Annotated in this window: 208 protein-coding genes, 4 tRNA genes, 3 rRNA genes, 5 pseudogenes and 2 riboswitches (2 of these 222 cut by a window edge); of the genes and pseudogenes, 77 read left to right on the forward strand and 143 right to left on the reverse strand. The window is 54.0% G+C overall.

The genetic code is table 11. From position 1 onward, the window contains the following. The 6 genes from IDM49_RS08935 to rsmI form a co-directional block, all read right to left on the reverse strand. Nucleotides 1–154, reverse strand: the 5' portion of a protein-coding gene (locus IDM49_RS08935) for a glycosyltransferase (RefSeq protein ID WP_190724253.1). Its footprint begins 875 nt before the window's first position; 154 of the gene's 1,029 nt are visible here — the first part of the coding sequence; the start codon lies at nucleotides 152–154; its stop codon lies off the left edge, out of view. 72 nt (nucleotides 155–226) lie between these two features. Next, complete coding sequence (locus IDM49_RS08940) at nucleotides 227–1,222, reverse strand: 4-(cytidine 5'-diphospho)-2-C-methyl-D-erythritol kinase (RefSeq protein ID WP_190724254.1); 996 nt, start codon at nucleotides 1,220–1,222, stop codon at nucleotides 227–229. Between the two features lie 15 nt (nucleotides 1,223–1,237). Then, nucleotides 1,238–2,125, reverse strand: a complete 888-nt coding sequence (rsmA, locus tag IDM49_RS08945) for a 16S rRNA (adenine(1518)-N(6)/adenine(1519)-N(6))-dimethyltransferase RsmA (RefSeq protein WP_403215284.1) — start codon at nucleotides 2,123–2,125, stop codon at nucleotides 1,238–1,240. Between the two features lie 43 nt (nucleotides 2,126–2,168). Then, a complete protein-coding gene (locus IDM49_RS08950) occupies nucleotides 2,169–2,765 on the reverse strand; it encodes an arsenate reductase/protein-tyrosine-phosphatase family protein (protein WP_190724256.1) in 597 nt (198 codons plus the stop codon). 19 nt (nucleotides 2,766–2,784) lie between these two features. Continuing rightward, nucleotides 2,785–3,858 (reverse strand): TatD family hydrolase, encoded by a 1,074-nt coding sequence (locus tag IDM49_RS08955; RefSeq protein ID WP_190724257.1) that lies wholly within the window; start codon nucleotides 3,856–3,858, stop codon nucleotides 2,785–2,787. A gap of 77 nt (nucleotides 3,859–3,935) precedes the next feature. Beyond that, complete coding sequence (gene rsmI / locus IDM49_RS08960) at nucleotides 3,936–4,835, reverse strand: 16S rRNA (cytidine(1402)-2'-O)-methyltransferase (protein ID WP_228008064.1); 900 nt, start codon at nucleotides 4,833–4,835, stop codon at nucleotides 3,936–3,938. A gap of 128 nt (nucleotides 4,836–4,963) precedes the next feature. Here rsmI and IDM49_RS08965 point away from each other — a divergent pair, with 128 nt between their 5' ends. Then, nucleotides 4,964–6,589 (forward strand): dolichyl-phosphate-mannose--protein mannosyltransferase, encoded by a 1,626-nt coding sequence (locus IDM49_RS08965; protein WP_168614714.1) that lies wholly within the window; start codon nucleotides 4,964–4,966, stop codon nucleotides 6,587–6,589. 141 nt (nucleotides 6,590–6,730) lie between these two features. Here IDM49_RS08965 and IDM49_RS08970 read toward each other — a convergent pair whose 3' ends face one another. The 4 genes from IDM49_RS08970 to IDM49_RS12475 all read right to left on the reverse strand — a co-directional run bounded on the left by IDM49_RS08970 (nucleotide 6,731) and on the right by IDM49_RS12475 (nucleotide 10,101). Then, nucleotides 6,731–7,897 (reverse strand): TIGR01906 family membrane protein, encoded by a 1,167-nt coding sequence (locus IDM49_RS08970; RefSeq protein ID WP_190724258.1) that lies wholly within the window; start codon nucleotides 7,895–7,897, stop codon nucleotides 6,731–6,733. An 88-nt stretch (nucleotides 7,898–7,985) separates the two neighbouring features. Then, nucleotides 7,986–9,221, reverse strand: a complete 1,236-nt coding sequence (locus tag IDM49_RS08975; RefSeq protein ID WP_190724259.1) for a L,D-transpeptidase — start codon at nucleotides 9,219–9,221, stop codon at nucleotides 7,986–7,988. A 120-nt stretch (nucleotides 9,222–9,341) separates the two neighbouring features. Continuing rightward, nucleotides 9,342–9,599 (reverse strand): DUF3499 family protein, encoded by a 258-nt coding sequence (locus IDM49_RS08980; RefSeq protein ID WP_190724260.1) that lies wholly within the window; start codon nucleotides 9,597–9,599, stop codon nucleotides 9,342–9,344. A 19-nt stretch (nucleotides 9,600–9,618) separates the two neighbouring features. Next, complete coding sequence (locus IDM49_RS12475) at nucleotides 9,619–10,101, reverse strand: WhiB family transcriptional regulator (protein WP_281727787.1); 483 nt, start codon at nucleotides 10,099–10,101, stop codon at nucleotides 9,619–9,621. A 346-nt stretch (nucleotides 10,102–10,447) separates the two neighbouring features. Between IDM49_RS12475 and IDM49_RS08990 the strand changes: the two genes are divergently transcribed. From IDM49_RS08990 to IDM49_RS09010, 5 genes are all read left to right on the forward strand, one after another. Beyond that, complete coding sequence (locus tag IDM49_RS08990; RefSeq protein WP_190724261.1) at nucleotides 10,448–11,185, forward strand: TIGR03089 family protein; 738 nt, start codon at nucleotides 10,448–10,450, stop codon at nucleotides 11,183–11,185. A gap of 136 nt (nucleotides 11,186–11,321) precedes the next feature. Continuing rightward, nucleotides 11,322–12,455: a 5-(carboxyamino)imidazole ribonucleotide synthase gene (locus IDM49_RS08995; RefSeq protein WP_375546077.1), complete on the forward strand. Its 1,134-nt coding sequence runs from the start codon at nucleotides 11,322–11,324 to the stop codon at nucleotides 12,453–12,455. 60 nt (nucleotides 12,456–12,515) lie between these two features. Continuing rightward, nucleotides 12,516–13,178 (forward strand): 5-(carboxyamino)imidazole ribonucleotide mutase, encoded by a 663-nt coding sequence (gene purE / locus IDM49_RS09000; protein ID WP_190724263.1) that lies wholly within the window; start codon nucleotides 12,516–12,518, stop codon nucleotides 13,176–13,178. Nucleotides 13,179–13,284: 106 nt separating this feature from the next. After that, on the forward strand, nucleotides 13,285–14,823 hold the full coding sequence (locus IDM49_RS09005) for an LCP family glycopolymer transferase (protein ID WP_190724264.1): 1,539 nt from the start codon (nucleotides 13,285–13,287) through the stop codon (nucleotides 14,821–14,823). A 64-nt stretch (nucleotides 14,824–14,887) separates the two neighbouring features. After that, nucleotides 14,888–15,916, forward strand: coding sequence for a lipid II:glycine glycyltransferase FemX (locus IDM49_RS09010; RefSeq protein WP_190724265.1), 1,029 nt, complete (start codon nucleotides 14,888–14,890; stop codon nucleotides 15,914–15,916). A 73-nt stretch (nucleotides 15,917–15,989) separates the two neighbouring features. On the opposite strand, the gene IDM49_RS09015 is transcribed toward IDM49_RS09010, so the two are convergent. Further along, the gene (locus tag IDM49_RS09015; protein WP_190724266.1) at nucleotides 15,990–17,732 is read right to left on the reverse strand and encodes a hypothetical protein; all 1,743 of its coding nucleotides are present in this window, start codon (nucleotides 17,730–17,732) and stop codon (nucleotides 15,990–15,992) included. Between the two features lie 275 nt (nucleotides 17,733–18,007). Continuing rightward, complete coding sequence (gene glpX, locus IDM49_RS09020; RefSeq protein WP_190724267.1) at nucleotides 18,008–19,012, reverse strand: class II fructose-bisphosphatase; 1,005 nt, start codon at nucleotides 19,010–19,012, stop codon at nucleotides 18,008–18,010. A gap of 245 nt (nucleotides 19,013–19,257) precedes the next feature. On the opposite strand from glpX, the gene IDM49_RS09025 reads away from it, so the two are divergent. The 4 genes from IDM49_RS09025 (at nucleotide 19,258) to IDM49_RS09040 (ending at nucleotide 24,340) form a co-directional block, all read left to right on the forward strand. Then, nucleotides 19,258–19,965: a DUF4245 family protein gene (locus IDM49_RS09025; RefSeq protein WP_168614725.1), complete on the forward strand. Its 708-nt coding sequence runs from the start codon at nucleotides 19,258–19,260 to the stop codon at nucleotides 19,963–19,965. A gap of 90 nt (nucleotides 19,966–20,055) precedes the next feature. After that, a complete protein-coding gene (locus tag IDM49_RS09030; protein WP_168614726.1) occupies nucleotides 20,056–20,685 on the forward strand; it encodes a carbonic anhydrase in 630 nt (209 codons plus the stop codon). 100 nt (nucleotides 20,686–20,785) lie between these two features. Further along, a complete protein-coding gene (locus IDM49_RS09035; RefSeq protein WP_168614727.1) occupies nucleotides 20,786–22,195 on the forward strand; it encodes a class II fumarate hydratase in 1,410 nt (469 codons plus the stop codon). Between the two features lie 390 nt (nucleotides 22,196–22,585). After that, complete coding sequence (locus IDM49_RS09040) at nucleotides 22,586–24,340, forward strand: pyruvate dehydrogenase (protein WP_190725473.1); 1,755 nt, start codon at nucleotides 22,586–22,588, stop codon at nucleotides 24,338–24,340. A 77-nt stretch (nucleotides 24,341–24,417) separates the two neighbouring features. On the opposite strand, the gene IDM49_RS09045 is transcribed toward IDM49_RS09040, so the two are convergent. The 3 genes from IDM49_RS09045 to IDM49_RS09055 all read right to left on the reverse strand — a co-directional run bounded on the left by IDM49_RS09045 (nucleotide 24,418) and on the right by IDM49_RS09055 (nucleotide 26,254). Then, nucleotides 24,418–24,903, reverse strand: coding sequence for an NUDIX hydrolase (locus tag IDM49_RS09045; RefSeq protein ID WP_190724268.1), 486 nt, complete (start codon nucleotides 24,901–24,903; stop codon nucleotides 24,418–24,420). Nucleotides 24,904–24,974: 71 nt separating this feature from the next. Further along, nucleotides 24,975–25,493 carry a prepilin peptidase gene (locus IDM49_RS09050; RefSeq protein WP_190724269.1) on the reverse strand — a complete coding sequence of 173 codons (519 nt, stop codon included), beginning with the start codon at nucleotides 25,491–25,493 and terminating at the stop codon, nucleotides 24,975–24,977. Then, nucleotides 25,493–26,254: an isoprenyl transferase gene (locus tag IDM49_RS09055; protein ID WP_190724270.1), complete on the reverse strand. Its 762-nt coding sequence runs from the start codon at nucleotides 26,252–26,254 to the stop codon at nucleotides 25,493–25,495. Before IDM49_RS09055 ends, IDM49_RS09050 begins: the two co-directional genes overlap by 1 nt. A gap of 229 nt (nucleotides 26,255–26,483) precedes the next feature. Here IDM49_RS09055 and trhA point away from each other — a divergent pair, with 229 nt between their 5' ends. Beyond that, nucleotides 26,484–27,200 (forward strand): PAQR family membrane homeostasis protein TrhA, encoded by a 717-nt coding sequence (gene trhA, locus IDM49_RS09060; RefSeq protein WP_190724271.1) that lies wholly within the window; start codon nucleotides 26,484–26,486, stop codon nucleotides 27,198–27,200. A gap of 95 nt (nucleotides 27,201–27,295) precedes the next feature. Here trhA and IDM49_RS09065 read toward each other — a convergent pair whose 3' ends face one another. Together IDM49_RS09065 and mca are read right to left on the reverse strand one after the other, a co-directional pair. Beyond that, nucleotides 27,296–27,649, reverse strand: a complete 354-nt coding sequence (locus IDM49_RS09065; RefSeq protein WP_190724272.1) for a hypothetical protein — start codon at nucleotides 27,647–27,649, stop codon at nucleotides 27,296–27,298. 12 nt (nucleotides 27,650–27,661) lie between these two features. Further along, nucleotides 27,662–28,633 carry a mycothiol conjugate amidase Mca gene (mca, locus tag IDM49_RS09070; protein ID WP_228008066.1) on the reverse strand — a complete coding sequence of 324 codons (972 nt, stop codon included), beginning with the start codon at nucleotides 28,631–28,633 and terminating at the stop codon, nucleotides 27,662–27,664. Nucleotides 28,634–28,786: 153 nt separating this feature from the next. On the opposite strand from mca, the gene IDM49_RS09075 reads away from it, so the two are divergent. Together IDM49_RS09075 and greA are read left to right on the forward strand one after the other, a co-directional pair. Beyond that, complete coding sequence (locus IDM49_RS09075; protein WP_190724274.1) at nucleotides 28,787–29,194, forward strand: DUF4307 domain-containing protein; 408 nt, start codon at nucleotides 28,787–28,789, stop codon at nucleotides 29,192–29,194. 164 nt (nucleotides 29,195–29,358) lie between these two features. Next, a complete protein-coding gene (gene greA, locus IDM49_RS09080; RefSeq protein WP_168614736.1) occupies nucleotides 29,359–29,862 on the forward strand; it encodes a transcription elongation factor GreA in 504 nt (167 codons plus the stop codon). Between the two features lie 255 nt (nucleotides 29,863–30,117). On the opposite strand, the gene ilvA is transcribed toward greA, so the two are convergent. The 25 genes from ilvA to sdhC all read right to left on the reverse strand — a co-directional run bounded on the left by ilvA (nucleotide 30,118) and on the right by sdhC (nucleotide 59,365). Next, entirely contained in the window at nucleotides 30,118–31,368 is a 1,251-nt protein-coding gene (gene ilvA / locus IDM49_RS09085) for a threonine ammonia-lyase (protein ID WP_190724275.1), read from the reverse strand. A gap of 45 nt (nucleotides 31,369–31,413) precedes the next feature. Next, nucleotides 31,414–32,595: an AI-2E family transporter gene (locus tag IDM49_RS09090; RefSeq protein WP_228008067.1), complete on the reverse strand. Its 1,182-nt coding sequence runs from the start codon at nucleotides 32,593–32,595 to the stop codon at nucleotides 31,414–31,416. 215 nt (nucleotides 32,596–32,810) lie between these two features. Then, a complete protein-coding gene (locus tag IDM49_RS09095; RefSeq protein ID WP_190724277.1) occupies nucleotides 32,811–33,722 on the reverse strand; it encodes a Bax inhibitor-1/YccA family membrane protein in 912 nt (303 codons plus the stop codon). Between the two features lie 83 nt (nucleotides 33,723–33,805). Then, a complete protein-coding gene (locus tag IDM49_RS09100) occupies nucleotides 33,806–34,690 on the reverse strand; it encodes a Cof-type HAD-IIB family hydrolase (protein WP_190724278.1) in 885 nt (294 codons plus the stop codon). 325 nt (nucleotides 34,691–35,015) lie between these two features. Next, nucleotides 35,016–35,089 (reverse strand) — tRNA-Leu (locus IDM49_RS09105). A gap of 73 nt (nucleotides 35,090–35,162) precedes the next feature. Then, nucleotides 35,163–36,548: an NAD(P)/FAD-dependent oxidoreductase gene (locus IDM49_RS09110; RefSeq protein WP_168614741.1), complete on the reverse strand. Its 1,386-nt coding sequence runs from the start codon at nucleotides 36,546–36,548 to the stop codon at nucleotides 35,163–35,165. A 260-nt stretch (nucleotides 36,549–36,808) separates the two neighbouring features. Further along, a complete protein-coding gene (locus tag IDM49_RS09115; protein ID WP_190724279.1) occupies nucleotides 36,809–38,179 on the reverse strand; it encodes a S8 family serine peptidase in 1,371 nt (456 codons plus the stop codon). A 17-nt stretch (nucleotides 38,180–38,196) separates the two neighbouring features. Then, a complete protein-coding gene (locus IDM49_RS12275; RefSeq protein WP_228008068.1) occupies nucleotides 38,197–39,132 on the reverse strand; it encodes a Ppx/GppA phosphatase family protein in 936 nt (311 codons plus the stop codon). Nucleotides 39,133–39,162: 30 nt separating this feature from the next. Continuing rightward, nucleotides 39,163–39,741: a DUF501 domain-containing protein gene (locus tag IDM49_RS12280; protein WP_228008069.1), complete on the reverse strand. Its 579-nt coding sequence runs from the start codon at nucleotides 39,739–39,741 to the stop codon at nucleotides 39,163–39,165. Nucleotides 39,742–39,778: 37 nt separating this feature from the next. Further along, nucleotides 39,779–40,408, reverse strand: coding sequence for an FtsB family cell division protein (locus tag IDM49_RS09125; protein WP_190724280.1), 630 nt, complete (start codon nucleotides 40,406–40,408; stop codon nucleotides 39,779–39,781). A 153-nt stretch (nucleotides 40,409–40,561) separates the two neighbouring features. Beyond that, on the reverse strand, nucleotides 40,562–41,842 hold the full coding sequence (gene eno / locus IDM49_RS09130) for a phosphopyruvate hydratase (protein ID WP_168614746.1): 1,281 nt from the start codon (nucleotides 41,840–41,842) through the stop codon (nucleotides 40,562–40,564). 378 nt (nucleotides 41,843–42,220) lie between these two features. Next, nucleotides 42,221–42,913: a MazG family protein gene (locus tag IDM49_RS09135; RefSeq protein ID WP_228008070.1), complete on the reverse strand. Its 693-nt coding sequence runs from the start codon at nucleotides 42,911–42,913 to the stop codon at nucleotides 42,221–42,223. 2 nt (nucleotides 42,914–42,915) lie between these two features. Beyond that, a complete protein-coding gene (locus IDM49_RS09140) occupies nucleotides 42,916–44,142 on the reverse strand; it encodes an adenosine deaminase (protein WP_190725475.1) in 1,227 nt (408 codons plus the stop codon). 94 nt (nucleotides 44,143–44,236) lie between these two features. Next, nucleotides 44,237–46,534 carry a midas domain-containing protein gene (locus IDM49_RS09145; protein WP_190724281.1) on the reverse strand — a complete coding sequence of 766 codons (2,298 nt, stop codon included), beginning with the start codon at nucleotides 46,532–46,534 and terminating at the stop codon, nucleotides 44,237–44,239. Nucleotides 46,535–46,623: 89 nt separating this feature from the next. Continuing rightward, on the reverse strand, nucleotides 46,624–47,928 hold the full coding sequence (locus IDM49_RS09150; RefSeq protein WP_190724282.1) for a thymidine phosphorylase: 1,305 nt from the start codon (nucleotides 47,926–47,928) through the stop codon (nucleotides 46,624–46,626). A gap of 83 nt (nucleotides 47,929–48,011) precedes the next feature. Beyond that, the gene (locus IDM49_RS09155) at nucleotides 48,012–48,422 is read right to left on the reverse strand and encodes a cytidine deaminase (protein WP_190724283.1); all 411 of its coding nucleotides are present in this window, start codon (nucleotides 48,420–48,422) and stop codon (nucleotides 48,012–48,014) included. 143 nt (nucleotides 48,423–48,565) lie between these two features. Continuing rightward, complete coding sequence (locus IDM49_RS09160) at nucleotides 48,566–49,846, reverse strand: ABC transporter permease (RefSeq protein ID WP_190724284.1); 1,281 nt, start codon at nucleotides 49,844–49,846, stop codon at nucleotides 48,566–48,568. Further along, a complete protein-coding gene (locus IDM49_RS09165; protein WP_190724285.1) occupies nucleotides 49,846–51,126 on the reverse strand; it encodes an ABC transporter permease in 1,281 nt (426 codons plus the stop codon). Before IDM49_RS09165 ends, IDM49_RS09160 begins: the two co-directional genes overlap by 1 nt. Continuing rightward, on the reverse strand, nucleotides 51,123–52,841 hold the full coding sequence (locus IDM49_RS09170) for an ABC transporter ATP-binding protein (protein WP_190724286.1): 1,719 nt from the start codon (nucleotides 52,839–52,841) through the stop codon (nucleotides 51,123–51,125). The genes IDM49_RS09165 and IDM49_RS09170 overlap by 4 nt, the downstream gene beginning before the upstream one ends. A gap of 205 nt (nucleotides 52,842–53,046) precedes the next feature. After that, complete coding sequence (locus IDM49_RS09175) at nucleotides 53,047–54,144, reverse strand: BMP family lipoprotein (RefSeq protein ID WP_168614753.1); 1,098 nt, start codon at nucleotides 54,142–54,144, stop codon at nucleotides 53,047–53,049. Nucleotides 54,145–54,426: 282 nt separating this feature from the next. After that, the gene (locus tag IDM49_RS09180; protein WP_190724287.1) at nucleotides 54,427–55,653 is read right to left on the reverse strand and encodes an amidohydrolase; all 1,227 of its coding nucleotides are present in this window, start codon (nucleotides 55,651–55,653) and stop codon (nucleotides 54,427–54,429) included. A 237-nt stretch (nucleotides 55,654–55,890) separates the two neighbouring features. Continuing rightward, entirely contained in the window at nucleotides 55,891–56,688 is a 798-nt protein-coding gene (locus IDM49_RS09185) for a succinate dehydrogenase iron-sulfur subunit (protein WP_190724288.1), read from the reverse strand. Nucleotide 56,689: 1 nt separating this feature from the next. Next, nucleotides 56,690–58,453 (reverse strand): succinate dehydrogenase flavoprotein subunit, encoded by a 1,764-nt coding sequence (gene sdhA, locus IDM49_RS09190; RefSeq protein WP_190724289.1) that lies wholly within the window; start codon nucleotides 58,451–58,453, stop codon nucleotides 56,690–56,692. A gap of 39 nt (nucleotides 58,454–58,492) precedes the next feature. After that, nucleotides 58,493–58,978 (reverse strand): succinate dehydrogenase hydrophobic membrane anchor subunit, encoded by a 486-nt coding sequence (locus IDM49_RS09195; protein WP_190724290.1) that lies wholly within the window; start codon nucleotides 58,976–58,978, stop codon nucleotides 58,493–58,495. A 3-nt stretch (nucleotides 58,979–58,981) separates the two neighbouring features. Then, nucleotides 58,982–59,365, reverse strand: a complete 384-nt coding sequence (gene sdhC, locus IDM49_RS09200) for a succinate dehydrogenase, cytochrome b556 subunit (RefSeq protein ID WP_168614758.1) — start codon at nucleotides 59,363–59,365, stop codon at nucleotides 58,982–58,984. Nucleotides 59,366–59,668: 303 nt separating this feature from the next. Between sdhC and IDM49_RS09205 the strand changes: the two genes are divergently transcribed. Continuing rightward, on the forward strand, nucleotides 59,669–60,778 hold the full coding sequence (locus tag IDM49_RS09205; protein ID WP_190724291.1) for a mannose-1-phosphate guanylyltransferase: 1,110 nt from the start codon (nucleotides 59,669–59,671) through the stop codon (nucleotides 60,776–60,778). Nucleotides 60,779–60,876: 98 nt separating this feature from the next. After that, nucleotides 60,877–62,244: a hypothetical protein gene (locus tag IDM49_RS09210; RefSeq protein ID WP_190724292.1), complete on the forward strand. Its 1,368-nt coding sequence runs from the start codon at nucleotides 60,877–60,879 to the stop codon at nucleotides 62,242–62,244. A 99-nt stretch (nucleotides 62,245–62,343) separates the two neighbouring features. Here the strand turns inward: IDM49_RS09210 and IDM49_RS09215 are convergent, their stop codons facing one another. From IDM49_RS09215 to IDM49_RS09225, 3 genes are all read right to left on the reverse strand, one after another. Next, nucleotides 62,344–62,919: a 2'-5' RNA ligase family protein gene (locus tag IDM49_RS09215; protein ID WP_190724293.1), complete on the reverse strand. Its 576-nt coding sequence runs from the start codon at nucleotides 62,917–62,919 to the stop codon at nucleotides 62,344–62,346. Between the two features lie 2 nt (nucleotides 62,920–62,921). Continuing rightward, entirely contained in the window at nucleotides 62,922–63,983 is a 1,062-nt protein-coding gene (trpS, locus tag IDM49_RS09220) for a tryptophan--tRNA ligase (RefSeq protein ID WP_190724294.1), read from the reverse strand. Nucleotides 63,984–64,044: 61 nt separating this feature from the next. Next, on the reverse strand, nucleotides 64,045–64,506 hold the full coding sequence (locus IDM49_RS09225; protein WP_190724295.1) for a hypothetical protein: 462 nt from the start codon (nucleotides 64,504–64,506) through the stop codon (nucleotides 64,045–64,047). Between IDM49_RS09225 and IDM49_RS09230 the strand changes: the two genes are divergently transcribed. Further along, nucleotides 64,505–64,654, forward strand: a complete 150-nt coding sequence (locus tag IDM49_RS09230; RefSeq protein WP_168614764.1) for a hypothetical protein — start codon at nucleotides 64,505–64,507, stop codon at nucleotides 64,652–64,654. The genes IDM49_RS09225 and IDM49_RS09230 overlap by 2 nt on opposite strands. Nucleotides 64,655–64,915: 261 nt before the next feature. On the opposite strand, the gene IDM49_RS09235 is transcribed toward IDM49_RS09230, so the two are convergent. Together IDM49_RS09235 and glyA are read right to left on the reverse strand one after the other, a co-directional pair. Beyond that, nucleotides 64,916–65,794 (reverse strand): bifunctional methylenetetrahydrofolate dehydrogenase/methenyltetrahydrofolate cyclohydrolase, encoded by an 879-nt coding sequence (locus tag IDM49_RS09235; protein WP_190724296.1) that lies wholly within the window; start codon nucleotides 65,792–65,794, stop codon nucleotides 64,916–64,918. A 3-nt stretch (nucleotides 65,795–65,797) separates the two neighbouring features. After that, nucleotides 65,798–67,075, reverse strand: coding sequence for a serine hydroxymethyltransferase (gene glyA, locus IDM49_RS09240; protein WP_168614766.1), 1,278 nt, complete (start codon nucleotides 67,073–67,075; stop codon nucleotides 65,798–65,800). A 174-nt stretch (nucleotides 67,076–67,249) separates the two neighbouring features. On the opposite strand from glyA, the pseudogene IDM49_RS09245 reads away from it, so the two are divergent. Together IDM49_RS09245 and IDM49_RS09250 are read left to right on the forward strand one after the other, a co-directional pair. Further along, a pseudogene (locus IDM49_RS09245) lies at nucleotides 67,250–67,765 on the forward strand (gamma carbonic anhydrase family protein). Between the two features lie 180 nt (nucleotides 67,766–67,945). After that, nucleotides 67,946–69,640 (forward strand): substrate-binding domain-containing protein, encoded by a 1,695-nt coding sequence (locus IDM49_RS09250; protein WP_190724297.1) that lies wholly within the window; start codon nucleotides 67,946–67,948, stop codon nucleotides 69,638–69,640. Between the two features lie 289 nt (nucleotides 69,641–69,929). On the opposite strand, the gene purH is transcribed toward IDM49_RS09250, so the two are convergent. Continuing rightward, on the reverse strand, nucleotides 69,930–71,540 hold the full coding sequence (purH, locus tag IDM49_RS09255) for a bifunctional phosphoribosylaminoimidazolecarboxamide formyltransferase/IMP cyclohydrolase (protein ID WP_190724298.1): 1,611 nt from the start codon (nucleotides 71,538–71,540) through the stop codon (nucleotides 69,930–69,932). 131 nt (nucleotides 71,541–71,671) lie between these two features. Beyond that, a complete protein-coding gene (gene purN / locus IDM49_RS09260) occupies nucleotides 71,672–72,238 on the reverse strand; it encodes a phosphoribosylglycinamide formyltransferase (protein WP_168614796.1) in 567 nt (188 codons plus the stop codon). Nucleotides 72,239–72,276: 38 nt separating this feature from the next. Between purN and IDM49_RS09265 the strand changes: the two genes are divergently transcribed. Further along, nucleotides 72,277–72,693, forward strand: a complete 417-nt coding sequence (locus IDM49_RS09265; protein ID WP_190724299.1) for a hypothetical protein — start codon at nucleotides 72,277–72,279, stop codon at nucleotides 72,691–72,693. A gap of 152 nt (nucleotides 72,694–72,845) precedes the next feature. Here IDM49_RS09265 and IDM49_RS09270 read toward each other — a convergent pair whose 3' ends face one another. Together IDM49_RS09270 and IDM49_RS09275 are read right to left on the reverse strand one after the other, a co-directional pair. Then, the gene (locus tag IDM49_RS09270) at nucleotides 72,846–73,193 is read right to left on the reverse strand and encodes a MazG-like family protein (RefSeq protein ID WP_190724300.1); all 348 of its coding nucleotides are present in this window, start codon (nucleotides 73,191–73,193) and stop codon (nucleotides 72,846–72,848) included. Continuing rightward, nucleotides 73,183–74,958, reverse strand: coding sequence for a cell division protein PerM (locus tag IDM49_RS09275; protein ID WP_190724301.1), 1,776 nt, complete (start codon nucleotides 74,956–74,958; stop codon nucleotides 73,183–73,185). Before IDM49_RS09275 ends, IDM49_RS09270 begins: the two co-directional genes overlap by 11 nt. Nucleotides 74,959–75,074: 116 nt before the next feature. Between IDM49_RS09275 and IDM49_RS09280 the strand changes: the two genes are divergently transcribed. Next, the gene (locus tag IDM49_RS09280) at nucleotides 75,075–75,848 is read left to right on the forward strand and encodes an SDR family NAD(P)-dependent oxidoreductase (RefSeq protein WP_190724302.1); all 774 of its coding nucleotides are present in this window, start codon (nucleotides 75,075–75,077) and stop codon (nucleotides 75,846–75,848) included. Here IDM49_RS09280 and IDM49_RS09285 read toward each other — a convergent pair. Next, a complete protein-coding gene (locus IDM49_RS09285) occupies nucleotides 75,845–76,279 on the reverse strand; it encodes a PIN domain-containing protein (protein WP_190724303.1) in 435 nt (144 codons plus the stop codon). The two genes, IDM49_RS09280 and IDM49_RS09285, sit on opposite strands and share 4 nt — an antisense overlap. Continuing rightward, nucleotides 76,276–76,482: a nuclease PIN gene (locus IDM49_RS09290; protein WP_190724304.1), complete on the reverse strand. Its 207-nt coding sequence runs from the start codon at nucleotides 76,480–76,482 to the stop codon at nucleotides 76,276–76,278. The genes IDM49_RS09285 and IDM49_RS09290 overlap by 4 nt, the downstream gene beginning before the upstream one ends. Nucleotides 76,483–76,518: 36 nt before the next feature. After that, a riboswitch (SAM riboswitch) is annotated at nucleotides 76,519–76,651 on the reverse strand. 376 nt (nucleotides 76,652–77,027) lie between these two features. Here IDM49_RS09290 and IDM49_RS09295 point away from each other — a divergent pair. The 3 genes from IDM49_RS09295 to IDM49_RS09305 all read left to right on the forward strand — a co-directional run bounded on the left by IDM49_RS09295 (nucleotide 77,028) and on the right by IDM49_RS09305 (nucleotide 83,209). Further along, on the forward strand, nucleotides 77,028–77,825 hold the full coding sequence (locus tag IDM49_RS09295) for a hypothetical protein (protein WP_190724305.1): 798 nt from the start codon (nucleotides 77,028–77,030) through the stop codon (nucleotides 77,823–77,825). A 94-nt stretch (nucleotides 77,826–77,919) separates the two neighbouring features. Beyond that, nucleotides 77,920–81,528: a DEAD/DEAH box helicase gene (locus IDM49_RS09300; protein WP_228008071.1), complete on the forward strand. Its 3,609-nt coding sequence runs from the start codon at nucleotides 77,920–77,922 to the stop codon at nucleotides 81,526–81,528. Nucleotides 81,529–81,988: 460 nt separating this feature from the next. After that, entirely contained in the window at nucleotides 81,989–83,209 is a 1,221-nt protein-coding gene (locus IDM49_RS09305; RefSeq protein WP_190724306.1) for an MFS transporter, read from the forward strand. Between the two features lie 233 nt (nucleotides 83,210–83,442). Here IDM49_RS09305 and rbsK read toward each other — a convergent pair whose 3' ends face one another. From rbsK to IDM49_RS09340, 8 genes and pseudogenes are all read right to left on the reverse strand, one after another. Continuing rightward, on the reverse strand, nucleotides 83,443–84,360 hold the full coding sequence (rbsK, locus tag IDM49_RS09310) for a ribokinase (protein WP_190724307.1): 918 nt from the start codon (nucleotides 84,358–84,360) through the stop codon (nucleotides 83,443–83,445). Continuing rightward, nucleotides 84,357–84,611, reverse strand: coding sequence for an aldose epimerase family protein (locus IDM49_RS12285; protein WP_228008072.1), 255 nt, complete (start codon nucleotides 84,609–84,611; stop codon nucleotides 84,357–84,359). Before IDM49_RS12285 ends, rbsK begins: the two co-directional genes overlap by 4 nt. Continuing rightward, nucleotides 84,608–85,183 carry an aldose epimerase family protein gene (locus IDM49_RS09315; RefSeq protein ID WP_228008073.1) on the reverse strand — a complete coding sequence of 192 codons (576 nt, stop codon included), beginning with the start codon at nucleotides 85,181–85,183 and terminating at the stop codon, nucleotides 84,608–84,610. The genes IDM49_RS12285 and IDM49_RS09315 overlap by 4 nt, the downstream gene beginning before the upstream one ends. After that, nucleotides 85,183–86,565, reverse strand: coding sequence for an L-fucose:H+ symporter permease (fucP, locus tag IDM49_RS09320; protein ID WP_190724308.1), 1,383 nt, complete (start codon nucleotides 86,563–86,565; stop codon nucleotides 85,183–85,185). The genes IDM49_RS09315 and fucP overlap by 1 nt, the downstream gene beginning before the upstream one ends. 254 nt (nucleotides 86,566–86,819) lie before the next feature. Then, nucleotides 86,820–87,709 (reverse strand): annotated as a pseudogene (locus IDM49_RS12565) (sugar-binding transcriptional regulator). 299 nt (nucleotides 87,710–88,008) lie between these two features. Continuing rightward, on the reverse strand, nucleotides 88,009–89,052 hold the full coding sequence (locus tag IDM49_RS09330; RefSeq protein ID WP_190724310.1) for a DUF808 domain-containing protein: 1,044 nt from the start codon (nucleotides 89,050–89,052) through the stop codon (nucleotides 88,009–88,011). A 218-nt stretch (nucleotides 89,053–89,270) separates the two neighbouring features. Continuing rightward, a complete protein-coding gene (locus IDM49_RS09335; protein ID WP_168614780.1) occupies nucleotides 89,271–90,593 on the reverse strand; it encodes an MFS transporter in 1,323 nt (440 codons plus the stop codon). A gap of 197 nt (nucleotides 90,594–90,790) precedes the next feature. Further along, nucleotides 90,791–91,096, reverse strand: coding sequence for a YiaA/YiaB family inner membrane protein (locus IDM49_RS09340; protein ID WP_190724311.1), 306 nt, complete (start codon nucleotides 91,094–91,096; stop codon nucleotides 90,791–90,793). A 196-nt stretch (nucleotides 91,097–91,292) separates the two neighbouring features. Here IDM49_RS09340 and IDM49_RS09345 point away from each other — a divergent pair, with 196 nt between their 5' ends. Continuing rightward, a complete protein-coding gene (locus IDM49_RS09345; protein WP_168614798.1) occupies nucleotides 91,293–92,141 on the forward strand; it encodes an aldo/keto reductase in 849 nt (282 codons plus the stop codon). Between the two features lie 110 nt (nucleotides 92,142–92,251). Next, nucleotides 92,252–93,085, forward strand: a complete 834-nt coding sequence (locus IDM49_RS09350; RefSeq protein ID WP_190724312.1) for an aldo/keto reductase — start codon at nucleotides 92,252–92,254, stop codon at nucleotides 93,083–93,085. Nucleotides 93,086–93,322: 237 nt separating this feature from the next. Here IDM49_RS09350 and IDM49_RS09355 read toward each other — a convergent pair whose 3' ends face one another. Beyond that, complete coding sequence (locus IDM49_RS09355) at nucleotides 93,323–94,357, reverse strand: ornithine cyclodeaminase (protein WP_168614783.1); 1,035 nt, start codon at nucleotides 94,355–94,357, stop codon at nucleotides 93,323–93,325. Between the two features lie 139 nt (nucleotides 94,358–94,496). Between IDM49_RS09355 and IDM49_RS09360 the strand changes: the two genes are divergently transcribed. Further along, complete coding sequence (locus IDM49_RS09360) at nucleotides 94,497–94,928, forward strand: Lrp/AsnC family transcriptional regulator (RefSeq protein WP_190724313.1); 432 nt, start codon at nucleotides 94,497–94,499, stop codon at nucleotides 94,926–94,928. A gap of 175 nt (nucleotides 94,929–95,103) precedes the next feature. Here IDM49_RS09360 and IDM49_RS09365 read toward each other — a convergent pair whose 3' ends face one another. Continuing rightward, a complete protein-coding gene (locus IDM49_RS09365; RefSeq protein ID WP_228008074.1) occupies nucleotides 95,104–96,663 on the reverse strand; it encodes an amino acid permease in 1,560 nt (519 codons plus the stop codon). 349 nt (nucleotides 96,664–97,012) lie between these two features. Between IDM49_RS09365 and IDM49_RS09370 the strand changes: the two genes are divergently transcribed. Continuing rightward, nucleotides 97,013–97,543 carry a GtrA family protein gene (locus IDM49_RS09370; RefSeq protein WP_190724314.1) on the forward strand — a complete coding sequence of 177 codons (531 nt, stop codon included), beginning with the start codon at nucleotides 97,013–97,015 and terminating at the stop codon, nucleotides 97,541–97,543. A gap of 106 nt (nucleotides 97,544–97,649) precedes the next feature. Here the strand turns inward: IDM49_RS09370 and IDM49_RS09375 are convergent, their stop codons facing one another. Further along, nucleotides 97,650–100,013 (reverse strand): Tex family protein, encoded by a 2,364-nt coding sequence (locus tag IDM49_RS09375; RefSeq protein WP_190724315.1) that lies wholly within the window; start codon nucleotides 100,011–100,013, stop codon nucleotides 97,650–97,652. Nucleotides 100,014–100,236: 223 nt separating this feature from the next. Here IDM49_RS09375 and IDM49_RS09380 point away from each other — a divergent pair, with 223 nt between their 5' ends. The 5 genes and pseudogenes from IDM49_RS09380 to IDM49_RS12290 all read left to right on the forward strand — a co-directional run bounded on the left by IDM49_RS09380 (nucleotide 100,237) and on the right by IDM49_RS12290 (nucleotide 103,873). After that, nucleotides 100,237–101,679, forward strand: coding sequence for a hypothetical protein (locus IDM49_RS09380; protein WP_190724316.1), 1,443 nt, complete (start codon nucleotides 100,237–100,239; stop codon nucleotides 101,677–101,679). A 71-nt stretch (nucleotides 101,680–101,750) separates the two neighbouring features. Beyond that, the gene (locus IDM49_RS09385; protein WP_190724317.1) at nucleotides 101,751–102,551 is read left to right on the forward strand and encodes an HNH endonuclease family protein; all 801 of its coding nucleotides are present in this window, start codon (nucleotides 101,751–101,753) and stop codon (nucleotides 102,549–102,551) included. 78 nt (nucleotides 102,552–102,629) lie between these two features. Beyond that, the gene (locus tag IDM49_RS09390; RefSeq protein WP_190724318.1) at nucleotides 102,630–102,932 is read left to right on the forward strand and encodes an MFS transporter; all 303 of its coding nucleotides are present in this window, start codon (nucleotides 102,630–102,632) and stop codon (nucleotides 102,930–102,932) included. 42 nt (nucleotides 102,933–102,974) lie between these two features. After that, nucleotides 102,975–103,490: pseudogene (locus tag IDM49_RS12570) on the forward strand (MFS transporter); the annotation flags it as partial. 53 nt (nucleotides 103,491–103,543) lie between these two features. Next, nucleotides 103,544–103,873 (forward strand): MFS transporter, encoded by a 330-nt coding sequence (locus IDM49_RS12290; protein ID WP_228008075.1) that lies wholly within the window; start codon nucleotides 103,544–103,546, stop codon nucleotides 103,871–103,873. Between the two features lie 69 nt (nucleotides 103,874–103,942). Here IDM49_RS12290 and IDM49_RS09400 read toward each other — a convergent pair whose 3' ends face one another. After that, nucleotides 103,943–105,382, reverse strand: a complete 1,440-nt coding sequence (locus IDM49_RS09400; protein ID WP_190724320.1) for an amino acid permease — start codon at nucleotides 105,380–105,382, stop codon at nucleotides 103,943–103,945. Nucleotides 105,383–105,665: 283 nt separating this feature from the next. Between IDM49_RS09400 and IDM49_RS09405 the strand changes: the two genes are divergently transcribed. After that, entirely contained in the window at nucleotides 105,666–106,076 is a 411-nt protein-coding gene (locus IDM49_RS09405) for a hypothetical protein (RefSeq protein WP_190724321.1), read from the forward strand. 228 nt (nucleotides 106,077–106,304) lie between these two features. Further along, entirely contained in the window at nucleotides 106,305–107,102 is a 798-nt protein-coding gene (gene trmB, locus IDM49_RS09410; RefSeq protein WP_190725478.1) for a tRNA (guanosine(46)-N7)-methyltransferase TrmB, read from the forward strand. Between the two features lie 78 nt (nucleotides 107,103–107,180). Here trmB and IDM49_RS09415 read toward each other — a convergent pair whose 3' ends face one another. The 10 genes from IDM49_RS09415 to IDM49_RS09460 all read right to left on the reverse strand — a co-directional run bounded on the left by IDM49_RS09415 (nucleotide 107,181) and on the right by IDM49_RS09460 (nucleotide 116,052). Beyond that, nucleotides 107,181–108,251 carry an LLM class flavin-dependent oxidoreductase gene (locus tag IDM49_RS09415; RefSeq protein ID WP_190724322.1) on the reverse strand — a complete coding sequence of 357 codons (1,071 nt, stop codon included), beginning with the start codon at nucleotides 108,249–108,251 and terminating at the stop codon, nucleotides 107,181–107,183. A gap of 173 nt (nucleotides 108,252–108,424) precedes the next feature. Beyond that, nucleotides 108,425–108,853 carry a heat shock protein transcriptional repressor HspR gene (locus tag IDM49_RS09420; RefSeq protein WP_190724323.1) on the reverse strand — a complete coding sequence of 143 codons (429 nt, stop codon included), beginning with the start codon at nucleotides 108,851–108,853 and terminating at the stop codon, nucleotides 108,425–108,427. 3 nt (nucleotides 108,854–108,856) lie between these two features. After that, on the reverse strand, nucleotides 108,857–109,816 hold the full coding sequence (locus IDM49_RS09425) for a DnaJ C-terminal domain-containing protein (protein WP_190724324.1): 960 nt from the start codon (nucleotides 109,814–109,816) through the stop codon (nucleotides 108,857–108,859). Between the two features lie 413 nt (nucleotides 109,817–110,229). Further along, a complete protein-coding gene (locus IDM49_RS09430) occupies nucleotides 110,230–110,835 on the reverse strand; it encodes a nucleotide exchange factor GrpE (RefSeq protein ID WP_190724325.1) in 606 nt (201 codons plus the stop codon). Between the two features lie 2 nt (nucleotides 110,836–110,837). After that, nucleotides 110,838–112,685 carry a molecular chaperone DnaK gene (gene dnaK / locus IDM49_RS09435; protein WP_168615335.1) on the reverse strand — a complete coding sequence of 616 codons (1,848 nt, stop codon included), beginning with the start codon at nucleotides 112,683–112,685 and terminating at the stop codon, nucleotides 110,838–110,840. 387 nt (nucleotides 112,686–113,072) lie between these two features. After that, nucleotides 113,073–113,864: a hypothetical protein gene (locus IDM49_RS09440; protein ID WP_190724326.1), complete on the reverse strand. Its 792-nt coding sequence runs from the start codon at nucleotides 113,862–113,864 to the stop codon at nucleotides 113,073–113,075. Nucleotides 113,865–114,300: 436 nt separating this feature from the next. After that, on the reverse strand, nucleotides 114,301–114,765 hold the full coding sequence (locus IDM49_RS09445; protein ID WP_190724327.1) for an SNF2-related protein: 465 nt from the start codon (nucleotides 114,763–114,765) through the stop codon (nucleotides 114,301–114,303). Nucleotides 114,766–114,885: 120 nt separating this feature from the next. Beyond that, nucleotides 114,886–115,476: a helix-hairpin-helix domain-containing protein gene (locus IDM49_RS09450; RefSeq protein ID WP_190724328.1), complete on the reverse strand. Its 591-nt coding sequence runs from the start codon at nucleotides 115,474–115,476 to the stop codon at nucleotides 114,886–114,888. A 21-nt stretch (nucleotides 115,477–115,497) separates the two neighbouring features. Next, nucleotides 115,498–115,800, reverse strand: coding sequence for a hypothetical protein (locus IDM49_RS09455; RefSeq protein ID WP_190724329.1), 303 nt, complete (start codon nucleotides 115,798–115,800; stop codon nucleotides 115,498–115,500). 39 nt (nucleotides 115,801–115,839) lie between these two features. After that, on the reverse strand, nucleotides 115,840–116,052 hold the full coding sequence (locus tag IDM49_RS09460) for a hypothetical protein (RefSeq protein ID WP_190724330.1): 213 nt from the start codon (nucleotides 116,050–116,052) through the stop codon (nucleotides 115,840–115,842). Nucleotides 116,053–116,146: 94 nt separating this feature from the next. Between IDM49_RS09460 and IDM49_RS09465 the strand changes: the two genes are divergently transcribed. The 6 genes from IDM49_RS09465 to IDM49_RS09490 all read left to right on the forward strand — a co-directional run bounded on the left by IDM49_RS09465 (nucleotide 116,147) and on the right by IDM49_RS09490 (nucleotide 121,131). Then, the gene (locus IDM49_RS09465; RefSeq protein ID WP_228008076.1) at nucleotides 116,147–116,632 is read left to right on the forward strand and encodes a low molecular weight protein-tyrosine-phosphatase; all 486 of its coding nucleotides are present in this window, start codon (nucleotides 116,147–116,149) and stop codon (nucleotides 116,630–116,632) included. A gap of 83 nt (nucleotides 116,633–116,715) precedes the next feature. Further along, nucleotides 116,716–117,234, forward strand: a complete 519-nt coding sequence (locus IDM49_RS09470; RefSeq protein ID WP_190724331.1) for a nucleoside/nucleotide kinase family protein — start codon at nucleotides 116,716–116,718, stop codon at nucleotides 117,232–117,234. Nucleotides 117,235–117,299: 65 nt separating this feature from the next. After that, on the forward strand, nucleotides 117,300–118,547 hold the full coding sequence (locus tag IDM49_RS09475) for a multidrug effflux MFS transporter (RefSeq protein WP_190724332.1): 1,248 nt from the start codon (nucleotides 117,300–117,302) through the stop codon (nucleotides 118,545–118,547). Nucleotides 118,548–118,678: 131 nt separating this feature from the next. Further along, nucleotides 118,679–119,560, forward strand: coding sequence for an aminodeoxychorismate lyase (locus IDM49_RS09480; RefSeq protein WP_190724333.1), 882 nt, complete (start codon nucleotides 118,679–118,681; stop codon nucleotides 119,558–119,560). 102 nt (nucleotides 119,561–119,662) lie between these two features. Beyond that, entirely contained in the window at nucleotides 119,663–120,712 is a 1,050-nt protein-coding gene (locus IDM49_RS09485; RefSeq protein WP_168615342.1) for an NAD(P)-dependent alcohol dehydrogenase, read from the forward strand. 182 nt (nucleotides 120,713–120,894) lie between these two features. Further along, nucleotides 120,895–121,131, forward strand: a complete 237-nt coding sequence (locus tag IDM49_RS09490; RefSeq protein WP_190725502.1) for a hypothetical protein — start codon at nucleotides 120,895–120,897, stop codon at nucleotides 121,129–121,131. A 12-nt stretch (nucleotides 121,132–121,143) separates the two neighbouring features. On the opposite strand, the gene IDM49_RS09495 is transcribed toward IDM49_RS09490, so the two are convergent. Genes IDM49_RS09495 through IDM49_RS09505 form a run of 3 tightly spaced genes read right to left on the reverse strand, consistent with a single transcriptional unit; the run spans nucleotide 121,144 to nucleotide 124,166 of the window. After that, nucleotides 121,144–121,950 carry an energy-coupling factor transporter transmembrane component T family protein gene (locus tag IDM49_RS09495; RefSeq protein ID WP_190724334.1) on the reverse strand — a complete coding sequence of 269 codons (807 nt, stop codon included), beginning with the start codon at nucleotides 121,948–121,950 and terminating at the stop codon, nucleotides 121,144–121,146. Further along, nucleotides 121,947–123,500: an ABC transporter ATP-binding protein gene (locus IDM49_RS09500; RefSeq protein ID WP_190724335.1), complete on the reverse strand. Its 1,554-nt coding sequence runs from the start codon at nucleotides 123,498–123,500 to the stop codon at nucleotides 121,947–121,949. Before IDM49_RS09500 ends, IDM49_RS09495 begins: the two co-directional genes overlap by 4 nt. Before the next feature lie 27 nt (nucleotides 123,501–123,527). Continuing rightward, nucleotides 123,528–124,166 carry an ECF transporter S component gene (locus tag IDM49_RS09505; protein WP_190724336.1) on the reverse strand — a complete coding sequence of 213 codons (639 nt, stop codon included), beginning with the start codon at nucleotides 124,164–124,166 and terminating at the stop codon, nucleotides 123,528–123,530. 51 nt (nucleotides 124,167–124,217) lie between these two features. Then, nucleotides 124,218–124,324, reverse strand: a riboswitch (TPP riboswitch). 177 nt (nucleotides 124,325–124,501) lie between these two features. Here IDM49_RS09505 and IDM49_RS09510 point away from each other — a divergent pair. After that, nucleotides 124,502–124,771, forward strand: a complete 270-nt coding sequence (locus IDM49_RS09510; RefSeq protein ID WP_168615347.1) for a DUF4235 domain-containing protein — start codon at nucleotides 124,502–124,504, stop codon at nucleotides 124,769–124,771. 205 nt (nucleotides 124,772–124,976) lie between these two features. Here IDM49_RS09510 and IDM49_RS09515 read toward each other — a convergent pair whose 3' ends face one another. Then, on the reverse strand, nucleotides 124,977–126,293 hold the full coding sequence (locus IDM49_RS09515) for an MFS transporter (RefSeq protein WP_190724337.1): 1,317 nt from the start codon (nucleotides 126,291–126,293) through the stop codon (nucleotides 124,977–124,979). 247 nt (nucleotides 126,294–126,540) lie between these two features. Here IDM49_RS09515 and IDM49_RS09520 point away from each other — a divergent pair, with 247 nt between their 5' ends. Further along, nucleotides 126,541–127,887 (forward strand): nucleobase:cation symporter-2 family protein, encoded by a 1,347-nt coding sequence (locus tag IDM49_RS09520; protein WP_210729680.1) that lies wholly within the window; start codon nucleotides 126,541–126,543, stop codon nucleotides 127,885–127,887. After that, nucleotides 127,874–128,458 carry a xanthine phosphoribosyltransferase gene (locus IDM49_RS09525; protein ID WP_168615349.1) on the forward strand — a complete coding sequence of 195 codons (585 nt, stop codon included), beginning with the start codon at nucleotides 127,874–127,876 and terminating at the stop codon, nucleotides 128,456–128,458. Before IDM49_RS09520 ends, IDM49_RS09525 begins: the two co-directional genes overlap by 14 nt. A gap of 59 nt (nucleotides 128,459–128,517) precedes the next feature. On the opposite strand, the gene IDM49_RS09530 is transcribed toward IDM49_RS09525, so the two are convergent. Then, the gene (locus tag IDM49_RS09530; protein WP_190724338.1) at nucleotides 128,518–129,696 is read right to left on the reverse strand and encodes a hypothetical protein; all 1,179 of its coding nucleotides are present in this window, start codon (nucleotides 129,694–129,696) and stop codon (nucleotides 128,518–128,520) included. A gap of 37 nt (nucleotides 129,697–129,733) precedes the next feature. After that, nucleotides 129,734–130,321 (reverse strand): dCTP deaminase, encoded by a 588-nt coding sequence (gene dcd, locus IDM49_RS09535; protein WP_190724339.1) that lies wholly within the window; start codon nucleotides 130,319–130,321, stop codon nucleotides 129,734–129,736. Nucleotides 130,322–130,404: 83 nt separating this feature from the next. Here dcd and IDM49_RS09540 point away from each other — a divergent pair. The 3 genes from IDM49_RS09540 (at nucleotide 130,405) to IDM49_RS09550 (ending at nucleotide 132,322) form a co-directional block, all read left to right on the forward strand. Continuing rightward, nucleotides 130,405–130,475 (forward strand) — tRNA-Gly (locus IDM49_RS09540). A 122-nt stretch (nucleotides 130,476–130,597) separates the two neighbouring features. Further along, nucleotides 130,598–131,026 carry a MarR family winged helix-turn-helix transcriptional regulator gene (locus tag IDM49_RS09545; protein WP_168615352.1) on the forward strand — a complete coding sequence of 143 codons (429 nt, stop codon included), beginning with the start codon at nucleotides 130,598–130,600 and terminating at the stop codon, nucleotides 131,024–131,026. 39 nt (nucleotides 131,027–131,065) lie between these two features. Beyond that, nucleotides 131,066–132,322 carry an MFS transporter gene (locus IDM49_RS09550; protein ID WP_190724340.1) on the forward strand — a complete coding sequence of 419 codons (1,257 nt, stop codon included), beginning with the start codon at nucleotides 131,066–131,068 and terminating at the stop codon, nucleotides 132,320–132,322. A gap of 264 nt (nucleotides 132,323–132,586) precedes the next feature. Here IDM49_RS09550 and IDM49_RS09555 read toward each other — a convergent pair whose 3' ends face one another. Beyond that, on the reverse strand, nucleotides 132,587–132,832 hold the full coding sequence (locus IDM49_RS09555) for a hypothetical protein (RefSeq protein ID WP_190724341.1): 246 nt from the start codon (nucleotides 132,830–132,832) through the stop codon (nucleotides 132,587–132,589). Nucleotides 132,833–133,003: 171 nt separating this feature from the next. Here IDM49_RS09555 and IDM49_RS12295 point away from each other — a divergent pair, with 171 nt between their 5' ends. Continuing rightward, the gene (locus IDM49_RS12295) at nucleotides 133,004–133,411 is read left to right on the forward strand and encodes a helix-turn-helix domain-containing protein (protein WP_228008077.1); all 408 of its coding nucleotides are present in this window, start codon (nucleotides 133,004–133,006) and stop codon (nucleotides 133,409–133,411) included. Beyond that, a complete protein-coding gene (locus IDM49_RS09565; RefSeq protein ID WP_228008253.1) occupies nucleotides 133,408–133,827 on the forward strand; it encodes a transposase family protein in 420 nt (139 codons plus the stop codon). Before IDM49_RS12295 ends, IDM49_RS09565 begins: the two co-directional genes overlap by 4 nt. 73 nt (nucleotides 133,828–133,900) lie before the next feature. On the opposite strand, the gene pepT is transcribed toward IDM49_RS09565, so the two are convergent. Then, nucleotides 133,901–135,181 (reverse strand): peptidase T, encoded by a 1,281-nt coding sequence (pepT, locus tag IDM49_RS09570; RefSeq protein WP_190724344.1) that lies wholly within the window; start codon nucleotides 135,179–135,181, stop codon nucleotides 133,901–133,903. 79 nt (nucleotides 135,182–135,260) lie between these two features. Between pepT and IDM49_RS09575 the strand changes: the two genes are divergently transcribed. Beyond that, on the forward strand, nucleotides 135,261–136,370 hold the full coding sequence (locus IDM49_RS09575; protein ID WP_190724345.1) for a MauE/DoxX family redox-associated membrane protein: 1,110 nt from the start codon (nucleotides 135,261–135,263) through the stop codon (nucleotides 136,368–136,370). Nucleotides 136,371–136,373: 3 nt separating this feature from the next. Then, nucleotides 136,374–136,976, forward strand: a complete 603-nt coding sequence (locus IDM49_RS09580; protein ID WP_190724346.1) for a class I SAM-dependent methyltransferase — start codon at nucleotides 136,374–136,376, stop codon at nucleotides 136,974–136,976. A gap of 69 nt (nucleotides 136,977–137,045) precedes the next feature. Here the strand turns inward: IDM49_RS09580 and IDM49_RS09585 are convergent, their stop codons facing one another. Then, nucleotides 137,046–137,741, reverse strand: a complete 696-nt coding sequence (locus IDM49_RS09585; protein WP_190724347.1) for a hypothetical protein — start codon at nucleotides 137,739–137,741, stop codon at nucleotides 137,046–137,048. A 77-nt stretch (nucleotides 137,742–137,818) separates the two neighbouring features. Between IDM49_RS09585 and IDM49_RS09590 the strand changes: the two genes are divergently transcribed. Next, nucleotides 137,819–138,805: a hypothetical protein gene (locus IDM49_RS09590; RefSeq protein ID WP_190724348.1), complete on the forward strand. Its 987-nt coding sequence runs from the start codon at nucleotides 137,819–137,821 to the stop codon at nucleotides 138,803–138,805. Between the two features lie 78 nt (nucleotides 138,806–138,883). On the opposite strand, the gene IDM49_RS09595 is transcribed toward IDM49_RS09590, so the two are convergent. Next, nucleotides 138,884–140,827 (reverse strand): NHL domain-containing thioredoxin family protein, encoded by a 1,944-nt coding sequence (locus IDM49_RS09595; RefSeq protein WP_190724349.1) that lies wholly within the window; start codon nucleotides 140,825–140,827, stop codon nucleotides 138,884–138,886. Between the two features lie 238 nt (nucleotides 140,828–141,065). On the opposite strand from IDM49_RS09595, the gene IDM49_RS09600 reads away from it, so the two are divergent. Beyond that, nucleotides 141,066–142,445: an amino acid permease gene (locus IDM49_RS09600; protein WP_228008078.1), complete on the forward strand. Its 1,380-nt coding sequence runs from the start codon at nucleotides 141,066–141,068 to the stop codon at nucleotides 142,443–142,445. A gap of 97 nt (nucleotides 142,446–142,542) precedes the next feature. Here IDM49_RS09600 and IDM49_RS09605 read toward each other — a convergent pair whose 3' ends face one another. The 28 genes from IDM49_RS09605 to cysS form a co-directional block, all read right to left on the reverse strand. Further along, a complete protein-coding gene (locus IDM49_RS09605) occupies nucleotides 142,543–144,690 on the reverse strand; it encodes a cytochrome c oxidase assembly protein (protein WP_190724351.1) in 2,148 nt (715 codons plus the stop codon). A 23-nt stretch (nucleotides 144,691–144,713) separates the two neighbouring features. Continuing rightward, complete coding sequence (locus IDM49_RS09610; RefSeq protein WP_190724352.1) at nucleotides 144,714–146,045, reverse strand: Dyp-type peroxidase; 1,332 nt, start codon at nucleotides 146,043–146,045, stop codon at nucleotides 144,714–144,716. A gap of 12 nt (nucleotides 146,046–146,057) precedes the next feature. Beyond that, the gene (locus IDM49_RS09615; RefSeq protein ID WP_168615362.1) at nucleotides 146,058–146,738 is read right to left on the reverse strand and encodes a copper chaperone PCu(A)C; all 681 of its coding nucleotides are present in this window, start codon (nucleotides 146,736–146,738) and stop codon (nucleotides 146,058–146,060) included. Nucleotides 146,739–146,769: 31 nt separating this feature from the next. Next, nucleotides 146,770–147,327, reverse strand: coding sequence for a copper resistance CopC family protein (locus IDM49_RS09620; RefSeq protein ID WP_190724353.1), 558 nt, complete (start codon nucleotides 147,325–147,327; stop codon nucleotides 146,770–146,772). 12 nt (nucleotides 147,328–147,339) lie between these two features. Further along, nucleotides 147,340–147,966, reverse strand: coding sequence for a hypothetical protein (locus IDM49_RS09625; protein WP_190724354.1), 627 nt, complete (start codon nucleotides 147,964–147,966; stop codon nucleotides 147,340–147,342). Between the two features lie 177 nt (nucleotides 147,967–148,143). Continuing rightward, on the reverse strand, nucleotides 148,144–148,428 hold the full coding sequence (locus IDM49_RS09630; RefSeq protein WP_168615365.1) for an HU family DNA-binding protein: 285 nt from the start codon (nucleotides 148,426–148,428) through the stop codon (nucleotides 148,144–148,146). A gap of 67 nt (nucleotides 148,429–148,495) precedes the next feature. Continuing rightward, on the reverse strand, nucleotides 148,496–148,801 hold the full coding sequence (gene rpsN, locus IDM49_RS09635; RefSeq protein ID WP_168615366.1) for a 30S ribosomal protein S14: 306 nt from the start codon (nucleotides 148,799–148,801) through the stop codon (nucleotides 148,496–148,498). Between the two features lie 3 nt (nucleotides 148,802–148,804). Further along, nucleotides 148,805–148,975, reverse strand: a complete 171-nt coding sequence (gene rpmG, locus IDM49_RS09640; protein WP_168615367.1) for a 50S ribosomal protein L33 — start codon at nucleotides 148,973–148,975, stop codon at nucleotides 148,805–148,807. A 2-nt stretch (nucleotides 148,976–148,977) separates the two neighbouring features. After that, on the reverse strand, nucleotides 148,978–149,214 hold the full coding sequence (gene rpmB / locus IDM49_RS09645; RefSeq protein ID WP_168615368.1) for a 50S ribosomal protein L28: 237 nt from the start codon (nucleotides 149,212–149,214) through the stop codon (nucleotides 148,978–148,980). A gap of 568 nt (nucleotides 149,215–149,782) precedes the next feature. Continuing rightward, entirely contained in the window at nucleotides 149,783–150,592 is an 810-nt protein-coding gene (locus IDM49_RS09650; RefSeq protein ID WP_228008079.1) for an SGNH/GDSL hydrolase family protein, read from the reverse strand. A gap of 95 nt (nucleotides 150,593–150,687) precedes the next feature. Further along, on the reverse strand, nucleotides 150,688–151,731 hold the full coding sequence (locus tag IDM49_RS09655) for a siderophore-interacting protein (RefSeq protein WP_190724355.1): 1,044 nt from the start codon (nucleotides 151,729–151,731) through the stop codon (nucleotides 150,688–150,690). Between the two features lie 6 nt (nucleotides 151,732–151,737). Further along, nucleotides 151,738–152,544 (reverse strand): ABC transporter ATP-binding protein, encoded by an 807-nt coding sequence (locus IDM49_RS09660; protein WP_190724356.1) that lies wholly within the window; start codon nucleotides 152,542–152,544, stop codon nucleotides 151,738–151,740. Next, entirely contained in the window at nucleotides 152,544–153,599 is a 1,056-nt protein-coding gene (locus IDM49_RS09665; RefSeq protein ID WP_190724357.1) for a FecCD family ABC transporter permease, read from the reverse strand. Before IDM49_RS09665 ends, IDM49_RS09660 begins: the two co-directional genes overlap by 1 nt. Then, entirely contained in the window at nucleotides 153,599–154,651 is a 1,053-nt protein-coding gene (locus IDM49_RS09670) for a FecCD family ABC transporter permease (RefSeq protein ID WP_210729682.1), read from the reverse strand. The genes IDM49_RS09665 and IDM49_RS09670 overlap by 1 nt, the downstream gene beginning before the upstream one ends. Nucleotides 154,652–154,726: 75 nt before the next feature. Continuing rightward, nucleotides 154,727–155,776 carry an ABC transporter substrate-binding protein gene (locus IDM49_RS09675; protein ID WP_168615372.1) on the reverse strand — a complete coding sequence of 350 codons (1,050 nt, stop codon included), beginning with the start codon at nucleotides 155,774–155,776 and terminating at the stop codon, nucleotides 154,727–154,729. A 264-nt stretch (nucleotides 155,777–156,040) separates the two neighbouring features. Next, nucleotides 156,041–158,158: an acyltransferase family protein gene (locus IDM49_RS09680; RefSeq protein WP_190724358.1), complete on the reverse strand. Its 2,118-nt coding sequence runs from the start codon at nucleotides 158,156–158,158 to the stop codon at nucleotides 156,041–156,043. A 235-nt stretch (nucleotides 158,159–158,393) separates the two neighbouring features. Further along, nucleotides 158,394–160,499 (reverse strand): acyltransferase family protein, encoded by a 2,106-nt coding sequence (locus tag IDM49_RS09685; RefSeq protein ID WP_190724359.1) that lies wholly within the window; start codon nucleotides 160,497–160,499, stop codon nucleotides 158,394–158,396. A 106-nt stretch (nucleotides 160,500–160,605) separates the two neighbouring features. Beyond that, a tRNA-Thr gene (locus tag IDM49_RS09690) sits at nucleotides 160,606–160,679 on the reverse strand. A 69-nt stretch (nucleotides 160,680–160,748) separates the two neighbouring features. Then, entirely contained in the window at nucleotides 160,749–161,906 is a 1,158-nt protein-coding gene (locus IDM49_RS09695; RefSeq protein WP_190724360.1) for an ATP-binding cassette domain-containing protein, read from the reverse strand. Further along, nucleotides 161,903–162,658 (reverse strand): energy-coupling factor transporter transmembrane component T family protein, encoded by a 756-nt coding sequence (locus IDM49_RS09700; RefSeq protein WP_190724361.1) that lies wholly within the window; start codon nucleotides 162,656–162,658, stop codon nucleotides 161,903–161,905. Before IDM49_RS09700 ends, IDM49_RS09695 begins: the two co-directional genes overlap by 4 nt. Next, complete coding sequence (locus IDM49_RS09705; protein ID WP_190724362.1) at nucleotides 162,655–163,458, reverse strand: ECF transporter S component; 804 nt, start codon at nucleotides 163,456–163,458, stop codon at nucleotides 162,655–162,657. The genes IDM49_RS09700 and IDM49_RS09705 overlap by 4 nt, the downstream gene beginning before the upstream one ends. A gap of 21 nt (nucleotides 163,459–163,479) precedes the next feature. Beyond that, nucleotides 163,480–164,481 carry a nucleoside hydrolase gene (locus IDM49_RS09710; protein ID WP_190724363.1) on the reverse strand — a complete coding sequence of 334 codons (1,002 nt, stop codon included), beginning with the start codon at nucleotides 164,479–164,481 and terminating at the stop codon, nucleotides 163,480–163,482. A 90-nt stretch (nucleotides 164,482–164,571) separates the two neighbouring features. Then, nucleotides 164,572–165,438: a DsbA family protein gene (locus IDM49_RS09715; protein ID WP_190724364.1), complete on the reverse strand. Its 867-nt coding sequence runs from the start codon at nucleotides 165,436–165,438 to the stop codon at nucleotides 164,572–164,574. A gap of 296 nt (nucleotides 165,439–165,734) precedes the next feature. Next, a 5S ribosomal RNA gene (rrf, locus tag IDM49_RS09720) occupies nucleotides 165,735–165,851 on the reverse strand. 110 nt (nucleotides 165,852–165,961) lie between these two features. Beyond that, a 23S ribosomal RNA gene (locus IDM49_RS09725) occupies nucleotides 165,962–169,058 on the reverse strand. 360 nt (nucleotides 169,059–169,418) lie between these two features. Next, nucleotides 169,419–170,948: ribosomal RNA gene (locus IDM49_RS09730) — 16S ribosomal RNA — on the reverse strand. The 16S, 23S and 5S rRNA genes sit together here, the layout of an rRNA operon. An 805-nt stretch (nucleotides 170,949–171,753) precedes the next feature. Beyond that, nucleotides 171,754–172,740: a 23S rRNA (guanosine(2251)-2'-O)-methyltransferase RlmB gene (gene rlmB / locus IDM49_RS09735; protein WP_190724365.1), complete on the reverse strand. Its 987-nt coding sequence runs from the start codon at nucleotides 172,738–172,740 to the stop codon at nucleotides 171,754–171,756. Nucleotides 172,741–172,802: 62 nt separating this feature from the next. Further along, complete coding sequence (gene cysS / locus IDM49_RS09740; RefSeq protein WP_168614223.1) at nucleotides 172,803–174,221, reverse strand: cysteine--tRNA ligase; 1,419 nt, start codon at nucleotides 174,219–174,221, stop codon at nucleotides 172,803–172,805. A 226-nt stretch (nucleotides 174,222–174,447) separates the two neighbouring features. Here cysS and IDM49_RS09745 point away from each other — a divergent pair, with 226 nt between their 5' ends. Next, the gene (locus tag IDM49_RS09745; protein ID WP_190724366.1) at nucleotides 174,448–175,188 is read left to right on the forward strand and encodes a DUF1206 domain-containing protein; all 741 of its coding nucleotides are present in this window, start codon (nucleotides 174,448–174,450) and stop codon (nucleotides 175,186–175,188) included. Between the two features lie 72 nt (nucleotides 175,189–175,260). Here IDM49_RS09745 and ispF read toward each other — a convergent pair whose 3' ends face one another. Genes ispF through IDM49_RS09760 form a run of 3 tightly spaced genes read right to left on the reverse strand, consistent with a single transcriptional unit; the run spans nucleotide 175,261 to nucleotide 177,019 of the window. Further along, complete coding sequence (gene ispF, locus IDM49_RS09750; protein WP_168614221.1) at nucleotides 175,261–175,740, reverse strand: 2-C-methyl-D-erythritol 2,4-cyclodiphosphate synthase; 480 nt, start codon at nucleotides 175,738–175,740, stop codon at nucleotides 175,261–175,263. An 8-nt stretch (nucleotides 175,741–175,748) separates the two neighbouring features. Then, nucleotides 175,749–176,513, reverse strand: coding sequence for a 2-C-methyl-D-erythritol 4-phosphate cytidylyltransferase (gene ispD, locus IDM49_RS09755; RefSeq protein ID WP_228008080.1), 765 nt, complete (start codon nucleotides 176,511–176,513; stop codon nucleotides 175,749–175,751). A 20-nt stretch (nucleotides 176,514–176,533) separates the two neighbouring features. After that, nucleotides 176,534–177,019, reverse strand: a complete 486-nt coding sequence (locus IDM49_RS09760; protein WP_168614220.1) for a CarD family transcriptional regulator — start codon at nucleotides 177,017–177,019, stop codon at nucleotides 176,534–176,536. A 319-nt stretch (nucleotides 177,020–177,338) separates the two neighbouring features. Between IDM49_RS09760 and IDM49_RS09765 the strand changes: the two genes are divergently transcribed. Beyond that, nucleotides 177,339–177,959, forward strand: a complete 621-nt coding sequence (locus IDM49_RS09765) for a hypothetical protein (protein WP_190724367.1) — start codon at nucleotides 177,339–177,341, stop codon at nucleotides 177,957–177,959. A 76-nt stretch (nucleotides 177,960–178,035) separates the two neighbouring features. Here the strand turns inward: IDM49_RS09765 and IDM49_RS09770 are convergent, their stop codons facing one another. Next, complete coding sequence (locus tag IDM49_RS09770) at nucleotides 178,036–178,719, reverse strand: response regulator transcription factor (RefSeq protein WP_168614218.1); 684 nt, start codon at nucleotides 178,717–178,719, stop codon at nucleotides 178,036–178,038. A 69-nt stretch (nucleotides 178,720–178,788) separates the two neighbouring features. Beyond that, nucleotides 178,789–179,955 carry a sensor histidine kinase gene (locus IDM49_RS09775; protein WP_168614217.1) on the reverse strand — a complete coding sequence of 389 codons (1,167 nt, stop codon included), beginning with the start codon at nucleotides 179,953–179,955 and terminating at the stop codon, nucleotides 178,789–178,791. Nucleotides 179,956–180,145: 190 nt separating this feature from the next. Here IDM49_RS09775 and phoU point away from each other — a divergent pair, with 190 nt between their 5' ends. Continuing rightward, nucleotides 180,146–180,796 (forward strand): phosphate signaling complex protein PhoU, encoded by a 651-nt coding sequence (gene phoU / locus IDM49_RS09780; RefSeq protein ID WP_168614216.1) that lies wholly within the window; start codon nucleotides 180,146–180,148, stop codon nucleotides 180,794–180,796. Nucleotides 180,797–180,935: 139 nt separating this feature from the next. On the opposite strand, the gene IDM49_RS12425 is transcribed toward phoU, so the two are convergent. The 5 genes from IDM49_RS12425 to IDM49_RS09805 form a co-directional block, all read right to left on the reverse strand. After that, nucleotides 180,936–181,070 (reverse strand): hypothetical protein, encoded by a 135-nt coding sequence (locus tag IDM49_RS12425; protein WP_343947464.1) that lies wholly within the window; start codon nucleotides 181,068–181,070, stop codon nucleotides 180,936–180,938. Then, on the reverse strand, nucleotides 181,070–181,585 hold the full coding sequence (locus tag IDM49_RS09790) for a trypsin-like serine protease (protein WP_190725482.1): 516 nt from the start codon (nucleotides 181,583–181,585) through the stop codon (nucleotides 181,070–181,072). Before IDM49_RS09790 ends, IDM49_RS12425 begins: the two co-directional genes overlap by 1 nt. A 186-nt stretch (nucleotides 181,586–181,771) precedes the next feature. Beyond that, nucleotides 181,772–182,512, reverse strand: coding sequence for a phosphoglyceromutase (locus IDM49_RS09795; protein ID WP_168614215.1), 741 nt, complete (start codon nucleotides 182,510–182,512; stop codon nucleotides 181,772–181,774). 172 nt (nucleotides 182,513–182,684) lie between these two features. Then, complete coding sequence (locus IDM49_RS09800) at nucleotides 182,685–183,002, reverse strand: DUF2516 family protein (RefSeq protein ID WP_190724368.1); 318 nt, start codon at nucleotides 183,000–183,002, stop codon at nucleotides 182,685–182,687. Nucleotides 183,003–183,018: 16 nt separating this feature from the next. Further along, nucleotides 183,019–184,218 (reverse strand): trans-sulfuration enzyme family protein, encoded by a 1,200-nt coding sequence (locus IDM49_RS09805; protein WP_190724369.1) that lies wholly within the window; start codon nucleotides 184,216–184,218, stop codon nucleotides 183,019–183,021. Nucleotides 184,219–184,243: 25 nt separating this feature from the next. Here IDM49_RS09805 and tmk point away from each other — a divergent pair, with 25 nt between their 5' ends. Genes tmk through IDM49_RS09820 form a run of 3 tightly spaced genes read left to right on the forward strand, consistent with a single transcriptional unit; the run spans nucleotide 184,244 to nucleotide 187,584 of the window. After that, on the forward strand, nucleotides 184,244–185,032 hold the full coding sequence (gene tmk / locus IDM49_RS09810) for a dTMP kinase (protein WP_228008081.1): 789 nt from the start codon (nucleotides 184,244–184,246) through the stop codon (nucleotides 185,030–185,032). Then, nucleotides 185,029–186,183, forward strand: a complete 1,155-nt coding sequence (locus IDM49_RS09815) for a DNA polymerase III subunit delta' (RefSeq protein WP_190724370.1) — start codon at nucleotides 185,029–185,031, stop codon at nucleotides 186,181–186,183. The genes tmk and IDM49_RS09815 overlap by 4 nt, the downstream gene beginning before the upstream one ends. Before the next feature lie 9 nt (nucleotides 186,184–186,192). Continuing rightward, nucleotides 186,193–187,584, forward strand: coding sequence for a S41 family peptidase (locus IDM49_RS09820; RefSeq protein WP_190724371.1), 1,392 nt, complete (start codon nucleotides 186,193–186,195; stop codon nucleotides 187,582–187,584). 14 nt (nucleotides 187,585–187,598) lie between these two features. Here IDM49_RS09820 and nrdG read toward each other — a convergent pair whose 3' ends face one another. Together nrdG and nrdD are read right to left on the reverse strand one after the other, a co-directional pair. Beyond that, a complete protein-coding gene (gene nrdG / locus IDM49_RS09825) occupies nucleotides 187,599–188,366 on the reverse strand; it encodes an anaerobic ribonucleoside-triphosphate reductase activating protein (protein ID WP_322745982.1) in 768 nt (255 codons plus the stop codon). Next, nucleotides 188,251–190,173: an anaerobic ribonucleoside-triphosphate reductase gene (gene nrdD / locus IDM49_RS09830; protein ID WP_190724373.1), complete on the reverse strand. Its 1,923-nt coding sequence runs from the start codon at nucleotides 190,171–190,173 to the stop codon at nucleotides 188,251–188,253. Before nrdD ends, nrdG begins: the two co-directional genes overlap by 116 nt. A gap of 335 nt (nucleotides 190,174–190,508) precedes the next feature. Between nrdD and IDM49_RS09835 the strand changes: the two genes are divergently transcribed. Beyond that, entirely contained in the window at nucleotides 190,509–190,946 is a 438-nt protein-coding gene (locus IDM49_RS09835) for a YczE/YyaS/YitT family protein (RefSeq protein WP_228008082.1), read from the forward strand. 218 nt (nucleotides 190,947–191,164) lie between these two features. Here IDM49_RS09835 and IDM49_RS09840 read toward each other — a convergent pair whose 3' ends face one another. Together IDM49_RS09840 and IDM49_RS09845 are read right to left on the reverse strand one after the other, a co-directional pair. Beyond that, nucleotides 191,165–192,529, reverse strand: a complete 1,365-nt coding sequence (locus IDM49_RS09840) for a PFL family protein (RefSeq protein WP_190724374.1) — start codon at nucleotides 192,527–192,529, stop codon at nucleotides 191,165–191,167. 13 nt (nucleotides 192,530–192,542) lie between these two features. After that, nucleotides 192,543–192,812, reverse strand: coding sequence for an ACT domain-containing protein (locus IDM49_RS09845; RefSeq protein ID WP_168614206.1), 270 nt, complete (start codon nucleotides 192,810–192,812; stop codon nucleotides 192,543–192,545). 185 nt (nucleotides 192,813–192,997) lie between these two features. Here IDM49_RS09845 and IDM49_RS09850 point away from each other — a divergent pair, with 185 nt between their 5' ends. Continuing rightward, nucleotides 192,998–194,044, forward strand: coding sequence for a YeeE/YedE family protein (locus IDM49_RS09850; protein ID WP_190724375.1), 1,047 nt, complete (start codon nucleotides 192,998–193,000; stop codon nucleotides 194,042–194,044). A 27-nt stretch (nucleotides 194,045–194,071) separates the two neighbouring features. Further along, nucleotides 194,072–194,299, forward strand: coding sequence for a sulfurtransferase TusA family protein (locus IDM49_RS09855; RefSeq protein WP_168614204.1), 228 nt, complete (start codon nucleotides 194,072–194,074; stop codon nucleotides 194,297–194,299). 68 nt (nucleotides 194,300–194,367) lie between these two features. Here IDM49_RS09855 and manA read toward each other — a convergent pair whose 3' ends face one another. After that, entirely contained in the window at nucleotides 194,368–195,549 is a 1,182-nt protein-coding gene (gene manA, locus IDM49_RS09860) for a mannose-6-phosphate isomerase, class I (protein ID WP_190724376.1), read from the reverse strand. 126 nt (nucleotides 195,550–195,675) lie between these two features. Between manA and IDM49_RS09865 the strand changes: the two genes are divergently transcribed. Then, nucleotides 195,676–197,079, forward strand: coding sequence for a phosphomannomutase/phosphoglucomutase (locus IDM49_RS09865; protein ID WP_168614202.1), 1,404 nt, complete (start codon nucleotides 195,676–195,678; stop codon nucleotides 197,077–197,079). 127 nt (nucleotides 197,080–197,206) lie between these two features. On the opposite strand, the gene IDM49_RS09870 is transcribed toward IDM49_RS09865, so the two are convergent. Next, complete coding sequence (locus IDM49_RS09870; RefSeq protein ID WP_190724377.1) at nucleotides 197,207–198,007, reverse strand: sulfite exporter TauE/SafE family protein; 801 nt, start codon at nucleotides 198,005–198,007, stop codon at nucleotides 197,207–197,209. A gap of 156 nt (nucleotides 198,008–198,163) precedes the next feature. Here IDM49_RS09870 and IDM49_RS09875 point away from each other — a divergent pair, with 156 nt between their 5' ends. Further along, nucleotides 198,164–198,703 carry a hypothetical protein gene (locus IDM49_RS09875; RefSeq protein WP_190724378.1) on the forward strand — a complete coding sequence of 180 codons (540 nt, stop codon included), beginning with the start codon at nucleotides 198,164–198,166 and terminating at the stop codon, nucleotides 198,701–198,703. A gap of 212 nt (nucleotides 198,704–198,915) precedes the next feature. Here IDM49_RS09875 and IDM49_RS09880 read toward each other — a convergent pair whose 3' ends face one another. Continuing rightward, nucleotides 198,916–200,103, reverse strand: coding sequence for a globin domain-containing protein (locus tag IDM49_RS09880; protein WP_168614200.1), 1,188 nt, complete (start codon nucleotides 200,101–200,103; stop codon nucleotides 198,916–198,918). Between the two features lie 113 nt (nucleotides 200,104–200,216). Continuing rightward, complete coding sequence (locus IDM49_RS09885) at nucleotides 200,217–200,693, reverse strand: RrF2 family transcriptional regulator (protein WP_168614199.1); 477 nt, start codon at nucleotides 200,691–200,693, stop codon at nucleotides 200,217–200,219. Nucleotides 200,694–200,957: 264 nt separating this feature from the next. Between IDM49_RS09885 and IDM49_RS09890 the strand changes: the two genes are divergently transcribed. Continuing rightward, nucleotides 200,958–201,326 (forward strand): hypothetical protein, encoded by a 369-nt coding sequence (locus IDM49_RS09890; protein ID WP_168614198.1) that lies wholly within the window; start codon nucleotides 200,958–200,960, stop codon nucleotides 201,324–201,326. Between the two features lie 78 nt (nucleotides 201,327–201,404). Here the strand turns inward: IDM49_RS09890 and IDM49_RS12300 are convergent. Both IDM49_RS12300 and IDM49_RS09905 read right to left on the reverse strand, forming a co-directional pair. Then, a pseudogene (locus IDM49_RS12300) lies at nucleotides 201,405–202,232 on the reverse strand (ATP-binding cassette domain-containing protein). A gap of 459 nt (nucleotides 202,233–202,691) precedes the next feature. Then, nucleotides 202,692–204,545, reverse strand: a complete 1,854-nt coding sequence (locus tag IDM49_RS09905; RefSeq protein ID WP_190724381.1) for a phosphoenolpyruvate carboxykinase (GTP) — start codon at nucleotides 204,543–204,545, stop codon at nucleotides 202,692–202,694. Nucleotides 204,546–204,976: 431 nt separating this feature from the next. Between IDM49_RS09905 and IDM49_RS09910 the strand changes: the two genes are divergently transcribed. The 3 genes from IDM49_RS09910 (at nucleotide 204,977) to IDM49_RS09920 (ending at nucleotide 206,366) form a co-directional block, all read left to right on the forward strand. Then, nucleotides 204,977–205,049: transfer RNA gene (locus IDM49_RS09910), tRNA-Arg, on the forward strand. A gap of 195 nt (nucleotides 205,050–205,244) precedes the next feature. Continuing rightward, the gene (locus tag IDM49_RS09915) at nucleotides 205,245–205,568 is read left to right on the forward strand and encodes a 2Fe-2S iron-sulfur cluster-binding protein (protein ID WP_168614194.1); all 324 of its coding nucleotides are present in this window, start codon (nucleotides 205,245–205,247) and stop codon (nucleotides 205,566–205,568) included. 3 nt (nucleotides 205,569–205,571) lie between these two features. Continuing rightward, entirely contained in the window at nucleotides 205,572–206,366 is a 795-nt protein-coding gene (locus IDM49_RS09920) for a DUF4232 domain-containing protein (RefSeq protein ID WP_190724382.1), read from the forward strand. Between the two features lie 84 nt (nucleotides 206,367–206,450). On the opposite strand, the gene IDM49_RS09925 is transcribed toward IDM49_RS09920, so the two are convergent. Then, the gene (locus tag IDM49_RS09925; RefSeq protein ID WP_190724383.1) at nucleotides 206,451–207,038 is read right to left on the reverse strand and encodes a malonic semialdehyde reductase; all 588 of its coding nucleotides are present in this window, start codon (nucleotides 207,036–207,038) and stop codon (nucleotides 206,451–206,453) included. Between the two features lie 147 nt (nucleotides 207,039–207,185). Here IDM49_RS09925 and IDM49_RS09930 point away from each other — a divergent pair, with 147 nt between their 5' ends. The 6 genes from IDM49_RS09930 (at nucleotide 207,186) to IDM49_RS09955 (ending at nucleotide 218,996) form a co-directional block, all read left to right on the forward strand. Beyond that, nucleotides 207,186–212,777, forward strand: a complete 5,592-nt coding sequence (locus IDM49_RS09930; RefSeq protein ID WP_228008083.1) for an Lhr family helicase — start codon at nucleotides 207,186–207,188, stop codon at nucleotides 212,775–212,777. A gap of 557 nt (nucleotides 212,778–213,334) precedes the next feature. Further along, entirely contained in the window at nucleotides 213,335–214,219 is an 885-nt protein-coding gene (locus IDM49_RS09935; RefSeq protein WP_190724384.1) for a DNA-formamidopyrimidine glycosylase family protein, read from the forward strand. 234 nt (nucleotides 214,220–214,453) lie between these two features. After that, nucleotides 214,454–215,524: a pseudouridine synthase gene (locus tag IDM49_RS09940; protein ID WP_190724385.1), complete on the forward strand. Its 1,071-nt coding sequence runs from the start codon at nucleotides 214,454–214,456 to the stop codon at nucleotides 215,522–215,524. A 30-nt stretch (nucleotides 215,525–215,554) separates the two neighbouring features. Beyond that, nucleotides 215,555–216,769, forward strand: coding sequence for a glycoside hydrolase family 76 protein (locus tag IDM49_RS09945; protein ID WP_190724386.1), 1,215 nt, complete (start codon nucleotides 215,555–215,557; stop codon nucleotides 216,767–216,769). A 188-nt stretch (nucleotides 216,770–216,957) separates the two neighbouring features. Then, complete coding sequence (locus IDM49_RS09950; RefSeq protein ID WP_190724387.1) at nucleotides 216,958–218,451, forward strand: SulP family inorganic anion transporter; 1,494 nt, start codon at nucleotides 216,958–216,960, stop codon at nucleotides 218,449–218,451. 65 nt (nucleotides 218,452–218,516) lie between these two features. After that, nucleotides 218,517–218,996, forward strand: a complete 480-nt coding sequence (locus IDM49_RS09955; RefSeq protein ID WP_168614187.1) for a TspO/MBR family protein — start codon at nucleotides 218,517–218,519, stop codon at nucleotides 218,994–218,996. Between the two features lie 83 nt (nucleotides 218,997–219,079). Here the strand turns inward: IDM49_RS09955 and IDM49_RS09960 are convergent, their stop codons facing one another. Beyond that, nucleotides 219,080–220,264 (reverse strand): excalibur calcium-binding domain-containing protein, encoded by a 1,185-nt coding sequence (locus IDM49_RS09960; RefSeq protein ID WP_190724388.1) that lies wholly within the window; start codon nucleotides 220,262–220,264, stop codon nucleotides 219,080–219,082. Between the two features lie 310 nt (nucleotides 220,265–220,574). Then, the gene (locus tag IDM49_RS09965) at nucleotides 220,575–221,384 is read right to left on the reverse strand and encodes a ChaB family protein (RefSeq protein WP_190724389.1); all 810 of its coding nucleotides are present in this window, start codon (nucleotides 221,382–221,384) and stop codon (nucleotides 220,575–220,577) included. Between the two features lie 131 nt (nucleotides 221,385–221,515). Between IDM49_RS09965 and IDM49_RS09970 the strand changes: the two genes are divergently transcribed. Beyond that, nucleotides 221,516–222,013 (forward strand): GNAT family N-acetyltransferase, encoded by a 498-nt coding sequence (locus IDM49_RS09970; protein WP_190724390.1) that lies wholly within the window; start codon nucleotides 221,516–221,518, stop codon nucleotides 222,011–222,013. 781 nt (nucleotides 222,014–222,794) lie between these two features. Here IDM49_RS09970 and IDM49_RS09975 read toward each other — a convergent pair. Both IDM49_RS09975 and IDM49_RS09980 read right to left on the reverse strand, forming a co-directional pair. After that, complete coding sequence (locus tag IDM49_RS09975) at nucleotides 222,795–223,784, reverse strand: NADP-dependent oxidoreductase (protein ID WP_168614183.1); 990 nt, start codon at nucleotides 223,782–223,784, stop codon at nucleotides 222,795–222,797. Between the two features lie 35 nt (nucleotides 223,785–223,819). Beyond that, a complete protein-coding gene (locus IDM49_RS09980) occupies nucleotides 223,820–224,260 on the reverse strand; it encodes a MarR family winged helix-turn-helix transcriptional regulator (RefSeq protein WP_168614182.1) in 441 nt (146 codons plus the stop codon). A gap of 107 nt (nucleotides 224,261–224,367) precedes the next feature. Here IDM49_RS09980 and IDM49_RS09985 point away from each other — a divergent pair, with 107 nt between their 5' ends. The 3 genes and pseudogenes from IDM49_RS09985 to IDM49_RS09995 all read left to right on the forward strand — a co-directional run bounded on the left by IDM49_RS09985 (nucleotide 224,368) and on the right by IDM49_RS09995 (nucleotide 226,990). Next, entirely contained in the window at nucleotides 224,368–224,787 is a 420-nt protein-coding gene (locus IDM49_RS09985) for an organic hydroperoxide resistance protein (protein WP_190724391.1), read from the forward strand. Nucleotides 224,788–224,978: 191 nt separating this feature from the next. Continuing rightward, nucleotides 224,979–226,277, forward strand: a pseudogene (tgt, locus tag IDM49_RS09990) (tRNA guanosine(34) transglycosylase Tgt); the annotation flags it as partial. Nucleotides 226,278–226,483: 206 nt separating this feature from the next. Further along, nucleotides 226,484–226,990 carry an SRPBCC family protein gene (locus IDM49_RS09995; RefSeq protein WP_190724392.1) on the forward strand — a complete coding sequence of 169 codons (507 nt, stop codon included), beginning with the start codon at nucleotides 226,484–226,486 and terminating at the stop codon, nucleotides 226,988–226,990. A 249-nt stretch (nucleotides 226,991–227,239) separates the two neighbouring features. Here IDM49_RS09995 and IDM49_RS10000 read toward each other — a convergent pair whose 3' ends face one another. The 5 genes from IDM49_RS10000 to IDM49_RS10020 form a co-directional block, all read right to left on the reverse strand. Continuing rightward, nucleotides 227,240–228,328: an FUSC family protein gene (locus tag IDM49_RS10000; protein ID WP_190724393.1), complete on the reverse strand. Its 1,089-nt coding sequence runs from the start codon at nucleotides 228,326–228,328 to the stop codon at nucleotides 227,240–227,242. A gap of 58 nt (nucleotides 228,329–228,386) precedes the next feature. Beyond that, on the reverse strand, nucleotides 228,387–228,842 hold the full coding sequence (locus IDM49_RS10005) for an acyl-CoA thioesterase (RefSeq protein WP_228008084.1): 456 nt from the start codon (nucleotides 228,840–228,842) through the stop codon (nucleotides 228,387–228,389). A 132-nt stretch (nucleotides 228,843–228,974) separates the two neighbouring features. Continuing rightward, nucleotides 228,975–229,097 (reverse strand): type B 50S ribosomal protein L36, encoded by a 123-nt coding sequence (ykgO, locus tag IDM49_RS10010; protein WP_168614177.1) that lies wholly within the window; start codon nucleotides 229,095–229,097, stop codon nucleotides 228,975–228,977. A gap of 2 nt (nucleotides 229,098–229,099) precedes the next feature. Beyond that, nucleotides 229,100–230,185: a GTP-binding protein gene (locus IDM49_RS10015; RefSeq protein WP_190724395.1), complete on the reverse strand. Its 1,086-nt coding sequence runs from the start codon at nucleotides 230,183–230,185 to the stop codon at nucleotides 229,100–229,102. A 354-nt stretch (nucleotides 230,186–230,539) separates the two neighbouring features. Next, nucleotides 230,540–230,686: the end of an amino acid permease gene (locus tag IDM49_RS10020; RefSeq protein WP_228008085.1), read on the reverse strand. It continues 1,293 nt past the right edge of the window; only the last 147 of its 1,440 coding nucleotides appear in the window; its start codon lies off the right edge, out of view; the stop codon is at nucleotides 230,540–230,542.

Here is a 230,686-nt window from a genome sequence, read left to right on the forward strand (position 1 = left end):
TAGTCTTTTTTAATGAATCTGATATATTCACCTCTATCGGGGTTGTATTCAGATATTTAGCTAATAAATCTGTCATCACGTGAATTGGCGCCCATCCCATATCGGAGGGCACAGCTAAGATAATGTCCACTGAGTTGTTCTGAGATCGGGGCATGGTTCCTCCACCGCAGGTTAGGTTTTATTCTTCGTAACAATGAATAAATTAAACCTATACTATATGATTTTGTTACTCCGCCGGCGTCTTCACCGCTACCGCGTAGCGTCCGCGTCGGCGCAGAGATTTGGCGAGCGCTTCGGCGTCCGCCTCGCTTTCCATGAGCAGGGCGATGGTTGGGCCGGAGCCTGACACGAAGGACGCCACGATTTGTGCGTCTTGAAATCCCAGCGTCTTTGCTAATTCAGGTTGCAAAGTTAATGCTGGTTGTTGCAAATCATTGCGCAAATACCGCGAAATTTCGTGCAAACGAGCAATCGGCGCACCTGTTGAGGTGAGTGCCTCCAGCAGTTCCTCAGGTACGCTCAGCTGCCCCGGCGCAGGGTAGGTGTTCTGCTCGCGTCCTGCATCAAGTTCAGCGAAAACAGCTGGGGTTGAAAGCCCGGTGGTCGATGCGACCATCACAAGATTCAAGGCGCTATCTTCGCTACCGCCAGCCTCAACATGCGTAAGTTCATCGCCCACACCCATGCCAACGGCCAGCCCGCCAGCGCATGCGAAGGGCACGTCAGCACCCAGGGTAGCCGCAATCTCAAGGATGCGAGACTCAGCCACCGGCGCGTCCACAAGCCCTGCGCGTACCAGGTACTCGTTCATTGCGCGCAAGGTAGCCGCGGCGTCCGCAGAACCCCCGCCCATGCCACCGGCAACAGGCACAGCTTTCACCAGGTGAATATCGAGGCTGACATCAAGCACCGTCAGGTTCTGCTCCAGCAAAAGAAGCTCAGCTGCCTTGTAGGCAAGATTCTTGTTATTCAATGGCACAACGGATAGGTCAAACTCGCCTGCTTGCGCCATCTGGTCCAGCAAAGAGCCCTCAACAATAGATGCCGATACAGTGATGCCGCGACGCTGTGTTGGGGTCAGCACCACCCGCTCATACATCGACACTGCAGAATACAGGCTAGCCACCGGGTGGTAACCGTCTCCTCTCACGCCACCCACCGCGAAAAATAGATTTACTTTTCCGGGGGCTAACGCCTCAACGCTGGTACTGTCAGAACTCATTTTGTCTAGCTCTCCTTAGCGAGATTCAGTCTCAGATTGCGAAGGGAAATCATGGGCGGCCTCAGCGATTTTCACAAAGTCGTGAATATCCAGCTTCTCACCGCGGAGCGTGGGGTCAATGCCCGAAGCCTCAAGGATCTCACCGGCGCGGGCAGAGCTACTCGCCCAGCCACCGAGTGCTGCGCGCAACGTCTTACGGCGCTGAGCGAACGCGGCATCAATAATGGCAAAAACATCTTCGCGCGGCACATCAGAGAGCAACTCAGGGCGACGCTTAAAGGCCACCAGCCCAGACTTAATCTTTGGCGCAGGCCAGAAAACATTGGTGCCGATAACGCCAGCCTTCGACACCTCGCAGAACCAGTTAGCTTTGACGCTGGGAACACCGTAAATCTTAGAACCGGGCTTTGCAGCAAGACGGTCGGCAACTTCATCCTGCACCATAACCAAAGCGTGGTCGATGGACGGGAACTGCCCCAGCAAGTGAATGAGCACCGGCACAGCCACGTTATAGGGCAGGTTTGCGACCAAAGCGGTGGGGGTCTTGGGTAGCTCCATCACGCGCATCGCATCGTTCAGCACCACATCAATGCGAGCCTCTGAACCTGGACGGAACTTAGCGATTGTCGCAGGCAGTTGTTGCGCCAGTGGCGGGTCAATTTCAACAGCAACCATGTCGCGGGCGGCATCCAAAATACCCAGCGTCAACGAACCCAAGCCCGGCCCAACTTCAAGCACAGTTTCGTCACTGTCGATATTAGCCGTTGCAATAATGCGACGAATCGTGTTGGGGTCGATTACGAAGTTCTGACCGAGGGTTTTGGTCGGACGTATGCCCAGTACATCCGCCAGTTCGCGGATCTCCTGTGGGCCAAGAAGTTGCTGTTCTATCACGGGCTCTATTCTAGCTAAAAGTAGGGGTTATTGAGGATGCTGTACTGGCAGCTTATGCTTGCGGCGCGTTACGTGTACCGAGCCAGGGCAACAAGATGTCTAGTCCTGCCTCGACTTCTTCCACCGCTTTCTTCGCGGCTTGCGGGCCGAGCCTGAAGGGGTCCGCGATGGAATCTTCAGGGATTTCGAGCAGGTTGAGAGTGGTGAGATAACCCAGCGCATCGTTGCCTTCACCGCCACCTGCGTACGCCCGCTGAATCTGTTTAAGCAGGACTACTTTGCGGTGAAACTGCGGGAACTCACGGATGAGCCACTGGCGATGGGTACTATCCATCGCCACAATGAGCGCCGCATTTTCTGCGAGCGCACGCGTCATCTGCTTGGCACGGTAACCGCGAATGTTGATGCCGCGGTGCACGAGTTCACGGTCAATATCGGGGGCTACGCCGGAGCCGACGACGGCGCCTACGCCTGCACTGTCGAAGCGCCAACCGTCGTTGATATCGCGGTGGCGGGCAATGAGTTCTGCTGATGCGCTGCGTGCGATATTTCCGGTGCACACGAACAAGATAGTGTTGCGGTCTTGGTCGATGACCGGGGCGGGGGCGTCCTTTCGCTTGAGTAAGGATGCAACGTTGAATTTAGACATGCTTGTTTTTCTTTTGCTTTTAGTCTGCCCAGCTGCCGTAGACGCGATGAGTGTTGTCGTAGATGGTGCGGCAGAGTTCTTGAAGGTCTTGTTCGCGGTGTTGCGCCATAAAACGCACGGTGTAGTTGACCATGTAGGACGCGTTAGGGCGGCCGCGGAAGGGATGCGGGGTCAAAAAAGGTGCGTCGGTTTCGGCGAGGACGAGCTCAGGACGCGCGATTTTCAGGGATTCTTGAATACCGTGTGAGTTTTTGAAGGTGACGGTACCTGCAAAGCTCATGTACCAGCCGTTGGTATTGCAGATTTCGGCAAGCTCGGCATCACCGGAGTAGCAGTGGAAAACTACTTTCTCTGGTGCGCCTTCTTCGTTGAGGATGCGCACAACGTCATCGTGGGCGTCACGGTCATGGATTTGTAGTGCTTTACCGTGCTTTTTGGCGATGCGGATGTGCTCGCGGAAGCTGTACTGCTGTGCGTCTTTGCCGTCTTCTCCGGTGCGGAAGTAGTCTAAGCCGGTCTCACCGATGGCACGCACGCGCTCGTGTGACGCCATTTTTTCGATGGCTGCCAATGCGCGATCGAGTTCGCCGGTTTCAGCGAGTTTCGGAGCCTCGTTGGGGTGTAGTGCAACGGCTGCTAGGACGCGTGGCTCTACGGAGGCGACCTTCACGGCATAGAGGCTTGAAGGGATATCGCATCCAACCTGCACCACTGACTCAATACCCAGTGCGGCACCGGTATCAAGCGCGTCGTGAACGGAAATCTCGACCTCGCCGTCCAGCAAGTCCATGTGGGTGTGATTATCCATGATGGGATGCGGCAGGGGAGCCGGTGCTGGTGGGAACACGAGGTTGCGTTTGCGGCCGCCGTCGCCCTCGGTTGAACGACGTCGCGTGCCTTCCCCGCTTTCTTCGCCTTCGACGCTGTAACGCTCAGCTTCATAGGCAGGCGGAGTTTCGCCCTCCTCGACAGTTGCTTTCGCGCTGAAGATGCTCGCGTCGATTTCCTGCTGTGTGGGCAGAGTAAAGCTGAACTGCTCGGCAAGTTGAGTCACATCATTCTCACTCATGCACGGGTTCTTTGAAGTGCACATATCAATCCTTCATACCGGGTCTTCGGTAGTTATCTCTAACGGCTCAGTGGCAAGTAAATACTTACCCAAGCGTCTGTCTAGTTTCGGGCCGCCAGTGTTGCTTCGTAGAGCTCGCGCTTACTCACACCTGTTTCTGCGGCAACTTGTGCAGCGGCAGCTTTGAGGCGCATACCCTCTTCGACCAGAGCGAGGACGCGGTCGGTCAAACTATCTGCCGACTGCGCTTCTGGTTCGGGCGCGCCTTCAACGACAACTGCAATCTCACCGCGAATACGCTCATTATTTTCAGCCCACTGCACCAATTCAGCCAGCGTCCCCCGAATAATTTCTTCGTGCAGTTTAGTAAGTTCACGGCAAACCACGGCACAGCGCTCCTCGCCAAAAGTCGAGGCAAAATCGCGCAAGGTTGCTTCAAGGCGATGCGGCGACTCATAGAACACCATAGTGCGTTCTTCATTCGCCAAAGACGCCAAACGTCGGGTGCGATCTGAACCCTTACGCGCTAAAAACCCCTCAAAAGTAAAGCGTCCAGTAGGTAGGCCAGACACTGCCAGGGCACTGAGCACCGCAGAAGGACCAGGGGCAACAGTTACCGGTAGATCAGCGTCCGCCACAGCCTGCGCAGCAGCATAGCCCGGATCAGAAACTGTCGGCATACCCGCATCCGACAGCAAGAGAACAGTCTTACCAGACTCAACAGCCTCCACGATCTGCGCGCTACGCTCAGATTCATTGTGGTCGTGGTTGACGATAGTACGACCGATCGTTTTGACGCCCAAACCCGAGGCAAGCGTGCGCAATTTGCGGGTGTCTTCAACAGCGATTAGGTCAGCAGTTGCCAGATAGTGTTTGAGACGATCAGTAGCATCGCCCAAATTGCCGATAGGAGTACCGCCAAGCACCAGCACCCCGCCGTCTGCGGTTTCGGTGCTGTATCCGTCATCGAGCTGGTCAAGCTCTTCGAGTGTCTCGCTCACTGTTTCGCCCCTTATCGTCTAAAACCTTGTACCCGTTCGATTCTAGTCGGTTGCCACCCCAAGAAGAAAAGACCCGCATCATGCCAGATACCGCTGAAAAATTAGGCGGCTTGATACCATAGGCGGTGATGTCTACTTCCACGCAATCCCCCAATTCTCAGGTGCCACGCGTAGTATCTGCACGCGATGCTTTCACCGAAAAAACCCTGCGAGCGCGTCTTGCAGTTGCCGATATCGCGCTACCCGCTAACGGCTGGCTGGCACCGTTCTTGGTTGTCGTACTCGCCGGCGTCATGCGCTTTTGGCATTTGGGCTACCCCAATGCTGTTGTTTTTGATGAAACCTACTACGCCAAAGACGCTTACTCGCTGTTGCACTTTGGTTACGAACGCGGGTGGAGCGAAGGCGCTAACGACAGCTTTGTGGCGGGGCACCCAACAGGGATTTTGAGCTCTGCTGAGTACGTGGTTCACCCACCGGTTGGTAAGTGGATGATTGCCTTTGGCATGATGCTTTTTGGGGATAACAACCCGGTGGGCTGGCGTTTTAGTGCCGCACTCATTGGTACGCTCTCGGTTGCCCTGGTTGCTATTGCAGCGTGGCAGCTTTTTAGGTCGGTTTCAGTAGCCACCGTAGCTGCTTTCCTCATTGCCATCGACGGGCATCACTTTGTGCAATCGCGCTTTGCTCTGCTCGATATCTTCCTCATGTTCTGGTTGCTAGCCACCTTCGTGTTACTTCTGGCTGATAGGACGCATGCGCGGCGAAAACTCGCATCCAAGATTGCGGCAAATGCCCGTGAAAACGGCGGTATTCCCGCTGACAGTTTCATGAAGTTCGGCCCTATACTTGAGTTCCGGTACTGGCGTTTTGCGGCGGGTATTACTGCCGCACTGGCAGCAGGCGTGAAGTGGAATGCGCTGTTCTTCATCGCCATCTTTGGTATTCTCACCGTTCTATGGGACATGAACGCCCGACGCATTGCGGGCGTGAAAAACTGGCTACTGGCAGGCATCGTTAAAGACGGTATTCTCGCCTTCGTGTACATGATCATCTGCGGCATTTTCTGGTACGTCCTGACGTGGAGCGGCTGGTTAGCATCTTCCACCGCCTACCACCGCAACTGGGCGCAAGAGCACCCAGGTGAGGGCGTCCAGTGGTTGCCCGCTCCCCTGCGCTCCTTATGGGAATACCATGTCAGCGCATATACCTTCCACACGGGGTTGAGTTCTGAACACACCTACATGTCGCCGGCCTGGAAGTGGCTCATTCTTGCGCGTCCCACTTCTTACTACTACGAATCCCCCAAAAACGGCATTGACGGGTGCACCGTTGATAGCTGTTCATCGGCTGTTCTCAATATCGGTAACCCGTTGATTTGGTGGTCGTTTATTATCGCGGCGGTCTTTGCTCTTGCCATCATGGTGATTCGACGCGACTGGCGTTTTACCGCGCTATGGATTGTTTTCGCGGTGGGCTATTTCCCGTGGTTCTTGTACCCGCACCGCACCATGTTCTTCTTCTACGCTCTTTCATTCGAGCCCTACATGGTGCTCATGTTGGCTGGTCTTTTGGGTCTTATTCTTGGCCGCCGTAGCGACAGCGTACGACGCCGAAAGATCGGTTTGTGGGTTGTTGGCATTTATCTGATTGTTGCCCTCCTGCTCAGTATTTTCTTCCTGCCCATTTGGACGGCTCAGGTGATTCCCTACGAGCACTGGCGCTGGCGTATGTGGTTTGACGCGTGGATTTAACCGTTGCGTTAGCTAGCCCGGTAGAAAAAGAGTGACATTATAAAAGCGTCGCGCTCTCCTTATATTCCAGGGGAGCGCGACGCTTTTGTGATGCTGAGGCAGTTATCAACCGCGTGAGCACGGTGTAGTAAGTGCTCCTGCCTAATCCTGCGAGAGCTTCTGCTTGAGCGCTAAACGATCCGCTGCATTCTTGCGGGCACGTTCACGACGGAACTTCGTGGGCCATGACAGCACCATGACCAAAATCGTGAAGAGCAGAGCCAGCGCCGCTACCGCAATACCCGCGTCCACCCAAAACTGCGGCGGGTAAAGACGAATCAGTGTATCGGATGCGCGGAACATCCAGTTGCCCTGCGGGAAGAAGAGCTCGTGAAAGCGGGTAAAGAAGCTTTCCCAGCCCAGCGCACCGAGAACACCGAGGGCAATCATGAGTACCAGGGTTATCCATGAGCCCGCGAAGATGCTCTTGCGGATAGCACCGGGGGCACGTTCTTTGAGGCTGTGTGAGCTGAAAAGAGCCAGTGCCGCCCACGCGGTTGCAAGAATCATCGCTACAATCATCACGTGCTTGACGTCTGTCATGTGCGCAACTTCTTTAGCCAAGAACCACTTGTGTCCCTGAGCGTTGGTGAGCTCAGAGAGGTAGGTACTGGGCGCAAAATTGCAAATGTACTCGAGCCCGTAAGACCCCAGACGCATCCTCTCTGCAGCGTCAAAGCCGTAAGAATCAGCGGGGAATCCCGGCCGATGGTAGGCAAGCCACAAGAAACCCGTGGTTGCAATCAGGCGCACTGACAAAGCGAGCGTCACCAGCGGCACAGCAAGTGCGATAATGATCTGTCGCAAACGCAAGAAACGCGGACGGTCGTTCACCGCAATCTCGCGAGCATTGGCACGCTCAGCGGCTTCGGTCTGCTGATCGGCGATGCGGGCAGGAGTTTTGGGAGCAGCGGTAGAAGCTACCACCGCCGCTACGTCAGATTCTTGCCCGCGATGTTGAAGGGGACCTTCTGACACCTCGTCAGCTGTAGAAGCCTCACCGGTCGCTAAGCCATCATTTTCCTCGGCTACCGGGGGCTGCTCAGCAGCAGCATCCACGTCGTGCGTCAATGCCGCCGGTCGGTCAACGGTCTTACCAGACTCCGAAACCGTCTCAGCACGACGAGCGCGCAGAAGCTTATCGGTAGTCCGCGCGCTCCCGGCTGCTTGCTCCTTATCGGCGCCAGCACCAGAGGGAGTATCGGCCTGATGATCATTAATTGCCGGTGCGAGGTTCTCCCACTCGCGTCCTTCATTGTTAGGGGCCACTGCAGTGATTCTCCTTGCTGATTACGCTGATATCTAAAAAGTCTCCCGCGCTAGTGCACGGGAGACCTACAAATGTTATGCGCTTGGTTTACCAGTCACCCTTATAGTTCTCATCCGAGTAGGACGCGAAGGGGATATTCCAGTCGCCGTAGCCGTTGTCCGGATCAGCCATAGGGTAGCCGGTGTTAACGGTTTCAACGATGTCGCCCACATCGAAGGTATCGAAGAAGTACTGGGCGTCAGCGGGCATCATACCCAAGCAACCGTGCGAAACATTGCCGACACCCACATATGCGTAAGCTGAAGGCAGAGCCTGGTGCACGAACACACCCGAATTAGTCAGACGAGAAGTGTTGTGAGCGGTAAAGGGCTCATACCAGTGAGGGTCGCCCTTCTTCAGTCCAAGCGTCGTCGGATCAAACTTGTAGGTAGCCTCTTGCTCAATCACCACGAGCTTGCCCACCACGGACGGCCAGTCTTCGTTACCCAAAGTAATAGGCACAGTGTTCACAAGCTTATCGTTGACGAACATCTGCATGGTCTTGGTGTAGTTATCAGCAAGTGCGTAACGCTTATCGCTCGTGGAGAAGTTCACCACGAGGTTAGAGTTACCAATCATGCCGTTGCCCAAGTCAACACCCAGAATATTGGCTTTAGCGGTAATGGCAGTACGCGCAGGAAGGTAGTCTTCGGTACGCCAGCGTGCAACGGTATCTGAGTACCAGCGAATCTTACCTTCGCCAACACCCTTGCCGGTGACGCTAATGAGCTTCTCAATCGCATCCTTATTGACCACAGGCTCTGAGAAGTGGAACTCAAGAATCTGGCCAACGCCATAGACGCCGCCCTCTTGAACGTTAGGAATCCACGCGTCTGCCTGGTTAGCGGCAGTTACAGTGCCAAAGGTGCTCTCGCCCTTGCCCTCAACCTTTTGGGAATCGATGGCGGTGTACGTCAGAGTGTACTGAGTATCGAATTCAAGGTCTTCGCTGGACGTCCACGTAGTTTTATCGTCGCTCAATGTGCCCTTGAGCTCGGCACCAGTAGTGTCATTCACCAGCTTTACCGATTTGAGGGTGGTTCCCTCTTCACCTGTTACAGTCGCCGGATGCGTGGGGTTATGCTCGGTTGCTTCGTTCTCAGGAACAACGCTGACCTTACCCGCGTACTTCGGTTTCTCCGACGGAGTTGCAGAGGCAGAGGATGATGCGTTGTCTGCTGACGAACCACACGCTACTAGCCCAAACGCCGAGGTTAAACCGAGCGCCGACAGACCCAATGCCTGACGGCGAGACGCCATGCTCTCTTTGGGGGAAAAAGCCACGTTGAATCCTTTACACGAATAGCTCACAGTAAAAACCGTGAGTACCTGTTCTAGGTAAATCTAAAGAAAAGCGCGCACCGCGATGCGCGCTTAGTAATCTGGGGTTACTTAATACTAGTTCTAAACGCCTCGAAGTGGCGGAAAATTATCTGATGATTCTCGTGATGAAGGCGATGCTGAAGAATCAACCCGTACTACCTGCCAGCCCTGAGGTGCAGTCAGACGGTCAGCATGAAACTCGCATAAATCATAAGCGTGAGGTTCGCGATGCACAGAAAGCGGGCCGATCACAGCAGTTGAATCTGCGTAAGCGTAGGTCAGCGTAAGCACCGCTTCACGAGTGCAGGTCTGACGGGAGCATAGACGTTGTTGTGCCATGAAACTAAAGTACGCTTTCCTAGATAGCTTGCTTACGAAGACGGCGGCGCTCGCGTTCGGAGAGTCCACCCCAAATGCCGAAACGTTCGTCGTTCTCCATTGCATATTCTAGGCACGCATCGCGCACGGGGCACTCGCTACACACGCGTTTAGCGTCTCGTGTTGAGCCACCTTTTTCAGGAAAGAATGCCTCGGGGTCAGTTTGCGCACAGAGCGCGTCGGCTTGCCAGGCAAGTTCCCCATCGTCGCCGTCGGTGCTGTACAGACCAGCTGCCGCTTCCCACAGGGAGAGAGCGTCGGGGTCATTTGAGAACAGGTCGATATTTTTTGCCTGCTGGCTATTGTGAGCCTTTTTAGCGTCCTTCGCTTTATCGCGCGCATCGGCTGCGGTCAGTAGTGAGGTTGCTTGTTGTTCTAGATACTGTGCAGATTGCATAGTGTAACGCTGGGTTGCTACGGAGAAACTTTCCGCTTCACTCCTGTACTGAGTAAACGAACCCATGTTTCGCCCCTTCGTATCCAATGACGGTGAGTAGTGTGGCTCTTATTGAACACGCACGGTGATGCACACGGTGAACGTAAAGAAGAGCTCCCAACAGCTCCTATTTACTTGTAGGCACAACTGTGTCGCGTAAAAACCCTAGAAACTAATTGAACGTGTGTTTACCCCTGTTCGTCAAGCTGGGTTCTCAAATTAACCAATTTTAGACAACGCATATTTCTAGGATTTGTTATTTTTTATGGTATAAGCTATTAGAGTTTTCACTCAGTTTAGTTAACCAAACAAGAACCACCTAGTCACCCCCTGAAACTTTTCAAAGGTAGTAGCGCGGTCGTACAGTGAGACCATGTCTTCACTATCAGTTTCACGGTTCTTAGAAACCCTCAAAAAACGTCAGTCACCTTCTCTGATTTGGTACTCTGCTCCCGGTGAGCGCGTTGAGCTCTCCGGACGCGTCTTCGACAACTGGGTTGCAAAAACAGCCAATTTTCTGGTTGAAGAACTCGATGTAGAAGTCGAAGACTCTGTGATGCTCCCGCCTCAGCTTCACTGGCGCACCCTTGCAATAGCGGTAGCCGGTTTGCAAGTGGGTGCAACTATTGTTCAGCACGCGGAGGACGCCCGTGCGGCTTTTGCTTTTTCGCCAGAAGATCTTGATGGTGCTGATGCCGAATACGCGGTACTCATTGAGCGTTCAGCTTTAGGGATGCGATACATGGGCGAGGTACCTGCATCCCTCGATGCTGTTGATTATGCCGCCGAGGTGCGCAGTTTTGCCGATGTTTATATGGGGTTCAACCATCCAGAGACAACCACACCTGCTTTTGAGTCTCTCTCGCACGCAGAGATCCTTCACGCCGCAAATAATCTCGCAGAAAAACTCCCCCAGGCTCTCCCGTCAGCGATCCAAGCCGTTGAAATATCCGGTGACCTCACGCATCCTTCAACTCTCACTCAGTTCTTCGCAGCACAAATCGCAGGCTACGCAACCGTAGTGCTAGACCCAGAAATTGACTTTGAGAGCACCGGCCGTCGAGACAAGATTTTCAGCGACGAAAAAGCCCTGCCTTACCCCTCTCTTTAAAAGTTGCATCACCTCAACCACTTTCCTGTGAGGTAGGTTTCACGAAATGCGTTATAACGGTTACCCTAGAAACGTGACTTCATATCCTGTAACCGGACCAAAAATTGGCGTTGTTGGCGGCGGGCAGCTAGCTCGCATGATGGCTCCTGCAGCCACTGAACTCGGATTTGATCTGCGCGTCCTTGCAGAATCACCCGAAGTTTCTGCTGTAGCAGCTGCAAAAGAGACACCTGTGGGTGACTACAAAGATTTAGAGGCGCTCCGCGAATTTGCACGCGATGTAGACGTACTCACCTTTGATCACGAGCATGTGCCTGGCGAGTACTTGCAGACCCTGATGAGCGAAGGCGTCAATGTACAGCCTCGCCCCGATGCCCTGCTACACGCCCAAGACAAAATCGAAATGCGTAAAGCAGTAGACCGCCTTGGTCTACCCAACCCGCGCTGGGCTGAGGTAACTACCGTTGATGAGCTGGTGGCTTTCGGCGATTCATCAGGGTGGCCTGTTGTTCTGAAAACTCCGCGCGGCGGCTACGACGGCAAGGGCGTGATGGTTCTTGATGACGCCGCAGAAGCTCGCGGTGAAAAACCTCAGCAGTGGTTTGATGGACTGGCAGAACGCACAGATTTCTCATCACTTTTGGTTGAAGAGAAGGTTGCCTTCTCACGCGAACTTTCCGCCCTGGTAGCACGACGCGACTCGGGCGAAGTACGCCCCTGGCCCGTTGCTGAATCCATTCAGGTGAACTCGGTGTGCGATGAGGTCATCGCACCGGCACCCGGCATTGACGACGCTGTTGCCCAGCGCGCGCAGGACGCCGCCGTCAAGCTCGCATCCGAACTCGGTGTTACCGGCGTTATGGCAGCGGAACTCTTTGAAGTTCCCGGCTCAGAACACGGTTTTTTGGTCAACGAACTCGCCATGCGCCCGCACAACTCAGGGCACTGGACGCAAGACGGTTCCGTCACCAGCCAGTTCGAACAGCATCTTCGCGCGGTACTCAATCTGCCCCTGGGCGATACTGCGCTCAAAGGCGAAGTAGCTCTCATGAAAAACTTCCTCGGCGGCGCCAACGAAGACCTCTTTGCAGTACTGCCCACTGTTTTAGAAACGGACGCCCGCGCCAAAGTACACCTGTACGGCAAGAGCGTGCGTCAAGGTCGCAAAATCGGCCATATCAACATGACGGGCCAGGTAGCTGAACTGGATCAGCTACGCGCATCGGCGACACAGCTAGCCTCCTACTTTACCGACGGCATCGACAACTAACACCTTTACGTTGCAACCTGCGCTACACAGCTTGTTGCACACACCCGCAAGGAGAAAACAATGGGATCACCCTATAACTCTCAGCAGCCCATCGTTGGCATCGTCATGGGATCAGACTCCGACTGGCGCGTGATGGAGGCCGCCGCCGAAGTTCTCGAAGAATTCGGCATCGCCTACGAAGCAGACGTTGTGTCCGCGCACCGCATGCCCGAAGACATGGTCGAGTACGGCCGTAAAGCGCACGAACGCGGCATCCGCGTAATCATCGCAGGTGCTGGCGGCGCCGCACACCTTCCCGGTATGCTCGCGTCCCTCACTCCCCTGCCCGTGATCGGCGTACCCGTCAAGCTCAAGAGCTTGGACGGTATGGACTCCCTACTCTCTATCGTTCAGATGCCTGCCGGCGTCCCCGTAGCAACCGTCTCTATCGACGGCGCACGCAACGCAGGCCTGCTGGCACTGCGTATGCTCGGTAGCGGCAACGACGACTTCGCAGCTCAGGTACGCGCGGATCTTCAAGAATTCGCATCCTCACTGCGTCAGACCGCAATGGACAAGGGCTCTGTTCTGCGCTCACGCGTTGAAGAACGCCGTGAAGACTACGAGAACGAGTCCTCACAGCGCACCACCATCGCATCAGCATCAGGTAAAGCAACTACCCCCAACAATGAGAATCTTCTTCCTACCGCAGATGAAGACTATGTTGGACCTTATGCTCCCTAGCATGCAGATTTAGGAAGATTCCCAGTTTTCTTCGCTACAGTGGTCAGGTAGATAAAACACCTGGCCACTGAAGCATTTAAACGCCCAGAATAAGGACGTTAGAGTTATGGACACACCCAAAAGAACAATCAGCGCAACACGCGTAAAGGGCGATAAACTCACCCAAGCGCGTTATACGGATCCCCTTCACCATCCCGAAGTTGCCTCTGATTCTATTAAGGTGCGTCGCGCCTGGGTTTTTGTGCTGCTCACCCTGTTAGTTCCCGGATCGGTTCAGCTGATCGCTGGCGATAAGAAGCTGGGGCGGCGAGCGCTCGCTGTGACTCTTATAGTGTGGGCCTGTATTGCGTTGATTATTGTTGGCAGTTTTACAGCCCGTACCGCGGTGCTTTCGCTCTTTACCAACCGATTTTTGTTGTTGGTTTTTATTGCTGTGCTTATTGCGCTGGCGGCGCTGTGGATTTTTCTATTTCTCAACACCCTCAAGATTATTCAAGTGCGGTCACTGCCGTCTCGCGCTAGGGTTCCTGTTGTTTTGGGGCTGGTGGCGCTCACCGCTATTACCGGTGGCGGGTTGGCATACACCGCCTATATCGCTTCGGTTGGACGCGGCGCGCTGGGCAAGGTCTTCGCTGGTTCGGGTACTTTGACTCAGCATGAGGGACGCTACAACATTTTGCTCATGGGTGGCGATGCGGGTGCTGACCGCGTCGGGCGACGCCCCGACTCTATGACGGTCGTGTCAATCGACGCGTCCACCGGCCAGGCGGTCACTATTTCGGTTCCGCGTAACCTGCAAAATGCCCAGTTTTCGGAAGATTCGCCGCTGTGGCAGATTTACCCTGAGGGTTATAACTGCGGTGACGAATGCATTCTTAACGCGCTCTACACCGATGTCACCGCCAACCACACTGACTTGTACCCTGATTCCAACGACCCCGGCGCTGAGGCGACCATGGACGCGGTGTCCGGCTCCATCGGTTTGCAGATCGATAACTACATGTTGATCGATATGGAGGGTTTCGCGTCCCTCATTGATGCTTTGGGCGGCATCACTATCGATGTGGGTGGACGCGTGCCGATCGGCGGCGGTACTGACCTCATCACCGGTGAGAAGAACCCGATTGATGGTTACATTGAACCGGGTGTGCAGCACCTCGATGGCTTCCATGCTCTGTGGTACGCGCGTTCCCGTGAGGGTGCATCGGACTATGACCGCGAGGCACGTCAGCGATGTGTGCAGGCAGCAATGCTCAAGCAGTTAGAGCCTGCCAACGTGCTGACCAAATTCGCTGACATTACAGCAGCTGGCGAGCAGATCGTAGAAACCAACATCCCCGAATCTGGGTTGAGTGAACTTGGTGACGTTGCTATTAAGTCGCGTCAACACGATCTGATTCAGTTCGCTATCGCTCCCCCCTATTTTGAAGATATCTTCCCTACCTACCCGGATTACGATGAGATTCACTCGCGTGTTCAGCAGGTAATTGCAGACTCTGCAGAGGGTAAGACGCCTGAGGCAACAGTGGCTATGGCACCGAAGTCTGAGGCACCTCAGCAGGTCTTCCAAAGCGTAAGCGGTGAAGTAACGACCATCGAATCAGCCGCCGAGCTGACCTCAAACGGTACCTGCTCCGTTCCCTAAAACACTAACGCCCGCCGAGTTTTATACCCGGCGGGCGTTGTTTATAACCGATAGACTAAAGCACATGAGTAATATTCTGCAGTCTTCCATTTGGGCAAAGTTTCAAGAATCAAACGGCCACAAGGTCTTCACCGGTTCAGGCACCGGCTGGAGCTACATGGCTACGTTAGAGGGCGGCAAAACCGGCCGTTACCTTTACTGCCCCTACGGCCCCGTCGCATCCTCAGCTTCTGCATTTGATGAAGCTATTGCAGAACTCACCCGCGTAGCCCGCGACAACAAGTGCCTGTTCGTGCGTATTGAACCCACTAACGATGAAATTTTTGAGGGCACTGTGCCTTCCGCTTTCTTGCGCGCACGCGGTTATAAAATTTCACCGCGCCAGGTACAGCCTTCACATACTCAAATCATTGATCTGAACCAGGATGAAGAAGCAATTCTGAAGGATATGAAGTCCACCAACCGCAACCTTCACCGCAACATCCATAAGAAGGGCGTGACCTTCGAAACCTCCCAGAACCCTGCGGATCTCGATATCCTGCTTAAGTTCTTGGACGAGACCGCAGGCCGCACCGGCTTTAACCGTCAGCGCGACGAGTACCTCAAGCAGGTGGCAAAGGTGCTCATGCCCGCCGATGCCGCTACCCTTTACCTCGCTAAGGTTGAGGATGATCCCATCGGCGCCGCTTTTGTCTACGACTCCGATGACACCCGCACCTACGCGCACGCGGCAACTTCTTTCGAGCACCGTAAGCTCTCAGCTGGCATCCCCCTGGTGACTAACCTGATTGTGGATGCGAAAGCTAAGGGACTGAAGTACGTTGACCTCTTTGGCATCGCACCGAACGATGATCCCAACCACGAGTGGGCGGGCTTCACCAAGTTCAAGAAGTCCTTCGGTGGCCAGTCCGTAGAATTCCCCGGCACTTGGGATGTGCCCGTCAACGCCACCGGTTACAAGGCGTACACCGGCGTCTACGCGGCAAAGAGCAAGGCACCGGTTGTTAAGTCCAAGCTAGTGGATGCGAAAGCTAAAGCCCTGCCGATCGCAAAGAACGCTGTAGCTAAAGTACGCGCAAAGATCGGTAAGTAAAACCGACTTCACAGCATAAGAAAAGCGTCCTCGAGGCTGATGCCGCGAGGACGCTTTTGCTATGCGTTAGGTCTTAACCGTTAACAGCAGGAAGCTGAGGGTCATTCGCAGCTAAGCGCGCCTCGCCCAAGGCGTTCAAAGTGATCTCTACCTTTGAATCATCAGATTCAATGAGCCGTGAAGCGGGTACGGCCCATTTGATACTGCCACCTTCAAAGTCCTGAAGGTAATACTTCTGTCCGTTCTCTTCTACATAGCGACCGTCAGCCAAAGGCAGACCAAGTGCTCCAGCGTTGGTAATTTCATCAGTATAGGGACTACCGTAGACCCAGGCTGAAGCGAAATTGTGGTCCCAGCGACCGTCAAAACGGGTCATCTGGAAACCTAGAACATCAGAGCGAACAGCTTTAGCACCCATCTTTGGAGTACCATCCGGGTTAGCTGCAATAATCAAGGCTGAGTCACCATCTTGAAAGTACAAGGCTTGCTGGTTACCCATCAAAGTTGCATACTTTGACCAGTCAACGGTTGCAGGATCGGTCAAAGGAGCAAGTTCAGGCTCGTTATCGATGATGTAATTGCCGTCTCTGTCAGAGGATACAGTTACAGATTTCGTCATAAAACCGGTAACTTGCGTTTCTCCGCCTTCAGGTTCATCGAAATAGGTAATCATGTAGTTGTAGATGGGGCCACCGCGACCATCGCCGATACTTCCCGAGTACTTAATAGTGCCAAATCTGTCAGGATCTTTAACAAACTCATCGAATACCCTAGGATCCATCCAACCCGCGGTATCTGCTTTGGAGTCGTAAACAAAGATGAACTCAGATGTTTTCTCAATCAGAAAACGGTCATCCAACGGAGTTAGGTTTCCGGTGTAACCTTCTGCGCGAATATCGTATCCGTGTACCTGCGCAGCAGATTCGAGCTTTACAGTACCTTCTTGGGTCAGCTCAACCGTAGGTCGCTCCGAACCTCGCGTCCATGTCACAGTGCCATGTTCAAAAGCCTGAGTTGACGTGTCGCCAGCCCAAGTAGCAGGAGCAGTTGGTTTGCCGAGAACGGGGAACATGCTGGTTCTAAAATTTTCACCAGTCCATACATTGCGAGCGTCTTCGCTGACCTTCAGCCACTCGACTTCATACACAGGAGCATTAGTCACGCGAGCGCCGTTAGCGTCAGCCGCAGTCACGTAGGCAGTGGTATCAGTAGTCAACAACAAAGCCTTCTGACCACTCACAAAGGTCGCTTTTGACCAATCTAGGTTAGCTACAGGATTCTCGGGCTGAGCAGGATCAGTCGGCTGGTCAACAACCGGAGCATTGTCAGGGAAGCACGCAAAAGACTTGGTACGGTCCTTCTTCCACTGATTGCCCTCAGAGCTATTGAGGTCAACTGATGAGGACGGCTGGGTTTTCGCATCCACCACAACCATCCAGCGGGTCTTACCGTCAAAGGTGGTCACTGACTGACCACAGAAGGTGTTGTCCCATGAGCCGCTTTCCAAAGCGCCAAACTTCTCAACACCACCGGCATTCTTGAATGCCTGAATTTCCTGGGCGTTGGTGAGAGTACGAGTACCGGTGCGCTGACTGTAGGTCACCAGACCGTGCTCAAATTCCTGGGCGGACGCGCCGTTAGCAAACTTCTGCTCATCGGTGAGCGGTTTACCGAGATCGCCCTGGTGAACTTGCGCGTACTTGCCAATTGCAGTTTGAGTGTTAAGAGTTGCAGCGTTCGCTACCCCCGGCGCAGCGCTGAGCAACATGGTTGCAGACAAGAAGGCAACGCCTAGTTTCTGGGTGGTTTTCCCCATTGTTTTCCCCTAATGATGAAAGTGTGTGAGAGCGGTTCACTTTAAGATGGTGGCTCTCAATAACTACCGACTGGTAGCTATACTGCTAGCGTATGAAAGCCAGCATAGTTTTACTGAGCGTTCAGCTTCCTTTCAGCATTTTGTCCCCATAACTGTTGGAATAAAACAGTAAATGAGGCTTCATATTACGGGGAGAACAAAAATGCTCCCGCACACAGTGCGGGAGCATTCTTATGTCGACCATAAATCTAATAAGCGCAATAAGGCTCTACAGATTAACCCTTAGGCATGTGCTTTTCGAGAATGCTTTCCCAGCGAGCCAGGTTGTGCTCAGCGTCAATGGTACGAATGGTGCCTGACTTTGAGCGCATAATCATTGACTGGGTAGTGATGGTATTGCGGCCGTAGCGCACACCGCGTAGCAGCTTACCGCCGGTGATGCCGGTTGCGGCAAAGTAGCAGTTGTCAGAAGTAACAAGCTCATCGGTGGTTAGCACCGCATCAAGATCATGTCCGGCGTCCAGTGCCTTCTGACGTTCCGCGTCATCGGTGGGAGCCAAGCGTCCCTGTATAATGCCGCCGGTTGCCTTGATAGCACACGCAGCCACAATGCCCTCAGGGGTGCCGCCGGTACCGAGCATGAGGTCGATACCTGAATTTTCACGGCAAGCAGCGATGGCGCCAGCCACGTCGCCATCAAGAATCATGCGGGTACGCGCACCGGTTGCACGGATTTCTTCAATGATTCCGTTATGGCGCGGGCGGTCGAGGATGCAGACGGTCAGCTGGTTAATCTTCTTGCCTTTAGCTTTTGCAACGAGGTGCAGGTTCTGCTTGACGGGTAGACGCAGATCAACCAAGTCAGCAGCTTCGGGGCCGGTCACCAGCTTTTCCATGTAGAAAACAGCTGAAGGGTCGAACATTGAGCCACCGTCTGCAACAGCAATAACGGAAAGAGCGTTGTCCATACCTAGAGCAGTCAGTCGGGTACCGTCAATAGGGTCAACAGCTACATCCATCTTGGGGCCGGTTCCATCACCAACAGATTCACCGTTGTAAAGCATGGGCGCTTCATCTTTTTCGCCTTCACCGATGACAACGGTGCCGTTGAAGTTCACGCTTGAGAGGCGGTAACGCATGGCATCTACTGCCGCGCCGTCTGCCTTATTTTTGTCGCCTGCACCAACCCAGGGTGCGGATGCGATAGCCGCCGCTTCCGTTGCGCGCACGAGTTCTAGCGCGAGGTTGCGACCAAAGTTTTCGTTTTTAGCTGCTGACATTATCTCCCCTTTGAGTGTTTTCAGCCCTGCGGTGTCTACCGGTCTCGCGGCGCATCGTTGCGCGCGATATTTCAACAATAACCATTTTCGGGGCTTTGGCGCAGTTTCTGCAGAGCTTTACCGGGAAGATTACCTGTGTCTTGTTTCACTTCTGCTCAATATGACGGGCCAGTACTTGCACCTTTTATCACCTTATTGCGGTTATCGCTTTGGCAACCGCACCATTTGTACGTGACAATAGGGAGGTGACTTCATCGCAGCATCAGAATTCTTCTTCAGCCGGTTCCGTGTCAGCTGCGGAGCAACAAGCTCCCGCGACCGTTGCGGACGGTGTGAAACCGCAGATTACCGCAAAGCAGGCTCAGCGCATCAACGCGCCGGTACGTAACATGATTATCTCCATGGTGGTGCTCGTTGTATGCATTGTTCCCGTTTTGTGGCTGATGCCCCAGCCCAACAAAGACCCGTACCAGGCAGAAGTTGATTTGCCAAAGGTCGCGTATGAGGCGGGTGAAGCATCTTCCTTTGCTGTTGCTGCACCGGAACTTGAGGGCTGGCACTATAACTTTGCGCGCTGGAATTCTAACCAGGCAGACAAGATTAACTACTGGGAAACCGGTCAGATTACCGGCTCAGATCACTTCATTACCCTCAAACAGGCAGATGCGTCTAAGACCAATGACAGCTGGATTGCGCAACAAACTAACAATGCAGCGCCCCAGGGCAACGAGAGCGTGAGTGGCGTAAATTGGGACGTTCGCACCGGTCAAAACGATAAAGATGAAACCGTTACCTATTACATCGGTGAGGTCTCAGGAACCACCGTCATTATGTACGGTAGCGATGTTCCTGGCACCGACTTCGCTCAGTTAGCTGACGCTGTGGTGAACTACCAAAAGCAGCCCACAGCAACAGCCTCCCCCACATCAACTTCCGACACCGGAATTCAATAAGACACAAAATCTGGCACAAGAAATACTCTTGTGCCGCTTTTGAATGCGCTTATAATGAAGCTCACTTACCTCACGTTTGAAAGGCTTTTGATGAATACCTCAATCACCACCCCCGCTGAGGCTTGGCATCGACTTGAAGAGGGCAACGCCCGTTTTGTGTCCTCTTCATCTGAGCACCCTAACCAGGACGCCCTGCACCGCGCGTCCTTGGCATCCGGTCAGGCACCGTTTGCCGCCATTTTTGGATGCGGTGACTCGCGTCTAGCCGCGGAAATCATCTTCGACCTCGGCTTGGGTGATGCCTTCGTTATTCGAACAGCGGGGCAGGTTATTGATAACTCGGTGTTGGGCTCTATCGAATACGCTATCGATGATCTGAATGTTCCCCTCGTGATGGTGCTGGGTCATGACTCCTGTGGCGCTGTTACTGCGGCAAAGACAGCGCACGATACCGGAACTATGCCTCACGGTTTTGTACGTAACCTCGTTGAACGCATCCTGCCCTCAGTCATCTCACCGGCGCTACCGGCAGAGCCAACCGTCAACGACATGGTGGTGGAGCACACCCGTCAAACAGCTGCCCGCATCGCAGAGCAGTCACACATTATTGCTCAGGCGGTCGCGGCAGAGAACACCGCCGTGATTGGCGTCTTCTATCACCTTGCAGACGGTAAAGCAGAGCTGGTGTACTCTTCATCGCCTGAAATTACTGCGTCCTAAGGTTTTATCCCCTCAAGACCGCATATCCCCATGCTGCAATAAACCTACATATTTTCAGCTCGATGAGGTTCACCTCACGTATGGGGTTTATGCTGGTTATATGGCAGAAAACACTGAATACCGTATTGAACACGACACCATGGGCGAAGTCCGCGTTCCCGCTAACGCACTCTACAGCGCGCAGACTCAGCGCGCCGTTGAGAACTTCCCCATCTCAGGTCAGACTCTAGAGCCCGCACACATTCGCGCACTCGCTCTGGTTAAGAAAGCAGCTGCTACAGCTAATGAAGAGTTGAACGTGCTCGACGCTGAGCGCGCGCAGGCTATCCGCACCGCAGCGGACGCTGTTGCGGCGGGCAAGCACAACGATGATTTCCCGATTGATGTTTTCCAGACCGGTTCGGGCACCTCATCAAATATGAACACCAACGAGGTACTGGCAACCCTGGCAAACCGTGAGCTCGAGGGCAAGGGCGTCAACGTTCACCCCAACGACCACGTCAACGCATCGCAGTCATCAAACGACGTTTTCCCGACCTCCGTTCACGTTGCAGCTACCGAGGCCCTGATTAACGACCTCAAGCCTGCGCTGGACTACCTGGCAACTTCACTGGAGAAGAAGGCTAAGGAATTCAAGGACGTCGTTAAGTCCGGCCGCACCCACCTCATGGATGCGACCCCCGTAACCTTGGGCCAGGAATTTGGGGGCTATGCAGCGCAGATTCGCTACGGTATCGAGCGTATTGATGCGTCCCTCCCCCGCGTCGCTGAGGTTCCCCTCGGTGGCACCGCAGTGGGAACCGGCATCAACACCCCCGACGGCTTCTCAGCACGAGTTATTGAACTGCTCGCCGAAGAAACCGGCCTGCCACTGACCGAAGCACGCAACCACTTCGAAGCACAGGCAAACCGTGACGGTCTGATTGAAGCATCAGGTCAGTTGCGCAACATCGCGTACTCACTGATGAAGATCAACAACGATATCCGCTGGATGGGTTCAGGCCCCAACACAGGTCTCGGCGAACTTCATATTCCTGACCTCCAGCCCGGCTCATCAATCATGCCCGGTAAGGTCAACCCCGTAATTTGTGAAGCTGTTATTCAGGTAGCTGCACAGGTTATCGGTAATGACACCACCATCGCGCTGTCCTCCACCAATGGCGCATTTGAGCTCAACGTCGGTATTCCCGTCATGGCTGCAAACCTCTTGCAGTCCATCCGCCTGCTCTCCAACGCAACCCGCGTCATGGCAGAGAAGATGATTGACGGTCTGGAAGCTAACGAAGAACGCGCACGCTTCTTGGCTGAAGCTTCACCGTCAACCGTTACCCCGATGAACAAGCTCATCGGCTATGAAGCAGCAGCGAAGATTGCTAAGTACTCAGTGGCTAACAAGACTACGGTGCGCGAGGCAGTTATTGCTCTTGGCTACGTAGAACGCGGCGAAGTCACCGAGGAACAGCTGGATTCAGCTCTCGATGTTACCAAGATGCTGGGTAACTACTCCTAAGAATCAGCGGCTAAGTTAGAGAGGAATCGAGCGCCGCCTTGTTTCTACTCAATCACTAACGATTTTTCCTCCCAGGTCTTTCGCGTGCACTTGTTGTGGGCGAAAGACCTGGGAGGGAATTTTCGTTTAAAGACTCTGCCGGATAGAGGACGACTCCCCTGTGATCCATTTCCATGCTGCTGCACGTTTACCCCCCCATTTTTCGCATCTTTGAGGGCGAGCAGAAGCACCGGAGAAAACTGGTTTCACCGCCTTTATATATCGTTGACATCACATTCAACAGATAGCAAGCTCACTGATATTTCACAGGTGATGACCTTGAAAAGCTTGGCTAACCAGACAAGAATGAAAAGGTAAGAATTACTTGAACTCAAAAGTTTGGGAGATAAAGTGAAGCTCGCAGAGCAAATTGTGAGCCAGCTAATCGAAGCTGGCGTTTCACGCATCTACGGTGTCGTAGGTGACTCATTGAACCCTATCGTTGACGCGGTACGCGCATCCGGTGGCTCGGCCAAGGGCGGCATCGACTGGATTCACGTGCGCCATGAAGAGGCAGCAGCATTTGCGGCAGCAGCTGACGCTGAGGTTACCGGTGAGCTCGCCGTCTGCGCTGGCTCATGCGGACCGGGTAACACCCACCTCATCAACGGTCTGTACGATGCTAATCGCTCGCACAACCCCGTGCTCGCTATCGCATCGCACATTCCTTCTGCTCAGATTGGCTCAGGCTACTTCCAGGAGACCCACCCCGAGCGCATCTTCGAAGACTGCTCCGTTTACAACGAGATGGCTGTAGCTCCGGCTCAGACCCTGCGCATCATCAACTCCGGTATCAAGCACGCTATCGCGCTGAATGGTGTTTCAGTGGTGACAATTCCCGGTGATATCGCGGACGCGGACGCTGTTGATCAGGTACCCGCACTTGGCGACCTGCGCCGTGGCGTCCTCACCCCCGATGCGGCAACCATCCAGGAAATCGCTGACCGCATCAACAAGGCTGAGAAGGTCGCTATCTTTGCTGGCGCCGGTGTTAAGGGAGCTCACGATGAGGTAATCGAGCTTGCGGATCTCGCAGCAGCACCCGTTGGTCACTCGTTGCGCGGTAAAGAATTCATTCAATACGACAACCCCTTCGATGTGGGTATGACCGGTCTGCTGGGTTACGGTGCTGCGGCTGAGGGGCTTAAGGATGCGGATCTCATGCTTCTGTTGGGCACTGACTTCCCTTACGACCAGTTCTTGCCCGATACCGACACCATTCAGATTGATACCGCAGCTGAGGTTATGGGACGCCGCACCAACGTTGGTCTGCAGGTTGAGGGCGATGTTCGCGCAACTATCGCAGCTGTTCTGCCGCTAATCAAGCGCAAGAAGAACCGCAAGTTCCTCAAAGGACTGTTGAAAAAGCACAACACCGTAATGTCCAAGGTTGTTGGCGCATACACCACTAAGCCCAGCAAGTTCCAGAAGATTCACCCCGAATACGCGGCCTCAATCTTGAACGATGTTGCAGCTGACGACGCAATTTTCACCGCCGATACCGGCATGTGCAACGTGTGGACCTCACGCTACATCGAGCCCAACGGCAAGCGCCGCCTGATTGGCTCATTCTTGCACGGCTCAATGGCTAACGCACTGCCGCATGCTTTGGGTGCGCAGTTCTCACAGCCTAACCGCCAGGTGATTTCTGTGTCGGGTGACGGCGGTCTGAGCATGCTGATGGGTGAGTTGCTCACCGCTAAGATGTACAACCTGCCGCTGACTGTGGTTGTTTTCAACAACTCAACTCTGGGTATGGTCAAGCTCGAACAGCTGGTTCAGGGCTTTGAGGACTACGGCGTGGATGTTCCCCTGGTCAACTACGCTGACATCGCGACCGCCGCTGGATTCCAGGCTCAGCGTGTTGAGAAGCCTAAGGATCTTGAGAAGGCTTACCGTAAGGCGCTGGCTCATAACGGCCCGTCACTGGTTGAGATCATTACTGATCCCAATGCGCTGTCCATGCCTCCCGAGGTCGAAGCTAATCAGATCGTTGGTTTTGCAACTTCTATGAGCAAGATTGCGCTCAACCGCGGTGCGGGTGAGGCTGTCGCAATGGCTAAGTCCAACCTGCGTAACGCTCGCGCATGGCGTCAGTTCTCCTAAGGATTTAGTTCTCCTCTAGAACGCGATAAAGGTGCGGCACTCCTTCGTTGGAGCGCCGCACCTTTTTGCTTTTCGTCTTATACCTGTTCGAAGCCGAAGCGAGTGTGGCCGGTATAGTTCAGCGCTGAGTCGATGCGCTCGCGCATCCTTTCGTTGACCAGGCCGTCTAGCTCATCTACCGAAACCCACTGCACCGCCGAGGATTCCTCATCGTTCACGCGAGCCTCACCGCTGACATATTTACACAAGAAAGTGTGATCTAAGAACTGGCACTGGTCGCCATTACCGAAGGTCTGCGGCGGGTCAGCCTTGAGCTGGGTGAGCGCAACAACCTCTACTTCGACGTTGGCTTCTTCTTCAGATTCACGTAGCACGGTCAGCGCCGGGTTTTCGCCGGGATCCACGATGCCGGTGATGGGCGTCCACAGACCGTTATCGCTACGGCGTACCAGCAGGATTTTCTGGTCTTCATCGCGCACGATGACCGCGGTTGCGCCCGAGAGCCACAGCATGTCGTGACCAATTTTGCTACGCAACTCGGTAATAAATTCTGGGGTAGGCATAAGGTCAGTTCCTTTCGCGGAGAATCGTTAGGGTACGGTGGCGGAGAAGAGATCAGCAGGGGAAGGCATTTTTATGCCGGAAAAACCAAAGCGACGGTAGCTCCAGCGAGCATGAAAGGCCCAAAAGGTATATGGGATTTGAGGCTGGCTTTCTTGGTCAGTACTAGATACAGGCCGTAGCAACCACCAAAGACGAAAGCGAGCGTGGTGCCCCACAGTATATTGAGCGCTGAGAAATAGCCCATCAGCATCCCGAGCACCCCGGCTAGCTTTACATCACCTAGCCCTAAAGAGCGGCGCGAAATCATCCTGAATACCCAGTAGATTCCCAAAAGCACAACGGCACTGTATGAGGTTCTTCGCAGACCTTCAGCGCCTTCCGTCAGCACGAGAACCGTAAACAGGGCAACCCCAATAACGGCGTACATGGGCAGGACGATTTTGTCGGGAAGTCGGTGGATGGCTACATCAATACGCCACAGTTTCACGGCGCAAACCGCAAAATAAACGCTGGCAAGGATCAGCAGTGCGGCGCAGATCCAGCCGGTCGCATTTCCGTACGTTGCGAACTCGTAGATACGAGCAAACATTAGGATCCAAAGCGGCGCTGACGGTTAGCGTAATCGCGTAGCGCACGCAAGAAATCAGTCCGACGGAAGTCCGGCCACAGTGCTTCGCAGAAATGAAATTCGGAGTAAGCGGACTGCCAGGTCAAAAAGCCCGAGAGACGCTGTTCGCCAGAGGTGCGAATCAAAAGGTCAGGATCAGGAAGACCGCGTGTGTAGAGATGACTTGAAATATCTGAAATCTCAAGATTTTCTGCCAGCTCGCTCATGTCTTTGCCTTCGGCCACCGCACCGAGAATGAGGTCACGTACCGCGTCCACAATCTCCTGGCGTCCGCCGTACCCTACCGCAATATTGACGTGCAGGTCGCTAATGTCCTGGCTCTTCTCTACGGCATCTTCTAAAGTGCATCGCAACGACGACGGCAGTGCTTCCAGTTTGCCAACGCCCTGTATTTTAGCGATGCGAGCGCCCGATAACTCGGTGATAAATCCTTCGATGACTTCGAGAAGGTCTTTCAGCTCTTCTTCCGAACGCTTTAGGTTCTCGGTAGAGAGCATGTACAGGGTGACCATCGGTATTTTGAGTTCGCGGCACCAGCCCAAGAACTCAATGATGCGTTCGGCTCCCGCTTGATGCCCGTGCTTAGTGGTTTCGCCAAGCTGAGCAGCCCACCGGCGGTTGCCGTCGACCAGCACACCAATATGTTGCGGAAGGCGTTGCACAGGAATCGACGAGGTCAGCGCGTGCTCGTAGACCTTGTACACCGGCTGCGGTACCTTCATCGTTCCCCTAATGTTCGATACTCAAAAAGTTCTCGTTTCATTCTATAGGTAGCCACACGCGTTTTCATGATGCGGGTACTGATCTGACTCATCGAACACTGTAGTGCGCGAGGTTTATCAAACCTAAAAGTAGCTGATGATTTATTGAACATGCTGGGCTGATTCGCTGATAAGGTTCATAATTAAAGAAGTGGAAGCAAGCTTCCTTCTTACCGATAAATGAGCTCTCATGAAAGGTACTGCCATTACAGCCTCAACGCGCGCTCGGTCGGAGGTTCATTCTTTCCTCTCCCCCGACCATCCCTATTATGAGAAGAAGCCGCTGATGCGCGGCTGGCTTCACGCCGGTTTCGCACCCATTGTTTTTATAGCGGGAATCGTGCAAATTGTTCTCGCGGGTGGTGGCTGGCTGAGTCTTGCGTGCGCAATTTTTGCGCTCACAGGCATCCTTCTCTTTGGCATCTCAGCGATTTATCATCGAGCCTACTGGTCAGAACGTCTGCGTATGCTCTTCAAGCGCCTTGATCACGCCAATATCGCACTGGTGATTGCTGGAACGTATACGCCAATCGCTCTGACCTTGTTACAGGGTAGTCAAAGAACACTGCTGCTGTGGATTATTTGGGGATGCGCGATAGGCGTGGTGCTCTTTCGCGTTTTGTGGACTGCCGCTCCTCGCTGGCTGTACACCCCGATTTACGCAATTATGGGCTTGATCGCGGTCTTTTTCTTGCCCGAATTTTGGCAGATTTCTCCGGTCGCTACTGTGCTCATTGCAACCGGTGGAGCTATCTATATCCTGGGCGCTGTCTTCTATGGCACCAAATTCCCGCAGCTTTCCCCGCGTCATTTTGGTTTTCACGAACTTTTTCATGCCTGCACCATTGTGGGATTTATCCTGCACTACATCGCCGTCATGTTCGCAATTTTTGCAGTGCGCGGCTAGCCACTGAGCGGGCTATAGGCAGAAGCCACTTAGCGCAAAGCCCGGATGCTGGTTCAACCAGCATCCGGGCTTTTACATACACAACTAATGGGGCTTTAGCGTTTCTCGGCTCTACGCGATGAACCACTAACGCCGCCTTGAACGGTGTTTCGGGCGGGCTGAGCGGTAGGCTCAACACGAGACTGAGAATCCTTACCCGCGGTTTCACCGTGAAGCTCAGCCTCACGCGCCTTGGCGTAGTCAACACGGTAGCGCAGACGACGCTGGCGGCGAGTCAAGTCCAAGCCCAGCAGGATAATAACGATACCCAGAACCATAGTCACCAAAAAGCCAGTAATGCCCGGTGAACCCAGCGGCGAGCCATCCTGGTTGTATTCCTGAATGGTACTGGTTGCCGTTGAAAGCTCAGCTGCCACAGGTACAGCCACAGTCAGAACAGATGAAAACATAGTTACAACCCTTTATTGCTGGGACGAAAAGTCGATACCGCTGGCAAAGTCATGCTCAGGCAGTGAAGTTTCTACCTTCGAATCAATCAGCACGTAATCATCGGTAGGCCATACTTCTTGTGACTGCACGGGAGTCAGCGCGAAGAACAAATCTTCTGGCCCAACCTGGGTTGCGTGCGCCAACAGCGCCTTATCACGCAACTCAAAATAGTCCTTAGACAAGATGCGCGTGGTCGTAGAGTGGCGCGATACAGGAGGCTGATGACCATCAACATCATCTTCCATACGGCGGGCAATCCACTCAGCAAACGGGCTCTCAAGACCGTTTGCCATCAAGTACTCATGCATAGCGTTCAGACGCTCAGGATTAAAAGCTCGGTCGTAGTAGAGCTTAAGCGGCTGCCAGGGTTCGCCCTCACCCACGTAAGCGTTCGCGTCACCAGCTTTTTCATAAGCTTCAACAGCTACCTTATGCGACATGATGTGGTCAGGATGCGGGTAGCCACCAATTTCGTCGTACGACAAAATAACGTGCGGCTTGAACTTACGCACTAAACGCACCAGAGGGGCACTAGCTTGTTCCAACGGCAACGACGCAAAGCAGCCAAACGGAAGCGGCGGCAACGGATCGCCTTCAGGCAAACCTGAATCCATAAAACCAATCCAGCGGTGCTCAATACCCAGAATCTCGCGAGCATTCGCCATCTCTTGACGACGCACCGACGGCAAGAAGCGGTAAGCAGCCGGGTTCTCGCGTCCTGCCTCACTCAAAATATCGCCGCGTTCACCGCCAGTCATTGAAGCAACCAGCACGCGGGCACCACGAGCAGCGTAAGCAGCCATCATCGCAGCGCCCTTTGACGACTCATCATCAGGATGCGCGTGCACCGCAAGAATACGAAAACCCGTGTAGTCTTCGTTCAACGGCTGTACATTACCTGCCGCGTCCTTGACGGTAGTGGGGGTATTCTCAGCGTCACTCACGTTTGCACTCCGCTTAAATTCGATACAGTAGATAAGTGCCCCTTTCATAGGGGCTTAGTGCCTTTAGATAAAGGCAACATATCTAGTGTAGCGAATCGTTGAGAGTGTATTTCTCAGGGCGAAATATACTACGAACAACGGTAAGGAGTGCCCATGAGCAATCAAATGATGGTTGATCGCTACGGCGAAAAGCGTGCTCGAAAGCCTACCCCTGCGCGGTTTTGGATCATCATCACTGCCGTCGTTGTTACCCTAGCGGTCGCGTGGGGTATCTGGGTTCAAACGACCCAGGACGCCTCAAACCCTGAGTTCAAAAACACAGGGTACGACCTCATGAGCTCTAACGAAGTCACGGTCTCCTTTGAAGTCGTCAAAAAACCTGACGCCACCGCAGTGTGCGCGCTCAAAGCAATGAACGCATCCGGCGCACCCGTGGGCTGGAAAGAAGTAACCATTGGCCCTCGCGACGACAATGCACCGGTCACCGCACGCACCGAGCACCTTTTCATCACTTCAGCCGCTCACACCGCAGTTGTCGACTCCTGCTGGGGCAAAAATTAACGGGCAACCTTCGTCGATAAGCCAACTTATTGCCCCGCAAAAGCCCGAATCGTTAGGATTAGGTCTCATCAGACCGTAAAATAAAACTCAGACTTTCTTCAGCAGGCACTGAGCCGCTGAAAACTGATAGAAAGGACGCCCACGCGTCTTTGAAAGGAAAACGTATGACTGAAGAACAGCACGAAGGCGCTTGGCTGACCCAAGAAGCGTACGACCGTCTCTCAGAAGAACTCGAACGCATCTCAGGCCCCTACCGCCAAGAAATCGTTGACCGCATCTCAGCAGCACGCGATGAAGGCGACCTCAAAGAGAACGGCGGCTACCACGCAGCACGCGAAGAACAGGGCAAGAACGAAGCTCGCATCGCACAGCTCAAGCACCTGCTCGAAAACGCACAGGTCGGCGAAGAGCTCAAGGACAACGGCATCGTAGAATCCGGTATGGTTGTTGACGCTGAAATCGCAGGCAAGGCAATGAAGTTCCTGTTGGGTTCACGCGAAGTTGCAGACACCCTCGTCGGCGACTCAGACCTGCAGGTCTTCTCAGAAAAGTCACCCATGGGCGCAGCAATCCACGGCCACAAGGTAGGCGACACCGTTTCTTACGAAGCTCCCAACGGTAAAGAAATCACCGTAAAGATCATCGAGGCTAAGCCTTTCCAGGGCTAATTTCTTCGAGAACTTCGCATACAAAAACCGGGTGGAACGTTTTCACGTTCCACCCGGTTTTTTATCTCTATAGGGTGCTGAAACTTACGTCTACAGCTTTGGAGTGCGGGGAGCGCCAGCTGGCATCGGGTCTGGCGTGAATCACTTCCGAGCGCCCCGCGCGAATGAAGTGAGAGGGACTGCTGGCGCTCTCCGTACTCCAGAGCTCCCCAGTACTTTCCTCAAAATAATCTCTGGAAAGCTCTGAAATAACTTTTAGTACACCACGATTGGCTGGTAGCCCGCCTCCTTGAGTGCCCCGAGTACTTCTTCACAGTGCTCGTGCCCCTTGGTTTCCATGTCGATAGTAATGAATACTTCGCCCATCGACAGGGCACCGGATGCGCCTGTGTAGTTCACGCCGGTAACGTTGGCTGAGTTAGCTGAAATGATGCTTGAGATGCTGGTGAGTTCGCCGGGGCGGTCAGTGAGCATCAGACGTACGGTCAGGTATCGTCCGGCTGCACTGAGACCTCGCTGAATGACTTTGAGCATCAGCATGGGGTCGATATTGCCGCCCGACAGCAGACAAACTGTAGTGCCCAAGTCGCCGTATTTTTCTTTGATGGCGGAGTTCATCACCGCCGCAACGGGCACAGACCCTGCGGGTTCTACCACAAACTTATTGCGTTCCATCAAGAAAATCAGAGCACGCGCAATATCGTCTTCAGAGACCGTATGAACATCGTCCACCAGCTCTTTGATGATATCGAAGGGCATTTGACCGGGACGTCCCACCGCAATGCCGTCGGCGATAGTAGTAACTTTTTTGAGCGGTACGAGCGCATCCGCTGCCAAAGAAGGCGGGTAAGCAGCAGCATGCTCTGCTTGCACACCAATGATGCGGATTTTCTTACCGAGCTGCTTCTCTTTAGCGCGGACTGCTACCGAGAGACCCGCTAACAAGCCGCCACCGCCAACACCTACAAGAATGGTGTCAACGTCAGGCACCTGCTCAAGAATTTCCAGACCGAGAGTGCCCTGGCCAGCGATAATATCGGCGTTATCGAAAGGATGCACGAAGACCGCGCCGGTCTCATCTGCGTAGCGTTTGGCTTCAGCCAGCGCCTCATCAACAGTTGATCCGTGCAGAACAACCTCAGCGCCGTGACTACGAGTAGCTGTCACCTTAGGCAGGGCAGCTCCCATCGGCATGTAGATGCGAGCATCGATGCCGAGTTTGGACGCCGCCAAGGCAACGCCCTGCGCATGGTTACCTGCTGAAGCGGCGACAACACCGCGGGCTTTCTCCTCAGCAGACAGCTTGGCCATGCGCACGTACGCGCCACGAACCTTGAAAGATCCCGAACGCTGAAGGTTTTCTGCCTTGAAGAATACCGGCGAGCCCAAAGCTGTCTCCAGCGCGCGCGAGTGCGCAACGGGCGTCCTTTCAATAACACCGTCTAAAAGCTCATGCGCTTTTTCGATGTCGTGAAGTTGAACAGGAAGTTCTTCAAGGCGTGTCAACGTAAAATCTCCTCCAAGATCTAAAAGATGTGTATCAGTTTAGAACTACTGAGCCACTTTCTCAGTGTTAGTCTCAGATTCTGATTTACGGTTACGCTTCATGTGTTCCTTCATCTTTTCGTGAATCGCCTTCTTCTTGCGGCGCTCAACTTCGTGAGGGTACAAGAATTCTTCGCTACGAATTTCATCGTCGTTCTCCCAGCCGCGTGCAGCGAGGTAACGTACCACGGTGTTCAGCATCGCCAGCAACGGTACTGAGAACAGCGCGCCGGTGATGCCGAAGAGGATGCTGCCGCTAGCAACAGCAACGATTACAGCGAGGGGGTGCAGTGAAACTGCCTTACCCATGACCAAGGGCTGCAAAATGTTTGACTCGACCTGTTGAACCAGCAGAACCATACCAAGCATAATGAGTGCGTTCACGGGACCGTTAGCAACGAGTGCCAACAGAACGGCGATTGCGCCACTGGCAAGAGCACCCACCACGGGAATGAAGGAGCTCAAGAACACGAGTACGCCCAGCGGGAAGGCCAGGGGAACGCCCAGGAAGAAGGCTGCAAGACCAATACCCACCGCGTCAATGAATGCAACGAAAACCTGAACGCGAGTGTAGCTCACCATGGATTTCCAACCGCGGCGGCCTGCACCGTTGACGGCACGACGCGCAGCACGAGGGAACATACCAACGATGAAGAGCCAGATCTTCTCGCCTTCCATCAGGAAGAAGATGAGGGTGAAGAGGCAGATTACCAGACCGGTTGCAAAGTTACTTGCGGTTGAGCCAACGTTAGCCACGCCCGTGAGCACCTTGTCAGCATTGTCTTTCAGGGTGTTCAGACCGTCGGAGAGCACCTGATCAAGCTGACCAGCACCAATATTAATCGGCAAGTCATTGAGCAACGCAATGAGCTGGCGGTAGCCTTCCATCGCCTGGTCAGAAAGCTGGCTGAAGCCAGAAATCATCTGCTGACCCACCAGCGTCAAAAGACCAATCACAATCGCAATAAAACCGATTTCGGTAATAGCGGTTGCAAGGCCGGGCCATAGACCGTACTTACGCAGTACGAATACAACGGGAGACAGCAAACCTGCCAACAGAGCCGCCACCATAATGGAAACGACAATCAGGCTGATGCTACCCAAAATCTTAGAAATACCCCAGGCTACAACCGCTGTAACAATCAGTCGCCACGACCAGGATGCCGCGATCTGAAGTGCATAAGGCACGTCACGGCTTGTTAAATTTTTGTCTCTCACCGATGAAACCACCGACTGGACTTCCATACTCTTTTCGCTCATAGGTTCAATCTTGACATACCACCAAACACACAGGGGGCTTATCGATAATTTATTTAACGGTTGTTCACCACATTTTTGTGAAAAGAGCATATAAAAACTGCCGGCTCTTACACGGGTAAGAACCGGCAGTATAAATACTTTATTTAGTTATCTGAGAGCTGGCGTACAAAGCCGAGTACACGCAGGATCTCGATGTACAGCCAGACCAGTGAGACAGTTAGGCCAAAAGCCAATCGCCATGCTTCGCGCTTGGGAGCGCCCATGCGCACAACCTCGTTGGTGTTGGTGTAGTCCATCAGCAGTGAGTAGGACGCAAGCAGAACAGCAAACAGTGAAATGATCAGACCGATACCGGGGTTAGCAGAGTACAGGCTGAAACCTGCAAAGAGGCTCAGTGCCAGATTCAGCAGCAAGAAGATACCGTATGAGATCGTCGCAATCATGAAGAAGCGAGTCAGCTTAGCGGTGGTACGAATCTTACCGTTAGAGTACAGCACCAAGATAGTGGCTGCCACAATCATGGTTGCCACCACTGCCTGAATCACGATGCCGGGGTAGCTCTGCTCGAAAAGCAAGGAAAAACCGCCCAAGAGCATACCCTCAGAAACTGCATAAGCCATCACCAAAGCCGGTGATACCTTGCGCTTGAAGGAGTTAACCAGACCAAGCACGAGAGCCGCTACGAAACCAACGAACATCAGCGGCGGGTAAATGAACCAGGTAACGAGCGCACCGAGAACTACCAGACCCAAGTTGAGCGCAGTCTTGCGCACAACGTCATCCATGGTCACGCGTCCAGCCTCAAAATTAGAAGCGGACGGCGCGTTGTACATGTTGTTCAGATCTTGAGCGTTCGGCTGCGCATAGCCGTAGGGGTTCTGCTGCTGGGCATAAGGGTTACCGTATGCCTGCTGCCCATACTGCTGAGGGGCGCCATAAGGATTACCCTGCTGACCGTACTGAGCGGTTGACGTACCGCCAGCACCGAATTGGCCAAAACGGGAATCGCCTTTTTGCTGGTTGCCCATTGAGTTGATAAGGGGGTTACCTGCCACAGGTGTCTCCTAGGTCGTGTTCTAAATGTTCTTACTACCCTATAGTAAAGTTACTAAAATTTTTAGGGGTTTAGCCCAAGGCGTTAAACACGGCCCTCGTCCACCAGTTCAAGAATCTCTTCGAGGTAGGCAAGCACTCCCCCGTCGTTGTTATGACCAATCACAACATCTGCGGTAGCTTTCAAAGCCGGAGTCGCGTTTTCCATGGCCACGCCGGTGCCCACGTAGTTCAGCATTTCAGCGTCGTTCGCGGCATCACCAAACGCCACCATTTCTTCAGGCTTAATGTTGAGCTGCTCGCCCAGCCACTTGAGCGCACTACCCTTGTTGACGCCACGTGAAATCAAGTCAATAGCGCCAAAGCCAGAGGTCACCGGTACAACGTTCGGGGGCAACTGGTCGATAAGCTGCGCCAGGATCTGTGCGGTCTCGCGGCGCTTAGTCTGCAGTGCAAACTTCACAATCGTGTCTTCACTGAGCACATCGTAGTTGTCAATGTAGACAGCGTTCGGGTACCAGGTACGAATAAAGTCCATAGCACTCACATCGCCGTTGTAGTCAGCGCCCAAAAAGTCCAGATAGTCCTTCATCAAGGATGCGATAGGCTCAGCTCGTTCGATCGGCAAGTACGCGTTCTTATGGCCGGAGAGAATAACGCCCACCTGCGGAAAGTTCGCCAGCGTAGCGATGATCTGGTTAACGGTTTTCTCAGAGAAACCCGAAATCAGAATATCTTTTTCCTGGTCAGCGATGTACGCACCGTTTTCAGCAATGTAGGTGAGAGGACGCTTGCGGTAGCTATCCAAGTAGTGATGCAGCTTGGGCAGCTGGTTACCCGAGGCAACCACAAACTGGATGCCTCGCTCGTCCATAGCATCGAGGATGCGGTTGAAACGCTCGGTGTCGAAGGTTTTGTCATCCCTCAACAGTGTTCCGTCCATGTCAGTTGCAACGAGTTTGATAGTCATCGGAAAGACCTTTCCCCTGAATAAGTTTAATCAGCTCACTTCTAAGCCTAGCCAATCAGGCGAGTGAGGTCTCTTGGAATCGAGTATGTGACGCCAAAAGTACCTTCAAACGTTGCCCGGAATTAGGGTGATAGCAAACATGTACCCTTGTAAAAAGTACTCCCTAAGTGCGTTTGTCCTGACGCTAGTGTCAGTACAAACGCACTTAGGGAGTATCTTCTGCCGAATGAGGACGCATCGCTCGGTCACGCGAGCGTGCGAGCGAACTCCCACTGCTGGCACTAAAAAACGCCGCTTCATCGAAGACGAAACGGCGTTTTGAGGGTGCCCCCAGTGGGACTCGAACCCACACTGGGCAGATTTTAAGTCTGCTGCCTCTGCCAATTGGGCTATAGGGGCTGGACGGGCTCACATATATTATGCGAGCCCGTACCTAGCTATTTATACCAGAGCTTGTCTCTAAAGTAGAAATTTAGAGCTTTGCCTTGGACTTTTCGGGTGCGGTACCGGTTGCCTGCTGGAATGCAAGACGCGGTGAGCGCTGGTGACGTACCGATGAGGTGTCACGACCGAATACCTGGTTGAGTGCCCAAGTTGCCATCACGCGTACGGTGCGTTCGGTGGTGGGGATTGCAGTACCGTGGTATGCGCGGTGCATCATCCATGCAAGGGGGCCACCAATGGTCTTGCCCTTGAAGTTTGCAACGCCCTTCCACAGACCGAGGCCTGCAACAACGCCGATGGTCTCGTGGTAGTAGTCCTTGAGCGACTCGCCGTTGCGTGATGCAAGCAGGTTGTTCGCAAGGGTTACGGCCTGGCGTGATGCGTGCTGTGCGTTAGGTACGCAGAAGCCGCCTACGCCGCCACCGGTGAGGTCGGGAACAGCTGCGTTGTCGCCTGCTGCCCATGCGCCTTCGATAACACCGTTGTCGCCGGTTACGCGGAGGTCTGCGCCTACGCGTACACGACCGCGCTCGTCGATCGGGAAGTCGGTTTCCTTGAGCATGGGTGATGCTGCAACGCCTGCGGTCCAGATAACGGTGTCGGTGTCGAGTTCACCAGCGGGTGACTTGTCGCCCATGTTGATGAGCTGCAGGTGACCGTCGGTCGCATCTGCCAGTGAGGTGTTGAGCAGTACTTCGATGCCGCGTGCGCGGAGCTCTGCAACAACCTTTTCTGCGCGGTCTGCAGGTACCTCGGGCATGATGCGGGGTGCTGCTTCAACGAGAACGAAGTGAAGGTCTGATACGCGCAGACGGTTGTTACGACGTACTGCTTCACGTGCCATGTCTTCGAGTTCTGAGATGGTTTCGATACCTGCGAAGCCACCACCGACGATAACGAAGGTCAGCGCGCGGCGACGCTCTGCCTCGTCAGCGGTGAGTGATGCGGTTTCGATGCGCTCGAGAACCCAGTTGCGCACTGAGACTGCTTCTTCAACGGTCTTCATGCCGATAGCAACGTCTGAGAGACCGGGAATCGGGAACGCGCGGGTAACAGCACCTGCACCGAGAACGATTTCGTCGTAGCTCAGTTCGAAGGTCTCACCAGCGTTGATGGGCTCAACTACAGCGGTCTTTGCTGCGTGGTTGATTGAAACGATGCGGCCACCGACGATTTCGGTGTCGCGCAGGTGCTGACGCAGCGGAACAGTTGCGTTGCGACCTTCCATTGAGCCTGCAGCTACCTCGGGCAAGAAGGGCTGGTAGGTCATGTAAGGGTTGGGATCAACGATGGTTACTACGCCGCCGGCGTCCTTGATAACCTTCTGGATCTTCTGAGCTACGGTGAAACCAACGTAGCCGCCGCCAACAATGAGGATGCGCGGGCGGTCCTGCGCCAACTTGGTGAATGCCATTAGAATTGCTTCTCCCTTTGTACTGTGCACGGCTGCGGGTGAGATATTGAAAGTATCTGCTGTAGTCGTCAGCCGTTTATGTCAAGATAACTGCGCAAAGGCAGTAAATCTTGTAGTCCTCTTACTGGGTAGTCCCTGAGCAAGTGGACAAAAAGCTTCATTCTTATTGTGCCATTGTTCTGCCTTTAAAGCTCAATAGCTACTTATTTTCGCGAATTTTTATTGATATGTCACCTATTTTGACGGCGATTTATCACTGTTTACCGCTGTTTTTCGCTATGAACGATACGGTTGAGCTTTCCGATGCTACCGGTGGTGATAATCAGCACCCATAGGGCAAACCCGCCAATAATGATGAACGGTAAGAGACCTGAGTCTTCGGGCGGATCGGTGGGAACAGGGGCTGAGGCGTCTTCGATGGTTTCTGCATCTTTGTGCACCGGCTCAGCTGAGGAGCTTTCAGGAGCCGCCGTTGACTTACGGTGAATAGAGATCCATTCCCGCACTGATCCCAGCGGATTGGTATCAGTGTCATCCGGCGTGTCAGCGGCGAGCGCTTTCTCCGGGTTGAGCACACCGTAACCGTAGAGGGCATCGCGTCCTTTTTCTCCTTCATCATCAGCCGACTCGATAATGCGCTGAATAATTTGGTTGGACGTAAGATCCGGGTATTTTTCTTTGATAAGGGCGGCAGTGCCGGTGACCAGCGGGGCGGCCGCTGAGGTACCGCTCCACACCGCGTAGCCGTCATCGGGAGTGGCTGCAATGAGTTGTTCGCTGGGTGCTGCTACCGCAATGGAAATCCCTTGAGATGAAGATGACCAGGAGTCTTTGCGGTTTTGGTCTACACCGCCCACCGTCAGGACGCCTGGAATGGTAGCTGGTGCGCCGACTTGAGTAATGCCTGAGCCGCGATTGCCAGCAGAAGCTACGATGAGCACACCTTTTTCTTCGGCGTAAGCAAAAGCATCGTCCCAGCTTTGCGGCCACTGAGTCTTTGATGAGCCCACCGAAAGATTGATGATGTCAGCATCGTGATCAACCGCGTATTTCACCGCTTCAGGCAGCTGTTCATCAACGCTTTTAGCGTTGGGGTCAACTGTTCCCAGCTCCAAAGAAATGGGGAGAATAGTTGCCTCGGGCGCAACTCCAATAATGCCGTTAGGGTTTTGTTTCGCGATGGATGCTTTCGATGAGTTGCTCCCCTGCCCGTGACCGTGCCCCACAATCAAAGATGCAACTAAAGTACCGTGTTCGGGCTCAATGCCCAGGCCTTTCCAGCCATTCGTCGAACCTGCCTCTGACGCATCGTAGCCCTTCTCTACGTTGCCGGTGAGGTCTTGATGCGTGCCGTCAACGCCGGTATCAATCACCGCGACGGTCACGCCTTTACCGGTGGCTTGCTTCCACGCATCCTCAAAACCATAGGACGTCAACCAGTACTCGCGAGCCCGGATACTATCGCCGGTCGGTGCCTGAATCGTAGGAATCGAAGGCAGGACGCCGGGGCTAGCAGGCGCAGTAGCGGCCGGTGTGGCACCGGTTGGTTGCGCATCCGCTGGCAATAACCACGGCACAGAGGCGAACGCTGCAAGAGCAAGAGTCAGAACTACGCGAGAAGTCTTCTTCATATGATGTAGGCAAGGGGTTAGCGGGTAAGGGACAAAGCTAAACCATCAAGAATATCGTGTTCACTTGCGATAACGGAAGTAATATCGTGTGAGCTTTCCGCGCGAAGGCGGTCAACGATGCGCGACCAAATCGTTGCACCGGTACCAATGACATCCACGCGTCCCTCGTGCATAAAACCTGTTGCCATGCGCTGATTGCGAGTCATGGATGCGAGTTCTTGGGCGCCCTGCATCACCTCGTCAATGGACCGTTCGCTACCGTTGATAGCATCCGAATCGTAGCTGGTGAGACCGAGGGTTTGCGCCATTACAGTGGTCACAGTGCCCGCTACCCCCACGATACGCTGAACCTCAGCAAGATTGAGGTTCTCAGCCACCTCGTCCAAAGCGGTATCAACGTCAGCAAGAATCAAACGTTCTTGCGCCTTTGTCAGCGGAGCATCCACACTGTGACGCTCGGTGAGGCGCACGCATCCAATATTCATAGAAATCGCCTGCTGAACGCCGTTATCGTTACCCATCACGAACTCGGTAGAACCACCACCCAGGTCAATAACTACGGTATTTTCCTCGGTGTTTCCCACAGAGCTCACCGCGCCTGCAAAAGACAGATTAGCCTCTTCAACACCGGTAATAACCTCCGGAGTTACACCGAGAATCTGCTGAATCCCGCTGATAAACACCTCACGGTTAGAAGCATCACGGCTCGCGCTAGTAGCCGCAAAACGCACCGCAGTCACACCGTGTTCTTCAAGAAGATGCGCGTACTCACGAGCTGCCGCAAACGTGCGATCCAGCGCCGCCTGCGAAAACTGGCCGGTAGCGTCCACGCCCTCGCCCAGACGCACCACCTTCATTTCGCGCACGACGTCCGTGAGCGTACCGTCCAACGCAACATCTGCAATGAGCAGACGAATGGAATTAGTACCGCAGTCAATTGCACCAACGCGCATCTTCTTACCTTCTAACTTTTAGACGGGTTCTTACGCTTCTTCACGCCATGCGGGGTCGCACGCGCACTGCTCAGGAGTCCACCACTGCGCAATCAGATCAAGGGTCTCATCACCCATGGGGTTGATGCCACGACCTACAGACAGGGTATGACCCAAGACAGCGTGCAGGCACTTGACGCGGGTAGGCATACCGCCTGCAGAAATACCCTCAATTTCAGGCACCTCACCGGTCTCAGTTTCAACGCGAATACGCTCGCGCTCCGCCAAGTAATTCTCATGAGCAGCCGCATACTCAGCCGCCAACTCTGAATCCTCAGCAATACGATCGGTCATACCGTACATCACGCCATCTGCCTCCAAACGAGAAGCAGCGGCAGTAATAGCAGGATGCGCTAAGTAGAAAACCGTCGGGAAAGGAGTACCGTTCGATAAGCGCGGCGCAGTTGCTGCAACCAGCGGGTTACCGCACACGCAACGCGCAGGAATCTCAGCTACGTCACGCACTTTGCGCCCCAGCTGGGCTGACAGCACACGGACGTCCTGCTCAGTAGGTTTAACGGTCTGCGCAGTGACGTTGAAACCGCCGGGAACGCGCTCAGATGAAGTCATGATGTCCTCCATTGATTGAAACGAAAAAGTATAAAAATTAGGGGGCGCCAGGTGCAGATTCAGTTGCGGATGCGCTAGCACCGGCAGTCGATCGGTCAGTGCTCTTTTGCTCTGCCCCTTGCTGATCAGTGCCCTGCTGTTGTGCGCCTACGGGATTACCGTTGACCGCCGACATCTGGAACGAATCCCACAGCTTCTTAGTCCACGAATCTTCCGGTGCGGTCATCGCATCAGCACTGGTCTCATCGGGAATACCAGAGGTGAAATCAGTACCAACCACCACATACGGGGTCTCCCCCTCATTCACGTAGAACAGGCGTCCTTTAGCTTGCTGCTTGACGTAATTATCGTCCTTCCACCACGACTGCTGCTGCTTGAGATCATTATTCTCATCCTGCAACGATGAAATGCTTTCTTGCACCGAAGCCATCTCAGCCGACTGATTGAAATACCGGCTAATAGTGCCAGAAGCCGCCAGCACGCCAATAATCAAAACCGCCAACGTCGCAAGCCACCGGGCAGAAAAGACACGAGCCGCCACAGGCGTCGGACCGGACACCGGCTGCGACTTACCCCGAGACTTTGCAGTACGCGAGCCACGAGACCCAAAAAACCCAGCAAGACGCTCACGGTTTTTAAAAGTATTCCGCTGTTTCTTCTTAGACATACTCACCCTCGCGCCTGAAAATAGATTCGCAACGAACCCCCATTGTACCGCGTCCACCCCACCAAACTAACGCACGAAAATGCCCCGCACCATATCGATGCGGGGCATTTACTGCTAGCTTCAGTCAGAAACTAATACGTTTATCGCGAAGAATTACTTCTTGAAGCGAGGGAACGCTGAAGCACCTGCGTACTGAGCCGCCTCACCGAGTTCTTCTTCGATACGCAGAAGCTGGTTGTACTTAGCAACGCGCTCTGAACGTGCGGGAGCACCGGTCTTGATCTGGCCTGCGTTGGTTGCAACTGCGAGGTCAGCAATGGTGACATCTTCGGTCTCGCCTGAACGGTGTGAAACCATGCAACGGTAATCGTTACGCTGAGCAAGCTCCATAGCATCGAAGGTCTCGGTCAAAGAACCGATCTGGTTTACCTTCACGAGCAGAGCGTTAGCTGAGTCGTTTTCGATGCCCTTAGCAAGACGCTCGGGGTTGGTAACGAAGAAGTCGTCGCCAACGATTTGAACTTTGTCACCGATCTCAGCGGTGAGCTTCTTGTAGCCGTCCCAGTCGTTCTCATCCAGGGGATCCTCGATGGAAACCAAGGGGTAGTTAGCTACGAGATCAGCGTAGTAAGCTGACATTTCTTCAGCTGACTTCTTCTGGCCCTCGAAGGTGTATGAGCCGTTTTCGAAGAATTCTGATGACGCTACGTCAAGTGCCAGTGCGATTTCTTCGCCGGGCTTGTAGCCAGCCTTCTTGATAGCTTCGATGATGAGGTCAAGCGCTGCTGCGTTTGACTCAAGGTTGGGTGCGAAACCACCCTCATCGCCAAGACCGGTTGCAAGACCACGGTCGTGCAGAACGCTCTTGAGTGCGTGGTAAACCTCAACGCCTGCCTGCAGTGCGCGTGAGTAGGTATCGAAACCGATCGGCGCAATCATGAATTCCTGAATATCAACGTTTGAGTCAGCGTGTGAGCCACCGTTGAGGATGTTCATCATGGGAACGGGAAGTACGTGAGCGTTGGGGCCACCGAGGTACTTGTACAGGGGCAGGTCAGCTGACTCAGCTGCTGCCTTAGCAACTGCCATTGAAACGCCGAGAATAGCGTTTGCGCCGAGCTTGCCCTTGTTGTCGGTGCCGTCGAGCTTGATCATTGCTGAGTCAACTGCGCGCTGGTCAGTTGCATCGATGCCGATGATTTCTTCAGCGATTTCTTCGATAACAGCGGTAACTGCGCCCTGAACGCCCTTACCCAGGTAAACCTTCTTATCGCCATCGCGACGCTCTACAGCTTCCCATTCACCGGTTGATGCACCTGAGGGAACTGCAGCGCGACCGAATGCGCCGTCTTCAAGCAGAACCTCAACCTCAACGGTCGGGTTGCCACGTGAGTCAAGAATCTGACGTGCGTGTACAGCAGTGATTACAGCCATGAAAATGCTCCTTATTGTTTGTGAAGGAATTGAAGTGGCTTCAATCATTAACCGTAGCGAGTTCGTAGTGCTACGAAAACCCTTCAACGGCTAAATCTTGATTAATATTCTACCAAAAATCCCACACAAACACAGGGGGAATGATGAGAAACTCCTGTGTTTTGGTGGGAATCTGCTGGCGATTTTCGATATTTTTCCCACGCGTCCCCACATAAGATGAAGAAGCACGAACCTTAGGAGCATCTACGACGCTTATGAGGGACGTTCCCCGCCAGCAGTCCCTCTCGCGGACTCGCGCGGGGCGCTCGCCGCGATTCATGCCAGCCCCAAGCCAGCTGACGGGGAACGTCCCTCACAAGCTTCAAGAAGGCAGCGACTTTATTCTAAGTCTCGACGATCCTCGCTGAGTCGCATCATTTCTTTGGTGTAATTGCGCAGCGCTTTCTCAGGATCAATTCCCTGAGCACGAGCCTCCTGCACGAGAGCGAAAACGGTTGCCGCCCAGACTGATTCTGTGTCAGCTTCATCTGCATCAGGCAACTGAACGGGTACGTCAGCTGCGGTCGCTTTTGAGAGTGCTTTATCGGTAAAGGCAAGTGCCGGCAGATGCGGCGGTACACCATCAAAAATCCCGGTACGCTCGGGTTTCTCGCTCTTTTTAAGCTCATCCCACGCATCATAAATCTCTTGGGCGCTGAGCTGAGATGCTGTGTCTTGGGCGCTTCCGAAAACGTGAGGGTTGCGGCGGATGAGCTTTTGCGAGAGCCCCTCCACCACATCGTTAATATCAAAGCCGCCTTGGTCGCTCGGGATTTCGGCTGCCATCCGGGCATGGAAAATCACGTTGAGCAACACATCGCCCAGCTCTTCGCGAAGCAGCGGGAGGTTAACCCCGCCCGGCGATTCCACAGCTTCAACGACCTCGTAGGTTTCCTCTACTAGGTAGTGCATGATGCTCTCGTGAGTTTGTGCTACCGTCCATGAGCATCCACCCGGTGAACGCAAAGTATTCATCAGGCGCACCAGTTCGGTAAACGAAGCTCCGGGCTGCTCATCGTGATTTTTTGACACGGCTACTCCCCTGCTTTGCTATCTTCCTGCGGGTTCTGGGCTGCTACGAACTCGTTGTAGTAGTCCTGCAAAATCTGCTTGAGCGAACGCTTTTGTTCAATCTGCATGAAGGACGCGTCGACCGCGTTCATGGTGAGCTCAAAGAATTCGGGCCAGTCGTAGCGGAAGGTTTCATGCAGTTTGATGAACTCGCTAGTGACTGACGTGTTGCTCATCAGGCGGTTGTCGGGGTTGATAGTGACCGCAAAACCGCTACGGTAGAGCAGGTCAACGGGATGCTGAGCGTAGGCGCGAGCGCGCTCCTGTTCACCACCGTTGACGCGTCCGATGCTGGTGGTGGATGCGGCGGCGTCGGTCTGCAGGTTTGAGCAGGGGCAGACTTCTAGCGGGATCTGGCGATCTTTAATCCATGCGCTCAAAAGACCGAGTTTCATGACTTCTTGGTCGGGGTCAGCACCCTGTTCAACAGCTTCGGGGCTTGCCTCGGCAATCTTGAGGATCGAAAAGTCGTCGGTAATTTGTACGCCGTGTCCCAGTCGTAGCGCGCGTCCTTCGTGGATGGCTGATGCAATGGATTCGAGGGAATCTGCTTCGCCCGCGTGCAGGGTGATGGGCATGTAATGCTTAACCGCATAATCTAGAGCTTCTTGGTGCTGGGCAGGCAAGAATCCCTTTTCGGGGCCGGCAAGGTCAAAACCTACAACGCCAAGACCGCGGTTAGCGACCGCTAGCTTAGCGATTTCAAGGGAATTGTTGTTCTGACGCATAGCGCACAGAATCTGACGTGGCATTACGGGCTTGCCCATACGGTCGCGCGCCACGGCGGCGCCCTGAGCAAAGCCCTCTGCCACAGCTTCAACAGCGTCTTGCAAAGAAAGACCAGCCTGCAGATGCTGTTCCGGTGCCCAACGAACCTCACCGTACAGTACACCGTCAAACGCCAGCTCAAGTACGTGTTCAGCTGCTACGCGTACCAAATCTTCGCGGCGTTGCATAACAGCAACAGTGTGCTCGAAAGTCTCAAGGTAACGAACCAAAGAACGAGAATCTGCCGCTTCTTCAAACCATTTTTTGAGGTCCTCTGCGTTATCTGCGGGAAGCTCATGACCAATTTCTTGTGAGATATCAATAATGGTCTGGGGCGAAACGCCGCCGTCCAAGTGGTCGTGCAAACACACCTTGGGTAGCTGTTCAATCCACTTGTACGAGGGGGTAGCTGTCTGACTCATCATGTCCTTTGCGTTGTGTTTTCTATGGCCTTTAAAAGAAAAAGAGCCGGCACTTCCCTATCGTACGGGCAGTGCCGGCTCTTTTACAGTTGGTTTACAGTGTCCAGGATGCGAGTGCCTCGTTCATGTGCGCCGGGATGTTGGCGCCGGTGCGCGGGAACATGCGCAGCTCTTCAACGTACTGCTGTGCGGGCAGGTGGTCGGTGTACTGCACGAAGGCTTCTTCGTTGGCGTAGTCGAAGGACGCTTCTACCGGCACGCCGGGGGTAAAGCGGAACATCATTGCCAGGGGTGAGCCAAAGCCTTCACGGTAGGAGTCGCTCTTGAGCTGCAGAATATCTAGGATCTCTTCAGGTACGAGCTCGAAGGTTTTCTGCTGATCCCAGAAGCCATCGCGACGCACGTGGGTAAGAGCATCGTAGTACGAGCCCAAGGAACGCACGCGAATCAGAACAGTTGAGACGTCGCGGGCGGTGCCGTTTTCACCAAACAGGGCGTCCTGCGCCTGCTTGAGTCGCTGAGCAACCTCAGCCTCGGTAAGAACCATGTTGCCGGTTGCAAGCTGAGTCTTTGACGGCATCGATACGCTGGTGTTCTGCGCGCCGCTGAAGGATGAGGAAACATCGAGGTTGGTGCCGGAAGTAGGCGCCGACTGGTCAGCCTTTTGCGTTGCCGCGTAGGTAGCACCGGCAACAGCGGTTCCTGCCGTTGCGTCACCGGTTGCAGCAAACGCGTCCTGCTCCCATTCCTGATCATCAACAAGGCTAGGAACAGCAGCTTCGCCCTGAACGTCTACGTCATCGCCGTGCGTCACATCAGCCAGCGGAATAGCTTCAGTTTCAGCGGGTGCGGATTCGGTCGCTACCTCATCAGCGGTGTCAAAGTCGGTGTTCGCAAACTCGGTGTTCTCAAACTCAGTGCTGGCAGCGGTATCTGAGAAATCGTCGGTTGCGAGTTCAGCCTCAGCAAGAGCGTCTTTTTCATCAGTCTCGGGAACAATGCCGTCAGTCTGAGCCAAGAAGTCATCATCGGTCAGCTCATCTTCGCGAGTGAACTCTTCATCGAAGGTGTCTTCTTCGTCATAGGGTTCTGCGGATTCCTGCTCGCCAGTGAGCTCAGCCAGTTCCTGATCGTCAGAGAAGTACTGAACGTGGGTTGAGTCTTCGGCATAGGGATCAACATTTGCCAGTGACTCATCGGACTCTACAACCGGTTCATCATCTGACAATGCAGTAAGGTCGCTGTCAGTGGGCTCCTGTGCCTCTAGCGCTTCGTCCTCAACATCAAATTCACGGTCGTTGAGCTCCGCATCGGTAAGAGCAGGCTCTTCATGAACGTAAGTCTCGATCTCAGCGTCGGTTGCCTCGGCATTCTCAACATCAAGTGCCTGACCGCCGGTCTGAGCGATCAACCCGGTGTCAGTTGCTGAGTAGTCGTTGTAGCTCTGCTGAGCAGCTTCTACAGCGTCCTGGTGGGTAAGTTCGTCAGCGGAGTCAGCTTCTTCAGTCGCGCCCTGGACAGTCTCCGCTGATGCATCAGAACCGAAACGAGCGAAGTCAGAAGTTGACTTGGGTTCGGGGTCATTGGCAAATGCAACCTCTTCGAAACTGGGCAGTTCCTGAGGGTTATCCTTATCTTCTTCGATGCGCTTCATGATGCGGTCAAAGCGGTTCTGGGCATCGATATCGCTTGAGTCCGAGCTGACTTCGTTCTCATCGCTCAGCAGACTACTGGCCGGTGCTACAGAATCAGCTTGCACAAAGGGATCGTAATCGTCTTCAACCGCTGAGGACTCTTCAAAACCTGCGGGGTTGGTATCTGCAACCTCAGTATCGGTCTGAACGGGAGTGTACTGTTCAGCAATGTAAGCCGACTCTGCCGATTCTGATTGTTCATCTGCCAAGTCCAGCCCGGGCTGCGCCAGTGAGCTTGAAATAGTTGAGACTTCACCCGTTGCAGCATTGGTAAAGGACGCGGTAACGGCGCCTTCTTCGCCCAGCGTTGAGCCGGTGACAATCTGAGCGCTCTTCCATGCGCCTCGCTCTGACTTTTCCTCATCGGTGTAGAGTTTGGCCACAGCGTCGAACCAGTCACCGTCGGGGGTTACTACGCCGCGTTCAAGTTCTTCGTGATGATCGCTCAGCACATAGTTCATGTCGTTGCCGTGCTGATTCAAATCAAGGGTGAGGTTGTCAGCACCGTAGCTGCGCATACGTTCGATGACCTGGTGCAGGCCACTGCCCAGTTCGATGCTGAAGGACGGCTGAACTACCTCAACACTCTCGTTGTGGTTTTCAGTTTCCTGAGCAGGTACCGACTGCTGAGTAGGCTCAGCGTGCACCGGCGTGGTCTCTTCTTTAGCACGGTTTTTAAAACGGTCTAACAAACCCATGTTTTTCACTCTTTCTTGGGGGAAGGGGCGTCATGCAACAGTATCTCTATCAACGATACGCCACACAACGCCCCACACCAGATGTTTAATTATCGTGAGGACACAATTCGGTCAATAATAAGCGGATTGTTTTTCTGCTCTCCCCCAATGGTGAAGGCTTCTTGCAGCAGTTCTTCTGCACGTTCAAAGCGTTCGGGAGTGTCAGTCGTGAGTGTCATCAGAGGTTGACCTTCTGCGACGGTATCACCGGGTTTCGCGTGTAGTTTGATACCGGCGGCGGCCTGAACCGGATCTTCCTTGCGCGCGCGTCCTGCGCCCAAACGCCAGGATGCGACGCCCACCTTGTACGCGTCCAATTCGGTAAGAACACCAGAAGACGGTGCTTTGACGGTGAGGGTTTCTTTGGGTTGCGGCAGTCGAGCATCAGGGTCACCGCCCTGATCCGCGATCATGGTGCGCCACACGTCCATCGCCCGGCCATCTTTCAGTGCTTCGGCAGGATCAACATCAACGCCCGAAGACAACAACATCTCGCGAGCCAGCGCCACAGTAAGTTCCACAACGTCAGAAGGTCCACCGCCAGCAAGTACCTCTACAGCTTCTTCAACTTCGCAAGCATTACCCACGGTCAGACCCAGTGGAGTGTTCATGTCCGTTAACAAGGCTGTAGTTTTCACACCGGCATCTCTACCCAGCTCAACCATAATCTTCGCCAACTTGCGCGCGTGGTCCTCGTCCTTCATGAAAGCGCCAGAACCGACCTTCACATCGAGCACCAGTGAACCGGTTCCCTCAGCAATTTTCTTCGACATAATCGAGGACGCAATCAGCGGAATCGCCTCAACGGTGCTGGTCACATCGCGCAGGGCATAGAGTTTCTTATCGGCGGGAGCAAGCCCGTCACCTGCTGCGCAAATCACCGCGCCGGTGGAACCAAGAATCTCCACCACACGTTCATTTGAGAGTTTAGCTTCCCAGCCAGGAATCGACTCCAGCTTATCCAAGGTACCGCCGGTGTGCCCCAACCCGCGTCCGGATAACTGCGGTACCGCAACGCCGTAGGCAGCAACCAGCGGAGCCAAAGGCAGCGTAATCTTATCGCCTACACCACCGGTAGAGTGCTTATCAGAAGTTGCAATCTTCTTGCCCTCACCCACAATTGACTCAAAGTTTAACCGCTCGCCCGAAGCAATCATTGCCTTCATCCAACGGAAAATCTCACGGTGCTCCATGCCGTTCAAAAAGATCGCCATAGCCAGCGCGCTCATTTGCTCATCAGCCACTACGCCACGGGTATAAGCATCAATCACCCAGTCAATCTGCTCATCAGTTAGCTCACCGCGATCACGCTTGGTACGGATAACATCCACCGCATCAAAAAGTTCAGCAGCCATGAGAAAGCTCCTTGGCTTCTTATTTCAGATTCTTATCTTCAGTTTAAAGGACGCGATATCTACGCTAGCGCCAGCTTGGGTAGCTACAAACGCTCCGGCCCAAAAGCATCCGGTAGCATCTGCTCAATCGTCATAATTCCGCTCACCGACTTCAACAGCATTCCCGGTGCAGCGTGTTCGTACAGGAGCTGGCGGCAGCGTCCGCACGGCATCAGTGCATTGCCTTCTTTATCAACGCAGGCAAAAGCAACTAGCTTGCCGCCACCGGTACGAAAGAGGTCAGACACCAAGGAGCACTCAGCGCACAGGGTAATGCCCAGTGATGCGTTTTCAATGTTGCAACCGCTCACAATGCGCCCATCAGAAACCAGTGCCGCAGCGCCTACCGCATAGTTAGAATACGGTGAATACGAATGCCGCATAGCTTCTGTAGCGTGGTCTGTCAGAGTCTGCCAGTCGATAGTGGCTTCTTCAGCAGAAAGCTGGTGCACCATGTGCTCTCCTTTAGTCAGTGGACTACTGAGTTTACTCTGTTCTTTAGGTTTGCGGTGCCTTCTTCAGACAATATAAAAGCTCCCCGCATCTTGCTCGGTGTTACCCGTTGATGATGCGAGGAGCGTGCAAAAGATTGCTAGGTTTACCCCTTGATGTAAGGCTTACCGGATGCGGCTGGGCCGCGTGATACGCCAACCAAACCTGCAACTGCAAAGATAGTTACCAGGTAGGGCAGCATCGCCAGCAACTCGGTGGGTACCGAAGTTCCCAGCAATGACAGTACGAAGTTGAGCTGCAGAGTAAAGCCGAACAGCAAGGACGCGAACAGCGCGCCGAATGGCTTCCAGCGTCCGAAAATCAACGCAGCAAGCGCGATGTAGCCCTGACCCGCAGTCATATTCGCGTTGAATGATGACACCGAAACGAGGGTAAAGAACGCGCCACCCATACCGGCAACGACGCCTGCGAGCAGAACGTTGGTAAAGCGCAGACGGTTGACGTTGATGCCCAGAGTGTCAGCTGCCTTAGGATGCTCGCCCACTGCTCGGGTGCGCAAGCCCCACTTAGTCTTGTTCAGCGCAAACCAAATCAGGGCCACGGTGATGTACATGATGTACACCAAAACCGACTGGTTGAATAGCACCGGGCCAATCACGGGAATCTGTGATAGAACGGGGATTTCAAAAGTCGGAAGCTTAGGCGCTGAGTTAAGGTGCGCAGGGTCTGCCTGCAGGACGCGGGAGTACAAGAAGCCGGTCAGACCTGCAACTAGTACGTTCACCACAACACCAACAATGGTCTGATCGACCAGGTACTTGATAGCGAAGACGGCAAGAATCAGAGAAACCAGAACGCCACCGATCATCGCTGCCAGAAGACCTACCCATGGGCTACCGGTCATCGACGCCGCAAGCGCTGCGGTGAATGCACCCAGCAGAAGCTGAGCCTCAATAGCGATGTTCACGATGCCGGAACGTTCGCACAAAAGGCCACCGAGCGAGCCGAATATCATCGGAATTGACAGGGTAAGTGCACCGGTCAGCAGAGTAACCAGTGAGAGCTCTGAGGAGCGTGCAGCGCCGATAACCCAGACCAGCATACCGGTGATGAAAAAGAACCAGAACAGTCCCTGAAGTCCGCGAGGGATCTCGCGTCCTTTATTCATGGTGATGAATGCGAAGGCAGCGATAGCGGCCATAGCGACAACTGATATCCAGCCGTACACACCGGCGTTGAGAGAAAGGTCAGGAATGCTGAAGTTCTTCAGCCCGTCGGATAGTCGGAAGACAACTGTCTTATCGGGTGCGTTCAGTCCGATGAGGAAGAAGGACAGAGCTGCCAGTACCGCATAGATGATGGGGTTCTTCCAGCGACGAACAACAGCGGTTTCTTCAGTTCGTGAGGTATCAAGTGCAACTGACATTACTGTGCTCCCTGAAGTGAGTTGTTCTTAGATGCCTTCTTCTTGCGCGGGTTGGCAGGATCAGGCAGACGGAAGATGGTGCGTACCAGCGGAGGAGCTGCGATGAACAGGACGATGAGTGCCTGGACAACAGCCACGATGTCGATGTTGGTACCGGTGGTAGCCTGCATCATGACGCCGCCTGCGCGGAATGCGCCGTAGAGCAAAGCCGCGAAGAAGGTACCCCAAGGCTTAGCGCGACCCAGCAGTGCAACGGTGATAGCGTCAAAGCCGAAGGACGCTGCAATACCGGTGGTCAGGGTCTTTTCGGTACCCGCTACCTGGGCAACACCAGCCAGACCGGCGAGTGCACCTGCAATTGCCATGACGATGATGTAACCGTTTGCCACGTTGATGCCTGCAGTGCGTGCCGCGTTGGGGTTAGCGCCAACAGCGCGCAGTCGGAAGCCAATGGTTGAACGTTCAATCAACCATGACGCGAAAATAACCGCGATGATAGCTAGAACAAAGCCCCAGTGCAGACGGAAGTTCAGGTCTGATCCCGGGAAAATACGAGGGAGCAAGGCGCTATCGGGCAGAATCGGCGAGATGGGGTTAGAGCTACCTTCGCGCTGAAAGGTAGGGGTCTTGAGCAGAAGCAGAATCAGATTAGCTGCAATGTAGTTGAGCATAATCGACAGAATTACTTCGTGAGCTCCGGTCTTAGCTTTGAGAAGACCGACCAAACCGCCCCAGATTGCACCACCAATGATACCGCCGATAATCACCAGCAAAAGGTGAAGGGCAAGCGGCAGGTTGTAGGCAAAGCCAACGTAACCTGATACCAGTGCACCGAGAATAATCTGTCCTTGCGCGCCGATGTTAAAGAGACCGGCACGGAAGGGAAGTGCCACAGCCAAACCAGCAAGAATCAGCGGGGTCGCAACGGTAAGAGTTTCAGTGAGCGGACGAATCTGATCTGCGAAGGTCTTACCCTTCGGGTTGAAGATTGCGCCTTCGAACATTGCCTTGTACGCGCCAGCTGCAGCTTTCCACGCGGCAGAAAGAGTATCCGTAGGACGCGCGAAGAAGTACCCTGCTGCTTTTTGGGTTGCGGGGTCGGTGGCTGCAATCAGCAGACCGCCCAAGAACAAGGCCGCAATCAATGCACCGAGTGACAGTCCAAAACCGCCACCAGCCAGTCGAGTGGCGAGCGATGGTTTAGCGTGCTCCCCCATCTGGGGGTTAGCAGGTGCTGCGGTAGCTGCGGGTTTTACCGCTTTAGGCTTCTCAGCGCTCATGCTTTCTCTCCTTTGGATGCGTCGGTGTTATCTGCCCACGGTAGGTCTTGGGCTGCCGCTACAGAACCGCGGTGTGACGTTGATGCTTGGTCTGTTGCAGTCTGAGCAGAGGAGGACTCAATGATGCTCTGAGCGTGCTGTTCAGAGACAACGCCTTCAGCAGCGTCCTGCTTAGCGAGCAGGACTTCAGGGTCCTCATGCTGGTTTGCAACTGCTTCTTCGTAGCTCGCGCCAGCCATCATCTGACCGAGCACAGAACGCGGAGTGTCCTTGGGAGCAATACCCATAAGCTCGCCGTGGAAGAACACAGCGATGCGGTCAGCCAGCGCGTAAATCTCATCAAGTTCAGTGGAAACAATGAGAACCGGAACTCCCTTATCGCGCTCAGCCACAATACGCTTGTGAATGAACTCAATAGAACCAACGTCCACGCCACGAGTGGGCTGAGATGCCACGAACAACTTGAGGTCGCGGGAAAGTTCACGCGCTACCACAATCTTCTGCTGGTTACCGCCAGAGAGAGTAGACGCCGCGTCCTCTTGAGAGCCCATGCGAATATCAAATTCACTACCGGCGCGGTCGGCATTAGCAGAAATTGCTGCGCGTTTGAGGCTACCACCTGAGGCAAAGCTCTTAGTGTCGAACAAATCAAGAATCAGGTTCTCAGCAATGGAGAATGAGCCTACCAAACCGTCTTTGCTGCGGTCTTCAGGCACAAAGCCCACCCCGCTGTGCAGAACCTGCTTGGTGCTTCTGCCCAGCAGTTCTTCACCGTTCAAACGCATAGAACCGGTCGCCTTGGGGTGCAGACCAATAATAGATTCTGCCAGCTCTGTCTGGCCGTTACCCTGCACACCCGCTACCGCTAGGATCTCGCCACCGTTGACGGTAAAGCTCACGTTTTTCAGAAGGTGCACACCGTTGGACGCCACCAAGCTCAGGTTCTCTACCTCAAAAGCATTGGAGTTCAAGCGCGGCTCGTCCTTATCGACGGTCAGCTGGACAGCCTTACCCACCATCAAGGACGCGAGCTCGTTGGTGGACGCGCTAGGATCAGCGCTACCGACCACGCGTCCGCGACGAATCACGGTGATGTCATCAGAGATCTGACGTACCTCACGCAACTTGTGCGAGATAAACAATAGCGATTTACCGTCTTTACGCAACTGATCCATGATGCCCAGTAGCTGATCGGTTTCAGCAGGAGTCAGTACCGCAGTGGGCTCATCCAAAATCAGAACCTCAGCATCGCGCACCAACGCCTTAATGATTTCAACACGCTGCTGCACGCCAACCGGCAAATCTTCAACCACGGCATCAGGGTCAACATGAAAACCGTAGCGGTCAGAAATCTCACGAATTTTCACGCGAGTCTCTTCAAGGTTTAAGACGCCACCGCTGGTTTTCTCAGAACCCAGTGCAATATTTTCAGCCACGGTAAAAACAGGAACCAGCATAAAGTGCTGATGCACCATACCAATACCTGCAGCCATAGCATCTGAAGGACCGTTGAACTTAACGGGCTGATCGTCAACGAAAATCTGACCTTCAGTCGGCTGGTAGAGACCGTAAATGACGTTCATGAGGGTTGATTTACCCGCGCCGTTCTCACCCAAAAGGCAGTGAACGGTACCGGGGCGAACCACCAGGTCAATACTGTCATTAGCGGTGAAATCACCAAAACGCTTGGTAACTTCTCGCAGTTCGAGTTTCATCGATGCGCTTTCTGTGAACGATGTTCGAGTGGGAAACTAGCCACGGTGTGTATGAGCACAGACGCGGCAAGAAGATAGATTGCCAGGACTTGCCGCCCTAAAAACTATCTCAACAAGTGTACACATCTTGTCTGTACACCTACATACGAAACAAACCCGCAACCGGTGAAAACTACCGGTTGCGGGGAGATATGTTTATCAGCTGTTATGCCTTGGGTGAGCCTTCGGTCTCAACCTTGATTTCGCCGCTGATGATCTTGGTCTTGATGTCGTCAAGAGCGGTCTTGGTTTCTTCTGAAACCTGATCGTCAAAGTTGTGGAAGGGAGCCAGGGTAACGCCACCGTTTTCGAGGGTACCGATGTAGGGCTCGTTGGTGAAGTTGCCTGCAGCGTCCTGCTTGAAGGTATCAAGCACAGCTTCCTTCATCAGCTTCTGCACTGAAGTAAGGATGATGTCCTGGTAGTCAGGGTTGGTTTCGAAACCGTCTGAGTCAACCCAAACCACTGATGCGGGCTTATCTGAATGTGAGGAGTTGTATTCCTTCACAGCTTCGAGAGTACCGCCACCCACAGGGCCAGCTACGGGCATGATGATGTCAGCCCCCTCTGAGAGGAAGTTCTGGGTGTTGGTCTTGCCCTTTGCCTGGTCTTCGAAGTCACCGGTGAAGGTACCGCTCTTTGACTTGGTGTCCCAGCCAAGAACCTTGACGTCCTTATTGTTCTGCTGGTTGTAGTACTCCACGCCCTGAGCAAAACCGTCCATGAAGATGGTAACGGTCGGGAAGTTCTGACCACCGTAGGTTGCTACCTTGCCGGTCTTGGTCTGAGCTGCGGCCAGGTAACCTGCCTGGAATGCTGCCTGAGCGGTGTCGTATACAATCGGGCGAACGTTATCTGCCTGGATGGAGTTGTCGTCAACAATTGCGAAGTGGCTATCGGGGTTAGCTGCTGCTGCTTCCTTAGTAGCATCTGCCAAACCGAAGCCAACGGTAACGGTCAGGTTGCAACCCTGCTGAACCATGGAGTTCAGGTTGGGGCCGTAATCGGTTTCTGAGGTTGATTCAGCTTCGCCAACCTGCATGCCGAGCTCTTCCTCAGCGGCCTTCAGACCATCGTGGGTGTTCTGGTTGAATGACTTATCGTCAAAGCCACCAAAGTCAGAAACCATGCAACCCTTGTAGTCGCTGTTTTCGCCGGACGAGCTTGAGTTCTCTTCAGGTGCAGCGCCGCAACCGGCGAGAAGAAGTGCTGAGATGCCGAGAACTGAGCCTGCGCTTGCCATGTGCTTGCGTGAGAATGCCATGGGGATCCCTTCAAAAGATCAGGATCTGAGGGTCAATAAGCTGTGTGTGCTTTATAAAAGGTAAGACCATCAGGATTGAGCAATACAGAACACATTCTAATAGCTTTTTCAGCACTGAGCGAAATTTTTAGAGGTTGTTCCTATCTTCGACACAAAGTTCCTCCGCGTACTTTTAAAGCGTCTAGCCACAACCCTTAAGACCGCGTTTTGTTACTTTGAAGTAATAGTAAATAGCAGACAATACGATGCGTACTCTTATGGGGCTAAGCTACCGGGCAGGTATTACTGCGCACTAGAAAGATGCCAGCGAATTACACGCAAAGCAGTAGAGGTCATCACGCGCACGCCCACACCAATAGCGTCCTCCTGAGGATTATAATCACCCTGGTGCAAATCAAAAGTCTCACCACCTGGAGCACGAGTACCCAAGCGAATCATAGTGCCGGGAACCTCTTGCAGCATCCATGAGAAGTCTTCACCGCCCATTGATTGTTCAACGAGGACCACGCAGTCCTCCCCCAGCTCAGCTCGCGCCGCATTTTCAATCAAAGCGGTTTCATCTTCGGTGTTTACCACAGGCGGCACACCGCGTTCGTGTTCCAAATCGACGGTAACTCCATAAGGAGTAGCAACTTGTTCCACTACGTCGTCAAGAATCTGTCCCGCCTTGTACCAGGCGTCGGCATCCAAACAGCGCATGGTGCCAGCCAACATACCGGTAGAAGGAATAGCGTTAGAGGCCACACCAGCCTCAATTTGCCCCCAAACCACGAGGACGCCGGAGCGAACATCAGTCAATCGAGAAAGTACTGCCGGCACGTTAATAGCAATCTGGCTCATCGCGTAAATCAAATCTTCGGTCAGGTGCGGACGCGAAGTATGACCCCCGTGACCGCTGAGATTAATGCGGACGGTGTCAGACGCCGATGTAATCGCGCCGATGCGAGTACCAATCTTGCCGACATCCACCTTGGGCTCGCAGTGCAGGGCAAAAGCACGCGGCACGTCCTTGAGCCATCCCGCTTCGATGACGCGCAGGGCACCACCTGGCTGCTGCTCTTCAGCAGGCTGGAAAATCACCCGAATAGTGCATCCCAAAGGCTTGTCATCATTAATTTTCGCAAGACCAAGCGCAACACCGAGCATGACAGTGAGGTGGATATCGTGACCGCACGCGTGCATCACATTAGCTGTTTGCGATGAGCATTCCAAACCTGTCTGCTCCTGCACAGGCAACGCATCAATATCAGCACGGAAAGCCGCTGCCACAGGACCTTCACCGATATCAACGCGCAGACCGGTCGTTCCGGGCAACGCAACAGGTTCTAGCCCGGCTTGACGCAGACGTTCCGCCAGCTTCTCGGTAGTCCGAAACTCCTGAAAAGACAGCTCAGGGTGCGCATGAACATCACGACGGAACTCAATAAGCTCCGGCAGAAACTCTTCCACCAGGTTTCCCACCGAGGGAACCTTGTCGGACAACTGTGACTCTGCGAATGATGAAACCATATTTCAAGGATAGTGCGAGTTCGCGTTAGCGTCATTTTCGTGTCTGGGAGTGACGATTCCACCGGCTTGTTACGAATTATGACGTTCATATCCCGAATGGAACACAGGTGCACTTTTAATAGCCCTGCACCTGATGTTTACTGCGGGAGCTGACAAGGATCATCCGGAACGCCGCTGAGGCGCGCAAAAGGCGGAGCCACTTCTTCAGTGACTCCGCCTTTATAGAGACTCGATTCCTTAGAGTGATCGAGCGATAATTGCCTGCTTTACCTCGGCAATAGCCTTAGTAATCTGGATGCCGCGGGGGCATGCCTCGGTGCAGTTGAAGGTGGTACGGCAACGCCACACGCCTTCTTTATCGTTGAGAATCTCAAGACGCATATCGCCAGCATCATCTCGTGAATCAAAGATAAAGCGGTGCGCGTTCACGATTGCTGCCGGACCAAAGTACTGACCGTCAGTCCAGAAAACGGGGCATGATGAGGTACACGCAGCGCACAAAATGCACTTGGTGGTGTCGTCAAAACGCTCGCGGTCTTCTACCGACTGGTAGCGCTCACGTTCAGGCTCATGTCCATCGTTCATCAAGAAGGGCATTACCTCGCGGTAAGCCTGGAAGAAGGGCTCCATGTCAACGATGAGGTCCTTCTCGCAGGGCAGACCCTTAATAGCCTCAACAGTGATCGGCTTGGTGAGATCCAAGTCTTTGAGCAAGGTCTTGCATGCCAAACGGTTGCGGCCGTTAATACGCATAGCGTCTGAACCACAAATACCGTGCGCGCATGAGCGGCGGAATGACAGCGAACCGTCAATCTCCCACTTCACCTTATGCAAGGCATCCAGCACGCGGTCAGTGCCGAACATGGTCAGCTTAAATTCATCCCAGTGAGCTTCTTCTGAAATCTCAGGGCTGTAACGACGAACCTGAAGGGTGATGTCGTAGGTAGGAATAGCGTCAGCGCCGCCTGTCTCAGACTTCAGTTCAACCTTTGATGCCGGTTCGTTGAGTTCTTCAGTAGCTTTTTGACTAGCCATTTTAGTACTTACGCTCCATCGGCTCGTAGCGGGTAAAGATAACAGGCTTGGTGTCGAAACGCAGGCCAGCGATTGATTCAGTTTCAGCCTCGGGGTCAAGGTAGACCATGGAATGCTTCATGAACTTCTCATCATCGCGGTTGGGGAAGTCCTCGCGGAAGTGACCACCGCGTGACTCCTGACGGTGCAGTGCAGCAACTGACATCACCTTTGCCAGCTCGAGTAAGAAGCCAAGCTCAACAGCCTCAAGAAGGTCAAGGTTAAAGCGCTTGCCCTTGTCCTGAACTGAGATGTTCTTGTAACGCTCTTCGAGGTTAGCAATAACATTCAGCGCGTTCTTGATGGTGTCAGCAGTACGGAACACCTGCATATCCGCATCCATGACGTCCTGCAGTTCCTTGCGAATAGCGCCGACCTTTTCGGTACCGGTGCCATCGCGAAGCATACCCAGCAACTCGAGAGTGCGGTTAGCCGCATCCTCAGGAATAGGCAAGAAATCTGCGGTCTGCGCGTACTCAGCAGCTGAAATACCTGCGCGCTTACCGAAAACGTTGATGTCAAGCAGTGAGTTGGTACCCAAACGGTTTGAGCCGTGAACAGACACACAAGCTACCTCGCCAGCTGCATACAGACCGGGGATGGTTTCTTCTGAGTTTGCGTAAACTTCAGCTTCGATGTTGGTGGGAATACCGCCCATTGCGTAGTGCGCAGTCGGGAACACCGGAACGGGCTCGGTGTAGGGCTCAACACCCAGGTAAGTACGAGCGAACTCGGTAATATCCGGAAGCTTCGCATCGATGTGAGCGGGCTCCAAGTGGGTGAGGTCAAGAAGAACGTAGTCCTTATTAGGACCGCAACCGCGTCCTTCGCGAACCTCATTAGCCATCGAACGCGCAACGATATCGCGAGGAGCCAAGTCCTTAATGGTCGGAGCGTAACGCTCCATGAAGCGCTCACCCTCTGAGTTACGCAGAATACCGCCCTCACCGCGAGCAGCCTCAGACACCAGAATGCCCAGGCCTGCAAGACCGGTCGGGTGGAACTGCACGAACTCCATGTCTTCCAAGGGAATACCGTTACGCAAAGCAATCGCCATGCCGTCACCGGTCAGAGTATGTGCGTTAGAGGTGGTCTTGAAGATCTTGCCACAGCCACCGGATGCGAAGACGATTGACTTGGCCTGGAAAACGTGAACATCGCCGGTTGCCAAATCATAGGAGACAACGCCAGCAGGACGCTTCTTGCCGTCTTCATCCTCAACCATAATCAGGTCAAGCACGTAGTACTCGTTGAAGAACTCAACGTTGTGCTTTACACAGTTCTGGTAAAGGGTCTGCAAAATCATGTGACCGGTACGGTCAGCTGCGTAGCATGCACGACGAACGGGTGCCTTACCGTGATCGCGAGTGTGACCACCAAAACGACGCTGGTCGATGCGTCCCTCGGGGGTACGGTTGAAGGGAAGACCCATCTTCTCAAGGTCGAGAACCGCGTCGATAGCTTCTTTAGCCATAACCTCAGCGGCATCCTGGTCTACCAGGTAGTCACCACCTTTAACGGTGTCAAAGGTGTGCCACTCCCAGTTATCTTCTTCAACATTCGCAAGAGCTGCACACATACCGCCCTGCGCCGCACCGGTGTGTGAACGGGTGGGGTAAAGCTTGGTAAGAACAGCAGTGCGAGCACGCTGACCTGACTCAATTGCCGCACGCATACCAGCGCCGCCTGCGCCGATAATGACAACGTCGTACTTATGTACCTGCATTGGAAAAATGCTTCTTTCTCTAAAACTTAGATGTAGCTATTACGGAGCCGGGCAGAAGGACGGCAGCAACTCAGTTGCAGCACCGGTGGGGCAAGGATCAAAGGTGAAGATAACCAACGTGCCCACGAGAATGATGAACGCAGAAGCCAAGAACAAAATGACCTTCAAGAAGGCACGAGTCTTGTCTTTCTGTGCGTAGTCATCGATGATGGTGCGAATGCCGTTGGTGCCGTGCAACATTGCAAGCCACAGCAACAGCATGTCCCAAACCTGCCAGAAGGGGTTAGCGAGCTTACCGCCCACGAAACCGAAGTCAATGCGATGCACACCCTCGCCCGTCATGAGGTTCACAAAGAGGTGACCGAAGATGAGGATAACGAGCGCAACGCCTGAAAGACGCATGAACAACCACGCAACCATCTCAAAGTTATTGCGCTTTGAGGACGAGCGGTTGTACTTAACACCCTGAACAATGTTGTCGTTGCTACGGGGAGCTGCAACTTTAGCTTTCAAGGGAGTAGCCATAGTTTAGTGACCTCCGAAAATGATAGGAAGGTGACGGAACAGGAAGCCTGCCATAGCGATTGCCCAGAGAATCAATACGCCCCACAACAGAGTCTTGTGGTTTTTGGTGCCGCCGCTCCAGAAGTCAACGAGAATAATACGAATACCGTTGAAAGCGTGGTAAACGATAGCTGCAACGAGCGCCGCTTCACCAAGACCCATGATGGGGTTCTTGTAAATGCTCATCACTGCGTTGTATGCCTCGGGAGATACGCGAACCATCGCGGTATCCAGCACGTGGACCAACAAAAAGAAGAAAATCGCAATACCAGAGATGCGATGGGCTACCCACGACCACATGCCTTCACGGCCGCGGTAGAGAGTGCCATTTTTGGGTGTATTCGGCACTGAATAACCTCCTGCGCGCTAATAACTGCGAGTGATCATCTATATATTTTTAGATTCGCACGGCGCAGTTAATCATTGAGTGTTGTTCTTCTTCACAGGTTACCAGCATCACGCGATGTTAAATGACAATATGTCAGCGCCCTAGAGCCCTGAGATTACGGCATATTTTTATTTCCTTAATGCCTTTTTGACCGCTATATAAGGGTTCTAGTCAGTTGCACCTGTAAGTAATGTGAGAAGTATCTGCGCAAAATACTTCTTTATTCATGTCATTTATGACAAACAATAGGTATTCTTTAGACGATGAAAACTCCGATTGAACGCTTTTACCCGCTCATTCCCGCTGGTGGCGTAGGCTCCCGACTCTGGCCGCTCTCACGCGCCACTGCCCCGAAGTTCCTACTCAACCTTACCGGTGGTGAAGAGTCACTCCTGCGTTCGACATACGACCGCCTCACCTCGCTGTGTAACGGTCCAGTTATGGTGGTTACCGGAGTAGCCCACGCCAACCGCGTGACGCAGCAACTGAGCGAACTACGCGCATCCGACCTTGTCCTTGAGCCTTCACCTCGCGACTCAGCGGCTGCAATTGGCCTTGCCTGCGCTATTATTTTTGAACGCGACCAGGACGCTATTATCGGCTCTTTCGCGGCTGACCATGTGATTGAACCCGTTGCAGAGTTCCACAAGGTAGTCACCGAGGCCGTCAACACTGCAGCAACCGGCAAGATTGTCACTATTGGTATCACCCCAACCGAGCCCTCCACCGCGTTTGGCTACATCAAGGCAACAGAGTCGTTGCACCTTGAGGACGCGCCTAACGCTATGTCGGTTGATGAGTTTGTAGAAAAGCCCGACGCTGTTACCGCCAGCCAGTACCTGGCTACCGGGGACTACACCTGGAACGCTGGAATGTTCGTGGCACCGGCATCCCTCATGCTGGAACACCTCAAAAATAATGAGCCGGAGCTGTACGCCGGCGTCACCGCGATTGCAAAAGCATGGGACACCCCCGAGCGTGACGAAATCATGAACAACCTGTGGGAAACTCTGCCTAAAACCGCCATTGACTATGCGGTTGCCGAACCCGCCGCAGCAGCAGGTGCGGTGGCTATGGTTCCCGGCTCATTCAGCTGGGATGATGTGGGAGACTTCGACGCGGTTGCCCGCCTCAACCTTGAAAAAACCGATGATGGCCTGTTTGTTCTCGGCGATGAGCATCAGGTACTAGATCAGAAATCCACCGGCATCGTGGTTAGCGGAACCGACCGCAAGATCGCAGTGATCGGCATGGACGATGTTGTGGTAGTTGATACTCCCGACGCTCTGCTTGTTACCACCCGAGCACAAGCTCAGAAGGTAAAAAGCACCGTTGCTGAGCTCAAAGATCAGGGACTTCAAGAACTTTTGTAGGAACGTTTTCCTCCCCAGAAAAGGCAGGGCACTCATGTTCTGCCTTTTCTTATACCTTTGGTGTGCAAATGATTCTCATTTAAGTTAGTCTGGTGTTCATGAAAAGCACACGTTCCTCCCTCCTGACAGTGACCGGCATTGCAGGCATCCTCCTACTCTCAGCCTGCGGCGGTCAAAGCTCACCAACCGCAGACGCGTCATCAACCTCAGCCAGCGCATCTGCCTCTTCACCAGCATCAGATTCATCAGAAGAAACCGAGGTCTCGACCCCGACCACTCGCGTAGCACTCAGCTATGACGGCGGCATCATGATCGTTGACGGACGCACCATGGAAATGGTCGATACCGTCGAAAAAGACGGCTTCCTTCGCCTGAGCCAGGCCGGTGACAACCGTCACTTCGCCGTCGCAAACGGCAACAGCTACAGTCTGCTCGACATGGGCCACTGGGGCCAGGCACACGGCGACCACTCACACTACTACTCAGCAAAGCCCACCCTCAGCGACTGGAGCTGGGACTCAGAGGAAACCAGCCACGTCATCTCTGACAACGGCAAGACCGCTTTCTTCTCAGACGGCTCAGGCTCCTTTGAGGTTGTAGATCCCCTGACGCTGACCGGCGATGACAAGAAAACCGCCGCTAAAGACTCCATCGAAACCAAGACCGTCACCCTTCCCGAACCTCACCACGGTTTCGCAATTCCGCTGCCTGATGATCAGTACATGGTTGCAGTGGGTAACGAAGACCAGCGCACCGGCGCCGCAATTGTTGACGAAAATGGCAAAACGGTCACCAAAAACAATCAGTGCCCCGGCGTCCACGGTGAGGCAATAGTTGCAAACAATACCTTCACCGTTGGCTGTGAAGATGGCGTACTGATCTACAAGAACGGTGAGTTTACCAAGGTTCAGGCAGAAGAGTCATACGCGCGTTTGGGTAACCAGGCTGGTTCGCAGGACTCCCCCATCGTTCTGGCTGACTACAAGACTGACAAGGGCGCTGAACTCGAACGTCCCGAGCAGTTCTCACTGGTCAACACCGAGACCGACAGCATCCAGAAAGTACAGCTGCCCGAAGGCGTCAGCTACACCTTCCGCTCCATTGCGCGCGGCCCTGAAGGCGAAGCCCTGTTGCTCACCACCGATGGCAAGCTCCGCGCTTACGACGAAGAAACCGGTGAAGAACTAGCAAGCGTTGACCTCATGGACTCGTGGACCGAGTCAGAGGTATGGCAGGAACCCCGCCCCGCAATCTGGGTACAGGATGACACAGCATACGTAACCGACCCCGCCACCAAGAAGCTCCACGCGGTATCACTTGCCAATATCGCTAACGGTTCAATGGAAGACTTCGCACAGCTCGAACTGCCCGAAACTCCCAACGAAATCAACGGCGTGAGCGCCCGCGACGGTGTAGCTCCCGAAGCTGAAGGCGATGAACACGACCACGAAGGTGACGACCACTAGGATCTAGCCACCTAGATTAGATGCACATGCAAAGGATGCGGGCGGATAGTGAAAACTATCCGCCCGCATCCTTATATCTACAGGGCAGACGCATGAGGTCTAAAGGTCGATAGAACCGATGCCCCGCCACATCTGACCATCAAATTCATAGACGCGAAGCGTATCAATCTCAAAATGTTTGAGGCGCTCAGGAATCTGCGCAAAATGCTCTAAAGACCGCAGGATAACGTTTTCAGGAACATGCTGGGCAAGGGTGATATGAGGGTGATAGTCAAAAGGAGATGCGCTAGCGCCCGCCGCGTGCTCACTGATTGCATTTAACCGAATGAGCTCGTCAGCGCCTTCATCAATCGTCAGATAGCTCACCGCGGTAATGGGCGAGAAGGACGCGGGTTCCCCTACCGTCACGGGAATGGATCCGGTGCCGCTGAGAGCGTTTCGCAGGCTTTCAAAAACATTGCCCATGTTATCGGGTTCCGGTGAGACCAGAACCGTGATGTGAACACTACCGGAATCATCGATCTCGGGCTGAGCACCGCGCCAAGCAAGCACATAGTGCGCGAGTTCGTCGGGCACTTTGGCCAGAATACTCACGTAACGTTGCTGTGCTAGCAGGGTAGGCGAAACAGGTACTGACTGTGTTTCGTCAGCATTCAGCTCCGAAGAAGACGTCATAATTACAGTTTAGCCGCCGGCAAGAAACCTACGCGTTCATACACGTTTTCTACGGTGACGCTTGCAATCTCGCGTGCCTTGGATGCGCCGATAGCTAGCAGGCGATCAAGCTCTGCAGGGTCAGCCATCAGCTCGTTGACGCGCTCACGCATCGGGCCGAAGGTCTCAGCGGCAATCTCTGCCAAATCGACCTTGAGGTGACCGTACATCTTGCCCTCGTAACGCGCCACAATCGAGTCGATGCTCTCACCGGTAATCGCCGAGTAGATACTCAGCAGGTTAGACACGCCCGCCTTATTTTCGCGGTCAAAGCTGATCTCGCTACCCGCGTCCGTCACTGCGGACTTAATTTTCTTCGCGGTCTTCTTAGGCTCATCCATCAACCAGATAATGCCCTTATCGGTCTCAGCTGACTTCGACATTTTGGACGCGGGATTCTGCAGATCGTAAATCTTAGCGGTTTCTTTCATGATGCGTCCTTCGGGCACCACAAAGGTATCGCCAAAGCGAGCGTTGAAGCGCTGCGCCAGGTTACGGGTAAGCTCAAGGTGCTGACGCTGATCTTCGCCTACAGGCACCTGGTCAGCTTGGTACAGCAAAATATCTGCCGCCATCAAAATCGGGTAGGTGAACAAGCCAACAGAGGCTGAATCTGCGCCCTGCTTAGCTGACTTGTCTTTGAACTGAGTCATGCGAGAAGCCTCACCAAAACCGGTAATGCAGTTCAGAACCCATGCCAGCTGGGCGTGCTCCGGAACATGTGACTGTGCAAAGAGCGGAGTCTTCTCGGGGTCAATGCCAGCCGCAATGTACTGTGCCGCAGTCATGCGCGTACGCTGAGTCATGATCACCGGATCCTGAGGCACGGTAATCGCGTGCATATCGGGAATGAAGAAAAGGCAATCGGTGCCCTGCTCATTCTGCATGTTCACCCAGTTGCGCACCGCACCCACATAGTTACCCAGGTGCAACGAGTCAGCTGAAGGCTGCGCACCTGAAAAGACGCGCGTAGCGCCCTGCGAGGCATTGGGGATAACTGACTTGAGGTTCTTTTCTTCACTCATGTTCTTTACTTCTTTTCACTCACGATATTTGTGTGGTTCTACCGAATGCGGCGGTACGCTTTTAGGCTTTACCGGCGGCTTCTTTGACCATGCTCATGCCGTTTTGCGCGGTCACATCAATGGTGTCAAGCGCACGAGAAATCATGGCAGGTGACTCAGAGTCGTTCTTTTCGATTTCCTCTTTAATAACTTTGGACTGAACCAGCACAATCTGGAAGCTGTGCGCAAGCTTGTCATCAAGCATCGCGTCCTCTTCTTCTAGGAACTGGCGCATGCGAGCAGCATTCTGATCCTGTTGAACGTTCAAAGAGCGCGTCACGGTCATCGCAAGGTACACAGCAACACCCAGCCAGCCAGCGATTACAGCCGTCAAAATCCAGCCAAGCACCGATGCTTCATTGGCAGAAGTAATAATCGCCCAGATGAGCAGTATGACGAGGATAGCCATACCAATGCCAGCACCAATCAGTGCTTTTTTGGTGCCGGGGCTGTTTTCGGGGGCAGTGCGCTGTGGAATAGACATGGCTTCTATTATGTCAAAGAACTATGGGACGCGCGAAGTTGTGGTTGAGGCAGTGGGCAACAAGGCACCCTTTGGGCACGTTAAGGATTCCTTGTTGCCCTCAACTTCCCTTAAACGCCAGCCCCGAGCCAGTCGAAGGCAACATTAAGCATTCTCTTTAGCAGTATTAACTTCCAGCCAACTGGTGCCAATACGGCTTCGCCCTTCGACATCAGCCCCCCAATAAACCGCGTCCTCAAACCTCGACCTAAACCGCCGAGATCCTGATTAATCAGGATCTCTGCGTAAGTAGGATACGAGTTAGATGTTGGCTCCCGCATCCATGACTAAGCAGAATTTCTCTCAGTAGAGCCGGCTCAAAAAATCCCGCACAGATTATCTGTGCGGGATTTTCTTATGACGCTAGAGACTATGCGGCGTGACGTTCAGCGGTTTCAACCACGTTGACCAGCAACATTGCGCGGGTCATCGGGCCAACGCCACCGGGGTTCGGTGAAACCCATGATGCTTTTTCAGCGGCTGCGGGGCTGATGTCGCCGGTGAGCTTCTTCTTGCCGGTTTCGGGGTCTTCAATGCGTGAGACTCCGACGTCCAGCAGAATTGCGCCGTCCTTGACCATGTCAGCTTTGACGATGTGCGGCTGACCAACAGCCGCCACGATAACGTCAGCTTCGCGGAGCGCCCCTGCAACGTCCTTGGTGCCGGTGTGCACCAGGGTGGGGGTGGCATTCACGTTCTTGCGAGTGAGCAAGAGACCCAGCGGGCGACCCACGGTGACACCGCGGCCGAACACAGCAACGGTCTTGCCGTTCAGATCTAAGCCGTGGCGTTCGATGAGTTCGATAACGCCGTTGGGAGTACACGGAAGCGGTGAATCGATTTCGCCGCCAGCGTTGAGCACCAGGCGTCCTAAGTTGGTGGGATGCAGACCGTCTGCGTCCTTGTCGGGGTCAACCAGCTCAAGGATGCGGTTGGTGTCGATGTGCTTGGGCAAAGGAAGCTGCACGATGTAGCCGGTGCATGCCGGGTCATTGTTCAGCTTCTCGATTTCTGCTTCGAGTTCCTCTTGAGTGGTGTTCTCGGGCAGATCAACGCGAATAGAGGCGATGCCTACTTCTGCGCAGTCCTTGTGCTTACCGCCCACGTAAGAATGCGACGCGGGGTCGTCACCCACGAGAACAGTGCCCAGGCCGGGAGTGATGCCCTTTGCTTTGAGTGCTTCTACACGCTCTTTCAGCTCTGCTTTGATGGCAGCTGCTGTTGCCTTACCGTCCAGAATTTCAGCCATAATTTACCACTTCTCGATTCCGTCGTAGAGGGGGAACTTTTCGCACAGTGCGGTCACGCGAGCGCGCTGCGCTTCTACGTCAACACCGGGCTTGAGGGTTTCAGCGATGATGTCTGCTACCTCTACGAATGCTGCGGCGTCGAATCCGCGGGTCGCGAGCGCGGGAGTACCGATGCGCAGACCTGAGGTGACCATGGGAGGACGCGGGTCGTTGGGGATTGCGTTGCGATTAACGGTGATACCGGCTTCGTGTAGCAAATCTTCAGCTTCGCGTCCGTTGAGTTCAGCGTTTGCCAGTGAGACGAGGACCAGGTGCACGTCGGTACCACCGGAAATCAGTTCTACGCCGGCATCCAACACGTCGGGCTGGCTGAGGCGCTCAGCGATGATCTGTGCACCTTCGAGGGTACGCTTCTGGCGGTCCTTGAATTCTTCTGAACCTGCAATCTTGAAGGCGATTGCCTTACCAGCGATAGCGTGCATGAGCGGGCCACCCTGCTGGCCGGGGAATACTGCTGAGTCAATCTTCTTCTTGAGCTCTTCGGTGCAGAGAATAAAACCTGAGCGGGGGCCGCCGATGGTCTTGTGCACGGTTGATGAAACAACGTGTGCGTGAGGAACGGGGTTGGGGTGCAGACCTGCAGCAACGAGACCTGCAAAGTGCGCCATATCAACCCAGAGGTATGCGCCAACTTCGTCTGCGACCTTACGGAATGCTGCGAAATCCAGCTGACGGGTGTACGCCGACCAGCCAGCAATGATGACCTTGGGCTTCTCAGCCAAAGCGAGCTCGCGAACCTCGTCCATGTCAACGCGTCCGGTCTTCTCGTCAACGCCGTAGGCAACAACTTCGTATAGCTTGCCTGATACGTTGAGCTTCATGCCGTGAGTCAGGTGACCGCCGTGAGCCAGTGACAGACCCATGATTTTGTCGCCGGGGGTCAGCAGTGCGTGCATCACAGCGTTGTTAGCCTGAGCGCCAGCGTGAGGCTGAACGTTGGCGTGCTCAGCACCGAACAGTGCCTTAGCGCGCTCGATTGCCAGGTTCTCAACGATATCTACGTACTCGCATCCACCGTAGTAACGACGTCCGGGGTAGCCTTCTGCGTACTTGTTCGTCAGTACTGAACCCTGAGCTTCAAGAACCGCGCGGGGCGCAAAGTTCTCTGACGCAATCATTTCAAGGGTGTTCTGCTGGCGTCCTTGCTCTAGCGCGATAGCTTCTGCTACTTCGGGATCTACTTCTGCCAAGGGAAGGTTGGTGACAGAGGAGGTGGTCATGCAACGTCCTTTTTCTTCTGTGGAGTGCGCACTCTCTAGCGGAGTGCGACGTGTTCGTTCAGACATCATCAAGTTTAGGTTAGTTACACCTGATTATGCAGGGTTTGAAAACGCGTGTGGGCTGTTTTAGAGCATTTTCTAGGGACTAAACATGGTTGGTGATACAACTTCTTTATGAGCACTCTTGAATTCGATAATTTCTCACCGGAAATCGCTGCCGATGCCTACGTGGCTGATAATGCGCGTTTGATAGGACGCGTGAAGGTCGATGAAGGCAGCTGCGTTTTCTTTGGTGCTGTTGTACGCGGCGATACGGAGCACATAACGGTGGGGCGCTCCTCGAATATCCAGGATACCGCTGTGATTCATGCTGACCCCCGGCAAGCCCGCGGTCATTGGTGATCATGTATCTGTTGGGCACGGCGCGGTAGTTCACGGGTGCACCGTTGAAGACGGCTCGCTAATCGGTATGAACGCAGCGGTTCTCAATCGCGCTGTGATTGGTGCTGGTTCTTTAGTGGCAGCTGGCGCCGTAGTGCTAGAAGGCAGCATTATCCCCCGCCGGGATCGCTGGTAGCAGGCGTCCCCGCAAAAGTGCGCAGGCCACTCACCGCTGAAGAACAGGAGGGCATCCGTCACAACGCGGAACGCTACGCCAACATCGTCCACAAATACCTGCAACTAGGCTGAGTTGCGATAAATACTTAATACAAGAACCTCAATATTCATCACACTTACCACTTGTCAGTAATCGATGCTTGATAATATTTCACACAGCAACTACTTTTAGTCAGGCTGCAGGCGTCCCCCAATCAGCGCCCCATGCATCATCTCTTGCGTGAACCGGCAAGAAGAAAGCAAAACGAACACATGACAAACACTATGTCGCGACGCGAAGCACTTGATCAGCGACGTAAAAAAGACTTTAGAAAATGGATGGCTACCGGCGGTGCTACAGCAGTATTTCTCGGCGGTGGAGTCCTAACCGTTCATTCTTTCCAGGGCGATCAAAACCCCGAATCAAAAGATGTCTCTACCGAGATTCCCGCAGAATGTTCAACCAGTCAGCACATCAATGTAGTTGCAACGGGAAAAATTGCCGACATCGTCAAAAAAATTCCTGTAAACGCTGAGGACTGTATTTCTCTCAACGTCAGTGAAAGCGCATCCGATAAAACTGCCTCTGACATTATCAGCGGAATCAACGTACCTCATATCTGGATTCCGGACTCTTCGACCAGGGCTAACCTCTACCTGGACAACAAGGCAAAAGTCACGACTGTTTCTGACTCTTTGGCCAACACGCCGGGCGTTATTGTCTCCCGCGATTCGAAAGACTTTCAAACATGGTCGGATGTGCTCAAAGACAGCGAGACCATTGGCATGAGCGACCCCAAAACTGAAAGCGCCGCGTTTTCTTCTCTCGTGTCGGTTGCCGCAGAAGTCAACGAAGATAAGGTGTCGCGCGATCAGCTCACGACCGGCTCAGCTATCCGCGCGCAAACTATCGGAGTCACCGGTCCGGTTCTATCCCCCACAGACCTTCTCGATAAGGTTGTAGACGGTGAACACGAAAGCGCTATTGTCACCGAAGCTGACTTCGTGAAATACAAAGATGAGCATCAGGATGCCTCACTGAATGTTGCTGTGCCCAACAGCGGAACCACGGAACTCGATTACCCGCTTTTAGTACCTGAAGAAAACGCATCCAACGACACCGTCTCTGTAGCGGCTCAAAAGATTTCGGATTATTTGGGCTCCGATGCGGGCCGAAGCGCGTTGGAATCTGAGGGGCTTCGCACCTCGTCAGGGGAAAAGCTCAGCGATGTCTCTCCCCTTGATCAGCCTCTGGAATTGTCGCAGGGCGATTCAAAGATGCTCTCAGATTTGTGGAAGTCGTACGTTACGCAGGCTGCTCCCCTGAATGGTCTGGTGGCCATTGATTCTTCAAGTTCGATGAGCCAACAGGTTGAGGGCACAGATCAAAGCCGTCTGCAGATTACCGCTGATGCTGCTTTGGCGGGTTCTCAGCTTTTCCCGTCGCGTGATTCTTTGGGTATTTGGGCTTTTGCGCGCGATATCGGTAAGGATGCGACCGGTCAGACCGTTGATTATAAGGAGCTTGTTCCTATTCGCGGTGTTGACGAGGATGTTGATGGTCTTTCACAGCGCGATCTTGTGCAGGAGGCTATTACCGAACTTGCGGTCTACCCGAATTCTCAGTCTGGTTTGTATGACACGATGCTTGCTGGTTTTCACACTGTGAAGCAGAATTACAAGCCCGGCGCTACGAATGTGGTCATTATTATGACTGACGGTGTGAATGATGATGAGAATTCCATCGATAAGCAGGAGCTGATTTCAACTATTCAGCAGGAGCAGGATCCTAACAATCCGGTGATGTTTTTGCTGATTGGTGTGTCTAATGATGCGGATATGAGTACTTTGCATGAGATCGCACCGCAAATTGGTGGTGAGGTGTTTGAGGCTGAAACGTCTGCTGATATTCAGCGAGTTTTCCAGGACGCTTTTGGTGAAGGACCTCATAAGCAATCGGCTCAGTAGATAGAGGGTTTTTAAGTGACACCTGCGTTTGTGCAGGACTTTAGGCCCTTATGAGTAAACCTCGTGATTAGGTTTTAGCGCAGAAAAGCGCCGAGGCCTTCCGGAGTTGTGTCCGGGGCCTCGGCACTTTTTTATGTATTCGCTACCTTGTGTGAGATGCGACTTAGTGGAAGAAGTGACGGGCTAGGCAAAGATTTCCCGAGCGCGCGAGGAACCAAGAAACCTTTGTCTAGAATCGCGCGCCAGCGCGAACGGTGGTCGCCACTTCTACCGCTTGAAGCGAAGCGAGTTAGTGGAAGAAGTGGCGAGCACCGGTCAAGTACATTGTCACTCCCGCGGCCTTTGCTGCTTCGATGACTTCTTCGTCGCGGATGGAGCCGCCAGGCTGTACGACTGCTCGTACGCCTGCGTCCAGGAGGACTTGGAGGCCGTCTGCGAAGGGGAAGAAGGCGTCGGATGCTGCTACGGAGCCGCGTGCGCGTTCGTTGCTCTCGCCGCCGAGGGTGTTGGCGCGTTCTACGGAGAGTTTGCAGGAGTCTACGCGGTTGACTTGGCCCATACCGATGCCTACTGCGGCGCCGTCTTCTGCCAGGAGGATGGCGTTGGACTTTGCTGAGCGTAGTGCACGCCATGCGAAGGAGAGGTCGGCGAGGGTTTTTTCGTCTGCGGCGTCGCCTGCTACGAGCTGCCAGTTTTCGGGGTTGTCGCCTTCTGCGTGGAGGCGGTCTGCGTCTTGGAAGAGCGCGCCGCCTGATACCTGGCGGTATTCGATGGCTTCGCGTGCGAAACCTTCGGGGAGGCGCAGGATGCGCAGGTTCTTTTTGGTCTGTAGGATTTCGAGTGCCTCGTCGGTGAAGGACGGTGCGATGATGACTTCGGTGAAGATGCCCTTGACGGTTTCAGCCATTTTTGCGGTGACTTCGCGGTTGGCTGCGATGACGCCGCCGTATGCTGAGAGAGGGTCGCAGGCGTGTGCTTTAGCGTGTGCGTCTGCGATTGCGTCGTCGGCGTCTGCTGAACCTACTGCGATACCGCAGGGGTTGTTGTGCTTGATGATGGCAACGGCGGGCTCGTCGAAGTCGTAGGCTGCGCGCAGTGCCGCGTCGCCGTCAACGTAGTTGTTGTAGCTCATTGCCTTGCCGCCGAGCAACTCTGCCTGTGCGATGCCGGGGGCAGCTGCGGGGTCGACGTAGAGCGCGCCCTGCTGGTGCGGGTTCTCGCCGTAGCGTAGTGATTCTGAACGCTCGAATGAGAGGCCTGCGAACGGGGGCCAGTAGTTAGCGTCCTCGTCCTTTTCGAACTGGGCTGCGGTCCAGGTAGCCACGGCGGTGTCGTACGCTGCGGTGTGGGCGAATGCTACAGATGCCAGACGGCGACGTTGCGCCAAGTTGAAGCCGCCAGCCTTGGCAGCGTCCACGACCTCGCCGTACTTGGCGGGGTCAACGACGATAGCTACTGCGTCGTGGTTCTTAGCCGCCGCACGAACCATGGAGGGGCCACCAATATCGATCTTTTCGATGATGGCGTCCTGGTCAGCACCGGATGCGACGGTATCGACGAAGGGGTAGAGGTTCACGATGACGAGGTCGAATGCTTCGATGTCCATCTCGCGCAGGGTATCAATGTGCTCCTGCTTGCGGCGGTCAGCCAAAATACCTGCGTGAACGCGAGGGTGAAGGGTCTTCACGCGTCCTTCAAGGCACTCGGGGAAACCGGTGATATCTGAAACTTCGGTAACGGGCACACCGGCTGATGCGATGGTCTGCGCGGTTGAACCGGTAGATACGATAGCAACGCCTGCTTCGTGCAGTCCCTGCGCCAGCTCTTCAAGGCCGGTTTTATCGTATACAGAAATCAGTGCGCGCTTGAGCGGTACGCGATCGAGCTCAATGAGACTCACTTATACTCCAATGCTTATGCCCCTCGTTTTGTTGTCTTAGATACGGGGCAGGTGGATGGGTTGTCGTGAGCCGGTTTTAGCCCCGGCCCGTGGCCGACCTGTCGGTCAAACTTATGGGGCTATTGCTGGGACTAGACGGTGGGTACGGGCAGGTTAGCGATGGTCTGCACCAGAAGCTGTCGCTCTTCTACCTTGATGCGTTCGTGCAGGGTTTCTTCGGTGTCATCGTCGAGAACGGGAACCGCTGCCTGCGCGAGAATGGGGCCGGTATCAACCCCCGAGTCAACAAAGTGAACGGTGAGGCCGGTAATTTTCACGCCGTGGGCAAGGGCGTCGCGCACACCGTGAGCTCCGGGGAACGACGGCAATAGCGCCGGATGCGTGTTGATAATGCGGTTGGCAAAACGGTCAACAAGCTGGGCATCGACAATGCGCATAAAGCCTGCAAATATAACGTAGTCAGGTGAGTAAGAGGCAATCTTTTCTTCCAAAGCGCGATTCCACTCGGGACGGCTCTCAAAATCTGCCGGGGGTACGATGAAGGTCTCGATGCCCGCTTTTTCAGCGCGCTCAATACCGGTGCAGGGCTTGTCAGCTCCCACGGCAAGAATCTCAGTGTTGAGAGTTCCTTCTGCTACCGCGTCCATAATGGACTGCAAATTAGTACCCGACCCAGAAACCATGACCACAATACGCATGAACTTAAGAATACATGAGGACGCGGTAAGGTAGGTATATGTCTTTACCACCCCCACCTCACACCCCGGCAGTGGATGCTGAAGCGCAGTCCGAGAAGGTCAAAATCTGGCGACGTGCCACATGGCTCAGTATTCTGATTGGCTTCGTCGTACTTACCAATACCACTGCCTTTGCGTGGGTGGGTTCTATCTTCTTCACGCTGGGCATTGTGTGTGCTTCCATCACCATGGCTAAAATCTCAGCTCTTAAACCGCCTGCGACGGTTTATGTGCTGTACTCCATGGTGATTGTCTTTTGTGTGATGATGCTTCTGTCATCGCTCGTGACAGCTATTTTCTCGGGTGTTAGCACCCAGTACCAGGACTGCATTGAGCAGGCAACCACGATCTCGCGTACTCAGCAGTGCAGCGGAAAAATGGAAGATAATTTGCTCAATACTCTGACAGGTAAATAATAAAAGCCGACCAATATCTGGTGGCTCAACGTGGTACTGAGCCTGCGATAGATTGTCGCCAATTCTCGTTACTATCTGCGCGCAAAATCAGCGGTGGTCTTCACATGGATTGTGAAGACCACCGCTGATTTTCTTGAGGGGCTTTTAGACCTTTATGAGGAGACCTGCAAGTCAACGCGTTCTAAGGTGGCGCGCAGTTTAGCGTCAAAAGCCTCCATGCTAGAACCGTCATTGCCGCGTAGGTGTTCCAGCGCAGCAAGCGCGGTAACAGCCACATCGATGAGTTCACCTTCCACATCGTGCATAGTGTGGGTGGTTCCCTTCCGCGGATTCTGCCCGGTAGCACCGATGTAGGCGGCTACGGTCTCCCCCGCTTCTTCGGTGATTTTGGCGATTCGTGCCCAGGTGGCTGCTTCGTTGTTTCGATCGCTGTTGGCATCGTCGATCCACGCGCTCAAAGTGGCGATGTTCTTGCCGATACGTTGCAGATCATGACTCATGCGATGACGGCTTTCTCTTGGCCTTCGGACGGCGGATAACGGCACGCTTTTTGGGTGCTTCTTCTACCGGCTCAGCGGTTTCTTCAGCCGTCTTTGAGGTACCTGACACTTGTTCTTCGGCATCGAACACAGTGTCTGCGGTTTCAGGCTTCTCATCTGTACTGGGAGACTCTGAAGTTTCTTCGCTCTCATCACGCGCTTGGACGTCACCCGCCGGGGCAACAACTGAGGACGCGGTTTCTTCAGCTTTCTGCTGGTCTTCTGCAAAAAGTCGGCGCAGGGCATCGGATGAGGCAGATACTGACCCGCCACTGACGATTTCGCCGTCAATCACCGGGCTTTCAAGAGCATTCACGTCCTTGCCAGACTTTTTCTGCTGTTCACGAAGAGCACGAGCCTTCTGACGCTCCGCTTTCTTAGCTGCCTTACGATCAGCACGAGTTTGCCCGGCAAAGCGCTCGAGTTCAGGGGAATTATCGGGCTCAATCAGGGGCGCCAACGCGCGTCCAAGAATCACGCCTACAGCCAGCAAACCTGCGGCATACAGACCAAATTCAAGAGGGTCAGGACCAATAGCGGTCAGACGTCCCAAACCCAGTGAACCACGAGAGAACTGGCCAAGAGCAACACTGATCAACCCGCCAAGAAGTCCGGTAATAAGAGCTAAGAAAAGTACAGAAATCAGCCAGGAGATAGGACGGATGCGGATTTTCAAAGAAACCCACTCGTCGAAGTGGTCTTCACCTTCTCTGAAGAACCACCAGCCAGCAACCGCACCCGCAAGAATCGGGATAATGCAAGCAATAAAGCTCCACGGCTCTACAGGGTTAGGTAGAGCGCCAAACATGGGCAATGCAGGAAGAACTCCAACATCGGTACGCGTCAAATCAACAGCGGTGCCCTCGCCCAGAGAGAACCCGGCACCGGATGACCAGGCCATAGCGTACACCAAAAGGTTAGGGACAAAACCAAACTGTAAAAGCGTCAGCGCGGTATCACCGACAGCTCCTGCGTGCAGGCTCTGATAGATGCTCACAACATCATTCCAGTTGTAGAACAGTGCGCCCGCAGCAAGGAGTGCGCCACCTGCCATGAAAGCAATAGCACCTACTCCGGCTGCTCGAACCACAGCCCACGCGTAAGAACCGGCCCACCGCGAATACTGGCTGAAACGTGAGACCACCGTTGCCGCGTTGACACCGATCATGCGCACCAGCGACCGTGACTCATAGTAGCCGCCCAAAATCGCCCCGAGCAGAGCAACACCGAAAGGCATCAGCATTGAAAACCATAAAGATGTAGCCACGCGCGAGGTATCTGATACATAGCTCACCGCGGTTGTCAGGGCAATATAAACGAGCAAACCGGCAACAATGGGCTGCCAGAACTGCCCCTCGTACGATGCTTGTGCCAAGCGTCGTCCGGCACGGAACGTGAGATAAAGAGGCAGTAGCGTCAGGCCCAAAGGAGTGAGACTGACTGTTCCTGCAATGGCGTCGAAGATTCCGTTAACCGGAATATTGAGGTTCAACGGAACACCGTGCATGAGCAGCCAGATATTACCCGAGAGCTTAGCCGCCGAGGCAACATCTTGTTCCTTGTTAAAACCATTCGTCAGCGAAATCGCGCCGATGAGCACGAACACAGCGACAAATGAAATTAACGCTGCCACTAAAAATTCAACAGCACCTTGCAACCACAAAGGCATAGGGATGCCGCGTGAGCGCGGTGCGCGTACCGGGGGTGCAGAAACAGTGGTTTTCATCGTTTCTCATCTTGTCACGAACTCGTGGACTTTGTTGACCTCTGACCTCTGTTTAGCGCGAAATAAGGTGAGATTTTGTGCAAGTTCACAAGGACGCGTGTTCTACAGTGGAGGGTATGAGTCTTTCATCTTCTTATGCGCTGATTACGGGCGCTTCATCGGGCATCGGTGCCGAGTTTGCTCGCCAGTACGCTCAGCACGGTTATTCGCTGGTCATCAGCGGCCGAAATCATGATGCCTTAGAGAATTTAGCGCAAGAGATTCGTCAGGAGCACTCCGTGGACGTTGAGATTATGAGAGCAGATTTGTTGCGGGAAGATGATGTACAGGCGCTGGTAATTCGCATCCGTAGCGCAGAACGCCCCGTGGAAATTCTTGTTAATAATGCGGGCTTTGGCTTAGGAAAAGAATTTTTGAAGGCTTCTGCTCAAGCGCACATGCAACAGGTGGATGTTCTTGCCAAGATCCCGCTCCAGTTCATGCACGCGGCTCTTGAGGTCATGGTTGAGCAGGGTCGCGGGCGCATTATTAATGTTGCGTCGGTTGCCGCGTTTATGCCGAATGGAACGTATTCGGCGGTCAAACGTTTTGTTGTGACAATGAGCGAGTCGGCTCACCTGCAGTACAGCCCCGTTGGAGTGTCGGTCACGGCCGTGTGCCCCGGTCTCACACGCAGTGGCTTTCACCGGACAATGGGAGTCGATGAGCCCCAGCTACCCGCTATTTTTTGGCTGTTGCCCAAGAAGGTAGTTGCCGATGCCATTCAGGCAAACTTTCGGAACAAGGCTTTGATCATTCCCTCAGCAACCTATAAAGCACTGGTGTTCGCTCAACGACTGATGCCGCCAGCGCTCACCACCGCTATCGTGGGACGCACCCGAAACTATTAGTCCTCAGCAAAGGGGTTCGACGCGGTGATTCCCCACTGCTTGTAGACCTCAGCTTTTGAGCTGACAATCTCAAGATCGTGGACGCTAGCCGTAGCCACCATAAGACCCTCAAGTGCGGCAGTTGGAAGCGGCGTTGCCTGCACCGAACCGACAGTGTGCAGTCGAGGTTCGGCGTGGCGTCCTGCCCATTCCAGGGCAACCGCGGCATCGACCTCAAGAACATGAGAGCCAAAACGCTCGCGTAGCTCCGCAATCCACCGCTCAGTTTCTGGGTAAGGATACAAGCCTTTAAGCTCGCCCAAGCTCAACACTGAAACGTAGAGGACGCGGTAAGAACGCCGTCTTAGAAAGGCTACAACTTGCGGGTTAGGCGCTGACTTACGGATTTCCGTAAGCACATCTGAATCAAGAAGAAGACCTGCTTGGCTCATGCTGCTTTCAGAACACCGTAGTCAGTAGCCGGTACACCGGTGGGATTAGGAGTCAGAAGAAAGTTCAAGAATTCACCGCGCGCATTTGAGATACGGGTGTAATCCTGGATGCTGATTGCGGCGTATCCCCCACGAGCAGGAACAGATGCTGCAACAAATTCGTTGGTGAAAGATTCGGTGGGGCGGGTGATGGTGTTGGACATAGCCACGCTGCGCTAAAGTAGCGCATTCCTTTCGAAATACTGCTCTTGTCTGTACCAAACTCAAATGCACAAAACGTGCGAATACAGACCGCTTCGTCATCCGAGCCACCCGTGAACATGGGGTTGGCGTTCAACTAAAGTCGGAGCTTGTCAGTTGAAACTCTTGAAGCTGGTTAAAACTATGACAAGAGAGCTAACTTTTTGCAACCCTCTTTTCTGAAAAAATTTTTTGTCTCACGTATCGGTCATTTTCGAAAAATATTTTGACCAGTCATCACCTGGGAATCAACGCTGAACCCACCGCAGCTACAGAGCCACCGTTGACATGTAGAAATGGCTTATTTTTCGCTGTGGTCATACCTTTAACGCAAAATTTTAGAACCGCAAAATATCAGCCCAAGCAGCCTTGTCGATCCCTCGAAACGAGACAGTTCTCACGCACTAAAGCAGGGTGGTGAGCCCCGGAATAGTTTTTCTTTGCGCATATTATTTTTAGACTGATAAACGAGTACACAAAGAACCACAGACGTGATGGGCACATAACTGTGAATGTAACCTGCAAATATTTGGGCGTAGCTCTGGGAATTTTCTCACTACTTGGACTTCCTGCATGTAGTGGAGGTTCGGCTACCTCCAAGTCATCAAACTCCCCCGCCATCGCACAGGCGTCCTCGGAGCAACTTGCAGATGTTTTGCCTACTCAAAAACAAATTTCAGATGCCCAAACTTTTACGTATCTGATGGTGAACCCCACCGTCACGCACTTTGACACCCGCCAGTGGCTCACCTCGGTGGAACGCACCGAATTGTGGGAAGGCGGTAGCCCTGTCGATGATCAAGAAATCGTAGACACCGTCAACGAACGGTGCACCCCCTACGAAGAGGTAACGCCCGGACTGCTTGCCACCCAAGCAACTAACTGGAGCGTCGTATCCGGTGAACGACGCAATATTTTGATTGGTCAAAATGAAGAAGACCAAATCGAGGGGTACAGCACCGTTCTTGAAACAGGCTCAGAAGCAGAAGCCACTGCTCTTTTCAACAGGTTTAAAAACCAGACCACATCCTGCACTAAGGCGCTGCAAAATCTTTACGCAGAACATTCAGATGAGTACAAGCTAGATGCTCCGCGCAACGATTTAGATACCAACACCACAACGCTCAACGGCACCTTCAGAAATCACCCGTTCAGCGTCAAAGCAACCCAACAAGACCGTTTTCTCATCGTGACATGGTTTCAAACTAAAGTCTCTCAAGATGCCGATGTCATAGACCCGGCTGCAACCGTTCACGGCATAGCGTTAGAAAACGCAGAGTCCATCAAGCCGGCGAACGCCACCTAGCTCTTCAATGTTGAGGCACAGCACAGGCGTAGCGATGCGATGTGCGGTAGCGTTAATCCGTTAGGCACCGCGCATTTTGGTGAAAGGTCAACGCTTGTCTGAAAATTCCTCAGCTTTTCCCGACATTCCCGTCACTGCACCTGAAATTCTTCGACAAGTAGGGCACGGGGCATACACGCGCGGGCAAAAGTATATGCGCGAGGCAAAAGTTGCCCGCTACAGCTACGACGAATCAACGCGCACGCTCTCAGGAACAGTTGAAGGTAGCACCGCGCGTCCTTACCAGTCTCAGGTAATATTTCCGCGCGTTAAAGCGGCAGGATCTCTCGCTTTCTCATCGAACTGTACCTGCCCGGTCGGCTACGACTGCAAGCACGCCGTCGCCCTCATGCTCACCGCCATTGACCGCTCAGCAAAAGCCAAAAAAGCACTCACTGCGTCCTCTAATACGTGGAAAAGTGCTGCCTCTACCGCGGCCTCGCTCGGATTGCAGACCGCCTCAGAACTCGGCGGGCAGGACGCTGACTCCCAGCTACCAGCGTGGCGACGCGCTCTTTCGCATACTCTGGCAGCGCGTCCAGCAAACGGTGTGAACGAATCAGCCAAAGTTCCCGGCGCACTCGAACTAAAAATCACCGTGGCATCAGCTTTTGGCGCTTCCGGTATGCGCGCGGGCAAACCGGCGCAAGTAACGCTTTCAGCCCGCCCGGTCATGAAAGGCGCACGAGGCAAATGGATTAAAGGCGGTCTGAGCTGGGAATCCTTTATGCAAAGCGGTATTCACGGTTTTGCGAAGACTGATCTCTATACCGAACATGAACAGTGGTTTACTGATTTTTATGCCATTGTGCGCCCTTCTCAGTCGTCCTACACCTCGCACCGCGACTGGGTAAACCTTAGCTACGCGGGGTCTGCGTTACTCTGGCAGATACTGGCGCGCGCCGAAGATATCGGGCTTCCTTTTGTGATGGACGGGCAAGAAATCTCGGTAGATGTGGCGTCTTCACCCGAGGTCTTGGTGCAGGCTTCCCTCACGCGAGACTCGGATGATGAGAGCACCCAGTCGCTCACGCTAAACCCCGTTCTGGTGTGGAAAGACCTTGCTCTTTCAGCGCAGAACTTCCACAAAATGGGTGAACCTCGACGCGGTTTTATCGCCCTCAATAACCACGCACAAAAAACCTATGAAACCGAAGCACAGCACGCTCAACGCGACACTATAGTGGCTAGCGCGCTTGCTGCAGCGCCGCCCAGCATTACACAGGACTCATCTCTACCCCGCTGGTACAACGCTCAGGCAGATATCATTTTTATTCCGCTGGATGCGCCGCTCAACCCGGTTACAGAATCACTTGTCAGCGCTGAGTCACTCAGCGTTCCTGCCAGCGAGCTTGAGGAGTTTTACTCCGAGTTTTACGCGCAACTCTCACGCTCAGTTGATATCACATCGGTGGATGAGCAGCTTGAGTTGCCTGCCGTCCAAAAACCTGAACTCGTGCTCTTTGTAGATTTTGATGAGGCGAACCCGCTCTCAGCTCGTACCGCCTGGAAGTGGGCTTATCCCGCGCAACCGGTGGAGGGCATCGCATCGGGCGCCGAGGGCACAGACTCCAACGAGCATATTTTCTTGCCGGCCCTCGGCTACCCCGGTGAAACACACGCCGAAATTCGCGACGCTGACTTTGAAACCCGCGTCCTGCGCGCCGTAAAAAAGGTGCGCCCCACGGTGCCTTTTACCCGTCACCGCTGGGAAAACTGGGATACGCGCGCACTCGTTGAAGACGCCCTACCGGAGCTAGCTGACATTGCCGGTGTGCACATTGAAGTCACCGGTGAAGTGCCCGAATTCAAGGAACTCACCGGAGAACCCGAAATCACCGTACGTGTGGATGAGACCCGCAAACGCGACTGGTTTGGCCTAGCTATCGCGGTGAAAGCAGAGGGCTGGTACGTAGGATTCAGCGAAATCTTCGAAGCCCTCAACCGCGGGCAAACCCACATGCTTTTAGGCAACGGCACCTACTTCTCGCTGGATCGCCCCGAGTTTTTGAAACTACAAGAACTCATCACCGAAGCGCGAACCCTCAACGAACGTGGCAAGGGTAAAGAGCTCACCATCACCCGCCATCAGGCCGGTTTGTGGGAGGAGCTAGAGGAACTCGCGTCATCTACCGAAACCGTCGCCAGCTGGGACACCCATGTGCAGGCACTGCTGGATGCGGGAACCCACAACGCCCCAGCCGTGCCGGCAGAACTGGACGCAACACTGCGCCCCTACCAGGTCGAAGGTTTCAACTGGCTCACCTTCCTCTGGCGTGCAGAACTCGGCGGCGTGCTAGCTGATGACATGGGTCTGGGTAAAACCATGCAGACCATCACCCTCATGGTGCATGCCCAGCAAGAGCACCGGAAGAACAACCCCGATGAAGACTTCGCACCGTTTTTGGTCGTTGCACCGACATCCGTCGTACCCAACTGGGTGCACGAAATTCAGAAGTTCGCGCCGTCACTGGATGTGGTGGGCATTTACGAGTCGCAAGCCAAATCCAAAACTCCGCTGCCCCACACCATTGCCGGTGCCGACGTAGTAGTCACCAGCTACGCCCTCTTCCGCATCGACGAGCAAGCCTATATAGATGCGGGCACACCTACCCCGTGGAACGGGCTGATTCTGGACGAGGCACAGTTTGTTAAAAACGCCAAAACCAAGGCGCACCGGGTGGCCCGCGAAACCCCCGCGCGCTTCAAGCTCGCCGTCACAGGCACGCCGCTCGAGAACAATCTCATGGAACTGTGGTCCATGTTCTCTATAACTGCACCCGGGCTTTTCCCCTCGGCACGCGCTTTCAAAGACTTCTATGCAACGCCCATTGAGTCCGGCGAAGAAACATCCGCCCTTGCCAAGTTGCGCGCGCGTGTGCGTCCACTCATGTTGCGTCGCACCAAAGAAGTGGTGGCAATTGACCTGCCAGAGAAAACCGACCAGCGCGTGGATGTGCCGTTGGCGCCCGCCCACCGACGCGTCTACGACACACATCTGCAGCGCGAGCGCCAGAAGATTCTGGGACTCGTTGAGGACTTCGACAAGAACCGCTTTACCATCTTCAACTCGCTCACCACCCTGCGTCGACTGGCGCTGGATGCGTCCCTGATTGACGGCAAGAAGTACGAGGGCGTGGCGTCGTCCAAGCTGGACTATCTTGAAGAGAACCTGCCCGAGGTTGTGGGCGAAGGCCACCGCGCACTGATTTTCAGTCAGTTCACCGGCTACCTGAAACTCGTTGCCGCCCGCCTGGACGAAATAGGCATCAGCTACCTGTACCTTGACGGCGCCGCCCGCGACCGCGCTGCACTGTTGGACGCGTGGGCGCGCGGGGACTCCCCCATTTTCCTGATCTCGCTCAAGGCAGGCGGCTTTGGTCTCAATCTCACGCAGGCTGACTATGTGTTCATCATGGATCCCTGGTGGAACCCTGCCGCCGAGGAGCAGGCGGTTGACCGCGTCCACCGCATTGGCCAGTCCAAGAACGTCATGGTATACCGACTGGTGTCAGCGGGCACGATTGAGGAGAAAGTCATGGAACTCAAAGAATCCAAGGCCGCACTCTTCGACGCGGTCGTGGATGACGGCGAGTTCTTCAGCTCCCAGCTGGACGCCGAGCAGGTGCGTCAGCTGCTCATGGATGAGGACAGCGAGAGCTAGAGGTCTGCGGACGTTAAGGGTGAGCCAGGCGGTTGATGCACAGTCGCCGGCGCCCCAGCGCATCAGCCCGCGTCCTTTCGCTAAATACACCAGAAACCTTCAAAACCGGGTGTAAAACTACCCTGTTTTGAAGGTTTCTGGCGTATTTACGAACGATGGTGAGGGCTAGGGTATGCAACCATATCTCTCACTCAGTGATTGTCACCACCATTTTCAACAGCTACTCTTAATGCAAGATTTTCCCTACAACACTCCAGGAGCAAACATGGATCTCATGATTGCTTTATTGGGAGTAGCAACATTGACGGCTAGTGCATATGCCTCCGCCAAATGGAGCTACTCTGATAAGGAACACACCTAAAACCTCAGAACTTATAGTTGCCGAGGACCTCCGCTACCGTTTGCGAATTCCACTTCGTCAGACGTCTTATTCCCTTTCACAAAACTTTGAGGTCCTCCCATGAAAAAACACGCCACAACATCACTGGTGTGGACAGAACGATTTTTATTGCCGCTCGCTGTTGCTACTGTTGCTACAGGCTTTTCTTTCTATGTTCCCGTCAGCGCCTTATTTCTCGCATCACGCAGCTTATCCTTACAAGATATCTTTCTTTTAGAAAGTATTTTGCTCGGTAGCATACTGGCTACTGAGATTCCCTCCGGCCTCGTATCGGACAGAGTAAATAGACGCTGGATAATCCTCACTGGTTTTATTCTCGATGCTGTCGCCGAAGTGCTCTTTGCTGTGGGGCATTCCTTTGGCATATTTGCGGCATCGTTTATGTTCAGTGGATTTGGCATTGCCATGCTTACCGGTGTGCAGGACGCATATATCTACGATTCCTTGAGAGAGCATGCTGACAAGCTCTCAGTCGGAGTATGGGGACATTTAAGCTCCTTAGAGCTAGGAGCCGGAGTCCTAGGTTCCATTTCGGGTGGCCTTCTTGCTACGCAAGACGTCTCTTATCCGGCTTTTGCAAGTGCTGGATGCGCGATCTTAGCTGCGAGTGCAGTAGCTTTTCTGCCGAATCAGCACCCACAGGGTAAGAGAAGTAAAAACTCCGAAACGACATGGTTGAGCTTCAAAAGGGCCGCCGAGTTGCTCTTTACGTCTCCGCTGCTGTTGTATACAGCGGTTGCATCGAGCGCTTCTTTCGTCATGTTTAATGCCGTTTTTACAATCAACCAGCCATTGTTCCAAGCAACCGCGGTACCAGTTGCATTCTGGGGTTTCATTGGAGCAACAGCACAGTTGCTAGCTGCTGTTTACAACCATTTTGCTGGGTCAATCGTTGATAGTTTTGGTCGGAAGACTAGTTTGCTCTTAGCCCAGGGTTACGGAATCTGTGGTTTTGTTCTGATGGCAGTCCCGCATCCTGTAGCTGTTATCGCGGGATTCATACTCACTGTGCTAGGGATGAATGCTCGAGGTCCTATTATTAGAGCGGTAGCAAACAAGGTAATACCTGTACATCGCCGAGCGACTGTTCTCAATATTGCCAGTACTGTCGGTAGTCTTGTTGGAATCGCGATGAACCCAGTTATTGGGTGGGGTGCAGAGACCAATTCACGGAACACGGTGGTCATCATAGCTGTAGTTTTGACGCTGATGGCTCTTGCATGGATACCGATTGCCAATCGATACCTCACAGAGGATAGAGCAGAACAGTGTGTGAGGTAGTTGAATCCTAAAAAGTACGCAGTCGCCAGCTGGCTTGGGGCTGGCATTAATCATGGCGAGCGCCCCGCGCAAGACCATGGGAGCGATCGCCGGCGACTGCGTGCTGGTTAGGTTTCCTCCTGCGTGCACTAAATACGCCAGAAACCTTCAAAACCGGGTGCAAAATTACCCTGTTTTGAAGGTTTCTGACGTATTTACGGTGACTAGCTCCGTCGTTAGTGCCCCACCAGGCTCTAGAGCTTGTCTGTATACTTCTCCTTGAACTCGGACGCTGTCGCGTACGAGGTTTGCGTACCGTACTTGGTCACGGAGTCACCCGCGTAGAGGTTGGCGATGCGCAAGGACTCCTCAATGTCGCCGGTTTCAGCCCAGTAGTGGCTGAAACAACCAATGAAGGCGTCGCCTGCTCCGGTGGTATCAATCGCGTCCACCTTGTTGCCTTCAATCAGTTTCTCGCCCTCGGCAGTTACCCATAGGACACCACGCACACCCAGGGTGACGATCACGTTCTTAATACCGACGTCCAACAGCACGTGAGCCGCATTTGAGATGTCCTCGATGCTCTCCACCGGCATGCCCGACAGCAGTGAAAGCTCGGTCTCGTTAGGCATAATGAACTCCACGGACTTCACACGTTCCAGCGACAACTCGGGTGCAGCAGGTGCAGGGTTGAGCAGAACGGGAATACCCAGTTCCTTGCCCAAATCAATCGCCGCGTAGACGGTCTCAAGCGAGATTTCCAACTGCAGAACAATCAGCTGGCACTGCTCAATGTCGGCACGAGCGTCCTGCAAATCCTGTGGCGAGAGCAGCGCGTTGGCGCCCTTGATAATGATGATGGAGTTGTTTGATTGCTCATCAACAAAAATTGGGGCAACTCCGCTGGAGCCCTCGGTACGCAGAATGTACTTGTCGTCGATGCCGTTTTCTTTGAAGTTGGCAATGGTGTTCTCAGCAAAGAGATCAGTGCCGACTCGAGTGACCATCAAAATCTCGGAGCCAAGACGTGACGCCGCGACGGCCTGGTTAGCGCCTTTACCGCCGCATCCGAGACGGAAATCGGGTGCCTCGATGGTCTCGCCCTGCTCGGGCATGCGGTGAATGTAGCTGATCAGATCAACGTTGTTGGAACCAATAACTGCGATTTTCATGAGTGCGTTTCTTTCAGTTCGTCGGCGTTCTTCAAACCGGTGGGGACGGTAAAGCTGCGGGTTTTGCCCGGTTCTAATTCAATCAGAGTGCCAGCTTTCTTGACTGCCAGGAATCCTTCGGGACGCGAGGTGCCGGGTAGCGCGAAGGCTGAGACTGACAGGTCGGGGTTGTGCAGAATCCAGCGGGTTGCCACGGGGGACTCGTCGGTGCTGAAGCTGGTGACGAACGCCGAGCCGTCAGGTCGCGTCAACTTGAACTCTGCGCGTTCTGCCTTGGCGGGCAGGTTATCGGCGAAGTAGACGATTTCGGGTTGGTGACCGACAGCGAAATATCAAAGACACCGGAGTCAGGGGTTACTGTCACCTCGGGAACAGCTACATAGTGATGGCCGAAACCCTGAATGTAGCGGTAGCGCGAGCGCACACCTAAGCGCCCGTCCTCGTGCAGAATAAGCTCGGCATCGTCCATGCGTGCGCAGGGGAACTCGCCATGTAGCGGGTGGATGTCCTCTGGCGCCGGGCATCCATTCGCTAGAAGACCGGAGTGGAAGGCGAAGCAACCGTAGGTGTCTTGGATGGTGCTCACTGGGTAGGGCTGCGTAAACATGTTGTCCATGCGCAGGTTGATGCCGTCTACTTCTGCATCCCAAATCATCTGGCCCAGGTAGGGCAGGATTCCCAGCGTCAAGCGGTGGTTTTTGATGGTCAAGGACTCCACGCCGGAGGGGTACTTTTCTGCAGTAACCTGCCAGTGCTGGTTAGAGAAAATATCGCGCGGGGTATCCCTAAAGGTTTCGCAGTGCAGTGCTATACGAGAAAACATTATGCCGCTACCTTGCCTTTCTGAGCCTGGCGGTGAATGTCCCAGAAGTACAGTGCCATGGTGCCAAAGCAGAGGATGTTGATGATGAAGCTGAACTGCATGGACCCGGTCAGGTCAGAAATCAGGCCCTGAATTACCGGGATCACTGCGCCACCGATAATTGCCATGACGATGATTGCGCCTGCAGTTTCGGTAAAGCGCTTATCTTCAACGGTGTCGAGAGTACGCGCGTAGATGGTCGCCCAACCGGGGCCAAGCATCGCTGATGCGAAGACTGCCGCCCATACCGCTGAGAAGTTGGGAACACTAATCACGTAAACGAGCGCAACCATGCCCAGTACCGAGTAAGCGATAAGAACCATGTCTTGGTTGAAGCGGGTCATGAGGAAGTTTGCGAGCATCTTGCCAATGAAGAAAGCAATGAACGCAAAAATCATGTAGTTGGAGGCGCTGCGCTCGTTGATGCTGGAATCCATGTGCAGTGCCAGACGGATGGTGAATGACCACAGTGCGGTCTGCACGCCAACGTACATGAACTGGTTGATGATGCCCTTGATGAACGCAGGGTTCTTGGAGAGGTAGCGCAGGGTTTCGCCGGTGGACGAGGGCTTTTCTTCGTGCGCTTTATTCAGCGGCTTGCAGTGCGGGTACTGGGTGATTGCAACCAGCAGAACGAGTACCACCAGCACCATGATAATCAGGCGGTAGGGCTCCAAGGTGCGTTGCAGTGCTTCTGCGGCCAGGGCATGACGGTCAGCTTCGTTCAGGCCTTCGAGTTGCTTGTGCAGGGCATCGCCATCCGTGAAAATCAGGTACTTGCCCAACAAAGCGCCTGACAAGAAGCCGATAGGCGTGAAGGTCTGTGAGATGTTCAGACGTAGCGTCGCGGACTCCTTGGGGCCAATCATGGACGAGTAGGTGTTCGCTGAGGTTTCCAAGAAGGAAAGGCCCACAGCAACCGAGAAAATAGCCGCCAAGAAGATGGTGTAGGTGGCTACGTGAGATGCGGGGAAGAAGAGCAGGCAACCCACAATGTAGATGCTCAAGCCAAGCAACAAACCGACTTTGTAACTGAACTTGCGGATGACGCGGGATGCCGGGATAGCAATAACGAAGTAGCCGCCGTAGAAAGCAGACTGCACGAATGCGGATGCCACATCGGAAAGCGTAAACAGTGCCTTGAACTGAGTAATCAGAATGTCATTAAGGCTCGCCGCTGCACCCCACATGGGAAAGCAGATGGAGAGCAGAATGAACTGAAAGAGCGGAATTTTGCTGAGGTATCCGTCACGTTTTTGAAGCGTGCGGTCTTTGATCAATCCCCAGCTGGTGTTGGGTACGCCTTCATCCTCGAGATGATGCGCCGTTGCATTCACACTCATAGTCTTATCCCTTTGCGGTAGCTCTGTCGTCGGTGACAGAGTGTGCGGTTATACGTTTTGAGAAGACTCATGGCTTTTCACGGGGTAGCGGTGGTTCGCGGTGAAAGACGCCCTTGTCCCTCTCTCACAACCGATATTAGGACGCGGCATGGAAGTTTCTACAGGATTTTTTGGCACATATGTTCCAAGTTGAAATGTTTTTCGAGGGATACAAGGTTCATAAGTTCTCTTATTTGCTGGCGCGCCATTCGCGTCTACCTCGCGCGTCCTCCGCCAGAAGAATCGTGCCGAGACAGCGCAAGCGCCGTTTTCGCATCCACCACCAACCGATTTGTATAGCCCCACCTCAAGGCAGCGTGTATGACCTCAATTTTCTCGTCCCCACCGGCGACCAGTATCTTTTGCTCCACCTTACACAAATCAGGCAAAGACAGTCCTGCCACCCGACTATTCGCATCCGGCAGGCAAATACGCGCGTTTGCATCAACATAGTGCGAACAGATGCCCCCACCGCGCGTTGAGCAAGCAACTCTTTTTCAACTGCGCTCAATAGCTGCGACCGGAAAAGTCTTGACGTCTGCGTGCACGTACCCGGCGAAAACACAACGACGCGGCACTCCTGCGAACGCGCCAACAACTGCGCAACAGCGCTCCTATGCTCGGGCAGGTAGCGCTCTTCAAGAGTAGAAAAGACAGCCGGCACATCCGTTATATAACATTCAGCATTCAGCGCTACAGCCAACTTCTCGTGTTCTTGCCTCATACGATGAGCATTCAAATCATCGCCAAAAGATCCCCGAAGCTGCACCACAGAAATATCCGAAAGCGATGTCTGCTCACAAGCGTCCGCCATCTCATGAACAGTTTCAGACCACACCACACCCAGGCTGTCACCAGGCGTTAAAACCTCAGCCAGCACAGCCCACGCACGCCGTCCCAACGCCCTACGCAAATCAGTGGGTCCCAGCCCGAGCGGTGACACAATATGCACACTATTTAGCCCGTATATCTCGCACAACTGCGCAGAAAGACGCTGGTCATTCTCGCGCGGATCGCGCACCTCCACATGCACAAACCCGCGGTCCTTAGCGTGGCTCAATAACTTAGAAATCGTAGGGCGCCCCACATGCAGCTTCTTCGCCACTTCTTCTTGCGAAAGACCCGACTAGTAGAGCTTGGCAGCATCCAGCGCCAGCTCATCACATCGCGTTAGACCAAACTCATTGGTCTTCATGGTGCAAGCTTACGCACACGCCGCGGGCAGATAAAAATACCCTCCCACCGCGAGAACGGTGAGAGGGTAAAGCTTCGTTAGAAACGACTACTAGCCACAAGCAGGAACGGGTGGTAGCTGCCAACTGGCTCGGGTCTGGCGTTTAGGGATGTTGGCTGATGCCACCCGTTCCCTGCCGTAATCGAACTTATGATCTTCTGTTGCGGAAACTATGCACGCACGGACGCGCCACCGGAATTACCGCGGTAGGCAGCGTCCTTCGATTCAGCTACAGTCTTTGATTCTGAGTGACCGTGAGCGTCATCATCGTGCTTCTTGCCACCGTGGCCCAGCGGGGTAAAGTGCAAAATCGCAACGATAATCGCACCAACAATCAAACCGAAGATGAGTGAGAGACCAGTATTCGTAAACCACGCCAAAACTGCGCCAATGAAACCGGGAATCGCGTGCTCAACGATGTGCTCCATATGGTGCACAAATTCGTAGAGAGGATGGAAGCCTAGCTTATTCATACCGTCCAGCAGAATATGACCGCCAACCCAGAGCATTGCCAACATACCGACAAAGGAAATAATTGACATTACGGTCGGCATAGCCTTCACAAGACCGCGCCCGAACGACTTGGTAGCGCTCCCCTTGCCCTTCTTAGCCAAGAACAGACCAAAGTCATCCATCTTGACGAGCAAGGCAACCACACCATACACACCAATAGTCAGCGCAACACCAACAACAGCAAGAATCAAGGCGCGGTTCATGAGAGTTTCAGATGCTACTTCGTTGAGTGAAATCACCATGATTTCAGAACTCAAAATGAAGTCTGTGCGCACTGCACCAGAGATAATCTTCTTCTCGTCCGCCTCATCAGGAGTGCCAAGAGGAGATTCCGCATCTTTATCCTTGGTATTAATAATTTCGATAACTTTTTCAGCACCTTCATAACACAGGAAAGCGCCACCGCACATCAAAAGCGGGGTTAGAAGCCACGGAATGAACTGGCTCAGCAAGAGCGCAAAAACAAGAATAATCGCCTTATTGCGTAGCGAACCTATCGCGATTTTCTTGATGATAGGGAACTCGCGCTTAGGCTCAATACCCTGAACGTACTGTGGGGTCACAGCGGTATCATCAACTACCACGCCTGCGGCTTTAGCGGACGCGCGTCCAGCGGCTGCCGCCACGTCGTCCATATTTGCCGCGGTGAGTTTTACGAGTGCAGCGACATCGTCCAAAAGTGCGGCCAAACCACCGGCCATGTGTATCACATCTTTCTAGGTGCGCTATACCCGCCAAGAGGTATAGAAAGTAGAGTTACTTAATTTTAGGGGACAGTTAGCTTCTTTGGGGTATCTCCCGCACGTAATGTGCGCCCCACCGCGCTAGCATCCACTACGCCCCTCACATTCCGTGGATTTGCGCTGTAATTTCCGTGTTTTTACAGCGCAAATCCACGGAAAGTGCGTGAGGGCGGGTTTTATTCCGGGTGGATTTGCGGAATCATCGCGGTATCTTCAATAGGTTTGGGCACATAGCGCCACAGAGCCGGGATTGCCACCGTAATTCCAGCGATTGCAAGGATGCAGGTGAGACCGCCCGCCATCGCCGCGACGGGCGCGCCGAGGACGTTTGCGGCACCGCCAACCAGGCCGGTGCCCAGATTAGGACCGCCCGTAACCGTGACAATAAAAAGCCCCTGCAAGCGTCCGCGCATGTTATCCGGCGAGGCAGTCTGCAAAATAGTGGATCGATAGATACCGCCGAGTGCATCGCACCAGCCGGCGAATGCCAGGGCAGCCGCACCACCTAGAATGGGCAACAGATTTTCGAGGACGCTGTCGCTGGGTTCTCTGCCGAGAAGCATGAAGGCGATGAGCCCGAAGGTAAAGAATCCTAAGCCCCAGCCCACGTAGCTGAGGGTGAGAAAGCGTCCCTGCCGTTCAATGTTTTTCAGCCAGCCCGAGAGCGATACACCTAGCAAAGCGCCAATAGCTCCCGCAGAGAGCAAAATACCTGCGCCACTATCGCCGCCGCCAAAGGAGACCACCACTAGCGCCGGAATGATAGGACGGGCTTGGGCAAAGAGCATACCGATGACATCAACGATAAATGACATTCCCACGACGGGTTGGCCTTTAACAAATCGAAGACCTTCGGCAACGGATGACAGTCCTCGTTTTTGCTCCTGCGCATGGTCGCGATGCGGAATCATGGGCGGTAGCTTATACAAGGCCCACAGTCCCACCATCATGGCGAGCACGTTGATAGAGTACGTCCAGTTGTAGCCAACGCTTGCAACGAGTGCGCCGCCGAGCATCGGGCCGACGCTCATGCCGAGGGTTCCAACCGTCATGGTAAGCGCGTTGGCGCTGGGTAGAAGCCTGCGTTTGATGAGTTTGGGAATAATGGCGCCACGCGCAGCCTGATTGATAGGTTGAAGCAGTGATTCGACGGCGATAAGTCCGTAAAGCACCCATACGTTGTGAACGCTCGCCCACGCATGAATTGCGATACACAGGGTTACTAGCCACATTCCAATGGATGCGGCCAGGGCGACTTTTCTGCGGTCGTAGGTGTCTGCGATAACTCCACCGTAAAGACCACCAATAATGAGCGGTCCCACTGCTACCAGCCCAATAGCACCGGTGGCTGCGGTTGAGCCTGTCAACGCGAAAATCTCTAACGTCATGGCGATAGAGGTGATCTGGTAGCCCATCGTTGAGAACAGCCCGCCCATCCAGATGCGACGGAACTCTGGACTAACTTTAAGCGGGGTGATATCCATCAGGAGTTTGGGCATGCTACCTATTGTCAGTCAAACGTTGGATGCGGGCAAGAGGATTTTTTCTTATTTTGGGAGCATAATTCAATAAGGAAAATTCTTGCTCTATCTCACCATTTGTTTTCTATTGAAAATTTATTTCCCATGCCATTGACTATTAAATAAAAGAATTCCGGCGCTCTTGAGAGTGCCGGAATTTTTAGTCAGTCTAAAACTTAGCGAGCTTCGTACTGACGAGCCTGCTGTGAGCGAGCATTCTGCACAGCAGCAGCGTCCTTGATAATCTGCTCGTACATTTCGTTGTCTTCCTGGCTGTCGCGAACAACCTTTGCAACGGTGAATGATGACGAAATCAGGCCCACGGAGCCCATCAGGTAGTAGCCCTTAACCATGAGCGGTTCTTTCAGGGTGTAAAGACCAACCAGCATCAAAGCGACGAAGAATCCAAAAGATACCCAAGCCAGCAAAACAAATGCTGAATTATTGCGGTAGGCCTTTTTCTTTACATTAGGCGAAGACATCAGTAATAAACCCTTTTTATAAATAACGGTGAGCATTAAAGAAATTACCACAGTCACAAAAAGAGTTAACTTTATGACGCTTATCTGCGGCGGCGGTCCATGCAACGTGAGGTCGTAGACTTAAGACTGCCCTTTGTTTTCGTAGAGGAGTTTTATCGTGCCCCACGTTTTTCCTACCCCGTCACCCACTATCACCATGAACGATGGCGAAGGCATCCCTCAGCTAGGTTTTGGTGTCTGCGCTATTTCTCAGGATGGCACTGCCCCGGCTGTAGAGGCAGCGCTAGAGGCTGGTTATCGCCATATTGACACCGCGACAATCTACAAGAATGAGCGTCAGGTCGGCGAGGCGGTGCGCGCCAGCGGTATCGCGCGTGAAGATGTTTTCGTCACCACTAAGCTGTGGAACACCGACCAAGGACGAGACTCCGCACTTGAGGCTTGCGAAAAATCCCTTGAACTTCTGGGAATGGACTACGTTGATCTCTACCTCATCCACTGGGCACAGCCAGGTCAGGCTAAGTACCGTGAATCTTGGGAATCGTTGTTGGAGCTTCGCGAGCGCGGTCTCGTCAAATCTGTAGGTGTTTCTAACTTCACCAGCTCGCAGCTTGATGAGATTATCGCCGACACTGGTGTTACGCCCGTGGTCAACCAGATTGAGACGCATCCTTTCTTTAACCAAGCACAGCAGCGTGCTGAGAACGCTGCCCGCTCTATTTTGACCGAAGCGTGGTCACCGCTGGGGCAGGGTTCGGCGTTAGAGCATCCTGATCTTGTGGCGATTGCTCAGGTTCATGATGCGACGGTGGCGCAGATTATCGTTGCATGGCATTTAGCCGCCGGTAGCGTCGTCATTCCTAAGTCGCAGACTCCGCAACGCATCGCGTCCAACCTTGATGCTCTCAAGGTCACGTTGACGGCACAGGATATCGAGCTCATCGATTCCCTCACCCGCGCTGACGGACGCTTGGGCGGCGACCCTGCGGTGGGCGACCTTGGCGCACCGTTCTACTCAGATCGCCCCGGTGTTATGCAGAAGTAAGCCGCTTCTAAGATTAACTTTCGTGGCCTGCACCGCAGGCACAATTGATTCTGCACTGTGTAGGTGATTGAGTAGAAATACATCTAACCACGATCGAAAGGATGGCTAGCATGGCACAGGCGCCACTAGTGAAGTTCAATGACGGCAATGAAATCCCTCAGCTCGGCTACGGTGTATGGCAGGTTGAAGATGAGGTTGCTGAAAAGGTTGTAGGCCTGGCACTGGACGCGGGCTTCCGCCACATCGACACCGCTAAGATTTACGGTAACGAAGAGGGCGTAGGACGCGCACTTGCGGCTTCATCAGTTGACCGCAACGATGTTTTCATCACCACCAAGGTCTGGAACGAAGACCAGGGTTACGATGAGGCACTGGCAGCTTTCGATGCATCACTCAAGCGCCTGGGTATTGAGGAACTTGATCTCTACCTGATTCACTGGGCAGCACCTCACCGCGGCAAGTACTTGGAGACCTGGAAGGCTCTGATTGAGCTGCAGAAGTCAGGTCGCGTCAAGTCCATTGGTGTTTCGAACTTCCCCGAAAAGGAACTGCGCGAAATCATCGAGGCTACCGGTGTTACCCCCGCAATCCACCAGATTGAGCTGCACCCTTACTTCAACCAGGCTGAACTGCGCAAGGTCAACGACGAGCTCGGCATTAAGACCGAGGCATGGTCACCGCTGGGCCAGGGCGGTGAAATCCTCAAAGACGAAACCGTCCTAAAGATTGCTGAAAAGCACGATGCTACCCCCGCACAGGTTGTTGTGGCATGGCATCTAGCTATCGGCAACGTCGTTATCCCCAAGTCAGTCACCCCCGATCGCATCACCGAGAACTTTGATGCACTGGGTGTTTCTTTGGATTCTGAAGACGTTGAGGCTATCAACGCACTCTCCCGCGAGGACGGACGCCTCGGCCCCGACCCCGCAGACATGGATTTCTAAGACTCAACAGTGAGTTTTAAAGCCGAATAAAAATCGGTGGTATGCAAGGTGAGCGTGCCACCGATTTTTGTATGTCATTAATTCATACGGCGATAAGCGACTTCTGGCGGTGAGTTCTCAGGTGCAGTGGTCAAGTTGCAAGAAGAGTTATTCCCGTTAAAACACTTCGCCCCGGCACACATTGCGCATGTGTGCCGGGGCGAACCGTTTACCAAGACTTATGAGCGTCCTTGGAATTTAGCCGACGGGGCTGTTGACCTTGATCAGCGAGAAGAGGTCGCGGGGATCCTCAGGCTCAGCGATGAGGTCGATGAAGGTCTGTAGCTCGCTGCCCTGGGTAGCGGCGCGTGCGTAACGCAGTGCTGAGAAGTCAGAGATTGCGAAGCCGACGGAGTCGAACAGGGTGATTTCCTGATCTGAAGTACGGCCGGGCTTGTCACCGGTCAGCACCTGCCAGAATTCGGTGACGGGGAAGTCCGGGTCCTTCTGCTGAATCTCGCCTTCAATGCGGGTCTGCGGCGGGAATTCAACGAACACCGTGGAGCGGTCAAGAATTGCGCTATCGAGCTCGGTCTTACCGGGGCAGTCGCCACCAACAGCGTTGATGTGTACGCCGTCCTTGACCTGCGCGTTGTTGAGCACATGGTTCTGTGCCTTGTCAGCGGTGCAAGTGGTGATGATGTCTGCATCAGCAACAGCCTCGTCAACGGAGCTTGCGATATGAATATCGAAGCCCAGCGGTTCGAGGTTGCGGCGGAACTTCTCGCATGCTTCGGGTTCAACGTCGAAGACTGAGAGCTTTTCAATACCGAGTGCTGCACGGAAGCCCAGTGACTGGAACTCTGACTGTGAACCGGCACCGATGAGTGCCATGTGCTTTGAGTCGGGGCGCGCCAGCTTGCGTCCTACCATTGCGGATGCGGCAGCGGTACGCAGCGCGGTCAGCAGGGTCATCTCGGCCATGAAGACGGGGTAACCGTTGTCGACATCAGCCAGCATGCCAAAAGCAGTAACGGTCTGGAAACCACGTGCGGGGTTTGACGGGTGACCGTTCACGTACTTGAAGGAGTAGGTCTCCATGTCGGAGGTGGGCATCAGTTCGATGACACCAAAGGGGGTGTGGCTAGCCACACGAGGAATCTTATCAAAACGCTCCCAGCGCTTGAAGTCTGATTCAAGGTATTCGATCATTCCGCCGATGATGTTTTCTACGCCGTCTCGCTGGATCCAGCGAGCCATGCTTGCAACATCTACGAATTCAACTTTGGTCATACGTAAGTCCTCTCTGACTTAGTGCACCGATTATCTCCTTGAACAGAATAGAGAAGAATTGTATAGACGGCTATAGGAATAATGAACGAATATTTCGCTAAATATGTACATTTTGAGCAGATAAAGTAACATTTTGCTTATGCCCCACCTCACTTCTGCTGAAAATCAGTTACTCACAGCACTTCGCAAGAACGCGCGTGCCACGGTTTCTTCGCTCGCTACTCAACTCGGCGTCACGCGAGCCACCATTACCCACATGATGTCGCGTCTAGAATCGCGCGGAATCATCCTGGGGTACACCGTGCGGGTGTCTGATGAAGAAATCAACAAGAGCATGAGGGCTGTAGCGATGCTTGAGGTGGACAATCACGCCACCCGTTACGCTGTTCAACAGTTGAGGCTGATGCCTGAGGTCGAAGAAATTCATACCACCAACGGCGTATGGGATTTAGTGGCTCATATTCGGTGCAGCTCGCTGAGTGATTTCGATGCTGTCCTACAGAAAATCGCGGCAGTCAAAGGTATCAGCAACTCGCAGACCAGCATCCTTTTGACGCAGGTGGGGCCGTAAATCACTAAAGGCTCTACGATATTTTGGCCAACCGCCGAAGTGTCAGGCATACACCAATAGTCTACTGACTATGGGGTATGCCTGCCGCTGGTATCGCACAGCAACAGAATAAAGCCGCGGGCCTCAACGATTGTGTTGAGACCCACGGCTTATAGACGCAAGAAGTTAGCGGATTCTAGCGTTCGTCGTCGAAGGTGTTTCTCACCGACCCGCGGAAGGTGCGTCCTTCACTGTGAGCGGTATCGACGCCGGGACGGTGTGCCAGAATCGGGACAGCACCGGTGTAGCCTTCACGGACAGCAGCTGCCTCGTAGACGCGCTTGCGCACAGCAAACCAGCCGCCGATAAGAATCGGAACAACCAATGCCATAGATGCCAGGGTGTAGGTACCGATCGGGTAATCCAGAGCAATGAGTACCATCACGGCGGCGAGGAATGCCATCACAGCCCAGTCGCTAAAGCGTCCGCCGGGTGCCTTGTAGCCGGGGCGGCTGTAGCGTCCTGCTTTGACTTCTTTCAAGAACTTCTGGTGTGACATGGCGATAGCTGCCCAGCTTGCCATGGTGCCGATTGCAGAAATGTTGAGCACAATTTCGAATGCTTGGGAGGGCACAATGAAGTTGAGAACAACGCCAATCAGAGCGACAACGGCGGTGAGCAGAATACCGGCAACGGGTACGCCGCCCTTTGACATCTTTGCCGCGATCTTGGGGCCTGAGCCAGCAATTGCCATGGAGTGCAGGATGCGGCCGGTGGAATACATGCCCGCGTTCATCGATGATGCCGCTGCGGTAATAACAACCAGCTGCATGATGGGCGCTGCGTAATCCACGCCGATTGACTTGAAGAAGGTAACAAAGGGTGATTCGTTAGCTGAGTAGGTGGTGTAAGGCAGCAGCATGCACAGCAGCAAAACGGTGCCAACGTAGAACACGGCAATACGGATAATCACTGTGTTGATGGCGCGGGGAATGATTTTCTCAGCGTTTTGAGTCTCACCTGCGGTGGTACCTACGAGCTCAATACCTGCGTAGGCAAAGACAACACCCTGAACCACGATCATGGCGGGCAAGAGCCCGTTGGGCAAGAAGCCACCGTTATCGGTAATGAGCGAGAAACCAGTGGGAGTTCCGCTGGGGTTTCCGAAAATCAAGAAGCCGATACCGACCAGCAAGAAGGTCACGAGCGCACCGACTTTAACCAGCGCAAACCAAAATTCAAGCTCGCCAAAGACCTTGACCGATACCAGGTTGAGCGAGACCACCAGAACCACAACGATTAGCGCGATAACGCCCTGGTTGAGCCCTGCGATGAAGTCGCTGTACTGTCCGAACCATTCAATGTAAATCGCGATAGCGGTCGCATCTGCAACCGCCGTCATTGCCCAGTTAAGCCAGTACAACCAGCCCGAAAAGTATGCGGCTTTTTCACCGTAAAACTCGCGGGTATAGGAAACGAAGGATCCCGATGATGGGCGGTGCACAATCAGCTCGCCCAGAGCACGCAGAATTAGGTAGCCAAAGAAACCACAGATAGCGTAGACGAAAGCTAGCGAAGGCCCGGCGGTTTCTAGGCGTCCGCCGGTGCCCAAAAACAGACCGGTACCGATTGCTGAACCGATTGCAATCATCTGAAGCTGACGGGCACCTAAGCCCTTGTGGAATCCCTCTTGCTCGTGGGCAAAAGGATCAGCAGCAACATCTATGTTCTGCTGAGAAGAAGTATGTTCTTGCACGATAACCTCACCTAAATTTTTATGAGGTATTTACGCACGCGCCGCGTCGTTGCGGTGAAGCGCGGGTACGTAAACACAAATGACAGAGATGCTCGGTGCAGATGAGTTCTTGCTCTATCACTAGATTTACTCAGCTATACAACCATAGAAGGTTTGGAAAGTAACTCACAACACACCTTTAAGGTAAAAACTGAAGCAAACTGTCAATTTACCTGATGTTTGGTTGACATATTTCACTCACGCCGGTTATCAGCAACTGCAAAGAGAAGGGTGATACTGTAATCAGGCATAACTTTGCTGGACGGTCTTGGGCGCAGGCGCGCAGTCAGGGGGGAAAATGAAAGAGTTCATGAAGGATCCTAAGTTTAGGTTCCTAATGGTGGGCGGTTTCTGCTTCGTTCTGACGATGGCGATTAACTACGGACTGAAGTACACGGTACTCACCGATAAGCCGACGACTGCGCTGTTGATTGCTACGGCTATCGCATCTATCGTGAGCTATTACCTATCATCGCGGTGGACGTGGGAGCACACCTCCGGCGCAGCTCGCCCCAAAGAGTTCGTTGGCTTTGTGATTGTGACGATTTTGGGCATTATCGTGAACGCTGCCCCGCAGTGGATTTCACGCTACGTGTTCCATATTGAAGAGCCGCACGTGAGCTTCTTGGTGCAGGAAATTTCTGACTTTATTGCTGGCCCCATCCTGGGTACACTGCTGGCAATGGTTTTCCGTTATTGGGCACTCGATCGCTTTGTATTCCATGGCAAAGAAGCACGCAAGAACGCGGAGCATTCCGAAACTCTACCGCCGTTCACTTCTAAGTTCCCGGTGGTTGAGCCCGCGCGTCCAGCCCCAGGCTCGGTTGACAAGATCGCTTAGATTTCTCGATAACCGCGAGAGGTTAGACGTGGCGGATGCGAGCTAACGAGCGCACAAAGAGCCACGGCTAGAAATCTCTTCCTACAATTTGCTCAAGCTGGCGCTTCTACGCCCGCTGACCGTACCTGTGCTTTTTGCCAGCAGGACGCTTGCCCGCAGGCTTTTTTGGCGCGGTTTCCTCATCCAAAAGCAGGCTCAGCGAGATGCGCTTTCGCGCCGGATTCACATCCGTCACGCGCACCGTCACTACGTCGCCTGAGCGCACAATATCGTGCGGATCATTCACAAAGTCGCGGCTCATCTCAGACACATGCACCAGGCCGTCCTGGTGCACACCAATATCAACGAAAGCGCCAAAGGCTGCCACGTTAGATACCGTACCTTCTAACTTCATACCGACCTTGACGTCCTCAATTTTTTCAATGCCCTCCGCGTACTTGGCGGTCTTGAAGGCAGGACGCGGGTCTCGCCCGGGCTGTGCAAGCTCGGCAAAGATATCGCGCACGGTGGGCAGGCCAAAGGTGTCAGTCACATAGTCTTCAGGCTCGAGCTTTAACAATGCGGCAGCCGGAACAGAAGTACCTTGCAATCCCCCGGCGTCCTTCACGATAGCCCGCGCGATGCTGTATGCCTCAGGGTGCACAGCCGAGGAGTCCAGCGGCTCATCGCCGTCGGTGATGCGAATAAATCCTGCGGCTTGCTCAAAAGCTTTAGGCCCTACGCGCGGCACATCGAGTAGTTGCTTGCGAGAGGTGAACTCGCCATGCTCATTACGGTAGGCCACAATGTTCTCGCTCATGGTGGTGCTCAGACCGGCCACGCGCGCCAGCAAAGCCGGCGAGGCAGAGTTCACCCAAACACCCACCGCGTTCACGCAGTCCTCAACCACCGCGTCCAAAGTTGAGCTCAACAGGGACTCAGAAACATCGTGCTGGTACTGCCCCACACCAATCGACTTGGGGTCAATCTTCACCAGCTCGGCCAGCGGATCTTGCAAGCGGCGCGCAATGGACACAGCACCGCGCAAAGAAACATCGAGCTGAGGCAGTTCGGCAGAGGCAAGTTCTGAGGCTGAATACACGGACGCGCCCGCCTCAGACACCACAACCTTTTGTAGCTGATGCGCGCCGATACGAGCTATAAGCTCCCCCGCCAGACGGTCTGTTTCGCGTGAGGCGGTGCCGTTGCCGATAGCAATCAAATCTACAGAGTACTCGGTGCACAAACGCTGCAGAGTATCGAGCGCAGCGTCCTTCTGATGATGCGGGGCATGCGGGTAAATAACGTCAGTCGCTAGCACTTTTCCTGTGCCGTCCACTACCGCAACTTTCACACCGGTACGCAGACCCGGGTCAAGACCCAGTACCGTGCGAGAACCCGCTGGAGCACCTAAGAGCAAATCTCGAAGGTTCGAAGCAAAGACGGCAATGGCGTCCTGCTGCGCCTTTTCAAACAGGGCATTGCGAATATCGGTCGCAAGACGCGGTAGCAGGCGCTGACGCCAGGTTTGGCGCACGGTGGTGGCAAGCCAGGACAGCACGCGGTCATCATCTTCGCTCACAGTGTTGAGAACCTGTACCGGAATGCCAAGATCGATAGCAACCTGAGACTCGTACCCGGCACGGACGTGGTCATATTCTTCGGCTTGAACCAATGCCTGAGCGCGCTCAGCGCCGCGAAGCTTAGAAACAGCCGGTGCGGGCACAGCTCCGTCGATGCTCACTTTCACCGCACCGGATTTTTCAGCGCGCAACAGTGCAAGTACGCGGTGCGAAGGGATGCGTCGAATCTGCTCGGAAAAATCGAAGTAGTCAGCAAATTTGGCGCCGGATTCCTCGCTACCTGCCACCATCTTGGAGCTAATAACGCCGGTTCGCCACATTTTATCGCGTAGTGCTTCCACCAGCTCGTGATCGTGCACCGCACGATCCATCAAAATAGCGCGGGCGCCGGCGAGCGCATCCTCGGCAGTTTCGACCGCGGTGTCGGCGGGCATGCCTTCTTCTGCCGGGTGAATGTAGGCGGATGCGATATCTCGCAGGCTCGCCAGTGGTACTTCGAGGAGGTCCTCAACGAGGTCTTCAAGCCCCGCTTCATAGGCAATTTGCGCCTTGGTACGGCGCGTCATCTTGTACGGTGCGTACAGGGTTTCTAGCGTATTTTTGTCTTCTGCGCTGAGTAGCGCGGCACGCAGAGACTCATCGGTGACGCCTTGAGCATCCAGCGCGCTGAGAATAGCTCCGCGGCGCTCTTCAAGCTCACGTAGATAGGTCAGCCGCTGTTGCACCGTGCGCAACTGGGCATCGTCCAAAGACCCCGTCTTCTCTTTGCGGTAACGCGCGATAAACGGAACGGTTGAGCCAGCGTCCATCAGCTCAACTGCAGCCTTCACCTGCCATACGTGCACGCCAAGTTCATCGGTGATCCGTTGAATGATTGCGGTATCGCGGGAGGGGCTTTGGGTAGTCATAATCTATAGTCTCTCACGATGTTGTACGCTGCAGTAATTAGGCACAGTCGCAGGTGGGATTACGAGAAGATATCCCGCGTAATGTTTGGCATCACGAGCGTTTATCTTTGGTCTTGTGCCCCTGCAGTTTTAGAGTTGGTATATCCAAAATTTAGCCACAAAAGTGCGCGCACCCACGCTTTTGTAGTTACTCCCCTACGGTGCACTTATTGAGGAGATTCTAATGCTCACCACCAGCGATTCGAGCTACGAGGACTTTTTGTCTTCTTACTCGTCGGTCATTGGTGAAATGGCAGCGATGGGTCTTGCCCCCAGCGAAGCTATGTCACGCTTTCGTACTATTTTCCCGGACGCTCCCATTGATTATTTGAACCACGCGATTTCTACCGGTGAGTGGATTTTTGTCGGTCGCAGAGAGCAGCCGATTAACAACGTGATGATGGCATCTGCCCTGTGGTATGCGGTGGCGTACACCTTGGATTTAGAGCCGGATTACAGCTACACCGTTGTCAATATTGATCCCACGATTATGCAGGATGTTCCTCGCATGCTTGAGATGGCGCAGGTGAGCCCCGAGAGCATTGCGCTGGTGATGTCTAAGATTGGTGCTGCGCTGGATTATCTTTCTCAGCACCCGTACACCATGGTCGATGAGGCCACCTACGATGAGATGTTAGAGAATCTGCCGCCTGAGTTGGCCGAGGTTGATCAGGACGCGGTGGCGTGGCCGCCGTCGCGTCAGGTGATTACTGACCGCCTGGGTAATGGTTCGTGGAGTAGCGCTCTTCTGCGCATTGGTATTTGTCCGCCTGATATTGATGAGATTGAACCGTCTGTTGATCCTTCATCTATTTCAGAGCGCGAGTTCCGCAATGTGCTGGCTGATTTCTTGAGCTACTGCATCCGCTACGATCGTAAGCCCGCTGTTTTGCTGTACGGTACGTGGTCAACGGATCGTGATCACTACGGTAAGGTGCCCACGGTGAGTGCTATTCGTGCACGCTTCGGTTCGTGGCATAACGGTTTGCAAAAGGGCCGTAAGCTCATCAACGATGCGGTGTCTATGGGTGCGGGTAAGGCTCTGCCGGTGTCTTCAACCAAGGACTGGAACACCTCGCTCTCTATTGAGGAGCTGGCGGCTGAGGGTATTGGCGTTATTGAAAGCGCGGGCACCTCAGCGGAAGATTTTTCTGCATCAAAACGATGGGAAAACCTGGTGAATGTGATGGTTTCTCGTCTTGAGGAACTGCCGTGGATGCAGACCTTGCGCATCTACTACCTCAGCCCCGAGGTGGTGGAGGCAGAGGAGTACACTCCATTTGTGAGTGTTCTTCGTGCGCCCAGCGGCTACCTCTGTCAGCTCACTCCGGCGGATGCTTTTGAGAACCTTCAGCTCACGCAAGATACCGATTACCTGTTCGCTCACGGTTGGTCTGCTCCCGATGAGTCTCGCCCATCGTGGACCCACAATTTCTTGAACATCCACGAGGCAGCTCACGCCGTCATTAACGCTATGCACTTTAGCTACGGCGCTGATCAGGTGGACTACTACCAGTCGGACGATCCCGTAGCCGCTCCCGGTGCAGATGTGATTCATCCCGGAACTGGTTCAATTCCCATGATTGTGGTTCCTGAACCCACCGTATCTATCGATACTGAGTCCTAAAGAAATTTACCCCGCCCCACCGTGCGCAGGCAGTGAATCTGCCGCCCAGCTAGGCGGGGTAAACTCTATCTATGCCCAGAAAGTCCCGCTCTTCTTCTACTCTGTTCACGCTCATCGCTACCGTCCTTGTTGTTCTTACGCTGGTGCTTGGTATCTCGTGGCTGCGCAGCGCCAATTGGTCGCTAGAAGCGGCGCTACAGAAAATCCCCGACAATGTGTGGGGCGCAATTGTTGGGCAAGAGCCCACCAAAACTATCGACAACACCGGGTTCGACCTGTCGCATCCCAAAGAATACTCCACAGCGCTAACGGTGCTTTCAACGCTAGAAGTCAAAGACAAGGGTAGCCAGAACGGTTACTCACGCGATAAGTTCGGCAGGGCGTGGACAGATACCGACCGCAATGGATGCGACCAGCGCAATGACATTTTGGCGCGCGATCTTAACAACGCTGTCGAAGACTCACGATGCCGCGTGCTATCGGGCGTCCTCGATGACCCCTACACGCTCGGTACCGTTGATTTTAAACGCGGTGAAAACTCTTCATCGCTCATTCCTATCGACCACGTGGTGGCGCTGAGCAATGCGTGGACCACAGGCGCGTCATCGCTCAACGACGTTCGACGCCAACAAATTGCCACCGACCCGCTTAATTTGCAGGCAACCTCCCGTGAGGCTAATACGCAAAAGTCTGATCAGGACGCCTCAACCTGGCTACCGCAACCCGGTTACCGTTGTGAATACGTGGCGCGACAGGTCTCTGTCAAAGCAGCCTATGGTTTGTGGGTCACTCGCGCCGAAAAATCAGCCATGGAGGATGTGCTGAACTCCTGCCCGGATCAGCCGGCATACCGCTCTCAGTTCGTGGGGTAACACTACTTCACGCATCCCCTCTGACCTACAGTTGCCTCACGCAACGTGATACAACAAGAATGATGCGGGAGGGCAAACATGAGCGCACAGGGGCAACAATTTTCCGGATTCACTCAGGGCAGTCGCGAATATGCGCGGTTACTGATGGCGATGTTTTGTGCCGGTATGGCGGTTTTCGCTCAGCTCTATTCACCGCAGGCAGCTTTGCCCGCTATGGCACGTGGTTTATCAATTAGCGCTGATGCTGCGGCGCTTTCTATCTCTGCGGCGACTGCAGGTCTGGCTCTCGCCTCTATTGTTTGGGCATTTGTGGCTGATGCGTGGGGACGCGCCCGCACCATGATCCTCGGGCTGAGCCTCGCAACTCTACTGGGCCTGTGACTGCCGTGGGTTTCGTCCTATCCCCTGCTTTTAGGGCTTCGCGTGTTCGAAGGAATTTTTCTCGCCGCAGTCACCGGCGTAGCGATTTCTTTTATTGTCTCGGTGACCCATTTTTCAGCGCAGGTCACAGCAACCAGCCTGTTTATTTCGGGCACTTCGCTCGGCGGATTAGTCGGACGCCTGGTTTCGGGTGTTTTAGTGGAGCTGGTGGGCTGGCGGTGGGCGCTGATGGCCGTATCAATTCTGGCAGCGTGCGCAGCTAGCTTCTTCGCGGTGTTGTTATCGCGCGGTGCATTGGCTCAAGCGGCAGCATCTTTTAACTCGCTCACAAAACCTAATGCTACAAAAGACGGCTTTTCTCTCACGCACCTTGTTCAAAAGCTCGGGGTCAACCTCAAACACCCGAAACTGCTTCTTTTGTATTTCGCAGCGTTCTCCCTCATGGGTGCCTTCGTGAGCATCTACAACTACATTGGTTTCGTACTCGAAGCACCGCCCTATTCTCTTCCTGTCTCACTCATCTCTTTCCTGTTTCTCACCTACCTGTTTGGCACCTTCTCATCAGCGACCGCGTCCAAACTTGCCCGTAGATTCTCAGCGAAAAAGTTCTTGTGGCCTGTTCGCTTCTCATGGCCGGAGGTATCGCCCTCACGGCGCTCTCTCCCCTGCCAGTTATTATTGCGGGACTGGTTATTCTCACCACCGGGTTCTTCGCCGCGCACGCGCTCGCATCCGGCCAAGTAGGCATCATCGCAACCCGCGCAAAGACTCAAGCAACAGCTCTCTATAACGTCTTCTACTATGTGGGGTCAGCGAGCGTCGGCTGGGCAACCGGTCTTCTTCTCGCCCACGAAGGATGGACGCTCGCCGCAGCTTCTTGCGGCACACTCGTCCTGCTCTCTGCCACCTTGATTGCCCTGTTTTTCTCACCGCGCGCATAAAAATACCCGCCACCGCAAAACTGCGGGGCGGGTATTACCAAGTGTTATTCAGTCGCTACACCGTAGAGCTTAGAACGTTACTTCTTTCTTCAAATCTTCTTTGAAGCGCTTGTAGCCGGCAATACGAGCAGGCGACTTACGAACAATGAACCAGCCGATGGTCAGCAGAACAAACCAGATGGGCAGAACCATCAGTGCCTTCAAGGTCTCAGGATCCTGACCCAAAACAACAATCATTGCGATAAAGAAGAGCAAAGCGATAGCTGCTGAAACGCGACCACCGGGCATCTTGTACTCTGATGCAGCGTGAACTTCAGGACGCTTTGAACGGTAGATGAAGTAGCACACCAGAATCATGGACCACACGAACATTGCCAACAGCGCGGTAACCGTTGCGACCAGCTCAAACGCGGTCATCGCATCATCACCCGAGTACAACAGAACGATGCCTGAGAGCATCAAAACAGCGGTGAGGTACAGGGCATTACGGGGAACACCGGTCTTTGACAGCTTAGAGAATACGCGCGGCGCGGTGCCCTCTTCAGCCAGACCGTAGAGCATACGTGAGGTGGAGAAAACACCGGAGTTAGCCGATGACATAGCGCTGGTCAGAACCACAAAGTTCACGATAGAACCAGCGACGCCCAAGCCTGCAAGAGCAAACATTTCAACGAAGGGGCTCTGATCTGAAGGGATGGCGCGCCAGGGGGTAACCATCAAGATAACAGCCAAGGTCAGCACGTAGAAGAGAATGATGCGAACGGGAACGCTGTTGATAGCGCGGGGCAGAGTCTTGCGGGGGTCCTTGGTTTCTGCTGCGGTGGTACCAATTAGCTCAGCACCAAAGAACGCGAACAAAGCAATCTGGAAGCCGGCCAAGAAACCGTGCACGCCGAAGGGGAACAGTCCGCCGTCGTTCCAGATATTCGCAATCTGAGCCTTGTTGCCGTTGGGAGCGGTGAAGCCCATGAATACCATACCCAGACCAACAATAATCAAAACGATAATTGCCACGATCTTGATCATCGCGAACCAGAATTCGATTTCGCCGAAGTTCTTAACGCTCGGAAGGTTCAGAGTGAGCAGGGCAAGAATCAGAACGATAGCGGGAATCCATGAGGGAAGGTCCGGCCACCAAAAATGAACGTAGTTGGTGATTGCGATGGTGTCTGCAACGCCAACAACAACCCACGCCAGCCAGTAAGACCAGCCAACGAAGAAGCCGCCTGTGGGGCCGAGGATGTCGGTTGCGAAGTCGCCGAATGACTTGTAGTTGAGGTTAGACAGCAAAAGCTCGCCCATTGCGCGAAGCACCAGGAAGATCATGAAGCCGATGATGGCGTACACGAAGAGAATTGATGGGCCTGCTACTGAGATGGTGCGGCCGGATCCCATGAACAAGCCGGTACCGATTGCACCGCCGATGGCGATTAGCTGAATATGGCGGTTAGACAAACCGCGCTGCAGCTCCCCCTCAGTTGAGTGGGATGCTTGCGATAGTTCTCCCATCGCTCCTCCTATTCGTTGAGGTATAGCCTCCTTTAGACCATACCGTCACAAGAGCTTTATCAAACTGTGTCTGAATTTTATTATTTGACCCATTGTAGTGCGCCGGTTCGCTTGCTCTCGGCAATCTGATGCAATTTTTTCGAACTTTGGACACCGTTTTATGTGGAATCGTGAAAAAATAGTAAGTGAGATTGCTTGATTTTATTTTACAAGTAAAGTAATCTTGCAGAAGAAGGACGCACACAGCGCACCTCACACCATATCCACGAAGGAGAAAATTCACATGGGTCTCGTATCAAACGCAATTCTTCGCACCACTGCCGGCGCATTCATCCTGAACTCAGGTCTCGGCAAGGCAAAGATGGATGAGGAAACCTACGGCTACCTCAAGGGCATGGCATCAACCGGTGTACCCCAGGTCAACAAGCTCTCAGACAAGCAGTTCGGCCAGGCACTGACCGCAGCTGAAATCGCACTCGGCGCAGCACTTCTTTGCCCCATCGTTCCCGCTAAGGTTGCAGGCCTCGGTCTTGCAGGCTTCGGCGCAGGCATGCTCACCATGTACTTCAAGAACGATGACATGACCCTCGAAGACGGCATCCGCCCCTCACAGGAAGGTACCGCTTTGGCTAAGGACATCTTCCTCGTATCATCAGGTCTTGCACTGATCACCTCACGCAAGGGTCTTCTCTAAACCCTTCGCTGAGATCACTCAGTAATTTTTAGGTCAAAGGGGTTCGTTGTGGCTTTCACAACGAACCCCTTTTTTCACGCCCGACTACAGGCACACACCCACTATCATTGAACAGTTACCTCAGCGCTCATCTTCTAGCGCACCCGGTGAGGCTTAGAGTTTCCGTCTGCACCGGTTCATCATTAGATTCAAGGAGTCTTTGTGGAAACCAACAAGCAAAAAGCCGACATGGCGGCACGCGAAGAAAAACTGGCACAGGGTATCGACGTTACCGAGCAGCCTACTCCCGAAAAGTTCTACCGACAGCCTTACTCCTTCGTACGACGCGGCGACCGACTCACCTCGCGTCGCCAAAAAGCATGGGATACATACGCACCCACCCACGTCCTTGATTTGCCCCGCCTGGTAGCAGACACCTCTGTTGCACCCGAGGCAACTTTTGATCAGGAAGCTCTCTATGGACGCACCGCTCCCCTGGTTGTTGAGATTGGTTCCGGCTTGGGCGAGGCTATTGTGCACCGCGCATCCGAAGTACCCGAAAACAACTTTCTCGCCGTTGAGGTCTACACCCCGGGAATCGCAGACCTGCTGTTGAAAATGGGGCAGGCTGAGGTTGAGAATGTTCGCGTGGCTCAGGCTAACGCACCGGAGTTGCTTGATAACCTTCTCGAAGAAAACTCCGTGGACGAACTCTGGGTCTTCTTCCCGGACCCCTGGCACAAGTCCCGCCACCACAAGCGTCGCCTAGTGTCACCAGACTTCGCATCCAAAGTAGCTCGCGTCCTCAAGCCCGGCGGTATCTGGCGACTGGCTACCGACTGGGAAGAATACGCACTGGTCATGCGCGAAGTCCTAGAAGCGCACCCCGACTTTGAAAACGTACACGCCGGTGAAGGCGCAACCGATGAAGACCCCATCGGTGGCTGGGCACCTCGCTGGGAAGGACGCACGCTCACGTCCTTCGAACGCAAGGCAGGAGAGGCAGGACGCCGCGCCCACGACCTCACCTACCGACGCGTCTCATAAGTAAAAAGATGGCCCGGCTCTGTGCCTTTTACCCGAAAATTCTGGCACCGCACGGAACCGGGTCATTTTTATGTCTGATTACTGGTCGAGCATCTCACGAACCATTGGAATAACCTGGGTTCCGTACAGCTCAATCGCACGCATCGAATACTCATGCGGCAACGGACCATTAGAGAACTTGAGATCAAAACGATTCAAACCCAAATCCTTAACGGTTTGCGCAATTTTAGTTGCCACGGTTTCAGGTGAACCCACATACAGCGAGCCGTGCTGAGCTTCGTTTTCAAACTCCACAACACCGGTGTTGCCCCAGCCGCGCTCGCGTCCAATCCTATTTCGGTTGGTAATCCAGTGCTCACGTAGCTGTTCTTTCGCTTCTTCATCGGTATCAGCAATGTGACCAGGTGAATGCACCGCAACGGGCAACTGGTCCTGCCCCAACTGATCATTCGCGCGCTTATACAAATCAACAAAAGGCTTAAAGCGGGAGGCAGGGCCACCGATAATCGCAAGCATCAACGGAATTTTGTACTGCGCCGCGCGAACCACAGATTCAGGGCTACCACCCACAGCAATCCACTGCTTCAACCCGTTTTCAGTACGCGGATAAATCTCTTGATTTTTCAGCGAAGTGCGGTCACCGGGATTCCAGGTCAAAGGTTCTTCAGTGACGATGCGGCTAAAAAGCTCCAATTTTTCAGAGAATAGCTTCTCGTAGTCGCCCAAATCGTATCCAAAAAGCGGGAAGGACTCGGTGAATGAACCGCGTCCTAGAACCACCTCGGCACGCCCGCCACTCATCGCGTCGATGGTGGCAAAACGCTGGTAGACACGAATCGGATCATCGGAGCTCAGCACCGTAACGGCTGAGCCCAAATGGATGCGATCGGTCGTGGTGGCGAGCCCCGCCAAGATGGTGTCGGGCGCGCTGACAGCAAAATCCGGGCGGTGGTGTTCTCCAATACCAAAGAAATCCACGCCGACGCGGTCAGCAAGTTGCCCCTGCTCCACCACGTTGCGGATAACCTGCGCCTGGTGCAACGGATTGCCGTCGGTATCAACGGTGACATCGCCGAAGGTATCTAAGCCCATCTGCAGCGGCATCTGATCGACCGGCGGCAGGTTTTTATTGTGTTCTGACGTAGACATTTTTCTCTTTCACCGAATGCTTTATCTTTCTACATTTACCAGAACACTCAAGACAATTACTTTATTGCGAAAGTTTTTTGGGCGTGTTTTAGCGCAAAAAACTACCCGATTCCGTGCTTTTTATCCGATTTTTTCGGGTAATCTGCACAGAACCGGGTAATTTTTTGAAAGTTCTAACGCTCCGGGCGGTACAAGACCACAGCCTGCGAACGCTTACGCGCAGGCGGACGCTTGCCGCGAGTAATACGCACAATATCGCCAGAAAGCCCAGCAGCGAAAACACGCGAGGATTCCTGCAAACGCATATTTAGCCGCTCAACCTCATCCATGAGCTCTTCGTTGCGCGATTGCAGAGCATCCACCTGATTCTCCAGCTGCATAATGCGCTTGATTCCCTCAAGCGAAACACCGTTCTGTGAGAGATCCTGAATCTGCTGCAGTTTATCAACATCGCGCTGCGAATAGCGGCGGGCGCGACCGGGTGCGCGCGATGGCTGAACCAAACCTAGACGGTCATACTGACGCAGAGTCTGCGGGTGCATGCCCGCTAGTTCAGCCGCCACCGAAATGACAAATACCGGGCGGTCTGATTCGTAAGCCATAGTTTACTGCCCCGCCTTCCGCATCAGCTCTTCGCGAGGATCACCCTGCGGCGCGAGTTCCACGAACTTCGCAAAAGCCTCCTGAGCTTCATCGCTGAGGTCGGTGGGAAGCTGAACCTCGGTGATGACCAGCATATTGCCGGTGCCGGTCTTGGTTTTGAATCCGCGTCCTTTTGCGCGCAACTTCTGCCCCACGGGTGCGCCAGCAGCAAGACGCAACTTCACGCCCTGACCATCAAGTGTCGGCGCCTTGATAACAGCGCCGTTGATAGCTTCTTCCAAAGTCACGGGCACACGCACAATGACATCGTTTTCATCGCGCTCAAAGACTGATGATTTCTGCACGTTCACGGTGACAATCAAGTCACCAGCGCCGCCGGGGCCGGGCTGGCCTTTGCCTCGCATACGCACCTTCTGACCGTCCTTGATGCCAGCAGGAATCTTGACCTGCACACCGTTGCCGTCGCCACCACGCACATTCAGAGTGTGACCGTTGTATGCCTCTTGCAGAGTGATGCTGGTCTGTGCAGTAAGGTTTGCGCCCTTCGGCGGTGCCTGCTGGAAGCCGCCGAAACCACCACCACCGAAGCCTCCGCCGCCGAACATGCCACCCAGCAGATCGTCGATGTTGATGTTCTGGCCACCACCGGTGGAGAACCCACCGGGGAACCCGCCGCCACCGAAGCCACCTGCACCGCCAGGGAAGCCTCCGCCGCCAAAGCCTGCAGCACCGTACTTACGAATCTGATCGTATTCCTCGCGCTGCTTCTTATCGGAGAGCACATCGTAAGCCTCAGCAACCTCTTTGAACTTAGTCTCAGCGGTCGTATCGCCAGGGTGCTGATCCGGGTGGTACTTACGTGCCAGCTTGCGGTATGCCTTCTTGATGTCAGCATCTGAGGCGTCCTCGGAGACGCCTAGTGTCTTATAAAAATCTTGGTTCAGCCAGTTTTCACTTGCCATGTTGTAGCGTCTCCTTACGCCTCGTAGGTTATCTCTTTTAAAATCTTGGTATTTATCTTAGTTTTTGGTTTATTTGCGCGGGCAAAACACCTGCGATCAACATCCCTTAACGCCAGACCCGACCAGTTAATCGCAGGTGCCTTGCCCACACAGACAGTACGTCTAGTCAACAAGCACTGCTACCCAGCTCGCGACGCGTGTGCATCAGCAGTCAGACTCGCTCCAGCAACAACTTTATCTTTCAACAATGGGCGGGCTCGAATACTCGAACCCGCCCACCGTCTTCTATACGCCCAAGCCGTGCGATGCGGGAGTTCCGCAAGCCAGCTGGCTCGGGGCTGGCGTTCAAGGGATGCTGGCGACGCGGGACTCCCGCATCGGCATTGCCCTCTCACCGCCCATTGAGTTGTCGCTTACTCAGCTACCGCCACAGCCACCTGAGCGGTGCGTACTACACGCTCACCCACTTTGTAGCCGTTGCGCAGAACCATTGATACCTGATCGGGTTCAACTTCTGAGGTCGGCTGCTGAAGCACAGCTTCGTGAACCTGCGGGTCGAAGTTCTCACCCACGGTACCGAATCGCTCAAGGCCCTGCTTTTTGAGGGTTTCTTCGAGCTTGTTGGCGATTGAAGCGAACGGGCCGTCTTCAAGGTCGCCGTGGTTGCGTGCTGCATCGATATCGTCAATGACGGGCAGCAGGGCTACTACAACGTCAGCGATTACGTGAGTGCGCAGCTGCTCTTTTTCGCGTCCGGTACGGTTTTTGAAGTTAGTGAATTCTGCCTGAAGGCGTCGGAGGTCTTCAAGACGCTCAGTTGCAAGCTGTGCATCTGCAGACTCGGTGTCTGCGGCTTCCTCCTGGGCTTCCGCCTCGGGTGCAGCGTCTTCTGCTACACCCGAGTCGGTGACACCTTCGACCTCGGGGTGACCTTCAGCGGCGGGTGCGTTGAACGCTTCTTCAAGCGGGTCAACGCCCTCAGGCTGGTTGTCGGTGGGCTCGTTGGTGTTTTCAGCCATGATTAGTTCTTCTTTTCGTCTTCGTCGTCGATTACTTCAGCATCTACTACGTCGTCGTCTTCAGCCTGTGCGCCTTCTGCGGTTGCGGCGTCAGCCTGAGCCTGTGCATAGAGTGCTTCGCCGAGCTTGGTCTGTGAAGCCTGCAGCTTTTCGAATGCTGACTTCACTGCATCGTCGTCATCGCCTTCAAGTGCTTCCTTCAGCGCGTCTACGTCGCCCTGAACTTCGTTCTTGACGTCCTCAGGCAGCTTGTCGCCGTTTTCCTTGAGGAGCTTTTCGATGGAGTATGCGGAGTTTTCAGCAACGTTGCGGGTTTCAGCTGCCTCGCGGCGTGCCTTGTCCTGCTCTGCGTGTGCTTCTGCGTCCTTGACCATGCGCTCGATGTCATCCTTGGACAATGAGGTGCCGCCGGTGATGGTCATTGACTGCTCGGTGCCGGTGCCCTTGTCCTTAGCGGAGACGTGGACGATGCCGTTTGCGTCGATGTCGAAGGTAACTTCAATCTGGGGTACGCCCTGGGGTGCAGGTGCGATGCCGGTGAGTTCGAAGTTGCCCAGTGACTTGTTGTCGCGGGTGAAGTCGCGCTCGCCCTGGAATACCTGGATGGACACTGAGGGCTGGTTTGCTTCAGCGGTGGTGAAGGTCTCTGAGCGCTTGGTCGGGATTGCGGTGTTACGCTCAATCAGCTTGGTCATGATGCCGCCCTTGGTCTCGATACCCAGTGACAGCGGGGTGACGTCGATCAGCAGAACGTCCTTGCGCTCACCCTTCAGAACACCTGCCTGAAGTGCTGCGCCCATTGCTACAACCTCATCGGGGTTGACGCCCTTGTTGGGCTCGCGGCCACCTGAGAGTTCCTTGACAACTTCGGTGACTGCGGGCATACGGGTTGAGCCACCAACGAGCACGATGTGCGCGATGTCTGAAACTGATACTCCAGCTTCCTTGATGACGTCGTTGAAGGGCTTCTTGGTGCGGTCGATCAGGTCTGAAGTCATGTCCTGGAACTTAGCGCGTGAGAGCTTTTCGTCCAAGTGGATGGGGCCTTCAGGGGTTACTGACAGGTACTGCAGCGAGATGTTGGTTGAGGTAGCTGAGGAGAGTTCCTTCTTAGCCTGCTCAGCTGCTTCGCGCAGACGCTGCAGAGCGATCTTGTCCTTGGACAGGTCAGCGCCGGTCTTGGACTTTACCTGCTCGAGCAGGAAGTCAACGATGCGCTGATCCCAGTCGTCGCCACCGAGGCGGTTGTCACCTGCGGTTGCGCGTACCTGAATGGTTGAGAAGCCGTCTTCGTCCTTGCCAACTTCGAGCAGTGAGACGTCGAAGGTACCGCCACCGAGGTCGAAGACGAGAATCAGTTCGTCTTCGTTACCCTTATCCAGGCCGTATGCCAGTGCTGCTGCGGTGGGCTCGTTGACGATGCGCAGTACGTTGAGGCCTGCGATTTCGCCAGCTTCTTTGGTTGCCTGACGCTCAGCGTCGTTGAAGTATGCGGGAACGGTGATAACAGCGTCAGTGACGGTGTCGTTCAGGTATGACTCTGCGTCGCCCTTGAGCTTCATCAGGGTACGAGCTGAGATCTCCTGAGGGGTGTACTTCTTGCCGTCGATGTCGGTGGTCCAGCTGGTACCCATGTGACGCTTGACGGATGCGATGGTGCGGTCAACGTTGGTGACCGCCTGACGCTTTGCAACGTCGCCTACGAGTACGTCGCCGTCCTTTGAGAATGCAACAACTGAGGGGGTGGTGCGAGCGCCTTCAGCGTTCGCGATAACGGTGGGTTCGCCACCTTCGAGTACTGATACAACTGAGTTGGTAGTACCGAGGTCAATGCCTACTGCACGTGCCATGGTGTTTATCCTTTCGAGATATTTTTTCTTTTCTAGAACTTGTGCAAGATTTCTTGAGTCGTCTTAGCTCAACTTCGCTTGCTTCGATATCCAGTCTGCCACTTTTTGAGCAAATGTCAATAGAGTTGAGTCACCCTAACTCAACTTTTATTCAATATATCGACTCAAGAAACACGATTTGAGGCTTCCTGAGCGCCCACAAGCCCTGATTTGGCGGGGTTTTAAGGTTCAGCGGATTAACAGGAAAATATTTAAGGACGCGTGTTGCGCCGCAGGTGAACAGGCGGCGTCTTACACCTCCGTCCTCGCTGGACATACGAAAAAAGGGGCGCTCCCGCGCCCTGACGCGAAAGCACCCCTTATCTTTAATGGCGAAAAAGTACGCCCTTACTTTTTGATTTCTTCACCGCCGAGCTCGTCCAAGAGCTTGTTCTTGACGCTATCGTCGGCATCACCCACGATGCCCCAGTTATCGCCGCGAAGTGCCCAGCCGTCATTAAAACCTTCGTTCTCAAGTTCCTTGAGAAGATTGTTGTCCGACTCAGCTTTCTGGTCGCCTGTGTAAACTCCCATGACCATCTTGGGCTCGGCTTCTTGAGTTGTAGCCGCTGACATCAGTGCCTCCATAGAAGTGAAGTCAACGTCTGAACACAGGTAGACGTTTGAGGGATCCACGTTGTTCTTCTTGAGGTCTTCTTCCATCGATTCTTTAAGAATGGTGTCTGAAATAGTGTTGCACTTATCGGCGGAAGTATCGCTTACAGATTTGTTCATGGCAGCTTTAAACTCATCCATGCCTTTAACTTTGTCGCCGCGGCCCAAGAAGAACCAGAGCGCGAGGGCAAGTAGCGCCAGCAACAGAAGTAAGCCCACAAGCAGTCCGATAAGAAGACCTGTTTTCTTTTTCTTCGGTTGCTGATCACCATAGGGAGCGTGCGAGCCGTGCTGTGCGCCTTCAAACTGATGCTGATCGTCAAATGGCTGGTGACCCACAGGAGCTACACCACCTTGAACAGGTTGCCCATTCTGCTGGTTGTACGGGGCACCATTGCCAGTTGCCGCCTGAGCATTGTGCTGGAATTGCTCGGGATTTTGATTGCCTTCTCCATGCTGCGGAGCGGAATTCTGCAGGTAATCTGCATTATCAGGATGCTGGGGGTTCAAAGGATTCTGAGACATGATGAACTTTCTAAGTGGGGGATCATGCCTGTACCGGTTACCCGGCAGGGCATGTATACGTATGTATGTTTTTAGTAAATCATGTTTGCTTTTCCCACCAAAGAGTCCATAGGACAGAGTCTGGTTTATGACGCCCGCGCTCCCCTGACTGCGGCAGCGTCTGGGAAAAATTAAAACTAAAGCCCCGCTTTCTGCTGAATGAAAGCGGGGCTTCTAGTTACCTTCGAGAGCTGTATCGAAGCATCGGGAGACATAAGGCGTAGCGCAAGGCACATGTGTGAGTGCCGGTTGTGCGTATGGGTGCTACGCGCTCCCGTTATAAAAGTGTGTGCCTTGTTAGGTTACACTCAGCCGGAGCAAATTGCACGCTCAGCTTGCCGTGCACGCATAAAAATTTACATTACTGCATATTGTTCAACAATATGCCCGTTATGCTCTATTCGCCGGGTTTCTCGTCCGTATCAACCGGCGCAGAGGCATCGAGCCCCAACCGCTTACGCTCTTCCGCAATAATCGCGTCAATAGGCCAGGTACCGTCCCCGTAGAGGCGAGCGCCGTCGTAGGTCACGATGGCAACGCCGCCTTCAGCCTTCCATCGCGCCACGTTTTCTTCGCGAGCAACACCGTGCGCGATAAACACAGCTAGGTCAGAGAATTTCTCAATCTCACACCCCCAGTTGATCACCACGGATGCTGGACAAACCACCACAAAGTGCGTCTTGTCCTTAGCCTTCAGGTGGGCCAGCGCGGCAATGGACTGCATGGTTTTGCCCAGCCCCATTTCGTCGCCCAAAATCATTTTCTTTTGCGCCAGCATGAATTTGGCGCCGTAGGTTTGGTAGCCGCGCAAGGTGGCGTGCAGGTGGGTGGTGTCTAGCGGATATTTGCGGATGCGCTCCACCGTGCGCGCATCCAGTAAGCCGTCGTCCTAAAGCAGGTCGTTGCCGAGATAGTGCGCTAGAAGGGTCTGGTATGCGGCGGGGTTAGCGGTGTACTGTGCCCATGCTTGATCGGGAGTGAGTCATTGAGCTCCGGCGACGCTGAGATTCTGGTTTGCTTCGCACCAGGCGAGGTCGTCTACAAACTGTTGCAGGTCGTCGGTGTCATCGCTGTAGGCTACGTAGAAGGGTGAGGACGCGGGCACGGGTTGGGCGAGCAGTGGCTGGTAGGAGCGCAGGCGGGCAAGCAGGTCTGAATCTGAGAAGGTTGCGTCAATATCGCGTAGACGGTGCAGTGCCACCAGCATGCGTTCGGCATCGGGAGTGCGCACTTCACCGACGGCTTCTTTCTCGTAGCTCATGGATTCATCGAGCAGGCGGTGGGCTACCGCAATAATTTGAGCGGCGGTTGATTCGCCTACGCCAGGCACCTGTGTGAGGCTGTGAACATCGTGAGATAGTACGTCGTTGACGGTTGCAATGCCTGCCTTAGCCAGCGGGGCTGTACGCACCGATCCCTGCGTTAGTTCACGCAGTTTGTCCACGGGCACATCGCGCAGGGTCAGGCGAGCGCGCTCTTCTTTGAGGGCGGCCATGTCGCCTCTCATACCACCGATAAGATGTTTGCGCTCCTCGGTATCGATTGTCGCCACCACGCGATGGAAAGCCTGCACACGATAGGTGGGAATTTCTGTCTAGTTGACCTTCGGCCACTGCTCCCCCGCAAAACGCGCAAGTTCTTGACCGGTAGCGTCCTTGAGTCCAAAGGCGTTTGTGGCAAAAATCTGTGCTGGGTCAGAAGTGCCGATCTCTACGTTGGCTCGGGCAACGAGCTGTCGCATGGTTTGCACAGTAGCGTCTGCCTCGGCAAGACGCGTTTGAAGGTCGAAGGACGCCGCGTCCGCCGCTTTCTTTTTCTGCCCGCCAAAGATGCGGGTCATAAATCCGCCTGAGCCGGCACGGATGGCGTCCAGCATAAACTGCACGTTGTGGCCCATGGATGCGCCCGCACTCAGCGCCTGTATCGCGGGTTCTCCTTACTGCTGCCACCACGCTTTTTCAGCGAACGCGTTGGCGTTATCAACTATCTCGGGGTCAATCGGGGCGAAGGTCAGCATGGAACCTGCATAGTCACGCGATAGCGATGAAAAACCCAGCGGTACAGGTCGCTGCAATACATTCAGAACATAGCGGCTTCGCTGAGCCAAGTCGATGAGCTCTTGTCCGGCATCAAACAGGGGCTGATTCATGGGGACTCCTGAATAAAACGGTGTGCCCTTATTATGCCTCCCCTGAGTGCCGGCGACCATGCCGCGACGCCTTAAAACGTGTCAAGATAGAGACATGACATATAAAGTAATGACCGTATGCACCGGCAACATTTGTCGCTCACCCACCGGCGAGTTCTTACTGAAGGACGCCGCTAAGAAGGCAGGTCTGGATGTAGAGGTTGACTCTTCAGGTATTTCCAATGAAGAAGAAGGCAATCCTATTGACCGCCGTGCAGGCAAGGTGCTCACTGAACTCAATATCAACACTAGCTCTCACACCGCAAAGCAGTTCAAGAAAAGTGATTTTGAGTCGCACGACCTGCTCATCGCTATGGATCTGAACCACTACCGCTCTTTGCAGCGCATGGCGCCCACCGATGAGGCCGCGCAGAAGGTTCGCTTGATGCGCGAATTCGACCCCGCAATGGAGGGTAAAGACCACGGTGATTTGGGTATCTATGACCCCTGGTACGGCGATGAAAAAGATTTTTACATCACATACGAGATGATTCGCGACGCGGTTCCCGGTGTTATTGAGTACATCAAAGCGCAGAGTTAGAGCTGATGAAACTATCTGCAACACACACTGCACATTCGACCCACCAGTTTTGCACAATTCTGGTGGGTTTAGTGCGTGAGCGGATGCGGTCACGCAACGGGGTTGCGCCGCTGATTATTGCTCTTGATGGGCGTTCGGGTTCGGGTAAAACCACGCTGACGGAGGCCGTGAGGCAGGCTCTTGTACAAGAGGGAATCAGCCCCGATATTTTTAGACTCGATGACACCTACCAGGGGTGGACGGGGCTCTCCCCCGCTATTACCCAATGGCGCGGCAACAGCACAGCACTCAAGCAGGGTAAAGCTGTTCAATGGAATGGTTGGGATTGGTCAAGCAGTCAGCCTACCGGCCCGTTTACACTCACCATCGAGGCGTCAGTAGCACCACGCGTCCTTGTGGTCGAAGGTGTTGGTGCACTTGCCGGTAGCGCAGATATTAGATGCTGGATCGAGCAAGATACCACCAGCCGCAAGCGCGATGCCCTACAACGCGACGGCGACACCTACCGCCCCTTTTGGGATCTGTGGGCAGAACAAGAAGAGCAGCTCTTCACCCATTACCGAAATTGCTACCAAAAATGTGACATATTATATGAGCGCTAATTTAGGTATTTTCACTGTAAAATAAACAGGCACATTTTCAAGAATTTCCCGAATGAAGGACAGCAGTGAGCACCCACGCGCATCATAAAATTACGCCCCTCGTTTTGGTAGTCCTCGCATCGCTGACCGCTGTAGCGCCGCTTGGCATCGACATGTACCTCGCATCGCTACCTGCAATTTCAACAGACCTAGGAACCACCGCGTCCCGCGCGCAGCTGACCCTCACCTCTTTTATGGTGGGCATGGGTATCGGCCAGATTTTTATTGGCCCCATGTCTGACAAAATTGGACGCATCCGCCCGCTCTATGTAGGCGTTGTGCTCAGCACCCTCTCGGCCCTGGCATGCTATTTCGCACCCACCGTAGAGTTCCTGATCGCCGCGCGTTTTTTCATGGGCGCATCCGGCTCATTCGGCATGGTGCTCGCGCGCGCTATCGTCACCGATTCCACCCGCGGGCTGCAAACCGCAAAACTCATGGGCATCCTCATGATGATCAACGGCTTCGCGCCCGTCCTCGCCCCGCTCATCGGCGGCTTTGTGCTCTCTTTCGGCACCTGGCGCACCATCTTCATTGTGCTCACCGTCTTTATGGCGCTTTCTGCCCTGTCAGTTTTCATCTTTTTGCGAGAATCCCTGCCTGTTGAGCGCCGCCAAACCGGCAGCATTCTCAGCACGTACAAGGGCATCGGTCAGGTTATTAAAATCCCGCGCTACCGCGGATTCATGCTCACCATGGTGCTCGGTTTCGGCACGCTCTTTGCGTATGTATCAGGATCTACCTACGTTCTGCAGAACGTTCTGGGACTTTCTCAGACTCAGTTCACCTGGGTCTTCGGCGTGAACTCACTCGGCATTGTGGGTATGAGCTCGCTGGTAACCTACCTGGTAGGACGCGTCTCCCAGCGCAAGATGCTGGTCTTTGGCGTGCTCATGTTGCTACTGGTCAGCGTCGCCATCACCATCTTGTTCAGCATTAAAATCATGCTGGTACCGACCCTCATTCTGCTTTTCTTGACCACCTGCTCCGTAGGTCTGATTTTCAGCAACGCGAGCGCCCTTGCCATTGTGCAGACACGCCATTTGGCGGGTTCAGCATCATCACTGATGGGTGCTGTGCAGTCCGTTGTCGGCGGTATCGCATCCCCGCTGGTCGCTCTAGGCGATGCGGACGCTTACATGCCCATGGCATTCACAATGCTCGGCTTTGCCGTTTTGACTGCGCTGGCGCTCTTTACTACTCCGGTAGCTCCCGGCGACTGGACCAAGCAGGGAGCAGAAGAATACGCGCGTCGTGCAGGAGAAAAGCTGTAAGTCGCATCGGCTCTTATCCGGGCTAAAAAGTATTCCCACAGTGCGAAAGTACTGACGCTAGTGTCAGTACAAACGCATTGTGGGAGTAATTTTTATATCTGCCGGTAGTCTCTGAGCACTAGAATAAGGTCATGAGCACTACCGTAGTTTTACTCTCAGATACTAACCCGGCGGGCGTCATTGCCGACGCATCAGCCCCGCTGATTAACATTGAAGATCAAGGTCTTACCCGTGGTGACGGCGTCTTTGAAACCATGCTCGCCGTCAACCGTAGCGTCCGCAAAATTGATGCTCACCTCACGCGTCTTGCCGGTTCAGCTCGCCTTCTTGAGTTGCCGATGCCTTCTGAGAAGCAGTGGCAGGACGCGATTGCCACCGCCTTGAAAGAAGCAGAGGTCGGTGCGCGCACACCTCTGGGCGAAGAGCATACCGTCAAGCTGATTATCTCGCGCGGAACCGTTGAAGAAGGCCCGCATTCATGGGTAACCGTAGCTCCTTCCTCTGCCAAGGTCCTTTCGCAGCGTGAGGAAGGTGTGAAAGCCATGTTGCTACCGCGTGGCCACGACCCGGCTGAAGATTCCGCCTATCCCTGGCTGCTGGCAGGTGCAAAAACACTCTCGTACGCCGTCAATATGTCGGTACTTCGCTACGTTAAATCCCGCGGCGCAGACGACGCTATTTGGGTCACGGACGAGCGACGCATCCTTGAAGGCGCAACCAGCTCAGTGATTGTTGCAAAAACAGTGAACGGCGTGAAAACCCTATACACTCCTGAGCCGTCCCACGGTATTTTGCCGGGTACCACGCAGGGAACAATTTTCAACGGCGCTCGTGAGAACGGCTGGGAGCTAGGCTTTGGCCCGCTCTACCCACAAGATCTCTTAGAGGCGGACGGCGTGTGGCTGGCGTCCTCCGTGCGTTTGCTGGCTCCGGTGACGCACCTTAACGGCACAAAAATTGCCGTTGATGCCGACACTACTTACGAGCTATTAGGCTACCTCGCCAATAACTAAGCCCATTTAGCATATGGCGAAAATACTGCTCCCACCAGATATTTTTCCAGCTGGTGGGAGTAGCGTTTTAAGTACACAGATATAACCGCATGAAGGAGACTCATGTCTATCACCGTTAAAGCTCTGCAGAAGACCGGCCCCGATCAGCCGTTCCAGGTTGCTGATATTGAGCGTCGTAACCCTCGCGAAGACGACATTGTTATCGACATCAAAGCAGCAGGTATCTGCCACTCCGATATTCACACCATCCGTAACGAATGGGGTGAGGCACACTTCCCGCTGACCGTTGGTCACGAGATCGCGGGCGTCGTTGAGTCCGTGGGTTCCAAGGTCACTAAGTTCAAGGTGGGCGACCGCGTAGGCGTTGGTTGCATGGTTAACTCCTGCGGCGAATGCGAACAGTGCCAGGCTGGCATGGAGCAGAACTGCCTCAACGGCAACGTTGGTACCTACAACTCCAAGGACGTTGACGGCACCATTACCCAGGGTGGCTACTCACAGAAGGTTACCGTCAACGAGGATTTCGCGGTTACCATTCCCGATTCCATCGATTTTGATGTTGCAGCTCCCCTACTGTGCGCTGGTATCACCACCTACTCACCGCTGGCACGCTGGGGCGTCAAAGAAGGTCAGAAGGTTGCTGTTCTAGGCCTTGGCGGTCTTGGCCACATGGGTGTTCAGATTGCCGCTGCGATGGGCGCTGAGGTCACCGTTCTTTCACGCACCTTGAAGAAGGAAGAGGCAGCGAAGAAGCTCGGTGCAACCCGCACACTGGCAACCACCGAAGACGGCTTCTTTGAAGACCACAAGGGCGAATTTGACCTTATTCTCAACACCATTTCAGCCCCCGTTGATTTGGATGCCTACCTCGGTTTGCTCAAGCCCCGCGGCATCTTCTCAACCGTAGGTCTTCCCCCCGAAGCCCTTGAGCTTCACATGGGACGCCTGATTGGTGGCGGCAAGGTGCTCACCGGTAACAATATCGGCGGCATCGAAGAAACCCAGGAAATGCTGAACTTCTGCGCTGAGCACGGCATCGCATCCGTCATTGAAAAAATTTCAGTGGACCAGGTTGATGAATACTACGACAAGGTAGTTGACGGCGACGTCATCTTCCGCGCGGTTATCGACACCGCAACTTTCGAAAAGTAAACCTTTTCGTTAGCGCTATCTAGGGCTTCGAGACTCATCTGTTCAGGTGGGTTTCGGAGCCCTTTTGCGTGCGAGCTAGCAACGGATAATGTAACGCTTTGCTGGGGTTCCAGCTGTTTTTCTAAGATAGAAAGTACATCAATTCAGCACATTGACACGCAGGTAGTAACAGGCACTCACGTATGTATAACCTTCTACTTGCCATCATTTATCTCGCCTTTATTGGGTTGGGGATTCCTGATTCTTTGCTCGGTGCGGCCTGGCCTGCCATGTATAAGGATTTCGATGCGCCGCTATTCGGTGTGATTGCGAATAATGTGTCGGTGGTGCTTCTGCCCGCATTTTTGTTGGTGTTGACGGTGCTCATGGTGCTTATGCACGAGAAACTCTTGCGCGGTACAAAAGCGCTCGAGAGCTAGACTCGGGGGCTTTTAGAAAGAGCCGAAGACCAGTTTCAGAGTGCCTGCGTACAGTGAGATTGAGTAGGCGATGACTGGAATAGCCAGCCAGGTGAGAGCAAACACTAGGTCTTTTGACGAATGAGTCGGTACTCTCGCCCATGTCCTTTGGCCTGCGCCAAAGCCACGGGCTTCCATGGTCATGGCTAGTCGGGTGCCGCGACGTATTGCTTGAACGAGCAGGGTGAAGACCTGCCCGCACACGCTTTTCGCGGTTCCCAGTACACCGTTGCGTGCCCCTACGCCGCGGGCGCGTCGTGCAGCTCCTAGCGTGTTCCATTCGCTAAACATAATGCCGACCAAGCGCAGTGCAGCCAGTGCCGCCAGCACAAATCGGGCGGGCAGTTTATAGGTCTGCGCCAGTGAGTCGCCCAGTTCGGTGGGGTCGGTGGTAAGCATCAGCATGAGGGCGGGCATGGTCATGGCGAGCCCGCGCATCATAATGCCCACACCGGATGCGAGTGAGCCGGTTGTGATGGTGATATAGGCAAAATCGAGCAGAACAGTGCCGGTTTTCTCTGCCAAAATGGCGGTGCCCCAGCCTGAAAGTAGCGTCGCGAGAAGAATCGGCCAAAAACGCGCCAGGAGGTTGAAGGGTTTAAAACCTGCGATCACCAGCGCAATCATCTCTAGAACCAGCGCAACTGTGCCGGTGACCGCGTCCACGGTGAAAACCAGCAAAAGCGTGACGACGGTGGCCACTAACAACTTGATACCGGGATTGATCTTGCCCAGCCAGGTGTTGTATTCGGGGCGAGCGTCAAAGATATTGATGCTCATGAATGAGCTCCTAGGTAAAGGGTACGGCCGCCGAGAGCTTCAACGAAGTCCAGGTCGTGGGTGACTGAGACGACGGCTGTTCCCTGCGTCATGAGTTCGTGGAGCAAATTCACGAGCTCTGCCCAGGTGTTGGCGTCCTGTCCGAAGGTTGGCTCGTCAAGAATGAGGATGCGCGGTGCAGTTGCCAGCGCGGTTGCCACGGACAGTCTGCGTTTTTCACCGCCGGAGAGCGTGAACGGGTTAGCACCTGCTACGTGGTCTAGGCGCAACCGGCGCATGAGCGCCTCGGTACGTTGTGCCAGGTCTTTTTCGTCAACAGCTTGTTTGCGTGCTTTTGCGACCTGGCGCGGCCCGAACTCTAGTTCGGCGCGAACATTTGCCGTTAGAAACTGGTGCTCAGGCTCTTGGAAGACGAGGCCGATGCGGCTTACCAGCTCTTCGGGTGACCAGGATGCGACGTCCCAGTGAGCGCTGTCGCGTAGCTCATCGGTGGCGTAGAGAATGCCGTTGGCAGCTAGCTGTAATCCGGCAAGGGTGAGGGCCAGCGTTGATTTTCCGGCGCCGTTCACGCCCATGATGCTCAGGTGCTCCCCGGCGTTCACGCTCACATCGATACCGTCGGTGACAGGACGCAACGGTAACGGAAGGCTGACTGGCTCAGGTGAACGAGCTAATTTCTTGCGCGCACGCATCATCTTGCGGGTGGGCTGTTCACGCGTTACCGCTAGGGCGCGTCCGCGCAACAGCTCAGTGCCTGCGACGGCTGTGCCGTCAGGGGCAGGACGCGCGGTGGCAACTTCCGGTGAGTAGTCCGGCACCCATACGCCAGCGGCGATGAGCTCATCGCGCGCGTCCACGAGCACTTGGTCAGGCGAACCGTCATGGCTTATACCACCGCCGGGGCTCAGCACAATCACACGATCCATGAACTGTGCCCACACGCTCACGCGGTGTTCAATAACGATCATGGTTGCGCCTATATTGCGCTGGGCAGCTATCACGGCATCGCGGACTTCAAGCACGCCTTCGGGGTCGAGGTTAGCGGTGGGCTCATCCAGCAGGAGCACGCACGGTTGCATGGCGAGAATACCGGCTAGACCTAAGCGTTGTTTCTGGCCGCCAGACAGCGCCGATGTAGAGTGCTCCAGCAAAAGCTCGCCCAAACCCACCGCATCAAGCGAAGCTCTGACACGAGGCCAAATCTCATCGCGCGGCACCTGCAGATTTTCCGGACCGAACGCAACATCATCGCCCACTTTCGCAAGGATCACGGATGACTCCGGGTCCTGTTGCATCATGCCAACGGTACCGTGCGAATCCTCAGCGGGAACCCCATCGACCAGCAACTCGCCCAGGGCTGTCTCACCGTCATCATCGTGAATAACGCCCGCAAGCGCGTGCAAAAAAGTAGACTTGCCCGCGCCCGATGGCCCCAGCAAAAGCACTTTTTGCCCCGGTTCAATGACAAGGCTGAGCCCCGAAACAGCCGGAGAATGACGGCCGGGGTGATGCCACCCAAAGTCTTTGGCCTCTACGCGTGCACCGCCCATGTGCGTCCTTACCTTTGTCAGAAAAATTTAGCGGCGTGACTGACGGCCGGATGCCAGTGATGAGAGCACCCCGGTCTTTGCCAGTGCACGGGTCAGAAGCCACGAAACTAACCCTGCAAGAAGAGTTCCTGAAATCACCGCGCAAATAACGTAGATGAGCTTATTACCTGCAGTGTATTCGGGATTCCACACAATAACTTCGTAGATGCCCATAAATAGCCCCGATACAGCACCGGAGAGCAGGGCAGTGGGTAGGTTCCAGCGCTTATACATCAACAGGAGAAAGACGAGTTCAGCGCCAAGTCCCTGTACCAAACCTGAGTACACTACGGTGATGCCAAAGCCCGCGCTACCAATGAAAGCTGAGATAATCGCAGCCAACAGCTCAGTGTACAAAGCCGCACCGGGTTTACGAATGATAAGACCACCCAGCACACCCGCAATCAGCCATGCACCGGCAATTAGCGGAGTGAACTGTGGTGCTGCAACGGTTGCTGCGCTCACCGCGGGGTAGACCGCGTTGTTCCATACCCAAAAAATCAGGGCGCAGGCAACAGCAAGAACAGATGCCACCACAATGTCGTTGACGCGCCAGCGCAGTGAACGCGAACGCGCACCATGCTTGGGCGCGCGGCCAGAATCTGCTCGGTTAGAGGTAACAGACATAAAAAAATCCTCCCTAGTCTTAGGAAGGGGAAGGACGCGTGTGCGCACGCGCTCTTGAGATACTCGACTCCCTAGCGCCGGTACTAACCGGATCAGGTTCGAGGGTCAGCCTTCTATGGCACTCTCAGCACCGCGGTGGTGCTCCCCTGTCGATGCGCGCGTGGACGCGCGAGACGTGGTTTATCTTCAAACCACACCCAGTATAAGCACGGTTTTCTTGCTCACCAACTTATGACGGGACTTCGCTAACAGACAAAACCGCAGCAGACTGTGCATAAAAGAGCCTAAGCCGTTATTGTTATAGGCAACACTACTTATCAAAAGGAGTTATACAAATGAGCACTCTCGTAAAGCTCGGCGGCACCGCAGCATCACTCGGTGGCGTTGCACTGTCCAACAAGGTTTTGGCTGCTACCTGGAAGAAAATCACCGGCAATGAGCCCCCCGCAACCAACCCCGATCCCGATGAGCGCTGGCGCGACATCATCATCTGGTCACTGGTTACCGGTCTTGTAGGCACCATCATCAAGGTCGGCATCTCACGTGCGCAGGTAAACCTTGAGGCAAAGGACAAGTACAAGCACGGCGGTCAGGCTGAGGTCTAAATCTGCCTGAACTTTCAAAGTTTGCAAAAGCACCCGGAGGGAAAACCTCCGGGTGCTTTTGTATTGCTCTATAGAACCTGAGTATTGTTCAGTTTCGCTTTGATGGGATGCCGCCAATCAACATCCCTAAACGCCAGACCCGACCAGTTGATTGGCGGCATCCCATCTCAGCTACAGATCTCAGCAGACTTTAGTATCTTACGTTTTAGAAGGTACTTTCCTCATTCTGCAGACGCGGTGCTGGCTTAAGCGGTAGCACCATCGCTAGCCCTAAGGCAATAACGACCATGATGCCGATGACGCCCCACACCTGTGCGCCTAACAAACCAACGAACAAGCCAAAGAGTGCAGGAGCGAGGAAGCTGGCGGCGCGTCCTGTGGTGGAGTACAGACCAAAGAGCTCGCCTTCTTCACCGGGAGGTGAAACGCGTGCTAAGTAGGTGCGAGCTGCTGACTGTGCGGGCCCCACAAAGGCGCATAGTGCTAGGCCGCAGACCCAGAAGACGGGTTTACCGTCGAGAAAGAGAATCGGTGTTGCAGCGATGAGCACGCCGATGAGTGAACCCAGAATAACGTTTTTCGGGCCGAGCTTGTCGTCAAGGGACCCGCCGATAAGTGCGCCGACACCCGCCACCACGTTGCCTGCGATGGCGAAGATAATGATTTCATTAGCGCTGAACCCGAAGGACCCGGCTGCCAGCACGCCACCAAAGGTGAATACGCCGTTGAGACCGTCTCGGAAAATTGCGCTGGTGACCAAGAAATACAGGGTGGACGGCGTGGTGCGGTACAGGCGTTTGACGGTGTTGAACAGGTGTTTGTAGGCGTTAATAATCCCTGCAAGACCACCGGGGCCAGCGTCCTTCACCGATGTCTGACGCGTCCGCGCGGATTCACCGCGAAGGCTGAGCAAAAGGGGTAGCGAGAAAACCACGCACCAGAGCGCTGAGAACAGGGCGATACTGCGGTAGATCAAAGAACCGTCGCCTTCAGGGAGCGGCAGGATGCCCGGCTTGATAAACAGCACCATGACAAGCACTAAAGCGATGATGCCGCCAAAGTAGCCGCAGGCCCAGCCGATACCGCTGATTTTGCCTACGGTTGCCGGGGTTGAGATGCGCGGCAGAAGAGCGTTGTAGTTGACAACCGCGAACTCGTTGACCACGTTGGCGAGCGCAATGAGGGTTACACCAAACCACAGGAATTTGGGGTCCGGGTACACAAAGAAGCACAGTGCCATCAGGATTGCTGTAGCAAAGGTATTGATGCCCAACCAGAATCCGCGTTTGCCGGTGGCGTCAGCGTGCTGACCGCTAATGGGCGCCAAGAGCGCGATGAAGACGCCAGCGATGGTCAACCCGGCAGATAGCACCTGCGTGGTGTGGGTTTCTGAGCCGAAGACGTCGCTGGTGAGGTAGAGAGCCGTGAAAATGAACGTTGTCATAATCGCGTTGAAGCTGGCTCCACCGGCGTCCCACAGCGTCCACGCGAAAACTTTTTTACGGTCGGGTAAGGTTGCCATGTCACCTATGCTAACGGGCTTTGAGCTGCTTCTTTGATGTGACAGACAACTTTATACTCTAAGATTTTGCGTAAATTTATGAAGGATGCGGGGCGCTGTGATGCGCTCAATAGGATTACACGGGTGCCGGCTCGCGGTTGGCTTGGCTAAATACCGATACACTGTTAGGCATGTACAGCTGCCTCCGTACTCGATGGGCAGCTATTTTTATTGAGCACTATCACCTTCATTCACGAAAGATACCGGTTTGAAAGATCTCACCCGCGGATCAAAAGCGGCAGGTTCTGCCCCAGATTCAGATGCAATGCTCTACGGCATGGAAGATTCGCCCCCGTACGCTCTCTCAGTACTCTTGGCTCTTCAGCATATTTTGGCAGCGTTTGCCGGAATCATCGCTGTTCCCCTGGTAGTTTGTAACGCTCTTAATCTCGATGTCGCGCAAACTTCTCTCATGGTCAGCGCAACAATTTTTGCGGCCGGCATCACTACCTTCATTCAGTCCAAGGGCATTGGTCCCGTGGGTGCACGTGTGCCGGGCATGATGGGCACTGACTTCACCTTTGTTAACCCCACTATTAACGTGGGTAGCCAGTTCGGCATTGCAGGCATTGTGGGCGCGACCATCGCAGGTTCGCTGGTTGAAGTAGTGCTTAGCCGCTTTATCAAACCTCTCATGCGTTTCTTCCCGCCGCTGATTACCGGTACGGTGGTTGCGCTGATCGGCATTACCTTGATGCCGGTGGGCATGGACTGGGCTGCCGGTGGCACAGGTGCTGCTGATTATGGTTCTCTGCGAAACTTGGGCGTTGCTGGCCTGGTTCTAGTGATTACTCTTGTGCTCAACTACTTTGGTAAAGGCATCGTTAAAGCATCCGCTGTTTTCTTCGGCATGGTAGCGGGTTACCTTATTTGCATTCCGCTGGGCATGGTCAACCTCGACGCTGTTGCACAAGCATCCTGGTTCGCGCTACCTAACCTGTTTACCTACGGTATCCACTTTGATCTTGCGTCCACTCTAGCTTTTGTGCCCGCTTACATTGTTTCTGCAATCGGTACGGTGGGCATCATGATAGCTATTGGTCAGGCTTCTCACGCTGAGGTCTCTAGCAAGCGCATTGGCAACGGTGTATTAGCTGACGGTGTTGGCTCAGCAATTGCCGGTGTCTTTGGCGCCGGACCCAACACTGCTTTTTCGCAGAACGTCGGTCTTATTACCCTCACCAAGGTAGCTAGCCGCCGCGTCATGATGCTAGCCGGCATTCTGCTTGTAGTGCTGGGACTTTTCCCTAAGCTCAGCGCACTCATTTCGATTATGCCCTCCCCCGTTTTGGGCGGTACTGGCATTATTCTGTTCGGACTGATTGCTGCTCAGGGAGTAAAAACTCTTTCAACGGTAGAGATTTGTGATCGCGAACTGCTGATTATTTCTGTAGCGTTCGCTCTTGGCATCGGCGTGACCGTTCGCCCCGAAATGCTGTCTCATTTGCCCACCGCGCTTCAAATGATTTTCTCTTCGGGAATTTCAACAGGTACGCTGGTGGCACTACTACTCAACATTGTTCTTGTGAAGAAGGATAACCATGGAACTGCTTGAAGATCGCATTCGGCGTGATGGACGCATACTGCCCGGCAATATTCTCAAGGTGGATGAGTTCGTCAACCACCAGGTTGATCCTGAGCTTATGGTGGCTATGGGTAAAGACTTCGCGGAACACTTTAAAGATTTGGGCATCACCCGCGTGCTCACCCTTGAGGTCTCGGGCATTTCAATGGCGCTCACCGCGGCTTTAGAGCTGGGTGTGCCTATGGTTTTCGCTAAGAAAATCTCGTCCAAGACACTGTCGAACGATACCTACCACTCCAAAGTATTTTCTTTCACCAAGAAGATTGAGTATGACATTCGCGTTGATAAGCGTTTTGTAACTCCCGATGACAAGATTCTTATTATCGATGACTTTCTTGCAGCTGGCCAGGCCCTTCACGGTTTGATTGATCTGTGCGAGCAAGGTGGCGCTGAAGTTGCCGGTATTGGCATTGCTATCGAGAAGGTATTCCAAGGTGGCGGCAAGATTTTCCGCGATCAGGGCTATGACGTGTATTCGCTGGCTATGATTGATCACTTTACCGATGACGGTGTGGTGTTCTCTAACGAAGTCACCCAGTAATCGCTCAATACGCTAAAAGGCGGGGTCAGGTAAGTTTTTACCCGACTCCGCCTTTTGTTCTAGGACGCGGCTACCGCCCGCGCGCGTCCTTGATCGATAACGCCCAGTCCCATGAGTTCGCTCAGGTTCTTCTCGAAGGCGTCATAAGGGATTTCTTCTTCGTATAGCTCTTCAAGACGACGGTGTAAATCCTGCGGGGTGCGCGGTGTTTCCAGCTCAAACCACAAATCTCCGGCGAAGAAAGAGACTTCGCTGAGCTGGGTTTCTTGCATGAGCAGAACACGGTCATCAATGCGGTACCCGCTCGTGTCAGCAGCACGCGCCAGTTCACCGTGAGCGGGCTTGGTGTTATCGGCGTAGGCAATGTCGATAGGTTCGCGAGCCTCGGTAGGCGTTGGTGCGTTCAAGAGTTTGACCAACAGCGGCAGAGACTCTGAAATCTCCGAGTACTCCAAACGCAACACACCGCCGCACGCCACAATCAGATCAATGAGCTTTTCAACGCCGCGGTCGGTAAAGCCAAGCCCAGAGGTCTGTGCAGAAATCTTCAGCAACGCATCCGCTAAGTGCACCTTCTTCAACACAGGAGCAGTGTAACCCTCGCTCTTATCGCGCGTTAGAATCACCATGGCAGTGAGCTTGAATTGTGCGTCAGGCTCTGGCAGATTGAGACCCATTTTTTCCGGCGAAATCTGCTGCTTAGGACGCGCCGGGTCAGTAATCACCGACAGTGGCTTGAGGTAGGGAGTGACCGTACGGTCCTCATCTACGATGACGGTCTCATCGGTGAGGTAGGTAAACCGCTCCCCCAAAAAATGCGAAGCGGTGGTCTTGCCCGTACCCGACTCAGCAATCAACGCTACCGCACGCTTATTCTCAGCATTACCTAAAGCCGCGGCGTGGAACATCTGACGCTCACCGATCAGCCCGTGAATCATCATCACCGTAATCTGGGTGACGAGGCTTTCGTGAAACTGATCTTTTTCTCGATAGCGCAGGCGCTCTAATTCTGCGTATTCCTCGCGAGGATAAGCGGTGTGCTCATATTCTTCGGTATCTTCAACCAGAAGGTAGCGCGTGTTCTCATCGTCGAGGTTCACCTCAGCATCCTGAATAATCTCAGGGTGCAAGGCTTCCCACGATTGCGCAATTTCACGCGCAATCTCTTGCGCGTTCTTCATCCGCAAAACAACAGCGATATTTACGTTTGCTGGGCGCAGGCATACACCTACAGTCATATAAAAAATTACCTCTTCATCGCGTTGCTAGCGTTCTCTAGGAATCTGTCGCGATATCAGTTTTGTGAAAGTTCAGGTAGCTTCGGGACGCGGTGGGGCCGCGCTGCCCCTGGTAACGGTTGCCGTATGCACCGTCGCCGTAGGGGTGTTCTGCAGCGCTGGTGAGCTGGAAGAAGCACAGCTGTCCCACCTTAGAACCGGGCCACAGCATGATGGGCAGGGTTGCCATATTGGAAAGTTCTAGGGTGACGTGGCCAGAAAAGCCGGGGTCAATAAAGCCCGCGGTGGAGTGGGTCAGCAGTCCCAAGCGTCCAAGCGATGATTTGCCTTCAAGGCGAGCAGCAATATTATCGGGCAACGTCACTTTTTCGTAGGTTGCGCCCAACACGAACTCGCCAGGGTGCAGAATAAAGGGCTCATCGGGTGCTACCTCCACAAGGCGAGTCAGCTCAGACTGATCTTGTGAGGGGTCAATGTGAGCATACTTGTGGTTGTCAAAGAGCCTAAAGAAACGGTCAAGACGCACGTCAACGCTAGCCGGCTGAATCATTGCCGGGTCGAAAGGATCTAGCTGGATGCGTTCGTTCTCAATTTCTTGGCGGATATCGCGATCTGAAAATAGCACTCCTTAAACCTAACGCACACAAGGGGGTGCTTTACAGGGGATTTCCCATTTGGCGAGGAAAAAGCCTAAAATATTAGATGTTTGCGGCTGTAGCTCAATGGTAGAGCGCACGCTTCCCAAGCCTGATACGCGGGTTCGATTCCCGTCAGCCGCTCGCTAGCAAGGCTCTTGAGCGATGGCTCGAGAGCCTTTTTCTTTCCCTTGTGTTGCTACTGCGGCTTCCAGGGCTTCCTCTTCATTTGCATTTAGTTAGCATTGCAAATTACAGTGTGGGGTGTGACCTCATCGCATCATTTTCAACCCCACGACCTTGTCTTCACCTCAAGCGTCTTTGCGCGCCACGCCGCAAAACTCGCCGATGTAGGCGTCTCATCCGTCTCATGGCGCGTCATCGCCGCTATCAGCCGGCGCGGCCCGTTGCGCCCTCGCGAAATCGCATCCTTAGAGCAGGTTAGCCGCCCTACCGCCACCATTTTTCTTCAGAGACTCGAAAAAAAGGGGCTCCTCCAACGAGCCGTAGACCCCGAAGACTCACGGTCAGTACTTTTCGACCTCACAGACCAAGGACGCGAGGCACTGTCTACCTGGCGCGTATCCCTTGATGGCGCGCTAGCACCGCGTCTTCAAGAATTAAGCGAGAAAGACATCACAACCCTCATAGAGGCACAGAATCTGATGCAACGAATTATCGCTGAGGAAAACTAACCACCTTCAACCCCACGACGAAAGGGCCCTTTATCTTTCATGTCTAACCACAGCGCGCCCAGCATCAAAGAAGCATTCACCCAACCCACATCAGTGTGGGCTATCGCTTTTGCCGCCACAGTCTCGTTCATGGGCATCGGCCTTGTTGATCCCATTCTCCCTGCCATCAGCGTTGAACTACACGCCACGCCCGCGCAGGCGATGCTTTTGTTCACAAGCTACCTCTTTATCACCGCAATCGCCATGCTCTTTACCAGCTGGGTTGCCAGCCGCATCGGAACCCGCTCGACGCTTCTTACAGGCCTCGCACTCATAGTGATATTTGCGGGTCTAGCAGCATCTGCCGGTTCAGTAAACGGCATCATTGGCTACCGCGCCGGCTGGGGACTAGGCAATGCCCTGTTCATCTCAACAGCCCTCTCGGCCATCGTTGGAGCAACAGCCGGGCCCAGCGCCGGCGCCATCATGCTCTACGAAACCGCCCTAGGCGTAGGCATGGCCATCGGCCCGCTCTTGGGTGGGCTACTCGGGTCCATATCTTGGCGCGCGCCTTTCATCGGCACAGCAACCCTCATGGCTATCGGTTTCATCGCAATCCTTAGCATGCTCACGCCCGAGAAAAAACCAGCGCCGGTGCATCCTTTAGCGGCAATTCGCGGACTCAAAGACCCCGCTCTACGAACCCTGTCCGCCACCTCAATTTTCTACAACTTCGCTTTCTTTATCTTGCTCGCATACTCACCCTTTCCACTAGAGGCAGCGGGCAAAGCTCGCGGCATCCACGTTGGCGCCATGGGAATCGGCTGGGTTTTCTTCGGCTGGGGCCTAGCACTTGCCATCACATCAGTGATTGTTGCACCCGTGCTCACCCGAAAGCTCGGCTTAATTCGCACACTCTTGAGCACCCTGGCGGGCCTCACCGTGCTCATGGTTCTACTGGCAGTTTTCCACGCATCCTTTACCGCCGTCATCGTGCTTATCATCTGCGGCGGCCTATTCTTAGGCGTCATGAACACCGCTCTCACAGAGACCGTCATGGAAGCCACCGCACTCCCCCGCAGCATCGCCAGCTCAGCATACTCAGGTGTGCGATTCTTCGGCGGCGCCATCGCACCTGCCGTAGCAGGACCACTCGCCGCATCCGCTGGCGCAGCGTCCCCCTACATCCTGGCGGCACTCAGCCTAATCGTCAGCGCTGTCATGCTGGTCCTCGGACGCCAAACCCTGCACCGCGTGACGCGCCCGCACCTGCCTGCAACAGACGAAGCAGAGGCAATCGCAGCTGGTGACCGATAAAACAAAGATCAGACAGAACACACAACGAGGGTCGCTTTCTTCGAATAGAAAGCACCCCTCGTTATATCCGCCTCTGCCCACAAAACCGTAGCCTCAGGTACACAGAAGCCGTGTACATCTCCGCCAGAAACAGTTTCAGCAAGCAGTCCCTCTCGGTCGGTTCGCTTCGCTCACAGACCAATTCATGCCAACCCCAATGCCAGCTCGCTGAAACTTTTTCTGTCGTCGCCATGCGTTGAAAACCAGTTAGTGGAAAGCGTTAGCTCAACCGTTGTCCTTGGTAATAACTTTGCTAGCGGCACCCGATGTCACTGTAATGTTCTGCGTGTAGTGGTAGGTGGCAGTAGGTAGCGCACCCGGCTGACACGAGGAGACAAAGTTCATGAAGCTGGTGCTGGGCATCGTCCAGCTAGTTCCAGTGAAGGTAATTACGCAGGTGTAAGTGGTGACGTATTCGTAGAAAGTGTAGCCGTTGCGCACTTGGGAAGCACCGGTAGCTGTGGGAAGCACCGGTAGCTGTGGGAACAGACCAGCAGGTTGAACCGCCCGTTACACGAGAGAAAGTTGTTCCCTTCGCTACCGGCAGCCAGACGTGCGTAGCTAAATTTGAGAGCTTATAGAGGCTTATTCATAAGGGGTAACAACCACCAACTAAACAACGACCCCACCAGTGGCAAAAAATTGAGGATAAATAACCACAAATATTCTCAACACCGCACCGGAGGAACCGTTGCTATACCAGCGCACAACCGGGCTTACAGCTACGCAATTCACCGCGCTACACACAGCCCTGAACAACCATCTCACCTGAGAAAACCAGGAGGCAGACCACCAGCCCTCACCCTGACCCAAGCCCTCAAAGCCACCTTGCTTTACCATCGGCACAACCTCACCGAAGAACTACTGGCAGGATTCTACGACGTCTCTCAACCGACAATTTCAAGGACTATCAACCTGATAGAACAAGCACTAGTGAAGATTCTCAGGCCGCTGATCCAGCCACTGGGAAAAGCACTCGATGCACCAGGTTCACTGGTTATCGACGGCACCCTAATTCCCACCTGGAACTGGCGCTCACGAGGAAAATAAACTTCTCAGGAAAACACAAGCGGGCCGGCTTCAACCATCAAGTCATCTGCACCGTTGACGGGAAACTCCTTGCCATCACGGATCAATTACCTGGTGCTAGGCATGATGCTTACTGCTTCAAGAAACACGGTCTTGAGAAGTACTTGGATAAGACAACTCTAGCCGATAAAGGCTATGTAGGCTTGGGGTTGCTGACACCTGTTAAGCATAAGCCCGGGGTGAAAATGTCCAAGGCTGTTAAAGAAAACAACCGTGTTATCAATAAGCTGCGGGTGGTGGTGGAGCGGGTGATTGCCCACATTAAGACCTGGCGGGTTCTGCACATGGGTTTCAGACGGCCGTTGAGCTCGTATCAGCGGGTGTTCTCGGTAGTTCGCGGGTTGGTGTTTTTGGCGGCTGGTGGGACTTTTGAATAAGCCTCTTTATGTAAAAAATAAGAAAATCTTTAATATTTTAAATAAAAAATTGAGCACTCTTAAAATGATGAGGCTATTCGCCATCCTGATAACTCATCAATGCCCTCACTACCTGATAGCTCTTTTCAAAAGAGCTCAGCGGCAAGAACTCACAGTTTGAGTGAAAGTTATGCGCACCGGTAAAGAAGTTCGGGGTAAAGATTCCCTGGCTTGAAAGCCACGAGCCGTCGGTACCGCCGCGCATGGCAAGGTCAATTGGCTCAATCTCTAGCTCGGCAAAAGCATCGCGCAACCGCTGAGTTGCCACGACATTCTCATTAGTTTTCGCATCCTCAATGTTGCTGTAAATATCGCTGATATCAATATTTACCTGCGCACGCGGATTCTCTCCTTGAAGTCGCATCGCGCTCTCAAGAAGATACTGCTTTTTGCGCTCGTACCCCGCACGGTCGTGATCGCGGATGCTGATATCGATAGTTGCTGTCGACTGATTACCCGTCATGCCGTTCACCCACAGGTAGCCTTCGCGTCCTTCGGTGCGCTCAGGCGTCTGGTTGCGGTCTAGTTGTGCCACGAAGTCGTGTGCCAGCAAGATGGGGTTGACCAAAATATTCTTGGCGTTCATCGGATGCGCCGTCACACCCTGAATCGTAATATGCGCGTGGCCCGCGTTGAAGGTTGCCTGCACAATTTCGCCCAGTTCGCAGGAGTCAAGAGTGAAGGCGTAGTCCACAGGAAAGCGCGCGAGGTCCATGGTGCGCACGCCGAGCAGGCCAATTTCTTCATCCGGCACAAAGGAGAGGTAGATATCGCCGTGGGGTTCTGCGCTGTCGGGGTCTGCGGCATCGGCGGCCAGTAGGCGCACAGCAGCTTCCATGACAGAGGCCACTCCGGCTTTGTCATCGGCGCCGAGCACACTGGTTCCGTCGGTTACTAGGATGCGGTCGCCCACATAGCGCGCAATGGCGGGGTGCTCACTTTCTCGCAACCATATATCGTGTGTCTGGTTCAGGCAGATGTCTCCGCCGGTGTAATCAATAACCCGTGCATGCACGTCCGGCGAGAGGCTGACGTCCACCGTATCGAGGTGGGTGCAAAAGCCAAGGGCGGGGGCTTTTTGCCCCTGGGGCAGATTCGAGGGAATGCGAGCGGTCAGCACACACGTTTCGCTCAGGTGCACATCCGATGCGCCGGCTTCGGTCAATTCATCACGCAGTAACCGGGCGAGCTCCCACTGGCCGGGACTGGTCGGAATACTGCTGGCGGACGCGTCGCTTTGGCTACTGATGGCTGAGTACCTCAGAAAACGGTGGGCAAGGGCGTCCTGAACTTCGGTGCGTGTGAAAGTGACCATACACAAATTCTAAAGCGCGCAGGTGTGCCTCAGCGATAGACTAAAAGAAGATTTCATTGTTTGTGCGATTGGTAGTTTTGTGTCCCCCCTCCTTATTTTTTCGCTCATTTGTAGCGTGACGTTGCTGGTAAGTGGCGTTGCGAAGGCACGCGATTATGTGCCAACAGCAACCGCTATTTTTAATCTGAAAATTGATAAGTGGCTGCCGATTCGCGTGAAGACTGCCGCAAAGATTTTGCCGTGGGCAGAGATCGCTCTCGGCGTCGCTTTGCTGGTTTTGCCCGGTATTTTTCAGGTTCTTGCCGCTGTCATTACGCTCGTTCTTTTTGTTTTTTATTGGGTGGTTATCGCCCGTGCGTTGATGTCAGGTAATGATGCCAGCTGTAACTGTTTTGGTGGAGCTTCTACGGCACCTATTTCGCGGTGGACGCTGGCTCGCAACACTGCCTTGGTGTTGGCAGCTGTGGTGACGGTGCCGGGTGCTCTGGCATTCGGCGTGCCCGCGTTGGCTCTATTCTTCGCTCTTGACGCCCGTGACTGGTTCTGGCTGCTGGGCGCGGCACTCGCGGTGGCTACACTGTGGTTTATTCACCGTGCCGATGCTTCTCCCGCTACCGCGGCTCAGACTTCTTCAGCTGTTGGTTCATCCCGCGTTGCCGCGTCCGCGACTTCTACGCCTTCTACAGCAAACGCGGGTAGCACCGCCGATGTTGAAGATTCCAACGGTGCCACAGGCGCTGTGCTCGATGACGCGCAAGAACTCGACGATTACGTTCGCCTGCCTATTCCTTTTGGAGCTTTGAAAACGCGCAGTGGTAGCGTGCATAACCTGCGCGAGCTAGCGAGTTCGCAGGCACGCGTCCTGCTGTGGGTCTCCCCTACCTGCGGCCCGTGTATTGATGTTATTGAGCAGATTCCCACCTGGCACGAGAAACTTCCGATGCTCGGTGTGCACCCTGTCGTTGCCAGCGAAGAGTTCATTGATCAGATGAATCTGCCCGCTCACATTACCGTGTTTGTTGATGAAGGCTACGCGACGCAGGCGTCCTTCGGTAACGGCACTCCTATGGCTATCGCATTGGGTGTAGACGGCCTCATGGCAGGTGGCCCCGTGTTTGGTTCGGGCAGCGTCAAAGAGTTCATGCGCGATCTCATGTTTGAGTTCGATATCGAAGAGAACAAGGAGTAAGCAGTGGTTGATAAGTCCCTGTGGCAACTGAAAATTGAGCAGGATCCCTCGCATTCGCAGTGGTACATTCAGCGTTTTGAGACCATGCGCGCCAACGGCCAGGATTTGTGGGGTGAGGCTCGCATGATTGATGCTATGGTCCAACGCGGCTCGCGTATTTTGGATGCTGGCGCTGGCGCCGGGCGCATCGGCGATTATCTGCAGCGTGCGGGGCACACGGTGACGGGCGTTGATATTGACCCTGCACTGGTTGAGGCGTCGCAGGCTTTGAATCCTGATGTCACGTGGTTGCAGGGCGATTTGGCGCTGCTGCCCGAGGTTCTGGATGTGAGCGCTCAGTTCGATGCGATTGTGTGCGCCGGCAATGTGGTTGGGTTCTTGGCGCCGTCTACTCGCACGCGCGTCCTTGCTAACTTTGCTTCTGTTTTGGCAGAGGGCGGACGCGCCGTGGTGGGTTTCGGTGCTGGCCGCGGTTATTCGTTTGATGATTTCTTTGCGGACGCTGAGCATGCCGGTCTACAGGTGCAGGGCAAGTTCTCAACATGGGAGCTGCACCCGTTCGCTGAGGATTCCACATTCCTCGTGGCTGTGTTGGCAAAAGCTTAACTTCCCGCAGACACAAAGTGGCCCCTATTTTCAGTGAAAATAGGGGCCACTTTTGAGCTTAAGCCAGTTCTACGGAATCAGGTGGTACTGGCGCAATACGTCATCGGGAACCAAGAATCCCAGTGCGATTGCCAGAATAACGATGGCGGTTACTACCGCGATCAGCGCGCTACGCCAACCCGGGTGTAGCTCGTTGAAAGTTACAAGACCGGGCCACACTTTCGCCATTTGCGTCACGTTAATTTTGGGGTAAACCGTGGTCTGCGGTGCAATGTCAGAGGCAATGGTGCGCAGGTTTTTCGCGTCCCAAATGCGGCCGTCAAGACGCAAAATACGCTTGCGTTTGTCATTGATAGCCCACATGGCTGGCACGCCTTTAGAGATAAATTTTGCACCCTGCTCTTCTTGCTTGATTACCTTTTTAGGGGTGAGGCGCTCAGCGAAAACAGTGTGTTCAATATTCGCAAGCGGCACCGCCTGCCAGCCAAACATTTTGCCGCGCAGAATATGGGTGTTAGTGCGCACCACGATAGCGGGCTTCAAGAACGAGTAGACCGCGAAGAAGGTGCCCACCAGAATGAGCAAGAGAATCATCATGAACGGAAGCAGCGGACGCTTGTAGAGAATGAACGCAATGATGCCTGCCGCCAGCAGAATGGGCGGGAAGGCAGCCATCAGGCGTCGCCCGTAGGAGTTCATGCGCGGGTGATAGATCGCGGTAACATCGCCGTATTTATCTGGAACCTGGTGTGCGTGTTCAGCCATAGATAACACTGTAGCGGGCATCCGTAAATTTCGTCCGCAGTTAAGCGCACAGGGCACACGTGAGTTAAATTAAAAGGATGCGCAAATTCTCCAGTGTTGACCGTGTTTTGGCGGGGTGGGCTATCGGCATGTGCTGTGCCGTGGTGCTTGCTCTGGTGTCTTTGGACGTCATTAACCGGCTGGTGTACGGCCCGACGGGTGAGGTTCGCGCGTATTTTCAGGCGTTGAAGGACGGCGATGGTTCGCGTGCGCTGGGTATTTTGAACGCGTCGGTGCCTGAGAAGAGCGGAGCTGCGATGCTGGACGGGTCTGCGCTGGCTGCGTCCGTTGATACGCTCAAGGATTTAGAGCTATCTACTGAAGAAATTGATGGTGACCACGCCACGGTGAGAGCCAGCTACACGCTTGATGGAGAAGCGCAGAGCACCGATTTTCCTTTGCATAAGGTGGGTTCGCACTGGGGTGTTTTTGATGTGTGGGCAATGGACGATTCCGAACTGCCCACTGTTGAGGTCACCGCACCGGGAGTTACCGGTGCGACCTTGAATAACACTAAGGTGTCGGTGCCTGCCGGCGACCGTGATTTCGCGGTGTTTTACCCGGGAACCTACACCAGCGCCTACGAGTCGGCGCTCTTTAGCGCGCAACCGCAGCACACGAGCGTCCTGAATGCTGATGACCAGAAGAAGAAGCTGAAGCTCTCGCTTAAGGCATCTGAGGCAGCTACGAACAGTATTACCAGCAGTGTTCAGCAGCATCTTGATGCGTGCGCTACGCAGAACACTCTTTACCCGGCGGGTTGTCCATTTGAGTACCCGTTTGCGGGGCGCGTGAATGGGGATGTCACGTGGAGCGTCAAGAAGTACCCCGAAACACAGGTGAGCGCGAGCAAGAAGGGAACCTGGGCGTATAAGGATTCTGCGGGTACAGCCCATGTTTCGTTCACTCAGATTGATTTGTACACGGGCAAAACGTCAAAGGTCGAGAAGGACGTGCCGTTCACCTATAAGGCTGACCTTGATGTTGACGGCGATACGGTAACGGTTACACCGAAAATCTCTTAACCGATAAAAATCTAGCCTGACCGTTCTGCAAATCCCTGACCGCCCGGGCTAGATTTATGTTCTTGATGTTTCTCGGAATTAATTAACCCCGCGCAAATCCAGCACCAGCTCAGACTCATCACTGTCATCACCAGTGACAACTACGGGAATGCCCCAGTCCTGCTGGTACAGGTGGCAGGCTGCATGGTCAGGAATCTCGCCGCCAGGCTCGCCATCGCACGCCGCGGCTCGCGCAGTAATGTGCAGTACCGCGTCCTTAGCCTCGGGGTTAAGCGTCAGCGAACGCGTCAGCCCCTGGCTTGTTCCAGCGCCCTCGACAATAAAGTTCTCTGGTGTTGATGAAATCTTGAGCTGCGTGGGATCGCCCCAGCGAGTATCAAGCTTCTGTCCCTTGGGCGCGCTAAACCGAGCAATAAATTCCAAGCTCTCCCCGCGCAGGCGCGTTGCCGGGCGAGCAGTTTGAGAGGCACCCTCGTCCACGCGCTGTAGCTTCTCGGGAATAGCGACGCGGGTAAGCTGGTGCGCGTTAGCTTCCACCACAATCAAGCGGGCGCCGTCATCGGTTGTTTCTACCAGGATGTCGGAAGGCTCTTCAAGACCGCGAGCCAGCGTTGAAAGCTCCCCGGTTTCTTCGCTGTAATGGCGAATCGCGCCGTTATAGGTATCGGCAATCGCAATGGAGCCGTCGGGCAGCTGAGCCAGTCCCAGGCAGTGTTGCATACGGGCGTCCTCACGTGAACCATCGACAAAGCCGAAGTCGAAAAGACCGATGCCCACGGGGCTGGTCACCTGCGCGCCGGTTTCAGCGAAGGTAATTTTGCGCAGCGCGGATGTTTCAGAATCAACTACCCACAGTGAGCCATCAGTTGCCTCAATCAGGCCTGAGGACTGCGCGAACCAGGATTCTTCGACAGCGCCGTCCTTGAGACCTTCAGCGCCGGTACCTGCAAAAACAGCGAGTTGTCCGCTCACAGGGTCAAAGCTGAACAGCTGGTGGGTTCCAGCCATCGCGATAATAAGGGCGTTCGCTTGGCGAGAGTAGACAACGTCCCACGGCGATGAAAGCGCAACGCTCAGAGGATCAGCGCCCTCAGCAATAAAGTTCGGGTCGGCATTTCGCGCGTTTTCGCCGTCAATCAGACGCTGCACACCGCTACCAGCCACGGTTGCTACGTCGCCGGTGGCAAGGTTCAAGGAGCGTAAACGGTGATTCACAGAATCAGCGATAATGACGTCGTAGCCCAGCTTCTCACGTAGCTCTGCCGGCAATAGTGCAAGCCCCTGAGGCTCGTTAAACTGAGCAGTTTCAGCGGTGCCATCGCTGTAGCCTTTAGTACCGGAGCCAAACGTTGTCACCGCGGTTTCAAGGTCTTCTTGAATCTGCACCAGACGATGACGCGCGGTATCAGTCACCAAATATGTCGTTGCCCCGCCACCAAATTCTACTGGTAGCTCCAGTGCTTTACCGGGGAAAGCGAAGGTTCCCTCGGGCTTAGGACGCGGCACGTACGGTCCGTTGCCGCGGTGCAAGGTGCCCTTGGCATCATGTTCTTCAACGAGCTCTCGTACCAATGAGACCAGACCCTGAACGTGTCCCTCCCCCGAGAGATGCGCGACAATGTAGCCCTCAGGGTCAATAACCACCAGGGTAGGCCAAGCACGAGCCGTATACGCCTGCCACGTTTCAAGATTGGGATCATCCAGCACGGGGTGCGTAATGTCGTAGCGATCAACCGCCGCAGCGAGTGCATCCGGATCAGCTTCGTGCTCAAACTTAGGCGAGTGCACACCAACCGTCACCAGAACATCAGAGAACTCTTCTTCTAAGGGACGCAGCTCATCAAGCACGTGCAGGCAGTTCATGCAGCAGAAAGTCCAAAAATCCAGAATGACGATTTTGCCGCGGAGTTTCTCCAAGCTCAGCTGCGCATCACCGGTGTTGAGCCAGCCGCGTCCAACAAGTTCGGACGCGCGCACGCGAGCAGTCTGACGGATATTCTCGGCTGAGGTTTCGTAAGACATGAAGTAAGAACTTTCTGCTGTAAGGTCTACCCTGTGGAGGGCTGAGGATTTCCAACCCAGACTAACAATTCGTGCTCCTGCAAGCCCATTTGTTTCGATGTGGGCGATAAGTGAAGACTTCGTGACTTTTAGGCGTAATATTTCGTAGGAATTATTTCAAAGATTAATAGGTTCTTATCGCGCAGGGGCAGCACAGCCTCCTACGGTACAACATGCACTTTCAATGAAAGGTCGCCTAGTGATTGACACTCAATCGCGTTCTGCGGTTTCATCGCAGAGTACTGAGCCTCAGCTGAAGAAAACGCTGAAAGCTCGTCATCTCTCTATGATTGCTATGGGCGGTGCTATCGGCGCGGGTCTGCTAGTTGGCTCATCAACGGCTATTGCAACCGCTGGTCCCGCTGTCATTTTGACCTATCTTATTGCCGGTCTTGTTCTGTTTGTGGTGATGCGAATGCTCGGCGAACTTGCGTCCGTATCCCCTGAAACGGGTTCATTTTCTACCTACGCCTACCGTTATATCGCGCCGTGGGCGGGGTTCACCGTCGGGTGGTTGTACTGGTGGTTTTGGGCGGTCACTGCAGCTATTGAGGCAACCGCAGCCGCCGTCATTATCACCGGTTGGTTGCCCGGACTCTCCCAGTGGACCGTGGCCGCCGCACTCATGATATTTTTTGGCGCAGCTAATCTTTTATCCGTGAAGTCCTACGGTGAAGCCGAATTCTGGTTCTCATCCATCAAAATCGCCGCGATTTCGGCCGTCATGATTATCGGCATCGTTGCCCTAGCAGGCGGTTTTCCCGTCACACACGCGTCCTTCACCAACCTCACCGTAGGCGGCGGCTTCTTCGCTCACGGCATCGGCGGCGTCTTCACCGCTTTGCTAGCGGTTATTTTCTCCATGTTCGGTGCAGAAATCGCAACCATCGCCGCCGGAGAATCCGAAAACCCCCGCGAAGCAGTCATCAAAGCCGTGAACTCCGTGGTGTTTCGCATTCTGCTGTTCTTCGTTGGGGCTGTAGCCATTACAATCACCGTCGTACCGTGGACGTCCGTTACCCCCGGTATCTCGCCCTTCGTCACCATGTTGCAGTCTCTGCGCATCCCCTATGTCTCAACCATCATGAGCATCGTGGTACTCACCGCACTTCTTTCCTGCCTGAACGCGTCCATATATTCGTCCTCGCGTATGGTGTACTCGATGTCGCTGATTAAGGACGCGCCTGCCTCCTTCAGCACAGTTTCTACAGCTGGTGCCCCGCGCGTGGCTGTCCTTGCCACGGCGATAGTTGGTCTTGCCGCCACCATGCTGAACTACTTCATGCCGGAGCAGGTCTTCTCGTTCTTGGTTAATACCACCGGTGCGGTCGGTATTTTTGTGTGGCTCATTATCGCGGTGTCGCACCTGCGTAGCCGTCGCATCCACCCGCTGTCAGAACAGGATGCCGGTGAGGTTTTGCGCGTACGCACCTACCCGTACATTAACTGGGCGCTCATTGTGTTCCTGGTGGGACTCTTGATTTTCATGGGCGTCACCGAGGCACACCGCCAAGAAGTACTGATCTCAACGGGTGTGGCTGCCGTTCTTGCGCTGGTGGGAATGCTCAGGCACCGGTAGCTAATAAACTTTCAGACTCTACAAATAAGGGGGGCAGGTATCGTTCAAAAATCCCCGATTCTTGAACGAGACCTGACCCCTCGCGTCTACCTAAAACCTACCGCCGCTCGTCTTGCTCAGAGTACTGTGCGAACATCTCGTTGTAGGCGTTCAGTTCAGCATCGCCATCGCGATCTGCCTGACGGTCCAGACGCTTGGACAGTTTCTTATCCGCCGCTGCCCACTGGATAGCAACAATAATTGCGACCACCATGGTGGGAATTTCACCCATGCCCCACATAATCGCGCCGCCCAGTTGCTGGTCTTCCAGCGCGGTGCCGCCCCACGTGCGTCCGAGATTACCGAACCAGGACGCCAGTAGCAGTGCCTTGCCGTGCATAATCGCAATGCCCACAAAGGCGTGATAACCCAGCGTCACAATCAGCAGAACCAAACGCATGGGGTACGCAGGACGGTGCGGGATAGGGTCAATGCCGATGAGCACCAGCACAAAGAGGTAGCCGGTGAGCAAGAAGTGAATCAGCATGAATTCGTGGCCCACATGGTAGCGCATCGAGATGCCAAACAGCGGGGTGAAGTACATGATGATCAGAGATCCCGCGAAGTTCACACCGGCGAAAATCGGGTTAGTAATAACCTTTGACCAGGTGGAATGTACAAGACGTAAAATCCATTCACGAGGTCCGCGGGTGCCGTCCTGGCGCGGTTCAAGTGCGCGAAGTAGCAGCGTAATCGGTGCGCCCATGACTAGGAAGGTCGGGATAATCATGGTCAACGACATGTGCTCCACCATGTGCGCTGAGAACAGCACCTGCGAGTAGACCGCCAGCGATCCCGAGGTCACAAAGTGCAGCAGGAAGAGCCCCACCAGCCATGACGCGGTGCGCAGGATACTCCACGTGCCGCCCACACGCTTGACGCGCGCGAACGCCCAGAGGTAAACAAATGCCAAGAAAATAATGAGAGCTACCCAGAACCAGTCGATACGCCACTGGGTGAACCATTCTGCAACGTGCGGCTCCGGCGGCATTTCGTAGTCGGTGATGATGCGTACCGGGGACGCGTCCACCGGCAATTCTTCGAGCTTAGGTGGAGCGGTGCGCGAGAGCGAAACAGCTAAGCCCATCACGCCACCCATAATGATTAGCTCCGCGATAATTGCCTGCCAAACGCCGGGGAGACCAGAAACCTTCCCGGTTTCCATCTGCGGAATCAGACGCAGACGATGAGCCGCACCAATCGCACCCAACACCAGGGTAAGGGCGAGCTTAAGAATCAGCAGGGTGCCGTAGGCAGTGACAAGGTTAGCCCACGAGTACATGCGCAAATCACCGTTGATAATACCCGAAATTGTTACCAGCACAAAGCTGAACAGAGCAACCATTGAGTAGCGTTTGAGAACCGCGACGGCCATCGGTGCACGGCGTGAGGAGGCGGTTTTTTCACCGCGCGCGCTTTCGGCGACGGTGCCGGTGCCAGCGTCCTTACCGGAGATACTGCGAGCAATAAACGCCAGCGCAATCAGCCCACCGCACCACAGGCTCACACCCAAAACGTGCAGACCCAGCGAGTTGACCGCCGCCATGTGGTCGTCGCCGCCTGATGAGTGACCGGTCAGCGCCAGCGTCACGATGCCCAGTAGGGACAATCCGCAAGTCACTAGCAGGCCTGTCAGCGAGCGCACCGCAAAGGTCAGGGTAGAGACAACCGCCGCAACAATGACGGTGGTTGCCTGCGCCTGGCCTGCGGTAATGGTGGTGATATAGCTGACGAGCTCGTCGGTGTAAGAATTAGAGGTGCTGACGCCGCGTCCTGAAATTTCAGCGTACGAGAGCACGAGCTGGGCGATTGCCGCGAGCGTCCACACCACGGATGCTGCCGAGGCTAGAGTCATCAGCCGCGTGAAACCTGGGTATTCGTCGCGGCCGATGTTCTTGAGGCGTTGCTCTTTGTTGTAGGCGTGAGCCATATTGTAGGACGCGCGTCGGCGGGTGTCATCGGCAAAGCGCGGCACAATGCCGATAGCAAAAACCAGCGAACCGATGACTGTCGCCATCGCAAAGTTCTCAATGATTTCTGCAATCGGCAGCAGCCAGCGCACTACCGGGCCGGCATCGGCTAGTTCGGTGCCAGCGTTCGCGCCGGTCACCACAAAAGAAACCGCTAAGAATACAAGTGCGGCAAGCGGAAACGACCACACCCACAGCGGTGACAGTGTTTTAGCAGGTGCTACTGATGTACTCATGCGTGTTCCTTGTGGTGGTGATGTTAGCTAAACAGCGATTGGCCGATGAACTGGTCTTCACGGCATCCGGCGGGGATGGCAAAGACAGCTGAGCCAATAGGAGTAGTCCATGTATTGAGCATATCTAACTCCGCAAGGCGTTGCTGGATGGGCACAAACTGCTGGATGGGATCCGCTTGGTATGAGCAGAAGATCAGACCCGTTTGTGAGATACCGCCGGTGATATCCCCGTGTTGCGAGATGCCGCTGGCGTGGCTGACCGGCAAATCGTAGTTGTAGGGTCGGCGCAGGATGCGTTCGGCCTCTTTTTCTGGGGCAGCACGGCGAATATGGGCGTAGGGTGCGATAACGGTAAAGCCCAGCTCGTTGGTGGCGCCAAGGTCGGCAACATCGTGCTCGTTGGTGCCCGTGAGTGGTGCACCGTTTGAGAGCTTGCGCCCCACAGCGTCCTCGCGTGCTGGTCTGTCCGATAAATCCCAGGTGTCCATGTTCATGTGGATGCGTCGAATCACTAACGATGTACCGCCCGGCTCCCATGCCTGCACGCCTTCAAGATTCTGGCCCCACACATACTGGTTCATGGTGTCATCAGCGCTGGTGGGGTTGATTGTCCCATCAATCTGGCCGAACAGGTTACGGGTGGTTTCTCCCGGGTTCTCGCTACCGTACGAGCGTCGAAAGCCTTCTTGCACCCAGCGGATAGAGCCGAACGAGCGCAGACCTTTAAGCAGGGCACGCTGCGCGTGTGCGAGCGTCACGCGGTCATCGGCACACAGCTGAAGTAAAAGATCACCGTCGTTCCACGCATCGTCTAGCCTGTCGATCTGTTTGAAGGCGGGAAGCGGTTTCAGCCAGTCAGGTTTTTTCTCCGGCGCCACAATGTCGAAGATGCGTTCACCAAAGCCGACAGTAACCGTCAGGTTAGCTGGCACAGCCGCTAACTCGGGTTCTTGGTCCACGATAGGCGCTTGACCGGCAGTGAGCTGGGCAGCGTCTTGGGTGAGGATTCTCAGCAGGCGTGCGACAGCGTCCTTAGTGGTATTTTCCCCTAAGTCAAAAGCAATAAATTGCCCGTACGCCGGTGGCGGTGTGTCAATTCCAGCCTGCTTATCGCCGTAAAATCCCACCGTGGCGGTCGAAAGATTCGGCGTATATTCAGGGGATTGGGAGGACGCGTAGGCGTACGCTGACCCCGCGCCGGCAACTACTCCTGCACCAGCTCCTAGACCCGCCGCGATGGCGGTCCGTCTACTCCAGCCAGTGGGGGTTTGCTCCCCCGCTGCTGGTGTTACCCGGGGTAAAGAGCTGTCGTCGGGTAGCTTTTGTGTATCGTGCGCCTGCCGAGAATCACTCATCTCATTCACACCTTAGTGAGAGTGGCACTCGGGCAGTGCTGACTCGCTGGCAGAAGCTGAATGTGACATCGCAGAGTGGTCCATGGATGAATGATCCATGTTCTCCATATCGCCCATCTCCTGGTCACTGTGTTCAGCTGACTCCGATGCAGTAGCCGATGCACTCTCACCGGGGGCGTATTTCTCTTGAGCGCCCTGGTAATCGCGCACCTCAAAAGTGAAAGTCTGCGATGAGCCGTCCTCGAGCTTCACGGTAATCTCAGCATTGTTGCCGGTTTTCAGCGAGCATCCTACGTTCATGAGCATAATGTGGTCGCCACCGGGCGCCAGTTCGTGGCTGGCACCGGGTTCGATGGTGAAGCCGTCTGTTGCTTCTTTCATCTGCGAGGTGCCCGTATTGGGATCAATTTCAGTCACGTGCAACTGCACGTCGTCAGAGATATCGGTGGTGGCGCCGGTGATTTTAACCGGCTGGTCGCTATTGTTGGTGACAGTGCCAAATGCCGCCGTCATACCGTTGTCTGCGGCTTTAATCCACGGCTGAGAAATGCTCAACGCGCCTTCAGATGAGGCGCTGACAGAAGCGCTAGAATCCCCTGCGTTAGTGGATTGGTCCGCCGCCGAGCAACCGCTCAGGGCAAGAACAGACAGGGACGCTACCGCCATGAAGGCACGCAAAGATGAAGTTTTCAAAAGTGTGTTCCTTTTATGAAAAATATTGTGTTTAACGCTTGCGGTTCTTAGCCAAGACGGTTGCCAGCACGCCCAGAACAGCAAGTGCTGCTACCGCGAAGATGCCGATGTTCAGCGGGGTGAAGCCGGTCTTCGCATCCGCGTTTTCGGATGCTGCTTCGGCAGATGCTGCAGTTTCTGAGGGCTGCGCTGAGGAACCTGCCTGTGCACCGTTACCAACAGTGAACTTGTACTCGCCCTGAATGGGGTGACCGTCAGATGAAACGACGCGCCAGGTCACCGTGTAGGTCTCATCAGTTGCGTCACTCGACTTAATGTTCTGAACGACGTCGCGTCCTTCAGTTTTCGCGTCGCCGTCGCTTACCACGTCACCGGCTGAGTTCGTCACACGAACTTCGTTACCGATTTCCATGATCTCTGCACTGTAGGTCAGGGTGATTTCTTGCGGGGTGCTCTGCAATGACGCGTCCGCAGCCGGATCGGATGACACCAGCTCGTCGTGTGCCTGTGCAGGGCTCATGCCCAGCAACGCGAAAAAAGCGAAGAAAAGAGCAATCAAGATGTTACGGGGTTTAGTCTGTGAAGACATCACAATTTATCCTTATAGAGTTGAAAATGAGTGGGTTACAAAAGGTCCGCAAGGAACGGGCGGCCCTCTGCTTCCACAGGCTTTCACTAAAAGATAAAGACGAGATGTCGGCGCATAATCGATGCACAGACGGATAACCTTGGCAGGTATACGTAGCTGCACGGTAACAAGCTGCCACAGTCGCTCAATGGACGCGCTAGCAAGGTGCGCGCAACGTATCAGAGCGTGCTCGCCACGGCTCAGCACCGCAAAGGTGATAACGGCTGCCACAAGGTGGCTAGCCCACATACCCCATGATGCCGGTTCGTGAGCAACGGTAACGACATTCAGCTGCTGAACCGCAGCATGATGCGCGTGCCCGGCCCCGGCGACAGAACTCAGATGAGCGCCGTGATGCCCCGAGAAAATCAGGTGGTAAATCCCCTGAGATGCAGCAACCGCAAGCGCCAAGGGCAGGCGTCCTAGCCCGCGTCCAGCAATAAACACGCTAACCATCGCAGACAGCGAAGTACACAAAGCCCACACAAGCGGATGCGGAAGCTCACCGCCTGCCAGACCGTGCGAGGCAGCACCCAGCATGGTCGCGCAGGTAGCAACCGTCCAACCACGCACCAGAGCAGCAACGCGCGATACAGCCACGGTGATACTCCTTTACAGCGGGTTGGATGCGTTCATCACGCAGGACAGATACAGACCATTCTACAGCGTCTGCTCACCGCATAAGATCCAACTTTTAAACAAAAAAGTCGCCTCACCAACGATGGTGAAGCGACTTTTTACGAGGGAATCCCCGTTAGAGCTTAGAATCTCAAAGAATTACTTCTTTGAAACAGCAGCTTTCAGCTTTGAACCAGCGGTCAGCTTAACGCCGTGACCTGCCGGAATCTGAATGGTTTCGCCGGTCTGGGGGTTGCGGCCGGTGCGTGCTGCACGGTCAGTGCGCTCGATTGCCATCCAACCGGGGATGGTGATCTTTTCGCCCTGAGCAACTGAAGACTCGAAAACCTGGAACAGTGCGTCGAGCACACCGTTTACTGCTGCCTGACTGGTGCCAGCCTTGTCTGCAACCTCTGCAACGAGTTCGCTACGGTTCTTAGCCATTAGATGTCCCTCCTGAGACGTAATACATGAGGTGAGGTTTTTAGCTTAGCAAACCTCACGTCACAATTTACCAGCTTGACTTGGTGATGCCGGGAAGCTCGCCGCGGTGCGCCATGTTACGGAAGCGAACACGTGAGATACCGAACTTCTGGAAGGTACCACGGGGACGACCGTCGATCTGGTCACGGTTGCGTACGCGAACGGGTGAAGCGTTGCGGGGAAGCTTCTGCAAGCCTACGCGCGCTGCTTCGCGCTCCTCGGGTGACGCGTTTTCGTCGATGAGGGTCTTCTTGAGCTGTTCGCGCTTTTCAGCGTAGCGAGCAACGATGACCTTGCGCTGCTCGTTGCGAGCGATCTTTGACTTCTTAGCCATTGTTTAGCGCTCCTCTCGGAAGTCAACGTGCTTGCGCACTACGGGATCGTACTTCTTGAGAACCATACGATCAGGGTTGTTACGGCGGTTCTTACGGGTTACGTAGGTGTAACCGGTGCCCGCAGTGGACTTGAGCTTGATGATAGGACGAACGTCCTTAGTCTTTGAAGCCATGCTTAGATCTTCTCCCCGCGTGCGATGATTTCAGCTACAACTGCATCGATACCACGAGCGTCAATTACCTTGATGCCCTTAGCTGATACGTTGAGGGTTACGTTGCGACGAAGTGAAGGTACGTAGTACTTCTTCTTCTGTACGTTCGGGTCAAAACGACGCTTGTTGCGACGGTGTGAGTGCGAGATGCTGTGTCCAAAGCCGGGAACAGCTCCGGTCACCTGGCAGACAGCTGCCATAGTAGTCTCCTCCAAATGTTGACGAAATGACGGTACGCAGTGTGCTTTTTAAACCGGTAAGCGGCCGGTAAAAAACAGTGAAGGCGTCCCGCCACCAAGGTAGAGCACCGGGTTATTCTCCAAGGCTAGAGTGTCTAGAATCTGTCAATTCGGGTGAGAGGCCGAAGCAGATTCTCGCCGCGGGAAAAACGGTGAAGCTTTGTTAGTGGTCGAGAGGTGTTGCCACCACTACGAACAGCCTTAAAGTCTAGGTAAATAGCGGGCTTCTTGCAAGCTGCACAGGTTTAAATCCGTTGATTTTTCGCGGTTTTATTAGCCTGTGACGATGGCGAACATTGAAGCGCGCTTTCAAAATCTTGCTTTAAGGCACTAGAAAATTATAGTTCAGATGAAGTATTTGCACAAGTCAGAAAGGCTTTTAGCTGTCGATCCGACAGCCTTTCAATACCAACCAGCTCCCCTAAATTACACGCGTGCAATTTACAGTGTGACTTTAACGGCTTAACCAAGTGAAGACGGGCATACTCCTCTTAAAAATCAAGGGTTCCACCTTCTCTCAGAGGTGGCTTTACCGCCCGTTAGACACCTCAGGCTCAATATCAAAACGCATCAGTTGAGAGTACTTCGGCTCAAGCCCATCACCCGAGCTTGTTCCGCGCAACCGGCGACCAATCCACGGCATCACAAACTCACGCGTCCACCGCGCATTCTCACGAATAAGCTGCATCCGCGTATAGTTCAGAGCCTCCGGAATAGGTGCTTCCATCAAACTACCGCGATCATGGCTGAGCGTTTCTAAGACGCGTCCTGCCATCTTGATATGACCCGCAGCATTCATGTGCAGACGGTCGCTGCTCCAGTAACGCCAATCCGAAAAATCACGCATACGCCAGTAATCCACCAGAATAAGCTCGTGCTTATCAACGATTTCACGCAACAGCTCGTTATACAGTGCGCTTCGCTGACGCGTGTGCTTGAAAGTGTTGAAATCTCGCACATCCATGTTAGTGAACGTGAAAACCTGAATACCAGCAGATTGCAGTTTCTCAATAGCGGTATCGTAACGCCGCATCAGGGCATCAATATCAACGTTGGGGCGCAGAATATCGTTACCGCCACCGTAGATACTCACCAAGTTGGGTTTAAGTTCTAACGCCGCGTCCACCTGCTCATCGAGGATCTGCCCCAGCAAGCGACCGCGTATAGCCAGGTTCGCGTACTGCGCCTGCGGGTCAGCGAGCATAAACTGCTCAGCCACACGGTCTGCCCAACCTCGCACGCCGTTAGGACGCGCCTGGTCGACATCACCTACGCCCTCCGTAAACGAATCGCCTAAAGCGACATAGCGAATACTTTCATGAGAACCCAGCGAAGACACCAGAACCTACCTTCCATGCGAACTGAACAGTCTAAATTACTCTACTCTTCACTGTGAAAGGCCTAAAGGCACAAAGCTGTCTTGTCTCTCACGAGCTAGCCTTCAGCGCGTCCTTCTTTCCAGTAGCCCATGAAAGAAACACTCTTCTTATCAATACCGGCCTCGTTCACGCAGATGCGACGCAAAGACCGCACAACGCTCGATTCTCCGGCGAGAAAGACGTAGGTATCGCCAATATCCTCCGCAACGTTCCACAGCACCGGCCACATACCTTCAGGTTCAGGTTCTTGCGCTGTGAGGCTCTTTCGTTCCACATCGAGCACCGAACGCAGGCGCGAGCACAGCTGTTGTCCGCGCTCTGTCTGCCTGTTTCGCGCTAGCCAGTGAATACTCACAGAGTTACGGTTGAGCACTTCGTCATTAATAAGAGTCAGCCGTTCCTCGGGAATATCGGTATCGCTAGGAACCTCTAGCAAAATATCGGTGGTCACGCCCTCCGGCAATGAACCGGCGATAGAAAGAGCTGCGGGTACACCTGTTTCATCAACACAAATCAGCGCGCGGTTCGCGTGCTCTGGGTTCCAGGTTGTCCAGAGCGGCTCAGGATCCAGAGGACCAAAGAACGAAATCATATCGCCCACCTGCGCTTGGGCTGCCCACGCGGAGCCGGGCCCCATTACCCCGTTTTCGTCCTCATGCAACACAAAATCAATATCAACTTCGGGCTGCCAATGAGGCAAACTGGTGCGCAGAGGAATTTGGGAGCACAGCATCGTTGAGGTACGCAAGGACGCGGTGACCTCCGGGGCGGTAGCAACGTCTACGCGACGCACGGCGCGCAGAGTGTAGGTTCGCATCCAGCCGCGTTCGTGTTCGGGACGGCAGAACCACTGAGAGCGCCAGTCTTCGTTTAGCTCAATGTCGGTGGGCTTTGTTTCACCAGGTGGCGGAATCAGCAGTTTGATGTAGGCATCGTGCATGAATCCCTGTCCCGCATTTACCGGGCCAGCGAATGCGTGCAACGCGGGGCCGGTCAGACTGATGCGCAGATAGTGCTCGGAAATTCGTTTAACCGCTGACACCGCGACCGGAAAAATTGCAAACCGGTTGGGGTCGCTGATTTTACGTGCAGCTGCCATGAGCAGTTATCTCCTTCCCTCTCGAGCATCAGGCACAATAACGATCGATCCATCGTCAGCAGGATCGTACACCGATGCGCGCAAGCCAAAGATTGATCGCAAATTCTCTGAAGTCATCACTTCAGCGGGGGTTCCCGCACTTTCAATGACGCCGTCGCGCATCGCCACAAGGTGGTGGGCAGCGCGGGCAGCGAGATTGAGCTCGTGAAGAACCATCACCATGGTGGTCCCCCGCTCTTCGTTTAGCTCGCAGAGCAGATCGAGAAGCTCAACCTGGTGCGCTAAATCCAAATAGGTGGTGGGCTCATCAAGTAGCAGGATGTCTGTTTCTTGAGCCAACGCCATAGCAATCCATACACGCTGACGCTGACCACCGGAAAGTTCAGTCACCTGTTTTTCAGCCAAATCCATGGTGTGGGTAGCCTGCAATGCCCAAGCCACAGCTTCATCATCTTCTGCGCTGTTACGTTTGAAAAGTCCCTGGTACGGAAAGCGACCGCGAGATACAAGATCTGCAACAGTGATTCCGTCCGGTGCAATCGGAGCCTGCGGTAGCAATCCCACCGTGCGCGCAAACTCTTTCGAGGGGTAGCTGTGGATGCTTTTGCCATCCAACAAAATCTCACCGTTTTCAGGCTTTAACAGCTTAGAAATACCGCGCAGGAGCGTCGATTTTCCGCAACCGTTCGCACCGATAATAGCGGTCATTTGCCCGGCAGGAATCTCTAATGAAAGATCCTTGACAATAGTTTTTGCGCCGTAGCCGAGGCTCACGTTGTTGAGGGTAAGTTGTCTGTGCTGTGCCGTTTTCACTAGCCTGCCTCTTTCTGAGCGCGAACGAGTAACCAGATAAGAATGGGGGCGCCAAAGATGCCTGTCAGAACTCCTACAGGCATGGAGCCTGAGGCGATGTAGTTTGACGCGATGAAATCGGCAAGAAGGACGATGAAGGCGCCAACCAGTGCCGATGCGGTAAGACTATGGGCGCCGCCTATTAGCCTTCGCGCAATGGGGCCAGAGACAAAAGCTACAAAGGCAATAGGGCCTGTAGCAGCGGTAGCTACTGCCGCCAACAAAACACCCAGAACAATGAAAATCCACCGCGTGATCGCAACGTTGAGCCCCAGGCTATGGGCGAGTTCCTCCCCCACCGCTATCGCGTGAAGACGAGAATGCAGCACCACCACAAATGGAACAATCACGGCTAACACCAGGAGCAGAATCGAGATTCGATCCCAGTTAGCTGACGATAAGGAACCCGTCATCCACAGAGCAGCCGACGACGCCGAGTTCAGGTTCATGCGAGAAATCAAATAGTTGATGATAGAACCTGCTAAGGCCGAGACACCAATGCCCATCAAAATAAACCGGTGACCCACGTTGCCGCGTCCTGACGACAGCGCCATAATTCCCACGGCAATCAGGAGCGAAAAAACAACTGCAAAGATAGAGAGCGAAAAACCGGTAGCTCCCCAATAGACAATGCCGAGCACAGCTCCCAAAGAAGCACCGGTACTAATACCGATAACGTCCGGGGAAGCCAATGGATTACGCAAAAGCAGCTGAAAAATAGCGCCGGATGCGCCAAAGGCCATACCGACCAGTAACCCAAGGACAGCCCGCGGCAGCTTATCTTCCATAACAATAAACCGGGCACCGCGTGCACCCTCAACAGTGCCACCCTGAAGAATGGTCAAAAAATCAGGAAAAGTAACGGTGTAAGACCCTAAAAGGACGCGCATCAAAAAGACAGCGAGCACGGCAACAGCAAGCACCGCAATAGCCCGACGGGGGCGTCGATGCGACCTCGTGCGAAGGTCCTTGACACGCTGGGCGGGCGACGAGTTGTGAGTCGTGAAAGCCGGCATTAGAGATCAACCGCCTTCTGAAAACGAACAAGGTAGAGAAAGACGGGCACGCCTACCAGCACCATAGTGACGCCTACCTGAACTTCTTCAGGCGGCATAATGACGCGTCCTACGGTATCTGCAACCATCAGCAACACTGCGCCAAACACTGCAGACAACGGAATGATCAGACGATAATCGGGGCCAACCAACGCACGCAAGGCATGCGGTGCCATCAGCCCCAAAAACGCGATAGGCCCGGTCATCGACGTAGCGGTTCCGCACAGAAGCGTGATACCGATAAAAATGATGAAGCGCTTCAAAGCAACATTTTCGCCCAGTGACGCCGCCATATCATCGCCCAAAGCAAAGTTATTAATGGTTTTAGAACTGAACACCAGAATGAGTGCACCGGCAATCAGCATAAAAATACCCGGGAAGAAATTTTCCATCGATGCGCCAGCAACGGTGCCCAGCTGCCACATCCGCAAAGAATCCAGGGCGTCGCTAAACTGCAAAATGAAAGCCGAGGTAAAAGAGCCTAGACCGGCAGAAATAGCAGCACCCATCAGCGCAAGCTTAACCGGCGTTGCACCATCGCGCCCAATCGATGCCAGCGCATAGACAAGAACCGACGTCACGGCCGCGCCTACGAACGCCAAGATAGCAAAGGACGCGGGTGACTCCATCCCCAGAAAAGCAATGCCGAACACCACGGCAAAAGCAGCACCCGAGTTGACGCCGAGGATGCCAGGATCACCCAGCGGATTACGAGTGACACCCTGCATTCCAGCACCAGCCAGCGCTAGGGCAGCTCCAATTGTTGCAGCCCACAAAGTGCGCACTAAACGCTGATCAATAATCGCAGCTTCCATATCGGGCACAGGTCGCTTCAACAAGAAATCAGCGAAAACCCCCACCCCAATGGTTCGAGTGCCAATCAGCACCGATGCCACAACAGCAAGACCAAAGAGTAGCAAAAGGGTAAGCATCACCGGCACCTGCCGCGACTTAGCAGATGTTATTTTGCGTGCTCGCCGTTGTTGCTTCTGGCGGGTCAAAGATGAAATCACAAAGAGACCTTGAGAGAAAACACCAAGGCTACCGCTGGGGTAATCCGCGGCAGCCTTGGTTTTTAGAGTGTATAGTTACGCAGCTTTTTTGGTGTTTTCGACTGCCTTTGACATGTTGTCAAGCACGTCGGTTTCATTCACTGCCCACAGTAGTGACAGCGGTGACGTTGCAGAAAGAGCCAAGCCGAAAGTCTTGTCGCTTTCGAAGACTACCGCGTCGTTCTTGAGGGCAGGCATCTGAGCGAAGAGCTTGTTGTCTTTGGTCTTCTGAATATCTTCTTCAGTTTCGGTCCATGCCCATACAGCGTCAGCTTCTAGCTGGTCGATGACCTCTGCCGAGACGTTAACGAAGAATGAGTCAGCGCCGCCTTCGTGCTCCTTAATGTAAGGGGCTAGTTCCATGCCCATCAGGCTGAAGAAGCGAGGACGCGCGTCCGATGAGGTGTACGCACCGAAGGTATTCTGCTTGTTGTCAAAAGCGCCGGCGATGAAGGTTGCGCCCTGCAGGTTTTCGTATTCAGCGGCCTTGTCTTTGAGCTGCTTCTCGGTGTCTTCGATAACCTTCTTGGCGTCATCTTCCTTCTTCAGCATCTTGCCGGCCATTTCTACGGTCTGCTGCCATGATGCCGCCCAGGAGCCAACGCCTTCAGGTGCGGGAACAACGGGCGCGATTTCGGTGAGCTTATCGTAGATTTCCTGGCTCATATCGCCGTAAGGAGAGAAGATAGCATCGGGCTCGAGCTTTGCCAACTCTTCGTAGTTGGGGCCATCAGTTTCGTCGTAACGCGTGGGCTGTTCGCCGCCGAGTTCCTCCAGCTTCTTATCGAACCATGGAGTTGACTGGTTGTCATTGCCACCCCAAGAAACGATGGGAGCGCCAACGGGAACAACACCCAGTGACAAAAGCGCATCGGGGTTCTGCCAGAACTGTACTACCGCAATTTTCTGAGGTACGGAATCGAACGTAGTCTCGCCAAATGCGTGCTTGACGGTGTAGGGGCCGCTTTCAACAGAGGAGTTTGAGGTGGATTCGTCGTTGGATCCGGTTGAGCAACCTGCCAAAATGGTTGCGGCAGCTGTTGCCGCTGCAGCTTTCAAAAATGCACCGCGTGAAATGACGACCATGTCTGGGGCTCCTTGTAAGAGGCTTAATGAGTACGAAGAAAGAGTGTGCTTAGGTATGCCTAATTCATCAACAAGGTTAGCCGCGGTGAGGGTATTTGAGCAAATTTTTATGACTAAATTACTTATTTTCTTGCTGACGGCCTGTCACCAACCAGACCCTGCGAGTAAACGCCCATATCGCAGCCGGTTTTGAGAGAAACAGAAGATACAAAAAGGGTGGACGCACCTGCTACAGTACGTCCACCCTGTGGAAGGAATAGGCTCTTATACTCCTAGTCCTTGCGCGTTCAATTGCTGACGCATCATCGGCGATACTGTCTTGGCGTAAGACTTAGAAATATGGTTGTGGTCGATATACACGTAAATATTTCCAATCAGCGGAGTACATACGCCATCGGGACAGTAGTATTCCGTCAAATCCACACCAAACACACCGGGGTTAGAGTCAATCAGCTCTTGCGCCGGGTTAGTTGCAGCAAGTTTCTCTGACACAGGAGCAGAACATACGCCTGTATCGTTGGCATGCAACTGAGCGCAGTTATACAGATCTTCTGTATACCGCGGGTTATCGCGCAGGGCAATCACATTAATACCGGCGTCCGTCAACTTTTGCACCGTCTCTTCAATTCCAGGAATCAAAACCTCCTGGTTAGATCCTGGCTGTGCAGCTGTTACCAGCATCAGCACGTTGTCCGGTCGTTCACGAAGAATTTCCTGCATAGCCTGTTTGCGGAAGGTGTTACAGTCTTGCTCCGGTGAATCTAGCACCACGGTGAAGTGGCATCCGCCAAGCAAGAAAGCGCGCATATTGCTCTGGTTGTCCTCAGCAATAGGACGATAGGACGCCAGAGCCTGCTCGGCATGAGAGTCACCCACCACTACGGTGAGAGGTTCATCTTCGCTTCCCCAGGAGTCTTCGGCACAGTACTTTTCCAGGCCCGATGGCATAGAAGATGCGTCGGAGCACTGTTGCGTCAGACCGTCGAACTGACTTTGAGGATTGGATGCGGGAATCGGCGGGTAGGCATAGAGAGCAGGCTCGCCATTCTGGATAGCGGCAGCGCCGGGAAATTCGTCTGTTCCTGCACCGGTCTCTGCTAGCTGCTCCATTCTGGAGTCTCGGTCTGTCACCCAGTTCTGGGCAACAGCTATGGGACCGCCGATAAGGGCCAAACAAGCGATCACAGTAATGATAGGACGAATCCACGGGTTATTGGTGCGCCATGAGGATGCGGGCTTGGCAGCCCATGGAGCGGTGGTGTCTTTTTTCTGAGCGCGGGTGGTTTTGCCGCCGCGTAGTGGTTGCTCCACAAACCGATGCAACACCCACGCCAAACCAACAGCCACACCAATAATCAACGCACCATCAACCACACCAGCATGCGGCTTATTCGTAAACACCATATACAAAATCAACAACGGCCAATGCACCAAATACAGCGCATACGCAGACTCACCCACCCACAACAACGGACGAGACATCAAAATACGATCCACACCAAAACGCGACTCAGTATTGCCGGCCAACATCACCAAAGCACCCGAAACAATCGGCCACAACGCCAAATACCCCGGAAAACCAGTCTCCACCGGCAAAACCATACCAGCAGAAACCAAACCAACAACACCAACCCAGCCCATCACAATACGCAAAACACGAGGAGCCTTCCACAACATCGACCCCATCGCAATCAAGGTACCAGCAGCAAACTCCCACAAACGAGCACGAGTATCAAAATACGCAAAAGCCTGCTGAGTCTGAGTCGAAATAACCGACCACGTCAGTGAGGCAACAAAGACCGTACCAAAAACCATCAGGGCAGAACCCATCAAGTTAAAACGGAACTTACGCACCAACAAAGCCACAATGGCAAAAAGAATAGGCCAAAGGAAGAAAATCTGCCCCTGCATCGACAGCGACCAAAAATGCTGAAACGGAGTCTTCAGTGTCGCGTTTTGCTGATAATAATCCACCGCACTAAACGCCAAATGCCAGTTCTGGTAGTAGAGCAAGGACGCTTTAGCATCAGCAACCATAGCAGCAAAACGTGAGGCTGGCATGATGAAATAGCTCGCCAAAAGTGTCAACAGTAGAACCACACCGGCGGTGGGCATCAGACGCTGGAACACATGCAACCAGTACTTGATCAGGTTCAGTGGTTTGTGTTCGTTGATTTTGCGCAGGTTAGATAGGGACAGGAGGAAAGCTGAGACGAGTAGGAAGACGTCGACGCCGCCGGAGACTTTGCCGAACCAGACGTGGTACATCACGACCAGGAGTACCGCCAGGGCGCGTAGGCCTTGGACTTCGGGGCGGAAGCCGCGGGTTTCGAGGTAGGTCCCCAGCGGCTTTCTACGCCTTGTTTTTTCTGCTGTGCTCATATCAATCCGTATTCCCCAGTAGGCTGATCTTGCAAACCCAAAATAAAAAATCCTGATATACGCCAGCTCAAAAGATGGGCATACCAGGATTCTTAGTGGTGTAGAAAACTTGTGCGCTTAACGTCTATACGTTGCAGTGCTCAAACGTTCTCTATCCTGCGTGGTTACTTTATCACGCAATTATTTTGTACTTCCGTGAATCGCAGTGCGCTTTTAGGCACACACCGCCTTCAACTTAGAGGACAAGCCCCTGCTCTTCTAGCTGCTGACGCATCATCGGAGCCAAGGTTTTTCCATATGACTTAGAAATATGGTTGTCATCCAAGTACATGTAGATATTGCCAATCAGCGCCTGACACTGACCGTCCGGGCAGTAGTAATCGGTCAAGTCAACGCCGAAAACTCGGGGGTTGCTGTCAATGATTTCCTGTGAAGGATTAACAGCCGCCATCTTGTCTTCTACACGACTCGAGCACTCCTGCGGGTTGCGCTCATTGAGCTGTGCACAGTCGTACATGTTCTGGGTTGAACGCGGGTTATCGCGCAGAGCTATCACGTTAATACCGGCGTCCGTGAACTGACGGATAGCAGCGTCCATTCCCTCAGGAACAGTTTCATTGTTGCTTGCCGGGTCAGTCACCGTAGTCATCAGCAGCACGTTATCTGGCTGTTTAGAGAGGATCTCATCAACGACGTGCGAGTTGAGGTAAGCGCATTCCTCATCGGCATTGGGCTCATCAGGGAACCGGCAACCGCCCAGGTGGTAATCGACGACGTTGCTACCGGCGTCTTCAGCGATTTTGCCAATCATTGCAAGTGACTGACCGGTGTGTGAAGCACCTACAACAGCGGTCAGCGGCGCATCTTCCGGTCCATTGACTGACTGCTCGCATCCGGCTTGAAGCTGCGGGTCGGAGGACGCCAAGAAGTCCGTGCACTGCTCGTTGAAGTCAGCGTACTGGCTCAGCGGATCAGCTGCCGGAATCGGAGGGTACTTATAGCTCGATGAGCCTTGACCTTCAAGGGCTAAAGCACCGGGGAAATCAGCGGTACCCGCACCGGTCTCTGCTAGCTGTTCCATGCGCGCGTCACGGTTGGTGACGTATGCTTGAGCAGCAGCGATTGGCCCACCAATGAGAGCCAGGCAGGCAAGCACGGTTGCAATGGGGCGCACCCAGGGATTGTTGGTGGCAAAACGTGAGCGGCGGGATGACGCACCCTTTTTACGTGCCTTGGAGTCGCGGCTACCGCGTAGTGGTTGCTCCACAAACCGATGCAACACCCACGCCAAACCAACAGCCACACCAATAATCAACGCACCATCAACCACACCAGCATGCGGCTTATTCGTAAACACCATATACAAAATCAACAACGGCCAATGCACCAAATACAGCGCATACGCAGACTCACCCACCCACAACAACGGACGAGACATCAAAATACGATCCACACCAAAACGCGACTCAGTATTGCCGGCCAACATCACCAAAGCACCCGAAACAATCGGCCACAACGCCAAATACCCCGGAAAACCAGTCTCCACCGGCAAAACCATACCAGCAGAAACCAAACCAACAACACCAACCCAGCCCATCACAATACGCAAAACACGAGGAGCCTTCCACAACATCGACCCCATCGCAATCAAGGTACCAGCAGCAAACTCCCACAAACGAGCACGAGTATCAAAATACGCAAAAGCCTGCTGAGTCTGAGTCGAAATAACCGACCACGTCAGTGAGGCAACAAAGACCGTACCAAAAACCATCAGGGCAGAACCCATCAAGTTAAAACGGAACTTACGCACCAACAAAGCCACAATGGCAAAAAGAATAGGCCAAAGGAAGAAAATCTGCCCCTGCATCGACAGCGACCAAAAATGCTGAAACGGAGTCTTCAGTGTCGCGTTTTGCTGATAATAATCCACCGCACTAAACGCCAAATGCCAGTTCTGGTAGTAGAGCAAGGACGCTTTAGCATCAGCAACCATAGCAGCAAAACGTGAGGCTGGCATGATGAAATAGCTCGCCAAAAGTGTCAACAGTAGAACCACACCGGCGGTGGGCATCAGACGCTGGAACACATGCAACCAGTACTTGATCAGGTTCAGTGGTTTGTGTTCGTTGATTTTGCGCAGGTTAGATAGGGACAGGAGGAAAGCTGAGACGAGTAGGAAGACGTCGACGCCGCCGGAGACTTTGCCGAACCAGACGTGGTACATCACGACCAGGAGTACCGCCAGGGCGCGTAGGCCTTGGACTTCGGGGCGGAAGCCGCGGGTTTCGAGGTAGGTCCCCAGCGGCTTTTTCTTCGGGGGGACGTTGGGTGATGTACTCATATGTTTGCTGCGTATCTCCACTGTTTTAGACCTGAGGTCAAAAAGCAAAAACCCTGATACTCATCTTTGGTGAAAGTGTGAGTATCAGGATTTCGACTATGAAAAGAGCCCCCTACCGGATTCGAACCGGTGGCCCCCTGTTTACAAGACAGGTGCTCTGGCCAGCTGAGCTAAGGAGGCGTGGGCAATGCATCATTCATCATACAGATTTTTGGTGCGTTGCGCATTATTGTGCGTATCACGCTCGATTTATGTGAGGGTAAAGACGCGCGCGTTGATATCGCGTATGAGCTCTTCATCGTGCGAGGCAACTACGAGCACACCGCCTGCTTGCGTAAAGCTGTTGAGCAACCCCACGAGCGTCTGGTAATCCTGGGGGCTCAACGATGCGCTGGGCTCGTCTAAGGCCAGAACAGATGGGGCGGATGCGAGTGCGCACGCGACTGCCAATAGTTGCTGAGCTGAGTTAGAGAGGTCGTAGGGGTTCTCTGCTGCAGAACTTTCAAGGTCGAAAGACTGTAGTAGCTGGTGCCCGTAGTCCTTTCCGTCAGATGTCCCTGCAGTGATTTCGCGTTCCACGCTGGTGGTTAGAATCTGGTATCTCGGTTGTTGCGTTGCCAAGCTGATGAGTTGAGGTCGTCTCTTGGTTTTTGTCCGTGCTACGTCCTGCTCTCCTACCCGTACGCGTCCTGATTTCGGTTTCGCTATTCCTGCCAGTGTCTTAAGCAGGGTGCTTTTACCAGAACCGTTTGCGCCTGTCAGTGCCAGGCTTTCCCCCGGCGCCACCTCAAGTGTTACGCCAGAAAGCAAGGTTTGACCGGTGCGTTTGCTCCAGCGCGCCGAAGGAACGGGTACCTCAAGATTTTCAGCGACTAAAGCAGCGGGATCAAGACGCCACTTAATGCTTTGCTGGTCGGCAGGTGCGTGCTCAAAGACTTCTTCAACGATGCTTGTGGCGAGGGCTCGTTCATCCTCACCGACGCGGGCGGGATTGCTCCACATAAGTTCCCCGCGATACTGCTCCATCAGCGCTAATGCCCGTTGCCGAGCACTAGCATCCAACCCGACTAAGGGATTTTCGAGAAACAGAGCAGTGCTTTTGATCGTGAAGATGCTCGCTAGCGCCACCAACTGCGTCTGACCGCCAGAAAGCCCCAGCGGGTGCTTTCCCAGAAGATATGTGATTCCTAATTTTTCACTCACCTCGTGAACGCTCTGACGCATGGCATCTCTATTCGATGCGGTGAGCTCAACGCCGTAGGCAATCTCATCCTCGACGGTATCTGCCAGCCCGCTAATGTTGGCATACGGATTAGCTTGCAGAACCAATGCTTCAGGATGCTCTGCTAAAAACTCAGCGCGAGCGTCCTGTCCCTCGCCGAGAACCAGAACTTTTCGGTGCCTCATGCAAGAATCCCCCATATACATGTACAGATGCCGCACGCCCCCACGATCCAACGCAGAACACGTTGCAGTTGGGTGTCCGGGTAAGCCCGCAGGAAAACACGTTCGCCGGGCCTATCGAGTCCTCGTTGTTCTAACGACTGAGCACGGTCTTCATGCTCCAAAAGAATGAGATTGATGAGCGTACCGATGCTAGTGAGCGCCAGCTTGCTCCGTGAAAACACGGTAGAATCATCCAGCCCTCTCCGAACCTGGCTCTCCCTCACCAGCCCCACATAACGCGACAGCAAAACCGGCGCGTTCATTGAGGTCACCAGCAGATAGATGAGCCGGGAGGGCAGTTTCCAATCAGTAAGTGCCCACCGCAGCTCTCCTGCACTCACGGGTAAGAACGCGATAGCGCAGGCGGTACCGAAGTTGAGGATCTGCAGGCCGAGAGTTGCTCCGTAAAGAATGCCCTCTTTGCTCAAACGAAAATTTAGAAAGCTCGCAGGAGTCCACTGCGCATAAATAGTCTGTGCACCAACAAAGCTCACAGCTTGAATGCAAAACGCTGTTACAGCTACCGGGCCTACACCCAGTAGAACATAGCGCCCATAGGCGTGGAGTTTTCCGCTCCACGCCACAACGCATATCAGCAGTAAAAGAAGTACTGCCCGCGCTCCAATGTCTAGGGATATCAAAGCCAGCGGAACAGCAGAGAGGCCCAGAACTAGCCAGGTTTTAGGGTTTATCGAAAATCTATCGATTCTCATCGTGTAGTACTAAAGCGATCTTTCACGCGCTGGGGAATCCCACGCCCGAGGACCCACACAATAAGGAACACAGCGGCTTTATCAATGGTGTCTGAAAGAACTGATTGCAAGGTAGTTGCCGCGAAAAGCGATTGGCCGGTAGCTTGCAGGGTTGCAACGATTGAACCTGTGCCCACGCCCATACCGCCACCGTAGACGTATGCTGCAACAGGGGCTCCCACGAATCCAGCGATAACACCTACGAAAGCGCCGGCGATAAGAGCTTTCCACCAGCGCTGAAAGAATCCCGCGCGAGCCGCGTAGCCGGCCAACAAACCAATGAGGGCTGCACCGCCAGCAAAAGGAATGGTGGTGGGATTGATGGTAAGGCCCCACGCAATGTTAGTTAGTGCACCGGTCATAGCACCCGCGGCAGGGCCGGCAAGGTAACCGATAAGAACGGTTGCAATAGTGTCAAGATATAGCGGAATCGGAGAGATACCTACGATTTGTCCGAGCACAATGTTGATAGCAGCCGCAAAAGGAATCAGGGCAATGATCGAAAGAGGAATCCGTTTAATGTTGCCCAGGATAATAAGTAGCGCACCAATGAAATAGCCAAGCACTAGCGGCATTGCGATGTTGCCGGATGTTGCCTCTTGCTGACCTTGGTGGCTCAGTAATGTCCATACGTAAGTTATCACCATCAGCAGTGCGCCGATGATAGTGAGTACGCGGTCTTTTACTGAAGTGGTCGAGTGATTACCGAGACCCGCCTCTGATGATGCGAGCCTCTGCCCAGACATAGTCCGAGATACCATAGTGTCTCTTCTTTCTAAAGGTTAGCGAGCGTACGCTGCTCGCACGGTGTGAATATAGTGGGCGAAAAACTTTTCTGGTTCTGTAGACGTAAGGACGCGTCCGTTAGGTTCTCTACCCCAGCGTCCTAGCCAGTCAGCGATAGTTTGCCCGCGTGTTAGTTTACCGTCTAGTTCAACGTCGAGTACTGTCTGCGTTGAGCTACCCAGTATGTGAGCATCCGTATCTCCAATATCTTGCAGGGCATCGTTGATTGCTAAAGCGGTGACGTATGGATCGTGGACGTGCGCAATATAGCCCAGCCCATCGCTTTCGTGGAATTGCATATAAAATTCCAGTGCCTGGTCTACTGCTTCAAGTACGGTGCCTCCGCCTGCTACGAGTGCTTGACGATGCCCTGGAGTCATCACTATAGATTCTGTGCAATCCAGGGGACACAGAACAGGGTAATGCGAGAGTCCCGGTTGCGAGTAGGCTCGTAGGACGCTGTGCAGTGCTTCGGGATCTGAGTGGACGTTCCATTCGGTGGTAGGCATGGTGTTGCCTCGGTGGTTGATGGCCCCGCCCATAATGTACAGAGCTTTGAGCTTCTGCACAATGCTGGGATTTTGTTGGAGGGCTAAAGCTAGGTTTGTTGTCGGGCCAAGCACAATGCCGATCATCTCACCGGGATGCTGGCTGACTGTATCTATCCATAGCCGTGCACCTTCACCGTGGGATTTTCCAGTTGGGGTTGTGCGGTCTGGAAGCTTAGCGTAGCCTACTCCCCTCGGCCCGTGCGTTTCGGGTGTGGTTTCTAGTTCTTGAGCTAGCGGATGCGCGGCGCCCAGTTCCCACGGAATTTCTTGTCGCCCGGCGAGTTCCAGGATTCCGCGGATATTCCGTGCCACTTGTTCTGTGGTTGTGTTTCCTCCCGATGCCACAAGACCTTTGATTTTAACTTGAGGATGCGCCAGCGCATAGGTAAGTGCAAGCAGGTCATCGATACCGGGGTCGCAGTCTATAAGAACATTGATGTGTTCCATGGGTGTTCTACTTTCAAAAAGCGGAGATACAAAAGGGCAGCTACTATCGTAAGTTTACGATGAGTAGCTGCCCCTACCTCAAGTATTGAGTTATGCCTGCTTCTTTTCGATGATCTGGTTAACCCAGTCTTCGAAAGCGTCAGGTGAAGTGTTGAACTGCTGGCCGTCCGCGTAAACGGTCGGGGTGCCTGCAACACCGTTAGTTGATGATTCGCTGGTTACTACGTTGACCAGCGGACGCCATGAGCCGTCCTTCATATCTGACTTGATGTCAGCGCCGTGGCTTGATGCGATATCTTCGATCTCACCATCGTTGAGGCCGCCCTGGCCCTGGTGGGTGAAGATTTCCTTCTGGTATTCGAGGAAGTCATCGGTTGAGAGCTGGTTTGCTACTGAGTAAGCCGCGTTTGCTGAGCGAGCTGAGTAGAAAGTGGGTGATGACTGGTCGAGGTAAGTAACGTTGCGAATTTCAAGAGTAATCTTGCCGTCGTCGATGAGCTTCTTGAGCACATCAGCGTTGTCACGTTCGAACTCTGCACAGTGAACGCAGTTGTAGTCCTGGAAGATTGTTACGCGTACAGGTTGCCCGTTTGCGGATGCTTGTTCAGCGGTCTCTACACCAAGTGGTAGGTCGGTATCTGACTTACGCAAGTTGTTAATATCTACTGAGTCAACGGTTGCGGTGTCTTTTTGGATGCCGTCATTGGTAAGAACGATGCCGCCGAAGTCGTTGGAGCTTGAAGGTAGCGGACCTGAGTCTGCGATGTCGTTGCTTCGTGTATTGATCACAACAAATGCGATCATTGCGACGATGGCAGCGACGATAGCTAGAACAGCGAGCTGAATCCAGCGACGGTTCTTTTTAGACTTATTGTTTCGTTGAGACTGTTTTGCGGCTACTGCACGTGCGGCAACGCGGGGGTCAGTCTTTTGAGGGGTCTTGTTGTCTTTCGACACGAGGCTTATCTCTTTCTTATGGCACTTGTGACTATCTATAAGACTAGCGGAAAAGAGAGAGTAGCTTCTATATAAGACTTATTTTCTCTGAAAACTTTTAGGTGCTCTGGAGCTTACTCAGAAGCTGTTGATGAGTGTTTGTGTTTAGGGTTCGGGTAGCTTGTAGGGTGGACGCGAGTGTCTGTGTGGTCTTAGTGCATGTAAAAATAGTTCCCTAGCCTGATGGCTAGGGAACTATAAAGTCTTTAAACGAAAAAGCGACTCCCTAAAGAATCGCTCAATCATTATTAATAAAAAACCCGCGGTGACCTACTCTCCCACACCCTCCAAAGTGCAGTACCATCAGCGCAAAGAGCCTTAACTACTGGGTTCGGGATGGAACCAGGTGTTTCCCTCTCGCTATAACCACGGAAAACCTAACAAACCCCAAAACAACAGGGCAGCGGGATTATTACCCGAAAACCGCATAGTGGACGCAACAACAACCAAACAACTATTCATACCAACCACCAAAAAATGATTGAAAAGTAAGCCTTCGACCTATTAGTACCAGTCAACTCCACACCTCTTCAGTCGGCGCTTCCATACCTGGCCTATCAACCCCATCATCTATAGGAAGTCTCACACAGCACAACACTGCCAGGAAATCTCATCTCGAAACAGGCTTCCCGCTTAGATGCTTTCAGCGGTTATCCCTCCCGAACGTAGCCAATCAGCCATGCACCTGGCGGTACAACTGACATACCAGAGGTTCGTCCGTCCCGGTCCTCTCGTACTAAGGACAGCCTTTCTCAAATTTCCAACGCACGCAGCGGATAGGGACCGAACTGTCTCACGACGTTCTGAACCCAGCTCGCGTACCGCTTTAATGGGCGAACAGCCCAACCCTTGGGACCAACTCCAGCCCCAGGATGCGACGAGCCGACATCGAGGTGCCAAACCATGCCGTCGATATGGACTCTTGGGCAAGATCAGCCTGTTATCCCCGAGGTACCTTTTATCCGTTGAGCGACGGCCATTCCACAATGTACCGCCGGATCACTAGTCCCGACTTTCGTCCCTGCTCGACCTGCCAGTCTCACAGTCAAGCTCCCTTGTGCACTTACACTCAACACCTGATTGCCAACCAGGCTGAGGGAACCTTTGGGCGCCTCCGTTACTCTTTAGGAGGCAACCGCCCCAGTTAAACTACCCATCAGGCACTGTCCCTGAACCAGATCATGGCCCGAAGTTAGACATCCAGAATGACCAGAGTGGTATTTCAACAACGACTCCACGAACACTAGCGTGCCCGCTTCAACATCTCCCACCTATCCTACACAAGCCACACCGAACGCCAATACCAAACTATAGTAAAGGTCACGGGGTCTTTCCGTCCTGCTGCGCGTAACGAGCATCTTTACTCGTACTGCAATTTCGCCGAGTTCATGGTTGAGACAGTAGGGAAGTCGTTACTCCATTCGTGCAGGTCGGAACTTACCCGACAAGGAATTTCGCTACCTTAGGATGGTTATAGTTACCACCGCCGTTTACTGGGGCTTAAATTCTCAGCTTCGCACATAAATGCTAACCAATCCTCTTAACCTTCCAGCACCGGGCAGGAGTCAGTCCGTATACATCGTCTTACGACTTCGCACGGACCTGTGTTTTTGATAAACAGTCGCTTCCCCCTGGTCTCTGCGACCCATACACGCTCCAAGCAGCAAGTGCCCTTCACGCTCAAGGTCCCCCTTCTCCCGAAGTTACGGGGGCATTTTGCCGAGTTCCTTAACCATGATTCTCTCGATCGCCTTAGTATTCTCTACCTGATCACCTGTGTCGGTTTAGGGTACGGGCAACTAGAACCTCACGCCGATGCTTTTCTCGACAGCATAGGATCACCAAATCCCCCACAAACGGGGTCCCATCACATCTCAGGCAAACACGGCCGCATTTAACAAACCGATACCCTACATGCTTAGACCACGACAACCATCGCGTGGCTTGGCTACCTTCCTGCGTCACACCTGTTAATACGCTTACCGCCACAAATCGGGTCCCACAACCCACGATAAGCTCCCCTTGAAAAACAAGAGGTTACAAACCGCTTCGCATGGTTAGCATCAAAGTCTTGGTATGGACGGTTCTTCGTCGGTACGGGAATATCAACCCGTTATCCATCGACTACGCCTGTCGGCCTCGCCTTAGGCCCCGACTAACCCAGGGCAGATTAGCTTGACCCTGGAACCCTTGATCATCCGGCGCACGGGTTTCTCACCCGTGATTCGCTACTCATGCCTGCATTCTCACTCGCATACCCTCCACCACTGGTTTACACCGCAGCTTCACCGGATACACGACGCTCCCCTACCCAACATACAAAACGTACATTGCCATAACTTCGGTGGTGTACTTGAGCCCCGCTACATTATCGGCGCAGAATCACTTGACCAGTGAGCTATTACGCACTCTTTCAAGGATGGCTGCTTCTAAGCCAACCTCCTGGTTGTCTAAGCAACTCCACATCCTTTCCCACTTAGCACACGCTTAGGGACCTTAGTTGATGGTCTGGGCTGTTTCCCTCTCGACAATGAAGCTTATCCCCCACTGTCTCACTGCTACACTCTCACTTACCGGCATTCGGAGTTTGGCTGACGTCAGTAACCCTGTGGGGCCCATCGGCCATCCAGTAGCTCTACCTCCGGCAAGAAACATGTAACGCTGCACCTAAATGCATTTCGGGGAGAACCAGCTATCACAGAGTTTGATTGGCCTTTCACCCCTATCCACAGCTCATCCCCTCCATTTTCAACTGAAGTGGGTTCGGTCCTCCACCACGTCTTACCGTAGCTTCAACCTGGCCATGGATAGATCACTCCGCTTCGGGTCTAGATCCTGCCACTCAAACGCCCTATTCAGACTCGCTTTCGCTACGGCTACCCCACACGGGTTAACCTCGCGACAGAACACTAACTCGCAGGCTCATTCTTCAAAAGGCACGCTGTCACCCCAAAAGGCTCCAACGGCTTGTAAGCACACGGTTTCAGGTACTATTTCACTCCCCTCCCGGGGTACTTTTCACCATTCCCTCACGGTACTGATCCGCTATCGGTCATCAGGAAGTATTTAGACTTACCAGGTGGTCCTGGCAGATTCACACGAAATTCCACGAGCTCCGTGCTACTCGGGTGGTCACACATGCGGCGTGCCAAATTTCAGGTACGGGACTCTCACCCTCTCCGGCCGTCCATCCCAAGACGTTCCCCTATCCAACACAACATCACAACAGCAGCCAGTTAGAACTGCAACGGTAACTCCCACAACCCCCATGATGCAACGCCTAACCGCTATCACACACCACAGGTTTAGTCTCATCCGCTTTCGCTCGCCACTACTCACAGAATCATTACTTTATTTTCTCTTCCAGCAGGTACTGAGATGTTTCACTTCCCCGCGTTCCCCCCAACCAGCCTATACATTCAACTGGTGGTAACTAATATCACTACTAGCCAGGTTTCCCCATTCGGAAATCCTCGAATCAACGTCCTGTTATCGACTCCCCGAGGCTTATCGCAGATTCACACGTCCTTCATCGGCTCCTGATGCCAAGGCATCCACCGTGTGCCCTTAATGACTTACAAAACACACAAATAATCAAAGAATAAAATCTAAGTTGTTACAAAATCATGAAAACACCAAACAAACAATAAAAATCATTCGCTCACAGTTTCCAGAAGATGCTCGCGTCCACTATACAGTTCTCAAACAACAACCCACACACACAACTCAAAACAACCACCAACGATCATTCATCATCACGCGCCAGGCAAACAACAGGATAAACAAACCAAACGATTTGCTACCCCAAAACCCAACAGTATGCTCCGCTACGCCACCACAACGCGACGCCAAAAAACTAAATGCAATATTCCACCCATGAGCAAACCCAATGTCCAACACTCGTGAACAAACTAGGCCAACCAAAATGTTGTGCTCCTTAGAAAGGAGGTGATCCAGCCGCACCTTCCGGTACGGCTACCTTGTTACGACTTAGTCCCAATCGCCAGTCCCACCTTCGACGACTCCCTCCAAAAAGGTTAGGCCATCGGCTTCGGGTGTTACCAACTTTCGTGACTTGACGGGCGGTGTGTACAAGGCCCGGGAACGTATTCACCGCAGCGTTGCTGATCTGCGATTACTAGCGACTCCGACTTCATGGGGTCGAGTTGCAGACCCCAATCCGAACTGAGACCGGCTTTTTGGGATTAGCTCAACCTCACAGTATCGCAACCCTTTGTACCGGCCATTGTAGCATGCGTGAAGCCCAAGACATAAGGGGCATGATGATTTGACGTCATCCCCACCTTCCTCCGAGTTGACCCCGGCAGTCTCCTATGAGTCCCCACCATCACGTGCTGGCAACATAGAACGAGGGTTGCGCTCGTTGCGGGACTTAACCCAACATCTCACGACACGAGCTGACGACAACCATGCACCACCTGTATACCAGCCCCGAAGGGAAACCCTATCTCTAGGGGTGTCCAGTATATGTCAAGCCTTGGTAAGGTTCTTCGCGTTGCATCGAATTAATCCGCATGCTCCGCCGCTTGTGCGGGCCCCCGTCAATTTCTTTGAGTTTTAGCCTTGCGGCCGTACTCCCCAGGCGGGGCACTTAATGCGTTAGCTACGGCGCGGAAAACGTGGAATGTCCCCCACACCTAGTGCCCAACGTTTACGGCATGGACTACCAGGGTATCTAATCCTGTTCGCTCCCCATGCTTTCGCTTCTCAGCGTCAGTTACAGCCCAGAGACCTGCCTTCGCCATCGGTGTTCCTCCTGATATCTGCGCATTCCACCGCTACACCAGGAATTCCAGTCTCCCCTACTGCACTCTAGTTAGCCCGTACCCACTGCAAACCCGGAGTTAAGCCCCGGGCTTTCACAGCAGACGCGACAAACCGCCTACAAGCTCTTTACGCCCAATAATTCCGGACAACGCTCGCGCCCTACGTATTACCGCGGCTGCTGGCACGTAGTTAGCCGGCGCTTCTTCTGCAGGTACCGTCACTTTCGCTTCTCCCCTGCTGAAAGAGGTTTACAACCCGAAGGCCGTCATCCCTCACGCGGCGTCGCTGCATCAGGCTTGCGCCCATTGTGCAATATTCCCCACTGCTGCCTCCCGTAGGAGTCTGGGCCGTGTCTCAGTCCCAGTGTGGCCGGTCACCCTCTCAGGCCGGCTACCCGTCGTCGCCTTGGTGAGCCATTACCTCACCAACAAGCTGATAGGCCGTGAGCCCATCTAAAACCAGTACAAACCCTTTCCACACAGATTTCATGCGAAACTGTGTCATATCCGGTATTAGACCTCGTTTCCAAGGCTTATCCCAGAGTCAAAGGCAGGTTACTCACGTATTACTCACCCGTTCGCCACTAATCCAACCAGTGCAAGCACCGGTCTTCATCGTTCGACTTGCATGTGTTAAGCACGCCGCCAGCGTTCGTCCTGAGCCAGAATCAAACTCTCCGTTGAAAAACAAAAAAGAATGATAACTGTTATAGCTCAAAATAAAACAAACCATCACTTACACCCACGAGGCGGGCGCACTCACCGTGCTTAATGGTGAGACAAAGAGCGATGATCATAGCTGTCAATTATGAAAACCAAAGTTATCAAAATATAAATAAATAATTTGGTATCACATAAAGTTCTTTATAAACAAAGCACACTATTGAGTTCTCAAGCAACAAACCACCTCAACAACCACAACCCCACGCTCGGTGAGTCTTGCTCGTGTTGAGCAGTCAATTCTGTTATCATGTCACCCGCTCTCGCAGGCAACTCGTCTAGCTTACCAGGATCATCACCGCCATGCAACCCGAATCCATATGATCCGCACCACACTGTTTGCTACCAACACATCAACCACAACAGGACCAACACGCCGTCACAAACCAGCAACAACAACCCTATAAACTTCTCAAAACCACCGTCTGACTAGGAGCTTTACTCACTCCCTCGCCGCGACGACTCATACAACTATACGCATACCAAAACCCCTCCGCAACTTGAAATGCGGTGGTCTGCATTACTTACAAGTTTGTAATTATATCAAAATACCTAGTCAGAGCAAGATTAACTCTAAAAAAGTTTTTTGAAAAACTTTGAAAACAGTTGTTTAGCCTAACCAAATAGCCGTTTTAGTGCTCCGCAACACTAATCTGAGTCACTTTTAGCGTCCTCATTGCCTTCTGTGCAGTCTCTACAGGCTCAGAAAACAAAACGAGAGCTCAGCGCGACCCTTTATCAGGCGTCCACCGAACTCTCGTCTTCATATTTACTTTTTCGCTGCGCGGCGACGGGATACCTCGTACAAGGTGATACCCACAGCCATCGACGCATTCAACGACTCCATTGCAGAGTCAATCGGAATAGAAACAATCTGATCGCAGTTCTCAGTTACCAATCGAGAAAGACCCTTACCCTCAGAACCAACAACAACCATCAACGGTTCTGATGCAAGCTCCATCTGAGGAAGATCAATATCTCCCCCACCATCAAGACCGACCACAAAGATGCCAGCATCCTTAGCCTGCTGAATAACTCGAGTCAGGTTAGTAGCCTTTGCAACAGGAATACGAGCAGCAGCACCCGAAGAAGTCTTCCATGCTGAAGCAGTCACAGCAGCTGAACGACGCTCAGGAATAATCACGCCATCACCACTGAACGCTGACACGCTACGAATAATCGCGCCCAGGTTACGAGGATCAGTAATGCCATCCAACGCAACAAACAAAGGAGGAGTCTGCATCTTGCCATCATGCCAGCGATCCATGACATCAAGAACCAAGTTGCCCGCATCCGAGTATTTATAAGGAGGAACCTGCAAGGCAACACCCTGGTGCACTGCACCTTCAGTCAAACGGTCCAGCTCGCTACGAGAAATCTCAAGCATCGGCAGGCCGTTCTTATTCGCCTCAGTCATAATGTCGCGGACGCGGTCATCCACCTCAATACGGCTCATCACGAACAAGTGCTTAGCAGGAATATCAGTCTGCAACGCCTCAAGCACTGAATTGCGGCCGGTCACCAGTTCCTCAGAAGTGCGCTTACCACCCAAGCGTGAACGCTTAGTAGCGGTGGTACCCGTAGCAGCACGACGCTCAGCGGCGCGCTTCATCTTATATGCCTTATGGTAGACGCGGTCCTCAGCCTTAGGAGTAGGACCCTTACCTTCAAGTGCCTTACGACCGTGACCACCGGTGCCCTTAGAAGGGCCCTTCTTCTTAGTAGTAGCGCCAGGACGCTTACCAGCTTTAGCCATCTTCAAACCTTCTTTACACAGTGCAGAACACTCTGCACACTCAAAAACCTTTTACTTAGATTCTACGCAACAGACCACGTAGAACCGTTGGCGCTGTCCTTCACGGTGATTCCAGCGGCAGCCAATGAATCGCGAATCTCATCTGCGCGAGCCCAATCCTTTTCTGCACGAGCAGTTGCACGAGCCTCGATCAAAGACTGAACCAAAGAATCCAACGCTGTATGTTCAGCATTCGATGCGCCAGCCCCACTGACAGACATCAACGGCAACAGACCCAGCACACGAACCATGGCGTAGACCTGAGCAGCAATAGCTGATACGTCCTCACCCTTATTCAAGGCAGAATTACCGGCCCGAACACTTTCATGAAGCACTGCTAATGCCTGAGGAATGTTGAGGTCATCATCCATTGCCTGAGCAAAGGCATCTGGAACCTGCGCATCCTCGGTATGGAACTCAGCAGTGGCAGCAACAAAAGCCTCGATACGCTCAACGGACTTGGTAGCCTCAGCCAAAGAAGTGGGGCTGTAATCCAACACAGAGCGGTAATGCGCCTGACCCAAGTAATAACGCACTGCTAATGGACGCGCCTGCTCCAACATCTGTGCCGGTGACACTGTATTGCCGATGGACTTCGACATCTTCTCGCCCTCAAAAGTCACCAGACCGTTATGCAACCAGAAGTTCGCAAAACCATAGCCAGCTGCAGTTGACTGCGCCATTTCGTTCTCATGGTGAGGGAAACGCAAATCCAAACCGCCACCGTGAATATCGAAAGTCTCACCCAGGTATTTACCCGCCATAGCTGAGCACTCCAGATGCCAGCCGGGGCGACCGCGTCCCCACGGAGAATCCCACGACGCGGTAAAAGGCTCGCCGACCTTGTACCCCTTCCACAAGGCAAAGTCGCGAGGGTCTCGCTTACCACGAGGGTCCGCGTCGGGAGCGTCCTGCATATCTTCAACACTCTGATGCGTTAGAGCACCGTATTCCTGCCAGGAACGCACATCGAAATAGACATCACCAGAGTCATCCAAAGCAGGGTACGCATGACCGCGGTCAATAAGACGCTGAATAAGAGCAAACATCTCAGGAATATGACCGGTTGCGCGAGGCTCATACGTCGGAGGGTCAATAGCGAGCGCTGAATAAGCCTGCGCAAAAACCTTCTCAAAACGGTAAGCCAAAGCCCACCACTCTTCACGCTCAAACTCTCCCTCATAGCCTTCATCAAAAGACAAAGAGGAATTAGCCAGAATTTTATCGTCAATATCGGTTACGTTTCGGACAGTCGTCACCTTGAACCCGCGGTACGTCAACCAGCGCGAAAGCTGATCAAAAACCAAAGCTGAACGCACATGCCCGATATGCGGGGCGCCCTGAACGGTTGCGCCACAGTAATACAGGCGTGCCTCGCCGGGGTGTACCGGCGTAAAGTCGCGGACAGATGCTTCTCGAGTGTCATAAAAACGTAAAGTCACAGCACCAAGTTTACGCAAGATAAAGCGTGTTGTGCATTTTCACGAGAACAACATCGGTGATGGGTGGGCGAATCCACAAAGAAAACCAGAAGTTTTACCGGAAGATGGGCGGCATAGATATCCTTACCCGTGCACAATAGGTCTATGGTCAACACACAGGGACAAAAAGTAAAGGAACGCAACTCGCAACAACGCGTCCAAAGCCGCGAATCACCCCGCGCTCATCATGGCAGCGCGCGTCGGCTTTGTGGTATCGGGCATCCTGCACATCATGATTGGTTGGATAGCCTTTCGCATTGCAACAGGATCAGGTGGCGGCGAAGCCTCAAATTCCGGAGCAATGGCGCAGATCACCGCCACTCCCGGCGGACAGATTCTGCTGTGGATCATGACGGTGGGCCTGGTTGGGCTGGGACTATGGCGCATCGCTGAAGCGTTCGTAACTCCCGAAGCTAAAGACAAGGCAAAAAGCGCAATCGTGGGCGTTGTCTTTTTAGCTCTTTCATTCTCTACCCTCACCTTTGCTCGTGGCGGCTCAAGCTCAGACGGCAAGAAAGCATCATCAATTACCTCTACTGTGCTTGAAATGCCCGGCGGCAAGATTCTGATCGCATTAGCAGGTCTGATCATTATCGGCGTAGGTGCCTACGGTATTTTCAAGGGTGCTACCAAACGCTTTAAAAAAGACTTGGAAGCGGGTGCTCAGGGAGGTAACGTCGGCTCAGCTATTACCATCTCATGCATGGTTGGCTACATCGCGCGAGGTATCGCCTTTGCGGTCTTGGGCATCATGGTCATCTGGGCTACCCTGACCAGCGACCCTTCAAAAGCATCGGGTATGGACGCCGCGCTTCGCACCATCGGTTCTCAGCCCGTCGGGGTCGTTCTGCTCATCTTCACCGCACTAGGCTTTATTCTCTACGGTATTTACTCTATCGCACGAGCAAAATACACCAACGAGGTTTAACAACTTTTTAGACACACAGCGGGCACAAAGGCGGGGAACTCACCTACGAGTTCCCCGCCTTATCTTTTGTACCTACCTCTTATACACCAAAGCCGTTGCAATCGCGGCTACGCCCTCACCGCGTCCTGTCAGCCCCAGTCCATCAGTGGTAGTAGCGGTCACCGTAACCGGCGCTCCCGCCGCTTTGCTCAAAACACTGTTAGCTTCTTCTCGTCGCGACGAAAACTTAGGCTTATTACCAATGAGCTGAACAGCGATATTACCGACCTCGTACCCGCGACTACGGATAATCTCTACAGCTTCCGAAAGGATGCGAACACCAGAGGCACCCGCCATATCGGGGCGATCGACACCGAAGTTAGATCCAAGATCGCCGGTACCAGTTGCAGAAAACAGAGCATCAGCAGCGGCATGCGCCACAACATCACCATCAGAATGCCCCGAAAGACCAACGTAACCGGGCCATTCTAAACCTGCGACCCACAGCGGTGTAGATTCATCGGTATCAAAAGCGTGCACGTCTGTTCCCGTGCCAACAAGCGGTAAATTCATGGTTATCCTTAGTGTTCGTAAAGTGCTTGCGCCAAAACCAAATCAAGCGGAGTAGTAACTTTGAAGGCATCCGCATGACCGGCAACGGTCAAAACCCGCATACCTAACGTTTCAATCAGCATCGCATCATCAGTGACAGTTTCTGCTTCTTCAGGCGACAAACTAGATAAATCAGAATAGGCATCGAGCAAGGTCGCAAGGTCAAACCCTTGAGGTGTCTGAACAGCGCGGAGCTCTGATCGAGCAGGTGTTCCCGTCACGACCTGTTTCACATCCACGCTCTTAATGGTGTCAACCACGGGAACCACAGGAATAACAGCCTTTTCCCCCGCTACCAATGCTTCTGCCACGTTCTTGAACGAACTCACCGGAGCAAAACAACGGGCAGCATCGTGTACAAGGACGCTCGTGGCAGGAGACTCAGAGAACCCGGTTTGAAGAGGAGCTTCGTTTAGCACTGACAGGGCTGCCGTCACTGACTCTGAACGAGTAGCACCGCCCTCAACTGCCAGCGCGCCAAACCGCTCACAGACCTGTCGAAGCACTGTATCGCCTGCGGGAACCGTCACAACCACTCGAGATGCGATGCCCGCAGCAATAACGCCCTCAAGAGCCCACTGCAACAGCGTCTTGCCCGCGACCTCGACAGCAGCTTTGGGAATACCGCGTCCAAGCCTCGACCCAGAACCTGCCGCCACAACAATAACGGCGAAGACCGCTTCAGTATCAGAAGCGGTCTTCGCCGTATCATTCAAAAACTTTGATTCACTCACATCAAGTGAGCTTACCGGATTTAGACGTTCTCGAGAATCTTATCGAGTTCAGCTTCAGCAGCTTCTTCGTCAATATCCTTTGCCAAAGCAACCTCAGATGAAAGAATCTGACGTGCTTTCGCCAGCATGCGCTTTTCACCCGCAGAAAGCCCGCGGTCATTTTCACGACGCCACAAATCACGAACAACCTCAGCGACCTTCAAAACATCGCCGGATGCAAGCTTTTCAACGTTCGCCTTGTAACGACGCGACCAGTTGGCGGCTTCTTCGGTGTCGGTAGCCTGCAGAACATCGATTACTTCTTGCAAACCAACTTCGTCGACAACGTCGCGCATACCGACCATGTCCACATTCTCAGCGGGTACCTCAATCACAAGATCGCCCTGTGCAACCTTGAGTTTCAGGTACATTTTTTCTTCGCCTCGGATCGTGCGCATCTTAATTTCTTCAATAGTTGCAGCACCGTGGTGAGGGTATACGACTGTTTCGCCAACCTCAAAAAGCATATGGATAAACCCCTTTCAGCCTATCCATTCTAGCACGGAGATTTTTAAGGCTGTATATAGGTTTCTCGCAGAGAATAGCTACTCACAATATCGCTACCTACTCGATAGGCCGAATTCGCCCACTTATTTCCCGCGTCAAACACATGAAATTTAGAGCGCGCATAAAGACGTTTCGTCGATAAACCGGTAGACTTTAGAAGAAAACGTACACATCATTTGTCTTGTCAGCGCTAAAGCACACACTCGTTTTACCTTCTCTAAGGAAAACACTGCGCCGTCAAGACTTTTGCTTCACACCACCTTGCAAGGAGTACGAGCCGTGAAGAACGCTGCTTCGAAGACCGCAAAGCGTGCGAGCGCAACCGTAGCTCTCGCAGCTGCCCTACTCGCAACCACCGGCTGTGGTTACATCTACACCCAGCCCACCACCTTGATTTACGATGCAAGCGACGGTGTCTCATTCACCATGTGGCCCAAGGGTCAGCGCGTGGACGTTCGCAACATCATGGTTATTTCTGAGGGCAAAGGCCAGCCCGGACGCGTTCTGGGTACTGTATACAACCTGGGTGAGACAGACCAGACTGTGAATTTCAAGGCTGGCGACCAGAACTTCTCTATCAAGGTTCCCGCAGGTAAGCACATCAAGCTCGAAGACAATGCGAACCAGGTTATTGTGAACACCGTTTCACAGCAGCCCGGCGAGCTCATTGAATCTGTAGCTACCATCGGTCAGACCGAAGAAGCGTTCAACCTTCCCGTTCTCGACGGCTCACTGGAAGAATACGCACCCTACCTGCCTAACGCAGCGTCCTCTTCTTCAGCATCGGAATCAGCAGCCGCTGACTTCGAGGCAGAAGAAAACACCACCGCTGATCAGTCAATGGCACCGGCTACTTCACCGGCTTCAACCGCTACTCCTTCAGCATCATCAACGAACTAGCATAGTTTGAAATAACGAATGCGCCGGGTATGTTACCCGGCGCATTCGTGTATCTACTGAAATTCTTTGCTAAAGCTTATGCCTCGAACTTGTACCCGAGGCCGCGCACCGTTACAACATAGCGCGGGCTTGAGGGGTCTGGCTCGACCTTTGAGCGCAAACGCTTGATATGAACGTCAAGCGTCTTGGTGTCACCTACGTAATCAGAACCCCACACTCGGTCAATGAGCTGCGAGCGGGTGAGCACGCGTCCGGTATTACGAAGAAGCATCTCAAGTAGCTCGAACTCTTTGAGCGGCATAGGAACGGTTTCGCCATTCACCGTCACGATATGACGTTCGATGTCCATACGCACGGGACCGCCCTCAATAGCTGAGTCAGCGGTTTCTTCTGGCTCTGCTCCCCGACGACGCAACACTGCGCGGACGCGGGCAATGAGCTCTCGCGCGGAATACGGCTTAGTAACGTAGTCGTCTGCACCGAGTTCTAGACCGAGCACCTTATCAATTTCTGAATCTTTAGCGGTCAACATGATGATAGGCACCGCGGAAGTTGCACGAATCTGCTTGCAAACTTCCATACCGGACTGCCCAGGAAGCATGACATCCAACAGCACGAGATCCGCACCAGCACGCTCAAACTCGGTGACCGCGTCGATACCGTTATCGACGACTTGAACGTCGAACCCTTCGCGTCCCAGCATAAATGCAAGCGGTTCGCTCAATGATTCTTCGTCTTCAACAACCAAGATTCTGGTCATTACAGTCCTTTATGTACAGGGCAGCAGAAACTGCCGATGGATTGATGTTGTTATTCTACGTAGAGATTCCTAAGCAGGAGCGGAGGTCTCTAACAAGTCTTGTTCTGTGACGCGGTCTACCGCTGGGATAGAGAGGGTAAAGGTAGAGCCTTCACCGGGAACCGACCACAAAGTAATTTCGCCGCTGTGCTGCGCTACCACGTGTTTGACGATGCTTAGCCCCAGCCCGGTTCCACCTGTTTGACGGGAACGTGCGGGGTCAACGCGGTAAAACCTTTCAAAGATGCGGTCCTGCTCGTCCTCAGGGATACCGGGACCTTGATCCTTAATAGAAATCTTGATGGCATCATCACGCTGGGTAATGCCGATACCGACTTTAGTGTTCTCTGGTGAGTAACGGATGGCGTTTTCAATCAGATTGCGCACCGCTGTTCCCAGCAGCTCGCGGTCGCCGTATACAGGACGCGTCGCTGAGCCACCCACCTGGAGCTGGATTGACTTGTCTTCAGCCGTCAGACGGTTTCGGTCAACGGATTCTGCCACCAGATTATTGATATCTACCAACTGGGACTGGCGGACAACGTCGGTGGACTGCAAACGAGAGAGCTCGATAATGTCCTGCACGAGTGCACTCAACCGTTTAGCTTCTTTTTGGAGCTTCTTCGTAAAGTGCGCAACCGCCTCTGGGTCATCGGCTGAGGCCTCAATAGCCTCGCTCATCAAGCTCACCGCACCCACGGGGGTCTTCAGCTCGTGCGACACATTCGCCACAAAGTCGCTTCGCACCGCCTGTGCGCGTGCGATCTCAGTGCGGTCATCTGCCAGCACCAAGATGTACTCATCGCCCACCGGCGCAACCCGCAAATCAACGACCAATTGATGACGCTTACTGGGGCCACCACGCGTAATGTGAATCTCGCGCTCCTGGATAATACCCTTAGCGCGCACCGTGTGAATCATCTTGATGAGATCATCAGAAATCACTGTATGACCACGCACCAAACCCATAGCGTACGCACCGGGCGACGCCTGCACAACGCCATCGACGGCGTCCACCACAACATAGGCTCTGCCAATAACAGCCAGAACTTCAGCGGCACCGTCAGAGAGAGTTGGCTCCTCGACATCTGCCCAGCCCGCTCGCTCACGGTCACTTTTACGCACTGCCCACAGGCTGACAAATCCCAGAGCCAACCCGATAACACCAGAAATAATTGCAAGTAGGGTTGGATTCACCCCTTTAGCTTATGCACAGACGACCTGAAATCCCAATAAAACCTCAGGCTTTTAGTAACGGTTCAGCTAACGTTCACCTCGATACATCTTGCTGTTTACACGAACCTGCAAAAATCGGTATGAGATGCTGAGCATTTTTGTACACAAAATGCTCCTTAAGAAAAACCTTCATGAAAGGACGCTTGAAACCGTGCGCAAAGTCTTTCAGACAGAACTCCAACACGTCAACGAAGAACTCACCCAGATTGCAACCCTGGTAGAGCAAGCTCTCATCCAGGCCAGCTCATCGTTCCTCAACGCTGATGTTCAAGAGGCAGAAGAAGTTATCTCAAATGACGCCCGCATCGACTTTTTGCAAAACCAGTTGGACGAGCGTTCTATCGACATTCTCGCTTTGCAGGGTCCCGTCGCATCCGACCTGCGCATGATTGTGGGAACCCTGCGCATGAGCTCTTCGCTGGAGCGTATGGGCGATCTTGCCCGCCACGTTGCCCAAATCGCTCGTATGCGTTTTCCCGACAAAGCACTGCCAGATTCCATCGTGCCGATTTTTGAAGAAATCATTGAATGCGACAAGAAAATCATCAAGAACGTTATCCAGCTTCTTGAGACTCGCGACCTCGCGTACGTTGATGCTATTTCAACCGCTAAGATCCGCATCAATGAACTACACCAGAGTGTCTTTGACGCTCTAGCAGCTGAAGAGTGGGGCCACAACGCCCAGGTAACAATAGATGTCACCCTTGCCTCCCGCTACCTCGAACGATTCGGTGACCACGGCGTTTCTGTAGCACGCAAGGTAACCTACTTGGTCACCGGCGACTGGAACACGCTTTCATAAGCACGACGCTAATTCTGTAGCGGTTCATCGATAAACACTCAGGGGTGGCAGGTTACGACCTACCGCCCCTGAGCTATATCTCAAGAAAATTCAGCGCACCTTTTCCGGCACCAGCTGAAGTTTGTGGGAGCCTCTTTCCCTACCTCTCAAACTCAAGAGCCTTCACGCCGGCAGTGCGCTCAATCCACGGCACGAACGGCGCTAACTGCATACTTCCGGATACCTCGTTCGGGTAGAAATCTGCAACATGAGAGCCCGTCACGTTGACACCCACTAACTGGTCGTTGACGAAGAAAGGTCCACCGGAATCTCCGTGGTTCGATATTCCATCAATGCCTTTGAGCTTGTAACAGTATTCCAGTACCTATCGTGACCGGTATACACCTGCTCCACCTGCGCACGACGCAACCAGTCCATTGTTTTTCCCTCAAACCCGCGTCCGTAACCGTAGATAAATCCAGTCTGGCCAGCGGTGAATTTGTGGTTCTTGGCGAGCCGTGCATAGTTCGGCAACTTGTGAGAGGCACTCAGACGGATCAAAGCTAAGTCGGCATCATTTGACTCCACGTAATTCTGAGAAGAGATAGCCTGCCCCGGGTTCTGCTTGTCATTGGAGTAGAAAACGGAGATACCGTCGGGAGTCTTCGCATCCTCGGTGCAGTGCGCAGCGGTGAGCACCCACTCGGCGTTGAGAGCCGTTCCCGTGCAACGGGTTGGCTTTTTGCCCTCGTCTTGGGGAATAACCAGTTGAACGATATAGGGCGAATTAGTCTTTTCGCCGCCGGTGATGGCGAAGGACGCTGGTGCTCATCGCTAATGTTTTGCGGGCAAAGGAACTTTTATGTATTGAATTATTGAGAACCATTCTCAAATTATAGAACTAGGAACGCACCTCAACACAATAAAAAAGCAGTGTCTCTCATTTTCACTGGAGAAAATGAGAGACACTGCTTTTGAGATAAAAAGCTCTACGCCTTACTTCTTACCCTGGTTAGCAACAGCCTTGATGGCTTCCTTAGCTGCCTCGGGGTCAAGGTACTCGCCAGCCTTGGTGGGCTTGAAGTTCTCGTCCAGCTCGTAGTACAACGGAATACCGGTAGGAATGTTAACCCCTACGATGTCATCGTCTGAGATGCCTTCGAGGTTCTTAACCAGTGCACGCAGTGAGTTACCGTGTGCAGCAACCAGAACGGTCTTGCCTGACTCGAGATCGGGCTTGATGTCTGACTCCCAGTAAGGAAGCATGCGCTCAAGAACGTCCTTCAAGCACTCGGTGCGAGGAGCGTTCTCAATGTCAGCGTAACGAGGATCGTTAGCCTGTGAGAACTCATCGTTGTCATCGATAGCAGGAGGTGGCACGTCGTATGAGCGACGCCAAGTCATGAACTGCTCTTCACCGTACTTCTCAAGGGTCTCAGCCTTGTCCTTGCCCTGAAGCGCACCGTAGTGGCGCTCGTTCAAGCGCCAGTTGCGCTTTACGGGAATCCACAGGCGGTCTGCTGCATCCAGCGCCAGGTTAGCGGTGTTAATAGCGCGACGCTGCAGTGAAGTGTGTACAACATCGGGAAGGATGCCGCGCTCCTTGAGAAGCTCGCCACCTCGCTTAGCTTCTGCCTGGCCCTTTTCGGTGAGTGCAACATCTACCCAACCGGTGAAAAGGTTCTTTTCGTTCCAGTCTGACTGTCCGTGACGGAGCAATACTAATTTATAAGTCATGGACTCATTATCTCACTGAAACCCCACACAATGGAAGTAAAACCAACCTTAAATCCAAACAAACGCCACACGTTTTAAAAAGACTTACCCCGCCCGAAATTGCCGTTTGGAGTATAAAACATACCCACCATGGCGATTTCACACGGGGTAAAGCTACTAAAAATAAAGGACGCTAGCGGCGGCGGCGCACAGCCACAGCGGGGCGGACGTCCGCTAAAAACACACCGGCAGCGGTCGCTGCAATCAGCGTAATAAACAGCGACGAATGACCGATTCGAGCAACCATCAAAAGATTCAGCACAAGCGCTACAGCACTTGCACCGGTTACTGCCATCCAGAATTTCTTGGTGCGCTTAAAAGCTGACTCGTACGCGTAATCGGTAGCTCGCAAAGCCTCAATGAAGGCATAAACTCCCATGCCACAAAAAATTGCGGCCATTGCGAACTCAACAACTAGCTGAACATAGTAAATAAGAAGAAGAGGACTCACAGAACTAATCTACCGTTTACTTGCCCAGTACCGAAAGTGCGCGGGTGAGGTCAGCGTAGAGATCCTCAACATCTTCAATGCCCACGGACAGACGCAACAGGGACTCAGGGATAGAGTGCGGCTCAGCACCGTGACGACGACGACGCTCCACTAGAGATTCCACACCGCCCAAGCTAGTTGCCGGCGTCCAAATCTTCAAAGCTTTAACGACCTCATCGGTTTGCGCGGCATCCGCATCGAGGGTGATAGACAGAACCGACCCGAAAAGATTCATCTGCGCGGCCGCACGTTCATAGCCCGGATCGCTTTCAAGACCGGGGTAACGCACAGCGCGAACCGCCGGATGCTCGCTCAAACGCCGCGCCAACACCAGTGCAGAGTCAGATGCCTGTTTGACGCGAAGCGCCATGGTACGCACACCGCGAAGGCCCAGCCACGCCTCAAAAGGACCGGCAATTGCGCCGTTCGTCGTGCGATGCGCGTGCATTGCCGCGCGCAAAACCTCGTGAGAAGTCACCGCAATACCCAACAACACATCGGAGTGACCGGCAATCGACTTGGTCGCTGAATGAACAACAACATCTGCACCGAGAGTCAGCGGCTGCTGACCCAGCGGAGTAGCGAACGTATTATCAACGGCACTGACAATTCCAAGACGCTTTGCGGCACTCAAAATCGCGGGCAAGTCACCCACCTCGAGCATGGGATTGGTGGGGCTTTCCATCCAGAGAAGCACCTTCGGCGCCGCGTAGTTAACGTTCTCAGGCGTCGTACCGCGTTCAGCAGCCGCAGCCTCAAGCTCAGCAATCACAGACTCAGTATTCTCAAGGTCTAAACGCACCAGCTTGGCAATACCGCGAGCCTCAAGATTCTTAGCCAAAGTAACAGATGCCATGTAAGTGTGGGCTGGCATCAAAATGGTAGAGCCAACAGGCACAAGATCTTGAACCGCAGCAATCGCAGCCATACCTGAGGCAAACACCAATCCCGGCAAGGTGGCACCTTCAAGATCAGCGATAACCGCTTCAAGACCGTCCCAACTATCGTTAGAAAAACGGGCGTAGGTGTTGATATCAGAACTACCCAGCTGATAGAAGGTCGAAGACATCGTAATGGGCGGGTTCACCGGCGCATTTTCAACGTGCGCAGGACGCCCACCGGCAACGACGCGCGTCTGCGGGGATAGGTTGTTCTCAAGATTATTCTGTTCACTCATGTATTTACTGTAAGACAGGTAGCGTGTGCAATGCGATGAAAGCTCAATAAATGTTCATGCGGCAGGCCGAGTAACGAAGCCACGGCAACAAAACCCGGGCGCAGCGTCCTCGCCTGTTCTTGATACCCTTAACAGCGTGAACAACGCGCTCAACTTTGAACCAAACACCGCAGACAACCGTGACTACCCCGGACTCTTTATCGTCTTTGAAGGCGGTGACGGCTCGGGTAAATCAACGCAGGTTAAGCTACTCGCTGAGGCCCTGAAGAACACGCATCCTGATATCGTCGTTACCCGCGAGCCCGGCGGCACAGATATTGGCGAGAAGCTTCGCTCCCTCGTGCTCGAACACGGTCACGGCGAGGTGGACGCCCACACTGAGGCTCTTATTTTTGCGGCGTCTCGCGCGGCACTGGCTCACCAGCTGATTCAACCTACGCTAGAGCGCGGCGGCATCGTTCTATGCGATCGCTACATTGATTCTTCTGCCGCCTATCAGGGCGCAGGACGCCAACTGGGCATCGAAAACGTAGTCAATTTGAGCCTGTGGGCAACCGAGAACCTCACCCCCGATCTCACCATTTTGTTGGATATTCCGTTGGATGCAGGACGCGCGCGCACCGATGCTCGCGGGGCAGCTGACCGCATGGAATCAGAGCCCGATACGTTCCACACTGTTCTCCACCAGACCTTTAGTACCCTTGCGGCTCAGAACCCTGAACGATACGCCGTCATCGATGGCACTGGAAGCATCGCCGAAGTTCATGCCCAAGTACTATCAGCCGTGCACACTAAACTTCAGGAGCAAGAATGAGCGTGTGGGAATCCCTGATCGGCCAGGGCGCCGTAGTTGAGCAGTTGCGCCGCGCCGCCGCTCTAGACACCCCCACTCATGCCTGGCTTTTTAGCGGCCCCGCAGGTTCAGGACGCGAGGACGCGGCACTCGCCTTCGCTGCCGCTCTTTTGTGCGACCAGCCCAACCCCGCCGATCGCGGATGCGGGCAGTGTAAGTCCTGCACCACCGTGCTCGGCGGCAGCCACGCCGACCTCACGCGTTTTCGAACTCAAAACGTGAGCATCAAAATTGAAGAAGCCCGCGAACTAGTCACCCGCGCGCAGGACCGTCCCTCCGTAGGACGCTGGCGCGTCATCATTCTCGAAGATACAAACCGTATGCCGGAGAGAACCTCCAATGTGCTGCTCAAAGCAATCGAAGAGCCACCACCCCATACCATCTGGTTGCTCACTTCACCGAGCGCATCCGACGTTCTCATCACTATCCGCTCACGCTGCCGACCGGTAAAGCTGAGGATTCCCCCGGTTGCTGATATCGCATCTTTGCTGATTACCCGGCACGGAGTTGAGCCGGCACTCGCTGAACACGCCGCACGACTTTCTCAAGGCAACATTGAAACCGCTTTGCGCCTGTCTACCAGCACCGATGCCGCCGACGCCCGCGCACGCCGCGAAGAGGTAGTGGGTATTCCTTTGCGTCTGCGCTCAGTATCAGCAGCAATTGGCGCAGCCGACCGCCTGATTACCATTGCTGAAGAAGAAGCCGACGCGGACGCGTCCTCCCGCAACGAAGCCGAATTGCAGGCACTCCGCGACGCTTTAGGCATTGCTGAAGGCGAGCGCGTTACTCCGGCGATGCGAGCTCAAGTTCGTCAGCTTGAAGAGGATCAAAAACGCCGAGCACGCCGTATTCAAACCGATACGCTCGACCGTTTTTTGGTGGATTTGCAGACGTTTTACCGCGATGTGCTCACCCTTCAGCTGGGGACAGGCGCGCAGTTGGTGAACGCGCATCTTGCGCAGCAACTCACGCAGTACGCGGGTGATACCCGCCCCGAAACAACGCTGGCACACCTTGACACCATCGCGGTTACCCGACGCCGCATCACCACGAACGCCAGCGCACGGCTCATGTTCGAGGCAATGATGACAGCGCTGATGAAGCGGTAGAGCATCATCATGTGTAAGTTCAAGAAGGTCTTACAAGGAAAAGAGCTTTATCTAGATATCCCTCATCAGCTCATCAGTGAAGACATACGTACTTTACTTGAGCTTGAAGTAGAAGAGTTCTCGACTGTTTTCGGATGCGAAGTTTATTTTCAAAAACCACCCGCTTATGCTCCGCGTTGGATTTTTCGACCTCGTCACCAAGGTATGGATGCCGCAGAATTAGAGTGGTCTCCGGGTACAAAAGCTCTAATTTCGTATGCAGACAATGAAGACGATGCACTTCAAACGTTTAGTCTTTTGCACACTCTTGCTCGTACTGATAAAAACTCGGTGGAATACAGCCCTCCGTGTACTACGCAAGAAGCTGCATATTTAATACGCGATGAAGTTCTCAATACTTTTCCCTCTTTCGAGCTACGAAAGATTAACCCCGTGCAGTGGGCCAAACAGTTTGATGAACCTGCCCCAAAGGATTGGAATGAATTCAAGTATTGGGCGCAGAAATTAATTGCTCAATTGCAGGATGCACACACATCAATCATCGAAAATCGTTTCTCGGGATTTGTCCCTCCTTACAGAGGCCGTCTCTATGAAACGGGCATCATTCTGGATAGGGTGCCTTTCAACAGTGATGCTGACCAAGCAGGTGTAGCACCCGGGTGGACGGTTAGAGTCGAAGATTCCCTGCGTTGGCTTACGACAACTGGTGCTACACCTCAGCAATACCGTCAGATAGCTGCTAGAAAAGCATTAACGGTAAACCATGATTATCAACGATTTACCGCTTTTAGCCCGAACGGTTCTCAACAGATTTCGTGGGATGAGAATCCGCAACAACTCATTCTCAGGGATATAGTTGACGTCATTCAGATGGATGATTGTATTACCTATATAGGGCTACGCTCTTTTTCACCTGTGCCGGGGCTTTTATCTCTCTTTAAAGACGTCTGCGCAAGCTCCTCAGAATATTCACATATGCTTCTAGATCTCCGAGGCAACGTGGGTGGAAGTATAGTATTAGCGCGCGAACTTCAGTCCCTTTTCTTGCGTGAAAAAACGCAGATTGGTTCAGCCTCATTCACTGACGGATGCGGACATCTCGGACCAGTATTCGCTCGGTACACTTGTCCTTCTTCAAACGCGCGATGGCTCGGAACACTCGAGATTCTGATTGACTCCATGACATACAGTGCAACAGAAGATTTTATCCTTGGGTTGAAGGGGCTTTCCCACGTTTCTGTTCGCGGCGAACGCACCGGTGGTGGTAGCGGACGTCCCCGCTCAGTGCCCATAGGGCCAGACCTTTCACTTCGTATTAGCACCGCTATAACCTTTGAGAAAGGTGGTTCTCCCGTTGAGCATTTCGGTATCGAACCAGATGTTGCAGAGCCACTGAGCTAAGTGACTTTTCTTCTCTACTGCCTATAGCCCACCAGCTTAATTGGCTCACCCGCATCCAAGGAGGCCGGTACATCTATGATGCGCTGGTTGCTTGAACCGCGGAAGGCCAGGTTCGAGCTATAGTGCGACTGGATGAATGGTCCGTCCACTAGAACATCGAGGTGACGCAGGAGTTCCAGCTGGTCTTCTCGCCCCGCGCTCATGGATGCCTGCAGCTGCTCCCAGGTGTAGCCTGTCCACGCCCATACGGTTTTAGTCGGCAGTCGCTCACGCACCTTGCGCACCAGCTGTAAACACACGCTCGTATTGAGCAGGGGTTCCCCTCCCAGCAGGCTCAGCCCGGCTACATACGGTTTCGCAAGATCCTCCAAGATTCTGTCTTCAATCTCCTGGGCGTAGAGGTTTCCGTAGCGAAAGCTCTGTGCAACTTGGTTATAGCACCCCACGCAGCGAAAAGGGCAGCCCGAGACGTACAGAGCGCACCGAACGCCCGGGCCGTCCACGAAAGTAAACGGCTTGTAGTCCGCCACCATTGACCGGCTCAAGCGCGCCGACGACCAGCTACCATCAACGGGCGGAAGGCTTCTTGGGCCATCAGTGATTTCTTGTAATTTCATCTTTTCTCTCACCAAAACGGTTGTCTCTCGGCGGGAAAGCACCGAGCAGCTAACCCGCGTCCTTCGCCATATGCTTGACGCGATTAATGATTTCAGTGTGACGCCCGTGCACCATAGGACGCTTGACCGGATTGCCCAGGTACCCGCAGGTGCGCTTGACGACATCGCATGTATCGGGATTGGTGTTGCCACAGTCGGGACATCTAAAACCGTCGGCAGTCGGGGCGAACTCGCCTTCAAACGAGCATTCGTAGCACTTATCAATCGGGGTGTTAGTGCCCAGGTACGCTACGCGGTCGTAGGCAAAATCCCAGACAGCTTCTAGGGCTTGGGTATTGTGAGTCAGCTGAGGGTACTCGCAGTAGTGAATAAACCCGCCGGATGCGTAGACCGGGTAGTCCTTCTCAAACTCCAATTTTTCAAAGGGCGTGTAATTCTTGCGGATATCGAGGTGATAAGAGTTGGTGTAGTAGTCCTTATCCGTCACATCGGTGACAGACCCAAAACGCTCCTTATCGAGGCGACAGAACCTATCAGTCAGTGACTCTGATGGCGTTGAGTACACCGAATACCAAGGCCCGTTTGCCTGGTTTTCACGCCTGGTGCTGGCTTTCAGACGTTCTAGAATTTCTAAGCTGAACTGCTTTGCCTGCGCATTTTTCTCCCACGCGGGGCCAAAGAACAACGCGACGGTTTCGTAAATACCGATATAGCCCAAGGACGCGGTGGCTCGCCCATTGTCGAAGAACTGGTCGATGCTCTCCCCCTCGCTCGCGCGAATCCCAAAGGCGCCGTGTTTGTAAAGAATGGGTGCATTGTCAATGAGTGCTTCGCGGCAGCGTTCAACGCGGTAGCGCAAGGCACCCATGGCAAGCTCAACGCGTTCTTCGAAGAGACGCCAGAAAGAAGCGATAGCTTGCTGACGTTCTTTATCACTGAGATTTTCTGCCGCGGCCTGTCCCGCAATAACCTGCGCGCTTGCGGTTTCAAGAGCAATACGAGGCAGGTTCACAGTCACTACCCCAAGGTTCATGCGTCCGGAGTTAACCTCAGCACCTGATGCGTCCGTCCAGCCCTGCAAGAAGGAGCGGCACCCCATAGGGGTCTTATAGCTGCCGGTAATCTCGATCAGCTTTTCATAATTAATAACGTCGGGATACATGCGCTGGGTGGAGCATTTCAGGGCAAGCTGTTTGATGTCGTAATTGGGGTCGGCAACTTCAAGGTTTGTACCGCGTTTGAGGCCAAAGACAAGCTTGGGGAAAATTGCCGTGTGCCCGTCACTCCCAATGCCGTCCAAACGCACCTGCAAAATCGCTTTTTGAATCTCACGCTCCCACACACCTGTGCCCACTCCGAATCCGAGCGTCACGAATGGCGTCTGGCCATTTGAGGAGTACAGAGTGTTGACCTCGTACTCGAGGGACTGCATAGCGTCATAGATATCTTTGGCGGTCTTAGCCGTGGCGAACCCTGCGGCATCGGAAATACTCCATGTGGATGCCTCTACAAGATGCTTTTCGTAGTTGAGAGAGGCGTAGGGGGCTAGAACCTCGTCGATACGGTCAACGGAGCATCCGCCGTACTGGGAGCTCGCAACGTTAGCGATAATTTGGGCAATCTGCGCGGTAGCGGTCTGGATAGATTTTGGTGACTCGACGTGGGCGTTACCGATGGTAAACCCGCCAGAGAGCATGCCTGCGATATCGATAAGGCAGCAGTTCGTCATCGGCTCAAAAGGAGAATAATCCAGGTCATGAAAATGGATATCACCGTCTAAGTGTGCCTGGGCAATCTCGCCCGGAAGCATACGAGTTAGCGCGTACGCTTTGGCAACCGCACCCGCTGTGAGATCACGCTGGGTGTTGAAAACAGTGGCATCTTTATTGGCGTTCTCGTGCACAATAGCGCTATCACCCGCCCGGAGATTCTCAATAGCCGCTTCGATAGCACCTGATTTTTTCAACAACATCTAGTGGACTCCTTAAATTTCAACCACTAGATATAGTATTTTTACCGTTTCTGGGCTTTAGCCACAGAATGTCTACGCGTTGATTGAGGTTCTCTAGGTACAACAAACCTTTAGCTTGTCTTGATGCGAAAACCCGCGAGCGCGTATTTGCTGTGTAAAGCAAAACTGACAGCAAATTTTTTACGAGCTAACAGACGGCGCGTCATATTCACCCCACTCGTTGCAGACCACGAACATCTGAGGGCTAAGATAACCTCATACCCCAAAGTACCCCAGCACCGCTAGCGCATATCACACCGCTCCAACAACTAAAAGCCGGCAAACTAGCCATTCGCTTGCCTCAGCTTTTCATCGGTCTGATAGGGTTCGGTTTCTCATGCGCACTCATCATTGAATCGGGTCTCGGTGCTATGAGCTGGGATGTGCTCACCCTAGGTCTAGTTGAGAAAACAGGGTTAAGCTACGGCGCACTAACCGTCATCACGTCTTTTGTGGTGCTGTTACTGTGGATTCCGCTGAAAGAAATGCCGGGTCTCGGAACTATCGCTAACGCCGTTCTGGTCGGAATTTCCGCTGATATCGCACTGCGTTTTATTCCTGCCCCGAGCAACCTCCCAATGCAGTGGGCCTACGTCATTCTTGCAATTCTTGCTTTTAGTTTCTTTGACGCGCTATATATCGGCTCAGTTTGGATCAGGACCAAGAGACGGTCTGATGACGGGGCTCATGCGCATCACCGGGAAACCTGCCGGAATCATCCGCACAGTCCTTGAAGTTACCGTTGTCATTATCGGCATACTCATGGGCGGACAATTCGGCCCGGGAACCATTTTGCTTTCGCTCACGGTTGGCCCCCATCATCGGCTATTTTCTTCCCAAAGTCACCGTGCGATTAGAACCTAAAACCCGCATCCCGCACTAAAACTTCACCATGTAAAAAGGTGGCACCTTCTCAGTGAAGATGCCACCTTTTGAGTTTGCCGTTCAACGACTAGTTTCTAAAGCCATGCACGGGTGAAGGAATACGGCCGGTACGTGCGATAAAAGCCTCAGCACTCGGTGAGTGAGCGGGCATAACCGGCGCGCGTCCTAGCAAACCGCCGAACTCCACCATGTCACCAATTTCAAGACCCACGGCAGGAATCAAGCGAACCGCGGTAGTCTTGTGGTTCATCACGCCAATAGCGGCCTCGTCTGCAATCATGGCTGAAATAGTGGACGCGGTAGTGCCACCGGGAATTGCCACCATGTCCAGACCAACGGAGCAGATCGCCGTCATCGCTTCAAGCTTATCCAAGCTGATTTTGCCAGCCGCTGCGGATGCGATCATACCGATATCTTCTGAAATCGGGATGAAGGAGCCCGACAGACCGCCCACGTGCGAGCATGCCATCAGGCCGCCCTTCTTCACCGCGTCGTTCAGCAAGGCAAGCGCCGCCACAGTACCGTGTGTGCCAACGGTTTCAAGGCCCATTTCTTCTAGGACGTGCGCAACGGAGTCACCAACCTCAGCGGTTGGTGCCAGCGAGAGGTCAACGATACCGAACTCAACGCCTAGACGCTTTGCCGCCATCGTTCCAACCAACTGGCCCATGCGGGTGACCTTAAACGCCGCCTTTTTGATAGCCTCTGCGCACTCGTCAAAGCTTTCACCGCGCACTTTCTCCAGCGCACGCTTGATAACACCGGGGCCAGAAACACCTACCGAAATCACGGTGTCAGCCTCCTGCACACCGTGAAAAGCGCCCGCCATGAAGGGGTTATCGCTCACAGCATTAGCAAAGACAACCAGCTTAGAGCACCCAAAACCGTGCTGGTCAGCGGAAAGATCTGCGGTTTCGCGAATAACCTCTCCCATACGCTTAACCGCGCTCATGTTAATACCGGCACGCGATGAGCCGATATTCACCGATGAGCACACCACGTCAGTCTCACAGAGCGCGCGCGGAATCGAAGACATCAAAATCTCATCGGCAGGAGTTGCGCCCTTATCAACCAGCGCTGAAAACCCACCGATAAAGTTCACGTCCACAGCCTTTGCTGCAGCGTCTAACGTCTTTGCGAACTCAACATAATCGGTGTCGCTTGAAGCACCCGCCACCAAAGCAATCGGAGTTACCGAAATACGCTTATTAATAATCGGGATTCCCAGCTCAGCTTCAATACCAGCGCACACCTCAACTAGCTTTTCGGCACGAGAGGTAATTTTGTCGTAAATCTTCTGACGCGCTTTTTCACCGTCAGAATCGGCACAATCCAAAAGAGAAATGCCCATGGTCACGGTTCGGATGTCGAGTTTGTCTTCCTCGATCATCTGAATAGTTTCAAGAATATTTGCGTTTGAATCAGTCAACACAGTGATGCCCTCCTTACAGCGAGTGCATCGCTTTGAAGATGTCCTCAGACTGGATGCGCACCTTAACCTTCTGTGCCTCACCAACCTTCTTCATCGCATCCTGCAAATCAGCCAGGTTCTGAGTGTTCTCGTCAAATGAACACTGCATAATCATGGTGAAGTATTCGTCCATCAGTGACTGCGAGACGTTTTCGATGTTAACGTCCTGTCGGGTGAGCTCGGTTGCCACAGCGCCCACGATACCGGTGTGATCCAGGCCGGTCACGGTCAAGATAATTTTCATGGTCACTTTCTTCCTCATTGAAAAACGATTGCTTGCATATACAACCATGATAAGCAGAACACACCGCTCCCCCGCCACTTTTGTTTCTATGGTGGACGGTGCACTTTAGAGGATGCAGCTCACAACTGTTGAGTTTTATGACTGTTGCCTAGTCAGAGACTGAAAGAGATGACTAGGGTGGACGCATGCTTATTACCGGTTTGTTAGTTGGCGCTGCCTTTGGTTTCGTGCTACAGCGCGGGCGCTTTTGCATTACTGGCGCCTTTCGAGATGTGTGGGTCTCTAAAAATTCTTGGTGGCTCGCCGCTCTCTTTGTAGCGATTTCTGTGCAAGCTATTGGGCTTGCTGCCTTCAATACCTTTGGAATTCTTCCCACCGACTCTGTTGCAAGCGCGTTTGCGCCGTTTGCGACTATTGCCGGCGGGTTCATCTTTGGCTTCGGTATTTTGATGGCTGGCGGATGCGCGACAGGCACCTATTATCGTGCAGGTGAAGGCCTCGTGGGTTCTTGGTTTGCTTTGATTTTCTACGCACTTTTTGCAGCAATGTTCAAGACTGGCCCTTTTGCGCAGAGCACCGCTTTTGTCCGCAACTGGGGTGTCACGGAAAATGCGACGATCTACCAGTCACTCGGTATTTCAGCGTGGGTGCTGGTAGCTGTCTTATTGGCAGTAACCGGCTGGTGGACCTACCGTAACCTCACGCGTCCTAAGTTGCCAATGGCGACTTTGCCTCCTGAAAAGACCGGTGTTGCGCACCTACTCTTTGAAAAAGCGTGGAACCCCTATATCACCGCTATCTTGATTGGTCTGATTGCTCTTGCCGCCTGGCCGCTGAGCTGGGTCGCAGGACGCAAATGGGGACTGGGCATCACCGGCCCTAGCTCTAACATCGCAGGCTACCTCACTACCGGCAACGTAGAACTCGTTGACTGGGGCGTATTCTTAGTGCTCGGCATTCTAGTAGGGTCATTCATTGCCGCTAAAGCCAGTGGCGAATTCAAGGTTCGCGTCCCCGATTCAAAGACCATTGTTAAATCGATTATTGGCGGTGCCCTCATGGGCTGGGGCGCTTCCTGGGCTGGCGGATGCACCATCGGCAACGGCCTCGTTGAAACCTCCATGTTCTCCTGGCAGGGCTGGATCGGTCTCATCGCAATGATTCTGGGCACCGGCGCCGCCGCCAAAATCTTCATCATGCCGCGTAAAGTTGGCAACCCCGCAGCATCCTAAAAATTCTGAAAGATAAGGAAAACACTCATGGCACAGCGTGTACTTGAAACCGACGGCTTGGTCTGTCCCTTTCCCGTCCAAGAAGCTAAGGCAGCTATGGAAGAAATGAATCCCGGCGACGAGCTCGTCATCAACTTTGACTGCACCCAGGGCACCGAAGCTATCCCGCGCTGGGCGGCCGAAAGCGGTTACGGCACCAAAGACTTTCGCAAGCGCGGCCCCGCTGAATGGAGCATCACCGTTATCAAGGCGTAAGCATTGAAAGAGCACAAAGGGCGGTCGAAAACGTTGAAAGTTTTCGACCGCCCTTTGTGCGCGATAGCTTAGCGATGCGTGGCGATGTAGAGCTCGCCGCATCCTGAAATTCTTGTAGTTACAGGCTCACCGATGTGCATCACTGACTCGGTACCGGTGACCTCAAAACTTTCATCACCGGTAGACACGGTAACGTTGCCCCCGACACTCAGCAAAGTAGAAGTGCCCTCAAACGTATAGTCCACAGGCTGATTTTCAACGCGAATACGGGTCACGCTCAGACGCTCATCCCACATGGCATACACGCCGGTACTCTCGTTCACGGGCTGAGCGCGCTTAATCGTGGGGGCATCCTGATCCGTTGCCAGCACCTTAATAAGCTCTTCAGTATCAATGTGCTTAGGAGTAAGACCGGCTCGCATCACGTTATCTGACGGGTTCATCAGCTCAATAGCGGTACCCTCAACGTAGGCATGCACCTGCCCATCGGGAGTAAAGGCAGAATCACCCGGGGAAAGTTCAATAAAATTCATGACAAAAGCAACGAGCAGACCCTGATCGCCGGGATGCTTGAGGCTCACCAGTTGCACCAGCTCAGCCGCTTTTCGCACCAGCTCACTGGCATCCTGCACCTGCATAATCTCAACGGATGCGCGCAGTAAGTCGTTCATTGCTTTTTGCGCTGCTTGCTGGTCCAAACGCAGGATGCTGGTCAGCAGTGCCTTAGCATCCTTGACCGGCAGTAAGCCTTTGAGCCAACCAGCGTCAAACGCGACAGCAAGCTCTTCAAGCTGCGCAGAATCACGCACACCCGTCAAAATCTTTACATCAGAAACAGCGATAACGGTCTCAGGCTTAGAAAACTGATCCTTGTAATTACGATGCGGCGCATCCAAAGCAATGCCGCGCGCGTTTTCGTCGGCAAAACCAGCCTGCGCCTGCTCATCGGTCGGGTGAACCTGAATAGACAACGGAGCATCAATAGCAAGAATCTTAAAAAGATACGGGAAAGTATCGCACGAGCGGTTTTTACCCAAAAAAGTATCAGGATTATTCTCGACCAAAACATTCAATGCCGTGGAATCACCGGCATACTCAGCAACAGAAGGTGCCGAAGGATGCGCACCAACCCACACCTCAGCCTCAGGCTGATCCGTAGGCGCTGGAACACCTCGCATCTGCGCTAAAACAGTGTGAGAACCCCACGCATAATTTTGAATTGGATTATTCAGTCGAAACAATTCACCCATAGCTTTAATCCAATCATAGACGTGAGTTCTCAATCATATTTAAGCACCTTGAAAAAGGCGTGTTTATCACCATAATAGTGTGCTTTACCCGAGCAAACCTTATATGCACCGATAGAATCAATATTTATGAGCACTGTAGATTTGAATACTTCTTTTAAAGCGTATGATGTTCGCGGTATCGTTGGGCAGACCATTACCGCTGAAACCGTACGCGCAACCGGCGCCGCTTTCGTTGACGTCATGGAACTAGCGGGAAAGACCGTTCTGGTCGGCGGCGATATGCGCCCCTCATCCCCCGAATTCATGGACGCTTTTGCAGCCGGTGCAACTGCTCGCGGTGCAAACGTTGAAAAAATCGGTTTGATTTCAACCGACGAACTCTACTTTGCATGCGGTGTTGAAAATGCTGCGGGCGTCACCTTCACGGCGTCGCATAACCCCGCAGAATACAACGGCATGAAGATGGCTAAAGCAGGAGCTGTTCCGGTTTCATCTGAAACAGGCCTGTACGACATCCGCGACCTTGCGCAGAAGTACCTCAATGACGGTGAGATTCCCGCTGTTGACGCAACCGGCACCGTTACCGAGCGCGACATTCTCAAAGATTACGCACAGTACCTGCGTAACCTCGTTGACCTAAGCGGCATCCGCAAACTCAAAGTTGTAGTGGATGCGGGCAACGGCATGGGCGGCATGACCACCCCCGCAGTTTTGGGCGATGAAATCCTGCCCGCCTTGCCGCTAGAAATCGTTCCCGTGTACTTCGAGCTGGACGGTACCTTCCCCAACCACCCCGCAAACCCGCTGGAGCCTGCAAACCTCGTTGACCTGCAAAAGGCCGTAGTTGAGCACGGCGCAGACATTGGTTTGGCATTCGATGGCGATGCTGACCGCTGCTTCGTCATCGATGAAAAGGGCGAGCCCGTTACCCCCTCAGCTATCACCGCTTTGGTAGCTGAACGCGAAATTGCACGCGCAAAGGCCGAAGGCAACAACGAACCCGTCATCATCTACAACCTGATCACCTCAAAGGCTGTACCCGAACTCGTTGAAAAGCTCGGCGGACGCGCAGTCAAGACCCGCGTAGGCCACTCCTTCATCAAGGCTGTCATGGCATCAGAAAACGGTGTCTTCGGCGGCGAGCACTCAGCTCACTACTACTTCAAAGACTTCTTCAACGCAGACACCGGTATGCTCGCGGCCATGCACGTTCTGGCAGCACTCGGTGAAGTTGACACCCCGCTCAGCGAACTCGGCGCAAAGTACTCGCCCTACGTCGCATCCGGCGAGATCAATTCAGAAATTGAAGACAAAAAGGCAGCTGTTGACCGCGTACGCGAAGCTTTTGCTGATCAGCCCGTGACCGTTGAAGATTCAGACGGCACCACCTTCACTCACACCGAAGAAGGCTGGTGGGCTAACCTGCGTCCGTCAAATACCGAGCCTTTCTTGCGTTTGAACCTTGAGGCGCCGGCCGCATCCACCATGGAACGTGTACGCGACCAGATTCTGGCTCTCGTGCGCGCCTAATTTGACGCGTTGACCTGATTCTAAACCGCCCGGTGAGAATATCTCGCCGGGCGGTTTTGTACACCGGATTTCTCTGCGTACACCGATTATCGATGTACGTGGAGAGAATCAGTGTACGAAGACCCAGCTACACCAGCATGTTGATCAGCGCGATGGTTCCCACCGTAATAATAACGACGCGAAGGACGGGCGCCGGTAGCTTGCGTCCGACCTTAGCCCCCACGAGCCCGCCGAGAGTGGAGCCGACCGCGATGATAATGACAACCGTCCAATCGATGAGCTCCGAAGCACACGAGATAAAGATAAAAGCGGCCAAAAGGTTCACCGCAGAGCACAGAAAATTCTTGAGTGCGTTGAGAGTTTGCAGTGTAATCGCGAGCATCATGCCCAAGGCTCCGACCATCAACACCCCTTGCGCAGCACCAAAGTAACCTCCGTACACGCCCAGCAAAAAGACAACAATCCAGGTAAGAATGGGACGCTTCACCGCGATAGGCGTAGACGATAGCGCGGGGTGCGGATGCGAGGTTCCCAGCTTTTCAGCGGTGCGACGTTGTACCCACGGGGTGATCGCCACCATGATGATTCCCAGCAGAATAAGCAGTGGCACGGCAAGATCGAAGACGCTGGAGGGTAAAACTAACAGCAACAGCGCGCCGGTAGCTCCGCCCACAATAGACGCGGGAAGGAGTTTTAAGGCCAGTTTCTTCTGAGCTGCGATTTCACGACGATAGCCCCACACCCCGGAGAGATTGCCTGCAACCAAACCGATGCTGTTAGACATATTGGCGGTTAACGCCGGGAAGCCAAACATCAGCAAAATCGGGAAGGTAATGAGCGTTCCTGAACCCACGATTACGTTGATAAAGCCAGCCCCGAAGCCTGCCGTCATGATGGCAAGAGCCTGCAGTAGTGTTCCCGCGTCCATCCGTACCTACTCAAATTTTGCCGTGCAATCGTTTTTTCTAATGTAAAACCTTCACCGCTACTGCGCGTAATACAGAGGAAAAATAACTCCCATTTATGACGTCTCAAGAAGGAAACACCGTAAGCTGTGGGTGAGAACAGCGTTGAAAGAAACACTATGAACCAGTCGCCCGAGAAACCACAGCTGAACCCGTGGGAAGCCAACGACCCTACAAACACTGTGGGGCGTCCTGAACCGCTTCCGCCGTCCCCTAATTTCGTGAGAGCTCGCAATACTGCTTTAGGAATAGTGATTGCGCTGGCATGCGCACTGTTTGTAGCAGGACAATTCAACACAACTGTAGAAGTTGACGGGCAGACGGTATCGTTCGCTCGTGCTTTCGGTTGGGTAGCTGTACCGTTACTTGGTTTATATTCAACGAGTTCACTAGTTGTGAAAAACCAAAATTCGGGTTTGTTGCCTACTGACTCAGATGAGCAATGGCAAAGTGCCTATGCCAAAAATAGGTGGTTTTCGCTCAAGATGCTCTATGCAGCCTGCATCCCATTAGTTATAGCGATTGTGTTGCTACTGGTACGCCCTCACGGGATGGGATTCTTCTATGAGTTATGTTTTGATCCGCCTCTGGTACCAATACTTATAGGTGCCACAGTTGTTCTTCTCTGGGAGATTACTACTCGCATCAAACGTCACTAGTCGTTCGGCGATAAGAAGTCTCTTTGTGGATTATTCGTAGGGATATCTCAAAGACAAGCGCAGGTTTTGGGGCCTTCTGAATATGTCTCTTTGCATCAGAAATCACGGTATTAAAAGACCGCGGGCACGCAGATAAGCACAACACATCAAGCTCTTCTGCGTGCCCGCGGCACATCTTTTTATTCAGTTATTCTTCAGCCACAGCTACGCGGTTAGGATGCGCGTGCCTGGTCGTGGAGCATCCACTGGTCGGGGCCGAAGATTTCGTACTGAATCTGTTTGCCGGGGACGCCTGCCTCAACGAGTGCTGAGCGGACGTCCTGCATGAAGGGCAGAGGGCCGCAGAGGTAAACGGACGCGTTGGAGGGTACATCGATCTTTGCAACGTCTACGCGGCCAAAGAAGTCGCCCTGGCCTTCTTCACCGAGGAAGGTGATGAGCTTGCCGTTCTTCAGCTTCTCTACAGCGGCCTTGTAGTCGTCCTTGAGCGGCCATGAGTCGTTTGAACGGTCGCCGTGTACCGCTACAACTTCGCGTTCTGAGCCCTTTTCAGCGAGTTCTGAGACGAATGCGAGCATGGGAGTTACGCCGATGCCTGCGCTGAAGAGGTACAGAGGTGCTGACTCATCGTCGCCGAATGCGCCGAGGGTGACATCGCCGTAGGGGTTTGAAATTTCTACGGTGTCGCCTTCTTTAAGGCCGTGCAGGATCTCGGTCATTTCGCCTTCGGGATCAAGCTTGATAGCTACGCGACGCTGGTTCTTCTCTGACGGAAGCAGAGTGAACTGGCGAGGCTGACGCAGGCCGTCCTTTGCCTTGGCGATGATGGAGATGTACTGACCCGCAACAGCATCGGTCATGGGGGTGTCATCAGCAGGTTCGAAGGTTACGTCGATGACACCTTCGCCTGATTCGACGCGCTTGACGAGCTTGAATTCTGACTGCATAACGTCGTTTGCCTGCTGAGCGTAGAGGCCCTTTTCAAGTTTGATGAGGGCATCTGCCATGAGCCAGTAAACTTCGGTCCATGCTTCTGCTACTTCTGCGGTGCAAGCGTCGCCGAGATCTGCTGCGATTGCTTCGAAGAGGTACTTGTAAACGGTGGGGTATTCCTCTTCTTTGAGGCCCAGTGAAGCGTGCTTGTGGGCGACGCGTGAGAGTACTTCGTCGGGGTATGAGTTAGGGTTTTCCACCAGCCATGATGCGAAGACAGCGATTGAGCCTGCCAGTGCGCGGGGCTGGGTACCTTCGAGCTGTGATGAGCGTGAGAACATGCCGTCCATGAGGTCGGGACGCGCTGCGAACATACGCTTGTAGAACTCGGGGGTGATGAAGTTAATGCGTTCTGCAATAACGGGAAGCGTTGCCTCGATGACGGGGCGTGACTTTTCAGATAGCACAATGTCTCCTTAGTGACACTCTGTCTAATAAACCAAAACCCAATTTAGCATATGAAATGCAATATTTTGTTTTAAGAAATATCCGCTTTCTTGTGGTCAGAAAGCGGATTTACTTAGGATGCCAGCGGCAAACGCTTTTCGAGCGGGCCAAGACCGAGTTCCACGAAAACCGGCCCCATTTGCTTCTGATTAGGCAATTCAGCAATGACTATGCCGTCAAGAGAGGTGAAAAAAGCCTCGCGTGCACGAGCCAAGATGCCACGCAACTGACAGGACTGATTCATAGGACACGCAGAGTGACCGCCGGGAGTTTCACACTCGACCATAGCCGTGTCGCCCTCTGTTGCCCTCAAAACAGCACCAATAGTAGCGGCGCGTCCTTTTTCAGAAAGCACGACGCCCCCGGCACGACCGCGGGTAGCTTCTACCCAGCCGCGTCCTGCCAAAAATGCAACAGACTTCGCCACGTGGTTATAGGGCGTACCCACGCCCTCGGCAATCATCTGAGTCGAGAGGCGCTCTTGCCCATCTACCCCAGCCAGGAGCATCAGCACGCGCAGTGAGACATCAGAAAAAGCAGTAAGCCTCATACGCTATAGATTTCCTCTCGAATGGATAGTTCCATACATAAGAATAGTTTTACCTTTGGGATTACCACATACCCCAGATGAGTAACATTGCTTACATTCTTTCACTGTTGTGTTTTTCCTCCACACATATACCCGCATAGGGTCAAATCGACTCCTAAGCCTAGGCTACTAGGCGGTAAGATGCACAGGCGTAGGACGCTACGATCATTTTTTCTATCTCGTATTGCGTCATGTTCTTACCCACTAGAAGAAAGGATTATCCCGGTGTCGCAGCTCGATAATTCAATCCAGGAACTTTTGCAGATTGAAGGCGCAACCGGCGCAGCTCTGGTAGATATTTCATCAGGCATGGCTCTTGCATCATCAGGTAACCCCGGTTTCGACCTCACCGTTGCAGCAGCAGGCAACTCCAACGTTGTCCGCGCAAAGCTCAAGACCATGAACGATCTCGGTCTTGATCAGAAGATCGAAGACATCATGATCACCCTGGGCAACCAGTACCACCTCATCAACGTACTGAACACCACCGAAACCTCAGGCCTGTTCGTCTACATCGTGCTTGATCGCAACACCGCTAACCTCGCACTGGCGCGCCACAAGCTAAACGCGATTTCTTCACGTATCTCCCTGTAATTGGCCCAAAGGTAACCCTTTACCACTCAAGTACAGATACAAAAATCCCGTGCTGATTATTCAGCACGGGATTTTTATTTAAATCTGCTCGCCCAGAACATCTTCCATCAAGGTGTCTTCGTTGGCCTCTTTATTGTTCTGAATGGAGACAATCTGACCGTCTCGCATCACGGCAATGCGATGGCACAGCTCTACGAGTTCGCTCATCTCAGAACCAATAATCATAATTGAGGTGCCGTTAGCGGCAAGGTTCTTGAGCATATCGTAGGTATCGCTACGCGCACCGACGTCAATGCCACGCGTGGGATGGTTCAAAATCAACAAGTCGCACTCGGTGATCATCCCGCGGGCAAGCGCCACCTTCTGCTGGTCGCCACCGGATAAGTTACCGATTTCTCCCTGAATATTGGTGGTCTTGATGCGCAGACGCTGCACCTGGCTCACCACATCACGCAGAGCGGAAACCTCATGCACAAAACCAGCTTCGTTCGTTTGATCGCCCATTTTAGCGTCCGGGTCGATATCAAGGTTTACGCGGCCCAGAAGCTCCAGGGCGCGCTCACGCTACTCTTCGGCGGGCTTATTGACGTGGTAGGACGCACGGAAAATTGCCTGAACTACAGTCAGCTCAGGGTCAACCTTGAATTTCTGGCGAATAGAACCGATACCAACAGCCATTGCCTCTTCAGGAGTTTCAGCAACGTAGCGCTCGCCAGCAATCGTCATCATACCGCTATCAGGTACGTTGTAGCCTCCGAGAATAGAAATGAGGGTAGATTTGCCCGCACCGTTTTCACCCAGAAGCCCAATAACTTCTCCGCGATCAACGTCAAAATCAACGCCGCGAAGCGCACGGGTGTGACCGTGTGATTTTGTCAGCCCTCGAATGCTGAGCAAATTGTTCACTTCTTGATCTCTCCTTCAAGGCCTACTGCCCTAGACCCAACGGTACGAACTCTCTGCGTCGGTGAGGTTGTTACCTCATTTAAGAGTTTTAGTTAGTTTCATTAATGATTTGTTATCACTATAAATTCCACCGAGAGCACCATAAGTTTTAGTAATTAGAATGTATAAGAAAAAATAGCCACAGACAATCTTGTCTAAGATAGCAGCTGCCCGCGAGAAAAATTAGCTTTTTCACTAGGGGCATTAAAGAAAATAAACCTGCAGAGTTTGCGCACAAACAGACGCGTAGCAACACGTAACTTTACACCCCGGCAGAGATGGCGCCCTCCATAAACTCTATTTCTTTTCTCCTCGCAGGTCAGACGACATTTAGGTCTACGTTTGCGAGTTACCTGAGCACGCAAAAGCGGCACCCGATGTCCTCGGATGCCGCTTTGACTCAGCAGGTGCTACATCAACTTACTGCTGGATGCTTCTCGCAAGAATGTCGCGCTGGTCCTTGAGAGCCGGAGGCAGTTTGTCACCGAAGGTTGCAAGCCACTGGTCGATACCAGGAAGCTCCTGTGCCCATTCGCCTGCTGAAACATTCAGTGCAGCCTTGAGCTCTTCGTCAGAGATTTCCAAGCCCGATACATCAAGATCATCCTTACCCGGAACCGTACCCACGAAGGTCTCTTCACCTTCGGCAGTGCCTTCTAGACGATCAAAGATCCACTTGACCACGCGTGAGTTCTCGCCGAAGCCCGGCCATGCAAAGCCGCCGTCAGCGGTGCGACGGAACCAGTTGACGTAGTAAATCTTAGGCATGTTTTCGGCACCGTACTTCTGACCAAGATCAAGCCAGTGCTGGAAGTAATCGCCGGCGTTGTAACCGATGAACGGAAGCATCGCCATGGGATCGCGACGCACTACGCCAACCGCGCCCTTTGCGGCAGCGGTGGTTTCCGACGAGAGGGTAACGCCCTGGAACACACCGTGCTCCCAGCTCTTAGCCTCAGACACCAAAGGCACGGTGGTCTTGCGACGCCCGCCGAAGATAATCGCATCCAACGGAACACCCTCAGGTGCGTAGTACTCTTCAGCGAGCATATCTACCTGGGAGATAGGGGTGCAGAAACGCGAGTTGGGATGAGCTGCCGGACGTCCTGACTCAGGGGTCCAGTCATTACCCTGCCAGTCAATCAGATGTTCGGGAACCTCATCGGTCTTACCCTCCCACCAGACGCTGCCGTCATCGGTGAGCGCAACATTGGTGAAAATAGTGTTGCCTTCAGCGATAGCACGCATAGCGTTAGGGTTGGTGGGCCAGCCGGTACCGGGGGCAACACCAAAGAGACCCGCCTCGGGGTTAACAACGCGAGCCTTATTGTTCTCGTCAAAGCGAATCCACGCGATGTCATCACCAATCATCTCGGCCTTCCAGCCATCGATTGCCGGTTCCATCATGGCGAAGTTGGTTTTACCGCATGCCGAGGGGAAAGCTGCTGAAACGTAGCGGCTCTTACCTGCGGGATTGGTGACTTTGAGAACCAGCATGTGTTCTGCCATCCAGCCCTCATCGTGGGCAAGTGCAGATGCGATACGCAACGCGTAGCACTTCTTACCCAGCAGTGCGTTACCGCCGTAGCCCGATCCGAAAGACCAGATTTCACGGGTTTCAGGGAACTGGACAATGTACTTCTCGAGGTTGCAAGGCCACGGAACATCCTCTTGCCCCTCAGCCAAGGGAGCACCCACAGAGTGCAACGCCTTGACAAAGAAAGCGTTAGTCTTGCTCATCTTCTCAAGAACATCGGTACCGATGGTTGCCATGATGCGCATTGAGCAGACAACGTAGGCGGAGTCGGTGATCTCAACGCCGTACTTGGGGTCTTTAGCATCCAGTGAGCCCATGACAAAAGGAATCACGTACATGGTGCGACCGCGCATACAACCGCGGTACAGCTTGGTCATGGTCTGCTTCATCTCAGCGGGGTCGCGCCAGTTATTGGTAGGGCCAGCTCCCTCAGCGGTCTGCGAGCAGATAAAAGTGCGCTCTTCGACGCGGGCAACATCGTCCGGGTCTGAAAACGCTGCGTAAGAATTCGGGAACTCGTGGTCGCTCAAACGTACAAACGTACCCGCATCCACCAACTCGCCAGCAAGACGGTCATACTCCTCTTGGGAACCGTCAGCCCACACAATGCGATCCGGCTGCGTTAGCTCTGCGATCTCGCGCACCCACTGAACAAGCTCAGTGTAGTTGGTCGGTGCATTATTGATGCTCTGCTCAGCTTCTGCTGTCAAAGCGGTTGCCATTGAAATGTCAGTCATCTGACGTTTCCCCTTTGTTGCTCCATATTTCAGCACTACGCTGTACTGAACTATTTGACGCTTCCGTAAAACCTCATAGTCGCTCACCGGTCTACCAAGCCCGGGAACGAAAAAACGCGCTAGAAACCTCAACGATTACATAGCGCGACTGTTGTCTTACAAAAACAGCTCACCTCTTCGTGATGTAACCAGATAACCATAAAGTCCTCGGTTTCACCACGATTTATGAAATTTCGGGGAATTTTGAATGGCCAAAAGGACGCTAAAAAATATTTTTTGGGCGATTTTTCCGCGGAATCTCGGGTTTTTTACCCTCAAAACCCCCTACTTGAGATGACAGTCACACGATTTCGATTTGCACGCTCCCCAAAACCTGCGTAGAGTATTACTCGTTGCTGAGGCAGTCAAGCGATTGAAAGCCACTGCAAAATGCGCCTGTAGCTCAACGGATAGAGCATCTGACTACGGATCAGAAGGTTGGGGGTTCGAATCCCTTCGGGCGCACAAACCAAATCCCCGCTTCGAAAGAAGCGGGGATTTTTTGTTTAACCAAACCAATAAAGCCCCTAGTGTGACAGCCTTCACCACATAGCAACACATTTTTAAGGTCTATGTGATGCAGGTAGTGCGTGAAAGTCACCCACAGCTTCTAAAATAGGAGTGACAGGCAGACGCCCCCAATCGTTCAGGAGAAAATTAATGAGCAGCGTCAACATCAACGTTACCGACGAAAGCGGCGAAACCCGCCCCGCTGAATGGAATGAGGATCAGACCCTTCTCGACACCCTCTTGGCAAACGGCTTTCCCGTACTTGCAACCTGTGGCGGCAACGCATCCTGCGCTACCTGCCACACCTACATCGACCCTGAGCATATCGAAGCCAGCGGCGAGCGTACCGAAGCTGAAGCTGACCTTCTGCTGATGCTGGACGATGTTGCAACCGAAAATTCCCGTTTGGCATGCCAGACTGAATACTCTGTAGAGATGGACGGCGCGACCGTTACCCTCAAAGCTGGGATGTAATTTATGGCAGGCTTTTCACCACGTTCTGTGCTGGGTGTAGGGGCGCTCTGCGCGACCCTGCTTCTTTCAGCGTGTTCGACCCAGCAGGACGCGGCGCTACAGCCCCCATCCCCCACTCCCCCTTCTAGTAGCGCAAGTGCAACCGCCGAGGCCTCCCCTATTGGGGCGACTAGTGCGAGCGCGAGTGTTGCTTCTGAGGACCCCTCGCCCACGGCGGCTCAGCCGACGGTTGTTGAACAGGACCCCGTTGTTCCTTCTGAGCAACCGCAAGAATCATCTCAGCCCACCGGCACGGAGACCACCGTCGAACCTGTTCAGCCCTCTGAATCGGCTCGTGCCTCTGAGCAGGCCTCCACACCCGCTCAGGCGTCTGATGACGCATGTAGCCTGAGGCAGACCGTTGTATCGGCAGAAGCAAAGGGTGGCGCGGGAGCGGCTGGCTCTCAGTACCTCACGCTTACCTTCACCAATAACGGTTCTACGCCGTGCACGATTTCTGGCTACCCCACCGTCAGCTATGTTGATAATGCGGGGCAGACCATCGGTGCGCCGGCGTCCTTGGCTGCTGAGTGGACAAGCAGCGCAGTGACGCTTGAGCCGGGACGCAGCACCACGGCGATTCTGCGCGAAACGCGGGCGGATCTCTTTGGCGACCGTTGCAAGCCGGTGACCTCTAGCGGTTACCGCATCCAGCTACCGCAGACCACCGAGTCACTGTCTATTCCTTACCCCTCAGAAGGATGCAGCGACACTTCGATCCAGCAGCTCAGCGTGGGTCAAGTAGGAGCTAGTGTTTAGAGAAGATTTCTATACCAAAAGTGCCCGGGCAGTTTCTAGTGAAACTGCCCGGGCACTTTTTATCTCGCTCAAAGCTCTACAGATTTAGAGGGTGCTGGTTGCATCCTCAAAATCAAAGCGGACGCCGCGGGGGTATGAGGTTTCGCCGCCGTGACCAATGTTCACGACCAAGAAGGGGGTCTGGTCTTTATCAGCAAAGAATTCCTTCTCAATTGCCGCGAAGTCAGCGCCGCTCATGGGACCGGAGTCCAAGCCCAGTGCGCGCACAGCGGTGAGGAAGTAGCCTGCCTGCATATTAGCGTTGTTCATACCCATGGATGCGCTGAGCTCGGGCTGAGAATCAAACATGCTCTCAAGAGCAGCTGCCTGGGGCGCGAACTCGGCAAAACGCTTGTGCCACTTTTTATCAACGCTCAAAATCGCGGTAACGGGAGCACTGGAGACTCGCGCCTGATTGCCCTCAGACATGAACGGCACCAGACGCTCGCGTGCTTCAGCGGAGCGAACCCAGGTAATGCGTAGGGGCTGCGAGTTGAAGGCAGTTGCGCCCATACGGGTGATTTCGTAGATATCGCGCAGTTCCTGGTCAGTTACTTCCTGATCGGAAAAAGACTGAACGGTGCGGGGCTCGTGGAACAGAGCCTGAATGGATTCTTCGTTAATACGTGCCATGAAAATTCGCTTTCTCATCTGTGAAATTTATTTTCCGTATCAACTTTATAACTAGAATTCCTTTTTAGCATCCCCTCACCAAAGTGATACCCGTCAACAGCCACGCCGCGTCGTTGATAGAGCTTCAAGGCTGGAATAATAGATCGTATGGTTAGTGCCCTTGAAAAGTTTTCCCCCAGCACCCGCACCTGGTTTCGCGGTGCTTTCTCAGCACCCACAGCCGCACAGGAAGGTGCGTGGAAGACTATCTCAGCAGGTAGGCACGCCTTAATCGTTGCGCCCACTGGCTCCGGTAAAACACTCGCAGCTTTTTTGTGGGCGCTCGATAAACTGCACCACGACGCGCAGGATCCCCAAACGTCTGTCGAGCTAGATGGCGTAGCGGGCACAGCAAGCGAAGGAACGAAGGTTCTCTACATCTCGCCCCTTAAAGCACTGGGTGTGGACGTGGAACGCAACCTGCGAGCGCCACTGATCGGCATCGCGCAAACAGCAAAACAGTACGGCCACACTCCCCCGCAGGTAACCGTTGGTGTGCGTTCGGGTGATACCCCCGCTAAAGAACGCCGGTCGCTCATTGCACATCCGCCCAATATTTTGATTACCACGCCCGAGTCGCTGTATCTGATGCTCACCTCTAAAGCGCGTTCGACGCTCACCGGCGTGCACACTGTCATTATCGATGAGGTTCACGCGGTTGCAGGCACCAAACGCGGCGCGCATCTTACCGTCTCTTTAGAACGCCTGGATCAGATTTTAGAGGTACCCGCTCAGCGCATTGGCCTCTCGGCGACCGTTGAGCCGGTGTCTACCGTCGCGCGTTTTCTCGGTGGCACTGCGCCGGTTGATATTGTGCAGCCGCCCTCTGAAAAAGAGTGGGATTTGAAAGTCTCTGTTCCCGTACCCGATATGACGGTACTGGGTGGACCAAACGCCTACGGCGAAGGCGATAACTCATTCTCTTCTGCTACCAAACCCCCGCAGGACAGCCTCGCCTTACCACCTGCCGCTCGCAAGGAAGCTGAACGCGAGCGAGCACGCGACATGGCTTTTGAGGCATCTGCCGATTTTAGTTTTGACGACGGCGTGGTTGAGGGTGACTCGTTGGCAAGCGAGCCTGAAGACCTTGGCAGCGCCGGAGTTGCGAACGCACAAGATCTGACGCTTGCTGAATCCCTGGGAATTATCCCGCCGTCAGGGCGAACACAGCGGTCAGAAGACGGTAAGACGCTTGCTCCGCATGAGCAGCAGTCTCCGATGCCACCTTCTCAAGCGTCCATGGACTCTGCGCTGGCGGATGCGATTGGCGTTTTCCCCGGGGAAGAAGCTGAGGGTGCGGTGGAATCTAAGGCACCAGATTTTACTACCCCTGACATGGTGATTGAAGAAATCACCCCGCAGCCCTCTACCAGTGCCCCCGCTACCCCCACCGAAACCGGTGGGTATCAGGCGTCCATCTGGCCACACGTTGAAGAGCGCATTGTTGATCTTATTGAAGAAAACCGCTCGACTATTGTCTTTACGAACTCGCGTGGTCTTTCTGAAAAGCTAACCGCCAGACTCAACGAAATTTACGCCGACCGCGTTCGATCTCGCGCTGAGGCCGCCGGTGAATCTCTTGAATCGTCCTCTGGTCAGCCGCAGAATATTACCGAGATTCTGACGCAGGCGCTGAGCAAAAACGCTGTGCGCATCGAAAAGCCTGAGACCGATGAAAAGCTTGAGAAATCACGGGAGAAGCAGCGAACTCCCGCTCAGATGATGGGAATGTCGCAAAGCACCGACGGTGCCCCGCTTATTCTTGCTCGCGCTCACCACGGCTCAGTATCGAAGGATCAGCGCGGAATCATTGAAGACTCCCTCAAATCTGGTCAGCTCAAGTGCGTTGTTGCCACCAGCTCGCTAGAACTCGGCATCGACATGGGAGCCGTTGACCTCGTGGTGCAGGTTGAAGCACCGTTCTCTGTTGCCTCAGGTTTGCAGCGTGTAGGACGCGCCGGCCACCAGGTGGGCGAAGTTTCTCGCGGCTATCTCTACCCCAAGCATCGTGGCGATCTTTTGAACGCAACCGTGACGGTTCGCCGCATGCTGGACGGTCAGATTGAACCGCTGGCTATTCCCACCAACCCGCTTGATATCTTGGCGCAGCAAACCGTGGCAGCCTGCGCGCTAGGGGCCATTGATGTTGAAGCCTGGTTTGAGGCGCTGCGCAATACCGCCCCGTTCGCCACGCTCCCGCGCTCAGCATTTGAGGCGACCCTGGATTTGCTCTCGGGCAAGTACCCTTCCGATGAATTTGCTGAACTACGCCCGCGCATCATTTGGGACCGCGACGCTGGCACCATTGAAGGACGCCCGGGCGCTCAGCGTCTTGCAGTGACCTCCGGTGGCACTATTCCCGACCGCGGACTTTTTCCCGTCTACATCGTCGGTTCAGAAGACTCAAAAGCACCAAAGCGCGTGGGTGAGCTCGATGAAGAAATGGTCTACGAATCCCGCGCCGGTGACGTCATTGCCCTTGGCGCGTCGTCATGGCGTATCGAAGATATTAGCCACGACCGCGTCAGCGTCACCCCAGCCCCCGGAGTGCCCGGCAAACTGCCCTTCTGGCACGGTGAAGGAGGCGGCCGCCCCGTTGATCTGGGCAAAGCTCTGGGCAAATTCACCCGCGAACTCGCCTCTGAGCTGGCAGAAAACCCGGCGGATGCGCGCACCCGCCTGAGTGATATCGGTCTTGATACCTGGGCGGCTGACAACCTTGAAGCTTACGTCCGTGAACAGGTAGAAGCAGTGGGTGCTGTTCCCAGCGATATTCACCTCACAGTTGAGCGTTTTCGCGATGAAATTGGCGACTGGCGCATTGTGTTGCACTCGCCGTTTGGCATGCCGGTACACGCCCCGTGGGCTCTTGCTGTGGGCCAGCGCGCTGAAGCTCAGTTTGGCATCAACGCCTCAGCAATGGCAGCTGACGATGGCATTGTGCTGCGTATTCCCGCCATGGAAGCAGAACCGCCCGGCGCGGACCTTTTTCTCTTTGACGCCGATGAACTCGAAGATATCGTGACCGAGCGGGTGGGCGCATCCGCCCTGTTTGCCTCGCGTTTTCGTGAGTCTGCCGCGCGTGCGCTCTTGTTACCGCGCAAGAATCCGGGCAAGCGAACTCCCTTGTGGCAGCAGCGCCAGCGGTCTGCACAGCTACTAGATGTTGCCCGAAAGTACCCGAGCTTTCCTATTATTTTGGAAACCGTGCGCGAGTGCTTACAAGACGTTTATGATCTCCCCGCGCTCTCTGCCGTCCACAAGGACTTGGACGCCCGCAAAATTCGCATCAGCGAGGTCGAAACCGAAACGCCCTCGCCGTTTGCCCGCACCCTGCTCTTTGGCTATGTCGCGCAGTTTTTGTACGAAGGCGACTCGCCTCTTGCCGAGCGACGCGCTGCCGCACTTTCCCTTGACCCAGCCCTGCTCTCAGAACTTCTAGGACGCGACGAGCTCCGCGAGCTACTCGATACCAATGTAATTCGTAGTGTCGAGGCACGGTTGCAGCATACCGTTGCCGGCTACCGATACAAGGGCGTTGAAGGCGCAGCCGACCTATTGCGTTTGTTAGGTCCGCTCACCGCCGAAGCGATGGCTGCGCGCCTGCGGAAGGAGCATCCACCGCTTGTCGACGATGAAGAAACTGAAGGTGTCGAGCAGGCTATCGATACTGCTGCCGCTCAGTCTTACCTTGACGAGCTGGTAGCGCACACCCGCGCACTTAGCTTCAACCTCCACGGACGCACGCACTACGCGTCCATCGAAGATGCTGCGCGTTTGCGCGACGGTTTAGGCGTACCCCTGCCCATGGGCGTGCCGCTGGCCTTCCTCGAACCGGTGAAAGAACCGCTCTTAGATCTCGTAGCCCGCTACGCTCGCACTCACGCACCCTTCACAGCGCACCAAGCCGCGCACGCGCTGGGGTTGGGCGTTGCCATCGTCGAGACAGCCCTGCGCACGCTAGCTGCCGACCGCCGCGTCTCATCGGGCGATTTTCTGCCCGACGAGCTGCACGAAGAGCTATCCCGCGCCCGCACCGGGGCTGTAGAACCCAATGGCACGCAGTGGGTGGATACCCAGGTTCTTCGAACGCTCCGTTCCCGCTCACTCGCTATCTTGCGGCAAGACGTTGAACCCGTAGCACCAGAAATCTTCAGCAAATTCTTACCGCCCTGGCAACATGTTGAATCGTGGCAGCTTACGGAGAAAAAACAGGCACCGGGAACCTTCGGCGCGCCAACAGGCGGAATCAGCGCAAGCGTCAAACGCGACGAGTCCGCCATGCTTGAAGGCTACGACGGTCTGCTCACCGTCATCGACCAGCTCGCCGGCGTCCGCCTGCCCGCGTCGGCACTTGAGCCACTGATCTTGCGCTCGCGCATCAAGGATTATTCACCGGCTTTGTTAGATCAGGCTATGAGCTCTGGCGATGTCGTGTGGACGGGCGATGGCGATCTTGCCGGCACCGATGGTTGGGTCTGCCTTCATCTGACCGAAGCTGCCGCGCTTACTGCACCCGATGCTGATCAGCGCGCCACAGCGCTCAACACGCTTGCGCCTCTTGACCGCGCTGTCTTTGAGGTTCTAGGCGGCGGTGGTCTGTTTATTCATCAGATTCAATCAGCGTTACAAGCGCGCGTGGCGCAAGCTGGTGGCGATGCACCTATAACACTCAAAGATATCTCGGGTGCACTGTGGAACCTGGTGTGGGCGGGGCTGATTACCAACGACACGTTCGCTCCGGTGCGTGCTCTTCTGGCAGGTGGCGCAACCGCGCACAAGGTGGCTACCCCAGCTCCACGAGCACGGTCAGTGGGGGTGCGTCGCGGTGCCTCGCGTCTGAGCGGCTCCCGTTTTGGTGGCGGCAGTCGATTTGGTTCGATAACCGAAGCGCCAACGGCTGCTCCCATTGATGCCGGACGCTGGTCGCGCGTTGAAGCCGAAGAGCTGGATGCGACCATCGCCGCGCACGCACGTAGCGAGTTGCTCATGGACCGCTACGGAATCCTCACGCGCGGTGCTGTAGCTATTGAAGATATCCCCGGAGGTTTTAGCGCCGTTTATAAGGTACTATCTGCCGCCGAAGAAAAAGGGCTGGCTCGACGCGGCTACTTTATCGAGGGGCTGGGGGCCGCGCAGTTTTCCACCGCCAACACCGTTGACCGTCTGCGCGAGTACGATCGTGATTCCGGTGAGAATCAGCACACGAAAACCGTCACTTTCTTAGCAGCAACCGACCCGGCGAACCCCTACGGCTCAACCCTGAGTTGGCCTGCCGCTCCCTCGTTGGAGGAGCGCGCGTCCGAACCCGGTGAAGCTGAAAGTCTGGAAGAGACGATTACCAATGCGCGGCATAAGCCCGGACGCAAGGCGGGCGCTGCCGTAGTTCTTGTCGACGGCCAGCTCACACTTTATGTGGAGCGTGGCGGGAAGACCATGCTCATTTTCACCGAAGATACGGATGCGGTACGCGCCGCAGCTCCCCTGATTGGTGAGCTGGTGCGGCGAGGGGCTGCCGAAAAAATCATGATTGAAAAAGTCAATGGACATTCAATTCTTGATGTGCTCGCTCCGCTGCCTGCACGGCATCAAGAAGATGAAGCACCTAGTGAGCATCCCGTGACAGCGCTACGCAATGGGCTGTTGGAATCTGGCTTTTACCCCACTCCCAAAGGGCTACGTATGCGCAAAGAGTACTAAGACCTCTATTGACGAACCCAGTGGAAAATTTAACTTGAGTTAAATAATTCATACCTACCGATAAGTAAAGTAGCGATAAAAAGTCCGCTTTTTAAAAGAATCGACGCGGCTCTGAAAATAAAGGGAAGAAAAGAGCCGCGTCGATTTTGGGGATATACAATTATCTATTTATTGGCATCTGCTAGGGGAACTAGCACCATACCAATGCAACGAGCATCGCCAGCGACTATCGCAGAGAACTTTCATACTCTCAGTCACCCACATACCCGTTACAACCACTGGAATTTCAGCCTAAACTGCGGATTGCCAGCAGCAAATAGTCGCAACCTAAAAGGTTGCTACCTGGTATTGAATCGGGGAAAGATTCATAAAACAACAAGGGCTTCTAATGTAACAGACTGTCCCCCACAGCGTCCACACCTCAATACGCCAAAACACCCTTTATTTTAAATTTTTACACAATTTTACCTAGTCAGCACACTTATTTAATTTATTATGGAACTTGTCACATTAGTTCCACCACACAGCCCACATCTATTTTACGGAGAAAACATCCCATGCCCGAAGGAGATACCGTCTGGCGCCAAGCTCGCAGCCTGCACAAAGCACTCGCCGGACGCACCGCCCACAGCACCAGCTTCCGCTACCCCGACGTCGCCGAAGTCGACTTCTCAGGCAAACACATTCACGGCGCACTAGCCCGAGGCAAACACCTTCTACTTCGCATCGACGATTTCACCGTGCACTCCCACCTGAAAATGGACGGCATCTGGCACATCTACGGCGTAGATGACAACGGCAACCCCCAACGCTGGAAACGCCCAGCCTCGGCAGCGCGAGCCATCATCAACGCCAACGCCAGGCAGGACGCAAACGGGCAGCTCGTACCCGGTAGCACCCCTGTCTCAGCCGTCGGATTCACGCTCGGACTACTCGAAATCTTTCCCACCACCGAGGAAAACGAACGACTAGGCTACCTCGGTCCAGATCTTCTCGGAGCAGACTGGAACCCCCAACTGGCCCTCAACAACCTTCTTGCACAACCAGAACGGCTCATTGGCCCGGCGCTTCTAGACCAAAAGAACCTCATGGGAATCGGCACCATCTTTCGCGCAGAAACACTCTTTCTCGCGGGAGTTGACCCGCGCTCGCAGGTAGGTGCTGTGCCCGATCTTGCCCGCGTCATCGAAATAGCGCACCTACTACTTACGGCTAACAGGATGCGCCCGCGACGCGTAACCCGCACCGAACGCGAACCGCTGTGGTGTTACGGCAGGCGCGGCCGTCCCTGCTACCGGTGCGGCTCGTTCATCATCAAAGACGAGCTCTCAGACCTAGGAACTGGCGCTAAGCGTTTTGGGACAGACCGCTACGCACAAACCGAAGAAACGGTTTCACGCATCAGCTTCCGATGCCCTACCTGCCAGGTGCTATACATCTAGACAACAATAAACACCGATAGTTCCGTGCGCTTTGTCTCGCCAGCAGTCCCTCTCGCGTGGTTCGCTGGCGCTCACGACGCGATTCACGCCAGACCCGATGCCAGCTGGCGATACAAAGCACAGCGGACCAGTAGGTTCTATTTCTCGGCGCTTCGATAATGTGAAAAAGCCCTGAGAGCTATCTCGCCGCGCCAGCTCACGGCTGTTCACAAGACGCCAACGTAGAATAAATCCGTGCCTAGAAGAGTATCCCGCCACGAGTTTGTTCAGCCGCTACCGCAACGAAACGGCATTGACCCCGTTGCGCTTTTGTTGCCGCTAGCCGGTGAGGATGCTGCGAGCGCGGCAGCTGCTCAGCCGCCGCGTCCTACCGAAACCTTCGGGGCGAGAACCGTCTTTGAGTATTTGGTCAATCGTTTTTATCCGCACGATCCAGCGATTATTGCCGCGCGTTTTGAGGCGCACGAGGTGAAGGACGCTACGGGAGCGGACGTTGCCCCCACAGCTCCGTTGGCGGGGCAAAAGATTTGGTACTACCGCGAGCTGGGTAACGAGCGAAAAGTACCGTTTGATATGCCGGTTCTTTATGAGGATGAGTGGGTGCTGGCGATTGATAAACCGCATTTTTTGCCGACCACACCCAATGGGTCTTTTGTAGCGCACACCGCTTTAGCGCAGTTGCGGGTGAGAGAGAACAACCCCGATCTGATTCCGATTCACCGACTGGATCGCCCCACAGCTGGCGTTGTACTTTTTGCTAAGACGAAGGATGCCCGCGCACCTTTTCAGCTGATGTTCCAAAACCGTAGGGTTGAAAAGTCCTACGAGGCGGTGGCTGCCGCGGTACCTGAACTTGAGCCGGGGGCCAGCGTGCAGGTAAACACTCGCATCGATAAAACGCACGGCCAGTTGCAGGTGCGCCAGCTCAGCCAAGAAGAGGCATCCGCCCAGGGGTTAGAGACCAACGCGCGGTCGATAGTGACCTGCCTGAAAATTTTTGATCTTCCTGCTGGGATCCTTCCTGAACGCTCTACGCAGAACCCCGCGCTGCCTCTGCCAAGCGGGCGCATGACGCACTATAAGCTTGACCCGATCACCGGTAAAACCCACCAGCTACGCGCACATCTGTGGGCACTCGGCGCGCCCATTGCCGGGGACGTTCTCTATCCATACGCATTACCCATTGCAGACGATGAACCCGCTCTACCGCTACAGCTACTGGCACGCACCGTTACTTTCACGCATCCGATAACAGGTGAAGATATCACCATCACAAGCCACCGCAAGCTAGCACTCGCGCCGTAGAATTTTCACAGCACACGTAAGGATTTTTCAATGAGCACCCTCAACATTTCTCACGATTATTCGCACGCGGCCGCTGTGGCAGCGCGCTCTGTGGTACGGCATTTTGGACGTCGTGCCTTCGGCATTCCCGGCACACTGATTGGAGCCGTGCAGGTACCCGACAACCGAACCCGCGTACAACGTTTTGCGCACTGGCATTACTGGTGGCAGGCACATTTCTTGGATTGCGCGGTGGACGCCGGATTCCGCCGGCTACGCGAGGGCAACACCGAATCAGCGCAAGCCTGGCTGGGTAAAGCGCAAGAAATTCAGCGCGGCATCGTTACCCGTAACTTCGGCACCGTCATCAACGATTTCTACGATGACATGGCCTGGTTGACCCTAGCGTTGGGCAGGCTCAATGCTCTGCATCGCGCCCTTCACGGCGTTGGTAGCATCAGCACTCAAGATGCCGGCGTCACCCTCTACAACCAGCTCACCGACGCCATTGATGATTCTTTGGGCGGCGGCGTGTTCTGGTCGAAAAAACGCGACTTCAAGAACACTCCCGCCACCGCTCCCACCGCGCTGGCACTGGTCCGCGCGCACCGAGGCGATGAAGCCGCTCCCCTGCTGAACTGGCTGGGTGAAAACCTGTGGGATGACGACAATTCAGCGTATCTGGACGGTATTCGCATCACCGGAACCAACGAGTCAGGCGCTTTCGACACCGCGGTAGAACGCGCACTGTACTCCTACAACTCTGGCCCTGTGCTCTCTGCTCTGCTTGAGCTAGAACCCACCGATGATTTACCCCTGTGGCGTTACCGCACCGAACACGCGGCCGATATCATCGGCGGTGTCGCCCACCACTTTACCTGCGACTTCAACGATGACGGCACCACCATTCGCGTGCTCACTACCAAAGGCAGCGGCGACGGCGGACTATTCACCGGCATCCTCGCGCGCAACCTGGCAGATGCATCCACCAACCCAGAATTGAACGCCGCGTCCCGTGCAACTGCCCGCGAACTCGTCCTCAATACCGCCCGTATTCTGTGGGAGGGACGACGCGAGTTCGACCCCGACCTACCGCTCAACGAGTTCGGCATCGACGTCAACGAAATCCGCGGCGAATCCATTGCGCTCTTCTCCCCGGACGTCACCGCCCACACCTCCGAAAGCCTCGTGCCGGGACGCGCCGTGGAACTTTCCAGCCAGCTACAGGCATGGATGATTCTCGAAGCCGCTGCGCGCATTGCGTAAATTCCGGTAGCTGTATCGCTTGCCACCATGATCAGCATGCGCGTATATCGCCTGCTGGCATCGGGGCTGGCGTGAATCGCTTCCGAGCGCCCAGCGCGAGTGAAGCGAGAGGGACTGCTGGCGAGATACGCGTATGTTGAGCCTCGTTACCTGCCTATAACTCATTGAGCCCACCTCCGAAAGACCTCATGACCTCCACACCAGACACACTGACCCCGCTTGAGCGGCAGTCAGTAGCGCGCACCCTGCGTTCGCCTCAGCTACTCTTCATCGAAGTTCTGGCAGGGCTTGTTACCTCACTCGCGCTCATTCCCGAGGCACTCGCCTTCGCCGTTGTTGCGGGCGTTGACCCCAAAGTAGGTCTCTTCACCTCGGTAATTTTGGCGATAACCATTGCCATCGCCGGTGGACGCCCAGCCATGATCTCGGGTGCAGCCGGTTCTACAGCCCTTGTGATTGCACCACTGGTTGCCAGCCACGGCATGAACTACCTCGTCGCCACCGTCTTACTCGCCGGCGTCCTGCAAATTCTCTTTGCGGCACTCGGCGTCGCCAAACTGATGCGGTTCATCCCGCGACAGGTCATGGTCGGGTTCGTCAACGCACTGGCGATTCTGATTTTTTCGTCGCAGCTACCTCAACTAATAGGCGTGCCCTGGCTGGTCTATCCCATGGTCGCAGTGGGCGTTGTACTCGTGTTTGGTCTGCCCAAACTGTCTTCAGCCATCCCTGCCCCGCTGATCGTCATCATCGTGCTCACTCTCTTTGCCGGACTTGCAGGAGCACAGGTACCGACCGTCGGCGACTACGGTGAACTGCCGTCCTCACTGCCGCAGCTCTTCTTCCCGGATGTTCCCCTCACCGGTGAAACCCTGCAAATTATTGCGCCCTACGCGCTGGGAATCACCTTCGTCGGCCTCGTTGAATCGCTCATGACCGCGAAACTCGTTGACGACATCACCGATACTCACTCCAACAAAACCCGCGAATCCTGGGGTCTGGGTATAGCCAACCTCGCCACCGGTATTTTCGGCGGTATGGGCGGTTGCGCCATGATTGGGCAGACCATGATCAACGTCAACGGCGCTCGCGGACGCACCCGAATCTCTACTTTCTTCTCGGGCTTCTTTATTCTGGTCTTGTCACTGGTGCTCGGCGATATTGTGGCGATCATTCCCATGGCAGCGCTCGTTGCCATCATGATTTTTGTATCCCTGACTACCTTTGACTGGCACTCTATTACTCCGAAAACGCTGCGTACCATGCCGCGGTCAGAAACCGTCGTCATGCTGGTAACGGTAGCGTTGACCGTCTTCACGCATAACCTAGCTCTGGGTGTGGGTGCCGGTATTCTCACCGCTATGGCACTCTTCGCCCGACGCGTCGCGCGTTTTGTCACGGTGGACCGTCAGCTCTCAGCCGACGGCAATTCCGTCACCTACCGTGTGGACGGTGAGCTGTTCTTCGCGTCCTCAAATGACCTCTACACGCTCTTTGACTACACCAACGACCCCGCGCACGTTGCGATTGATATGCGGAACTCGCATGTGTGGGACGCATCCACGGTATCTGCACTCGATGGCATCACCACGAAGTACGCCAAGCTAGGCAAAACCGTTCACGTGGTAGGGCTCAACTCCGATTCGCACCAACTCCACGACCGTCTCACCGGCACCCTGTAGAACCGTTAGGACATAAAAATGCCGGGTCATTTTCTGCGGGTTCTGTTCAGGCGTAGACTAACAGTATGCCTAGTTTTACTCCTTACATCGCCACCACCGCAGGCACTGTAGCCTGCGCTGTTGCTGGCTCCATCGCCTCCGACCCTAACAGCCTCTACTACAAGAGCCTCAAGAAACCCGACTGGAACCCGCCCAACCAGGTGTTCCCTATTGCGTGGACTGCACTCTATACGGATATTGCAGCAACCAGCGGGCTTGTGCTCTCGCAGCTCAAACAGCGCGGTAGAAAGAAGGATGCGCGTGCCTACTCCATCGCTCTTGCTACCAACCTGGTGCTCAACGCTTCGTGGAGCTACACCTTCTTCCGCTCGCACAACATGGGTCTGGCGGCTCTCCATGCGGGAGTTCTGGCCGTAAGTTCCGCAGACCTCGTACGACGCACCGCAACCGTTAGTACGCCCGCCGCAGCGGCTCTTGCACCGTACGCTGGTTGGACGGGATTCGCCACCGCACTCTCCACTAAATTCTGGCAGCTGAATAAGTAGCGCCATAACACAAGAAAGGGGCTGGCGGGGATTACCTCCCTGCCAGCCCCGTTGTGCGTTAAACTCCGCTAAAAATCACTCGCTTATGCACCGCGTCGACGCGAGAAGAGAACCGCAGCGGTACCCAATCCAAGCAACGCCAAACCGGCAACAAAAATGCCGTAAGCATTAGCGCCGGTGTGCGCCAGTGAATCGTAAGAGCTTGCGTAGTAGCTATCCTGTGAGCCACGCAAGCCTGCATCGGAGTAGGAGCTCTCCGACGAACGTACGTAGCCGGAAGTATCTGAAGAGTTCACCATAGCAGCATTTTCTGAGCTGTAGTCGGCATCAGAAATACCTGCCTCGTTGACGTAGTCGGGGCGGGTTTCGCAGGCAATGCCGTCGCGGTCGCTATCCAGCGATACACCGTAGCCGTAGTCAGAGGAGGTGATGGGGCCGCCGGTTGCATCCCATACCGCTGCACAGTTTTCGTAAATGAATTCGGTGGATGCGGGATCCGCTGCAGCCTGCGCGACGGGCTGCTGTACTGGTGCTACAGGAGCGACTACCGGAGCAGCTTCCTCTACCGGCGCAACAGGTGCAGGAGCCTCAGATTCTACGGGGGTTACGGGTGCGGGAGTTTCTACCGGTGCCGGGGTCACCTCGGGTGCGGGAGTTTCTTCCGGAGTCGGAGTCACCTCAGGAGCGGGAGTTTGCTCGGGTGTAGGTGTTACCTCGGGGGCGGGTTCCTGCGCGGCAGCTTCTACCGTGATTTCAGTGCCCAGCACGGGAACAGCCTCAATGATTTTGCCATCCTGAACGTACAGGGGCGTAAAGCTGAGAGACGCGGTGCCTTCACCAACCGCCGTAATGTTGCCGACCTCATCGACGGTAAGGATGTCTGCATCGGAGGAGGTCCAGTAACCCGCAATGGTCAGGCCGCCCTGCTGCGTGATTTCGTCTGCGGCTGAGGGCGCAAGAATCTGAACGGTCTGGTTATCGCCAGCAGTCATCGTGGCGTTTTCAACGCCGATGATCGCGTCATCAATTTTTCCGGCGCCAATGGTGAAAAAGCCACTGGGAGTGCCGTCCTGCGCGATATTAGAAGTTGCGGTGGTGACTAGGTAACCGTCAGTGAGGTCGTAGTTGGCCTGTTTGATAGCCACAACTTTGGGATCGGACGCGGTGTCTTGGGGCGCTGCGAATGCCGGGGTGAGAAGCGAGCCGGTTGCCAGTGCGATAGTCGCCGATGAGACAGTAGCTACTTTAAGTATGCGGCGTGAAGCCATTGGGGACTCCTAAAAAGAGTGAATGTAAGTGGTCACTTACGGGGGTATGTATGCAGAACTAATACTACTGAGAGAAATCAATTAAAATACTAGGAATCTAAAGTTAATATGTTTTATTTTTCTTGTTTCCGAGAAAAATTATGTTTACCCATGTCAGAAAGGCGCTGATAAATTTTTGATGCGCTCACGCCACGTCATTATCACGTCATATTACTTATAAGTAGATTTCTTCGCGGCCAAGGTTCTGTGAGAGTGCGAGTTAAATCAAAAAGTGGCGAGACATTTCTGCCTCGCCACTTTTCAACCCGGATTATGCCTTAGCGGCTTCTACTGCCACCAGTAGCTCTTCCTTGTTCATCGTTGAACGACCGGGAATCTTCAGCTCCTGCGCCTCTTTGTACAACTGCGCGCGGGTGACGCTACGCAATGGACGCGTGAGTTCGGTAGCTACCTCACGAGGTTGCTCCATCACAGGCTCAGCCTCAACAGCCTCGGCGGTCTCAGCTGCATCCTCAGGCTGATCAACTTCTTGCACCTCAATCACGGTCTGTTCAACCGGCTCATCTTTGAGATGTTCAATGATTTCTGCGCTATCCTCAGAAACCTCAATGACAGGCTCAACGGACTGCTCAACCCGAGGGGCTGACTTTTTCGTCGAACCCTTCTTCTGAGCCTGCTTCTGGTCAGAAGTTTTCTTTGCCTTTACCGGCTTCTCAGACTTTTTCTTGTCCGACTTTTTCTTTGCCGAGGTTTTGACGTCAGATTTCTTAGACTCAGCTTTCGAGGACTCCACCTTCTTGGATGCTGTTTTTTTCGCGTCCTTCTGGGCCTCTGACTTTTTAGCTACAGACTTCTTGCCTGCATCCTTCTGAGCCTTAGATTTTTTCTCAGACTTTTTCTTATCGCTCTTAGCATCTGAAGAGTCCCTGGGCTTCCATTCGCCCTTTTTGAGTTCGAACTTCTTCTCGAGTTTTTCTTCCGCTTTCTTGTAAGCGCGCTTTTTGCTGCCGTGCTTTTCCAAAGACTTCTCGAATGCTTTTACAAAGCGCTTTTGCGCTTTTTTGTCTGAGCGCTTGAGTTCCTTGGTGAGCTCCGGCGCCTTTGTCTTGTTCTTACCCATGGGTGCGTCCTCTTTTCAAAAGGTGTAGTGGTTGCTGTTCACTCTATCTCCCGCAGGTAAACAGTGCACTTGCTTCAAGTCATAGCCCGTCATTTAACCCCAAATTCATGTTAGTTAGGTAAACTATGTATATGACTGATTGTTCAACAACGTTTGATATTCGCAGGACCACCGAAGCAGATCGCACCTGCATCGCTCGTCTCAACTTCCTTACAGACGTTTTTGGCGATGAGAGCAAAACCCCCTCAGAGGGCTTTAAAAAAGAAACCAAAGTTTACGTTGATGGCTGGGATCCCAAGGACGACGGTCTAGTGGCATGGGACGACACCATCCCCGCAGATGGGACTTGGCTGATTTGGGGCGATGTCGAGAACCACGGCGTTGGTTTTATCGACGAGCGCACCCCAGAAATTGCAATTGCTATCGAACAGCCTTACCGAGGCAAGGGCCTTACATCGCAGCTGTTGAAAGAAATAGTTGAGCTGGCCCGCGAAAACGGCGCGCCGGTTGTTTCTCTGGCGGTTGCACCCGATAACGAACACGCCAAAGAAGTTTACGAACATCTCGGTTTCGTTCCCGCCGAAGACGGTGAAAACAACGAATACTTGACTCTGATTAAGAAGTTCTAAAGCCTACTTCTACTCAGCATGCAAAGGCCCTGCTGGTTATGGCAGGGTTTTTGTGTTTATCCGCCCCGCTTATCTGAAAGTGCGCGATATAAACTAATCGCTATGACCACGCTTCAGCGATTGCGCGCGCACCCCACGGGGACCACCGCCGCTACTGTTCTTACTATTGCCATTCTTTCCCTACTGACCAATATCACCACCAAAGCACAGCTATCTGGTAATGCCGACGCTCTATTTTTCCTTCGCCTAATAGCGAGCAAACTCCTTAACTCCGGAACGCTCTGGGCAGGAATCTGAATTTGGGTTGGTTGGCTTTTTAGCAAACCTTTACTCGCTGTAGTTTTCAGCGTTTTAGCGGCCGAATTGACCCTGACTATTCACTACGCTTTGGGGCAACTAATCGATATTTATGAACCTAGCATCTGGGCAGAGAACTGGCACTGGTTTGTCCTTGCAGCAGTGGCAATTGCGCCGTTGAGCCTGGTGGGTGCATTTTCCCATCACCAAACCCTCCTAGGGTTATTTGCCAGATGCGTCTTACCTGCTGGCGCAATAGCAGAAGCTCTGATGATTTGGTCAAATTCTCCGTCGTACACCATGTCATGGACATTCAAATACGCTGATTACATGACAGCCGCCGTGCTCTTATGCTGTGGAGTTATCGGACTTCTCGTCGCACTGCGTAGCTATCGCTCGTATCCTTCGACGCAATACAAAAGCCGCCGCGCGCGTCCTTAATGAACAGGACGCGCGTGGCGGCTGAGCTTATCGAAGCCAGTTTTTACTGCTCCACTTCGATCACAACCTTGCCCTTATCGGCCTTGAAGTCGATAGCTTCAAGGGTCTTCTCAAAGGGGAAAACCTTGCCGATAACAGGCTTGAACTTGCCCGCTTCTACCAGCTCGGTCATTTTCTCAAGCTGAGCACCAGAAGAGTGCATCAGCAAGAACTCATACCCCACGCCGAGCTGTTTTGCGCGTTTGAACATCTTTCGGCTCATTGCCCACATCGGCAGTTTGAGAACGGGCTTTTTGAGCTCAGCTGCAAAATCGGGAGTGGGCGGCCCTACGATTGAAATCGCAATACCGCCGGGAGCAAGAACCCCAAGAGACTTCTCTAGCGTCTCGCCACCCTGAGTATCAAGTACAACGTCATAGCCGCTCACGACGTCCTCAAAATTCTGGGTGCGGTAATCAATAATGAGGTCTGCACCGAGTTCGCGAGCAAGGTCAGCTTTAGAACCGCTCACGGTTGTAGCAACATGAGCCCCCAGTGCCTTAGCTAGCTGAATAGCTGCGGAGCCAACACCACCGGTACCACCGTGAATCAAAACCTTAGTGCCTTCACGCACCGAGGAACGTTCAGTCAGCGCCTGCCAAGCCGTCAACGAAACCAACGGCAGTGCAGCAGCCTCGTTCATGCTCAGCGACTCAGGCTTGTGTGCAACTGCGTCCTCGTGAATGGCAATTTCATCGGCAAAAGTACCGAACGAGTTGAGTTGTGGTCGCGCGTACACCTCATCGCCCACCGAGAACTCAGCAACCTGCGAACCAACTTCAATGACTACCCCGGCAACGTCATTACCCATAATCATCGGTAGCTTGCGGCTGAGAATGGGCTTGAATTTACCGTCGCGAATCATGGTATCGACGGGGTTGACACTGGTTGCTTTGACGCGGATGAGTACGTCATGCTCCCCCACGCGAGGGGCTGGCACATTCTGCAACTCGATTCCATCTTGACCATAGTGAGTGAGCACAAAAGCTCGCATGATATCTCCTGATATGTCTTTGTGTTTGTAAATCTTTAGGCGGGGTCACCAAGGTGATCCGCTAGGCGGTCAAGTTCGCGCTTTATGAGCGCTAAGTCCATACCGTCAACCGAGCACATCTCATAGATTTTCCGCGGAATAGGGGCAGCTTTTTCTTCAAGTTCTTTGCCGGATGCGGTGAGAAAGAGCACGGTGCGGCGCTCATCGGCAGGGTCGCGTTGCTTTTCAAGATAACCAGCCGCAATAAGGCGTTTGATGAGTGGAGTCAGTGTGCCACTGTCGAGTTCTACCTGCTGAGTGAGATCGCGCATCGCAACCGGTTCTTTTGCCTCCCACATCACGAGCATGACGAGGTACTGCGGGTAGGTGAGATTCAAGCCAGTCAACAGCTCGTGATAGGCGCGTGTGATGGCGCGGCTCGTTCTATAAAGCGAGAAGCAAAGTTGCTTATCGAGTGATAATTCCGTGGTGCTCATACTTTCATCTTATATCAGTTGCTCACCATTTAGTTTTACACACTTGACTTTTACACAATTAAATTGTGTATAATCTATTTAGAGAAGAACACTCGAAAGGAAACCTCATGGAAGCCATTTACACCACCGAAGCACTCGCAACAGGTGCAGGACGCGACGGCAGCGTCCGCACCGCTGACGGCAGCTTTGAAGCAAACCTGGCAATCCCCACCGAAATGGGCGGCTCAGGCAAGGGAAACAACCCCGAACAGCTCTTCGCAGCAGGCTATGCAGCGTGCTTTCACTCAGCTCTGCAGATGGTAGCGCGCAGCCAGAAGAAGAACATCGAGGGTTCATCGGTTGGCGCAAAAGTTTCTATCGGTAAAGAAGGTGAGGGCTTTGGTCTTGCAGTAGAGCTCGAAGTCATCATCCCCGAAATGGCACATGATGAGGCGCAGACACTCGCCGACGCAGCCCACCAGGTATGCCCCTACTCCAACGCAACTCGCGGCAACATTCCCGTGACCGTCACCGTTTCAGACGACTAATCCCACGCTTGGCCTCTCCAGAGGGGCTGAGCGGATATTTTGCGAGCGCGCGATGAAATAAAAATCCCAGCTCCGGAATCTACGCAGTCGACTACACCTACCGCGAGAGGGGAGTTGTGTTGCACTTTTTAGGCTAAAAGTACAACACAACTCCCCTCTCACGCATAAACAGCTCTAGTAGAATAAGCACCGTGGCTAATACCGAATTCTCAAACCCCAATTTTTCATTCGAACTAGGCAACCGCCTTGCTGATACCTGCACCCCGGATGCGGCGCGTATTGAAGCAAACGGCGGACAGTTCCGCGGGCGCACCGGCGTCATTCATACCCCGCACGGTGATATCAAGACCCCCGCGTTCACACCGGTGGGCACCAAGGCAACAGTCAAGGCTGTACTGCCCGAAGCGATGAAAGAACTCGGTTCTCAGGCACTCTTGGCAAACGCCTACCACCTCTACCTGCAACCTGGCCCCGAGGTTTTGGACGCTGCTGGCGGCCTAGGCAAGTTCATGAACTGGGACGGCCCTACTTTCACTGACTCCGGTGGTTTTCAGGTGATGAGCCTTGGTTCAGGCTTCAAAAAAGTCATTGACATGGGCACCGTCGCCAACGCCAAGGGTGCAGACGGACGTCCGCTCGGTGACGATGATGTCGCGGCCGGCAAAGAGCGCATGGCGCACGTTGACGACGACGGTGTTTTCTTCAAGTCCCACATTAACGGCGACATTCACCGCTTCACCCCCGAAATTTCGATGCAGGTTCAGCATCAGATCGGTGCGGACATCATGTTCGCCTTCGACGAGCTCACCACCCTTTACAATTCCCGCGGCTACCAAGAAGAGGCGCTGGAACGCACCCGCCTGTGGGCTTTGCGTTGCATTGCCGAGCATCAGCGCCTGACCGAGGCGCGCGTCGGCAAGCCCTACCAGGCGCTCTTTGGCGTCATTCAGGGCGCACAGTACGAAGACCTTCGACGCAAGGCCTGCACCGACCTAGGCGATATGCCCTTTGATGGTTTCGGCATCGGCGGCGCGCTCGAAAAAGAAAACCTGGGCACTATCGTGCGCTGGTGCGCCGAAGAACTGCCCGAGAACAAGCCACGTCACCTGCTGGGTATCTCAGAACCGGACGATATCTTCGTCGGCATCGAAAACGGCGTGGATACCTTCGACTGCGTCTCGCCCACCCGCGTGGCCCGCAACGCAGCCGTCTACACACCCGACGGACGCTTCAACCTCACCAACGCGCGCTACAAGACAGACTTCACCCCCATTTTTGAGGGATGCGACTGCTACACCTGCACGCACTTCACCAAGGCGTACGTCCACCACCTCTTCAAGGCAGACGAACGTCTGTCAGCAACGTTGGCGTCCATTCACAACGAGCGTTTTATCGTGAAAATGGTGGATGACGCCCGCGAAGCCATCGACAACGGCACCTATTTTGAATACCGTGACGAGTTCTTGCGCCGCTACTACGCCAAGAAAGAAGCTCAGCTCAAAGCGCAGGAAGAAGCCAAAGCACGCAAGGCAGCGAAAGAAGCAGAACGCATCGCTGCAGCTCAGGCACGACGCGAGGCTAACGCTAAGGCGAAAGCTGAAGCCGAGGCACGACGTGCCGCAGAGGCAGCCGCCCGAGAAGCAGAAGCCGCACAAGACGCTCAGACAGACCCCGCACAGAAGGAAGGCGAGAACTAATGCAAGATTTCACTATCGAGAGCCTGGACGCCAAAGAAGTACTCACCTACCGCCACGAGTTCGCCGCAACTCCCCAGGAAATTTACAACGCTTTCATTGACCCGAAGCTTTTTATCAAGTGGTTTGGCCCTAAAGACTGGAACGTTGTTCCCAACACCCTGACGTTGGAGCCCGTCAACGGTGGGCGCAAGCAGTTCGTCATGAAGCACCGTCACAATCCCAAGTTTCAGGCACCTATGTACATGCGTTTTATCGCTATGAAAGAGCCTGAACTGCTCGAGTACCGCGAGGCACTGCCCACCCCGCAAGGTCAGCCCAGCGACACCCTGGTTGCGCTACGCATCGAACTTGAAGAAGGCACCGCGATTACAGAGGACGGCGTAGGCAAGGGAACCATTCTCAAACTCACTCAGGGCCCACTTCCTCAAGAAGTTCACGAGCAGACGCTGACCAGCTGGAAAGACTCCTTTGTGGAACTCACTAAACTTCTGGACGCGAGCAAGTAGGTAGAACGCCGGCTGACAGATCGCAATCTCACCAGCATCGCTATCACCTGCCACAAGCAACTGAAAACCACGGATGCCCGGGAACGCGCACGCGTTCTCGGGCATCTTTGTATCGTGTAAGAAAGCTAGTTTCCTAGCACCTTATTCAGTTTGTTGAAAGAGAACAGCCACCCTGCTCGTCCCGGCTCATGAAATTCAGCGGGCAAAGGACCCTGGTCAAGAATGACGCGGGTGATGCTATCTGCCAATTTACTGATCAAAATTGCTTCTCACCGAGCCACGCACGTTACGAGCTGCACGCAAAATCGGAATAGCCACGGTGTCCTGACCCAGCTTATCGGGGCTACGCGTTACTAAAACAGCCAGCATCCCGACCACCGCGCCAATAGCGGTTTCAAGCATACGATCCGTCAACAACTCATAGCTGGTCAGTGGCTTAGCCAACTGAATCATAAACAGCGCCAGCGGAGTCACAAACAGCATGGCAAAACCATAATTACGCAACACAAAAATCTCAGCCAAGAACTGGAACACGATCACCAGCACCGCCATATGCCACTGATCCGGGTGCATCGACACAAAAAACGCCGTAATCAGCACACCCACAAACGTGCCCACCGTACGCTGCACGCCCCTATAAAAACGGGCATACATATTCGGACCAACCACAATAGCGTTAGCCGCAACCATCGCCCAATAACTGTGCGAAAGCCCCAACATATAGCCCACGCATCCGGCAATAAGCGTTACAAAAAAGTAGATAACGCCCTGCTCAAGCAACTGATTGCGAGTCAGAGAATGCGGCGGCGGAGTAGAAACAATCTTAATTCCCTCGCCCACCACGCTACTGACAAGACCCAACACCACCGAAAAACCAGCGGATGCGATAGCCACCGCAAGAGGAATAGCAGGATGCGTCGCCACAGGCACCGACGCCACCGCAGCCGTCGCAAAAATATGAAAAAGAGAACCGCCTGGACGCAGATTCAGCACCGTGCTCACCATCGCGCCCACACCACCGATTGCCGAACACACCAGCGTCGTCACCCAAATCGAAGCATGAAAACCAGAAAGCAACATGCCAATAGCGATGCACAGACACAAAATGATGCCCGCCTGCGACTGGTGCTTAAACCTAGACGCGCGCGGCTCATTGCGAGCATACAGAGCGGTAAAACCACCAAACGCCGAATAAATCGCAAGCTCAAGATGATCCGTAAAAAGAAGAATAAGAAGCGGAATCGCCACGCTCAGCGCAATACGAAAAGCCGGCACATGATCACGTTGCGCGGGAGCAAACTTCATCATCTGCACAATATGTTCGCGAGCGGATGTCACACTAACCCCTTATTCCTCGACAATTTTGAGCACAAAAAAACCGCACAAACGAGCCTAGCTACGATGCGCGGTGCTCCTCAAGCATACTCCGTTGGTCTTTGGTCAGCCGAACGAGCCCACCGGTATTGGTGTTGAAGAACGCCAGCGTGGTAGTACCGCTTACACAGTGCTCGCCAGTGGACGCATCAAACAGCTCGTAGCTCACAGTAATCGTTGCAGGCTTTACCCCAACGATGCGCACCTCCACTTTCGCGGGCAAACCACGGTAGGCAAGCTGCGCGCGATACTTCACCCAATTCTCAACAACGAGCGCTTGCACACCGCTTTCCAACTGCTCAAACAGAGGAATCTTTGGTGCCTGCTCAACGGGTTCGCCCGAGGACGGCGGCACACCAAACACCGCGATACGCGCTTCCTCAAGCACGCGCATCATTGTCACGTTGTTCACGTGCCCGTACGCATCCATATCACCCCAACGCAGGGGAACATCCACCACAAAAACAGAATCAGTCATACGCTCCATCTTAGGACGCGAGGCGGCGCGTCCTTCAACCGCCTTTAACCGCCGAGATCCTGATTCATCGACGAGATCCTGTTTTAAATCAGGATTTCGTCGATGAATCAGGATCTCGGCGGGAAGAAGAGCTTAGCCCTGACGCGCCTTGAAACGCGGGTTCTTCTTATTAATCACGTACGTCTTACCGCGACGACGCACAATCTGAGCACCGGGAATTTTCTTGAGTGAACGCAATGAGTTACGTACCTTCATCACTAACCTTCTTTCAATGTTTGATCCGCACGCAAAAGTTCTTGCGCAATATCGTCACCGGTAATGGTGCACGTTTCTAAAAGTTTTTGAAGCTCGGCGGCGTTGACGTCCTCGCCGGTGAGAGCGATGCGCGTGGCCGGCAACTTGCGTCCCCACGCGCCGTGAGTTTGCAACCAGACAACCGGGCCGATGCCTTCAACCGCCACACGGTCATCCTGGTGGCTATCGAGCCACACGTGCCCGCGCACGCGCACCATACCTTCAACAATCTGAGGGAGCACCTGCGCAAGCTGTTCTGAGTCGATGAGTTTGTCGGTGGTGATGACGGCGGTGGAAAATTCGCCATTCTCGCCCAACAACACGTCCTCGGTTACGTGCAGATGCCCCGGACGCGCGCGGGTTTGCGCCGCGACGATATTGTGGTAGCCGCATTCGGCGGGTTCTTTGTGTTCCACGGAAATCACGGTGAGGTGGGGAGCTATGTTTCGTAGCAGTTCCAAGGTGCGCCGATGGTTCGAGCTCTCACAGTCAAAGGGGTGGGTGGCAACCAGCGCGGTGTCTGCGTAACTGAGATCGGCTACGACGAATTCCCCCGGCGTGCGTTCATCGGCACATGAGCCGGTGACGCCACGGGCGTTGAGAGTTTCAGAAGACCATAGATCATCTTCGATATCTGAATCTAGAACTGCCAATGATGCGGTAACCAGCTCAATGTGGGGGCAGTCGTTGGCGACCTTCAGGGCGGTACTAATGGACACACCGGGCGGAAGAATCAACAAAAGACGCTCGGTGCGCTCAGCGATAGCTGGCAAGTAATCTGTCATTTCAGCGAGGGTTGCACATGAGAGGCAGTCGCCGTCTATATGGATGCGGCTTTGCTCTTTTTCGCCGGATGCGCGGGTGTGGGTGCGCAGCAGTTCGATGCCGTCGTCGTTGGTGAGGCTGTCGTAGCTGACTACGTCGGCTGGCGCGTCCTGGCAGGTGTGGCTGCTGTCTTGATGCACAGTACTGTGCTGCTGGCAATAGGTGAGCCAGTGGTCGGCAGCGTCGGTGCGTGCAAAAAGGCTGGGGGATGAGAGAGCTGTCATCTGCATACCTCTTAGCTTATTTGATAATGATTATCGTTTGCAAATCAAGGTATGGAAAACAGCACCACCCCGGGAGGTGACCACAAAACTCTCTTTTCAGCACCAAAGACCGCCTACTCTTGAGAGTTTTGTGGTCACTACGAAACAAATCTGGTCACTTTACCCAGCGCACCAGACGCCCGACGCACCCACCACGCACCCCAACCCCGTGCCCGCACAAAAGAAAACCCCGCATCCACAAGGGATGCGGGGTTTTCTCAACACACAGACATATGAACGCATTGAAGTATCATGCAATTCGTACTTACAATAATACTGAAAATCATTCTCATGTGCAACCCAAGATAAAACCTTTTATTTTCGGTCGCTCTCGTAGTGTTCGGTTGCGCGCTGCGCCTCGGCAAACGCGTCCTCATCAACAGTCAGCACGTTCTTGACCACAGCAAAGTAGATAATCGTCAGCAGCACAAAGTAGACCACGCCGACAGTCGCGGGAACGCC

Source organism: Rothia terrae, from assembly GCF_014705925.2.
Classification (GTDB): domain Bacteria; phylum Actinomycetota; class Actinomycetes; order Actinomycetales; family Micrococcaceae; genus Rothia; species Rothia terrae.

Excerpts from the sequence above, each read along its gene's own strand:
- IDM49_RS09005 (WP_190724264.1), top strand. The coding sequence starts at position 13,285 with ATGGACACACCCAAAAGAACAATCAGCGCAACACGCGTAAAGGGCGAT.
- IDM49_RS09960 (WP_190724388.1), bottom strand. The coding sequence starts at position 220,264 with ATGGCTTCACGCCGCATACTTAAAGTAGCTACTGTCTCATCGGCGACT.
- IDM49_RS09170 (WP_190724286.1), bottom strand. The coding sequence starts at position 52,841 with ATGAAACTCGAACTGCGAGAAGTTACCAAGCGTTTTGGTGATTTCACC.
- IDM49_RS09335 (WP_168614780.1), bottom strand. The coding sequence starts at position 90,593 with ATGCCCAAACTCCTGATGGATATCACCCCGCTTAAAGTTAGTCCAGAG.
- IDM49_RS09205 (WP_190724291.1), top strand. The coding sequence starts at position 59,669 with ATGAAAACTCCGATTGAACGCTTTTACCCGCTCATTCCCGCTGGTGGC.
- IDM49_RS09280 (WP_190724302.1), top strand. The coding sequence starts at position 75,075 with ATGAGTCTTTCATCTTCTTATGCGCTGATTACGGGCGCTTCATCGGGC.
- eno (WP_168614746.1), bottom strand. The coding sequence starts at position 41,842 with ATGGCTGTAATCACTGCTGTACACGCACGTCAGATTCTTGACTCACGT.
- IDM49_RS09980 (WP_168614182.1), bottom strand. The coding sequence starts at position 224,260 with ATGAGCACCACGGAATTATCACTCGATAAGCAACTTTGCTTCTCGCTT.
- IDM49_RS08965 (WP_168614714.1), top strand. The coding sequence starts at position 4,964 with ATGTCTACTTCCACGCAATCCCCCAATTCTCAGGTGCCACGCGTAGTA.
- IDM49_RS09275 (WP_190724301.1), bottom strand. The coding sequence starts at position 74,958 with ATGAAAACCACTGTTTCTGCACCCCCGGTACGCGCACCGCGCTCACGC.
- IDM49_RS09865 (WP_168614202.1), top strand. The coding sequence starts at position 195,676 with ATGAGCACTGTAGATTTGAATACTTCTTTTAAAGCGTATGATGTTCGC.
- IDM49_RS09415 (WP_190724322.1), bottom strand. The coding sequence starts at position 108,251 with ATGTCTACGTCAGAACACAATAAAAACCTGCCGCCGGTCGATCAGATG.
- IDM49_RS09145 (WP_190724281.1), bottom strand. The coding sequence starts at position 46,534 with ATGGGTTTGTTAGACCGTTTTAAAAACCGTGCTAAAGAAGAGACCACG.
- IDM49_RS09985 (WP_190724391.1), top strand. The coding sequence starts at position 224,368 with ATGGAAGCCATTTACACCACCGAAGCACTCGCAACAGGTGCAGGACGC.
- nrdG (WP_322745982.1), bottom strand. The coding sequence starts at position 188,366 with ATGTCGTCAAGCGCACCTGCGGGTACCTGGGCAATCCGGTCAAGCGTC.
- IDM49_RS09950 (WP_190724387.1), top strand. The coding sequence starts at position 216,958 with ATGACCTCCACACCAGACACACTGACCCCGCTTGAGCGGCAGTCAGTA.
- rlmB (WP_190724365.1), bottom strand. The coding sequence starts at position 172,740 with ATGGCTAAAGCTGGTAAGCGTCCTGGCGCTACTACTAAGAAGAAGGGC.
- IDM49_RS09885 (WP_168614199.1), bottom strand. The coding sequence starts at position 200,693 with ATGAGGCTTACTGCTTTTTCTGATGTCTCACTGCGCGTGCTGATGCTC.
- IDM49_RS09710 (WP_190724363.1), bottom strand. The coding sequence starts at position 164,481 with ATGGAACACATCAATGTTCTTATAGACTGCGACCCCGGTATCGATGAC.
- IDM49_RS09405 (WP_190724321.1), top strand. The coding sequence starts at position 105,666 with ATGGGTCTCGTATCAAACGCAATTCTTCGCACCACTGCCGGCGCATTC.
- IDM49_RS09905 (WP_190724381.1), bottom strand. The coding sequence starts at position 204,545 with ATGACTGACATTTCAATGGCAACCGCTTTGACAGCAGAAGCTGAGCAG.
- purE (WP_190724263.1), top strand. The coding sequence starts at position 12,516 with ATGGGATCACCCTATAACTCTCAGCAGCCCATCGTTGGCATCGTCATG.
- greA (WP_168614736.1), top strand. The coding sequence starts at position 29,359 with ATGACTGAAGAACAGCACGAAGGCGCTTGGCTGACCCAAGAAGCGTAC.
- IDM49_RS09925 (WP_190724383.1), bottom strand. The coding sequence starts at position 207,038 with ATGGCACGTATTAACGAAGAATCCATTCAGGCTCTGTTCCACGAGCCC.
- IDM49_RS10005 (WP_228008084.1), bottom strand. The coding sequence starts at position 228,842 with ATGACTGATTCTGTTTTTGTGGTGGATGTTCCCCTGCGTTGGGGTGAT.
- IDM49_RS09815 (WP_190724370.1), top strand. The coding sequence starts at position 185,029 with ATGAGCGTGTGGGAATCCCTGATCGGCCAGGGCGCCGTAGTTGAGCAG.
- IDM49_RS09930 (WP_228008083.1), top strand. The coding sequence starts at position 207,186 with ATGGTTAGTGCCCTTGAAAAGTTTTCCCCCAGCACCCGCACCTGGTTT.
- IDM49_RS09375 (WP_190724315.1), bottom strand. The coding sequence starts at position 100,013 with ATGACTACCCAAAGCCCCTCCCGCGATACCGCAATCATTCAACGGATC.
- manA (WP_190724376.1), bottom strand. The coding sequence starts at position 195,549 with ATGGGTGAATTGTTTCGACTGAATAATCCAATTCAAAATTATGCGTGG.
- IDM49_RS09855 (WP_168614204.1), top strand. The coding sequence starts at position 194,072 with ATGGCACAGCGTGTACTTGAAACCGACGGCTTGGTCTGTCCCTTTCCC.
- IDM49_RS09805 (WP_190724369.1), bottom strand. The coding sequence starts at position 184,218 with ATGAGTGAACAGAATAATCTTGAGAACAACCTATCCCCGCAGACGCGC.
- IDM49_RS09875 (WP_190724378.1), top strand. The coding sequence starts at position 198,164 with ATGAACCAGTCGCCCGAGAAACCACAGCTGAACCCGTGGGAAGCCAAC.
- fucP (WP_190724308.1), bottom strand. The coding sequence starts at position 86,565 with ATGAGTGTGAATGCAACGGCGCATCATCTCGAGGATGAAGGCGTACCC.
- sdhA (WP_190724289.1), bottom strand. The coding sequence starts at position 58,453 with ATGCAGGTACATAAGTACGACGTTGTCATTATCGGCGCAGGCGGCGCT.
- IDM49_RS09330 (WP_190724310.1), bottom strand. The coding sequence starts at position 89,052 with ATGGCCGGTGGTTTGGCCGCACTTTTGGACGATGTCGCTGCACTCGTA.
- IDM49_RS09180 (WP_190724287.1), bottom strand. The coding sequence starts at position 55,653 with ATGGTTTCATCATTCGCAGAGTCACAGTTGTCCGACAAGGTTCCCTCG.
- IDM49_RS09360 (WP_190724313.1), top strand. The coding sequence starts at position 94,497 with ATGCCCCACCTCACTTCTGCTGAAAATCAGTTACTCACAGCACTTCGC.
- IDM49_RS09510 (WP_168615347.1), top strand. The coding sequence starts at position 124,502 with ATGAGCACTCTCGTAAAGCTCGGCGGCACCGCAGCATCACTCGGTGGC.
- IDM49_RS09610 (WP_190724352.1), bottom strand. The coding sequence starts at position 146,045 with ATGAGTGATTCTCGGCAGGCGCACGATACACAAAAGCTACCCGACGAC.
- IDM49_RS09965 (WP_190724389.1), bottom strand. The coding sequence starts at position 221,384 with ATGGGTAAGAACAAGACAAAGGCGCCGGAGCTCACCAAGGAACTCAAG.
- IDM49_RS09970 (WP_190724390.1), top strand. The coding sequence starts at position 221,516 with ATGACTGATTGTTCAACAACGTTTGATATTCGCAGGACCACCGAAGCA.
- IDM49_RS09480 (WP_190724333.1), top strand. The coding sequence starts at position 118,679 with ATGAGCACTACCGTAGTTTTACTCTCAGATACTAACCCGGCGGGCGTC.
- IDM49_RS09340 (WP_190724311.1), bottom strand. The coding sequence starts at position 91,096 with ATGTCTTCGCCTAATGTAAAGAAAAAGGCCTACCGCAATAATTCAGCA.
- IDM49_RS09695 (WP_190724360.1), bottom strand. The coding sequence starts at position 161,906 with ATGAGGCACCGAAAAGTTCTGGTTCTCGGCGAGGGACAGGACGCTCGC.
- IDM49_RS09745 (WP_190724366.1), top strand. The coding sequence starts at position 174,448 with ATGGCAGCGCGCGTCGGCTTTGTGGTATCGGGCATCCTGCACATCATG.
- IDM49_RS09235 (WP_190724296.1), bottom strand. The coding sequence starts at position 65,794 with ATGGCTGAAATTCTGGACGGTAAGGCAACAGCAGCTGCCATCAAAGCA.
- IDM49_RS09355 (WP_168614783.1), bottom strand. The coding sequence starts at position 94,357 with ATGACCAAAGTTGAATTCGTAGATGTTGCAAGCATGGCTCGCTGGATC.
- IDM49_RS09850 (WP_190724375.1), top strand. The coding sequence starts at position 192,998 with ATGCTTATTACCGGTTTGTTAGTTGGCGCTGCCTTTGGTTTCGTGCTA.
- IDM49_RS09845 (WP_168614206.1), bottom strand. The coding sequence starts at position 192,812 with ATGAAAATTATCTTGACCGTGACCGGCCTGGATCACACCGGTATCGTG.
- IDM49_RS09100 (WP_190724278.1), bottom strand. The coding sequence starts at position 34,690 with ATGACTATCAAACTCGTTGCAACTGACATGGACGGAACACTGTTGAGG.
- IDM49_RS08940 (WP_190724254.1), bottom strand. The coding sequence starts at position 1,222 with ATGAGTTCTGACAGTACCAGCGTTGAGGCGTTAGCCCCCGGAAAAGTA.
- IDM49_RS09605 (WP_190724351.1), bottom strand. The coding sequence starts at position 144,690 with ATGAGTACATCAGTAGCACCTGCTAAAACACTGTCACCGCTGTGGGTG.
- IDM49_RS09425 (WP_190724324.1), bottom strand. The coding sequence starts at position 109,816 with ATGGCAAGTGAAAACTGGCTGAACCAAGATTTTTATAAGACACTAGGC.
- glyA (WP_168614766.1), bottom strand. The coding sequence starts at position 67,075 with ATGACCACCTCCTCTGTCACCAACCTTCCCTTGGCAGAAGTAGATCCC.
- IDM49_RS09655 (WP_190724355.1), bottom strand. The coding sequence starts at position 151,731 with ATGGCAGCTGCACGTAAAATCAGCGACCCCAACCGGTTTGCAATTTTT.
- IDM49_RS09315 (WP_228008073.1), bottom strand. The coding sequence starts at position 85,183 with ATGTTTTCTCGTATAGCACTGCACTGCGAAACCTTTAGGGATACCCCG.
- IDM49_RS09685 (WP_190724359.1), bottom strand. The coding sequence starts at position 160,499 with ATGAGTACATCACCCAACGTCCCCCCGAAGAAAAAGCCGCTGGGGACC.
- IDM49_RS09665 (WP_190724357.1), bottom strand. The coding sequence starts at position 153,599 with ATGCCGGCTTTCACGACTCACAACTCGTCGCCCGCCCAGCGTGTCAAG.
- dnaK (WP_168615335.1), bottom strand. The coding sequence starts at position 112,685 with ATGGCACGTGCAGTAGGCATTGACCTCGGTACTACCAACTCAGTTGTA.
- IDM49_RS09150 (WP_190724282.1), bottom strand. The coding sequence starts at position 47,928 with ATGGCTGCTGAACTTTTTGATGCGGTGGATGTTATCCGTACCAAGCGT.
- IDM49_RS09585 (WP_190724347.1), bottom strand. The coding sequence starts at position 137,741 with ATGGCTGAACACGCACACCAGGTTCCAGATAAATACGGCGATGTTACC.
- IDM49_RS09770 (WP_168614218.1), bottom strand. The coding sequence starts at position 178,719 with ATGACCAGAATCTTGGTTGTTGAAGACGAAGAATCATTGAGCGAACCG.
- IDM49_RS09075 (WP_190724274.1), top strand. The coding sequence starts at position 28,787 with ATGAGCAATCAAATGATGGTTGATCGCTACGGCGAAAAGCGTGCTCGA.
- IDM49_RS09500 (WP_190724335.1), bottom strand. The coding sequence starts at position 123,500 with ATGGGCGGTGCACGCGTAGAGGCCAAAGACTTTGGGTGGCATCACCCC.
- IDM49_RS08995 (WP_375546077.1), top strand. The coding sequence starts at position 11,322 with ATGATGGCTCCTGCAGCCACTGAACTCGGATTTGATCTGCGCGTCCTT.
- IDM49_RS09045 (WP_190724268.1), bottom strand. The coding sequence starts at position 24,903 with ATGCCTACCCCAGAATTTATTACCGAGTTGCGTAGCAAAATTGGTCAC.
- IDM49_RS08980 (WP_190724260.1), bottom strand. The coding sequence starts at position 9,599 with ATGGCACAACAACGTCTATGCTCCCGTCAGACCTGCACTCGTGAAGCG.
- trhA (WP_190724271.1), top strand. The coding sequence starts at position 26,484 with ATGAAAGGTACTGCCATTACAGCCTCAACGCGCGCTCGGTCGGAGGTT.
- IDM49_RS09160 (WP_190724284.1), bottom strand. The coding sequence starts at position 49,846 with ATGTCAGTTGCACTTGATACCTCACGAACTGAAGAAACCGCTGTTGTT.
- IDM49_RS09955 (WP_168614187.1), top strand. The coding sequence starts at position 218,517 with ATGCCTAGTTTTACTCCTTACATCGCCACCACCGCAGGCACTGTAGCC.
- IDM49_RS09630 (WP_168615365.1), bottom strand. The coding sequence starts at position 148,428 with ATGGCTAAGAACCGTAGCGAACTCGTTGCAGAGGTTGCAGACAAGGCT.
- IDM49_RS12275 (WP_228008068.1), bottom strand. The coding sequence starts at position 39,132 with ATGCGCGTTGGTGCAATTGACTGCGGTACTAATTCCATTCGTCTGCTC.
- IDM49_RS09250 (WP_190724297.1), top strand. The coding sequence starts at position 67,946 with ATGACAAACACTATGTCGCGACGCGAAGCACTTGATCAGCGACGTAAA.
- IDM49_RS09945 (WP_190724386.1), top strand. The coding sequence starts at position 215,555 with ATGAGCACCCTCAACATTTCTCACGATTATTCGCACGCGGCCGCTGTG.
- IDM49_RS09010 (WP_190724265.1), top strand. The coding sequence starts at position 14,888 with ATGAGTAATATTCTGCAGTCTTCCATTTGGGCAAAGTTTCAAGAATCA.
- IDM49_RS09420 (WP_190724323.1), bottom strand. The coding sequence starts at position 108,853 with ATGGCTTACGAATCAGACCGCCCGGTATTTGTCATTTCGGTGGCGGCT.
- IDM49_RS09495 (WP_190724334.1), bottom strand. The coding sequence starts at position 121,950 with ATGAGCATCAATATCTTTGACGCTCGCCCCGAATACAACACCTGGCTG.
- IDM49_RS09270 (WP_190724300.1), bottom strand. The coding sequence starts at position 73,193 with ATGAGTCATGATCTGCAACGTATCGGCAAGAACATCGCCACTTTGAGC.
- IDM49_RS09820 (WP_190724371.1), top strand. The coding sequence starts at position 186,193 with ATGTGTAAGTTCAAGAAGGTCTTACAAGGAAAAGAGCTTTATCTAGAT.
- IDM49_RS09935 (WP_190724384.1), top strand. The coding sequence starts at position 213,335 with ATGCCCGAAGGAGATACCGTCTGGCGCCAAGCTCGCAGCCTGCACAAA.
- IDM49_RS12475 (WP_281727787.1), bottom strand. The coding sequence starts at position 10,101 with ATGGGTTCGTTTACTCAGTACAGGAGTGAAGCGGAAAGTTTCTCCGTA.
- IDM49_RS09915 (WP_168614194.1), top strand. The coding sequence starts at position 205,245 with ATGAGCAGCGTCAACATCAACGTTACCGACGAAAGCGGCGAAACCCGC.
- IDM49_RS09550 (WP_190724340.1), top strand. The coding sequence starts at position 131,066 with ATGTCTAACCACAGCGCGCCCAGCATCAAAGAAGCATTCACCCAACCC.
- IDM49_RS09920 (WP_190724382.1), top strand. The coding sequence starts at position 205,572 with ATGGCAGGCTTTTCACCACGTTCTGTGCTGGGTGTAGGGGCGCTCTGC.
- rpmG (WP_168615367.1), bottom strand. The coding sequence starts at position 148,975 with ATGGCTTCAAAGACTAAGGACGTTCGTCCTATCATCAAGCTCAAGTCC.
- IDM49_RS09465 (WP_228008076.1), top strand. The coding sequence starts at position 116,147 with ATGACATATAAAGTAATGACCGTATGCACCGGCAACATTTGTCGCTCA.
- IDM49_RS09035 (WP_168614727.1), top strand. The coding sequence starts at position 20,786 with ATGGCAGAAAACACTGAATACCGTATTGAACACGACACCATGGGCGAA.
- IDM49_RS09760 (WP_168614220.1), bottom strand. The coding sequence starts at position 177,019 with ATGCTTTTTGAGGTTGGCGAAACAGTCGTATACCCTCACCACGGTGCT.
- IDM49_RS12280 (WP_228008069.1), bottom strand. The coding sequence starts at position 39,741 with ATGACTTCATCTGAGCGCGTTCCCGGCGGTTTCAACGTCACTGCGCAG.
- IDM49_RS09175 (WP_168614753.1), bottom strand. The coding sequence starts at position 54,144 with ATGGCATTCTCACGCAAGCACATGGCAAGCGCAGGCTCAGTTCTCGGC.
- IDM49_RS09470 (WP_190724331.1), top strand. The coding sequence starts at position 116,716 with ATGCGGTCACGCAACGGGGTTGCGCCGCTGATTATTGCTCTTGATGGG.
- IDM49_RS09030 (WP_168614726.1), top strand. The coding sequence starts at position 20,056 with ATGAATACCTCAATCACCACCCCCGCTGAGGCTTGGCATCGACTTGAA.
- IDM49_RS09485 (WP_168615342.1), top strand. The coding sequence starts at position 119,663 with ATGTCTATCACCGTTAAAGCTCTGCAGAAGACCGGCCCCGATCAGCCG.
- IDM49_RS09385 (WP_190724317.1), top strand. The coding sequence starts at position 101,751 with ATGCCCAGAAAGTCCCGCTCTTCTTCTACTCTGTTCACGCTCATCGCT.
- IDM49_RS09505 (WP_190724336.1), bottom strand. The coding sequence starts at position 124,166 with ATGTCTGTTACCTCTAACCGAGCAGATTCTGGCCGCGCGCCCAAGCAT.
- IDM49_RS09165 (WP_190724285.1), bottom strand. The coding sequence starts at position 51,126 with ATGAGCGCTGAGAAGCCTAAAGCGGTAAAACCCGCAGCTACCGCAGCA.
- IDM49_RS09125 (WP_190724280.1), bottom strand. The coding sequence starts at position 40,408 with ATGTCTAAGAAGAAACAGCGGAATACTTTTAAAAACCGTGAGCGTCTT.
- IDM49_RS09620 (WP_190724353.1), bottom strand. The coding sequence starts at position 147,327 with ATGTCTTCACAGACTAAACCCCGTAACATCTTGATTGCTCTTTTCTTC.
- IDM49_RS09870 (WP_190724377.1), bottom strand. The coding sequence starts at position 198,007 with ATGGACGCGGGAACACTACTGCAGGCTCTTGCCATCATGACGGCAGGC.
- IDM49_RS09115 (WP_190724279.1), bottom strand. The coding sequence starts at position 38,179 with ATGAAGAAGACTTCTCGCGTAGTTCTGACTCTTGCTCTTGCAGCGTTC.
- ykgO (WP_168614177.1), bottom strand. The coding sequence starts at position 229,097 with ATGAAGGTACGTAACTCATTGCGTTCACTCAAGAAAATTCCCGGTGCT.
- IDM49_RS09345 (WP_168614798.1), top strand. The coding sequence starts at position 91,293 with ATGAACGATGGCGAAGGCATCCCTCAGCTAGGTTTTGGTGTCTGCGCT.
- IDM49_RS09490 (WP_190725502.1), top strand. The coding sequence starts at position 120,895 with ATGTATAACCTTCTACTTGCCATCATTTATCTCGCCTTTATTGGGTTG.
- pepT (WP_190724344.1), bottom strand. The coding sequence starts at position 135,181 with ATGGTCACTTTCACACGCACCGAAGTTCAGGACGCCCTTGCCCACCGT.
- IDM49_RS09995 (WP_190724392.1), top strand. The coding sequence starts at position 226,484 with ATGCAAGATTTCACTATCGAGAGCCTGGACGCCAAAGAAGTACTCACC.
- IDM49_RS09675 (WP_168615372.1), bottom strand. The coding sequence starts at position 155,776 with ATGGTCGTCATTTCACGCGGTGCATTTTTGAAAGCTGCAGCGGCAACA.
- IDM49_RS09110 (WP_168614741.1), bottom strand. The coding sequence starts at position 36,548 with ATGGCATTCACCAAGTTGGCGCAGGACCGCCCGCGCATCCTCATTGTT.
- rpsN (WP_168615366.1), bottom strand. The coding sequence starts at position 148,801 with ATGGCTAAGAAGTCAAAGATCGCTCGCAACGAGCAGCGCAAGGTCATC.
- IDM49_RS09185 (WP_190724288.1), bottom strand. The coding sequence starts at position 56,688 with ATGGCTAGTCAAAAAGCTACTGAAGAACTCAACGAACCGGCATCAAAG.
- IDM49_RS08990 (WP_190724261.1), top strand. The coding sequence starts at position 10,448 with ATGTCTTCACTATCAGTTTCACGGTTCTTAGAAACCCTCAAAAAACGT.
- IDM49_RS09380 (WP_190724316.1), top strand. The coding sequence starts at position 100,237 with ATGCTCACCACCAGCGATTCGAGCTACGAGGACTTTTTGTCTTCTTAC.
- IDM49_RS09595 (WP_190724349.1), bottom strand. The coding sequence starts at position 140,827 with ATGTCTTACGAAACCTCAGCCGAGAATATCCGTCAGACTGCTCGCGTG.
- IDM49_RS09225 (WP_190724295.1), bottom strand. The coding sequence starts at position 64,506 with ATGTCTATTCCACAGCGCACTGCCCCCGAAAACAGCCCCGGCACCAAA.
- IDM49_RS09065 (WP_190724272.1), bottom strand. The coding sequence starts at position 27,649 with ATGTTTTCATCTGTTCTGACTGTGGCTGTACCTGTGGCAGCTGAGCTT.
- IDM49_RS09390 (WP_190724318.1), top strand. The coding sequence starts at position 102,630 with ATGAGCGCACAGGGGCAACAATTTTCCGGATTCACTCAGGGCAGTCGC.
- IDM49_RS09265 (WP_190724299.1), top strand. The coding sequence starts at position 72,277 with ATGTCTTTACCACCCCCACCTCACACCCCGGCAGTGGATGCTGAAGCG.
- IDM49_RS09455 (WP_190724329.1), bottom strand. The coding sequence starts at position 115,800 with ATGGGCCACAACGTGCAGTTTATGCTGGACGCCATCCGTGCCGGCTCA.
- glpX (WP_190724267.1), bottom strand. The coding sequence starts at position 19,012 with ATGTCAGCAGCTAAAAACGAAAACTTTGGTCGCAACCTCGCGCTAGAA.
- IDM49_RS09430 (WP_190724325.1), bottom strand. The coding sequence starts at position 110,835 with ATGGCTGAAAACACCAACGAGCCCACCGACAACCAGCCTGAGGGCGTT.
- IDM49_RS09350 (WP_190724312.1), top strand. The coding sequence starts at position 92,252 with ATGGCACAGGCGCCACTAGTGAAGTTCAATGACGGCAATGAAATCCCT.
- IDM49_RS09155 (WP_190724283.1), bottom strand. The coding sequence starts at position 48,422 with ATGGTGCACCAGCTTTCTGCTGAAGAAGCCACTATCGACTGGCAGACT.
- IDM49_RS10015 (WP_190724395.1), bottom strand. The coding sequence starts at position 230,185 with ATGACAGCTCTCTCATCCCCCAGCCTTTTTGCACGCACCGACGCTGCC.
- trpS (WP_190724294.1), bottom strand. The coding sequence starts at position 63,983 with ATGAGTGAAGAAAAGAACCTCAAGTCAGTTATCCCCAATGCCTCGCAG.
- IDM49_RS09515 (WP_190724337.1), bottom strand. The coding sequence starts at position 126,293 with ATGGCAACCTTACCCGACCGTAAAAAAGTTTTCGCGTGGACGCTGTGG.
- IDM49_RS09210 (WP_190724292.1), top strand. The coding sequence starts at position 60,877 with ATGAAAAGCACACGTTCCTCCCTCCTGACAGTGACCGGCATTGCAGGC.
- IDM49_RS09215 (WP_190724293.1), bottom strand. The coding sequence starts at position 62,919 with ATGACGTCTTCTTCGGAGCTGAATGCTGACGAAACACAGTCAGTACCT.
- ispF (WP_168614221.1), bottom strand. The coding sequence starts at position 175,740 with ATGAATTTACCGCTTGTTGGCACGGGAACAGACGTGCACGCTTTTGAT.
- IDM49_RS09285 (WP_190724303.1), bottom strand. The coding sequence starts at position 76,279 with ATGAGCCAAGCAGGTCTTCTTCTTGATTCAGATGTGCTTACGGAAATC.
- IDM49_RS09015 (WP_190724266.1), bottom strand. The coding sequence starts at position 17,732 with ATGGGGAAAACCACCCAGAAACTAGGCGTTGCCTTCTTGTCTGCAACC.
- IDM49_RS09140 (WP_190725475.1), bottom strand. The coding sequence starts at position 44,142 with ATGAGTCAGACAGCTACCCCCTCGTACAAGTGGATTGAACAGCTACCC.
- IDM49_RS09055 (WP_190724270.1), bottom strand. The coding sequence starts at position 26,254 with ATGAAGGTACCGCAGCCGGTGTACAAGGTCTACGAGCACGCGCTGACC.
- IDM49_RS08955 (WP_190724257.1), bottom strand. The coding sequence starts at position 3,858 with ATGTGCACTTCAAAGAACCCGTGCATGAGTGAGAATGATGTGACTCAA.
- IDM49_RS09590 (WP_190724348.1), top strand. The coding sequence starts at position 137,819 with ATGCGCAAATTCTCCAGTGTTGACCGTGTTTTGGCGGGGTGGGCTATC.
- trmB (WP_190725478.1), top strand. The coding sequence starts at position 106,305 with ATGGCGGCACGCGAAGAAAAACTGGCACAGGGTATCGACGTTACCGAG.
- IDM49_RS09460 (WP_190724330.1), bottom strand. The coding sequence starts at position 116,052 with ATGAATCAGCCCCTGTTTGATGCCGGACAAGAGCTCATCGACTTGGCT.
- IDM49_RS09400 (WP_190724320.1), bottom strand. The coding sequence starts at position 105,382 with ATGGGAGAACTATCGCAAGCATCCCACTCAACTGAGGGGGAGCTGCAG.
- purN (WP_168614796.1), bottom strand. The coding sequence starts at position 72,238 with ATGCGTATTGTGGTCATGGTTTCTGGGTCGGGTACTAATTTGCAGTCC.
- IDM49_RS09525 (WP_168615349.1), top strand. The coding sequence starts at position 127,874 with ATGGAACTGCTTGAAGATCGCATTCGGCGTGATGGACGCATACTGCCC.
- IDM49_RS09370 (WP_190724314.1), top strand. The coding sequence starts at position 97,013 with ATGAAGGATCCTAAGTTTAGGTTCCTAATGGTGGGCGGTTTCTGCTTC.
- IDM49_RS09195 (WP_190724290.1), bottom strand. The coding sequence starts at position 58,978 with ATGGCTACTCCCTTGAAAGCTAAAGTTGCAGCTCCCCGTAGCAACGAC.
- IDM49_RS09700 (WP_190724361.1), bottom strand. The coding sequence starts at position 162,658 with ATGAGAATCGATAGATTTTCGATAAACCCTAAAACCTGGCTAGTTCTG.
- IDM49_RS09795 (WP_168614215.1), bottom strand. The coding sequence starts at position 182,512 with ATGACTTATAAATTAGTATTGCTCCGTCACGGACAGTCAGACTGGAAC.
- IDM49_RS09680 (WP_190724358.1), bottom strand. The coding sequence starts at position 158,158 with ATGAGCACAGCAGAAAAAACAAGGCGTAGAAAGCCGCTGGGGACCTAC.
- IDM49_RS09975 (WP_168614183.1), bottom strand. The coding sequence starts at position 223,784 with ATGCGAGCTTTTGTGCTCACTCACTATGGTCAAGATGGAATCGAGTTG.
- IDM49_RS09050 (WP_190724269.1), bottom strand. The coding sequence starts at position 25,493 with ATGTTTGCTCGTATCTACGAGTTCGCAACGTACGGAAATGCGACCGGC.
- IDM49_RS08950 (WP_190724256.1), bottom strand. The coding sequence starts at position 2,765 with ATGTCTAAATTCAACGTTGCATCCTTACTCAAGCGAAAGGACGCCCCC.
- IDM49_RS09305 (WP_190724306.1), top strand. The coding sequence starts at position 81,989 with ATGAAAAAACACGCCACAACATCACTGGTGTGGACAGAACGATTTTTA.
- rpmB (WP_168615368.1), bottom strand. The coding sequence starts at position 149,214 with ATGGCAGCTGTCTGCCAGGTGACCGGAGCTGTTCCCGGCTTTGGACAC.
- IDM49_RS09705 (WP_190724362.1), bottom strand. The coding sequence starts at position 163,458 with ATGGTATCTCGGACTATGTCTGGGCAGAGGCTCGCATCATCAGAGGCG.
- IDM49_RS09440 (WP_190724326.1), bottom strand. The coding sequence starts at position 113,864 with ATGTCTCAGAATCCTTTGAACCCCCAGCATCCTGATAATGCAGATTAC.
- IDM49_RS09230 (WP_168614764.1), top strand. The coding sequence starts at position 64,505 with ATGGCTTCTATTATGTCAAAGAACTATGGGACGCGCGAAGTTGTGGTT.
- rbsK (WP_190724307.1), bottom strand. The coding sequence starts at position 84,360 with ATGAAAATCGCAGTTATTGGTTCCAACAACGTTGATCTGATCAGCTAC.
- IDM49_RS09530 (WP_190724338.1), bottom strand. The coding sequence starts at position 129,696 with ATGACTGTAGGTGTATGCCTGCGCCCAGCAAACGTAAATATCGCTGTT.
- IDM49_RS09290 (WP_190724304.1), bottom strand. The coding sequence starts at position 76,482 with ATGTCCAACACCATCACCCGCCCCACCGAATCTTTCACCAACGAATTT.
- nrdD (WP_190724373.1), bottom strand. The coding sequence starts at position 190,173 with ATGTTGTTGAAAAAATCAGGTGCTATCGAAGCGGCTATTGAGAATCTC.